Source organism: Pseudomonas sp. FW306-02-D09B (assembly GCF_058782685.1).
This window is the reverse complement of record NZ_JBYSXY010000007.1, coordinates 1-221,712: the sequence shown is the minus strand read 5'-3', so window position 1 is coordinate 221,712 and position 221,712 is coordinate 1. Positions and strand designations below refer to the sequence as shown.

Annotated in this window: 210 protein-coding genes, 5 tRNA genes and 5 pseudogenes; 76 read left to right on the top strand and 144 right to left on the bottom strand. The window is 59.3% G+C overall.

All coding sequences use genetic code 11. The features are described 5' to 3' along the window. Positions 1–145: 145 nt before the first annotated feature. The 3 genes from AC3WK5_RS14670 to AC3WK5_RS14660 all read right to left on the bottom strand — a co-directional run bounded on the left by AC3WK5_RS14670 (position 146) and on the right by AC3WK5_RS14660 (position 473). Positions 146–230, bottom strand: a tRNA-Leu gene (locus AC3WK5_RS14670). 58 nt (positions 231–288) lie between these two features. Beyond that, positions 289–364: transfer RNA gene (locus tag AC3WK5_RS14665), tRNA-His, on the bottom strand. A gap of 32 nt (positions 365–396) precedes the next feature. Then, positions 397–473 (bottom strand) — tRNA-Arg (locus tag AC3WK5_RS14660). Between the two features lie 275 nt (positions 474–748). Here AC3WK5_RS14660 and folD point away from each other — a divergent pair. After that, positions 749–1,603: a bifunctional methylenetetrahydrofolate dehydrogenase/methenyltetrahydrofolate cyclohydrolase FolD gene (gene folD / locus AC3WK5_RS14655; protein WP_103316153.1), complete on the top strand. Its 855-nt coding sequence runs from the start codon at positions 749–751 to the stop codon at positions 1,601–1,603. A gap of 127 nt (positions 1,604–1,730) precedes the next feature. Here the strand turns inward: folD and makC are convergent, their stop codons facing one another. Both makC and AC3WK5_RS14645 read right to left on the bottom strand, forming a co-directional pair. Beyond that, on the bottom strand, positions 1,731–2,123 hold the full coding sequence (gene makC, locus AC3WK5_RS14650) for an alpha-pore-forming tripartite toxin MakABE regulator (RefSeq protein WP_054596537.1): 393 nt from the start codon (positions 2,121–2,123) through the stop codon (positions 1,731–1,733). Between the two features lie 748 nt (positions 2,124–2,871). Next, entirely contained in the window at positions 2,872–3,012 is a 141-nt protein-coding gene (locus AC3WK5_RS14645; protein ID WP_158248914.1) for a hypothetical protein, read from the bottom strand. Between the two features lie 20 nt (positions 3,013–3,032). Between AC3WK5_RS14645 and pbpG the strand changes: the two genes are divergently transcribed. After that, complete coding sequence (pbpG, locus tag AC3WK5_RS14640) at positions 3,033–3,974, top strand: D-alanyl-D-alanine endopeptidase (protein ID WP_054596536.1); 942 nt, start codon at positions 3,033–3,035, stop codon at positions 3,972–3,974. 81 nt (positions 3,975–4,055) lie between these two features. On the opposite strand, the gene AC3WK5_RS14635 is transcribed toward pbpG, so the two are convergent. Then, positions 4,056–4,730: a peptidase C39 family protein gene (locus tag AC3WK5_RS14635; RefSeq protein ID WP_256585171.1), complete on the bottom strand. Its 675-nt coding sequence runs from the start codon at positions 4,728–4,730 to the stop codon at positions 4,056–4,058. A gap of 213 nt (positions 4,731–4,943) precedes the next feature. Between AC3WK5_RS14635 and AC3WK5_RS14630 the strand changes: the two genes are divergently transcribed. Then, positions 4,944–5,114 carry a hypothetical protein gene (locus tag AC3WK5_RS14630; protein ID WP_173860006.1) on the top strand — a complete coding sequence of 57 codons (171 nt, stop codon included), beginning with the start codon at positions 4,944–4,946 and terminating at the stop codon, positions 5,112–5,114. Between the two features lie 86 nt (positions 5,115–5,200). Here AC3WK5_RS14630 and AC3WK5_RS14625 read toward each other — a convergent pair whose 3' ends face one another. Next, entirely contained in the window at positions 5,201–5,950 is a 750-nt protein-coding gene (locus AC3WK5_RS14625) for a TerC family protein (protein ID WP_054596534.1), read from the bottom strand. A 29-nt stretch (positions 5,951–5,979) separates the two neighbouring features. Then, positions 5,980–6,231, bottom strand: coding sequence for a hypothetical protein (locus AC3WK5_RS14620; RefSeq protein WP_054596533.1), 252 nt, complete (start codon positions 6,229–6,231; stop codon positions 5,980–5,982). Positions 6,232–6,366: 135 nt separating this feature from the next. Here AC3WK5_RS14620 and nhaR point away from each other — a divergent pair, with 135 nt between their 5' ends. Beyond that, the gene (gene nhaR, locus AC3WK5_RS14615) at positions 6,367–7,266 is read left to right on the top strand and encodes a transcriptional activator NhaR (protein ID WP_103316151.1); all 900 of its coding nucleotides are present in this window, start codon (positions 6,367–6,369) and stop codon (positions 7,264–7,266) included. A 4-nt stretch (positions 7,267–7,270) separates the two neighbouring features. Here the strand turns inward: nhaR and AC3WK5_RS14610 are convergent, their stop codons facing one another. Then, on the bottom strand, positions 7,271–8,425 hold the full coding sequence (locus tag AC3WK5_RS14610) for an MFS transporter (RefSeq protein ID WP_054596531.1): 1,155 nt from the start codon (positions 8,423–8,425) through the stop codon (positions 7,271–7,273). A gap of 325 nt (positions 8,426–8,750) precedes the next feature. Between AC3WK5_RS14610 and sstT the strand changes: the two genes are divergently transcribed. Beyond that, positions 8,751–9,983 carry a serine/threonine transporter SstT gene (gene sstT / locus AC3WK5_RS14605; RefSeq protein WP_103316150.1) on the top strand — a complete coding sequence of 411 codons (1,233 nt, stop codon included), beginning with the start codon at positions 8,751–8,753 and terminating at the stop codon, positions 9,981–9,983. Between the two features lie 66 nt (positions 9,984–10,049). Here the strand turns inward: sstT and AC3WK5_RS14600 are convergent, their stop codons facing one another. The 3 genes from AC3WK5_RS14600 to AC3WK5_RS14590 all read right to left on the bottom strand — a co-directional run bounded on the left by AC3WK5_RS14600 (position 10,050) and on the right by AC3WK5_RS14590 (position 12,669). Further along, positions 10,050–10,559, bottom strand: a complete 510-nt coding sequence (locus AC3WK5_RS14600; RefSeq protein WP_103316149.1) for a DUF1993 domain-containing protein — start codon at positions 10,557–10,559, stop codon at positions 10,050–10,052. 122 nt (positions 10,560–10,681) lie between these two features. Beyond that, positions 10,682–12,013 carry a sensor histidine kinase gene (locus AC3WK5_RS14595; protein ID WP_103316148.1) on the bottom strand — a complete coding sequence of 444 codons (1,332 nt, stop codon included), beginning with the start codon at positions 12,011–12,013 and terminating at the stop codon, positions 10,682–10,684. Continuing rightward, positions 12,010–12,669, bottom strand: a complete 660-nt coding sequence (locus AC3WK5_RS14590; protein ID WP_103316147.1) for a response regulator transcription factor — start codon at positions 12,667–12,669, stop codon at positions 12,010–12,012. The genes AC3WK5_RS14595 and AC3WK5_RS14590 overlap by 4 nt, the downstream gene beginning before the upstream one ends. A gap of 133 nt (positions 12,670–12,802) precedes the next feature. On the opposite strand from AC3WK5_RS14590, the gene AC3WK5_RS14585 reads away from it, so the two are divergent. The 10 genes from AC3WK5_RS14585 to AC3WK5_RS14540 all read left to right on the top strand — a co-directional run bounded on the left by AC3WK5_RS14585 (position 12,803) and on the right by AC3WK5_RS14540 (position 23,407). Then, complete coding sequence (locus tag AC3WK5_RS14585) at positions 12,803–13,273, top strand: DUF2271 domain-containing protein (protein ID WP_103316146.1); 471 nt, start codon at positions 12,803–12,805, stop codon at positions 13,271–13,273. Positions 13,274–13,298: 25 nt separating this feature from the next. Next, a complete protein-coding gene (locus tag AC3WK5_RS14580) occupies positions 13,299–15,521 on the top strand; it encodes a PepSY domain-containing protein (RefSeq protein ID WP_103316145.1) in 2,223 nt (740 codons plus the stop codon). Continuing rightward, positions 15,511–16,476 carry an FAD:protein FMN transferase gene (locus AC3WK5_RS14575; protein ID WP_103316144.1) on the top strand — a complete coding sequence of 322 codons (966 nt, stop codon included), beginning with the start codon at positions 15,511–15,513 and terminating at the stop codon, positions 16,474–16,476. The genes AC3WK5_RS14580 and AC3WK5_RS14575 overlap by 11 nt, the downstream gene beginning before the upstream one ends. Positions 16,477–16,554: 78 nt before the next feature. After that, complete coding sequence (locus tag AC3WK5_RS14570) at positions 16,555–17,256, top strand: VIT1/CCC1 transporter family protein (RefSeq protein ID WP_103316143.1); 702 nt, start codon at positions 16,555–16,557, stop codon at positions 17,254–17,256. Between the two features lie 248 nt (positions 17,257–17,504). Next, entirely contained in the window at positions 17,505–17,906 is a 402-nt protein-coding gene (locus AC3WK5_RS14565; protein ID WP_103322112.1) for a hypothetical protein, read from the top strand. A gap of 104 nt (positions 17,907–18,010) precedes the next feature. Beyond that, on the top strand, positions 18,011–18,265 hold the full coding sequence (locus AC3WK5_RS14560; RefSeq protein WP_054596521.1) for a DUF2933 domain-containing protein: 255 nt from the start codon (positions 18,011–18,013) through the stop codon (positions 18,263–18,265). 102 nt (positions 18,266–18,367) lie between these two features. After that, positions 18,368–20,449 carry a copper-transporting P-type ATPase gene (locus tag AC3WK5_RS14555; RefSeq protein WP_256585174.1) on the top strand — a complete coding sequence of 694 codons (2,082 nt, stop codon included), beginning with the start codon at positions 18,368–18,370 and terminating at the stop codon, positions 20,447–20,449. Positions 20,450–20,692: 243 nt separating this feature from the next. Then, positions 20,693–22,186 (top strand): arginine-ornithine antiporter, encoded by a 1,494-nt coding sequence (gene arcD, locus AC3WK5_RS14550; RefSeq protein ID WP_103316141.1) that lies wholly within the window; start codon positions 20,693–20,695, stop codon positions 22,184–22,186. Positions 22,187–22,284: 98 nt separating this feature from the next. After that, positions 22,285–22,830, top strand: a complete 546-nt coding sequence (locus AC3WK5_RS14545; RefSeq protein ID WP_103316140.1) for an Hsp20/alpha crystallin family protein — start codon at positions 22,285–22,287, stop codon at positions 22,828–22,830. A 190-nt stretch (positions 22,831–23,020) separates the two neighbouring features. After that, positions 23,021–23,407, top strand: coding sequence for a hypothetical protein (locus tag AC3WK5_RS14540; RefSeq protein WP_103316139.1), 387 nt, complete (start codon positions 23,021–23,023; stop codon positions 23,405–23,407). A gap of 87 nt (positions 23,408–23,494) precedes the next feature. Here the strand turns inward: AC3WK5_RS14540 and polX are convergent, their stop codons facing one another. The 3 genes from polX to AC3WK5_RS14525 form a co-directional block, all read right to left on the bottom strand. Beyond that, on the bottom strand, positions 23,495–25,294 hold the full coding sequence (gene polX / locus AC3WK5_RS14535) for a DNA polymerase/3'-5' exonuclease PolX (protein WP_103316138.1): 1,800 nt from the start codon (positions 25,292–25,294) through the stop codon (positions 23,495–23,497). Positions 25,295–25,433: 139 nt separating this feature from the next. Next, positions 25,434–26,093: a c-type cytochrome gene (locus tag AC3WK5_RS14530; RefSeq protein WP_177474766.1), complete on the bottom strand. Its 660-nt coding sequence runs from the start codon at positions 26,091–26,093 to the stop codon at positions 25,434–25,436. A 25-nt stretch (positions 26,094–26,118) separates the two neighbouring features. Further along, entirely contained in the window at positions 26,119–27,537 is a 1,419-nt protein-coding gene (locus AC3WK5_RS14525) for a cytochrome C (protein ID WP_103316137.1), read from the bottom strand. A gap of 305 nt (positions 27,538–27,842) precedes the next feature. Between AC3WK5_RS14525 and AC3WK5_RS14520 the strand changes: the two genes are divergently transcribed. Continuing rightward, positions 27,843–29,210, top strand: a complete 1,368-nt coding sequence (locus tag AC3WK5_RS14520; RefSeq protein WP_103316136.1) for an erythromycin esterase family protein — start codon at positions 27,843–27,845, stop codon at positions 29,208–29,210. Positions 29,211–29,216: 6 nt separating this feature from the next. On the opposite strand, the gene AC3WK5_RS14515 is transcribed toward AC3WK5_RS14520, so the two are convergent. Both AC3WK5_RS14515 and AC3WK5_RS14510 read right to left on the bottom strand, forming a co-directional pair. Beyond that, positions 29,217–29,894, bottom strand: coding sequence for a dienelactone hydrolase family protein (locus tag AC3WK5_RS14515; protein ID WP_103316135.1), 678 nt, complete (start codon positions 29,892–29,894; stop codon positions 29,217–29,219). Beyond that, the gene (locus AC3WK5_RS14510; protein ID WP_103316134.1) at positions 29,887–30,594 is read right to left on the bottom strand and encodes a phosphoribosyltransferase; all 708 of its coding nucleotides are present in this window, start codon (positions 30,592–30,594) and stop codon (positions 29,887–29,889) included. The genes AC3WK5_RS14515 and AC3WK5_RS14510 overlap by 8 nt, the downstream gene beginning before the upstream one ends. Positions 30,595–30,880: 286 nt before the next feature. Between AC3WK5_RS14510 and AC3WK5_RS14505 the strand changes: the two genes are divergently transcribed. Both AC3WK5_RS14505 and AC3WK5_RS14500 read left to right on the top strand, forming a co-directional pair. Next, complete coding sequence (locus AC3WK5_RS14505; protein ID WP_103316133.1) at positions 30,881–31,447, top strand: phosphoribosyltransferase family protein; 567 nt, start codon at positions 30,881–30,883, stop codon at positions 31,445–31,447. Positions 31,448–31,473: 26 nt separating this feature from the next. Beyond that, complete coding sequence (locus AC3WK5_RS14500; protein WP_103316132.1) at positions 31,474–32,439, top strand: ribose-phosphate diphosphokinase; 966 nt, start codon at positions 31,474–31,476, stop codon at positions 32,437–32,439. Between the two features lie 18 nt (positions 32,440–32,457). Here the strand turns inward: AC3WK5_RS14500 and AC3WK5_RS14495 are convergent, their stop codons facing one another. Further along, on the bottom strand, positions 32,458–33,018 hold the full coding sequence (locus AC3WK5_RS14495; RefSeq protein WP_103316131.1) for a nitroreductase family protein: 561 nt from the start codon (positions 33,016–33,018) through the stop codon (positions 32,458–32,460). A gap of 106 nt (positions 33,019–33,124) precedes the next feature. On the opposite strand from AC3WK5_RS14495, the gene AC3WK5_RS14490 reads away from it, so the two are divergent. The 3 genes from AC3WK5_RS14490 to AC3WK5_RS14480 are packed head-to-tail and all read left to right on the top strand — an operon-like array spanning position 33,125 to position 37,553. After that, positions 33,125–33,943 carry a polysaccharide deacetylase family protein gene (locus AC3WK5_RS14490; RefSeq protein WP_103316130.1) on the top strand — a complete coding sequence of 273 codons (819 nt, stop codon included), beginning with the start codon at positions 33,125–33,127 and terminating at the stop codon, positions 33,941–33,943. Continuing rightward, a complete protein-coding gene (locus AC3WK5_RS14485) occupies positions 33,940–35,214 on the top strand; it encodes a putative glycoside hydrolase (RefSeq protein WP_103316129.1) in 1,275 nt (424 codons plus the stop codon). Before AC3WK5_RS14490 ends, AC3WK5_RS14485 begins: the two co-directional genes overlap by 4 nt. Then, positions 35,166–37,553, top strand: a complete 2,388-nt coding sequence (locus tag AC3WK5_RS14480; protein ID WP_256585170.1) for a serine hydrolase — start codon at positions 35,166–35,168, stop codon at positions 37,551–37,553. The genes AC3WK5_RS14485 and AC3WK5_RS14480 overlap by 49 nt, the downstream gene beginning before the upstream one ends. 24 nt (positions 37,554–37,577) lie before the next feature. Here the strand turns inward: AC3WK5_RS14480 and AC3WK5_RS14475 are convergent, their stop codons facing one another. Beyond that, entirely contained in the window at positions 37,578–38,468 is an 891-nt protein-coding gene (locus AC3WK5_RS14475; protein ID WP_054596500.1) for a universal stress protein, read from the bottom strand. A gap of 173 nt (positions 38,469–38,641) precedes the next feature. Further along, entirely contained in the window at positions 38,642–40,258 is a 1,617-nt protein-coding gene (gene groL, locus AC3WK5_RS14470; protein WP_103316128.1) for a chaperonin GroEL, read from the bottom strand. A 331-nt stretch (positions 40,259–40,589) separates the two neighbouring features. On the opposite strand from groL, the gene AC3WK5_RS14465 reads away from it, so the two are divergent. Further along, on the top strand, positions 40,590–41,087 hold the full coding sequence (locus tag AC3WK5_RS14465) for a BCAM0308 family protein (protein ID WP_103316127.1): 498 nt from the start codon (positions 40,590–40,592) through the stop codon (positions 41,085–41,087). Between the two features lie 138 nt (positions 41,088–41,225). Here AC3WK5_RS14465 and AC3WK5_RS14460 read toward each other — a convergent pair whose 3' ends face one another. The 6 genes from AC3WK5_RS14460 to AC3WK5_RS14435 all read right to left on the bottom strand — a co-directional run bounded on the left by AC3WK5_RS14460 (position 41,226) and on the right by AC3WK5_RS14435 (position 47,931). Then, complete coding sequence (locus AC3WK5_RS14460; RefSeq protein ID WP_177474769.1) at positions 41,226–42,602, bottom strand: MBL fold metallo-hydrolase RNA specificity domain-containing protein; 1,377 nt, start codon at positions 42,600–42,602, stop codon at positions 41,226–41,228. 106 nt (positions 42,603–42,708) lie between these two features. Beyond that, positions 42,709–43,851, bottom strand: coding sequence for an ABC transporter permease (locus AC3WK5_RS14455; protein ID WP_103316125.1), 1,143 nt, complete (start codon positions 43,849–43,851; stop codon positions 42,709–42,711). Then, on the bottom strand, positions 43,848–45,341 hold the full coding sequence (locus AC3WK5_RS14450) for an efflux transporter outer membrane subunit (RefSeq protein WP_103316124.1): 1,494 nt from the start codon (positions 45,339–45,341) through the stop codon (positions 43,848–43,850). Before AC3WK5_RS14450 ends, AC3WK5_RS14455 begins: the two co-directional genes overlap by 4 nt. After that, positions 45,341–46,228, bottom strand: coding sequence for an efflux RND transporter periplasmic adaptor subunit (locus AC3WK5_RS14445; RefSeq protein ID WP_103316123.1), 888 nt, complete (start codon positions 46,226–46,228; stop codon positions 45,341–45,343). Before AC3WK5_RS14445 ends, AC3WK5_RS14450 begins: the two co-directional genes overlap by 1 nt. Beyond that, positions 46,225–46,944: an ABC transporter ATP-binding protein gene (locus tag AC3WK5_RS14440; RefSeq protein WP_103316122.1), complete on the bottom strand. Its 720-nt coding sequence runs from the start codon at positions 46,942–46,944 to the stop codon at positions 46,225–46,227. Before AC3WK5_RS14440 ends, AC3WK5_RS14445 begins: the two co-directional genes overlap by 4 nt. A 75-nt stretch (positions 46,945–47,019) precedes the next feature. Continuing rightward, positions 47,020–47,931, bottom strand: coding sequence for a universal stress protein (locus AC3WK5_RS14435; protein ID WP_103316121.1), 912 nt, complete (start codon positions 47,929–47,931; stop codon positions 47,020–47,022). A gap of 321 nt (positions 47,932–48,252) precedes the next feature. Here AC3WK5_RS14435 and ftsH point away from each other — a divergent pair, with 321 nt between their 5' ends. Next, positions 48,253–50,076, top strand: coding sequence for an ATP-dependent zinc metalloprotease FtsH (ftsH, locus tag AC3WK5_RS14430; protein WP_103316120.1), 1,824 nt, complete (start codon positions 48,253–48,255; stop codon positions 50,074–50,076). Further along, complete coding sequence (locus tag AC3WK5_RS14425; protein ID WP_103316119.1) at positions 50,073–50,498, top strand: potassium channel family protein; 426 nt, start codon at positions 50,073–50,075, stop codon at positions 50,496–50,498. Before ftsH ends, AC3WK5_RS14425 begins: the two co-directional genes overlap by 4 nt. A gap of 32 nt (positions 50,499–50,530) precedes the next feature. Here AC3WK5_RS14425 and AC3WK5_RS14420 read toward each other — a convergent pair whose 3' ends face one another. Next, entirely contained in the window at positions 50,531–51,412 is an 882-nt protein-coding gene (locus AC3WK5_RS14420) for a universal stress protein (protein ID WP_103316118.1), read from the bottom strand. A gap of 89 nt (positions 51,413–51,501) precedes the next feature. Further along, positions 51,502–53,877 (bottom strand): phosphoketolase family protein, encoded by a 2,376-nt coding sequence (locus AC3WK5_RS14415; RefSeq protein WP_103316117.1) that lies wholly within the window; start codon positions 53,875–53,877, stop codon positions 51,502–51,504. A gap of 286 nt (positions 53,878–54,163) precedes the next feature. Here AC3WK5_RS14415 and fnr point away from each other — a divergent pair, with 286 nt between their 5' ends. Next, positions 54,164–54,916 carry a fumarate/nitrate reduction transcriptional regulator Fnr gene (gene fnr, locus AC3WK5_RS14410; RefSeq protein WP_103316116.1) on the top strand — a complete coding sequence of 251 codons (753 nt, stop codon included), beginning with the start codon at positions 54,164–54,166 and terminating at the stop codon, positions 54,914–54,916. A gap of 33 nt (positions 54,917–54,949) precedes the next feature. Next, complete coding sequence (locus AC3WK5_RS14405; protein ID WP_103316115.1) at positions 54,950–55,933, top strand: zinc-dependent alcohol dehydrogenase family protein; 984 nt, start codon at positions 54,950–54,952, stop codon at positions 55,931–55,933. Here the strand turns inward: AC3WK5_RS14405 and AC3WK5_RS14400 are convergent. Continuing rightward, positions 55,923–56,843, bottom strand: a complete 921-nt coding sequence (locus tag AC3WK5_RS14400) for a universal stress protein (protein ID WP_103316114.1) — start codon at positions 56,841–56,843, stop codon at positions 55,923–55,925. The genes AC3WK5_RS14405 and AC3WK5_RS14400 overlap by 11 nt on opposite strands. A gap of 224 nt (positions 56,844–57,067) precedes the next feature. Here AC3WK5_RS14400 and AC3WK5_RS14395 point away from each other — a divergent pair, with 224 nt between their 5' ends. Beyond that, positions 57,068–57,631: a GNAT family N-acetyltransferase gene (locus tag AC3WK5_RS14395; RefSeq protein ID WP_103316113.1), complete on the top strand. Its 564-nt coding sequence runs from the start codon at positions 57,068–57,070 to the stop codon at positions 57,629–57,631. Positions 57,632–57,684: 53 nt separating this feature from the next. Here the strand turns inward: AC3WK5_RS14395 and AC3WK5_RS14390 are convergent, their stop codons facing one another. The 3 genes from AC3WK5_RS14390 to AC3WK5_RS14380 all read right to left on the bottom strand — a co-directional run bounded on the left by AC3WK5_RS14390 (position 57,685) and on the right by AC3WK5_RS14380 (position 60,262). Then, the gene (locus AC3WK5_RS14390) at positions 57,685–58,605 is read right to left on the bottom strand and encodes a universal stress protein (RefSeq protein ID WP_103316112.1); all 921 of its coding nucleotides are present in this window, start codon (positions 58,603–58,605) and stop codon (positions 57,685–57,687) included. Positions 58,606–58,743: 138 nt separating this feature from the next. After that, positions 58,744–59,982: an MgtC/SapB family protein gene (locus AC3WK5_RS14385; RefSeq protein ID WP_103316111.1), complete on the bottom strand. Its 1,239-nt coding sequence runs from the start codon at positions 59,980–59,982 to the stop codon at positions 58,744–58,746. Positions 59,983–60,019: 37 nt separating this feature from the next. Next, a complete protein-coding gene (locus tag AC3WK5_RS14380; RefSeq protein WP_054596482.1) occupies positions 60,020–60,262 on the bottom strand; it encodes a hypothetical protein in 243 nt (80 codons plus the stop codon). Positions 60,263–60,566: 304 nt separating this feature from the next. On the opposite strand from AC3WK5_RS14380, the gene AC3WK5_RS14375 reads away from it, so the two are divergent. Then, entirely contained in the window at positions 60,567–61,493 is a 927-nt protein-coding gene (locus tag AC3WK5_RS14375) for a universal stress protein (protein WP_054596481.1), read from the top strand. Between the two features lie 226 nt (positions 61,494–61,719). Further along, positions 61,720–62,367: a YceH family protein gene (locus AC3WK5_RS14370; protein WP_103316185.1), complete on the top strand. Its 648-nt coding sequence runs from the start codon at positions 61,720–61,722 to the stop codon at positions 62,365–62,367. A 28-nt stretch (positions 62,368–62,395) separates the two neighbouring features. Here AC3WK5_RS14370 and AC3WK5_RS14365 read toward each other — a convergent pair whose 3' ends face one another. Continuing rightward, complete coding sequence (locus AC3WK5_RS14365; RefSeq protein WP_103316110.1) at positions 62,396–63,214, bottom strand: shikimate 5-dehydrogenase; 819 nt, start codon at positions 63,212–63,214, stop codon at positions 62,396–62,398. A gap of 247 nt (positions 63,215–63,461) precedes the next feature. Between AC3WK5_RS14365 and AC3WK5_RS14360 the strand changes: the two genes are divergently transcribed. The 3 genes from AC3WK5_RS14360 (at position 63,462) to AC3WK5_RS14350 (ending at position 64,526) form a co-directional block, all read left to right on the top strand. Beyond that, positions 63,462–63,779 (top strand): hypothetical protein, encoded by a 318-nt coding sequence (locus AC3WK5_RS14360; protein WP_019692815.1) that lies wholly within the window; start codon positions 63,462–63,464, stop codon positions 63,777–63,779. A 263-nt stretch (positions 63,780–64,042) separates the two neighbouring features. Further along, entirely contained in the window at positions 64,043–64,237 is a 195-nt protein-coding gene (locus AC3WK5_RS14355) for a hypothetical protein (RefSeq protein WP_054596479.1), read from the top strand. Positions 64,238–64,343: 106 nt separating this feature from the next. Beyond that, positions 64,344–64,526: a hypothetical protein gene (locus tag AC3WK5_RS14350; RefSeq protein WP_019692817.1), complete on the top strand. Its 183-nt coding sequence runs from the start codon at positions 64,344–64,346 to the stop codon at positions 64,524–64,526. On the opposite strand, the gene AC3WK5_RS14345 is transcribed toward AC3WK5_RS14350, so the two are convergent. Next, positions 64,523–65,584 carry an AI-2E family transporter gene (locus tag AC3WK5_RS14345; protein ID WP_103316109.1) on the bottom strand — a complete coding sequence of 354 codons (1,062 nt, stop codon included), beginning with the start codon at positions 65,582–65,584 and terminating at the stop codon, positions 64,523–64,525. The two genes, AC3WK5_RS14350 and AC3WK5_RS14345, sit on opposite strands and share 4 nt — an antisense overlap. Before the next feature lie 162 nt (positions 65,585–65,746). On the opposite strand from AC3WK5_RS14345, the gene trhP reads away from it, so the two are divergent. Next, positions 65,747–67,072, top strand: coding sequence for a prephenate-dependent tRNA uridine(34) hydroxylase TrhP (trhP, locus tag AC3WK5_RS14340; protein WP_103316108.1), 1,326 nt, complete (start codon positions 65,747–65,749; stop codon positions 67,070–67,072). Between the two features lie 110 nt (positions 67,073–67,182). Here trhP and ctpM read toward each other — a convergent pair whose 3' ends face one another. The 3 genes from ctpM to AC3WK5_RS14325 all read right to left on the bottom strand — a co-directional run bounded on the left by ctpM (position 67,183) and on the right by AC3WK5_RS14325 (position 70,719). Beyond that, positions 67,183–68,865 carry a methyl-accepting chemotaxis protein CtpM gene (ctpM, locus tag AC3WK5_RS14335; protein WP_054596476.1) on the bottom strand — a complete coding sequence of 561 codons (1,683 nt, stop codon included), beginning with the start codon at positions 68,863–68,865 and terminating at the stop codon, positions 67,183–67,185. A gap of 143 nt (positions 68,866–69,008) precedes the next feature. Then, positions 69,009–70,325 (bottom strand): Na+/H+ antiporter family protein, encoded by a 1,317-nt coding sequence (locus tag AC3WK5_RS14330; protein WP_177474773.1) that lies wholly within the window; start codon positions 70,323–70,325, stop codon positions 69,009–69,011. Between the two features lie 10 nt (positions 70,326–70,335). Continuing rightward, positions 70,336–70,719, bottom strand: coding sequence for a hypothetical protein (locus AC3WK5_RS14325; RefSeq protein WP_146039809.1), 384 nt, complete (start codon positions 70,717–70,719; stop codon positions 70,336–70,338). On the opposite strand from AC3WK5_RS14325, the pseudogene AC3WK5_RS14320 reads away from it, so the two are divergent. Next, positions 70,718–72,007 (top strand): annotated as a pseudogene (locus AC3WK5_RS14320) (cache domain-containing protein); the annotation flags it as partial. The gene AC3WK5_RS14325 and the pseudogene AC3WK5_RS14320 overlap by 2 nt on opposite strands. Positions 72,008–72,109: 102 nt before the next feature. Further along, positions 72,110–72,865 (top strand): methyl-accepting chemotaxis protein, encoded by a 756-nt coding sequence (locus AC3WK5_RS14315; RefSeq protein ID WP_371917731.1) that lies wholly within the window; start codon positions 72,110–72,112, stop codon positions 72,863–72,865. A gap of 148 nt (positions 72,866–73,013) precedes the next feature. On the opposite strand, the gene AC3WK5_RS14310 is transcribed toward AC3WK5_RS14315, so the two are convergent. From AC3WK5_RS14310 to AC3WK5_RS14300, 3 genes are read right to left on the bottom strand one after another with little or no spacing between them, the layout of a single operon-like run. After that, positions 73,014–74,327, bottom strand: a complete 1,314-nt coding sequence (locus AC3WK5_RS14310; RefSeq protein WP_103316105.1) for a sensor histidine kinase — start codon at positions 74,325–74,327, stop codon at positions 73,014–73,016. Beyond that, positions 74,324–74,992 (bottom strand): response regulator transcription factor, encoded by a 669-nt coding sequence (locus AC3WK5_RS14305; RefSeq protein ID WP_103316104.1) that lies wholly within the window; start codon positions 74,990–74,992, stop codon positions 74,324–74,326. The genes AC3WK5_RS14310 and AC3WK5_RS14305 overlap by 4 nt, the downstream gene beginning before the upstream one ends. Then, positions 74,992–75,306: a PepSY domain-containing protein gene (locus AC3WK5_RS14300; protein ID WP_103316103.1), complete on the bottom strand. Its 315-nt coding sequence runs from the start codon at positions 75,304–75,306 to the stop codon at positions 74,992–74,994. Before AC3WK5_RS14300 ends, AC3WK5_RS14305 begins: the two co-directional genes overlap by 1 nt. 153 nt (positions 75,307–75,459) lie before the next feature. On the opposite strand from AC3WK5_RS14300, the gene AC3WK5_RS14295 reads away from it, so the two are divergent. From AC3WK5_RS14295 to codA, 3 genes are all read left to right on the top strand, one after another. After that, positions 75,460–76,539 carry a patatin-like phospholipase family protein gene (locus AC3WK5_RS14295; protein WP_103316102.1) on the top strand — a complete coding sequence of 360 codons (1,080 nt, stop codon included), beginning with the start codon at positions 75,460–75,462 and terminating at the stop codon, positions 76,537–76,539. A 94-nt stretch (positions 76,540–76,633) separates the two neighbouring features. Then, entirely contained in the window at positions 76,634–76,990 is a 357-nt protein-coding gene (queD, locus tag AC3WK5_RS14290; protein ID WP_019692825.1) for a 6-carboxytetrahydropterin synthase QueD, read from the top strand. A 97-nt stretch (positions 76,991–77,087) separates the two neighbouring features. After that, complete coding sequence (gene codA / locus AC3WK5_RS14285) at positions 77,088–78,332, top strand: cytosine deaminase (RefSeq protein ID WP_103316101.1); 1,245 nt, start codon at positions 77,088–77,090, stop codon at positions 78,330–78,332. Positions 78,333–78,486: 154 nt separating this feature from the next. On the opposite strand, the gene AC3WK5_RS14280 is transcribed toward codA, so the two are convergent. Then, positions 78,487–79,479 (bottom strand): diaminopimelate epimerase, encoded by a 993-nt coding sequence (locus AC3WK5_RS14280; RefSeq protein ID WP_103316100.1) that lies wholly within the window; start codon positions 79,477–79,479, stop codon positions 78,487–78,489. Positions 79,480–79,630: 151 nt separating this feature from the next. Between AC3WK5_RS14280 and AC3WK5_RS14275 the strand changes: the two genes are divergently transcribed. Further along, the gene (locus AC3WK5_RS14275; protein WP_103316099.1) at positions 79,631–80,782 is read left to right on the top strand and encodes an MFS transporter; all 1,152 of its coding nucleotides are present in this window, start codon (positions 79,631–79,633) and stop codon (positions 80,780–80,782) included. Between the two features lie 92 nt (positions 80,783–80,874). Here the strand turns inward: AC3WK5_RS14275 and AC3WK5_RS14270 are convergent, their stop codons facing one another. From AC3WK5_RS14270 to AC3WK5_RS14255, 4 genes are all read right to left on the bottom strand, one after another. Further along, positions 80,875–81,708, bottom strand: coding sequence for a PA4824 family protein (locus AC3WK5_RS14270; RefSeq protein WP_371919118.1), 834 nt, complete (start codon positions 81,706–81,708; stop codon positions 80,875–80,877). A gap of 647 nt (positions 81,709–82,355) precedes the next feature. After that, positions 82,356–87,134 (bottom strand): hemagglutinin repeat-containing protein, encoded by a 4,779-nt coding sequence (locus AC3WK5_RS14265; RefSeq protein WP_103316098.1) that lies wholly within the window; start codon positions 87,132–87,134, stop codon positions 82,356–82,358. A 107-nt stretch (positions 87,135–87,241) separates the two neighbouring features. Beyond that, the gene (locus AC3WK5_RS14260) at positions 87,242–88,969 is read right to left on the bottom strand and encodes a ShlB/FhaC/HecB family hemolysin secretion/activation protein (RefSeq protein WP_103316097.1); all 1,728 of its coding nucleotides are present in this window, start codon (positions 88,967–88,969) and stop codon (positions 87,242–87,244) included. Positions 88,970–89,078: 109 nt separating this feature from the next. Further along, complete coding sequence (locus AC3WK5_RS14255) at positions 89,079–90,236, bottom strand: MFS transporter (protein WP_103316096.1); 1,158 nt, start codon at positions 90,234–90,236, stop codon at positions 89,079–89,081. A gap of 100 nt (positions 90,237–90,336) precedes the next feature. Here AC3WK5_RS14255 and AC3WK5_RS14250 point away from each other — a divergent pair, with 100 nt between their 5' ends. From AC3WK5_RS14250 to AC3WK5_RS14240, 3 genes are all read left to right on the top strand, one after another. Continuing rightward, positions 90,337–91,101, top strand: coding sequence for an AraC family transcriptional regulator (locus AC3WK5_RS14250; protein WP_103316095.1), 765 nt, complete (start codon positions 90,337–90,339; stop codon positions 91,099–91,101). A gap of 102 nt (positions 91,102–91,203) precedes the next feature. Next, positions 91,204–92,331, top strand: coding sequence for an HlyD family secretion protein (locus AC3WK5_RS14245; protein ID WP_103316094.1), 1,128 nt, complete (start codon positions 91,204–91,206; stop codon positions 92,329–92,331). Further along, positions 92,328–93,920, top strand: a complete 1,593-nt coding sequence (locus AC3WK5_RS14240) for a DHA2 family efflux MFS transporter permease subunit (RefSeq protein WP_103316093.1) — start codon at positions 92,328–92,330, stop codon at positions 93,918–93,920. Before AC3WK5_RS14245 ends, AC3WK5_RS14240 begins: the two co-directional genes overlap by 4 nt. A gap of 7 nt (positions 93,921–93,927) precedes the next feature. Here AC3WK5_RS14240 and AC3WK5_RS14235 read toward each other — a convergent pair whose 3' ends face one another. The 5 genes from AC3WK5_RS14235 to AC3WK5_RS14215 form a co-directional block, all read right to left on the bottom strand. Further along, positions 93,928–94,368: a carboxymuconolactone decarboxylase family protein gene (locus tag AC3WK5_RS14235; protein ID WP_103316092.1), complete on the bottom strand. Its 441-nt coding sequence runs from the start codon at positions 94,366–94,368 to the stop codon at positions 93,928–93,930. 420 nt (positions 94,369–94,788) lie between these two features. After that, the gene (locus tag AC3WK5_RS14230; protein WP_103316091.1) at positions 94,789–96,225 is read right to left on the bottom strand and encodes a mechanosensitive ion channel family protein; all 1,437 of its coding nucleotides are present in this window, start codon (positions 96,223–96,225) and stop codon (positions 94,789–94,791) included. A 242-nt stretch (positions 96,226–96,467) separates the two neighbouring features. Next, complete coding sequence (ycaC, locus tag AC3WK5_RS14225; RefSeq protein ID WP_103316090.1) at positions 96,468–97,094, bottom strand: isochorismate family cysteine hydrolase YcaC; 627 nt, start codon at positions 97,092–97,094, stop codon at positions 96,468–96,470. 58 nt (positions 97,095–97,152) lie between these two features. Beyond that, positions 97,153–97,836 carry an isochorismatase family protein gene (locus tag AC3WK5_RS14220; protein ID WP_103316089.1) on the bottom strand — a complete coding sequence of 228 codons (684 nt, stop codon included), beginning with the start codon at positions 97,834–97,836 and terminating at the stop codon, positions 97,153–97,155. Positions 97,837–97,932: 96 nt separating this feature from the next. Continuing rightward, positions 97,933–98,799: a pirin family protein gene (locus AC3WK5_RS14215; RefSeq protein ID WP_103316088.1), complete on the bottom strand. Its 867-nt coding sequence runs from the start codon at positions 98,797–98,799 to the stop codon at positions 97,933–97,935. Positions 98,800–98,907: 108 nt separating this feature from the next. On the opposite strand from AC3WK5_RS14215, the gene AC3WK5_RS14210 reads away from it, so the two are divergent. Further along, entirely contained in the window at positions 98,908–99,813 is a 906-nt protein-coding gene (locus AC3WK5_RS14210; protein WP_103316087.1) for a LysR substrate-binding domain-containing protein, read from the top strand. Between the two features lie 182 nt (positions 99,814–99,995). Further along, the gene (dkgB, locus tag AC3WK5_RS14205; RefSeq protein ID WP_103316086.1) at positions 99,996–100,799 is read left to right on the top strand and encodes a 2,5-didehydrogluconate reductase DkgB; all 804 of its coding nucleotides are present in this window, start codon (positions 99,996–99,998) and stop codon (positions 100,797–100,799) included. Positions 100,800–100,815: 16 nt separating this feature from the next. Here the strand turns inward: dkgB and AC3WK5_RS14200 are convergent, their stop codons facing one another. The 5 genes and pseudogenes from AC3WK5_RS14200 to AC3WK5_RS14180 all read right to left on the bottom strand — a co-directional run bounded on the left by AC3WK5_RS14200 (position 100,816) and on the right by AC3WK5_RS14180 (position 106,997). Further along, positions 100,816–104,055 carry a transporter substrate-binding domain-containing protein gene (locus tag AC3WK5_RS14200; RefSeq protein WP_103316085.1) on the bottom strand — a complete coding sequence of 1,080 codons (3,240 nt, stop codon included), beginning with the start codon at positions 104,053–104,055 and terminating at the stop codon, positions 100,816–100,818. Next, on the bottom strand, positions 104,056–104,703 hold the full coding sequence (locus tag AC3WK5_RS14195; RefSeq protein ID WP_103316084.1) for a response regulator transcription factor: 648 nt from the start codon (positions 104,701–104,703) through the stop codon (positions 104,056–104,058). Between the two features lie 149 nt (positions 104,704–104,852). Then, a complete protein-coding gene (locus tag AC3WK5_RS14190) occupies positions 104,853–105,287 on the bottom strand; it encodes an ANTAR domain-containing protein (protein ID WP_103316083.1) in 435 nt (144 codons plus the stop codon). Between the two features lie 196 nt (positions 105,288–105,483). Further along, positions 105,484–105,650: pseudogene (locus AC3WK5_RS14185) on the bottom strand (MgtC/SapB family protein); the annotation flags it as partial. A gap of 174 nt (positions 105,651–105,824) precedes the next feature. After that, on the bottom strand, positions 105,825–106,997 hold the full coding sequence (locus AC3WK5_RS14180; RefSeq protein ID WP_103316082.1) for an MFS transporter: 1,173 nt from the start codon (positions 106,995–106,997) through the stop codon (positions 105,825–105,827). 210 nt (positions 106,998–107,207) lie between these two features. Between AC3WK5_RS14180 and AC3WK5_RS14175 the strand changes: the two genes are divergently transcribed. Then, positions 107,208–109,034 carry a glycoside hydrolase family 15 protein gene (locus AC3WK5_RS14175; RefSeq protein ID WP_103316081.1) on the top strand — a complete coding sequence of 609 codons (1,827 nt, stop codon included), beginning with the start codon at positions 107,208–107,210 and terminating at the stop codon, positions 109,032–109,034. Positions 109,035–109,221: 187 nt separating this feature from the next. On the opposite strand, the pseudogene AC3WK5_RS14170 reads toward AC3WK5_RS14175, so the two are convergent. Further along, a pseudogene (locus AC3WK5_RS14170) lies at positions 109,222–109,353 on the bottom strand (DUF6124 family protein); the annotation flags it as partial. Positions 109,354–109,400: 47 nt separating this feature from the next. Then, positions 109,401–109,598 (bottom strand): annotated as a pseudogene (locus tag AC3WK5_RS14165) (1-deoxy-D-xylulose-5-phosphate reductoisomerase); the annotation flags it as partial. Positions 109,599–110,056: 458 nt separating this feature from the next. Between AC3WK5_RS14165 and idi the strand changes: the two are divergent. Genes idi through AC3WK5_RS14150 form a run of 3 tightly spaced genes read left to right on the top strand, consistent with a single transcriptional unit; the run spans position 110,057 to position 112,816 of the window. Next, positions 110,057–110,602 (top strand): isopentenyl-diphosphate Delta-isomerase, encoded by a 546-nt coding sequence (gene idi / locus AC3WK5_RS14160; protein WP_103316080.1) that lies wholly within the window; start codon positions 110,057–110,059, stop codon positions 110,600–110,602. 39 nt (positions 110,603–110,641) lie between these two features. After that, positions 110,642–111,598, top strand: coding sequence for an SAM-dependent methyltransferase (locus tag AC3WK5_RS14155; protein WP_103316079.1), 957 nt, complete (start codon positions 110,642–110,644; stop codon positions 111,596–111,598). Positions 111,599–111,643: 45 nt separating this feature from the next. Further along, on the top strand, positions 111,644–112,816 hold the full coding sequence (locus AC3WK5_RS14150; protein WP_103316078.1) for a terpene synthase family protein: 1,173 nt from the start codon (positions 111,644–111,646) through the stop codon (positions 112,814–112,816). Positions 112,817–113,049: 233 nt separating this feature from the next. On the opposite strand, the pseudogene AC3WK5_RS14145 reads toward AC3WK5_RS14150, so the two are convergent. Together AC3WK5_RS14145 and AC3WK5_RS14140 are read right to left on the bottom strand one after the other, a co-directional pair. Then, positions 113,050–113,184, bottom strand: a pseudogene (locus AC3WK5_RS14145) (DUF6124 family protein); the annotation flags it as partial. A gap of 233 nt (positions 113,185–113,417) precedes the next feature. Next, positions 113,418–113,789 carry a DUF6124 family protein gene (locus AC3WK5_RS14140; RefSeq protein WP_103322113.1) on the bottom strand — a complete coding sequence of 124 codons (372 nt, stop codon included), beginning with the start codon at positions 113,787–113,789 and terminating at the stop codon, positions 113,418–113,420. A gap of 533 nt (positions 113,790–114,322) precedes the next feature. On the opposite strand from AC3WK5_RS14140, the gene AC3WK5_RS14135 reads away from it, so the two are divergent. The 4 genes from AC3WK5_RS14135 to AC3WK5_RS14120 all read left to right on the top strand — a co-directional run bounded on the left by AC3WK5_RS14135 (position 114,323) and on the right by AC3WK5_RS14120 (position 119,229). Further along, a complete protein-coding gene (locus AC3WK5_RS14135; protein WP_103317572.1) occupies positions 114,323–114,712 on the top strand; it encodes a hypothetical protein in 390 nt (129 codons plus the stop codon). 154 nt (positions 114,713–114,866) lie between these two features. Next, complete coding sequence (locus AC3WK5_RS14130; protein WP_103317574.1) at positions 114,867–115,349, top strand: cell division protein; 483 nt, start codon at positions 114,867–114,869, stop codon at positions 115,347–115,349. Further along, on the top strand, positions 115,342–116,784 hold the full coding sequence (locus AC3WK5_RS14125; protein ID WP_103317577.1) for a TIGR01777 family oxidoreductase: 1,443 nt from the start codon (positions 115,342–115,344) through the stop codon (positions 116,782–116,784). Before AC3WK5_RS14130 ends, AC3WK5_RS14125 begins: the two co-directional genes overlap by 8 nt. A 9-nt stretch (positions 116,785–116,793) precedes the next feature. Then, positions 116,794–119,229 (top strand): alpha/beta fold hydrolase, encoded by a 2,436-nt coding sequence (locus AC3WK5_RS14120; protein WP_103317580.1) that lies wholly within the window; start codon positions 116,794–116,796, stop codon positions 119,227–119,229. A 9-nt stretch (positions 119,230–119,238) separates the two neighbouring features. Here AC3WK5_RS14120 and AC3WK5_RS14115 read toward each other — a convergent pair whose 3' ends face one another. Beyond that, complete coding sequence (locus AC3WK5_RS14115) at positions 119,239–120,237, bottom strand: GlxA family transcriptional regulator (RefSeq protein WP_103317582.1); 999 nt, start codon at positions 120,235–120,237, stop codon at positions 119,239–119,241. A 109-nt stretch (positions 120,238–120,346) separates the two neighbouring features. On the opposite strand from AC3WK5_RS14115, the gene inhA reads away from it, so the two are divergent. After that, positions 120,347–121,027, top strand: a complete 681-nt coding sequence (inhA, locus tag AC3WK5_RS14110) for an isonitrile hydratase (protein WP_103317585.1) — start codon at positions 120,347–120,349, stop codon at positions 121,025–121,027. Between the two features lie 529 nt (positions 121,028–121,556). Here inhA and AC3WK5_RS14105 read toward each other — a convergent pair. After that, positions 121,557–121,919, bottom strand: a complete 363-nt coding sequence (locus tag AC3WK5_RS14105) for an ArsR/SmtB family transcription factor (protein WP_256585247.1) — start codon at positions 121,917–121,919, stop codon at positions 121,557–121,559. Continuing rightward, complete coding sequence (locus AC3WK5_RS14100) at positions 121,906–122,364, bottom strand: SRPBCC family protein (protein WP_103317588.1); 459 nt, start codon at positions 122,362–122,364, stop codon at positions 121,906–121,908. The genes AC3WK5_RS14105 and AC3WK5_RS14100 overlap by 14 nt, the downstream gene beginning before the upstream one ends. Positions 122,365–122,514: 150 nt before the next feature. On the opposite strand from AC3WK5_RS14100, the gene AC3WK5_RS14095 reads away from it, so the two are divergent. Continuing rightward, on the top strand, positions 122,515–123,438 hold the full coding sequence (locus AC3WK5_RS14095; RefSeq protein WP_103317591.1) for an ADP-ribosylglycohydrolase family protein: 924 nt from the start codon (positions 122,515–122,517) through the stop codon (positions 123,436–123,438). A 131-nt stretch (positions 123,439–123,569) separates the two neighbouring features. On the opposite strand, the gene AC3WK5_RS14090 is transcribed toward AC3WK5_RS14095, so the two are convergent. Beyond that, positions 123,570–124,796 carry a DUF2599 domain-containing protein gene (locus AC3WK5_RS14090; protein ID WP_103317593.1) on the bottom strand — a complete coding sequence of 409 codons (1,227 nt, stop codon included), beginning with the start codon at positions 124,794–124,796 and terminating at the stop codon, positions 123,570–123,572. Positions 124,797–124,856: 60 nt separating this feature from the next. Further along, positions 124,857–126,221, bottom strand: a complete 1,365-nt coding sequence (locus AC3WK5_RS14085) for a DUF2599 domain-containing protein (RefSeq protein ID WP_103317737.1) — start codon at positions 126,219–126,221, stop codon at positions 124,857–124,859. A gap of 171 nt (positions 126,222–126,392) precedes the next feature. Between AC3WK5_RS14085 and AC3WK5_RS14080 the strand changes: the two genes are divergently transcribed. Beyond that, positions 126,393–126,782 (top strand): GFA family protein, encoded by a 390-nt coding sequence (locus tag AC3WK5_RS14080; protein WP_103317595.1) that lies wholly within the window; start codon positions 126,393–126,395, stop codon positions 126,780–126,782. Between the two features lie 80 nt (positions 126,783–126,862). After that, a complete protein-coding gene (locus tag AC3WK5_RS14075) occupies positions 126,863–127,264 on the top strand; it encodes a lysozyme inhibitor LprI family protein (protein ID WP_103317598.1) in 402 nt (133 codons plus the stop codon). Positions 127,265–127,403: 139 nt separating this feature from the next. Here AC3WK5_RS14075 and peaD read toward each other — a convergent pair whose 3' ends face one another. The 4 genes from peaD to peaA all read right to left on the bottom strand — a co-directional run bounded on the left by peaD (position 127,404) and on the right by peaA (position 131,975). Then, positions 127,404–128,522, bottom strand: a complete 1,119-nt coding sequence (peaD, locus tag AC3WK5_RS14070; protein ID WP_103317601.1) for a quinohemoprotein amine dehydrogenase subunit beta — start codon at positions 128,520–128,522, stop codon at positions 127,404–127,406. Between the two features lie 23 nt (positions 128,523–128,545). Next, positions 128,546–128,869, bottom strand: a complete 324-nt coding sequence (gene qhpC / locus AC3WK5_RS14065; RefSeq protein ID WP_054596428.1) for a quinohemoprotein amine dehydrogenase subunit gamma — start codon at positions 128,867–128,869, stop codon at positions 128,546–128,548. A 1-nt stretch (position 128,870) separates the two neighbouring features. Beyond that, complete coding sequence (gene peaB, locus AC3WK5_RS14060; RefSeq protein WP_103317603.1) at positions 128,871–130,301, bottom strand: quinohemoprotein amine dehydrogenase maturation protein; 1,431 nt, start codon at positions 130,299–130,301, stop codon at positions 128,871–128,873. A gap of 93 nt (positions 130,302–130,394) precedes the next feature. Beyond that, positions 130,395–131,975 carry a quinohemoprotein amine dehydrogenase subunit alpha gene (peaA, locus tag AC3WK5_RS14055; RefSeq protein WP_103317605.1) on the bottom strand — a complete coding sequence of 527 codons (1,581 nt, stop codon included), beginning with the start codon at positions 131,973–131,975 and terminating at the stop codon, positions 130,395–130,397. Between the two features lie 313 nt (positions 131,976–132,288). On the opposite strand from peaA, the gene AC3WK5_RS14050 reads away from it, so the two are divergent. After that, positions 132,289–132,960, top strand: a complete 672-nt coding sequence (locus AC3WK5_RS14050; RefSeq protein WP_103317608.1) for an HAD family hydrolase — start codon at positions 132,289–132,291, stop codon at positions 132,958–132,960. Between the two features lie 146 nt (positions 132,961–133,106). After that, a complete protein-coding gene (locus tag AC3WK5_RS14045; RefSeq protein ID WP_103317610.1) occupies positions 133,107–134,597 on the top strand; it encodes an aldehyde dehydrogenase family protein in 1,491 nt (496 codons plus the stop codon). A gap of 52 nt (positions 134,598–134,649) precedes the next feature. On the opposite strand, the gene AC3WK5_RS14040 is transcribed toward AC3WK5_RS14045, so the two are convergent. The 14 genes from AC3WK5_RS14040 to AC3WK5_RS13975 form a co-directional block, all read right to left on the bottom strand. After that, positions 134,650–135,453 carry a transglutaminase family protein gene (locus AC3WK5_RS14040; protein ID WP_103317612.1) on the bottom strand — a complete coding sequence of 268 codons (804 nt, stop codon included), beginning with the start codon at positions 135,451–135,453 and terminating at the stop codon, positions 134,650–134,652. Further along, positions 135,450–136,400, bottom strand: a complete 951-nt coding sequence (locus tag AC3WK5_RS14035; RefSeq protein ID WP_103317614.1) for an alpha-E domain-containing protein — start codon at positions 136,398–136,400, stop codon at positions 135,450–135,452. Before AC3WK5_RS14035 ends, AC3WK5_RS14040 begins: the two co-directional genes overlap by 4 nt. A gap of 12 nt (positions 136,401–136,412) precedes the next feature. Next, positions 136,413–137,822 carry a circularly permuted type 2 ATP-grasp protein gene (locus tag AC3WK5_RS14030; RefSeq protein ID WP_103317616.1) on the bottom strand — a complete coding sequence of 470 codons (1,410 nt, stop codon included), beginning with the start codon at positions 137,820–137,822 and terminating at the stop codon, positions 136,413–136,415. A 303-nt stretch (positions 137,823–138,125) separates the two neighbouring features. Continuing rightward, positions 138,126–138,467, bottom strand: a complete 342-nt coding sequence (locus AC3WK5_RS14025; protein WP_019689386.1) for a ribonuclease E inhibitor RraB — start codon at positions 138,465–138,467, stop codon at positions 138,126–138,128. Positions 138,468–138,678: 211 nt separating this feature from the next. Beyond that, positions 138,679–138,915, bottom strand: coding sequence for a hypothetical protein (locus AC3WK5_RS14020; protein WP_103317618.1), 237 nt, complete (start codon positions 138,913–138,915; stop codon positions 138,679–138,681). 137 nt (positions 138,916–139,052) lie between these two features. Then, complete coding sequence (locus AC3WK5_RS14015; RefSeq protein ID WP_103317619.1) at positions 139,053–139,658, bottom strand: START domain-containing protein; 606 nt, start codon at positions 139,656–139,658, stop codon at positions 139,053–139,055. Positions 139,659–139,699: 41 nt separating this feature from the next. Next, the gene (locus AC3WK5_RS14010) at positions 139,700–139,954 is read right to left on the bottom strand and encodes a YkgJ family cysteine cluster protein (protein WP_103317621.1); all 255 of its coding nucleotides are present in this window, start codon (positions 139,952–139,954) and stop codon (positions 139,700–139,702) included. Between the two features lie 167 nt (positions 139,955–140,121). Next, positions 140,122–140,625, bottom strand: coding sequence for a translation initiation factor 2 (locus tag AC3WK5_RS14005; protein WP_103317739.1), 504 nt, complete (start codon positions 140,623–140,625; stop codon positions 140,122–140,124). 91 nt (positions 140,626–140,716) lie between these two features. Beyond that, on the bottom strand, positions 140,717–142,156 hold the full coding sequence (locus tag AC3WK5_RS14000) for an aminotransferase-like domain-containing protein (protein ID WP_054593319.1): 1,440 nt from the start codon (positions 142,154–142,156) through the stop codon (positions 140,717–140,719). 200 nt (positions 142,157–142,356) lie between these two features. Beyond that, positions 142,357–143,169 carry an OmpA family protein gene (locus AC3WK5_RS13995; protein ID WP_103317623.1) on the bottom strand — a complete coding sequence of 271 codons (813 nt, stop codon included), beginning with the start codon at positions 143,167–143,169 and terminating at the stop codon, positions 142,357–142,359. Further along, complete coding sequence (locus AC3WK5_RS13990) at positions 143,166–143,522, bottom strand: DUF4398 domain-containing protein (protein WP_054593321.1); 357 nt, start codon at positions 143,520–143,522, stop codon at positions 143,166–143,168. Before AC3WK5_RS13990 ends, AC3WK5_RS13995 begins: the two co-directional genes overlap by 4 nt. A 9-nt stretch (positions 143,523–143,531) precedes the next feature. Continuing rightward, positions 143,532–144,356 carry a substrate-binding periplasmic protein gene (locus tag AC3WK5_RS13985; RefSeq protein ID WP_103317624.1) on the bottom strand — a complete coding sequence of 275 codons (825 nt, stop codon included), beginning with the start codon at positions 144,354–144,356 and terminating at the stop codon, positions 143,532–143,534. Positions 144,357–144,437: 81 nt separating this feature from the next. After that, positions 144,438–145,367 carry an electron transfer flavoprotein subunit alpha/FixB family protein gene (locus AC3WK5_RS13980; protein WP_054593323.1) on the bottom strand — a complete coding sequence of 310 codons (930 nt, stop codon included), beginning with the start codon at positions 145,365–145,367 and terminating at the stop codon, positions 144,438–144,440. A 2-nt stretch (positions 145,368–145,369) separates the two neighbouring features. Continuing rightward, positions 145,370–146,119: an electron transfer flavoprotein subunit beta/FixA family protein gene (locus tag AC3WK5_RS13975; RefSeq protein WP_103317626.1), complete on the bottom strand. Its 750-nt coding sequence runs from the start codon at positions 146,117–146,119 to the stop codon at positions 145,370–145,372. Between the two features lie 547 nt (positions 146,120–146,666). On the opposite strand from AC3WK5_RS13975, the gene AC3WK5_RS13970 reads away from it, so the two are divergent. Next, positions 146,667–148,331 carry an electron transfer flavoprotein-ubiquinone oxidoreductase gene (locus AC3WK5_RS13970; RefSeq protein ID WP_103317628.1) on the top strand — a complete coding sequence of 555 codons (1,665 nt, stop codon included), beginning with the start codon at positions 146,667–146,669 and terminating at the stop codon, positions 148,329–148,331. Between the two features lie 90 nt (positions 148,332–148,421). On the opposite strand, the gene AC3WK5_RS13965 is transcribed toward AC3WK5_RS13970, so the two are convergent. Beyond that, complete coding sequence (locus AC3WK5_RS13965) at positions 148,422–149,312, bottom strand: AraC family transcriptional regulator (RefSeq protein WP_103317630.1); 891 nt, start codon at positions 149,310–149,312, stop codon at positions 148,422–148,424. A 180-nt stretch (positions 149,313–149,492) separates the two neighbouring features. Here AC3WK5_RS13965 and AC3WK5_RS13960 point away from each other — a divergent pair, with 180 nt between their 5' ends. Further along, on the top strand, positions 149,493–150,545 hold the full coding sequence (locus AC3WK5_RS13960; protein WP_054593327.1) for an NAD(P)-dependent alcohol dehydrogenase: 1,053 nt from the start codon (positions 149,493–149,495) through the stop codon (positions 150,543–150,545). A gap of 102 nt (positions 150,546–150,647) precedes the next feature. Here AC3WK5_RS13960 and AC3WK5_RS13955 read toward each other — a convergent pair whose 3' ends face one another. The 4 genes from AC3WK5_RS13955 to AC3WK5_RS13940 all read right to left on the bottom strand — a co-directional run bounded on the left by AC3WK5_RS13955 (position 150,648) and on the right by AC3WK5_RS13940 (position 154,082). Next, the gene (locus tag AC3WK5_RS13955; protein WP_146039823.1) at positions 150,648–151,529 is read right to left on the bottom strand and encodes a hypothetical protein; all 882 of its coding nucleotides are present in this window, start codon (positions 151,527–151,529) and stop codon (positions 150,648–150,650) included. A gap of 63 nt (positions 151,530–151,592) precedes the next feature. Next, positions 151,593–152,387, bottom strand: coding sequence for an IclR family transcriptional regulator (locus tag AC3WK5_RS13950; RefSeq protein ID WP_103317633.1), 795 nt, complete (start codon positions 152,385–152,387; stop codon positions 151,593–151,595). A gap of 60 nt (positions 152,388–152,447) precedes the next feature. Then, positions 152,448–153,077: a 2-dehydro-3-deoxy-6-phosphogalactonate aldolase gene (locus AC3WK5_RS13945; protein ID WP_103317635.1), complete on the bottom strand. Its 630-nt coding sequence runs from the start codon at positions 153,075–153,077 to the stop codon at positions 152,448–152,450. Between the two features lie 9 nt (positions 153,078–153,086). Then, positions 153,087–154,082, bottom strand: coding sequence for a 2-dehydro-3-deoxygalactonokinase (locus AC3WK5_RS13940; RefSeq protein WP_103317637.1), 996 nt, complete (start codon positions 154,080–154,082; stop codon positions 153,087–153,089). A gap of 198 nt (positions 154,083–154,280) precedes the next feature. Between AC3WK5_RS13940 and AC3WK5_RS13935 the strand changes: the two genes are divergently transcribed. Continuing rightward, positions 154,281–154,724 (top strand): hypothetical protein, encoded by a 444-nt coding sequence (locus tag AC3WK5_RS13935; RefSeq protein WP_103317639.1) that lies wholly within the window; start codon positions 154,281–154,283, stop codon positions 154,722–154,724. On the opposite strand, the gene AC3WK5_RS13930 is transcribed toward AC3WK5_RS13935, so the two are convergent. Continuing rightward, positions 154,721–155,200, bottom strand: coding sequence for a GNAT family N-acetyltransferase (locus AC3WK5_RS13930; protein WP_103317640.1), 480 nt, complete (start codon positions 155,198–155,200; stop codon positions 154,721–154,723). The two genes, AC3WK5_RS13935 and AC3WK5_RS13930, sit on opposite strands and share 4 nt — an antisense overlap. Before the next feature lie 107 nt (positions 155,201–155,307). Here AC3WK5_RS13930 and AC3WK5_RS13925 point away from each other — a divergent pair, with 107 nt between their 5' ends. After that, positions 155,308–155,955, top strand: coding sequence for an HD domain-containing protein (locus tag AC3WK5_RS13925; RefSeq protein ID WP_103317642.1), 648 nt, complete (start codon positions 155,308–155,310; stop codon positions 155,953–155,955). Between the two features lie 138 nt (positions 155,956–156,093). Next, on the top strand, positions 156,094–156,966 hold the full coding sequence (locus AC3WK5_RS13920; RefSeq protein ID WP_103317644.1) for an esterase/lipase family protein: 873 nt from the start codon (positions 156,094–156,096) through the stop codon (positions 156,964–156,966). Between the two features lie 45 nt (positions 156,967–157,011). Here AC3WK5_RS13920 and AC3WK5_RS13915 read toward each other — a convergent pair whose 3' ends face one another. The 4 genes from AC3WK5_RS13915 to AC3WK5_RS13900 form a co-directional block, all read right to left on the bottom strand. Next, positions 157,012–157,572, bottom strand: coding sequence for a DUF1285 domain-containing protein (locus AC3WK5_RS13915; protein WP_054593335.1), 561 nt, complete (start codon positions 157,570–157,572; stop codon positions 157,012–157,014). Between the two features lie 17 nt (positions 157,573–157,589). Next, positions 157,590–158,195 (bottom strand): DUF4823 domain-containing protein, encoded by a 606-nt coding sequence (locus AC3WK5_RS13910; protein ID WP_103317646.1) that lies wholly within the window; start codon positions 158,193–158,195, stop codon positions 157,590–157,592. A gap of 248 nt (positions 158,196–158,443) precedes the next feature. Further along, entirely contained in the window at positions 158,444–159,412 is a 969-nt protein-coding gene (locus AC3WK5_RS13905) for a GTP 3',8-cyclase MoaA (protein WP_103317648.1), read from the bottom strand. A gap of 140 nt (positions 159,413–159,552) precedes the next feature. Beyond that, positions 159,553–160,191, bottom strand: coding sequence for a TetR/AcrR family transcriptional regulator (locus AC3WK5_RS13900; RefSeq protein WP_019689364.1), 639 nt, complete (start codon positions 160,189–160,191; stop codon positions 159,553–159,555). Positions 160,192–160,270: 79 nt separating this feature from the next. Between AC3WK5_RS13900 and AC3WK5_RS13895 the strand changes: the two genes are divergently transcribed. Then, positions 160,271–161,404: an aminotransferase class V-fold PLP-dependent enzyme gene (locus AC3WK5_RS13895; protein WP_103317650.1), complete on the top strand. Its 1,134-nt coding sequence runs from the start codon at positions 160,271–160,273 to the stop codon at positions 161,402–161,404. A 238-nt stretch (positions 161,405–161,642) separates the two neighbouring features. Here AC3WK5_RS13895 and AC3WK5_RS13890 read toward each other — a convergent pair whose 3' ends face one another. The 13 genes from AC3WK5_RS13890 to AC3WK5_RS13830 form a co-directional block, all read right to left on the bottom strand. Next, a complete protein-coding gene (locus tag AC3WK5_RS13890) occupies positions 161,643–162,431 on the bottom strand; it encodes a TatD family hydrolase (RefSeq protein WP_103317652.1) in 789 nt (262 codons plus the stop codon). 12 nt (positions 162,432–162,443) lie between these two features. Further along, positions 162,444–162,800 carry a PilZ domain-containing protein gene (locus AC3WK5_RS13885; RefSeq protein WP_103317654.1) on the bottom strand — a complete coding sequence of 119 codons (357 nt, stop codon included), beginning with the start codon at positions 162,798–162,800 and terminating at the stop codon, positions 162,444–162,446. Positions 162,801–162,842: 42 nt separating this feature from the next. Then, a complete protein-coding gene (locus AC3WK5_RS13880; protein WP_103317656.1) occupies positions 162,843–163,829 on the bottom strand; it encodes a DNA polymerase III subunit delta' in 987 nt (328 codons plus the stop codon). Then, positions 163,822–164,454, bottom strand: a complete 633-nt coding sequence (gene tmk, locus AC3WK5_RS13875; RefSeq protein WP_103317657.1) for a dTMP kinase — start codon at positions 164,452–164,454, stop codon at positions 163,822–163,824. Before tmk ends, AC3WK5_RS13880 begins: the two co-directional genes overlap by 8 nt. Positions 164,455–164,473: 19 nt before the next feature. Then, positions 164,474–165,655: an endolytic transglycosylase MltG gene (gene mltG, locus AC3WK5_RS13870; protein WP_103317659.1), complete on the bottom strand. Its 1,182-nt coding sequence runs from the start codon at positions 165,653–165,655 to the stop codon at positions 164,474–164,476. Positions 165,656–165,658: 3 nt separating this feature from the next. Further along, positions 165,659–166,474: an aminodeoxychorismate lyase gene (gene pabC, locus AC3WK5_RS13865; protein WP_103322114.1), complete on the bottom strand. Its 816-nt coding sequence runs from the start codon at positions 166,472–166,474 to the stop codon at positions 165,659–165,661. Next, positions 166,474–167,718, bottom strand: a complete 1,245-nt coding sequence (fabF, locus tag AC3WK5_RS13860; RefSeq protein ID WP_054593345.1) for a beta-ketoacyl-ACP synthase II — start codon at positions 167,716–167,718, stop codon at positions 166,474–166,476. Before fabF ends, pabC begins: the two co-directional genes overlap by 1 nt. A 110-nt stretch (positions 167,719–167,828) precedes the next feature. Then, a complete protein-coding gene (gene acpP / locus AC3WK5_RS13855) occupies positions 167,829–168,065 on the bottom strand; it encodes an acyl carrier protein (protein WP_003175607.1) in 237 nt (78 codons plus the stop codon). A 197-nt stretch (positions 168,066–168,262) separates the two neighbouring features. Continuing rightward, positions 168,263–169,003 carry a 3-oxoacyl-ACP reductase FabG gene (gene fabG, locus AC3WK5_RS13850; RefSeq protein WP_054593346.1) on the bottom strand — a complete coding sequence of 247 codons (741 nt, stop codon included), beginning with the start codon at positions 169,001–169,003 and terminating at the stop codon, positions 168,263–168,265. Positions 169,004–169,020: 17 nt separating this feature from the next. Continuing rightward, positions 169,021–169,959: an ACP S-malonyltransferase gene (fabD, locus tag AC3WK5_RS13845; RefSeq protein ID WP_054593347.1), complete on the bottom strand. Its 939-nt coding sequence runs from the start codon at positions 169,957–169,959 to the stop codon at positions 169,021–169,023. Positions 169,960–170,085: 126 nt separating this feature from the next. Continuing rightward, on the bottom strand, positions 170,086–171,096 hold the full coding sequence (gene plsX, locus AC3WK5_RS13840; RefSeq protein ID WP_081013687.1) for a phosphate acyltransferase PlsX: 1,011 nt from the start codon (positions 171,094–171,096) through the stop codon (positions 170,086–170,088). Positions 171,097–171,099: 3 nt separating this feature from the next. After that, complete coding sequence (rpmF, locus tag AC3WK5_RS13835; RefSeq protein WP_003179396.1) at positions 171,100–171,282, bottom strand: 50S ribosomal protein L32; 183 nt, start codon at positions 171,280–171,282, stop codon at positions 171,100–171,102. Between the two features lie 13 nt (positions 171,283–171,295). Beyond that, positions 171,296–171,823: a YceD family protein gene (locus AC3WK5_RS13830; RefSeq protein WP_008152342.1), complete on the bottom strand. Its 528-nt coding sequence runs from the start codon at positions 171,821–171,823 to the stop codon at positions 171,296–171,298. 105 nt (positions 171,824–171,928) lie between these two features. Between AC3WK5_RS13830 and AC3WK5_RS13825 the strand changes: the two genes are divergently transcribed. After that, entirely contained in the window at positions 171,929–172,507 is a 579-nt protein-coding gene (locus tag AC3WK5_RS13825) for a Maf family protein (protein WP_103317664.1), read from the top strand. 63 nt (positions 172,508–172,570) lie between these two features. Here the strand turns inward: AC3WK5_RS13825 and AC3WK5_RS13820 are convergent, their stop codons facing one another. The 3 genes from AC3WK5_RS13820 to rluC are packed head-to-tail and all read right to left on the bottom strand — an operon-like array spanning position 172,571 to position 175,193. Then, the gene (locus AC3WK5_RS13820; protein WP_103317666.1) at positions 172,571–173,560 is read right to left on the bottom strand and encodes a S49 family peptidase; all 990 of its coding nucleotides are present in this window, start codon (positions 173,558–173,560) and stop codon (positions 172,571–172,573) included. A 21-nt stretch (positions 173,561–173,581) separates the two neighbouring features. Next, a complete protein-coding gene (locus AC3WK5_RS13815) occupies positions 173,582–174,244 on the bottom strand; it encodes an HAD-IA family hydrolase (RefSeq protein ID WP_054593351.1) in 663 nt (220 codons plus the stop codon). Further along, complete coding sequence (rluC, locus tag AC3WK5_RS13810) at positions 174,234–175,193, bottom strand: 23S rRNA pseudouridine(955/2504/2580) synthase RluC (protein WP_054593352.1); 960 nt, start codon at positions 175,191–175,193, stop codon at positions 174,234–174,236. Before rluC ends, AC3WK5_RS13815 begins: the two co-directional genes overlap by 11 nt. A gap of 740 nt (positions 175,194–175,933) precedes the next feature. Between rluC and rne the strand changes: the two genes are divergently transcribed. Together rne and AC3WK5_RS13800 are read left to right on the top strand one after the other, a co-directional pair. Beyond that, the gene (gene rne, locus AC3WK5_RS13805) at positions 175,934–179,119 is read left to right on the top strand and encodes a ribonuclease E (RefSeq protein ID WP_103317670.1); all 3,186 of its coding nucleotides are present in this window, start codon (positions 175,934–175,936) and stop codon (positions 179,117–179,119) included. A 256-nt stretch (positions 179,120–179,375) separates the two neighbouring features. Beyond that, the gene (locus AC3WK5_RS13800) at positions 179,376–180,275 is read left to right on the top strand and encodes a LysR family transcriptional regulator (RefSeq protein ID WP_103317672.1); all 900 of its coding nucleotides are present in this window, start codon (positions 179,376–179,378) and stop codon (positions 180,273–180,275) included. A gap of 15 nt (positions 180,276–180,290) precedes the next feature. On the opposite strand, the gene AC3WK5_RS13795 is transcribed toward AC3WK5_RS13800, so the two are convergent. The 14 genes from AC3WK5_RS13795 to AC3WK5_RS13730 all read right to left on the bottom strand — a co-directional run bounded on the left by AC3WK5_RS13795 (position 180,291) and on the right by AC3WK5_RS13730 (position 194,095). Beyond that, complete coding sequence (locus AC3WK5_RS13795; protein ID WP_103317674.1) at positions 180,291–181,187, bottom strand: hypothetical protein; 897 nt, start codon at positions 181,185–181,187, stop codon at positions 180,291–180,293. After that, positions 181,187–182,104: a DMT family transporter gene (locus AC3WK5_RS13790; protein WP_103317676.1), complete on the bottom strand. Its 918-nt coding sequence runs from the start codon at positions 182,102–182,104 to the stop codon at positions 181,187–181,189. Before AC3WK5_RS13790 ends, AC3WK5_RS13795 begins: the two co-directional genes overlap by 1 nt. A gap of 11 nt (positions 182,105–182,115) precedes the next feature. Then, positions 182,116–183,477, bottom strand: coding sequence for an acyltransferase (locus AC3WK5_RS13785; protein WP_103317678.1), 1,362 nt, complete (start codon positions 183,475–183,477; stop codon positions 182,116–182,118). A gap of 227 nt (positions 183,478–183,704) precedes the next feature. Then, complete coding sequence (locus tag AC3WK5_RS13780) at positions 183,705–184,310, bottom strand: nucleotidyltransferase family protein (RefSeq protein WP_256585248.1); 606 nt, start codon at positions 184,308–184,310, stop codon at positions 183,705–183,707. Next, positions 184,310–186,625 (bottom strand): xanthine dehydrogenase family protein molybdopterin-binding subunit, encoded by a 2,316-nt coding sequence (locus tag AC3WK5_RS13775; RefSeq protein ID WP_103317680.1) that lies wholly within the window; start codon positions 186,623–186,625, stop codon positions 184,310–184,312. Before AC3WK5_RS13775 ends, AC3WK5_RS13780 begins: the two co-directional genes overlap by 1 nt. After that, on the bottom strand, positions 186,622–187,092 hold the full coding sequence (locus AC3WK5_RS13770; RefSeq protein ID WP_054593356.1) for a (2Fe-2S)-binding protein: 471 nt from the start codon (positions 187,090–187,092) through the stop codon (positions 186,622–186,624). The genes AC3WK5_RS13775 and AC3WK5_RS13770 overlap by 4 nt, the downstream gene beginning before the upstream one ends. Before the next feature lie 136 nt (positions 187,093–187,228). Further along, positions 187,229–188,248, bottom strand: coding sequence for a UDP-N-acetylmuramate dehydrogenase (murB, locus tag AC3WK5_RS13765; RefSeq protein ID WP_103317682.1), 1,020 nt, complete (start codon positions 188,246–188,248; stop codon positions 187,229–187,231). Continuing rightward, the gene (locus AC3WK5_RS13760) at positions 188,245–188,709 is read right to left on the bottom strand and encodes a low molecular weight protein-tyrosine-phosphatase (protein ID WP_019689345.1); all 465 of its coding nucleotides are present in this window, start codon (positions 188,707–188,709) and stop codon (positions 188,245–188,247) included. The genes murB and AC3WK5_RS13760 overlap by 4 nt, the downstream gene beginning before the upstream one ends. Next, the gene (kdsB, locus tag AC3WK5_RS13755; protein ID WP_103317684.1) at positions 188,709–189,473 is read right to left on the bottom strand and encodes a 3-deoxy-manno-octulosonate cytidylyltransferase; all 765 of its coding nucleotides are present in this window, start codon (positions 189,471–189,473) and stop codon (positions 188,709–188,711) included. Before kdsB ends, AC3WK5_RS13760 begins: the two co-directional genes overlap by 1 nt. Further along, positions 189,470–189,655 carry a Trm112 family protein gene (locus AC3WK5_RS13750; protein WP_019689343.1) on the bottom strand — a complete coding sequence of 62 codons (186 nt, stop codon included), beginning with the start codon at positions 189,653–189,655 and terminating at the stop codon, positions 189,470–189,472. Before AC3WK5_RS13750 ends, kdsB begins: the two co-directional genes overlap by 4 nt. 24 nt (positions 189,656–189,679) lie before the next feature. Continuing rightward, positions 189,680–190,690, bottom strand: a complete 1,011-nt coding sequence (lpxK, locus tag AC3WK5_RS13745) for a tetraacyldisaccharide 4'-kinase (protein WP_103317686.1) — start codon at positions 190,688–190,690, stop codon at positions 189,680–189,682. Then, a complete protein-coding gene (locus tag AC3WK5_RS13740; RefSeq protein WP_103317688.1) occupies positions 190,690–191,118 on the bottom strand; it encodes an ExbD/TolR family protein in 429 nt (142 codons plus the stop codon). Before AC3WK5_RS13740 ends, lpxK begins: the two co-directional genes overlap by 1 nt. Further along, positions 191,115–191,750 carry a MotA/TolQ/ExbB proton channel family protein gene (locus AC3WK5_RS13735; RefSeq protein WP_019689340.1) on the bottom strand — a complete coding sequence of 212 codons (636 nt, stop codon included), beginning with the start codon at positions 191,748–191,750 and terminating at the stop codon, positions 191,115–191,117. Before AC3WK5_RS13735 ends, AC3WK5_RS13740 begins: the two co-directional genes overlap by 4 nt. A 110-nt stretch (positions 191,751–191,860) precedes the next feature. After that, positions 191,861–194,095: a DNA internalization-related competence protein ComEC/Rec2 gene (locus AC3WK5_RS13730; protein WP_103317690.1), complete on the bottom strand. Its 2,235-nt coding sequence runs from the start codon at positions 194,093–194,095 to the stop codon at positions 191,861–191,863. A gap of 135 nt (positions 194,096–194,230) precedes the next feature. On the opposite strand from AC3WK5_RS13730, the gene AC3WK5_RS13725 reads away from it, so the two are divergent. From AC3WK5_RS13725 to AC3WK5_RS13715, 3 genes are all read left to right on the top strand, one after another. After that, positions 194,231–194,746, top strand: coding sequence for a DUF2062 domain-containing protein (locus tag AC3WK5_RS13725; protein WP_103317692.1), 516 nt, complete (start codon positions 194,231–194,233; stop codon positions 194,744–194,746). Beyond that, positions 194,716–195,426, top strand: coding sequence for a hypothetical protein (locus AC3WK5_RS13720; protein WP_146039824.1), 711 nt, complete (start codon positions 194,716–194,718; stop codon positions 195,424–195,426). Before AC3WK5_RS13725 ends, AC3WK5_RS13720 begins: the two co-directional genes overlap by 31 nt. Before the next feature lie 725 nt (positions 195,427–196,151). Next, a complete protein-coding gene (locus AC3WK5_RS13715) occupies positions 196,152–196,526 on the top strand; it encodes a DUF6124 family protein (RefSeq protein ID WP_019689337.1) in 375 nt (124 codons plus the stop codon). 161 nt (positions 196,527–196,687) lie between these two features. On the opposite strand, the gene AC3WK5_RS13710 is transcribed toward AC3WK5_RS13715, so the two are convergent. The 4 genes from AC3WK5_RS13710 to AC3WK5_RS13695 all read right to left on the bottom strand — a co-directional run bounded on the left by AC3WK5_RS13710 (position 196,688) and on the right by AC3WK5_RS13695 (position 199,858). Beyond that, positions 196,688–197,467 carry an ABC transporter permease gene (locus AC3WK5_RS13710; RefSeq protein WP_019689336.1) on the bottom strand — a complete coding sequence of 260 codons (780 nt, stop codon included), beginning with the start codon at positions 197,465–197,467 and terminating at the stop codon, positions 196,688–196,690. After that, the gene (locus tag AC3WK5_RS13705; RefSeq protein WP_054593365.1) at positions 197,464–198,396 is read right to left on the bottom strand and encodes an ABC transporter ATP-binding protein; all 933 of its coding nucleotides are present in this window, start codon (positions 198,394–198,396) and stop codon (positions 197,464–197,466) included. Before AC3WK5_RS13705 ends, AC3WK5_RS13710 begins: the two co-directional genes overlap by 4 nt. A gap of 133 nt (positions 198,397–198,529) precedes the next feature. After that, entirely contained in the window at positions 198,530–199,153 is a 624-nt protein-coding gene (locus AC3WK5_RS13700) for a glutathione S-transferase family protein (protein WP_103317698.1), read from the bottom strand. Positions 199,154–199,198: 45 nt separating this feature from the next. Further along, positions 199,199–199,858 carry a transglutaminase-like domain-containing protein gene (locus tag AC3WK5_RS13695; RefSeq protein WP_054593367.1) on the bottom strand — a complete coding sequence of 220 codons (660 nt, stop codon included), beginning with the start codon at positions 199,856–199,858 and terminating at the stop codon, positions 199,199–199,201. A gap of 249 nt (positions 199,859–200,107) precedes the next feature. Between AC3WK5_RS13695 and AC3WK5_RS13690 the strand changes: the two genes are divergently transcribed. Together AC3WK5_RS13690 and AC3WK5_RS13685 are read left to right on the top strand one after the other, a co-directional pair. Further along, complete coding sequence (locus AC3WK5_RS13690) at positions 200,108–202,555, top strand: acyl-CoA dehydrogenase (protein ID WP_103317700.1); 2,448 nt, start codon at positions 200,108–200,110, stop codon at positions 202,553–202,555. A gap of 95 nt (positions 202,556–202,650) precedes the next feature. Continuing rightward, on the top strand, positions 202,651–203,049 hold the full coding sequence (locus AC3WK5_RS13685) for a PA2817 family protein (RefSeq protein ID WP_054593369.1): 399 nt from the start codon (positions 202,651–202,653) through the stop codon (positions 203,047–203,049). Between the two features lie 241 nt (positions 203,050–203,290). On the opposite strand, the gene AC3WK5_RS13680 is transcribed toward AC3WK5_RS13685, so the two are convergent. From AC3WK5_RS13680 to AC3WK5_RS13665, 4 genes are all read right to left on the bottom strand, one after another. Further along, complete coding sequence (locus AC3WK5_RS13680) at positions 203,291–204,055, bottom strand: ABC transporter ATP-binding protein (protein WP_103317702.1); 765 nt, start codon at positions 204,053–204,055, stop codon at positions 203,291–203,293. A 103-nt stretch (positions 204,056–204,158) separates the two neighbouring features. Further along, positions 204,159–204,869, bottom strand: a complete 711-nt coding sequence (locus tag AC3WK5_RS13675) for an ABC transporter permease (RefSeq protein ID WP_054593373.1) — start codon at positions 204,867–204,869, stop codon at positions 204,159–204,161. Continuing rightward, positions 204,866–205,594 (bottom strand): ABC transporter permease, encoded by a 729-nt coding sequence (locus AC3WK5_RS13670; protein ID WP_103317704.1) that lies wholly within the window; start codon positions 205,592–205,594, stop codon positions 204,866–204,868. Before AC3WK5_RS13670 ends, AC3WK5_RS13675 begins: the two co-directional genes overlap by 4 nt. 57 nt (positions 205,595–205,651) lie before the next feature. Then, positions 205,652–206,431: a transporter substrate-binding domain-containing protein gene (locus tag AC3WK5_RS13665; protein ID WP_054593375.1), complete on the bottom strand. Its 780-nt coding sequence runs from the start codon at positions 206,429–206,431 to the stop codon at positions 205,652–205,654. 975 nt (positions 206,432–207,406) lie between these two features. Here AC3WK5_RS13665 and AC3WK5_RS13660 point away from each other — a divergent pair. From AC3WK5_RS13660 to AC3WK5_RS13650, 3 genes are read left to right on the top strand one after another with little or no spacing between them, the layout of a single operon-like run. After that, the gene (locus tag AC3WK5_RS13660) at positions 207,407–208,648 is read left to right on the top strand and encodes a type II and III secretion system protein family protein (RefSeq protein ID WP_103317706.1); all 1,242 of its coding nucleotides are present in this window, start codon (positions 207,407–207,409) and stop codon (positions 208,646–208,648) included. A 35-nt stretch (positions 208,649–208,683) separates the two neighbouring features. Next, positions 208,684–209,394: a tetratricopeptide repeat protein gene (locus AC3WK5_RS13655; RefSeq protein WP_103317708.1), complete on the top strand. Its 711-nt coding sequence runs from the start codon at positions 208,684–208,686 to the stop codon at positions 209,392–209,394. 19 nt (positions 209,395–209,413) lie between these two features. Beyond that, a complete protein-coding gene (locus AC3WK5_RS13650; protein ID WP_103317710.1) occupies positions 209,414–209,686 on the top strand; it encodes a DUF3613 domain-containing protein in 273 nt (90 codons plus the stop codon). Positions 209,687–209,881: 195 nt separating this feature from the next. Here the strand turns inward: AC3WK5_RS13650 and AC3WK5_RS13645 are convergent, their stop codons facing one another. From AC3WK5_RS13645 to AC3WK5_RS13590, 12 genes are all read right to left on the bottom strand, one after another. After that, on the bottom strand, positions 209,882–210,844 hold the full coding sequence (locus AC3WK5_RS13645; RefSeq protein ID WP_103317712.1) for a type II secretion system F family protein: 963 nt from the start codon (positions 210,842–210,844) through the stop codon (positions 209,882–209,884). Positions 210,845–210,873: 29 nt separating this feature from the next. Continuing rightward, positions 210,874–211,860 (bottom strand): type II secretion system F family protein, encoded by a 987-nt coding sequence (locus AC3WK5_RS13640; protein ID WP_103317714.1) that lies wholly within the window; start codon positions 211,858–211,860, stop codon positions 210,874–210,876. Next, the gene (locus tag AC3WK5_RS13635; RefSeq protein WP_103317716.1) at positions 211,857–213,299 is read right to left on the bottom strand and encodes a TadA family conjugal transfer-associated ATPase; all 1,443 of its coding nucleotides are present in this window, start codon (positions 213,297–213,299) and stop codon (positions 211,857–211,859) included. The genes AC3WK5_RS13640 and AC3WK5_RS13635 overlap by 4 nt, the downstream gene beginning before the upstream one ends. Before the next feature lie 3 nt (positions 213,300–213,302). Further along, positions 213,303–214,526, bottom strand: coding sequence for an AAA family ATPase (locus AC3WK5_RS13630; RefSeq protein WP_103317718.1), 1,224 nt, complete (start codon positions 214,524–214,526; stop codon positions 213,303–213,305). Then, positions 214,520–215,014 carry a TadE/TadG family type IV pilus assembly protein gene (locus tag AC3WK5_RS13625; RefSeq protein ID WP_103317720.1) on the bottom strand — a complete coding sequence of 165 codons (495 nt, stop codon included), beginning with the start codon at positions 215,012–215,014 and terminating at the stop codon, positions 214,520–214,522. Before AC3WK5_RS13625 ends, AC3WK5_RS13630 begins: the two co-directional genes overlap by 7 nt. Next, complete coding sequence (locus AC3WK5_RS13620) at positions 215,014–215,493, bottom strand: TadE/TadG family type IV pilus assembly protein (RefSeq protein WP_103317722.1); 480 nt, start codon at positions 215,491–215,493, stop codon at positions 215,014–215,016. The genes AC3WK5_RS13625 and AC3WK5_RS13620 overlap by 1 nt, the downstream gene beginning before the upstream one ends. An 8-nt stretch (positions 215,494–215,501) precedes the next feature. Continuing rightward, complete coding sequence (locus AC3WK5_RS13615; protein ID WP_103317743.1) at positions 215,502–216,848, bottom strand: pilus assembly protein TadG-related protein; 1,347 nt, start codon at positions 216,846–216,848, stop codon at positions 215,502–215,504. A 67-nt stretch (positions 216,849–216,915) separates the two neighbouring features. Next, positions 216,916–217,737: a Flp pilus assembly protein CpaB gene (gene cpaB, locus AC3WK5_RS13610; RefSeq protein WP_103317723.1), complete on the bottom strand. Its 822-nt coding sequence runs from the start codon at positions 217,735–217,737 to the stop codon at positions 216,916–216,918. Between the two features lie 15 nt (positions 217,738–217,752). Continuing rightward, positions 217,753–219,084: a DUF8689 domain-containing protein gene (locus tag AC3WK5_RS13605; protein WP_103317725.1), complete on the bottom strand. Its 1,332-nt coding sequence runs from the start codon at positions 219,082–219,084 to the stop codon at positions 217,753–217,755. Between the two features lie 2 nt (positions 219,085–219,086). Next, a complete protein-coding gene (locus AC3WK5_RS13600; RefSeq protein ID WP_103317727.1) occupies positions 219,087–219,617 on the bottom strand; it encodes an A24 family peptidase in 531 nt (176 codons plus the stop codon). 30 nt (positions 219,618–219,647) lie between these two features. After that, the gene (locus tag AC3WK5_RS13595; protein WP_103317729.1) at positions 219,648–219,848 is read right to left on the bottom strand and encodes a Flp family type IVb pilin; all 201 of its coding nucleotides are present in this window, start codon (positions 219,846–219,848) and stop codon (positions 219,648–219,650) included. A gap of 156 nt (positions 219,849–220,004) precedes the next feature. Then, positions 220,005–220,199 (bottom strand): Flp family type IVb pilin, encoded by a 195-nt coding sequence (locus tag AC3WK5_RS13590; RefSeq protein ID WP_103317731.1) that lies wholly within the window; start codon positions 220,197–220,199, stop codon positions 220,005–220,007. A gap of 431 nt (positions 220,200–220,630) precedes the next feature. Here AC3WK5_RS13590 and AC3WK5_RS13585 point away from each other — a divergent pair, with 431 nt between their 5' ends. Then, positions 220,631–221,497, top strand: coding sequence for a helix-turn-helix transcriptional regulator (locus AC3WK5_RS13585; RefSeq protein ID WP_103317733.1), 867 nt, complete (start codon positions 220,631–220,633; stop codon positions 221,495–221,497). Positions 221,498–221,556: 59 nt separating this feature from the next. On the opposite strand, the gene AC3WK5_RS13580 is transcribed toward AC3WK5_RS13585, so the two are convergent. Then, positions 221,557–221,632 (bottom strand) — tRNA-Gly (locus AC3WK5_RS13580). Positions 221,633–221,635: 3 nt separating this feature from the next. Next, a tRNA-Glu gene (locus AC3WK5_RS13575) sits at positions 221,636–221,711 on the bottom strand. Position 221,712 lies beyond the last annotated feature (1 nt).

The window sequence follows — 221,712 nt, the reverse complement described above, 5'->3', positions numbered from 1 at the left end:
ACGATGGGGATCGAACCCACGACAACGGGAGTCACAATCCCGTGCTCTACCAACTGAGCTACGCCCACCATATCGCGTAACAAAGAAGCCAAAAAACTTCTTCGCTGAGCTCCAACCCGGCCAACGGCCTGACTGAAGCTTTAATTGGTGCGGATGAAGAGACTCGAACTCTTACGCCTCGCGGCGCTGGAACCTAAATCCAGTGTGTCTACCAATTCCACCACATCCGCGGCTCACAACTCTTAAAGCAAAGGCGCCAGACGGTTAAATCTGGCGCCTTTCGAAATATGGGGTGGACGATGGGGATCGAACCCACGACAACGGGAGTCACAATCCCGTGCTCTACCAACTGAGCTACGCCCACCATATCGCGTTACTTGTGCCAAAGCTGCCTAATGGCGCACCCGGCAGGACTCGAACCTGCGACCATCCGCTTAGAAGGCGGATGCTCTATCCAGCTGAGCTACGGGCGCCTTATTAGCTGTACCCTTGAAGGACTACAAACTAAGTGCTTTTCAGCCTTGCAGAACCGTAATTCCGCCTGACCTTCTTAACCAGTGCTAGGCTGTGCCCGACAAGTGCGACGAATAGTATAGGCACCCCTGGAGACCGTCAAATCCTTTTTGAAAAAAATTCATTTAATTAAAGGGCTTAGGGGAATTTGCAGACCAAGCGCCTTTGCCCTCACGTTCTGACATGCGAGAATGCGTTCTCTTTTCTTCCCCCTCTCGATGGTTAATCACGCGCAATGACTGCACAACTAATCGACGGCAAATCGATCGCCGCCAGCCTGCGCCAGCAGATCGCCAAACGTGTTGCCGAGCGTCGCCAGCAAGGTCTGCGCACGCCCGGCCTCGCGGTGATCCTGGTCGGCAGCGATCCCGCCTCTCAGGTTTATGTCTCGCACAAGCGTAAAGACTGTGAAGAGGTCGGCTTCCTCTCCCAAGCCTATGACCTGCCCTCCGACACCACCCAGCAGGCCCTGACCGAACTGATCGACCGTCTTAATGACGACCCGAACATCGACGGCGTGTTGCTGCAACTGCCTTTGCCTGAGCACCTGGACGCGTCCAAACTGCTGGAGCGCATTCGTCCGGACAAAGACGTGGATGGTTTCCACCCTTATAACGTCGGCCGCCTGGCACAACGCATCCCTCTGCTGCGCCCCTGCACCCCTAAAGGCATCATGACCTTGCTGGAAAGCACAGGTGCAAATCTTTACGGGATGGATGCAGTAATTGTCGGCGCTTCCAATATCGTCGGTCGCCCGATGGCGATGGAGTTGTTGTTGGCCGGTTGCACCGTAACCGTGACCCACCGTTTCACCAAGGATCTGGCTGACCACGTCGGTCGCGCCGACCTGGTTGTAGTCGCCGCCGGCAAACCTGGCCTGGTCAAAGGTGAGTGGATCAAGGAAGGCGCCATCGTCATCGACGTTGGCATCAACCGCCAGGAAGACGGCAAGCTGGTAGGCGATGTGGTTTATGAAACCGCCCTGCCCCGCGCTGGCTGGATCACACCAGTACCCGGCGGTGTCGGCCCGATGACTCGCGCCTGCCTGCTGGAAAACACGCTGTACGCAGCGGAAACCCTGCACGGCTGATTCAAGGCTCGCCCTGACGCACAAACAAGGAACCCCGCCAATTGGCGGGGTTCCTTGTTTTATATCACCCTGAAATAAAGAAGTTGACACTAACAACTTCATCTAGATCAAAGCACCTCTTCACACACTACTGAATTTTCAGGAACGGATCAAAGGTCATCTGCTTCCCATCCATTGAAAGCACTACCGAATACTGCACGTTCCCTTTATAACCCTGCGCCTCGACCTGCCCCTTCCAGTAATTACCTGATGGATCGGGCACTGACTTAGGAAGGCAAATCCTATCATTAACCATCTGACCAGTAAAACCAACTATCTGCACATCATTGGAAGGAGAGAGAGGCGCTACAGCCCAATTAATGTATTGCCCTTCAACACATGCCGTATAGAGCTCTGCCTGACCCTCACTACTTGAACCGCAGTGTTTGTTACTGTCTATCAGGTACACATTACCCTGGAGATCACCTGATGCCAGCGCGTTCTCAACATCGACAACAATCAAAACATTTACTGATTTCATCACACTATTCCTTTTGTGTAAGTTGTCTTTAGCGTTGTCAAGTCACTTGAACCATCAGCACCTGGGCGTGCTCGCTTAGGGGGAAGCATGAGGTGTCCGGACAGCGTACATTCACGCCCTTCCATAGGCTTTGGCACGAGGCATTCAATGCCCGATTACAACTGTCCCAGCCATACAACTGGATCAAAAAACCAACTCGCAACATTTCACCGAGTCGACAGCATTAGTGACAATCAGCCGCATATCGTCTTTCCGTGAGCGGGCCTGATGACGCTGTATAACTTGTCGCTCAATGCGAAGGTGAGATTAGCACCACTCATTTAAAAGTAAAGGCGCAAGCTTCTATCCCTACAAATAAAAAAACCACATAACCGCCATATTTTTGGCGAGCGTTTTTCCTAACAACAACAAACACCTTACATTCAGGACTCAACAGTCACCCTATTACGTGACAAAATTTTGAACCGCCTCCCACCACTCACCACTCGCCGTGACCACTGACTATTAGTGCTAACCCCTAAACTTAAACCCACCCACAACCACTTTAAGGGTTACCACTGTTTAATAGAGCGTTTCTCTATATCAATTTTAACGTTAAATTCGCTATTAACAGATCTGAAACCACAACCGTTCGAAATAACCTGCCCGCATGACCAGTCCCACCCTACCTGACCACACGAAGCCTTTTATTGTCTTACACCAAAGCAATCACATCATGTGCTTCCCGAGCATCGACGACGCCTGTGAATCAGACCGTTACAGAGCCGATACAGCCTAAAATATTTTTCATCTGAAGCACCTCTACAGCAGGCGTATAGCGCTTTCCTAGCACATACTCATAAAATGTTACGTTTTTCCCAGAAAGCCCGTTGCAGAACGGCATATTCATTTCTTACCGAGTCCGCCCGCGTGAAAATCCGTCTATCCATCCTGAGCCTATTTTTTGTACTTACAGGCCCTCTTGTCACCTCAAACGTCTACGCACGTGACACCACCGCGGCACCTCGAGACACCTCACAACTGCGCATCGCCTCAGGCAGTGCGATGGTGATCGATCTGCAAACCGACAAAGTCATCTACGCCAGCAACCCGGACGTGATCGTGCCGATCGCCTCGGTGACCAAATTGATGACCGGGCTGATCGTGCTGGACGCCAAGCAGAACATGGACGAATACATTTCCGTTACGATCAGCGAAACCCCGGAAATGAAAGGTGTGTTCTCCAGGGTCAAACTCAATAGCGAACTGTCGCGCAGGGAAATGCTGCAGATTGCACTCATGTCCTCGGAAAATCGCGCTGCCGCGAGCCTGGCCCACCACTACCCAGGCGGTTACGCTGCTTTTATCGCCGCAATGAACGCCAAGGCCAGGGCGCTGGGCATGACCAGTACCCATTACGTCGAACCGACCGGCCTGTCAGAGCACAACGTTTCCACGGCCCGCGACCTGAGCAAACTGCTCCAGGCTGCACGCAAATACCCGATGCTGAGTGAACTGAGCACGACCAAGGAAAAAACCGTGACGTTCCGCAGACCCAGCTACTCCTTGGGTTTTCACAACACCGACCACCTGATCAACAAGGCCGACTGGGACATTAAGCTGACCAAGACCGGCTTTACCAATCAGGCCGGCCACTGCCTGGTGTTGGTGACGAACATGGGTAATCGCCCTGTTTCGCTGGTGATTCTCGATGCCTTCGGCAAGTACACCCACTTTGCGGATGCCGGACGGATTCGTCAGTGGGTTGAAACCGGCAGGAGCACCTCTGTGCCGAGTGTTGCCCTGCAATACAAAGCCGAGAAAAATCTGCAACATCGTCAAGGTAGCGGCATGGCGCAGACCGGCAAATAAGCGCACGAAAAAAGGCCCGCGACGCGAGTCGGGGCCTTTATCGATAACGGCGCCTCAAGGCGCCGTTTTTATTCGGTTCGATTAATGGGCAGCCAGTGCTTTGGTCGCCTTGGTTGCTGCCTGCTCCTGTCCAGCCCGAGCCAGATCGTCAGCGGCCTTGAGCCAGCGCTGCGAGTCAACCTTGGCCGGAATCTGGGTCGGCCCCTGAATCAACACTGCCCAACCGCCAGCATTTTCGAACGCGGACTCGAACGACGTGAAGCTCATCAGCAACCGGCGGTCCATTCCTGAACGCAGCAGCACCGTCTGCTTGTGACGGTTGTAGCCGGCGAGAATCGCGTACCTCGGCTCTTTCCAGAATGCCGAACCTTCGCTGAAGCGCAGCAACACCGGATAACCTGCCGCGACCTGGGTCAACAGCGCCGGCAAATTGCTGTCCAGCGGATACACGACCATCCCGTATTCACGCGCCAGGTTCTGCATGTTCTGCTGCAACTGCGCCTCGGCGCCCGGCAAATGCAGCGGCTTGTCGAGCAGCCCCGGGGTAATCACGATGCCTTGCTGGGAAAGCATGCTGGCCAGCGATTGCGGCCCGCTTTGATAGGCTTCGCCACGGTAAAACGGCATGCCACTGAGCTCGACGCGCTCAGGCAGACGCTGGATTTCAGGTTGCACACTCCCGGCACAACCGGCCAGGCTCAAGACGCAGGCCGCGGCCAGCAGGGCGCAGCGGAATCGGGAAAGTACCGGCAACATCATCACTCACTTGTTCAGGCGCCAGGCAAACGGTCTCCCGGCTTCGCTGATGATCATAGCAGTGGTATAGCCTTTAACGGCAGTCGCATGCAGTTGATAGAGCGAACGGGTTGGAGACTCATCACACTTGGTCAATTGCCTGCAACACATCAGCGACTAGACTGACGCTTGTACAGAGTGTGTGCCCGAAGCAGGGCAAAGAGGAGGCACTGAATGAGCCTGACGATGATAATCCTGATGCTGATCGGTGGCTGGCTGGCCGTTGCCGCCGCGATGCTGTGGGGCGTATTGCGCATTACCCGCAGACACCAGCACGCCTATATTCCACCTGCGGCACCCGGCAAAGTCGAGAAACCTGCCCGGCACCACGTCACAGCACACTGATCGATTCGGTTCAAATCCCCCACAAATCAAAACGGCCACCTGCACGTTGTCGAGTGCAGATGACCGTTGGTGATTTACCTTAACGCTTACGCCTCAGCAGCGACTCGCTTCTCCCGGGCCCGACGCGACAGCATGTTCAGACCTTCAATCGTTGCCGAGAATGCCATGGCCGCATAGATGTAGCCTTTCGGTACGTGGGCGCCGAAACCTTCGGCGATCAGGGTCATGCCGATCATGATCAGGAAGCCCAGGGCCAGCATCACCACTGTCGGGTTGTCATTGATGAATTTGGCCAGAGGCTCGGCCGCCAGCAACATCACCATCACCGACACCAGCACCGCAATGATCATGATCGGCAAATGCTCGGTCATGCCGACAGCGGTAATGATGCTGTCGATGGAAAACACCAGGTCGAGCATCAGAATCTGACCGATTGCCGCGGCAAAACCCAATGTCACGCCGGACGTTTTCGACGTCGGATCCTCGGCTGGCGGATCCATGCTGTGATGGATTTCAGTGGTCGCCTTCCACAACAGGAACAGGCCACCGGCGATCAGGATCATGTCTTTCCACGAGAACGCGTGATTGAACAGTTCAATCACCGGCTCCGTCAGCTGCACGATGAACGCAATGGTGCTCAGCAAGCCCAGACGCAGGACCAAGGCCATGCTGATACCGATGCGGCGAGCCTTCGCACGGTGCTGCACGGGCAGCTTGTTGGTCAGGATCGAGATGAAGATCAGGTTGTCGATGCCGAGCACGATTTCCATCACGATCAACGTAGCCAGGGCGACCCAGGCTGTAGGGCTTGCTGCGAGTTGTAAAAGATAGTCCATGGATCAGTCCTGACTCGGTGTTGAACGGGTTAGATTTCCTGCGATGTGCCAGGTTTTTTCTCGCTATCGTCAGCGGGTTTTTCCTTGTTGCCGACGATGTTCGAAGTGGCGTCGCTCAGCGCTTGCTCCGCCGCCTTATGCGTATCGTCGATCGCCTGCTTGGCGGTTTCGGCGGCTTTGCCCATCAGTTGCTGGGCACTTTTCTCGGCCTGGTCACAGCCTGTCAGCAGCAGTGCAGAAAGGGCCAGCAACGAAGCGGCGGCCAGGGAGTTGAGTTTCATCATGCTTTCCTCGATAGAGCGAACTTGACCAAGGGAGTGGCCCGTCGATAGCGAGGCATTCTAAGGAGGCAAACACTTCAGGAAAATTCGTATTTTTAGCAGCTATACTTCGGTTTTTCCGAATCGGCAAAGCGCATGCTCAATTATCGGCAATTGCATTACTTCTGGGTCGTGGCCAAAACCGGCAGCATCGTGCGTGCCTGCGAGCAATTGAACCTGACTCCGCAGACCATCAGTGGGCAGATCAGTCTGCTCGAACAAACCTATGGGATAGAGCTGTTTCAACGGGTTGGCCGGCAACTGGAACTGACCGAGGCCGGACGGCAGACACTGCCGTACGCCGAGCAGATGTTTCAACTGGGTGGCGAGCTGGAGGCCATGCTTCGGGCGCAGCCCAATGAACAGCAGATTCTGTTCCGGGTGGGCGTCGCCGACGTGGTGCCCAAATCCATCGTCTATCGCCTGATTGCACCGACCATGGAGCTGACTGAGCCGCTACGCATCACCTGTCGCGAGGACAAACTGGAGCGCTTGCTGGCCGATCTGGCCATTCAGCGGCTGGACCTGGTGATCTCCGACAGCCCGATGCCGTCGCACCTGGACATCAAGGGTTACAGCCAGAAGCTCGGCGAATGCGGCATCAGTTTTTTCGCCACCACCGAATTGGCACAACGCTATGGCAAAGACTTCCCGCGCGGCCTGCACGGTGCGCCCCTGTTGATTCCAGGGCAGGAAACCGTGGTACGCAGCCGCTTGCAGCGCTGGTTCGCCGAACAGCAGATTCAGCCACGCATTGTCGGTGAGTTTGATGACAGTGCCTTGATGCAGGCGTTCGGCCAATCCGGCAGCGGGATTTTCATCGGCCCGAGCGTGATTGCCGACGAGGTGAGACGCCAATGCAGCGTCGAGTTGATCGGGCAGACCGATGCGGTGACCGAGTCGTTTTACGCGATCTCGGTCGAGCGCAAGGTCAAGCACCCCGGCATTGTCGCAATTACCGAAGGTGCCCGCCGCGAGCTGTTTACCGCGCTTTGAAGCCTCAGGCGCAGACGGCTGGGGCTTTGACCTTCATCAGCAACAAGGCCAATACAATCGACACCAGGATAAAACCGGCCGCCGCAAACCCCAGGCTGCCCAGGCCCAAGGTGTCGATCACGTGCCCACCGACCATCGCCCCCAAGCCGATCCCCAGATTGGCCCCGGCGATGTTCAGCGACGCAGCAAAGGCTGGCGCCTGCGGGGCGGCTTTCATCAAGCGCACGTGGCTGACCAGGAACAACGCGGCCTGGGTCACGCCCCAGACGCCCATCGCCGCGGCCAGTCCCAGCGTCGAATGAATACTCGGCACCAGCGCCACCATGCCGCCGATCATGAAGCCACAGAACACCATCGACGCGATCAACGGATGGCGATCGACCATGCGTCCGCCCAGCGAGTTGCCGATCAGCCCGACCGCACCAAAGCCCATCAGGCACCAGCCGACTACGGTGCCGTTGAAACCGGCCAGCCGCTCAAGGATGTCGGCCAGGTAGGTGTAAGCGGTAAACATCCCGCTGAAGACCAGAATCGACAACAGCACGTGCCCTTGCATCAGCGGGCTGCGCAGAATCTTGAACTGTGAACGCAAGCTCACCTGCTGGTTGTGCAGGTTGGTTTTCGGCAAATAGATAAACAGCAGCAGCGCCTTGGCCAAGGCAATGACCGCGAGAATACCGAACGCCGTGCGCCAGCCGAACGCATCGGAAATCAACGTACCGACGGGGATCCCGAACACGGTCGCGCAGACAATCCCGAATCCGATCTTGGCAATCGCCCGCCCCGCATAGTCCGGCCCGACGATGTCCACCGCCGTTTCACTGGCCAGCGCCCAGAACACCGGTAAACCCAGCGCCGGTATCAGCCGCGCGACGGCCATCACGCCAATGTTCGGCGCCATGGCCGCCAGGGTGTTCGCCAGCCCGAACATGATCAGCACGCTGATAAACAGACGCCGACGTTCAAAACGCGCGAAATACGCGGTCAGGAAGGGTCCGAAGGCGGCGACGGTAAACGCGAACAAGGTCACCAGCAGTCCCGCCTGGGAAACGCTGACATCGAGGTCGCGAGCGATCGACGGTAACAGACCGACAATGATGAACTCTGTGGTCAGCACGGTGAAACCGGCGGCTGACAACAACAGGATGGGCAACAGCATGGGGTAACTCCAGAAAACGACAACGCCAGCGACAGCCCAAGGGCTCACTGAGGGGAGATGAAAAAGTGGATGGCGAAGCTTAACAGAGTGTGTCCGACAGCGCTGGCGTACACCTGACATATCCGCTTAAACACTCGGGTGGCAGATCGTCACAGGTCTGAAGGATCGCGACTACGCTGTGATAAAGTCCGCGCCCGCAAAAAAATTCAACCTTGCTCACCCGCCAACGCAGATGACGCAATGTGCGCTTGCCCGGTCAGCCTGCCTGTTTTTGCTGACCGGGTTTCTCGATTCACGGCACCTTAAAAAAATCAGAGATACCGCTATGACTGCTGCTCCGCCTACTCTTTTGCAAAGACTCAAACACACCAGCCTGGTCACGCAAATCGTCATTGGCCTGATCGTCGGCATTGCCTTGGCGCTGTTTGCGCCTGAGGTGGCGAAATCCACTGCATTCATCGGCAAAGTGTTTGTCTCGGCACTGAAAGCCGTCGCACCGATTCTGGTGTTCGTGCTGGTGATGGCCTCGATCGCCAACCACAAACACGGTCAGGAAACCCATATCAAGCCGATTCTGTTCCTGTATCTGCTGGGCACCTTTGCCGCAGCCGTAGTGGCAGTGGTGGCCAGCAGCCTGTTCCCTTCGAGCCTGGTGCTGTCCACCCACGACGTGGCGATCAGCGCGCCCGGCGGAATCTCCGAAGTCTTGCAAAGCCTGCTGCTTAGCGTGGTCGACAACCCGATCAGTGCACTGATGAACGCCAATTTCATCGGCATTCTGGCCTGGGCAATCGGCATGGGCATCGCGATCCGCCATGCCGGCGAAACCACCCGCACCGTACTCGGCGACCTGTCCAACGGCGTCACGCTGATCGTGCGCCTGGTGATTCGTTTTGCTCCGCTGGGGATCTTCGGCCTGGTCGCCTCCACGCTGGCCACCTCGGGCTTCGGCGCACTGATCGGTTACCTGCATCTGCTGGCCGTACTGCTGGGTTGCATGCTGTTCGTGGCGCTGGTGATGAACCCGGCCATCGTCTATTGGAAGCTGCGCCGCAACCCTTACCCGTTGGTGCTGACCTGCCTGCGGGAAAGCGGAATCACCGCGTTCTTCACCCGCAGTTCGGCGGCGAACATTCCGGTCAACCTGGAACTGAGCAAGCGTTTGGGTCTGCATGAAGACACCTACTCGGTTTCGATCCCGCTGGGCGCGACCATCAACATGGCCGGTGCGGCGATCACCATCACGGTACTGACCCTGGCGGCGGTGCACACGCTGGGGATTGCCGTGGACATCCCGACAGCCGTGCTGCTCAGCGTCGTCGCGGCGATCTGTGCCTGCGGCGCTTCGGGTGTGGCCGGTGGTTCACTGCTGTTGATTCCGCTGGCGTGCAGCCTGTTTGGCATTCCGAGCGAGATCGCCATGCAAGTGGTGGCGGTCGGCTTCATCATCGGCGTGTTGCAGGACTCGGCAGAAACCGCACTGAACTCCTCCACCGACGTGCTGTTCACCGCAGCCGCTTGCCTGGCCCAGGAAGAGAAAACCGTACAAGCCGCGTAACAAACCGGCCCCACAAAAAAAACCGCCAAGGTTCACACCTTGGCGGGTTTTTTGTAGCTGGCGGGTTTAGAACGCGCCCATGTAATCGCGCTTGCCGACTTCAACACCGTTGTGACGCAGGATCGCGTAGGCGGTGGTGACGTGGAAGAAGAACTGCGGCAAACCGTAGGTCAGCAGGTAAGCCTGGCCACTGAAGCGTTTTTCTTTCGGGGTGCCTGGACGGGTAACGATCTCGATACCTTCCTTGCCATTGATTTGCTCAGGCTTGATACCGTCGATGAAGGCCAGCACCTTGGCGAGCAGGGCTTGCAGCTCGGCGAAGGTCACTTCGGTGTCGTCGTACTTCGGCAGTTCGATTTCGGCCAGGCGGGCAGAAACGCCTTTGGCGAAATCGACGGCGATCTGCACCTGACGCACCAGCGGGAACATGTCCGGGTACAGACGCGCTTGCAGGAAGGCGTTCGGGTCGATGTTTTTGGCAGTGGCGTGAGCTTCGGCCTTGTTCAGAACATCGCTCAACGCGTTGAGCATTTGCTTGAAGACTGGAACGGAAGCAGCGTACAGAGAAATAGTCATGGCAGTCTCGTAGGGTGGAGGGTGTTGTGAAAGAGTAAAACGTGGGCGCGATTATAGCCCTGCTTGCAGCGACGTGCGGCGTGTCTTTGATCCCGCACGACCGGCCAGTGTATCCATTCCCCCTAGCGCCCCTGAACAAACTGCACGATGACTTCAAAGCCGTCTTGTTTACCCGTCGCGGGCGACACGAGCGTCATCGTCGCGTTGACGCCCTGGGCAATCGTCAGCGCGATGGCCAGGCCAAGTCCCGAACCCTCAGCGCCGCTTTCACCTCGCACGAAGCGCTCGGTCAGGCGTTTCAATATCGGCTCAGGCACCACCGGACCGGCATTGACCACTCTCAGGAGTGCCTGACTGGAAAGGCTCACCTCAATGGGTTGATCCGGCGCGCCATGCTTCATCGCGTTCTCGATCAGGTTGCGCACAAGAATGGCGAAAGCGTCAGGATCAATGGCCGACAGCACGCTTTGCACAGCGGGCAGAACCAGATGAACCCGCTGGCCGGCTGCGTGATTGCACTCATCGACCACATGCGCCAGTAACGGTATGAGGTCTTGCGGCACTTCGGACAGAAGCCCGCCACCTTCAGCCTTGGCCAGTTGCATCAGCTTTTCCGAGAGTCGCGTCAGCGCCTGGAGAGAGGCCTCGATCTTCGCGGCACGCACTTGAAGCGGGCCCTCAGGCGCCTCGCGGCGTAACCGCTGAATGTGCGCCAACGTCGCCGCCAACGGGGTGCGCAGCTCATGGGCACTGTTGGCGGTAAAGCTGCGTTCCGTCTCCAGTGCCTTGCGCAGTCGCTCCATCAGATGGTTGACCGCCTCGGCCAACGGATCGATTTCCGCAGGCAATCGATCCACCTTGATAGGAGACAGGTCACCGACCCCGCGCGTCTCGATGGCCCGGCGGTACGCCCGAACGCTGCGCAGGCTGACGTGCACAAACAACCAGGTGCCCAGCAAGCTGATCGGAATCAGTGCCAGCAACGGCAGGAGCAACGCGAACAAGGCCTCCTGAGCGGCTTCGCGTCGATGGGCCAAGGGTTCGGCCATCTCGATAAAAACGCCTTCGCGCGGAGCACTGGTCCCGTACAAACGGTACCTGGAAGTGGTCGTGAAGCCCTCCACCGGCAGCGGATTGAATATGTCAGGGTCGGCGTCATGGGATTGCATCAGTATCTCGCCCCGGGCATCGCGGACCAGGTACGTCAGGTATTCCTTGCGCACTTTAAGCGGCGCAATATGCCGAGCCTGGCGAGGCTCATCAGGGCTGCCGATTTCGAGCACGGCCAAGGGCAGGATTCGCTGTGCCGTCTCCTCCAGTGCACTGTCGAAGGCCTCGTTCAATTCGTGTTGCACCACGACCCAGGCGCCGACGGTCGCCCCCAGCCAAAGCAGGGTCATGCCCAGCGTCAGCCCCAGCCCCAGGCGTTTTTGCAGACTTGAAGCGGGCTTCATTCCGGCATCAACCGGTAGCCCATCCCACGGACCGTCTCGATCATCTCGCGGCCGAGTTTCTTGCGCAGACGGCTGATATAGACCTCGATGGTGTTGCTTTCAATTTCGGCGCCGAATGCATACAGGCGATCTTCCAGCTGGGATTTCGATAACAACGCGCCGGGGCGCTGGATAAAGGCTTCGAACAATGCCCACTCGCGCGCGGTGAGGTCCACCGTCATGCCGGCGCGCAGCACCGTGCGAGCGGTCATGTCGACCTGCAACCCGCCCACTTTGATCTGCGGATTGGGATTACCACTGTAGCGCCGCGCCACCGCCGCGACTCGGGCGGACAACTCGAAGAGATCAAAGGGTTTGACCAGATAGTCGTCAGCCCCCGCATTCAGGCCCTCGATGCGATCGGATATCTGGTCTCGCGCCGTGAGAATAATCACCGGAGTGACATCCCCCGCCCCGCGTTGCTGGCGCAAAAAATCCAGCCCTCGCCCGTCCGGCAGCATCAGGTCAAGCAAGATCAGGTCATAACGCGTCGTTCGCACACTGCTCTGAGCGTGATCGAGACGCTGCACCCAGTCCACCGCGTGGCCGTCATCCGCGAGTTGCTCACGTACCGCCTCGCCGAGCCCCACAGCGTCCTCAACCAATAAAACCCGCATTGCCACCCTCCTGTGATGGTTCGCCGTACAACACCTTGGCTGACGAACCTGACAAAGGCCTGAATTCCCCTTCAGGTTGCTGTCAGCTTACAGGCGCAGGATTCAGCCACAACGCTTGAACGGGAAATCCACCATGAAAAAGCTGACTGCTGCGATTTGTCTCGCCACCGCCATTGCGCTGCCGGGTCTGGCCCAGGCGCGGGAAGTCACCCTGGCCACCCGGCTGAAGAATTACGACGGCAATGACGCGTACCTGGCGTTTTATGTGACCGACGCCAACGGTAAATACCAGAAAACCCTGTGGGTGGCTGGCAAAAAGGCCAAGTACTACAGGCATTTGTCCGACTGGGCCCGCGGCAGCGGCTTGAACCCCAGCGAGTTTGACGGGGTCAGCGGCGCCAGCGTCGGTAGCGGGCGCACCCTGAAAGTGAGCGTTGAACTGGCAGACACACTGATTGATGCCGGCTATCAGATCCGCGTCGACAGTGCTGTCGAGAATCAACGTGAAGCCCCCTCCGATATTGCCGTGCCATTGACCACTCAAGGTGCGGGAAAACCTTCTACCGGCAGCGGTTACATCGAGTCCTTTACCTACGACATGTGACACCGGCACCCCTTGGAGGCTGACCATGCTACGCCAGTTTCACTCACTGCCCGGCCTCGTCGCGGCCCTGCTGGTCATGCTGCTGGCGATCAGCGGTGCGATCCTGTCGATCAATCCGGCCCTGGAAAGACTGAGCGCGACAGTACCGGCATCCGGTCAGGTGAACGTTGCCGAGTTGGCCGGTCGAGTGGCGAACCACTACCCCGGGGTCGAAAAAATCCGCCGTACCGCCTCGGGTTCAGTCATCGTGTATTTCACCCAGGACGGCCAGACCGGCGCCGAGCGCGTCGACCCGCTGACCGGAGCAGGTGTTGCGAGCTATACGCCCTCGGCGTTCACCCGCTGGGTCAAAGACCTGCACCGGTCATTGCTGTCAGGCACACCGGGGCATGCGGCAGCCGGCATCGGCGCGCTGTTCATCCTGATACTGTCGATTTCCGGGGCGGCGCTGCTGGCACAGCGCCTGGGCGGCTGGCGGCGCGTGATGCGGCCACTGCGTGGCAGTTTCAATCAGCGCTGGCATGCCGAAGTCGGGCGTTTGGCGATTCTGGGCTTACTGTTGTCCGCGTTGACCGGGCTGTACATGTCGGCCACCACCTTCGGCCTGATCCCGGACGGGACGCAACGCGAGCCGGTATTTCCGAGCGCGCTCAGCAGCGGCCCGGCAGCACCGGTCGCAACCTTGCCAGCACTGCTGGCGACTGACCTGAACGACCTGCGCGAGCTGGTCTATCCCAGCGTCGGTCATCCCGAAGATTTCTTTTCGTTGAGTACTGCGCAAGGCGACGGTTATGTCGATCCCGTCAGCGGGGCTTTGTTGTCTTACGTGCCCCATGACCGCATGCGTAATGCCTACGAATTCATCTACCAGTTGCATACCGGCGAAAGCCTCTGGTGGCTAGGCCTGATCCTCGGCGTTTGCGCGCTCAGCGTGCCGTTGATGAGCGTCACCGGTGCGCTGCTGTGGTGGCGTCGTCGTCAGTCACAGCCGAAAATCCGTCACAACAGTGGCGCGCAAAACGCCGACACGGTGATTCTGGTCGGCAGCGAAAGCAACAGCACCTGGGGCTTTGCCAACACCTTGCATGAGGCGTTGCACCAGACCGGCCACCGCGTCCATACCGCGCCCATGAACCGGCTCGCGGTGGAGTATCGCAGCGCCCAGCGGCTGTTCATCCTGACCGCCACAACCGGCGACGGCGATGCACCCGCCTCGGCCTCGCAGTTCATGAAACGACTGGCGAATACCCACGTAAAGCCTGGCCTGGGTTTTGCCGTACTGGGATTTGGCGATCGGCAGTTCCCGAAATTTTGTCAGTTTGCCAAGGACGCTCAGGCGGCTCTGCTTGCTTCAGGCGGGACGCAGCTGCTGGAACTTGAAACCATCAATCGCCAATCCGCCCAGGCGTTCACCCGTTGGGGCAGCGCCGTTGGCCGGTTGCTGGGCCATGAACTGACGCTGGTACACGTCCCACGGCTGCCGGAAACCACGACCCTGGCGTTGATCGATCGCACACACTACGGCGAACACGTGAACGCTCCCACCCAGATCCTGCGTTTCAACGCAGCCGCAACGTCTCGCTCGCCGGGCGAGCTCAAACACAGACGCAACAGCGGCCTGCCCCGGTTCCAGGCCGGCGATTTGGTTGGCGTGCTGCCGCCCGGGTCCAGGGTGCCGCGCTACTACTCACTGGCCAGCGGATCAGATGACCGCGTTCTGGAAATCTGTGTGCGTAAACACGCCGACGGCGTGTGTTCCGGGTTCCTTCATGACTTGCCGCTGGGAGGACAGATTGAAGCCTTCATACAGCCCAATCCCGAGTTTCGCCCCGGCCGTGGAAAACAGCCGGTGATTCTCATCGGCGCCGGTACGGGGATCGGCCCTTTAGCCGGTTTTATCCGTAACAACACAGCCAGGAAGCCCATGCACTTGTACTGGGGCGGACGTCACCCGGCGTCCGACTTTCTCTATGAACCCGAGCTCAACCGCTATTTGGCCGATCAGCGCCTCACCCGGTTGCGCGCCGCCTTCTCCCAAACCCATGAGCGCAGCTATGTGCAGGACCGCCTGATCGCCGACGCGCTGGCACTCCGTCGCCTGATTGAAAAAGGCGCCCACGTATTGGTGTGCGGGAGTCGCGAGATGGCCAAAGGGGTGATGAACGCCCTGGATGAAGTGCTGGCCCCGCTCGACTTGAACGTGCTGACGCTCAAAGCACAAGGACGCTACCGTGAAGATGTCTACTGAACCCTGGCGCTATAGCCTGAGCGGGGAAACCATGGGCACCCGTTACACTGCGGTGTTTTACGCCGAGCCGCCGGTGGATGAGGCTGCCATCAATGAGAGTCTGTTTGCGGCTGTCGACACGGTGGATCAACAGATGTCGACGTGGAAGGCCGATTCCGCGCTCAACCGTCTCAACGCAGCAGCCGAACAGCAATGGCTGCCCATTCCCGAGGAACTGGCCACCGTCCTGGCTACGGCGCTGCGGGTGGGTCGTCAATCCAACGGGGCGTTTGATATCGCCGTGGGCGATCTGGTCAATGCCTGGGGCTTTGGGCCTGGCGAACAACAACCCGGCGCAGCGCATATCAGTGCCTCGGATCGTCAGGCGCGCGTGCCAGCCACGCAAGCGCTGGAGATTGATCCGCTGCGCAACCTGGCCCGTAAACGCTCAGCGACTACCCTTGATCTATCAGGCATCGCCAAGGGCTTTGCGGTGGATGAAATGGCACGTTGCCTCGATGGTTGGGGGATAACCAACTATCTGGTAGGAATCGACGGTGAAATGCGCGCGCACGGGGTCAAGCCGGGTGGAGAGTCCTGGGTTGTGGCAATTGAAAGACCCCGCCGCGGCATTCGTGAAGTCATGGGGGTGATGGAAATCAGCGATGCGGCGATTGCCACGTCCGGGGACTATCGTCAGTGGATCGAGGTCGCGGGCCGGCATTACTCGCATACGATGGATCCGGCTCGCGGAGCGCCCTTGTCCAACTCACTCGCGGCCGTGACGGTGGTCGCCGCCACCTGCATGCTCGCCGATGCATGGGCCACTGCGCTGATGGTCCTGGGAGAGAAAGCCGGTCCCGAACTGGCGCAGGAACGCGGCATGGATGCGTTGTTCGTAATACATGATGGTGAGCAGTTCAGGGAACTATCGGTTGTTGCCGGACAGCTCCAGGCGCAGATTGAAACTCGCTGAAACGACCAGGTCAGCGGTTGAGTTATTCAGGCATTTTTTGATCGGCATCGATTCAACGACAGTGAGCAGATTTCAACGATGAAGTTCTTTCGCAGACACGCTGAATCCCATAGACATGAGCGGATCGGCTGGCTTCGGGCCGCGGTATTGGGGGCCAACGACGGCATCGTATCGACCGCCAGTCTGTTGATCGGCGTCGCCGCGGCCAATGCCACCCATAGCACCTTGCTCGTCACAGGTGTTGCCGGGCTGGTGGCGGGTGCGATGTCGATGGCGGCGGGAGAATACGTCTCCGTGCATTCCCAGGCCGATACCGAACGGGCCGATCTGTTGCGCGAACAAGCAGAGCTTGAGACAGCGCCGCTTGCCGAACACCGGGAGTTGGCGGCCATCTATGTGGACCGCGGTGTTGAACCCGAGCTGGCCAGTAAAGTCGCCACGCAGCTCATGGCGCACGATGCTCTGGGCTCCCATGCGCGCGACGAACTGGGCATTTCCGATGCGCTCAGCGCAAAACCGCTGCAGGCGGCAATGTCCTCGGCGGCAAGCTTTGTGGTGGGCGCCGCATTGCCGCTGGGCGTGACCATCCTCGCGCCGACCCACAGTGTGATTGCCTGGATATCCGGCATGTCACTGGTTTTTCTGGGCGCTTTAGGCGGCATTGCTGCCAAGGCCGGCGGTGCCAATCTGCTGATCGGCGCGTGGCGGGTGACGCTGTGGGGCGCGCTGGCGATGGCTATTACTGCCGCAGTCGGTATTTCATTTGGTGCCGTTGCTTAGCGCTTATATGAAATGGACCTGAGCGTTACCCGGTCACGGTCAGCGATGAGCGACTACATTCAGGGCTTGGGCCGGGGGACCTGACTGACTACGTTTGATTTGATTTTGATCAATCATGGAATTTCGGTGTGCTGTAGGTTGAAAAAACAGAATCCCGCTATTTCGTTACCGGGGAAGTTCCATGTTCTGGTTTCGCCATCATCGTGCTGTGGGTATTACGGTGTTGTCCTCATCCTTTGGAGATTGCCATGCATGCCTCATTGAAATTGATCCTCGCCGCACTGCTTGTGAGCAGCCCTCTCGTGGCCTCGGCCGTCGATGAGCACCACCCGGAGCTGAACCCGACCGACCCCGCTCAAACCAGCACACCCGCCCCACCCGCCACACCTGAGCAGAACAAGGCCATGGCCGAGCAAATGAAAAAAATGCAGGCTGCACACGACAAAATCGCCGCCGCCAAAACCCCTGCCGAGCGGCGGGCCGCCATGCAGGAGAGCATGAAGACGATGAAGGACGGTATGGCCATGATGAATGCAAACTGTAATGACATGGGTATGCCGGGCAACAAGGACAGAATGGGCATGATGAACATGATGATGAATATGATGGATCAGCAATCGAACATGATGAAGATGCCGATGAACCAGTGATCCGGACAAGCCTGTCGTAACGGCCACGGCGGTTTCACCCTGAAACCGCAGTGTTGATCCTGTTCAGCGTATTGGCAGCGCTCACTCCCCAGGAGCACCCAACCATGATCAACTCACAGCACTCGACCAACACGTCTCCAGCATTTTGGAGAAGCAAATCCGGCATCGCGCTAGGCATGTTGCTGGTCATTGCATTGTTCTATCTGGCCCGTGAGCACTACGGCCATATTCTCGGCCTGTTGCCCTACTCGATTTTGCTGTTGTGTCCGCTGATGCATTTGTTTGGGCACCACCATCACGGTGGTCACAGCCATCGAAGTGAAACCGCAGACCCGGTCAAGGACGAGAACAGGAATTGACTCATGCACGGCGTTGAGCATCATCAAGAGCACAACCCGGCCCCCCCGGTCGATCGGATGCCCGCAGCCCGCTTGTCAGCTACTTCTGAATACACCTGCCCCATGCACCCGGAAGTCCGCCAGACGGGCCCCGGTACCTGCCCCAAGTGCGGGATGACCCTGGAGCCGGTGATTCCCGAACTGGAAGAGGACGAGAACCCCGAGCTCAAGAGCTTCACCCGGCGCTTCTGGTGGACATTGCCGCTGACCGTGATCGTCACGGTGCTGGCCATGAGCAGTCATGTCCTGATGCTGTTCCACGGTTCCCTACAAAACTGGATCGAGCTGGCACTGGCCACCCCCGTCGTGCTGTGGGCCGGATGGCCCTTTTATGTGCGCGGTGTGCATTCGGTGATTCAGCGCAGTCCCAACATGTGGACGCTGATAGGTCTTGGCACGGCAGCGGCCTTCCTTTACAGCGTCGTAGCCACCCTGGCCCCCAACGCCTTCCCCAACACATTCATGATGGACGGTCGCATCGGCGTGTACTTCGAAGCGGCGGCGGTGATCATTTCACTGACCTTGCTCGGCCAGATGCTCGAACTCAAGGCGCGTTCGCAAACCTCGGCAGCCATCAAGTCGCTGCTTGGGCTGGCACCGAAAACCGCCCGCCGAATCAATGCCGACGGCACCGAAGACGACATACCGTTGACCCACGTACACAGCGGCAACACCTTGCGCATACGCCCGGGTGAAAAAGTGCCGGTCGACGGTCAGGTGCTGCAAGGCGAAAGCGCGGTGGATGAGTCGATGCTTACCGGTGAGCCGATACCGGTCATGAAGAAGGCCGGCGACGCGTTGATCGGAGCCACCCTCAACCTCCATGGCAGTCTGGTGATGCAGGCACAGAAGGTCGGGGCAGCGACCCTCCTCGCGCAGATCGTGCAGATGGTTGTGCAGGCACAGCGTTCGAAAGCGCCAATGCAACGTCTGGCCGACGTGATCGCCGGTTACTTTGTGATCGTGGTGATCAGCATCGCCGGGCTGACGCTGGTCGGCTGGGGTCTGTGGGGGCCAGAGCCAAGCTGGGTATTTGGCCTGATCAACGCTGTCGCGGTCATGATCATTGCCTGCCCCTGTGCCCTGGGTCTGGCGACACCGATGTCGGTCATGGTCACCACCGGCAAGGCTGCCAGTGTCGGCGTGTTGTTTCGCGATGCCGCCGCCATCGAGAACCTGCGCAAGATAGACACCTTGATCGTCGACAAGACCGGCACCCTCACCGAAGGTCGGCCAGTGTTCCATAGCGTTGAGGCAGCACCCGGATTTACCCAGGATGAAGTGCTGCACCTGGCCGCGTCTCTCAATCAAGGCAGCGAGCACCCGTTGGCACATGCCATCGTCGAGCAAGCCCGCCGCACGGGCCTGACACTGAGCACGCCTGAAGCCTTTGAGTCCGCCTCCGGTATTGGCGTCAGCGGTCAGGTCGAGGGGCGCAGCCTGAGACTGGGCAATACGGTATTGATGGATGAGGCGAGTGTTTCTATACAAAGCTTGCAAGCCCAGGCAGAAACACTACGCAGTGACGGCACGAGCATCATGTACCTGGCGGTCGATGGTGTCCTGGCGGGGTTGTTGGCGGTAGCCGACCCCATCAAGCCCACCTCGAAACTGGCAGTCGGTCGTCTGCAAGCGGACGGCGTCAAGGTCGTCATGGCGACTGGCGACGGCCTTACGACGGCCCGTTCGGTGGCGCGTCAGTTGGGTATCGAAGAAGTGCACGGCGAGGTCAAGCCGCAAGACAAAGAACGCCTGGTCGCGGCTCTGCAACAGGCCGGACACCGGGTGGCGATGGCTGGCGACGGCATCAATGACGCCCCGGCACTGGCGCGCGCCGATGTGGGTATCGCCATGGGTACCGGCACTGACGTGGCGATGAACAGCGCTCAGGTGACCCTGGTCAAGGGCGATCTGCTCGGTATCCTGCGAGCCCGCAGCCTGTCAGTGGCCACGGTGAGAAACATGCACCAGAACCTGACCTTCGCCTTCCTTTACAACGCCATGGGCATTCCGCTGGCCGCCGGTGTGTTCTACCCGCTGACCGGTCATCTTCTATCGCCACTGATTGCGGCGCTGGCCATGAGCGTGAGCTCGGCATCGGTAGTGTTCAATGCCTTGCGCCTGCGCCAGGCCGCGATTGAATAAGCGAAATACGCTGACACCCAACGGCTGCTCAACCGCTCGAATCCTGAGAGCACTCCACCCCTTTTCTACGTGACACAGCGGCGCACACGCCCATGGGGTTTATCCCCTGTGTCCTTCGTGCGGCTTACCATTCCTCTGATCTAAATCAAATCCCGGCAGCCCATTCACGCAGACATTAATCATCAGCGTTCGCGCTCTCGCATTGGCGATAGCCGATGAAGAAATTGTCTAGTGGAGGTTTGCATGGCAACGCATGTGCACGGCACCCAACCGACTATTCCGGGCATTTCGCCTCGTCCTGCGGCGGGAAGCTTGCGCCAGCTGGAGCCCCGGCGCCTGTCCTTGAGCCTGTTGATCGCTCTGGTAGTCGGCTCGATGATTGGCAGCGGTATTTTCAGCCTGCCCCAGAACATGGCCGCGGGCGCTGGTGCTGGCGCGATCCTGATTGGCTGGTTGATCACCGGCGTTGGCATGCTGTCGCTGGCACTGGTCTACCAAACCTTGTCCAACCGCCAGCCCGAACTGGATAACGGCGTGTTTGCCTATGCCCGCGCATTGGGCGGCGAATTCCTCGGTTTCAACTCGGCCTGGGGTTACTGGATCAGTGCCTGGATCGGTAACGTCAGTTACCTGGTGATTCTGTTCGCGGCGCTGAGTTACTTCTTCCCGCTATTCGGTGAAGGCAATAACAAAGCAGCCATTGCGGCGGCGTCGCTGGTGCTGTGGTCGTTGCACTGGATGATCCTGCGGGGCATGCGCACCGCAGCGCGAGCCAATGCCCTCACCACCCTGGCCAAGATCGTTCCGTTGCTTATGTTTATCGGCCTGGTGATTGCGGCGTTCCAGCGCGAAACATTTATGGTCGACTTCTGGGGTGCGCCGGCACTGGGCAGCACCCTGGATCAGGTCAAAAGCACGATGCTGGTCACCGTCTGGGTGTTTATCGGCATCGAGGGCGCCAACGTATTTTCCGCCCGCGCGGCAGAACGGGTGAATGTGGGACGGGCCACCGTCATCGGCTTTGTTCTCACCTTGTTGCTGCTGATTGCGGTGTCCCTGCTGTCACTGGGCATTCTCAGGCAACCGGAACTGGCCGCGCTGAAAAATCCTTCGATGAGTGGCGTGCTTGAGGCAGTGGCCGGCCCTTGGGGGGCGATGCTGATCAGCATCGGCCTGATCATCTCGGTCGGCGGCGCCCTGCTCGCCTGGACGCTGCTGGCGGCAGAGTCGGTGTTCACACCGGCCAGGGAAAAGGTCATGCCGGGGCCGCTGGCCCTGGAAAACACCCATGGCGCGCCTGCCAATGCCTTGTGGATTACCAACGGCTGCATCCAGCTATTCCTGCTGCTGACGCTGTATTCGAGCGCCAGTTACCTGGCCCTGATCTCTCTGGCGACCTCGATGATTCTGTTGCCGTACCTGTTCAGCGGCCTATACGCGTTGAAGCTGACGTGGCAGGGCGCGACCTATGCCGGACACAAAGCCCTGCAACTGCGCGACATGGCGATTGCCTCGGTCGCAACCCTGTATTGCTTGTGGCTGCTATTCGCCGCTGGGCCGAAATACATGCTGCTCAGCGCCCTGCTCTATGCCCCCGGCTCACTGATTTACCTGGCCACCAAACGGGCTCGCCAGGGTCAAGCGCTGAACGGCTTTGAGTGGGGATTGTTGATCGTCATCTGGGCGGCGGCCGCTTTCGCCGGCTGGATGCTGTGGTCAGGGAAACTGGCCTTGTAAGGCCAAATCAATGAATGGATGTGTTTTTTCTCGAGGCAGGCACAGGTGTCCAAAACGTTTGCAGCCCACCTCGACATAGCCAAAGAGGAGAACTGAAAATGGCCAATTCCGTGAAAAAAGTACCGGTTCATACCGAAAAAAAAGCAAGTCCGCTCCCAGCGACGACTGACCTTTGGCGTCCTCTGCAAAAACTGCGGGAACAGGTCGATCACCTGTTCGAAGACTTCAATCGAGGTCCTTTGGGATTATCCCCATTCAGCCGTGGGCTGTTCGACGTCGAGCCGCTTTTATCTCGTGAACTGATGGGTTATGGCATCCCTGCCGTGGACATCACCGAGAAGGATAAAAGCTTCGATATCACTGTCGAACTGCCCGGTATGGACCAGAAGGATGTCGAGATCAAACTGTCCAACGGCAGCCTGATCATCAAAGGCGAAAAACAGGAAGACAAGGAAGAAAAAAGAAAGGGCTATTACCTGTCGGAGCGTCACTACGGCTCCTTCGAACGGATGTTCAACCTGCCTAAAGGGGTCGACGCCGACAAGATCGAAGCGAGCTTCAGCAAAGGTGTGCTGAGCATATCGCTACCGAAAAAGCCCGAAGCCATGAAACCGGAGAAAATTGTACCGATCAAAGGTAATTGAACCGATGACCGTCCTCCTCACCTTGCCGGGAAACCGGCAAGGTTTTTTTTGCATCGAACATTATGACTCCCCCCCTATTGGCAGCCCGTCTATCCACTTGCCCGTTCGTATGCCTGTTTTCTGATGTGGATCAGATTTTTCTCCTGAGCGACTCCTATTCTCGAATTGCCCCCACGATTGGGTAGACATCATGAATATCGACTCGGTAAAACGTTGCACGCTGATAGGGGCAATCCTGATCGCCACGTGCCTTGCATTACCGGCCAACGCCGACCGACACGGAGGCGGTCATATCGGCGCTCCGTTCTGGTGGGGCATCGGTCTTGGCTTGGGACTGGGTTGGGAAGGCGCGTACCTTCGTGGTCCGTATTACTACCCCTCCTACCCGGTTTACTACTACCCGCCCCCTGTTTATTACTACCCGGCCAACCCGCCCGTGGTGGCAGCGCCCCCCAACACCCAGCCTGCGCCAAGCTGGTATTACTGCCCTTCAGCCAAAGGCTACTACCCTTATATACGCCAATGTCCTGAAGCCTGGCGCCTGGTTCCGGGGACACCCTCCGGGCCCATACAGTGACAGGCGCGGCTGATTTCTCGGAGGTCATCCGGCACGTTGCTGACGAAAGGGAATGGAGCGTCTCAATCCCGCACCCACAGCCACTCATCACCGGGCGGAACAGGCGCTCAGGAACGCCTTGAGTTCCTTCAGGGGACGAGTGTTGAGCACGTTGTGCTTTTCCAGCCAGGCACGGCGTGCCTGAGCGATCCCATACTGCAAATAGGCGAAGTCAACGGTGCGATGCGCATCCGAGTCGATGGCAATGAGCACCCCTTCATCCTTGGCGTAGCGGCACTGCAGGTCGAACAGGTCCATGCGTTGCGGCTGCGCATTGAGTTCCAGGCAACAACCACGCTGCCGGGCCGCCTTGATGATGACCGGCAGATCGAGGTTCAGCGGGTCGCGCTCATTGATCAGCCGGCACAGCGGGTGCGCCAGAATCGTAAAATAGCGATGATCCATGGCCCGGAGCAAGCGTTGGGTCTGTTGACGCATCGTCAGGCCGAAATGGCTGTGTACGGCGCCGACCACCAGGTCCAGACGCCTGAGGATATCGTCCGGCAAATCCAGGCTACCGTCCTCGAGTATGTCCACCTCGATGCCCTTGAGCAGGGTCACGCCCTGTAAGCGACTATTGAGCGCATCGATCTGGTCGATGTGCTTGAGCAACCGGTCGGCATCCAGGCCATGGGCCACTCTGAGGGACCGCGAATGCTCGGTAATCGCCAGATAGTCCAGCCCGGCCTCCCGCGCTGCAAATGCCATCTCTTCCAGGCTGTTGCCCCCATCCGAGGCGCGGGTGTGAGCATGCAAGTCGCCCTTGAGGTCGCTCAACTCAATCAGCCTGGGTAAATGACCCGCCTCTGCCGCGGCAATCTCACCGCGATTCTCGCGCAGTTCCGGTGTCATCCATTCCAACCCCAACGCCTGGTAAACGGAATCTTCGGTGGTGCCAGCCACACATTTTTTTGCCCTGAAGAGGCCATATTCACTGAGCTTGAGACCTTGCTTCTGAGCCCGTTGGCGAATCGCGATGTTATGCGCCTTGCTGCCGGTGAAATACACCAGGGCGGCGCCATAGACCGCCGGTTCGACCACCCGCAGATCCACCTGCATGCCGGTGCCCAGTATCACGCTGGTACGGGTGCGACCCTGTGCCAGCACAGTGGCAATGTCCGGATGCTGGATAAAGTGCGCCGTGACGTCCACCGACGGTGCCGCGGCCACCAGAATATCGATATCGCCGATGGTGTCGCGCATCCGGCGCAAACTTCCGGCAACCGTGGCCGCCTCAACCCCCGGAAGCTGTTGCAGGTACTCGGTCAATCGCAGGGCCACCGGCGCCACAAAGGCCAATGGCAACCGGCGGTCCCTGCCGATGCCCTTCTGCGCGGCGTTCAACAGTCGGGCTTCGATCTTTTCGCCGAAGCCAGGCAGATGGCGAATGCGTCCGTCTTTGGCCGCCTGACACAGTTGCTGCGCGGTTTCGATGCCCAGGTCGTGATAGAGGTGTTTGACGCGTTTTGGGCCCAGCCCGGCGATGGAAAGCAGATCGACCAGCCCCAGGGGCAATGTCGTGCGCAGACGTTGGCGCAGTGCGCAATCGCCGGTGGTGACGATTTCGTTGATCTTGCCGGCAAGGTCGACCCCGATGCCCGTGAGTTTGGGCAGCGGTTCACCCCGCACGATCAGCTTCGCGACCTCAAAGGTCAAAGCCCTCAGGGTTCGCGCTGCATTGCGATAAGCGCGAATACGGAAGGGATTGGCGTCCTCGATTTCCAGCAGATCGGCGATATCGTCAAAAATCCCGGCGATCTGATCATTACCCATCGTCTGCCCGGCCTTGGCCGATGAAGAGGGCGAGGTTGGCAACGGCTCTGGAAGCGGTGCCGCAGTAAGCTTCATGGCGCAATCCTGACTCAGTGGAGGTCACTGGGTCAGGATTGCCGATCCCGCCACACGGTCATTGATATAGATCAGACAGTGCCTGAAGGCCAGGAACCGCGACGTGCCCTCAGGCTCATCGCCGGCGCCGCGAAGGCCCTCATTTTTTTGCCCCGAGTGTCGCAATGTAATGGGCGACAGAGGCTGCATCTTCATCGGACAGGGAATGAGTGACCTGCTTCATCAGCTCGCCACGCGGGCGCTGGTCGGTCTGCTGGAACACCTTGAGCTGGCGGATCATATAGTCGGCATGTTGACCTGCCAGGCGCGGGAACTGGCCATTGCCCTGACCCTCGGCACCATGACAGGAGCTGCACTGCGCGACGCCCGAACCAGGCAAGCCCTTGCGGAAGATCAATTCGCCGCGTGCATCAAACTTGTCGGCGTCAGCCTTCATGGGGCTCTGACTGGAAAAATAGTCCGCCAGTTCGTTGATCTGGGTCTCTGTCAAATGGGTAAAACCCCACATGTACTGGGTCCCGGTTTTATCGCTGCGGACATGGCCCTTGAAGTCTGTCAGTTGCAACTTCAGGTACTCTTTTTGCTGGCCGGCCAGCTTGGGAAACATCGGCGAGACGGACTCCCCCGTCAATCCGTGGCACATGGAGCAAACCTTGTCGACCATGGCGATGCCGGACATCGGCGAGGTTTTTTCCGAGGCCTGCTCGGTCGTACCAGTGCAGCCCGTGAGCGCAACCACGCAGAGGGCAAGCAATAAATGCGATCGATTGAAAGAACTCTTCATGCCCATTGCGTTCATGGTCTACGCCCCTGCGTTCAACTGATCAAAACGCGTACCACATATAAAGATAGGTGGTGTCGTTTTCACTGGCATCACGGCCATTGCCGTCATAGTTGTTGGTTGCGCCCAAATAGCGGGTGAAATAGTTGTATTGGAGCCCGACCCTCAGGTTCTGCATCGGTAACCAGAACACCTCTGGCGTCCACATCTGTGTATCGGGTGAAAAACTGGCACTGTCCGGGTACGCCGTGGCATCCGAGCTGCCATTGACATTGGTATACGCCAGGCTCGCACCATACTTGGCACCGTACACATAACTGCCCTTCAGTTTGAAGGATCGCAGGGTTGCAGGTCCGTCGAAGAGGGTCTGGGTGCCATCCCTGATTTCTTCCCTGACATAGCGTATCTGTGCCGTGAAAGTATGGGGCTCAAGGAGGTACTGGTACTGGCCATCGAAGCCTACGTCCCGGTACTCGGTGCTGCCCTGACCATGGATCGGATTGTTGGAGTCGTCCAGGGGCAGAATTTTGGCATTCATCGCAAAGGCCCCCAGCATCACGTTCTGGGCCCCCCATTCGTAGGTATAGGCCAGCCGTGCATAAGGGCTTGAGCCATCCATGTACGTCAACGGATGGTAGGTGTCGCCCTTCTTGTTGCCCAGACTCAGAAACTGCCAGGTGTCTTTGGCGGTCTGGTAGGAGGTCAGCTCCAGATACAACGACTTGTTCAAATAAACATAGGCACCGATACCCGCCACCTGTTGAGCCAATCCCCCCTCGATCAGTGTAGAGGTCGGGACCCCGCCGAAGGCGCCCAAGGTTGAACTGACATACGGATAGCCCCACGCAGGCGTGCTGTTCCAGACATCCTGAACCGTGGGGTTGTTATGCAATGTGACGCCCCAGATGACATCTCGTGAGGCATCCAGCCGGCTGTCTGCATAACGCAGGTCAAAGTTGTCCGAGCCCAGGTGACTGACCCAATTACCCGAGGCGTCCTGGTGGTCGTAGGAGCTGTAGGTGAATTGGGCAAAGCCGCCGATAACGTCAGTGATTTTTCCACCGAGGAACACGCTGCCGAAATCAATGATGAATTGCTTGTCTTTGGGTGAAATCGAGCTGCCCGCACCGTCGCTGTTGTTACGCGTCGAGGTGAAATCACCGACGATCATCGCGGCCAGGGGGTTGGTTTGTTCGCCGTTGGTGTACCCCGTCAGCTTGAACAGGCGCCCATAAGGTGTCAGCTCGGGAAATTGCCCACCCGCATGGCAGGCAATGCAACTTTGTCCGGTTTGACGTGCAAAGGAAGGCAAGGCCTGCGCTGACTGACAAAACAGCAGCACTGATAGCGCCACCAGCAGGGTGCCCGGTCGCCGGAGTAATGTGATTAAAAAAGCTGACCCGAAAAAAAATGACTGCGCCACCGACTTCATTCCGCCTGCTTCGCTGTCCTTCACATTCATGTCAGCTCCCTCTGAAAAGAGACTGTCGAACGATTTAATCCTGAATGGAGCCTAGCCAGACGCTAGCCATTTACAAGTGCTGGCGCGCGCTGCGCCACTCAAGTCCGCAACGCACATCGCGCACATCGCGTCAGGTCATCTTCAGCAGCCTGCGGACGCGCGATCCAGACACGTTCTCCTGGGGCATTGCAGCCTTTGTTGACGAAACTCAATGAATCGTCTGGACCAAGGTGTAGGAATAATCAAAGAAGCAGCCCAGCGGGCTGCACGTCGGTTAACCCCTCCTCTTGATAGGGACGACGCTCATGACCTCTCCTTCGCAAAAACTGCTGGAAAAACTTTACGGTCCGCGCAGCACGGTTGCCATGACCACTATTGCCCCTCTGTTACGTCAATATGCGGAACCGCTGCCGGAATTGAATTCAGACGCCTTCGGTGAAATGTTCGACCGTTACGCTGATGCGCGGGTAGTGATGATCGGTGAGGCCAGCCATGGCACCAGCGACTTCTACCGAACCCGTGCGGCAATTACCCAAAGGCTGATTGAGCGGCACGGGTTCACGATTGTGGCGGTTGAAGCGGACTGGCCAGATGCCGCGCATGTTGACCGTTATGTCCGCGGGCTGGCCCACACAGCCTGGAAACGGCACATCTTCAGCCGATTCCCGACCTGGATGTGGCGCAATACCGAGGTGAAGGCATTTGCCCACTGGCTGCATCAATACAACCACAAGCACGCCCCCGAGGGTCGGGTCGAGTTTCGCGGGTTGGACGTCTACAGTTTGCGCAACTCCATTCACGAGGTCCTGAGTTATCTGGAGCGGGTCGACCCGCATCTGGCACACGAAGCACGACGGCGCTATGGCTGCCTGACGCCCTGGCAGGATGAACCTGCGTTGTACGGCCACTTTGTCGAACAGGGCGGGCTGATGCCCTGCGAGCAAGCGGTGGTCGAGCAGCTCCATGACATGCTGGCCGAGCAACTGGCCGGGCTTATCCACGACGACGAGGCGTTCTTCGATGCCACGCAAAACGCCCGGGTCGTTCGGGCGGCGGAACAATACTACCGAGCGATTTATCGAGGCTCGACCGCCTCCTGGAACCTGCGTGACCGGCACATGTTCGACACACTGCGGGGGTTGCTTGAGCACCGAGGCTCTCACGCCAAGGCCGTGGTCTGGGCGCACAACTCCCATATCGGCAATGCCGCTGCCACGGAAATGGGCTGGAAGGGCCAGTTCAACATCGGTCAGCTGTGTCGCAGCGCCTATGGGCGCGATGTCGTTCTGATCGGCATGAGCACCGACCGTGGCCAGGTGGCGGCAGCCGATGACTGGGACGCCGACATGCTCATCAAGGACATCCGGCCATCTCGCCCGGACAGTTGGGAACATCAGTTCCTTAAAGCCGGCGTCCCCGCGTCATTGACCGACTGGCGAGATCCCCAGCGCGAAGACCTGCGCAAGGCGCTGTCCGAGCCTCTGCTGGAGCGGGCCATCGGGGTGATTTACCGCCCCGAAAGCGAGCGCAGCAGCCACTACTTCGAGTCGGTGCTGGCCGAGCAATTTGACGCCATGGTGTGGATTGAACAGACACAAGCGGTGACGGCACTGCCTCTGCCAAAAAGCCAGACGTTGGAACCGGAAGACGAAACCTTTCCGTTTGGCGTGTGATACCGGTCAGGGACTGATGGAGGTCTCTGAACGAGTACCACGCAGATGTCTCTCGAACCAGTCGCCAGCAAGTCTGGCGACTTCTTCGAGGGTGCCTGGTTCTTCAAACAGATGCGTAGCGCCCTCCACGACTTCCAGGCGCTGTTCACACCGCAGAACATGACTGCTTTGCACGTTCAGACGCACTACCACCGGGTCCTCTGCTCCGACGATTTGCAAGGTCGGCGCCCTTACCCGGGACAGCGCCGCACCTGCCAGGTCGGTCCGCCCTCCCCGGCTGACCACCGCATGGACCACGTCCGGGCGCTCGGCCGCCGCCAACAACGCCGCAGCGGCCCCGGTGCTTGCGCCAAACAGCCCGATCCGCAGCGATTGCAGTTCCGCGTCCCGGCCAATCCAGTCGATCACCTGCACCAGTCGCCGGGAAAGCATCGCGATATCGAAACGCAGCTCCCGCGTAACGTTATCCAGGCGCTGCTCCGGCTCCGTGAGCAAATCGAACAACAACGTGCCCAGTCGTCGGCGGCCCAGAGACTCTGCAACCTGCTGGTTACGAGGGCTTGAACGGCTGCTGCCGCTGCCATGGACAAAAACCACCAATCCGGCAGCATTCATCGGCAGACGCAGGTCGGCTGACAGCTCCACGTCCTCCAGGCTCAGTTTTCGATAGTGAGACTCAAGCATCGGAGTTCTCCTGAGGGGCAGTGCCCGTGCTGGACTCGCGTTGCCAGGCTCTTTGCAAAAGATCGATGACTTCCCCGTCCGTGGTCTGGGTGAAGTTCATGTACCAATAACCGATGGACATCAGCCACTCGGGAATGAGCGGACACACCAGTTCATCCACTTCGGTGCGCAGCGCCTCGACCGTCTCAAGCGGTGCCACCGGCACGGCAACGACAATGCGCGACGGTGCTTGCAGGCGCACGGCGTGGATCGCGGCCATCATCGAGGCCCCTGTCGCCAGGCCGTCATCGATCAGAATCACCACCTGGTCCTTGAGTACTGCCGGAGCACGCGTTGCCCGGTACAAATGCTCACGACGAGAGAGTTCCCGGGTTTCCCGTGCGACCACGGCATCGAACGTGTCCTGATCAATCGGGTGAGCCCGTAGCGCCCCTTCATTGACGATTTGTACGCCGCCACTGGCAATGGCGCCCATGGCGTATTCTGGCTGGGAAGGAACTCCCAACTTGCGGACCAGCATCAGGTCCAGGCGAACCTCCAGGGCTGTCGCTACTTCATAGGCCACCGGAACCCCGCCACGGGGCAAGGCCAGCACGATGACATCGGGTCGATGAGCGTATTTGAGCAGCGGTTCGACCAGGGTTCGACCGGCAGCAGTCCGGTCGCGCAAGGTGGTTTGCAGTAAGGGACTGTGTGTCATTTGAAAACCTCCTGAAGCAATCGGGCCAAATCCATACCGCCAGAACGCCGCAAGGCAGCCATACAGGACAGGTTCAGTCGTACTGCCGAGAAGCCTTTACAGCCCATGAGCGCGTGGCAAGTGCTCAGCTAGGTGCCAATACCCTTTTTTAATTCAGAATCCTCCCATGAAGTCTCCCCGGTCTTGATTTATATCAAGTCCCCGCGCAAGGCGCAGATGCCCGGCGCCATCAGCTACAGCCCCCTTGCGCTATGATCAATCTATCGGCTCTGAACGGGAGACTGCCATGCCGACCCTACCTGCGAGCCAACGGTTGCGCGTGTACGACAGCGATGAGCTCGATGGGGTGCTGCAGGCGATGGCGCGCCAGGCTGCGGCACTGTTGCCGCCCACTCAAGCGGTACTGATCGGCATCCAGCGCCGCGGCGAACCGCTGGCACAGCGTTTACAGCACCATCTGTCGCGTCAGACCGGCCAGCCGGAACTGCCTCTTTACCCCCTGAAGGTCAAGCGTTATGCCGATGATCTCAGCGTGCTGCATGCACATACGCAATTGACCGAAAACCCGCTTCTGGGCGCACTGGACCTTGCCTGTACCACCCTGCTTGTTGTCGATGACGTGCTGTTTGAAGGCCATTCGCTGCTACGCACCTGCGCGTATCTGGCGCAACTCGGTGCGCGTCGGGTCTACACCGCAGTATTGGTCGATCGGCACGTCTGCCAGCAGCCGATCCATGCCGATATTGTCGGCGTGCATCTGCAAGTTGCCGCCAATGACATCGTCGAATGCAACGTACCGCCCTACGAAGCGGAGTTTTGCATCGAAGTTCTGCGTCATGGTGCCGCCCACTGACGGCAGTGCCTTGAAGGAGCCATCACATGCTCACCGAACGCCCGCTTCTGTTTGCCCTGCAAGGCAGTGAGCACTACGCGAGCCGCGTCGCGCAGCGGCTTGGCTGTCAACTGGCGCGCCATGAAGAGCGTGACTATGAAGATGGCGAGCATAAATGCCACCCGTTGGAGTCGGTCAACGGGCGCGAGGTGGTGGTGTTCCATTCCTTGTATGGGGATGACCGGCAGAGCGCAAACGACAAGCTGTGTCGGCTGCTGTTTTTTTGTGGCGCACTCAAGGATGCCGGCGCTCGCCAGGTGCAGGCCGTGACGCCCTACCTCTGCTACGGGCGCAAGGATCGTCGTACCCAACCTCAGGACCCGACGATCACCCGCTACGTGGCGGCCATGATTGAAGCCTGCGGCGTGGATCGCCTGGTGGCCCTGGAAGTGCACAACCCGGCAGCGTTTGATAACGCCTTTCGCATTCCCACCTGGAACGTGCAGTGCGCAGAATTGTTCGCCGGGCATTTCGCCGCGCTTGTCGGCGACGCCGAGGTGGTGTCGGTTTCCCCGGATGCTGGCGGTACCAAACGGGCCGAGCAGTTTCGCCAGGCCCTGGAGCGGCAATTGGGACGCGCAGTGGGCGGTGCGCTGATGGAAAAGCACCGTGCTCAAGCAACGTTCACCGGCACGCTGCTGGTGGGTGAAGTGCTGGGTAAAACCGCAATCATTTTCGACGACCTGATCAGCACCGGTGAAACGCTGATGCATGCGGGCCTCGCCTGCCAGCAGGCCGGTGCCACCCGGTTATTTGCAGCCGCCACCCATGGTTTGTTTACCGGTGGCACTGATCTGCTCGACAAACCCCTGTTTGAACACCTGGCGGTCTCTGACAGCGTGCCTCCGTTTCGCCTGCCTGCCGACTGTGTGACGCGCCACTTGCACGTGCTCGACAGCACCGCACTGATTGCCACCTTGCTGGCTGAAAACGGAGCGTTTGCTACCGTCTGAGCACGGGCGGCCTCCTGCTCAGCCAATCCAGCGGATCTCGGGGTCCTTGTGCTGGACGGGCGCAGGCGCAGACTTCGGATGGCCAACGATGATGGGCGCCACGGGCCTCGATCCGGCAGGGAGACCCAATACATGCTTGCCCTCCGGCGTATTGAGAAAGCCCTGGGCAAAACCGATCCAGCAGGTGCCGAGTCCTTCAGCGTACGCGGCAAGCATCAGATTCTCGGCCGCCAGGGCGCAGTCTTCGACGATCCACGGACCGGGCGCGCTCCCCGAAATCAGGATGAGTACCGGCGCGTGATAAAAGATCTGGAAGCCTGGATCGTTGAGCATCGAATAAAAGTGCTCGGACTGGGTCCCTGCGGGCACTGTCGCGAGCAGGTAAGCCTTCGCTTCGCGCGAGACCCGGTCCAGCAGTTCCTGATCGCGGATCACCGTGAACGCCCACGGTTGTTGGTTGACTGCGCTGGGCGCCTGGACGGCGGTGTTGATCAAGCGACGAATGATGAGTTCATCAACCGCTTCTTTCGTGTATTCACGCGTCGAGCGACGGCCCGAGATTGCCTCGTTGATATTCATGGCGGCAGCCTCAAATATTGTCGTTTCATACAGTGGCCCGCCAACGAACATCTACTATTGATTTAGATCAAACCAAGGCAAAACCTGCCAAACGGGGGGAGCTTATATGAGCAGCGCGATCCGGCTTCTGGTGTGCGCTGTGCTGGTGTGCATCGGCGGGCTGGCCTGGGGCGCAGACGCTGCCGCGCCAAGTGCTGAGCCGCGCGTCACGATCCTCGTTTACCACCGTTTTTCGCAGACGCTGGACGACTCGATGACCGTGCGCATGAGCACCTTCGAAACCCAGTTACGCGTCCTGCACGAGCATGGCTACCACATCGTGCCGCTGCGTGAGGTGGTCAATTGGTTGCAGGACCCAAGTGCGACGCTACCGCAGAAGCCGGTGGCGATCACCGTCGACGACGGGCATCGCTCGGTATTCGAAAAACTGCTGCCCATCGTGCAGCGCGAGCGTTTTCCGGTCACGCTGTTCATCTATCCATCAGCGATCTCGAACGCCTCCTATGCAATGACCTGGGAACAATTGCGCAGCCTGAAACAGACCGGACTCTTTGACATCCAGGGGCATACGTACTGGCATCCCAATTTCAAGGTCGAGCGCAGACACCGCACACCGGCTGATTTCCAGCAATTCGTGCGCATGCAACTCGACAAATCCCGTCAACGCCTGGAGGCGCAAACCGGTACGCATATCGACATGCTCGCGTGGCCGTTCGGGATCTACGACGACGAGTTGATCGCACTCGCCGCCGACGACGGTTACGTCGTCGCCTTCACCCTGGACGCGCGCAAGGCGGACCGGCATGCGCGGCTGCTCGCGCTGCCGCGCTTTCTGATGACCGATGCCTACGGCGCCAGCGCATTCGCGCACCTGCTTGGCGAACCGAACACCCCGACGATGCCCGCAACGGAGAGCGCACGATGACCTTTATCAGCGCAGTGAGGCGCTATGCAATCGCGACGCTGCTCGTCGTCTTTACTACCCTGTTGAGCCAGCGAGGCGCCCTGGCCGTCACGGGTGTCGTGCTCGACTCAAGCACGCAGAATCCGCTCGCCGACGCGATCATCACGACTTCAGCGGGTGTGATGCGCACGGACGAACACGGGCAGTTCGAAATCGCTCAGGCAGTGGAGAACGTTGCGGCCCGCGCTCCGGGGTACCTGCGCACCGAGGCCAAGGTGTCCGGCGATACACCTGTGACGCTCGCGTTGACCCCGTTTCGCCCGAAAGCGCTGTATTTGTCGGTGTTCGGCGTGACCAACAAGACGTTGCGCAATAATGCCCTCAGCCTTGCCGAAAGCAGCGAGATCAATGCGTTGGTGATTGACGTCAAGGGCGACCGCGGCCTGACGCCGTATCGCAGCGCGGCGCGCGAGGCCATCGGCGCGGCTGCCCACGTGACGGTGCGCGCACCACAGGACCACGACTTTGCGGCGCTGCTGGCCCGGCTGCATGCACAACACCTGTATCTGATCGCGCGCATCGTGGTGTTCAAGGACGACCCGCTCGCCGCCGCACATCCGGAGTGGAGCGTGCACACCACCGAAGGCGAGCCGTGGCGCGATGGCGAGAACCTGCAATGGATGGATCCGTTTTCGCAGGATGTATGGCGGCACAATCTGGACGTCGCCGAGGAGGCGGCGCAGATGGGCTTCGACGAGGTCCAGTTCGACTATGTGCGCTTTCCCGACAAGAGCGGGCTGCACTTCGCCCTGTCCAATACCCGGCGCAACCGGACCGCGGCGATCGTCGGCTTCCTGCAGGCCGCACGCACACGGCTGGCGCCCTACAATGTATTCGTCTCTGCGGACATCTTCGGCTACGTCTGCTGGAATCTGGACGATACCGCGATCGGCCAGCAAATCGAATTGCTCGGCGAGCCGCTCGACTATATTTCACCGATGCTCTACCCGTCCGGTTTTACCTGGGGGCTGCCGGGCTTGACCAATCCGGTCAGCGATCCCGCTCAGATCGTCAGACGCTCCCTGGCGGAAGCAATCAAGCGCACCCATCTGCCGGGGGTGCGTTTTCGTCCGTGGCTGCAAGCCTTTCGCGACTATGCATTCGATCGTCGCCTGTTTGATGCGGCGGCGATCAGTGCCCAGGTCAACGCCGCCAATGCAGCCGGCACCGATGGATGGATGTTATGGAATCCACACAATCACTACAACGCCGCCGATATGCCGCACCCTTGATCGGTGCGCTGAAACGCTGGGCGATGCTGCTTGCAATAGCAGCGGTGCAGATCGCCGGTGCCGCCGATTTCGATGCGGCGGCGCGCCTGCAAGCCGCACAGATCGTCGAGGGGCAGATCAGCGCTGGACGCATTCCGGGGGCCGTCGTCCTGATCGGGGACGCCACGCACGTGTTCTATCGCCAGGCCTTTGGGCAACGCGCGACAACGCCCGACCCCGAACCGATGACGCTGAGCACCGAGTTCGATCTTGCGTCGCTGACCAAGGTCATCGCGACCACCACGGCGATCATGCAACTGGCCGAAACCGGCCGCATCGACCTGGACGCACGCGTTGCACAGTATTGGCCGGCCTTTGCGGCCTTCGGCAAAGACCCGGTGACCGTTCGTCATCTGCTTGCGCACACCTCCGGGCTGCTGCCAGACCTGCCTGTGCGGCCACTGCATCCGGACCGCGAAGGCGTATTGAGCGCGATTGCGGCGCAGCGTCTGCGGAGCGTGCCAGGTGAGCGCGTCATCTACAGTGACCTGAATTTCGTGGTGCTGGGCGAACTGGTCGAGCGCATCACCCACCGCACGCTCGACGCGTATTGCCAGGCCTACATCTTCGGCCCGCTCGGTATGCGCGACACGGTCTTTGTGCCCGACCCGGGGCGAGCCGCCCGCAGTGCGCCAACACTGGCGAACAAGACCGGTATCCGCCGCGGCCGCGTACACGATCCGACGGCTGAATGGATGGGCGGCGTCTCCGGCAACGCCGGGTTGTTTTCCACCGCGGATGACCTCGCCCGCTTCGCGCAGATGATGCTCAACCAAGGGCGCGCTGGCAGCGTGCAGATTCTGCGGCCAGCGAGCATTGCCGCGCTCACCAGTGCCGCCTCGCCGCTCGCGACTCCACCGTGGCGCGGACTCGGCTGGGACCTGGCCGCACCGTTCGCGTCGAACCACGACCGTCTGCCACCGATTGGCATGATCGGCCACACCGGATACACCGGCACCGGCCTGTGGATCGATCCGCTAACGCGCCAATTCATCGTTATCCTGACCAACCGCGTGTACCCGGACGACCGCGGTGACGCCCGCCCGCTGCGTGCGCAGTTGCTCGCGCTGCTGGCAAGCCGGGCTCCGGCTGCGAGCGTCGCGCAAATCGGCCAATGGCTGCCATCGACGTTACCGGCGCTGAGTGCCGCCGATCGCCTGCCGATCTCGACGGGCCCGGTGCAGACCGGCATCGACGTGCTCGAGGCGCAGCGGTTTGCGCCGCTCACCGGCAAGCGCGTGGGCTTGATCACCAATCGCAGCGGCTTCGACACCGAAGGCCGGCGCACCGTCGACGTACTCGCGCACGCGCCTGGCGTCAGGCTGGCAGCACTGTTCTCACCGGAGCATGGGCTGAATATCGATGTGGACGAGCGGGTCGGCGACACCCTCGACACCGCGACGGGCCTCACCGTACACAGTCTCTACGGCGCGGCGCGGCGCTTTCCGCCCGGTTCGCTGTCTGGACTGGATGCGCTGGTCTTTGACATTCAGGATGCCGGCGTGCGCTTCTTCACCTACGAGACGACGCTCGGCTATGCACTCGAGGCCGCGGCGGCGCAGCGCATTCCGCTGTTCGTGCTGGACCGGCCCGATCCGCTCGGGGCGCAGCGATTCGGCGGACCGGTGCTGGACAGCCGACAAGAATCGTTCACCGGCTATTTCCCGGCGCCGCTACAGCCGGGCATGACGGTCGGCGAACTGGCGAGTCTGTTCAACCGCAACAAGCACATTGGCGCAGATCTGCGCGTGGTGCCGATGCAGGGCTACCGGCGTGAGATGACCTTCGCCGACACCGGGCTCGGCTGGGTGCCGCTCTCGCCAAACCTGCGTACGTTGTCCCAGCTGGACCTCTACCCGGATGTCGGTTTGCTTGAGGGCGCGAGACTGAGCGTGGGACGCGGCACAGCGCATCCGTTCGAGTGGATCGGCGCGCCGTGGATCAACGCGACCCAGCTCGCCCATGCGCTGAATGCCCTCAATGTTGGCGCGCATTTCGAGCCGATCGACTTCGTGCCCACCGAATCGAACTGGCACGGTCAGCTCTGTCATGGCGTGAGCATCACTCCCAACCCGGTGCCTGAGCAACGTCCCGTCGCACACCTGGGATTGGCACTGCTTGCCACGCTGCATACGCTCTATCCCGGTGCGTTCGATATTGCGGCGACCCGCGGCTCAATCGGCTCGCAAATCGTCTGGCAAGCCATTCGCGACGGCATAGCGCCTGACGCCGCGCAAGCGCTCGATGCCGCAGCGCTTGAGCGCTTCGCACGACTGCGGCAGGAGAACTTGTTCTATTGATCTTGATACGACACGCCACAGCCCCTAGACCGCGAGAACGCTGCAAGGCACCTGATAGAGGATATGTTCGGTCGTACTGCCGAGAAGCTTGTCCAGCCCGTGGGATTGGACTCTGCCCATCACGATCACATCCACCTGTTGCTCGTCGGCAAACTCACTCAACGCCGAGACCGGGCTCCCCATGATGAAATGTCGACGGTCAGAGGGCACACCGAATCGACCGGCCAAGCGCAGGAATGACTTTTCCAGCTCTCTGCGCAGTTCCCGGGTAAGGTCCGCCAGGGTCAGCCCGCCGCCGCCCATATCGCCGAGATAGGCCGCCGAAATGTCACAGGCATACAGCAGATGCAATTCGGCATTGCACTGCAGCGCCAGGCTGTTGGCCTGCTGGATGATCCGGTCATTCAGTTCGCTGTTCGAAGACGCGGTATCCGACGAGTCAACCGCTGCCACCACCTTGCGCGGCAAGGCATGACCACTTGCGCCCACCAGATACATCGGTATCGGACAATGGCGCAGCAAGTGCCAGTCCAGAGGGGTGAAAAATGCGCGTTTGAGTGCTGGCTCATGCTGCACTTGCTTGATCAGCAGGTTGGGCTGCATTTCGCTGACGTGATCAAGGATCGCCTGCTGCATGTCGTCGGCCCATGCCACCTCGGTGGTCACCTCGATGCCCCTGCCGCGCATCTTTTCCGCCTGATCCTTGAGCCAATCGCTATGGTCCTGGAGGTAACTCTGCCGAGCCTTTTCCCGGACGCCTTCTTCAAGCAGTGACAGGATGTCCAGCGATGGTACTAACGCGGCAATATGCAGGCTCGCCCCGCTGGCCTTCGCCAGGGCAGCGGCGTGGTGTATCGCAGGGGAATGGCGCTGGGCCGGGTTGATGATCAGTAATAACCGTTGATACTGGCTCATGATCTGAACTCCAGACAGGTTGGACTTCGACGCCTGCCGCTGCCCCTCGCCGTTGGTCAGCCATTGCGTCCTCGCTGGATCGAATCACCAGCGTTGACTCAGCGTCCTCCCCACAAGCCTGCTTGATCTTGATTTATATCAAGTCACCGCGCACCGCCGTAGCGCGGTGCGGGTCATTCAGGAAACGGGGGCTGGACAGGTGCTTCCTTTTCCGGGATATCGGTCATGGTTGCCTCGGTCAGCAGCAGGATACTGGCGACTGAAACGGCATTTTCCAGCGCGATACGCACCACCTTGGTCGGATCGATGATGCCGGCTTCATACATGTCCACATAGACATTGGCTGACGCGTCGAAACCAATATTCCCCGGTTCCGCCAGCATACGGGCAACAACCACGCCGGCATCCACCGCCGAGTTTTCCGCGATCACCCGGGCCGGCGCTTCGAGCGCTCGGCGAAGTATCTGCAAACCGGTTTTGGCATCGCCTTCATAGCCGGCCTCCTCGGCCGCGATAATCGGTACAGCCTTGAGCAATGCCAGCCCGCCCCCCGGAACGATGCCCTCGGCAATCGCCGCCCGAGTCGCCGAAATGGCATCATCCAGCGCATCCTTGCGGGCCTTCATCTCGGCCTCCGACGGCGCCCCGACCCGGATCACCGCGACACCGCCAGACAACCTGGCCAGTCGTTCCTGGAGTTTTTCACGGTCGTAATCGCTGGTAGTCGCGTCCATTTGCACGCGGATCTGTTGCAGGCGCGCCTCAATTTCCTCGCGTTGACCGGCGCCGCCGATCAACGCCGTGCTGTCTTTTTGCACCACGACGCGATGCGCTCGTCCCAACTGGCTCAAGTCCACCTGTTCCAGACTGATGCCCAGCTCATTGGAGACCACCGTTGCGCCGGTCAGGACGGCAACGTCCTGGAGCATTTCCTTGCGTCGATCACCAAAGCCGGGGGCCTTGATCGCCACCGCGCGCAATACGCCACGAATCTGGTTGACGACCAGCGTGGTCAGCGCCTCGCCCTCTATGTCGTCAGCGATCAGCACCAGTGGCTGGCCACTTTTGGCGATCAACTCAAGCAATGGAATCAAGTCTTTGAGCACGCCGATCTTATGATCACAGAGCAGCAGGTAGGCATCATCGAGTTCGACCTGCATCTTCTCGGTATCGGTCACGAAATACGGTGAGACGTAACCACGGTCAAAACGCATTCCTTCCATCACCTCGACCACGGTCTCAGTGGTCTTGGACTCCTCGACACTGACCACGCCTTCAACGCCGACCTTTTCCAGAGCATCTGCAACCAGCTGGCCGATAACCGCATCGTTATGCGCCGAAAGCGTGGCCACCTGGGCCTTTTCCTTGGGGGTACTGACCGGGCGCGATTGGGCCGCCAGCGACTGCACGACCAGCAACAGCCCGCGATCCAGGCCGCGCTTCAAATCAATCGCGCTGGCACCGGCGACGACGTTGCGTATGCCATCAGCCAGGATGGCATGGGCCAGCACCGTTGCCGTGCTGGTCCCGTCCCCGACCGCATCGCCGGTACGTTCCGCCGCCTGACGCAGCATCTGGGCACCCAGCCCCTCCTCGGGGTCTTGCAGGTCGATTCGCTTGGCAATCGTCACGCCGTCGTTGCAAACCGTTGGGTTACCCCATTTGTTCTGGATCAACACCGATTTCGATTTTGGCCCAAGGGTCACACGGACAGCGTCCGCCAACTGTGTGGCACCGCAGAGGACTTTCTCGCGAGCGGCGGCACGAAACAGAATTTTACTGTGAGCCATCAGGTTGCTCTCCCAAGTAACTCTGCAACAGGCAGGTACTTGCAGCTTCCCTGAAATGGCTCACGCGACGTTGATTTTTATCAACAAAGCCACGACGTCGCGGGGCCTTCAGCGGCACTTGTATGCGCGTGTATTTCGCGCACCGACTCCAGATGATTGACCGTCAGCCAATGGCCCCCAGTTGATAAAAATCAACCTGTACAACAACCAGTCGCGGCCAAATGAACCCGTGAACTCCACGGTTCTGTCAGCGGGCACTATCGGTAAAAATCGATCTGAAAACAGGGCTGGGGGCGCAGTTTTTATCCTTCTCATTTGCGAGGAACAGGTCATGGACAAATATCAGCTCAGTCAAAAAAAACAACTGTTCAAGACACCTGCCCATGACCCCTATTTATTGCAGCGAGTCGCAGGCTCGGCCATCTGTTCGAAGTGCGATGCGATTTATCAGGCTGGTAACTGGACCTGGAAGCAGCCTGAAAACACGGTGATCGCTGATGCCGAAACGGTGACCTGCCCGGCCTGTCGGCGCATCGATGACAACAGGCCGGCGGGCACGCTAACGCTGTCCGGCAGCTTCTTGCTCAAGCATCGAAAAGAAATCGTCAATCTGATCGAAAACACCGAACGGCAGGAAAAAGCCGATCATGCCCTTGAGCGCCTCATCAAGCTGACCGACTCCGGGGGGGATCTGCTCGTGACCACCACCGGCATCCATCTCGCCAACCGCCTGGGTCATGCACTGACAGGCGCTTTCAAAGGCCACTCCGATTACCACTACAGTGATGATCAATACCAGTTGAGCGTCAGCTGGACACGTGACGAGTAAAGAGAAGCCGGCTGATGACGACAGTCAGCAAGCCAGGCAACGACGTTTGCGTACCCAGAACACCCGTCACCCAGCAAAAGCTGTTGGCCGAAGGCCCCTTGCCGCCACACCGGCAAGGGACTTTCGGTCGTCAGGATTTCAGGCCGGGACCGGAACCCCGGTCAGCTCAACGCAGTCACGGTATTCCGGCACCGAGACCGACCACCCCAGCTCCAGACTGATGCGCCGGCGCAGCACATCCGATGCATTGGGTTCTCCGTGCACGACGTATGTGTGTTTCGGTGGCCGCTTGAAGCCCCTTAGCCACTGCATGATTTCATCCCCGTCGGCATGCGCGGACAAGGTCCCCATGGGCACCACTTCGGCCCGAATCGGCACGTCCTTGCCATGAATCCGCACCGATGGGGCACCGGCGATGATCTGTGCACCGCGAGTTCCCCCCGCCTGGAAACCGGGAACCAGCAGCGTATTGAGCGGGTTGGGGGCCAGCGCCTTGAGGTGGTGAAGCACCCGCCCCCCGGTGGCCATGCCGCTGGCAGCGATGATCACCGCGGGGGTGCGCTGTTGGTCAAGGTCGATGGAGTCTCTGACCGAACGCACGAAATGTGCGGCATGGCACATGCCTTCGCATTCCTCCAGCGACAGCCGGTGCTCACTGCGAAAACGCTGGTACAAGCGAGTGACATCGGTGGCCATGGGGCTGTTGAGGTAGATCGGCAGGTCGGGGATCGCCTTCTTCTGTTTCAGCCGATAGAGGTGATACATCAGCAGTTGCGCACGCCCGACCGCAAACGAGGGCACCAGGGTAATGCCTTGGCGCAACGCCGTGCGATTGATAACGTCAGCCAGTTGCTCCTCCGGAGGCTCAGCGGGGTGCTGACGGTCGCCGTAGGTCGACTCCACCAACAGATAATCCGCCTGTTCGATGGTTTCCGGGGTGAACATCAACGGATCATTCGGCCGCCCCAAGTCCCCGGAAAACACCAGACTAATGCCGTCTGCACGCACTTCTACGGTGGCGGCTCCAAGGATGTGCCCGGCACAGCGCAACTGGATGCTGATCCCCGGAGCAATGTCGATCGGATGGTGCAACTCCACTGGCCGCAATAGCTTCAGGGCCCTCTCCGCGTCCTGTTCGGTGTACAGCGGCAGAGCCGGATCGTGTTTGGAGAAGCCATGGCGGTTGGCGTACTCAGCCTCCTCTTCCTGCAAGCGGCCACTGTCGAGCAGCAGTATCTTCACCAGTTCACAGGTCGCCGCCGTGGCATAGACCGGGCCGCGATAACCGTTGCGCACCAACACCGGCAGGTAGCCGCTGTGATCGATATGAGCATGGGTCAGAACGATGGCTTCCAGATCGCGGACCGGCAGATGGAAAGGGTCCCAGTTGTGCAGGCGCAGCTGTTTGTAGCCCTGGAACAGGCCGCAATCGATCAACACATGTTTGTCGTTATGTTCCAGCAGGTACTTGCTGCCCGTCACCGTGCCAGCCGCACCGAGAAATGTCATTCGCATGCCCGTCTCCTTGAACACTGATGGGTACGCTATTGATCCTCCCTTTACGTCTTCCGGCACTTGATATTTATCAACAGCAGCCGGGCTGACCCCGTCTTATCGAGGCTCAGCCCCTGAAAATGTCGAATGGCTCGATTTTCAGCACCTTGCGTATGCCCACGTAACTGGAAACCCCGGCAATCAACAGCACCAGGCCAAACGCCAGCCCCAGGTTCCAGAACGTAATCATCGCTGCGTAATTGGGCAGATAGGTGCGCACCGTGAAGATCATCAACGTGACCAGCCCAACCCCCAGTCCGTACCCCGTCAAACAGGTGAACATGGCCATGAAGAGGATCATGTAGATCAGCTCGCGGCCCTTGGCGCCAATAGCCTTGAGGGCTGCGAACTTGTCGAGGTTTTCCAGAATGAAGGTGTAGAACGTCTGACCGGAGATGGATAACCCGACCAGGAAACTGATTACCGTCATCGTCAGTATGTTGGTGCCGACCCCGGTCTGATAGATGTAGAAATCGGTAATCCGCTGGTTGAACTCTCCCCGGGTCAAGGCGACATAGCCCAACTGCGCAACCTGCTGCTTGATCCCGGCCTCTGCGGCCTTGTTCCTGGGTTCCAGCAGAATGTAAGACACCGTGAAGCGGGTGGTCGGGATGTATTCGATGGCTCGTCGGTAGGTGGTGTAGAGCGTCGGTATGCCGGTCAATCCACTGGTCAGTACCTTGGCGATGGCGACGATGGTGCCGCGGTGGTCATTGAGCTCGAAGGAGGTGCCAATCCGCGGATTCTCCAGTTTCGAAAACTCGGCATCGTGGACCATGATGAATGCGTTTTCCGCATAAATGTCCTCGATAGAGCCCTGTTCAAGCTCAGGACGACCGAACAGGCTGGTATCGTCGAGGCCTATCACGCTGACCGATTGATAGGTGCCACTGGCCAACCTGACCTGGGCGCCACCAATGAATACAGGCACTGCATAGTGCACCTGTTCCATGCTGCGTACGGCATCGAGCAAATAGTCGGGCAGAGGAATGACAATGGTCGGTGTGTTCACGGCCGGGTCCATGATCCACATCGCCGCGCCGATATTGGTCACCGTCGAGTGGGCACGGTTGAGAATCCCGGCAAACAGTGCAGTCACCTGCATCATCAGGAACACCGAGAACGTAATCCCTACCAGCAACGCCGAAAACTTGGCCTTGTCGTTGACCAGCAGCTTGAAGCCGATCCGCAGGATGCCCGAGTGTTTCATGGTGTCTGCCTGCTGCCCGCAGAGGGCGGAGTGTTCCACCAGCCGCCGCCCAGAGCGACGAACAGCCCGACGGTGTCCTGATGACGCTGGGCAAGTGCTTGCAGATAGGCGATGTTGACCTGATGCAACTGCACATCGGCCGACAGCAGATCCAGATAGGTCACCAGGCCTGATCGGTAGTTGGCTTGCAGCAAACGCAGCGCTTCTTCAGCGCTAGCCTGTGCCTCGGTCTGTTTTTGCAGCGCCTGTGCATCGAACTCCAGGGCCTTGAGGGCATCGGCCACTTGCGCGAAAGACTCGAGCACGGCTTGCCGATAATTCGCTGCCGCCTGCTGATAGGCATCGATTGCCGCTTGACGGCCAAACCACAGGCTACCGCCCTGAAACAGCGGGACATCGATGGAGGGGCCAACACTCCAGAACCGCCCGCCACTCGCAAATAATGACCCCAGGGTCGACCCGGCCGTACCGTAGGTCCCGGTCAGATTGAAACTGGGAAACATCGCCGCCGTGGCCACCCCGATGTTGGCACTGGCCCGGTGCAGCTGTGCCTCTGCGGACAAGATATCCGGCCGCTGCCGGACTAGCCTCGAGGGCAGGCTGACCGGCAAATCGGTGGGCAGCGAAAGACCTGTCAGCTCGATGTCAGGAAGGCTGACATCAGTGGGTGCGACGCCTTCGAGGGTGGCCAGCAAATGCTCGGCCTGGCTGATTTTCTGCTCCAGCGCCGGCAACAAGGCCTCATTGCTGGCAATCAGGCTGCGCAAACTGAGCACCGCCGAATAAGGCGCCGTACCGCTGCGCACCTGGACCTCGGTGGTCCGAAGCTGTTGTTTTTGCAGCGCAATCAACTGCTCTGTGGCGCGCCATTGCGCGATATAGCCGGCACGGGCGATGGCGGCATTCACGACATTGGCGGTCAGGGTGAGGTAAGCCGCATGGGTCAGCCAGGCTTGATAGTCGACCTCGGCTTGCAGGCCTTCCACCGTTCGACGCTGTCCGCCAAACACATCGAGGGTGTAACTGATCGTGCCACTCAGGGTCACGACGTTGAAGATCGTCCCTCCCGTCGTCAGCCCTTGCTGGAGCGGAGCATTGCGTTCGCGGGTCGCGCCGGCGTGAAGGTCCAGGTGCGGATAGAAAACCCCATGACCGGCCATGAGCGTGTCCTGGCTTTGCCGCAGGCTGGCCTCGGCGGCCTGCAAGGTCTGGTTGTTGGCCGTCGCCTGGCGAACCACTGCATCCAGAGAGTCGGACTTGAACAACCGCCACCAGTCAGGCACCACTTCAGCCCCCGGCAAAAAATGCTGCGCCTGACCCTGCGCCGCCACGGTCGCCGTCGCCGGATTGCGGGTATAACCGCTCTGCGACGGCGTTGGCGGACGCGAAAAGTCCGGGCCTACGGTGCAAGCGCTCATCGCCATCAGAATAATCGCGGCGAGCACCCGGGCATGCATTCGCAGGGGTCGATGGACGCGGGACTGGCACATCATTTATGTCCTATGAAGACATCCACCAACTGCCCCGGATACACCCTCGGGAGGTCTTTTTTCTCGAACCGGAAAACCACCGGCAACACCCTGAGGTCGACTTTCTCCTGACGCTGATTGGACAACTGGATTTTCGGCGACACGTACGGCTGCACGCGAACGAACTCCAGCGGCACCTTGATATCCGAGCCATGGATCAACATCTGCGCACGGATATGTTCGGGTGGCGGCAAGCGGGCAATCAGGATCTCGTCCACGTAGCAGCGTACCGCCAGATAAGTCTGCTCAGCGCTCATCACCGCCAACGGGCTGAATTGCTGGATATACGGGTCATAGGCGCCCTGCGGCGACACATAGCTGCCCACGGTGGTATTGATGGCCAGGACCACGCCATCCACCGGGGCCTTGATCGCATATTGCGCAAGCGTGGCATTCGCCGCCTTGAGCGCTGCCTGTGCCTGGGCCGCGGTATCTTTTGCGGTGTCCAGCGTGTCCTTGCTGATGGACTTGGGATCAATCCCGTAGGACGCCAGGCGCTTGGTGTATTGGTCCTGAGCGGTTTTCAGACTGGCTTGCGCCAATTCGAAATTTGCCCTGGACACAGCGTCATCGATGGTCACCAGGGGCGTACCGCGGGTGACTGCCTGCCCTTCTTGCACCAGCACTTGAGTGATCGGCCCGGAAACCTGCGGGTAAATCACGATGTTGGAACCGCCGGGCTGCTCGCTTTCGATAATCCCGTTCGCATAAATCGCGGTGTCATAAGTGCTGCTCGCCGGGGCGAAGGCCGGCGGCAATGGACGGGGCGTGCGTCCGAGGAGGTAGGCGGCGGTCACCCCGGCCACTACACCGATGACTGCCAGCACAAACAGCACCCGGTTCTTCATGACGAGGTCCGGTCGGGTTCGCTGATGCGGCCATCTTCCATGTGAATGATGCGGTCGGCGTACTCATTGATCCGCGCGTCGTGAGTGACGATCAGAATGCAACGCTGCTGGTTGAGAATATTCGACTTCACGAAGGCAATAATCATCTTCCCGGTGTCACCGTCGAGAGACGCGGTGGGTTCGTCGAGAATCAATAACTGCGGGCTGCCGATGATCGCCCGGGCAATCGCCACCCGCTGTTGTTCGCCGCCGGAGAGCTTGACCGGCAGAATGTCGCCGCGATCCTTGAGACCGACCACTTCCAGGCTCTGCTTCGCCTGCGTTATGGCCTTGTCCCAATCACAGTGCTTGAGGATCAAGGGAATCGCGACGTTCTCGGCAGCGGTCAACCGTGCAAAAAGGTGGTAGTCCTGAAACACGAAGCCGATGTTATTGAGGCGTAATTCCGCCAACTGATCGGTGCTCAGGCTCCAGATGTCATTGCCATTGATCTTCACCGTACCGGCATCCGGCCGCAGAATGCCGGAGATCATGCTCAGCAGGGTGGTCTTGCCGCTCCCTGACGGGCCGACGATGAACACCATTTCACCGAACTGTGCGACCAGTGAGACCTGATCGACAGCCTTCATTCGTACGTCCCCTTCCCCGAACCATTTGGTCAGGCCGCTCGAATCAATCGCCGGATGATCGGCAGAACCCGTTTGATCCGAACTCATGAGCGCTTCTGCTCCCGATCGGCCGATGCCCCAGGGGCACTGGCAGTTATCGAACACCGCCACCGCGATACGCCATCAATACGGCGGCTTGACGATCATCAGACTGCAGGGAGCCCGGTTCAGGGTGTTCTCGGCGGTACTGCCGAGAAATACGTTCACGCCCCGATAGTGCACGGTGCCCATCACAATCATGTCGAACTCATTACTCGCCGCGAAACGCTCGATCATCTTATGCGGAACACCGGTCAACAGATGCCGTTTCGCCTCTGGAATCTCATAGCGTTCGGCGAGCGTATCAAAGGCTTCAATCTGGGTATCGCTGACCGCGTCTCTCAAACTTTCCCGCATGGTCAGGTATTGCAGGTTCACGCCGGAGTCGCCGTTCACAATCCAGCCGCTGACATTGAGCAGGTGCAACTTCGCGCCACAGGACAAGGCCAGCTTCGAAGCAATATCGAGGATCTGGCCATTCAGCCCCTGCGTCAGCTCTTCAAGATGGGAAAGGTCGACAGCCGCCAGTATTTTCAAGGGCAACGGGTTTCTGGCATCGGTGACCAGATGCAAGGGCGCCGGGCAGTCGCGCAGTAACAGCCAGTCCAGAGGCTTGTAGAAAACCCGTTGAAATGCCGATACGTGCTGTACATCCTTGATCACGATGTCTGCCCCGAAGTCGTTCACGTACTCAAGCATCTCCTCGATACCCGGTTTGGCCCAGACCACTTCAGTGGTCACGTGCAGGCCTTTGCATTGCCCAAACCGGGCCTGCTGCTCAAGCCAGTGACGGTGCACCTGCAAATATCCCTCGCGCGCCTGCGCCATGGCCTGATGGTCAAACAGGCCAGCGACCGCCAGCGCTTCGACATAATCGAACGCCACGATATGCAGCAGCGCGCCTGTCGCCCTCGCCAGAGATTCCGCCCGGTCAAACGCGGGGGTACGGGACATTTCACTCGGAGCGATCAGCAGTAAACGGCGAATTTCGAACATCACACACCTCGTCGGCAGATGCTTGGTCAGTTGAACCTGATGAGCAGCACTCCTGTGCCGGCCTTCCATCAACAAACGAATCGACGAACGCCCTCACTGGTTAATGTCGATAGTGAGCGGGCAGGTGCTGGCCGGGGTTGATAAAAATCACAAAAAATCGTCGTCATGCGCTCTGGACAAGAAGTACCGGGACGGTCAGCTCAGAGGAAAGCGTAAAACCCGGCGTTCGAGCGGGTGGCGTCTAGAATTCTATTGAAATGCCTATGGGGGTTAAGGATTGAACCGCCACGCATCGTGCCCGTTTCCCCTTGAGCCAAGGCCATGAAGAAGAATCACCAGTGGAACCTTTCCTACTTCGCGATCACCTTTCTGGTCCTTGCGCTCGCCCAGCTGTTTTTTGTTGACCGCCATTCGGTGCAGAGCATCCCCTACAGTCAGTTCCTGCAACTGTTGGGCGAGCACAAGGTCAGCGAGTTGCGGGTCGAGAAGGAGCAGATCAGCGGCAAGCTGCAAGAGCCCATCGACGGCCACGACCTGTTCACCACCGTGCGGGTCGATCCCACGCTGGCGACTGAGTTGGCACAATCGGGTGTCGGCTTTTCCGGCATCAGCGAAAACACCCTGCTGAACGCGCTGCTGGGCTGGTTGCTACCCTTTGCGATGATCATGGTGCTGTGGCATTTCCTGTTCCGCGGCATGGCCGAAAAACAGGGCCTTGGCGGACTGATGAATGTCGGCAAGTCGCGGGCCAAAGTGTTTGTCGAACGCGATACCGGAGTGACCTTCGCCGATGTCGCGGGCATCGATGAAGCCAAGGCCGAGCTGGTGGAAATCGTCTCGTTCCTGAAGGACAAGGCCAAGTACGCACGCCTGGGGGCGCATATTCCCAAGGGCACCCTGCTGGTCGGCCCACCGGGCACCGGCAAGACCCTGGTGGCCAAGGCGATTGCCGGTGAAGCCGGGGTGCCGTTTTTTTCGATTTCCGGGTCCGAATTCGTCGAAATGTTCGTCGGTGTCGGCGCCGCTCGAGTGCGCGATTTGTTCGAGCAGGCGCGGCAAGCGGCACCGTGCATTATCTTCATCGATGAACTCGACGCCCTGGGCAAAATGCGCGGTATCGGTGCGTTCGGCGGCAACGACGAAAAAGAACAGACCCTCAACCAGCTGCTGGCCGAACTGGACGGTTTCGACCCGCGCGAAGGTGTGGTCCTGCTGGCAGCGACCAACCGGCCGGAGGTCCTCGATCCGGCGTTGCTGCGGGCCGGTCGCTTCGACCGTCAACTGGTGATCGACCGCCCCGATCGAAAAGGCCGACAAGCCATCCTCAAGGTCCATCTGAAAAAAATCACCGTAGCGCCCGACATCGACTCCGAACGTATCGCCGAAATCACCACCGGCTTCACCGGTGCAGACCTGGCCAACCTGATCAACGAAGCCGCGATCGTGGCCACCCGCCGCGGAGGCGAGACCGTCAGCCTCGACGACTTCACCGTCGCGGTGGAACGCATCGTCGCCGGGGTCGAACGCAAGAGCAGTCTGTTACGGCCTGACGAGCGTCTGGTGGTGGCCTATCACGAAATGGGCCATGCCCTGGCGGCTGGCACGTTGCCGGGGATGGACCCGGTCCACAAGGTGTCGATCATCCCCCGCTCCATTGGCTCGCTGGGCTATACCTTGCAGCGCCCGACCGAGGATCACTTCCTGATCAGTTGTCAGATGCTCAAGGACCGCATCGCCGTGCTGATGGCCGGGCGGGCCGCCGAGTTCATCGTCTACGGCCAGATTTCCACGGGTGCCGCCGATGACCTGACCCGAGCGACCGACATCGCCCGGCAGTTGATCACCCGTTTCGGCATGAGTGCCGAACTCGGTCAATCGGTACTGGAACGGCAAACCCCGACTTATCTGGGCGAACACATGGCCGGACTTGGCCAGAAAGACTATTCGGAACAGACCGCGCGGGAAATCGACCTGGGCATCCGCGCCCTGCTCGAAGAGGCCTATAACCGGGCCAAGGTGCTGCTCGACAGTCGTCGGGCCGACCTGGATGCCGGCGCTCATTTGCTGCTGGAAAAGGAAACGCTGACGCCAGAGGAGTTTGCGCCGCTGCTACCGCTCAAGGCGGCCCCCGATGGCTCGCCATGATTGAGGTCACGCTGATCAATACGCTGGTGGTCATCGTTGCCGTGGTGATCCACTACGAATGCCTGTCACGCCTGAACGACTGGCTTCCCCGGCTCCGGGCCTGGAGTCGATTCAGAATCGTCGTCGGGGTATTTGGCGCGATGCTGGCCCATGCGCTGGAAGTCTGGTGCTTTGCGCTGGCCTATTACCTGATGGCGCGCTCCGGCGACTGGGGCAGCCTGAACGGCAACTTCGATGGCTCGTTCATGGATTGCGTGTACTTCTCCTTCACGACCTTTACCACCATCGGTTTTGGCGATATTTCGCCCGTGGGCAAACTCAAGTACCTGACCGGGTTGCAGGCACTGACCGGCCTGGTGCTCATTACCTGGACGGCGTCCTTTCTGTTTCTCGAAATGCAGAAATACTGGAAGAGCAAGTAGCGGCCGCCGGTGGACGACCGCTTCCACGGGACCTAAACCGCCAGGATGCTGCAAGGCACTTGATAAAGAACATGTTCGGTGGTGCTGCCAATCAACCATTGCAGGCCATGGTGCCGGCCCCGGCCCATGACAATCACGTCAGTCTGGTTATCGTTGACGAATCCGGCCAGCGCCGACACCGGATCGCCGAAGATAAAGTGCCGACATTCAACAGGCACCCCGAAGTCGTGAGCCAGTGTGACAAAGGATTTTTCCAGTGCCTGGCGCAGATCTTTCCTGAGCTTCGACAGCACCGGCTCATCTCCATCTGCATCGTCCAGATAGTCGGAGGACATAGGGCAGACGTGCAGCAGAGACAATTGGGCATCACATTGCAACGCCAGGCTATTGGCCTGCTGCAGGATCCGCTCGTTCAGCTTGCTGCCCTGCGGCTCGGGATCCACCGCCGCGACCACCTTGCGCGGCAACGTAAGACTGCACGGACTCAGCAGATAAACCGGCACCGGGCATTCGCGCAGCAAGTACCAATCCATGGGCGTGACAAAAGCACGCTTGAGCAGCGGCTCATGCTGAATTTCCTTGAGCAACAGGTCGGGACGCAGTTGCATCACATAGTCCAGGATCTCCAGACGGGCATCATCGCTCCATCTCACTTCGCTGGTCACATCAAGCCCCTTGGCGCGCAATGCGTGCACTTCATTCTTCAACCATCGGCTCTGCTCCTGCAGGTAACGCATGCGCGTCTCGTCCCGTGCCGGCGGTTCAAGCAGAGAAAAAAGCCTGACCGGTTTGGTCAGCCCGAGAATATGCAGAGTGGCACCACAGGCCTTGGCCAGAGCGCTGGCCTGGTGGATGGCCGGGGAGTGACGCAGGGTCGGATTGATGATCAGCAGCAACCGTTGATACTGGCTCATGGTCTGGCTCCAGAACGTTCAGGCCTGGACGCGAACGGCTTCTTGCCTCTGCGCTTATGCTGGATGGATGACGGCATCGATTGGGCTCCTCAACTGCCGGCCGCGGGCGTCCATTGCCAGTTCATCACTTCGGGCAAGTCCTGCCCGTGTTCAATGAGGTAAAGCTTGTGTTTCTCCATCGTTGCCCAGTAACGCGCCCGGGCGGTTTCGATCTGGTCGTGCAGGCGCGGAACCCGCTCGATCACATCCAGCGCCAGCTGATAACGGTCCAGGTTATTGATGACCGCCATATCGAACGGGGTCGTGGTCGCCCCCTCCTCCTTGAAGCCCCGCACGTGGAAGTTTTCATGATTGCTGCGTTTGTAAATCAGCCGGTGAATCAGTGCCGGGTACCCGTGGAAAGCAAAGATCACGGGCCTGTCGACGGTGAACAGCTCGTCGAAAGCCGAATCCGACAAACCATGGGGATGCTGAAATGACGGTTGCAGCACCATCAGGTCGACGACGTTGATCACCCTGACGCGCAGGTCCGGCACGTACTCGCGAAGCAAGGTCACGGCGGCCAGCGTTTCCAGGGTCGGGACGTCTCCGGCGCAGGCCATGACCACGTCCGGGTCTTGATCGTTCTGGCTGGCCCAGTCCCATCGACCGATGCCGCACAGGCAATGACGGATGGCCGAATCGATATCCAGCCACTGCCACTCCGGTTGCTTACCGGCAACGATGACGTTGATGTAGTTGCGACTTCTCAGGCAGTGGTCGGCAACCGACAGCAAGCAATTAGCGTCGGCCGGCAGGTAGATCCGGACCACATCGGCCTTCTTGTTCGCGACCAGATCGATGAAGCCCGGGTCCTGATGGGAAAAACCGTTATGGTCCTGACGCCAGACATGCGAGGTGAGCAAGTAATTGAGCGAGGCTACGGGTTTACGCCAAGGCACCCCGGCGGCGGTTTTCAGCCATTTGGCGTGCTGATTGAACATCGAGTCGATGATGTGAATGAAAGCCTCGTAACAGGAGAACAGCCCATGCCGGCCCGTCAATAAATAGCCTTCCAGCCAACCCTCGCACACCTGCTCACTCAGAATCTCCATCACCCGGCCTTCGGCCGCCAGGTCGATATCCTCGGGCTCCAGATTGCCCATCCAGGCCTTTGCGCTGACGTCGTAGACTGCATCCAGTCGGTTCGAGGCGGTTTCATCCGGGCCGAACAACCGAAAATTGCCTGAGGCCAGATTGTTTTTCATCACATCGCGCAGAAACGCCCCCAACACCCGGGTCGCTTCTGCGCGCAGGCAGCCCGGCGCGGGAAGTTTCACGGCGTATTCGGTGAAACGCGGCAGATCCAGCGGTCGCAGCAGCAGGCCACCATTGGCGTGAGGATTGGCGCTCATTCGCCGGTGCCCCGTCGGTGCCAACGCAGCGATTTCGGGTAACAAGGCACCATTGACATCAAACAGCTCATCCGGACGATAGCTGCTGAGCCACTCCTCCAGTTGCCGCAGATGAGTCGGCTGGCCGAAATCCGCCAGCGGCACCTGATGCGCACGACACGTGCCTTCAATACGCCGGCCATCGACGAATTTGGGGCCTGTCCAGCCCTTTGGCGTACGCAGCACCAGCATCGGCCAAAGGGGGCGCTCCGGCACCGGGGGCTGCGGGTATTTGCGCGCAACACGCTGGATCTCGCGGATTTTCAACAGCATCGTGTCCAGGGTTCTGGCCAACGCCTGATGAACCTGCTCAGGCTCGTCACCCTCGACAAAATACGGATCGTAACCGTAGCCATACATCAGGGCCGACAGTTCGTCTTCGCTGATTCTGGAGAGCACCGAGGGATTGGCGATCTTGTAGCCGTTGAGGTGCAGAATCGGCAGGACTGCCCCGTCACGCACCGGATTAAGGAATTTGTTGGAGTGCCAGCTGGCCGCCAGCGTTCCCGTTTCAGCCTCACCGTCGCCGATCACACACGCCACGATCAGGTCCGGGTTATCGAACGCCGCGCCGTAAGCATGGGCCAGGGAATAGCCCAGTTCGCCGCCTTCATGGATCGACCCGGGAATCTGCGCCGAAACATGGCTGGAAAGCCCATAAGGCCAGGAAAACTGCCGAAAGAGCCGGACCAGGCCGTTACGGTTCTGCTCCACTGAAGGATTGAACTCGGTGTAAGTCCCTTCCAGATAGGTCTGCGCCACGATCGCCGGCCCACCATGCCCGGGGCCGGTGACGAAGATCATGTTCAGGTCGTAGCAGGTGATCAGGCGGTTGAGGTGCACGTAGATCAGATTCAGCCCAGGCGTTGTTCCCCAATGCCCCAGTAAACGCGGTTTTACATGTTCCAGTGCCAGGGGTGCGCTGATCAGCGGGTTGTCCTTGAGGTAGATCTGACCCACCGCCAGGTAATTGGACGCTCGCCAATAGGCGTCGAGACCTTCCAGCTGCTCGGCACTCAGAAAATCGCTCATGAAGCTCTCCGCTCTCGACAAGGAGCAGCACCGGCCGTCGATGACAGGACCGCGCTGCGAACAGGGCATTTGTCGATTCTGGGAGTCTGGGAGGTTCAAGACTTGATTTACATCAAACGCGCCCTCTCTGAAGAGGAGATCTCGAGAGCGTCAACGCGGCAGCTTCCGTCACTGAATCTGCTGGGACCCCGTCCCCGTTCGTCGTACAAACGCCCCCGGTTTACGCATTAAGGGTTTGACCGGGCTCTCAGCGCCTATGCTTGATACATCGAAAGAGGGACGCTTAATGCCGCCGTATGACCTCCGCCCCGTTCACGCCCATTACCTCAAGGCTGCCTGCGCCAACTGCAGCGTGCTGGAACTGTGCCTGCCGATTGGCCTGACCGACCAGGAAGTAGAGCGATTGGATACCCTGATCATCCAGCGCGTAAAAGTTAAAAAAGGTGCGGCGTTGTATCGCACGGGCGATTCATTACGCTCGCTTTACGCAGTGCGCATCGGCTCTTTCAAGACCACAGTGTTGTCTCTCGACGGTCGCGAGCAAGTCACCGGTTTTCAAATACCCGGCGAGATGCTCGGCCTGGACGCCATCAGCGAAGAGCAGCACACCTGCAATGCTTTCGCTCTTGAGGACAGCGAAGTGTGTCCCATCCATTTCGCCCAGCTGGAGAAGCTTTCCCGGGAGCTGCCTACACTGCAGCACAATCTGAACAAACTCCTGAGCCGCGAAATCGTGCGCGATCACGACATGCTGATGCTGATGGGCAAGATGAACTCCGACGAACGTCTGGCGGCCTTTCTGCTGAACCTGTCGCAGCGGCTTAGCCTGCGCGGTTATTCGTCCAGGGAGTTCGTACTGAAGATGCGTCGCGAAGAGATCGGCTCCTACCTGGGGCTGCGTCTGGAAACCATCTGCCGAGGCATTGCCCACCTGCGGGATCAGGCACTGGTCGAGATTTCCGGGCGTAACGTCACCATCCTCGACATGGACAGGCTCAAGCAACTGGTCACCGGCTGTCATCGGGACGCGCCAGCTTGACAGCCTGAATGCCTTTGATTCCGGAGAATCGTCATGCGCGCCATGGTGCTACAGACTCCTGGCCAGCCATTGCAACGGGAAGAGCGCGCGATCCCGACACCTGATGCTCAGCAACTGTTAATCAAAGTCCTGGCCTGTGGCGTATGCCGCACCGACCTGCACCTGGTCGATGGCGAGCTGCCACAAGCGACACTGCCGCGAGTGCCGGGGCATGAAATTGTCGGGGAAGTGACCGCGGTGGGGACTGACGTTGCGCCCGACTGGATCGGCCAACGGGTCGGTGTTCCCTGGCTTGGATCGACCTGCGGCCAGTGTGAATTCTGCCGCTCGGGCCGGGAGAACCTCTGCGATCAGGCGCAGTTCACCGGTTGTAATCTGGACGGCGGTTATGCCGACTACACCGTGGCCGACGCGCGCTTCTGCTTTCGCCTTCCGGACACGCTCTCGGCCACTGAAGCCGCACCGTTGCTATGCGCCGGGCTGATCGGCTTTCGGGCGCTGCAAATGGCCAAAACCGCACGTCATCTGGGCCTTTACGGGTTCGGTGCCGCCGCACATCTGGCGATCCAGGTGGCGCTGGGTCGAGGTCAACGGGTGTATGCCTTCACCCGACCGGGTGACAACGAGGGCCAGGCGTATGCCCGAACGTTGGGCGCCGCCTGGGCGGGCCCTTCGGACCAAAAACCGCCACACCTGCTCGACGCCAGCCTGATCTTCGCCCCCGTCGGAGCGCTGGTGCCGTTGGCGCTGGAGGCCACCGTCAAGGGGGGCTGTGTGATATGCGCCGGCATCCATATGAGCGACATCCCGGCGTTTCCCTATCGACTGCTCTGGGGTGAGCGCAGCGTGCGTTCGGTGGCCAATCTGACGCGCGAGGATGGCACGGCGTTTTTTCAAGAGATCCAGCGCACGCCTGTGCACAGCGACGTCACCTGCTATGCACTGGACGATGCCAATCAAGCGCTCGCCCAGCTGAGGAGCGGTCAGGTCAAAGGCGCCATCGTGCTCACCCCCTGACCGCAAAACCGGGTGACCGAACCGCCAGAATGCTGCCAGGCACCGAGTAAAGCGCCCGTTCAGTGGTGCTGCCAATCAACCGATCCAGCCCAACCCGGTGCACCGTACCCATCACCACCACGTCGGCCAGGTACTCTTCGACAAACTCGGTCAATGCCCGAACCGGTTGGCCCATGACAAAGTGCCGACGTTCGGGCGGTATCCCGTAGCGGTCGGCCAGGGTCACGAATGCCAGGTGCAGGGATTCACGCAACTCCTCCATGTAATCCATGCTCCAGCCGCCGTTGACCAACGGTGCATCGCCATTGAACGCGGGCGACAGGTCATAGGCGTACAGCAAATGCAGCGGTGCATCGCACTGCAGGGCCAGGGCGTTCGCGGTTTGAATGATGGTGTCGTTGAGGCCACTGATCGTGGTTTGCGGGTCGAAGGGGTCGACCGCCGCCACGATCCGGTGAGGCAAACTGTAACGGGCCTGGTTCACCAGGTGTACAGACACCGGGCATTCGCGCAGCAGGTGACAATCAAGTGGCGTGATGAATACCCGTTTCAGCACCGGCTCCAGCGTGGCGTCCTTGATCAGCAGGTCAGGCTTGAACTCCTCGACATGCTTCAGGATATCCAGCAGCGGATGGGTGGTGAAGACCACTTCCACCGAGACTTTCAGTCCCTCACCGCTCAGCCGCTGGATTTCCTCCGACATCCAGCGGCGATAGCGACGCAGGTAGCTCTGAAACGCCGCCTCATCGACTTTTTCATCCCACAAATGAACGATCGGCACCGGTTCGACAAAGGCACACACGTGCAAGACCGCCCCACTCGCCTTGGCCAGGGCGACCGCGCGCAGCAAGGCTGGAGATTGATGCAAGGTTCGATCGGCGATCAGCAGTAACCGTTGATAATGACCCATCACACACCTCGGCTCGGCGCCGGTCGATCCCGCCGGCATGCTCCTAGACTGCGCTCATTGCCCCCAACGCGGTTGATTTACATCAAATCCGGGCCTTTGAGGACGCCTGAGCCGAGTGTCTGATCCAGATCAGATTCGAGTGCCGCCGTTGGCGTAAAAAGGTATGAACCGCGTGACCTTCTGCTACACGCGGACCTTTTTTCCATCAGAGGGAGGATTGCACCATGCTCACTGTCAAGGACCACAACGAACGGGCTGCCGCCGCCTATGCCGCGGTCTCCGGGCAATACTGGATCGAAGCACTCAGGGACGGTCGGCATGTACTGATCCGGCCATTGACGGATAAAGACCGCGAGCGCGAATACGCATTCATCAAACGCCTGTCCCCGGAATCCCGTCATATGCGCTTTCTGGCGCAAATCAACGAACCCGGCAAGGCCATGCTCGACCAGCTGATGGACATCGACGGCAAGCGGCGTATGGCTTACATCGCGCTGGTCCACGAGGACGGTAAATTGATCGAAATCGGCGTCAGTCGTTATGCCGCCACCGCCGAACATGAATGCGAATGCGCGATCACCGTCGCCGATGAATGGCAGCACCTGGGGCTGGGTACGCTGTTGATGGAGCATTTGATCAAAGCGGCCCGCAAGAACGGCTTTCATCAGATGTATTCCATTGATGCCTCAAGCAATGCCCCCATGCGCGATTTGGCAAAAGCCCTGGGATTTGAAGTCCATAACGATCCAGACGATGCCCGCCAGGTCATTCATCGCCTCATGCTGTAAGAAAAATACCCCTTGGAGCACCAGACACTGGCGCGCCAAGGGGTAATTCAACACTACTGCAGCCGCTCGCCCGGCTTGATCGCCAGCACACTGCACGGCGCCCGATGCAAGAGATGTTCGGCGGTGCTACCCAAGAGTTTGTTCAAACCCTTATGGTGTACCGTTCCCATGACGATGACATCGATCTGATGATCAGTCGCAAACTCGCAGATACTCTGCAGGGGCGCGCCTTCAATGAAGTGGCGACGATCGGCCGGCACGCCGTGGCGCTCGGCCAGGGCCGCAAATGCCTCATGTTGCGCCTCGCCCAATGCTTCGTAGATGCCAGTGGCGAGGGGCAATGCACCAACGCCCATGTCCGTGGCGTACACCGCTGCCCAGTCATACACATGGACCAAATCAAGCTCGGCGTTGCACTGTTCGGCCAGCTTCACTGCCGCGTCGACAATCTGATCGTTGAACACCAGGTCCTGGTCTTCACTGCGCAACACATCGATAATTGCCAGAATCTTGTGCGGCCGTGCGTAGCTGGCGTTGGTGACCAGATGCACCGGCACCGGGCAGTCGCGCAGCAACTGCCAGTCCAGCGGAGTAAAGAAGATCCGCTTCAACGCGGACTCCTCCTGGGCGTCCTTGATGATCAGGGCCAGAGGCATCTCGTTGACGAAGTGAAGGATCTCTTCATAGGGGTGCTGGACCCAGACCACCTCACTGGTGACCTCGACCCCGTGCTTCTTCGCCAAACCGGCTTGCTGCTCAAGCCATTGTCGATGGTTTTCCAGATAGCCATCACGGGCTTGCCGGATTTTTTCGGGGGCGAACAGACCGGCCACCGCCAAGGCTTCGCTGTAATCGAACGCCACGATATGCAACGGTAGTTGCGCCGCCAGAGCCAGCGCCGTAGCGCGCTCGAACGCCGGAGTACGGGTCATCGCGGGCGGGGCAATCAGCAATAAACGTTGAGTCTGCGACATAAGGCACCTCGGCGCTCGGCCATTTCAATGCTATCGGTAAGGCTACAGATTGAACGTTCCGGGTGCAGGCGAGTTGATCTTTATCAGCTCTATGCACTGTTTGCAGGAGCTCGATTGATACGAGCCGCATCGAACGCTTCAGTGCAGCAAGGTGCCCGCCCACATCGCCGCCGTCATCAATACCTGACCCGGGATGACATAAGTGGCGAACGGCCGACCGCCGCTAACCCATGCCACCACACATTTGCTCAGCGAGTTGCTGCTCACCGCCATCAGCACGGGGCCGGCAATGGCGTCGAAAGGCAACTGACCGGCCTTGGCCAGAGAAGCAATGGATGCCGTTGAAGAGTGAGCATCGGCAAAACCGCCGAGGGCCGTCGTCAGCATCACACCCACCTGGCCAAAGTGACTCAGCATTGCAGAAGACAGGAAGGTAATGCCGGTCATGGCCAGTACCACGATCAAGGCCAGCCTGAGATTGAACGCACCACCGACCTTGATCGGCTCGTTGCCGTTCCCCGTCGATCTTGGAAACATCAAGCAAACGCCATACAACCCCGTGACGAAGAGTCCGGATAGCAACGGCCCCCACATGCTGCGCAACAGGCCGGGATCGACCGTTCCCAGGATCAGGCCCACCTGAATCACAGTCGCCAGATTGGACAGCATCGCAGCGCTGCTCAAGACTTTGATGTTCACCGGCTCCTTGGCACTGATATGCCCCATGGCCGCAATGGTCACCGTACCGGAAACGAACCCCGAAGCGATCGCACTGATCGGATAGCCGTAGCGGGTGCCCAGGGTGCGAACCGCGATATGCCCCACCGCCCCTATCGCCATCAACAGCACGGTCAAGGTGCAAATGGTGCGCAAATTGATTGCAGCATAGGGCCCGATAAAGCGATCCGGCGCCAGTGGCAGCACCACCAGTGCGGCGACCAACAGCACCAGACCGTCGCGAATTTCCGCGTCGGTCAACTGATTGTGCGCAAAGTGATGCAACCGCTGACGATAAGTCAGCAACCCCGCCATCACCACGCCAATCGCAATGGCCAACTCCGGCGCGGTGCCACACAACGCCCCCAGTACCAACACCGTGAGCAAGGCCACTTCACTGGTAATGCCAGGATCCTTTTCAAGGTTTCGCCAATAAGCCACGGTGAGCAGCAGCGCCACACAGATCGCGATGATCCCCACCAGCAGACCGCCGCCAACCTGGGGGGAGATATAGCCCAATAGCGCGGTGATCGCGAACGTCCGCAACCCGGCACAGGCGCGGCTGTCGCCCCCGCCCTTGTGGCGCTCGCGCTCAAGACCGACCAGCATGCCGATGCCCAGCGCAGCGGCGGCATTGGTCAGGGCGAAGGTTTCACTCATTGGATACGCACCCGGTCATCCCCCCTGACCCCGGCGCTTATCTCGCGAGGTCAGCCAGCACCCGTTGCTCGACCGCCGGGTCGGATCGAGAACCGGCGGGCTGTCGGGGCAATGGCTTGGTGACGGTGTTTGCCGGCCAGGCATGCGGCGCATTGATGCGCGCCTTGAGCTGCCTGACGAACGCCTCAGCTTCATCCCGACTGTCGAAACCCACCTCCCACACATCCATCTGTACGAGCCAACGGTGTCTTGCCAGTTGTTCCGTTATTTCAATAATCATAGCCGGCCTCGGATCAAGCCTCGCAATCGGGTCTGTGGGCGATGCATCCTGGCGTGAAGCGCGCACCAGTTTCAGACTGCGCCGGGTTCGCGGACGAGAGATTGATCATGGTCAATAATCAGCAGATTGGAGGCGCAGCAAACGACCGTATGTCGGACGACAAGACTGGCCTCTCGCCGGTTTGACACAGATCAAGCTCGGGCACTTGGCCAGCGACACGATCAGGTCATGGTTTCAGGAGCTGACAACTCACCGTGCCAACCGTACAGCCGCCGACTTTGTGTCTACCCAGGAGAGATTTGTCATGTCTGATCAATCACGTTTCATGCTGATCGTCTCGCCGCTGATGGAGCACAGCCCGGCCTTCGACAGGGCCGCCGCACTGGCCAAGGCCGAGGGCGCGGCGTTGCACATCGTGGCTTTCGACTACCTGGAAGGCCTGGCGACTGCCAGCCTGGTCAACGACCAGGCCCGCGAAGAGATGCGCCTGGGTTATATCGAACGTCACCGCCTGTGGCTGGAGGAGCAGGCCAGGCCTCTGCGCAAGATTGGCCTGGAAGTCACCACCGAGGTGACCTGGGTCGAACGCCCGCTGCAGGAAATTCTGATCCACCTCAAAGAACAGCCGATCGAGTTGCTGATCAAAGCACTGCAACACGAATCGCTGCTCTCGCGGCTGATGTTCACACCGCTAGACGTGCATTTGCTGCGCGAATGTCCAGTACCGCTGCATTTCGTCAGTAACGCCATCCATGCGTTGCCTCGCAAGGTTGTTGCAGCGGTCGACCCCTTCCATCGCGATAAACAGTACCAAGGTTTGAACGACCGGATACTCCACGAAGCGGTCAAACTGGCGAGCGCCTGCAATGCCGAGGTCGACGTCGTCTATGCCTATGACCTTTCCTCCATCAGTGCCGACGAATTCGACTTCAACAACGTTTCGACCTTCTTCTCTTCAGGCAAAGCCAAGACCCTGTTCGACGCTCAGGGGGATGCATTCAACGAACTTGCCGAGCGCAATGGCATCCCGCCGCAACAGCGTCACATGATCATGGGCAACCCGGGCAAGGTCCTGGTCAACTATGCCGAGGTCAATCAGGTCGATGTGATTGTCATGGGCCGGATCAGCCATCGAGGGCTGGACCGGCTGGTCGGCAGCACGGCAGAAAGCCTGTTGTACAAAATGCCCTGCAGTGTCTGGATCGTATCGCCCGAAAAACTTGCTGAGTGAGGTATACGGCACGCTCTACGATAGCGATGCCGACGGCGAGAATAACCGTGCCGCCATCAGAAGATTGAGCAACAGTGCGCTAAGATTGCCGCACTCGCCTCCTCCGACGAGGTTCTGCGTCAAACAGAACAACGGGAAAGGAGAGCGATCTGACCCACAAACAAGGGTCTGTTGCTAAATTAGGGAGTCAACAATGGAAGACACGGTTAGCAAGGGCCCGGAAAGCATGAGCGCAGAGCCAGAGACGTCCACCGATGCACTGCAACTGAGCAGCACGGAGCTGCGCATTCTCGGCTCGTTGATCGAAAAACAGGCGACCAGCCCGGAGACCTATCCGCTGACCCTTAATGCACTGGTCATCGCCTGTAACCAGAAAACCAGCCGGGAACCGGTGATGAACCTCAGCCAGGGCCAGGTCGGGCAAAGTTTGCGCGCCCTGGAAGGTCAAGGCTTCACCCGGCTGGTCATGGGCAGCCGCGCCGATCGCTGGGAGCATCGGCTCGACAAGGCGCTGGAACTGGTCCCGGCCCAGGTTATTCTGACCGGCTTGCTGTTTCTGCGCGGTCCGCAGACGGTCAACGAACTGCTGACACGCAGCGGCCGCATGCATGACTTCGAAGATGCCGAACAGGTTGTGCATCAACTGGAGCGCTTGATTGCCCGCGGGCTCGCGATGTTGTTGCCGCGCCAGTCGGGCCAGCGCGAAGACCGCTACATGCACGCACTGGGCGACCCGGCAGATATCGAAGCGATCCTCGCCGCCCGCCAGAACCCGGCGGAGCGTGGCGCCAGCAGCGGCGTGTCGGTGGAGCGCATCGAAGAACTCGAAGCGCGGATTGCGGCGCTCGAAGAGCGTCTGGCGCGCCTCGAGTAACCTGGCCACCCTGGCCCGCAGCGCCTGATCAGCTGCGGGCGAACGCCACGGCCTTATGGAACTGCTCATCGCTGGGACGCACGCCGGTGTACAGCACAAACTGCTCAAGCGCCTGAATGGCAATGACTTCAAGCCCGGTGATGACCCGTTTTCCTGCAGCACGAGCGCGCACGATCAGTGGCGTTTCCGAGGGGATCGCCACCACATCGAAGACAGTTTCCGCGCAATCGATGGCGTCAGCATCAAAAGCCAGTTGATCGGCTTCCGCGCCACCGCTCATGCCAATCGGCGTGACATTGACCAACATCCGCGGGCGCTCACTGCCAAGTTCCGCTTGCCAGCGATACCCCAGCGAGTCGGCCAAGGCGCGACCGGCGCTTTCATTACGCGCCACGATCAGGCCGTTTTGATAACCACCGTCGCGCAAGGCACTGGCCACCGCTTTGGCCATCCCGCCGCTGCCACGCAAGGCGAACGTCGAGTCCTGCGGCACGGCATGGGTTTTCAACAGTTGCTCGATAGCGATGTAATCGGTGTTGTAAGCCTTGAGGTGACCGTTGGTGTTAACGATGGTATTGATCGAGGCAATGGCTTGCGCCGAGGCATCCAGCTCATCGACCAGTGCGATGCAGGCTTCCTTGAAGGGCATCGATACGCCGCAGCCGCGAATACCCAGGGCACGAATCCCGCCAATCGCCCCCGGCAGGTCCTGACTGCTGAACGCCTTGTAATAGAAATTCAGGCCCAGTTGCTCATACAGATGGTTGTGGAAACGCAGGCCGAAATTCCCGGGGCGCCCAGACAGTGACATGCACAGTTGGGTGTCTTTATTCGGGTTCATCAGCATGTGGATCTCCTTCAAATTGCACTTTCAGATGGACGGGATTGGCCATGGCATCGGGTTTATCCGATCATAGCGAGACCTCTGGCCCGGCGGGTAGGTAAAGGTAAAGATGCCGGTACAGACCTTACACAATATTTACTCTGACGCGTCGCAGATTCGCCAAAAAACGCTGTCTTAGAGTTATCCCCGCAACTATCCTTGGATCTATTGAAGGCTCAAGCGCGTTGGGGCGAAAACACGAGGAATTATCATGATCCGCAAACTCCCTGTAATAGCCTTGCTGATCGGTGCATTTGCTGTCGCAGGACAGGCACAAGCCCATGGCTACTATTATGGTCATGGCCGTGGCGGCGGCTGGGGCTGGGGTGCACCGCTCGCCGTCGGCGCTGTGGTAGGCGCGGTGGTCGCGGGATCAGTCATGTCCAACGAGCGTCCGGTTTACGTACAACAACAACCGGTCTACGTTCAACCGCAGCCAGTCTACGTTCAACCGCAGCCGGTGTATGTCCAGCCAGCACCGGTTTACGTCCCGCCACAACCGGGGTACTACATTCAGCCTCGCTACTAAGGCCCGGGCTGGTAATTTAACGACTGCAGGTTACTCAACACAGGCTCCGTCTCGACGGGGCCTGTTTTCGTTTCAGCCGTCGAACCATGTCTGAATAAATCTCGCCAAGGTCGCTACCGGGACAGTGACTGCGGTTAAATTTGGCATGATTGATCCGACGAATGCCCTGGCTTGTGTGCAATAACCGTCATATTTATGTCATGACAGTTCCGCAAGCTTTGAATTGTCCGTAATAAACGGTTCATAAAAACAAGGACGCCCTTATGCCCACGCAAAACCCGCACCGCATTGTAGGACTCTGTACCTCAAGCAAGGTCTATAACGCACTGACCGAGCTCAAACACCTGGAAGGCCATCGCAGCGCCAAGTTTCTCTCGCTGCTCGCCGAAAACCTGGTGCGTAAAGGCCTGCTCAATGATCATGAAGTGATGAACATGCTCGACCAGGTCGTCGACTGACAGCGGCCATTCGCCACGTTGTTGTCAATGTCCACTATCGAGCGCGTTGATTTTCCGTTGAACTGCCGGGTCAGTAAGGTAGCTCCATAGATTGATGGAGGTACTTATGCCCAAGGTTCAGATCATGTCCGTTATCGGCAGCGCCGTTCCCGCACCGCTCAGAGAGCTGGGATTGCTCGCCTGTTGGTATCTGGTTCAGGACGGCGTCGCGATCAGCGGCCCGCTCACTTCACTGCCCGCCGCCCAAGCCCTGTCACAACGTATCGGCACCTACGCGCTGGGCGCTTAAGGCAACTGCACGCGTGGCCTGGTTTCGATGTACAAGTCCCAACTCGACATGAACAGCGCGGCAATCAACGGCCCAATGACAAAACCATTGAGACCGAAGATCGCCAGACCGCCCAAGGTCGAAACCAGGACCAGGTAATCCGGCATCCTGGTGTCCTTGCCCACCAGGGTCGGACGCAGAATGTTGTCTACCAGACCGATCACGAACACCCCGAACAGCCCCAGCACCACGCCCTGCCAGATCGCGCCGCTGAGCAGGAACCAGGCTGTCACCGGCGCCCAGACAATCCCCGCCCCCACTGCGGGTAGCAGCGACAGAAACGCCATCACCACCGCCCAGAGCAATGCACTGGGAATATCCAGAAACCAGAAAATCAACCCACCCAGCGCGCCTTGCGTAATCGCCATCAGCAGGTTGCCTTTGACCGTGGCTCGCACCACGCGGTTGAACTTGAGCTGCAAGCGGCGCTTTTGGTGTTCCGCCAATGGCACGGCCGCACGAACCTTGCGCGACAGTTCGGCACCGTCACGCAGAAAGAAGAACAACAGGTAGAGCATGATGAAAAAGCTCACCATGAACTCGAACGTGCCCTGGCCGAAGCTGAACGCCTGACTGGCGAAAAACTCGCTGCCCTGCATCGCGCTCTTGACGATCTTCTCGCGCAAAGTGCTCAGATCACCCATGCCAAAGCGGTCCAGCAGGTGCTGAAAATACGGCGGCAGGCTGTGTTTGAACTGCGCCAGATAGCCGGCGACGTCCAACTGGCCACTCTCGATATTCTTGTAGAGGGTCGCCCCCTCTTGTACCAACAGGACGCTGGTAATGATCACCGGCAAAATGGCAATGACCAGGCAGATGCCCAGGGTACAGAGGGCTGTCAGATTGCGGTGCCAGCCAAACTTCACTTGCAGCCGGCGCTGCAAGGGCGCGAAGACAATCCCGAGAATCACCGCCCAGAACACCGCGCCGTAGAACGGCAGCAGAATCCAGATGAAAGCGGCGGTCACCAACACCAGCAGCACCAGCAGCGATCTGTCTCGCACAACGGTTTGGTTCATGTCCGCTCCCCGCCAGTAACCCGCAGACACTGACTGCCTGTTCTACGTTAGTCAGCCACCACGCGCCCGAGTGCCCTGCTTTTTTCACCCTGCATAGATCCAGATCAATAAACGCCCCGCGCAAGTGCTCTACCCTCGCGAGCTTTTGTGATCGAGCCCCTCATGCCCCTCGCCACGCCTGAACTGCTTGCCCCTGCCGGCACCCTGAAAAACATGCGTTACGCCTTCGCCTACGGCGCCGATGCGGTCTACGCCGGCCAGCCGCGTTACAGCTTGCGTGTGCGCAATAACGAGTTCGATCACGCCAACCTGGCCCTCGGTATCCGCGAGGCCCAGGCCCAGGGCAAGCGTTTTTATGTGGTGGTGAACATCGCCCCGCACAATGCCAAGCTGAAAACCTTCCTCAAGGATCTTGAGCCGGTCATCGTCATGGCTCCGGACGCGTTGATCATGTCCGACCCGGGGTTGATCATGCTGGTGCGCCGGCATTTCCCGCAGATGCCGATTCACCTCTCGGTGCAAGCCAACACGGTGAACTGGGCCAGCGTCGAGTTCTGGCAGCAGCAGGGCTTGAGCCGGATCATCCTGTCGCGGGAGCTGTCGCTGGAAGAAATCGCCGAGATTCGCCAGCAAGTCCCCGCCATGGAGCTGGAAGTGTTCGTTCACGGCGCGCTATGCATGGCCTATTCCGGGCGCTGCCTGCTGTCGGGTTACATGAACAAGCGTGATGCCAATCAGGGCACCTGCACCAACGCCTGTCGCTGGAAATACTCCGCACAGCCGGCCACGGAAAACACCGTGGGCGAGATCGTTCAGGCATTCATCCCTGAGCCAACGCTGGGCATCGGCACGCCCACCGACCAGGTGTTTTTGCTCCAGGAAGCCAACCGCCCCGATGAACTGATGCCGGCCTTCGAGGACGAGCACGGCACCTACATCATGAACGCCAAGGACCTGCGCGCGGTGCAACATGTCGCTCGCTTGACGCAGATGGGCGTCCACTCGTTGAAGATCGAGGGCCGGACCAAATCGCACTTCTACTGCGCCCGGACCACTCAGGTCTATCGCCGCGCCATCGACGATGCCGTGGCCGGCCGCGAGTTCGACCGCAGCCTGATGACCGACCTTGAATCCCTGGCCCAGCGTGGCTACACCGAAGGTTTCCTGCGCCGCCATGTGCATGACGAATACCAGAACTACCAGAACGGCAGCTCGGTGTCGGAGCGTCAGCAGTTCGTCGGTGAGCTGACCGGTGAGCGTCGTGATCGGCTGGCCGAGGTCAAGGTGAAGAACCGCTTTGGTTTGGGCGATCACATGGAATTGATGACGCCCAAAGGCAATTTCCACTTCGACTTGCATCAGTTGCAAAGCGTCAAAGGCGAGGCGATTGAAGTGGCACCGGGGGACGGGCACACCGTGTATCTGCCGATTCCGGATGCGGTGGATTTGCGGTTTGGGTTGTTGATGCGCGATGTGCGTGGGGATTAACCCGCAATTGAGGGTGCCTGAGCGGGCTTCATCGCGGGCAAGCCTTGCTCCTACAGGTATCACACAACCGTAGGAGCAAAGCTTGCTCGCGATAGCGGTCTGTCAGGCGCTTAGATCCTGAACTGCCCGACCAATTTGCCCAACCGCTGGCCCAAATCCGCCAGGCTGCGGGAGGTTTGTGCGCCGAGCTGGGTTTCGTCGGCGACGCTGTCCACGGCGACGGCGATCTGATGCACGCTGCGGTTGATCTCTTCGGCCACCGCGGTTTGCTCTTCGGCGGCGCTGGCGATCTGCGCGTTCATCGAATTGATGGTGCCGATCAACTGGGCCATGGTGTCCAGCGAAGCGCCCGCCTGATTGGCCTGCGCCGAGGTGCCGTCACCGGCTTCGCTGGAGCGGCGCATGGCATCGACCGCCGACTGGGTGCCGGCCTGCAAGCGGTCGATCATGCCCTGAATTTCCTGAGTGCTTTGCTGCGTGCGACTGGCCAGCGCGCGCACCTCATCGGCGACCACCGCAAAACCACGCCCGGCCTCCCCGGCGCGAGCGGCTTCGATGGCAGCGTTCAGCGCCAGCAGGTTGGTCTGGTCGGCAATCGAACGGATCACCCCCAGCACGCTGACAATCGACGACACGTCCTGCTGCAAACTGTCGAGAGAAACCCCGCTGCTGCGAATATCTTTCACCAGCGCATGGATCTGCGAAATGCTCCCGGCCACCACGCGCTTCGCCGCCTGACCTTCTTCGTCGGTTTGCTGGGCCGCCACCGCAGCGCCCTGGGCGCTTTTCGCCACCTCCTGCGCTGCCGCCGACATTTCGTTGATCGCCGTGGCCACCTGATCCGTCTCGTGACGTTGGCGCTCCATGGCCTGATCCGAACGCTGGGCCTGATCGGAGACCTGATTGACCAGCCCGGTCAGCTGCGAGGTCATCTCGGTAATCTGCCGCACCAAGCTGTGAATCTTGTCGACAAAACGGTTGAACGAACCGGCCAGCTCGCCCAGTTCATCTTGAGAGGTAATCGCCAGTCGGCGCGTCAAATCACCCTCGCCTGCCGCGATGTCGTCCAGATTGGCCTTCATCAGGTGCAACGGACGCAAAATGGTATTGGCCACAAACAGACCGACCGCCGCGATCACCAGCAGCACCACCGCTGCGACGCCGACGATGCTCAGCAGCACGCCTTCCATGCGCTCGCGAACCTCGGTCTGGACCACGGCGACCTGGGCTTCGACACCATCGAGATTCACCGAGGTACCGATAGCCATGTCCCACTTGGACAGGTATTCGGTGTAACCCAGCTTGGGCACCAGGACTTTGCTGTCGCCAGGCAACGGCGAGCTGTATTGCAGGTAGTGCGTACCGTCCTTGGCGACTTTCACCAGGTCGCGGTTGACATACACGCCATTAGGATCGCGATTGTCCTTGAAACTCTGGCCAACGCCTTCCGGGCTGTTGGCCTTGAACAGGCGCACGGTATTGGAGTCGTAGCCGAAGAAGTAACCGTCCTTGCCGTAGCTGATGCTTGAGAGCAATTTGACCACTTGCGCGCGAGCCGCCTCATCGCCAGGCGCTGCGGCGTCATACAGCGGCTTGATCGCCGTCATCGCCACCGCAACGTAACTTTGCAGGGTGGCCTTGGCATCGTTCATCAAACGCTGACGGGTTTCTTCAACTTCTTTGCGGGCCTGCTCTTGCAAGATGAAGGCAGTGGTCAGACTGATCACCAGCGCAAAGAGCAACACCGGAAGGACGGAGAGGGACAAGACTTTGGCTTTAAGGCTCAGGCGCATGTGTTGTTCACTCTGGATATTATTGGCGTGGTTAAAGCATTAACGGCACGTCAACGCAAAACTGTAGGAGCAAAGCTTGCTTGCGATGGCGTCCGTGAGATCGCTATCGCTAGCAAGGCTATGCTCCTACAGGGGCGGAGGGATCAGAGGATCATCGCCGCCACCCAGCCAAACGCCAGCAGCGGCAGGTTGTAGTGCAAAAACGTCGGGACCACGGTGTCCCAGATATGGTGATGCTGACCGTCGATATTCAGACCGGAGGTCGGGCCCAGGGTCGAATCGGACGCTGGCGAACCGGCATCGCCCAAGGCGCCGGCAGTCCCGACGATGCAGACGATCGCCAATGGGCTGAACCCCAATTGGACGCACAGCGGCACGAAGATCGCCGCGAGAATCGGCACCGTGGAAAACGATGAACCGATGCCCATGGTCACCAGCAGGCCGACCAGCAACATCAGTAATGCACCGACACCTTTGCTGTGACCGATCCACGACGCCGAGGCCTCGACCAGGGTTTTCACGTCACCGGTGGCCTTCATGACCTCGGCGAAACCCGAGGCGGCGATCATGATGAAACCGATCATCGCCATCATCTTCATGCCTTCGGTGAACAGGTCGTCAGTCTCGCGCCAGCGCACGACACCCGATACCGAGAAGATCAGAAACCCGGCCAGCGCACCGATAATCATCGAGTCCAGCAGCAACTGAATGATGAACGCAGCGGCAATCGCCAGCCCCGCGACCATCAGGGTCAACGGGTTGTATTGCACCGCGACCTGCTCGACCCGCTCGATTTTCTCCAGGTCATACACGCGCTTCTTACGGTAGCTGACGAACGCCATCAACAACCCGAACACCATGCCCAACGCAGGAATCCCCATGGCATGAGTGACGTTGACACCACTGATGTCCACCCCGCTTCTACTGACGTTGGCCAGCAGAATCTCATTCAGGAAGATGTTGCCAAAGCCCACCGGCAAGAACATGTACGGCGTGATCAGGCCGAAGGTCATGACGCAGGCAATCAGTCGGCGATCCATTTGCAGCTTGGTCAATACATAAAGCAGTGGCGGCACCAGCAGCGGAATGAAAGCGATGTGGATCGGCAGGACGTTCTGCGAAGCGATTGCCACCAGCCAGAGCAACGCGATCAGCAGCCATTTGACCTGCCCGCCACCCGCAGCGTCCTGTCGGTCGACCAACAGCAAGGCTTTGTCCGCCAGGGCATGAGCCAGGCCGGACTTGGCAATCGCCACCGCAAAAGCGCCGAGCAACGCGTAGGACAAGGCCACGGTCGCACCGCCGCCCAGGCCACTGTTGAAGGCCTTGAGCGTGGCATCGATGCCCAGGCCGCCGGTCAAACCGCCCACCAGCGCGCCGACGATCAGCGCGATCACCACATGCACGCGGGACAGGCTAAGTACCAGCATGACGCCGACCGCGGCAATTACTGCATTAATCATCGTTACCTCAAAACAGGGCGACGGGTAAATCCGGCGCAAACAGGATGAGTCCGTCCAGCCAGCTGCATGAGCCGACGGCGGATTGAAGAGAGGGTTTTATTAGAGGGCACGCACTGTGCAACAGCAGGCCTGGCTTGTCAAAACCAACACCGACTCCTGTAGCAGCTGGCGCAGCCGGCGTTCGGCTGCGCAGCAGTCGTAAACCCTGCCTGCACGTTTTTCCTGAAACACTGCATTGCATGAATTCACGACGGCTTCGCCACCGAACGCCGGCTGCGCCAGCTGCTACGGATTTATGTCGTTTTTTATTGGCTTCCATGGATAAAGAAAGTCGAATCGACGCCGTTACAGTGCAAAGTCTCAAATAAATATCGAATAAGGACATCTCCATGCAGCTCCGACAACTTTCCATTCAATGGAAAATCACCCTGCTCGCCGGGCTGTGCCTGGCCGGCATTGTCACCTTGCTGGTCGGTCTTTCGCTGTATCGCATGGAGCACAGTTCGCAGCTGGTCAAAGCCTCGAGCATGGAGATGCTCACCGAAGCGGCTCAAGCACGCATCGAGGCGCAGGGTGAAGTTCAGGCGTTGGGGATTCGCCAGCAGTTCATGGACGCCTATCAATATGGCCACGGTTTCGCGCGCCAGGTGCTGTTTTTACGTGAGCAGGCCGAGAAGCGCTTTCTCGACGCCTTCGACCTGCGTGAAGACCTGACCCGTCAAGTCAAGTCGGCGCTGCAAGCCAACCCGCAATTGCTCGGCCTGTCGCTGGTGTTTGAAGCCAACGCACTGGACGGCAAGGACGAACTGTTCAGCGGCCAGAAAGAAATCGGCAGCAACGACAAGGGCCGCTTCGCCCTGTACTGGTCGCAACCGACCGCCGGCAAGCTGAACTCGATGGCGCTGCCGGAAAGCGACATGGCCGACACCAGCACCGGCCCCAGCGGCGAGCCCGCCAATGCCTGGTTCACCTGCCCGCGCACCACCCTCAAGCCGTGCGTGATCGAACCCTATTTCTATGAGATCGACGGCCAGAACGTGCTGATGACCAGCATCGTCTTCCCGCTGCTGGTCGACGGTAAGGTCATTGCATCGCTGTCGGTCGATATCAACCTCAACAGCCTGCAAGCGGTCAGCCAGCAAGCCAGTAAAAAGCTCTATGACGGCCAGACCAGCGTCAGCATCCTCAGCCCGGTGGGCCTGCTCGCCGGTTACAGCCCGGACGCCAGCAAACTCAGCCAGCGTCTGGACAGCGTGGACAAGGACAACGGTGCCGAGCTGATCCGCAGGCTCGCCGCCAGCACTCAGACCCAGAGCCTGCATAACAATCAGTTGCTCAAAGTACTGTCGCCGTTCCAGCCGATTCCTGGTGGTAAATCGTGGGGCGTGTTGCTCGACGTGCCGGAGAAAGTCCTGGTCGGCCCTGCCGAAACCCTGAAGCAGCAACTCGACGAACGCAACACCGCCGGCACCCTGATCGAGCTGAGCCTCGGCGTTCTGGCAGCCGTCATCGGTCTGTTGCTGGTGTGGCTGATGGCACGCAGTGTGACCCGGCCGATTCTTGGCGTGGCGCGCATGCTGGAAGACATCGCCAGCGGCGAAGGCGACCTGACCCGCCGTCTGGCCTATGACAAGCAAGACGAACTCGGGCAACTGGCCGGCTGGTTCAACCGTTTCCTCGACAAGCTGCAACCGATCATCGCGCAAGTGAAACGCTCGGTGCAGGACGCGCGCAGCACGGCGGATCAATCGTCAGCCATCGCCACCCAGACCAGCGCCGGCATGGAACAGCAATACCGTCAGGTCGATCAGGTGGCCACCGCGTCCCACGAAATGAGCGCCACCGCCCAGGACGTCGCCCGCAGCGCCGCCCAAGCAGCTCAAGCGGCACGCGATGCCGATCAGGCGACTCGTCAGGGCCTGACCGTGATCGACCGCACCACCGCCAGCATCGACAGTCTGGCGGCAGACATGAGCACGGCAATGACCCAGGTCGAAGGCCTGGCCGCCAACAGCGAGAAGATCGGTTCGGTGCTGGAAGTGATTCGCGCCATCGCCGAACAGACTAACTTGCTGGCGCTGAACGCTGCCATCGAAGCGGCCCGCGCCGGTGATGCCGGGCGTGGTTTTGCGGTGGTCGCCGATGAAGTGCGCAACCTGGCACGGCGTACGCAAGAGTCGGTGGAAGAAACCCGTCAGGTGATCGAGCAACTGCAGAGTGGTACGCAAGACGTGGTCGGTTCGATGAACAACAGCCATCGCCAGGCCCAGGGCAGCGTCGAGCACGTCAGCCAGGCGGTCACCGCCCTGCGGCAGATCGGCGATGCGGTGACGGTGATTACCGACATGAACCTGCAAATCGCCAGCGCTGCCGAAGAGCAGAGCGCGGTGGCCGAGGAGATCAACAGCAACGTAGCGACCATTCGTGACGTGACGGAATCGCTGTCGGGGCAAGCCAATGAATCGGCGCGGGTCAGCCAGTCACTCAATAGCCTGGCGAATCAGCAGCAGGGTTTGATGGATCAGTTCAGGGTTTGATCCACAATCTTGTGGCGAGGGAGCTTGCTCCCGCTGGGCTGCGAAGCGGCCCCAAAACCAGTCACTGCGGTGCTTCAGCTAAACCGCATTGACCGGATTTACGACTGTTGCACAGTCGAGCGGGAGCAAGCTCCCTCGCCACAAGGTTTCAGCGCCTGGGCAACTCGACCACAACCTTCAACCCACCCCACTCGCTTTCCTGCAAGACCAACTCCCCACCCCACGCCTCGACGATATCGCGCGCGATCCCCAGTCCCAGGCCATGCCCGTCAGTCTGCTCATCCAGCCGCGTGCCACGACTGAACACCTGATCGCGCTGCGCTTCGGGAATACCCGGCCCATCGTCTTCTACTGCCAGCACAAACCCTTCAGCCGTCTCGACGATGCTCAAGCGCACCTCGGCATCCGCCCACTTGCAGGCGTTATCCAGAAGATTGCCGAGCAGTTCCAGCAGATCCTCACGATCCCAAGGCAAGTGCAAACCGGACGGTGCCGTGTAGTCGAGGTTCAAGTGGTCGCCGTGGATCATGTTCAGGGTCGCCAGCAATCCCGGCAGCTCGGCAGCGCAATCGAACTGCGCACCCGGCAAGGCATCGCCGGCCAGGCGCGCGCGGTTCAATTCACGATTGAGTCGCTGCTGAACCTGTGCAAGTTGCTCGCGAAGGATCTTGCGCAGTTCGGGATGGGCGTCGAGTTTTTCGCCCGACGCCAGGCTCAACAGCACCGCCAGTGGCGTCTTCAGCGCATGACCAAGGTTGCCCAGGGCATTGCGCGAGCGCTTGAGACTGTCTTCGGTGTGCGCGAGCAAATGGTTGATCTGCGCCACCAAAGGCACCAATTCCAGCGGCACTTGATCGTCCAGTTGCGAGCGTTGCCCTTGTTGCAGCTGAGCGATCTGCTCGCGGGCGTTTTCCAGCGGTCGCAAGGCGCGCCGCACGGTGACCCGCTGTAACACCAGAATCAGCAGCAACCCTGTAAGGCCCAACCCGAGCCCAACCTGGCGCATACGCTGGAAGCTCTCGCGCACCGGGGTGTAGTCCTGCGCCACGCTGATGGAGATTGACTGCCCCAACCGCCGATAGTCCGTGCGCAGGACCAGCAATTGCTGGCCTTCCGGGCCCAGTTGCAGGTTGCTGTGTAGCCCGGGATGATCGAGCAGCGGTAATTCCTGATCCCACAGCGAACGTGAGCGCCAGTGGTTGTCGGCGAAGTCGATATGAAAATAATGCCCGGAGAACGGTCGCTGGTAAGCCGGCGACAGGCGTCGTTCGTCCAGCTGCAAACCCTGCGGTCCTCGTACCAACGCCATCAGCAGACTTTCACTGTCATTGCGCAACCCGGCTTCCAGATAACGCTGCAAGCCCACTTCGAACAGCCACAAACTGGTTTGCGCCAGCACCAGACCAACCACCACCATGACGCTGATCAGTCCCAGGCTCAAACGCCGTTGAATCGACCTCACCGGGCTTGCCCACCGAACAGGTAACCCTGACCGCGCCGAGTGTCAATCACGCTGCGGCCGAGTTTGCGGCGCAGGTGATTGACGTGAACTTCCAGCACGTTCGAGTCGCGTTCGGTTTCACCGTCGTAAAGGTGTTCGGCCAGGTGGCTTTTGGAAAGGATCTGCTCCGGGTGCAACATGAAATAGCGCAACAGGCGGAACTCGGCAGCGGTCAGCTGAATGTCGGCGCCGTCGCGAATCACGCATTGACGGCCCTCGTCCAACTGCAACCCGGCGGCCTTGAGCGTCGGCTGATTGGCCTGGCCGTGGGAGCGGCGCAGCAGCGCTTGAATCCGCAGGTGCAGTTCTTCCGGGTGAAACGGTTTGCTCAGGTAGTCGTCGGCGCCAGCCTTGAGCCCTTCGATGCGTTCGGCCCAGGAGTCGCGCGCGGTCAGCACCAGCACTGGCGCGGCCAGGCCCGCGGCCCGCCATTGGCCGAGCACCTCAAGCCCCGGCAACCCTGGCAGGCCCAGATCGAGAATGATCAGGTCGTAAGGTTCAGAGCGGCCCTGATACAGCGCATCGCGGCCATCGGCCAACCAGTCGACGGCGTAACCCTGGCGATCGAGCCCGGCCATCAATTCGTCGGCCAGCGGTACGTGGTCTTCCACCAGCAGCAGGCGCATCAGTCATCGTCCTTGTCTTTGATCAAGCGCCCAGTGGCGGCTTCGAGGTCCAGCTCGCGCACCACGCCGTCGGCGGTCAGCAACTCGACTTCGTAAATGTAGACCTCATGCTTTTCTTCAAGCCCGGCTTCGAGCAATTTAGCGCCGGGGTGGCGGTCCATGGCCTGCTGCAATAGCTGTTCAAGCGGTAGAATCACGCCTTTCTGACGCAGGCGCAGCGCTTCGTCCTGATCCAGGTCACGGGCCACCACCGCCGAGCAAAATGCCAGGAGCGTCAGTGTCGCCAGGCCATAGGCGCGCAGATTAACCTTCATTACATATCCTGAGCATGGAGTGCCTGCGTATTCTTCATAAATTACCCGGGGCGTCACCCTAGCGGCATCAACTTAACTGAAACTGAATTGCCATCATTGATGCATTTACACTTCATTCCTGTGTAAACACATCCGGAAAAAATCGAGACTGGTATGAGCGCCATCCACATCAAATTCCCTGCCCTGACCCTCAAGGCCGGCCCACGAGCCTTTACGCGGATTCGCGAAAACGGCTTGAGCGCCCTGGAGGTCGGCACGCTGCCGGGTGCTGCCGGTGGCCCGAAGGCCCTGGGGATTCAAGGTCTGGACCTGGCACTGTTCGGGCAGTGGCTGCCGGCCGCACCGCGTGAGCGCTCGTTGATCGGCGCCTCGGTGGGCTCCTGGCGCTTCGCCAGCGCCTGTTTGCCGGACGCTACCGAAGGCATCAGGCGTCTCGGTGAGCTGTACAACGCGCAGAGTTTTGCCAAGGGCGTGAGCATGGCGCAGATCAGCCAGAGCTCGCGGCGCATGTTGCATGACTTGCTCGACGGGCACGATGCGCGGCTGCTGGACAACCCGCTCTATCGGCTGAATATCATGGTTGTGAAAAGCCACGGCCTGCTCGCCGACGACCATCGCGGGCGGCTCGGGCTGGGCTTGTCATCGGTGATCGCCGACAACCTGCGCGGGCGCTCACGGCTGTCGCGACACTTCGAACGGCTGATCGTGCATGACCCACGCCTGGCGCCGCCGCTCAACACGCTGAATGACTTCCCGTCGCGTTTCGTCCCGCTGAACGCCGGCAACTTGCGTCAGGCCTTGCTCGCGTCGGGCTCGATCCCGATGGTCATGGAAGGCGTACGTGACTTGCCCGGTGCGGGCGCGGGGACTTATCGCGATGGCGGCTTGCTGGATTACCACCTCGACTTGCCATACAGCGGCGACGACATCGTGCTCTACCCGCACTTTACCGATCGGGTGATTCCCGGCTGGTTCGACAAAACCCTGCCATGGCGACGCGGCAATTCCGGGCGCTTGCAGGATGTGCTGCTGGTGGCGCCGTCGAAGGCCTACCTGTCGCGCCTGCCCTACGGCAAATTACCCGACCGGAACGACTTCAAGCGCTTCATGGGTGACCCGGCCAGCCGCCAGAAATACTGGAAAACCGCCATGGACGAGAGCCAGCGGCTCGGCGACGAGTTCCTCGAACTGGCTGCCAGCGGGCGTTTGGGCGAGCAGCTGTTGACCCTTTAGTCAGTGTTTTCCCGCAACCCCGAACCCAAGCTGTTAAACTCGCGATCTGCCCCATCGCCGCGGGCGATAGCCACCTGACAGAGCTCAAACCACTGTGGAAATCTTCAAAGAGTTTACCTTCGAATCCGCCCACCGCCTGCCTCACGTCCCGGAAGGTCACAAGTGCGGCCGCCTGCACGGTCACTCGTTCAAAGTGGCGATTCACCTGAGCGGCGACCTCGATCCGCACACTGGCTGGATCCGCGATTTCTCGGAAATCAAGGCGATCTTCAAGCCGCTCTACGAGCGCCTGGACCACAACTACCTGAACGATATTCCCGGCCTGGAAAACCCGACCAGCGAAGTCCTGGCCAAGTGGATCTGGAATGAGTTGAAGCCATTGCTGCCGGAACTCAGCGCGATTCGCATCCACGAAACCTGCACCAGCGGTTGCATCTACCACGGCGAATAAGCCCGGGGATCAAAAAAACCACCGAGACCGGTGGTTTTTTTATGCCTATGATTCAGGCTTTCACTGACGCTATCGATAGAGAAAAGGACCCGTCCCCATGCACATCATCAACGCCCGCCTGCGCAACCATGAAGGCCTGCATGAACTGCACCTGGAAAACGGCCTGATCGCCAACATCGCCCGTCAGACCGAAGCCCCGACCCTCGGCCCCGAAGACCTCGATGCGGGTGGCAATCTGGTGGTGCCGCCCTTCGTCGAGCCGCACATCCACCTCGATGCGACGCTGACCGCCGGCGAACCGCGCTGGAACATGAGTGGCACGTTGTTCGAAGGCATTGAATGCTGGGGCGAGCGCAAGGCGACCATCACCGCTGAAGACACCAAGACCCGCGCCAAAAAGACCATCAGCGCCCTCGCCGCCCACGGCATCCAGCATGTGCGCACCCACGTCGACGTTACTGACCCGCAGTTGACCGCGCTCAAGGCGATGCTTGAAGTGCGTGAAGAGAGCCGACACCTGATCGACCTGCAAATCGTCGCCTTCCCTCAGGAAGGCATTGAGTCCTATCGCAATGGCCGCGATTTGATGGAGGAAGCCATTCTCCTCGGTGCCGACGTGATCGGTGGCATTCCGCATTTCGAGTACACCCGCGATCAAGGTGTCAGCTCGGTGAAATTCCTGATGGACCTGGCCGAGCGCACCGGCTGCCTGGTGGATGTGCATTGCGACGAAACCGACGACCCGCATTCGCGCTTTCTTGAAGTGCTGGCCGAAGAAGCCCGCAGCCGTGACATGGGTTCACGGGTGACCGCCAGCCATACCACGGCCATGGGCTCCTACGACAACGCTTACTGCGCCAAGCTCTTTCGCCTGCTCGGGCACTCGGGGATCAGTTTTGTTTCCTGTCCGACCGAAAGCATTCACCTGCAAGGGCGCTTCGACACGTTCCCGAAACGCCGTGGCGTCACCCGGGTCAACGAGTTGCTGGAAGCCGGGATGAACGTGTGTTTCGGTCAGGATTCGATCGTCGACCCGTGGTATCCGCTGGGCAACGGCAACATCCTGCGGGTGCTCGAAGCCGGCCTGCACATTTGCCACATGCTCGGTTACCGCAACCTGCAAACCGCGCTGGACCTGGTGACCGACAATAGCGCCAAGGCCATGGCCCTCGGTGATCGTTACGGGCTGGAGCCCGGGCGTCCGGCGAACTTGCTGATTCTGTCGGCGGACAGCGATTACGAAGTGATTCGCAGCCAGGGCTTGCCGCTGTACTCGATTCGTGGCGGGAAAGTGTTGATGAAGCGGCAGATGCCTGTGGTGGAATGGGCGGATAAATTCTGAAGAGTCGCTGACCGAACGGGCCTCTTCGCGAGCAAGCGAACGTCGCCCGGCCCTTCCCACATTAGATCGCAGTCGTACACATTTGCTGCGTCAACTGAAGATCCAGTGTGGGAGCGGGCTTGCTCGCGAAGGCGATCTGACCGGCACAGCAGAATCAGGACATCAACCGCGCCGTCCCGAACAAACTGACCCGACTGAGTTCGCCACCCTGCTCTTCGAGCAACACCGGCGCCGTACCGCCGGGCATAACCACCGCCACAGTTCCCGCCGTCACCCAACCGACACTCCACGCCGCGCAAGCCACCGCGCTGGCGCTGGTGCCGGACGACGCGGTCGGGCCTTCCCCACGCTCGAAGACCCGAGCAGCAATTCGACGCTCGGATTCCAGCCTCGCCCATTGCAGATTGACGCCTGCCACACAAGGCTCGCCAGTCCCGCACGGTGGCGCGAAAGCGATGCGCGTGAGGTCAGTCGACAACCCAGGCTCGCGCATCTGCTCATTGCTCGGCAACGCCTCGGCATCCTCCACCAGCGTCACACAATGGGGATTACCGATCCGCACGAACTGACTGTGAGCCCAAAGCGGATTCAGTTGCGCGAGCATCGCCACATGGCTCAACTCACGTTGATTCAGTGTCCGCGCCTCGAGCGCCTGAGCCCCCACCGCATTCGGCCCGAAGGCCGGTTTGCCGAGGTCCAGCCAGAAACCCTGCACGCCGTCGACCTGCGCAGGCTCGACCGAGGTTTCGACAGGCGACACGGCATCGCTTTTGTCATGGTGAACCTTGAGCAGGCAACGCCCGTGCGCCGGCATCAAGCCCTGTTCAGTCAGCGCCTGGGAAAAAATCGTCAAGCCATTGCCACTGCGCTCGGCCAACGTCCCGTCGGTGTTAACGATCAACAAATCAAACGGTGGCGCAGCCTGAAACGGGCCGACCAGCAGGCCGTCCGAACGGTGCTCCTTGGCACCCGCCGGTTGAGTGCCCGGAGCCCAACTGCAAAACGCTTCCACCGCAGACTGCGCCCAGTCGGCACGGCTTTGCGCCGACTGGCTGGCATCCCCAAGAAGATTGATCCCGCGCTGGCGCAGATCGTGTGGGCTGACAACAGCGTAGATATTCCCGCGGGCATCGAAAAGCGAGGTCATGGACAGGTCCTGAGTGAGGTCTGGAACACGACGCTACTGTAAGCGTTGGCGACTCGAATCACACCCGCAGAACCTCAAGGTCGTCTGACGGTCACTGATGTGCAAGGATGTGACCCTGATCACAGCCTCCCCCGAAGTACCAAGGATTTTCATGACCGCCATCATCCCTCCCGTCTCCGTCCGCCCCGGGCGCCTCGAACAGATGTCGACGCGCATCGCCTTCTTTATCGCAGGCTTCGGCGTCGCCGCATGGGCGCCGCTGGTGCCTTACGCCAAAGCCCGGGCCGGGCTCGATGACGGCACGCTCGGATTGTTGTTGCTGTGTCTGGGAGTCGGTTCGATTCTGGCGATGCCGATGGCCGGTATGCTGGCCTCGCGCTTCGGCTGTCGACGGGTGCTCAGTGGCGGCACGCTGTTGATCTGCCTGGCACTGCCGCTGCTGGCGACGGTGTCGTCGATCCCGCTGCTGATCGCTGCGCTGTTCCTGTTCGGTGCCGGGTTGGGCACGGTGGATTCGACGGTAAACCTGCAAGCGGTGATCGTCGAGCGCGCCAGCGGCAAGACCATGATGTCGGGCTTTCACGGCTTGTTCAGCCTCGGCGGGATCGTCGGCGCGGCCGGTGTCAGCGCCCTGCTCGGCCTGGGCATTTCGCCGTTGGGCGCGACCTTGGTGGTGATCGTGTTTCTGCTGGTGTCGTTGCTCAAGGCTGCGCCCCATCTGTTGCCCTACGGCAGCGAAAGCTCGGGGCCGGCGTTCGCCATTCCCCATGGCGTGGTGCTGTTTATCGGCAGCCTGTGCTTTATCGTGTTCCTGGCCGAAGGCGCGGTGCTGGACTGGAGCGCGGTGTTCCTGACCTCAGAGCGTGAACTCGACACCGCGTATGCCGGACTGGGCTATGCCGCGTTTGCCTTGACCATGACGGTCGGACGGCTGACGGGCGATGCCATCGTGCATAAGCTGGGGGCCACGCGCGTGATCGTGTTTGGCGGTTTGACCGCGGCTGCCGGTTTGCTGCTGGCAACCTTGGCACCGGCCTGGGAAGCCGCGCTGATCGGTTACGCGCTGGTCGGGGTCGGGTGCTCGAACATCGTGCCGGTGCTGTACACCGCTGTCGGCAAACAGAACGTCATGCCGGAAAACATCGCCGTGCCCGCCATCACGACATTGGGGTATGCGGGAATCCTGGCCGGGCCTGCGGTGATCGGCTTTATCGCCCATGGCAGCAGCTTGAGTTTTGCCTTCGGATTGATCGCGGTGTTGCTGCTGGCGGTGGCAGTCGGTGGCAAGGCGTTGAAGGTTTGAATCAATAAAGCAAAAGATCGCAGCCTGCGATCTTTCACACCATCACCCGCCACAATGCACTGGCGGGTGAGGTGAACTGAACAACCGGCTGTTTAAAAACGCAGCGTGGCACCGGTGGCAAGCCACCGTTCACGGTCGTTGTTCAGGTGGCGTCCGACCACCAGATCGATATCAACCTTTTTGCCCAGATGCAGACGAGGTCCGGCCTGCCAGCCCTGATCTGCACCCTGCTGGCCGAAGCGTTCGGCAATCAGCGTCAGGGATTCGGCCAGCGCGTACTCAACGCCTGTGCCCCAGGTCCAGCTGCGTTTCTGTCTGCCGTCGTCGTATTCATGGGTCCAGCCGGTGCTGACGTTCAGGCGCAACGACTCGACAGGTTGATACGTCATGGGCAGGGTCAGGTCGGCGCCATCGAAGGAGTGGCGGCGGTTGAGGGCGAAGTTCGCGCCTGCGGCAAGGGCCACTTCCAGCCCCAGTTCGTCATCGCTGAACACCTGTGCCTTGATCTTCGGGCTGACTTGGGTCTCCCTGTCGCCATCGTCGTGGCCGTGGGACACCGCGGCGCCGAACTGCACCGAGGGCAGCGCCTTGAACGTGCAGTCCTGGGACAGCTCCGTTTCATGGTTCGACTGTTGGTGGCGCTGGCTTTTGTACCAGACGTCGACGTTGCATTCGCCGGGGGCGTTGATCGAACCGTCGTCGACCACATAGGGGCCGCCGGCGGCGTGGGCTTTGGAAGCGAGAGTCAGCAGGAGGGAGACGCCAACGGCCACACCGACAAACACCAGGTTTTGCCGCATGACCCCGCGTTTGTGGGGAGACAGATCTTGAAGAAAAGCAGTGAATGAACCGGCCTCAATGGCCTGCGCAGTGATTTTCGAGTGGGCGGTCCGGACGGTGCGGCAAGGTGTGTAGTTCGGCATGATCGACCTTGAATACTTGTTCACGAAAACGCTCCTCATGAATATAACGAGGAAGGTTTGCGACGGCTAAAGTTAATGTCTTCAACAATAAGGCAGTGCTCGGGCATTGAGAGTTACAACTAGGTTCTTCGGTCATCTTCGACGCTCCTGATCTTTCATTAATGGCCATGACGAGGCATGACTACCCAACTTGGCCGGACAGAATTCATTTCAACTTATGACAACTTTATTTCATCCGAAAACGTCTGCCACCGGCAACCAAGCCTGCCTTGAAACCCATGCAGGCCGCCACCAACAGCGTTCACCATCAAAAAACCGGTTACACACTGATACACATCACGAAACATCAGCACACTTATTTCTGATAGGCGCACACCCAAACAAACACTACCAAAGTGCTTGATCAGCGATACCCCCTCAACTAAAGAGTCGTTCTTCGGATGCGCCGGAGTATATCCACCGAGTTACTGACTTGTCCGCACTCAACAGAAAGCGCGCACTGTTTTCTGAATGATGTTCAGGTAGCCGACAGAAATAACAAGTGAACTTATTAGTTACCGCAGTCGAAAGCAAAGCCCCCCTCCTGTTGCCAGGAGAGGGGCTTTGTCGTTAGCGCAGGCCAGTGATACCGGTCACCGGCCTGATCCGGTTCAGAGGTTTTTCTCGTCGATACCGGCTTGCAGCACCTGAGTCTCGTAATGGCCACCGGCGCTCAGCGGGCCGAGGTTGAACTTGCGATCCTTGGCCGTGGCGGCGTCAGGCGTTTGGGTGAGTTCGTCCTTGGCGCCGGTCGCCAGGTTGACCGCAGACTTGGACAGATTGAGGCCAACATCGGCCCGGTAGTCGCTGCCGCTGAGGCTGGTACTGGTGACCCTGGAACCGCCCAGATCCACCGAACCTTCCTTGGCAGAAATCCGTGCACCGGTCAGTTGTGTTTCCCCACCGACCCGAAGGTCGACGCCTTGGCTGCCGCTGATGCCGGACGCCTGGGTAACGCTGTTTTTGCTGGTGTGGCTGACGTCCAGGTACAGCGTCGGGGTGTACGAGGTTGCACCGCTCTTGTCGCCGAACAGCGCGCTTTGGGTAGCGTCGGCGACCTTGCTGCCGGCGGAGTCTTTCGCGTTGAGCGAATAACTGCCACTGCGGGTCAGTGAGTCCTTGGCCGAGGCCAGCCCCTCGACACTTTTATCGACGGCAGTTTCCAGCTTGTCGCGATGGCTGTCGAAAGCCTCCTGGGCCTTGCCCTCAACCTTGTCCTTGAGCGGGCCGGTGGTCTTGGCCAGTTTGCCGACAGCGCCTGGCTGATTTTTCTCTGCATTCAAACGCAGATCGATGCCGACCTTGACGCTGCTCTCATGGTCTTGACGACTTTCGAGCGTGAGATCACCGCCAACCTGGCCGCTGACCTGTTTGGCATCGATGCGGGCACCGGCCAACCGGGTGTCGCCAGCGCTGTTCAGCACCACGCTGTCAGCCTGGATGTGGCTGTTTTTCTGGGTGGTGCCGTTGCGGTTGTCGACGTCGATTTTCGCTCGCGCGTCGAAGCCATGGCCGCTCTTGGCAACGTCCTGATCGTTGGTCGCCGACGGTGTGGACTTGCTCGCATTACCGCCAGCGCCGAGGGTCAGTCCCCAATTGTTGATGGCCTGAGTCGATTGCGCCGACTCCAGATAGATCCCGCCCTGCTGAGCATCGAGGGTCACGCTTGGCGCACTGACCTGAGTGCCTTGCAGGTGGATCGCATCAGCAGCGCTGGAGCCGCTGCTCAGCAGCACCGGGCCCTGGCTGTTCAGACTGCCACCCTTCAGGCTCTGGCTGTTTTCGCCGACCCGGCCGATGTTGAAATTGGCACTCAGGTTGCCATTCAAGCCGCTGCTTTTCTCGGTACTGCTTTTACCGCCACCGAGATTGAGGCCACCGCCCAGATTGCTGCCAGTGGCGCTGTGAGTCTCCGTTGCGGCTTGCAGATCGAGCTTGCCACCCGCATTCAGCGAGATATCAGCCACCTTGTTCACCACCGTGCCGATGGTGGTGCCTTGCAGCACTTGATCACCGCCACTGCTCAACTGCACCGGACCTTTGCCCTGAATACTCGCGACCCGAGCCTGGCTGTCGTCGGTCTGGTTGGCCTTGTGATCGAGTTGGAAACCGGCGCCCAGATTGACGTTGCTGCCTTCGGCGCCGGGGTTGGTGCCGACCGTCAGCGAGCCATCGCCACGCAGGCTGGAGGTGTTGCCGCTCTGATGGTCATTGGCCTGATTCAGCGCCAGATTGCCGCCGGTCTTGATCGCCACACCGCCCTGCCCGCCGTTGAACTGACTGCCTTCGTACTGGCCGTCACCGCGCAGATCGATCTTCACGCCCTGATTGCCGGCATAGCTGCCGACCACGGCTTTGGAGCTGGTCTCGGAAGTCTGGCGGCTACCACCCGCCCCGCTGCCGCGCACGTTCACGTCTTCGCCGGTGGTGGTGTAGACGCGAACGCCGACCTTGGCATCCACCGCTTGCTCGCTGCTGCTGTGAGTGTTGGCGGCCGCCGTCGCGACCTGACTGTCAGCCTTGATCGTCAACGCGCCGTCGGTTGCACGGTATTGGCTGCCCTGATCCTTCAATTCACCCGCCACCTGGACGCCAACCGCCCCGCCCTTGAACTGGCTGACCACAGCGTTGCTGTTTTGCTCGCTACGGCTGTTGTTCGAATGACCGACCTCGACATCGATGCCGACATTCGGCTGCGTGAGGTTATCCAGCAAACCCGGTTGCTGAACCTTGCTCTGGGCCACGCCTTCAATGGCTTTGGCAACAGGACGGGCGATGCCTTTGTACTCGACGTTGGCACCGACATCGACCGACCAGTTGTTCTCTTTGTGGGAACTGCTGTCGGTGTTATCGGCAGCCTGATTGTCGACCCGCCCCGCCGTAACCTGAAGCGTCGAACCGGCGGCAACCTGCGCGCCCTGGGTGGTCAGCGTGCCGTTGCCGGCGTTGATCTGCAGCTTGCCGCTGCTCTCGACACCGGTGGTACGAGCCGTGGTTTTGGCGGTGCTGTCCTGACTGCTGCCGTGGACGAAATCGACGCCGCTGCCAGCGCGATCCAGACCACCGGTGTAGTAGAAACCGCCAGCGTTGCGAGTGGTGTCCGTGGTGCTGGAGGTGCTGTCGTGTTCAGCCAACAGCGCAACGTTCTGCCCACTGAGGCTGACATCCCCGGCAGTGGCTTTGACGTTGGCACCTTTGAGCGTCAGGTCGCCGCCCGCCGTCAGTTCGACGTTGGCGCCGGTCAGGCTCGAGCCCTGCTGACGGGTTTCATTGGCGGTGGTGGTTTGTTGTTTGTCTTCATAGTGAATGCCGGCGCGGTACTGACCGGCACCTGGCGCATTCTCTTTGGCGTAGGCATCGAAACCACGGTTCTGGCTCGAGGTGCTGCTGTCTGAAGTGTTCTGGGCCGAGCTGACTGTCAACTTGCCCGTCGCGTCCGCACTCAGCGAACCACCGGCCGAGATATTGGCGCCGACCACGTCGATGTCCTTGGCGCTCTTGAGTGCAAGGTTACTGTCGGAACTCAGCTGGCTGCTGACGGTGGTGCTGCCCTTGAGGTTCTGGCGGCTTTCATCCTTGGCGATGCCAAAGAATTTGCTGTCCTTGTCATGGCTGTTGCTGTGCGAGGTGTTCTGCACGCCATCGATAGTCAGCGAGCCTTCGTCGCTGATGACACTCGCCTCGGTCCGGCCACGCACCTGGCTGCCGCTGATACGCACGTCGTCAGCCTTGACGATTAATTTGCCGTCGGCGTTGATCTGGCTGCCCTGATTCAGGGTCTTGCCCTGATCGGCATCGCCGGTCTTGCCGAAGAACCCGCCACCGACCAGATCGCCCGAGTACCCGTTCTTGCTGCTGCGTTGCGTACGGCTGGCGCTGCCGATCTCGACCTGTTTGCCAGCAAGTTGAATGTCGCCCTTGCTGCTCAGCTCCGCGCCTTGGGAAGACAGCAACTCGCCGCTGCTGATCGCAATGTTTTTGCCCGCCTTCAACTGGCTGGCGACGCTGCGTTGCTCTTCGCTGCTGTTGTTCCAATCGGCCTTCCACAAGTGCTTGCGGTGCTTACCCTGATCGGTCTGGGTACGGGTTTCGGTGGCTGCCGTCAGGCGTAGATCAGCACCGCTGTCGACCTTCAGGGTTTCGCCGGCCTCGACCTTGGCGGCCTTGAGTTCGGTGCTGGCGCCGGCCTTGAGTTCGGCAGTGTGACTGGCCACGACCTGGCTGCCGTGCTGGCGCGAGTCGCTGTCGGTCTGGGTCCGGTCGTAGGTTTCCCACGTGATGCCGATGGTGTTGTTGTTCCAGTTCTCGCGTTTCTCCTGAAGCTTGCGCGCTTCAACGCTGCTCAGCGTGAGGTTGCGCCCGGCGTCGAGCTTGACGTTGCGGCCACTGACATCCGCCGCCGCCAAGGTCAGGTCCTTGTCACCGCGCAACGCAACATCGCCCTGGCTGCTGCGTACTGCGCTGCGGGTGACGTCGAGGCTGTTAGGCAGTGCCTGGCCGCTGATCTGCAAGTCGCCCGCGGATTGAATCTTCACGCCGTCACGGCCTTCAACCTGGACCGGGCCGACCCGCACACCCGCGCCTTCGGCGGTGCTGACAATGTTGATGCGTCCGGCCTGCATGGCACCGAACAGGCTGGCATCGATGCGCGAATCCTGAGTGGCGCCGGCAGGATCGACGCTGCGCACCTGACCACTGGGGTAATCCAGCTGATTACGGCCGGCAGTCAGGTTCAATTGGTCGCGCGCATCGATGCGGCCCAGGCTGTCGATGCGCGGGGCGATCAGGTTGATGCTGCCTTCGCGGTTCGTCAGGCCCTGGCCCTGGATCTGCAATTGGCCGGTAGCGTCACGGGTGTTGAGCCCCTGCAATTTACCGTCGTTCAGCTCGGGACGACCGACCACCAGGTTGGCATTCGGAGTGTTGATGAAGCTGCCGCCATTGACCGAGATACCGTTCGGGTTGGCCAGCACATAGTCGGCCGGGCGCCCGAAAATCTCCTGCGCGCCGTTGACGGCCGAGGCGTTACGGCTGATCACTTCGTTGAGGATCACGCTCGCTGCCAGCCCCTGGAACTGCGGGTTGGCGGCCAATTGCCCGGCGAGTTGCGACTGCCCGGCTTGCAGGGCGTTGTTCAACACCAGCCCCTGCCGGTCGACGTTGTAATCGAGAAACTGGTTATGCGACAGACCGGCGCCATTGGGTGCAACGATATTGACGATTGGTACACCAGCCTGATTTTGCAGCTGCGGGGTGCCGCCTGGACCGGGTGCGACCGTCAAGCCACCGGCAAACGCCTGAGGCAATTGGGCAACGAGAAACAGGCTGGCAATCGCCCAACGCAACTTGCCCCGAGGGGAAAGGTGAAACGCGAACTTTTCTATCGGCATGAGAACCTCTCAATAAATTGACTGAATCAAGTTGCGCGTTGGGGAGTGCGCCGCTGCTGTCGCGCTCAGATACCGCGGCTGTTTCAGGCTGTCGGGGATGACGGTTTTCATATCTGCAGGCCCAGGCGCATCAGCCAGGTTTCGGGTTCATTCCCAAACCCCTTGGGCGTGTTGAGGCTGCGCTGGTAGTCGATGTCGACTTGCAGGTTTTTCCAGCTCAGGTTGAGCCCGGCACTGGCACCGCTCAGCCGTTGGCCTTGGGCACCGTGATCGGCCTTGAGCCAACCGTTGTCCAGGCCCAGGCGTGGGGTGATTTGCACCGGCAGGCCGCTGTTCAGTGGCAAGCGCAAGGTGTTGCGCCAGAGCGCTCCGCTGGCGCCGGATGCGCTGTTCTCTCGGTAACCACGAACAGCGGAATCGTCGGTACCCAGCAGTTGTTCGATGGCCGGCAGCGGGTCGGGGCTGTATTGCAGCGAGAGCTGGCTCTGCCACTGCCAGGCTTGCCCGGCAAACTGGCCATTGCGCCACTGACTGAGGTTCGCGCGGTATTTGCGAAACTGCGCCTTGGGCAGGTTGCTGTTCTGGCGCTGGGCATCGTCGTCCGCCCCCAACCAACGCAGCCCCTGGGCATAGTTGATGTCGAGGTTCCACACCGCGCTGTTGAGCCAGAACAGGTTCAACCCGGCTTCGGCCACGGTCAGCGTCGGGCTTTGAATGCCGAGGCGAATGTTCTCCAGATAACTGTCGACGTCCTTGTGCGCCAGTTGCAGGCTGGCGCTGAGCTGATGCCCCTGATCACGCCACAACACACGGTCGGCGCGCAGGCTGAGCTGGTCGGTCAACCCGCGGCTATACAGCGTGGTGCTGCTGAGTTTGAACGGTGCACGGTATTCGGCATGGCTGGCGAACAGGCTGTACGTCCAGTAACCGTACGGAATGGCGTAATACAGGCTGGCGTTGCGGCTATATCGCGGGCCGTGGTTGAGGGTGTCGCTGAGATTGATGCTGAGCAAATCGTTGAGCTGCAACGGGCTGTCCAGACTCAGGCTCAAGGTGTCGCGATCGCGCCCGGTGCTGGCGCTGCCAAGGTTGTCCAGGCCCAGCCCCAGGGCCCAGCGCGAGGCGGCGCTGCTGCGCGAACGCAAAATGATCCGCGAGGCACCGGGCTGGCTGCCGGGGGCGATGTCGGCCGTCAGATCGAGTGAGCGCAAGCGGTTCAACTGATCCAGGCCCTGCTCCAGATCGCGCAGGTTCAGCGGCTTGCCGAGCATGCCGGGAAAGGCCCCGCCCAGTGCGACCGGCAAGCTCTGATCCTGCAGTTCGATGGACTCGACGTAACCTTCATCAACCCGGATATCCAGCGACTGACCGGCTGCCGGGGCACTGACCAGGTACGGCCGACTGGCGATGTAACCGGCATCCACATACAAGCGGGTGATGGTCGCCAGCAGATGATTGATCTGGCCGACACCCATGCACGAAGCGATCTGTGGCTTGAGTTGCTCATTCAGTTCATGACGGTTCAACAAGGTGACGCCGCCAATGCGCGTCCCGCTCAAGGGCCAGCAACGTTCATCGGCAGTGACCTGCGCGGGCAACGCCGGAGTACTTGGCGCCGGCCCAAAGCTGCCGCGTTGCAATTGGCGGCGACGTTGTTCCAGTTGCAGTTGTTGCAGATCGCGTTGTTGCTGCTGTTGTTGGCGCAGCCCTTCCTGTCCGAGTGCCGAGGGTTCTGCAGCCTGGAGCGCAGCGATGCTCAGGCTCAGCAGCGCGGCCAACAAACGTGGAAAGAAGGGGGTGGAAAAACGCGGGACAACGGAAAGCGAAAACGGCACTCAACATCCTTGCATTCGATTAACTGGCCTAATGCCACGCTATCAATTGGCGTGATAGTCAAACCCTGACTACACAAATGCAAGACGTTGCCTACGTCGTATTTAATAATTAAACATCACTACAGTTTTTGCCGATCAGGCCGTGCGCGCTCATCCACCCGCTCAAAAATACTGCCAGAACCCCACACATCAACAGCGTCCCACCCAAAGATTGGCTCCAGGCCGCAAGCATCAGACCGCTGCCGATCAACAGGTAATACATCAAGCCAAACAGCGCACCGGCAGTACCCAACCGATCGCCATAACCGGTCAACGCTGAGCCGAGGATATTCGCAATTGCCATCCCGAATGCCAGGGCCACCAACAGCATCGGCGCGATAAACCAGACGCTGGCGCGCAATCCCAGTACACCCAGCGCGCCGAGCAATGCCACCACGGCCGCAATGCCGATCAGCTGCTCCACCTTCATGCCGCGCTTGAGCAAATGTTTGTTCAACGCTGCCCCCAACCCCGATCCCAGCGCCAGGACCACACCGCTATAACCGAACAATTCAGGACCCAATCCCAAACGCTGAAACTCAAAGGGACCCAGGCTGTAATAGCTGAACAGAGCGATGTTGAACACTGCCACCAATGACGCCGCACGCCAGATCGCCACGTCTTGCAGCATCCGCCGCAAGGTAGCGAACAACGGTGGTATCGAGACGTTGTCCGGTCGGGTTTCCGGCAAGGTCCAGGCGCTCCAGCCGAACAGGATCGATGCCAGTATCAGCAGGCAAACCAATACGCCTCGATAGCCAAACCCGCTGACCAGGCTGGTGCCGATAAACAGACCCAACGCCGGACTGATCGCCAGCGCCATGCCCACCATCGAAAACACTCGGGCCAGCGCCTGGCCACTGAAGCAGTCGCGCAACAAGGTTTGCGTCACTACCGAACCGACCGCTGCACCAAAGGCCGCCAGCGCTTGCGCCGCCAGCAGACCACTGAAAGTACTGACACCCAGCGCCATGACCGAGGCCAAGGCATACAACGCCAGACCGGCGAGCATCGCCGGTCGCCGACCGATGCGATCACAAAGCCGCCCCCACACCACGACACCAGCAGCGAACGCCAGGAAATACACCGACAGGACCTGCGTAGCGGCTGCGGACGTCACTTCAAATGCCCGGCCAATATCGGCCAGCGCAGGGCTGTAGAGGGTTTGCGCGATCTGCCCGAACATCAACAAGGCAACGGCCAGGCGCAACAGGTTGTTTGAATTCATGACGGCTTACTCACCAAGAAGGACTGGCGGTGATTTTAAGGAGCCGTCACTGACGTATTATCCAGACCCGGACAACAAACCACTTAAATCGGACAACCTCATGGCCTGGCTTGAAGCACAAACCCCCTTCGACCCGGACACTCATGAGGCCGATGTCATCGGCATTGCCGCAAGCCTGGGCGACCACGACTCGGGCCTGCACCAGCATCAGCGCGGGCAATTGCTGTTCACCCGCCGGGGCTGCACCCGGATTACCCTGGCCGATCAACTCTGCCTGTTACCGCCATCGCGCGCGGCATGGATTCCACCACGAGTGCGCCATCGAGCGGTGATGCAACTGAGCGTCGACTACCGGTCCATTTACCTGACGCCGCCACTCTCGACTCAATTACCCCATCAAGTCTGCGTGATCGAGGTCAGCCCATTGCTGCGTGCGGTCTTGGAGCCGATCGCCATGGCCCCGTTCGACACAGACTGGCGTCAGGGCAAATTCGTGCATTTGCTCGGGCTGTGCCTGAGTGAAATCCGCGAAGCCATCCACCAACCGATGCTGCTGCCCTTGCCTCGGGATAAACGCCTGGCGCCGTTGCTGAGCCTCCCCGAACAACTGCCGCCGCAATTGCAGGTATTGGCGACAAGGGTCGGCGCCAGCAGCAAAACCATCGGGCGGATTTTCCAGCGGGAAACCGGCATGGGTTATCAACAGTGGCGACAGCAGTGGCGACTGATGCGCGCCATCGAACTGCTCGCTACCGGTCGCAACATCAGTTACAGCGCTTTTGAACTGGGCTTTGCCAGCGACAGCGTGTTCATCGCCTTTTTCAAGGCCATGACCGGCAAGACGCCAGGCACTTATTTCAAATGATCATCGGCAACCGACGAGCGGCCGGAAAAATCATTTGTCAGAAAATATTACTTACATCATATTATGCTCGTAATAACGACTGCTACCCCATAGGGGATTGCCATGACCAACCTGAACGCCGTTGATCCTTCCCTTGCCGTGCAACCTGCGCGCCCGCCTCTGCTCAAGCGCCTACTGCTCGCCGTTGCGGGCCTCTTTGCCCTGGCGTTGATCGCCCTCTACGGTTCGCACTGGTGGACCAGCGGCCGCTTCATCGAAGAAACCGACGACGCCTACATCGGTGGCGACGTGACGGTGATCGGGCCGAAAGTCGCCGGTTATGTCGAAGAAGTGCTGGTGACCGACAACCAACGCGTCAAGGCTGGCGACCTGCTGATCCGCCTTGATTCACGCGACTATCGCGCCAGCCTGGCCAAGGCCGAAGGCGCCGTTGCGGCGCAAGAAGCGCTGCTCGCCAATCTCGATGCCACGGAGCAATTGCAGCATGCGGTGATCGGTCAGGCGCGCGCCGGGATCGATGCCGCCGGTGCGGAAACCGCCCGCTCGCGGGATGACAATGCCCGCTACAAAAAACTGGTCGGCAGTAATGCGGTGTCGGTGGAAAGTGCACAACGCGCCGATGCCACCTTCAAGACGGCTCAAGCGCTGAGTGCCAGGGCACAAGCCGAGTTACTCGCAACGCAACGGCAGCTCGACGTGATCGCCACCCGCAAGCAACAAGCCAAGGCGGCGTTGATGCAGGCGCGTGCCGAACGTGATTTGGCCCAGCTGAACCTCGGCTACACCGAACTGCGCGCACCGGTCGACGGTGTCATCGGCAACCGTCGGGCGCGGGTTGGCGCCTATGCCCAAGCCGGTTCGCAACTGCTCTCGGTGGTGCCGGCCAGCGGATTGTGGGTCGATGCCAACTTCAAGGAAGATCAACTGGCGCACATGGTGCCGGGGCAGCGCGTGAGCATTCATGCCGATGTGCTTTCGGGCCGCGAATTCCATGGCCATCTGGACAGCCTGGCGCCAGCCACTGGCGCGCAGTTCAGTGTGTTGCCACCGGAAAACGCCACCGGCAACTTCACCAAAATCGTCCAGCGAGTGCCGGTGCGGATCCTCCTCGATCCGGCCGACGGCGTGCTCGGCCAATTACGTCCGGGGCTGTCGGTGACCGCCTCGGTTGATACCAAAACCGCGCCCAAGGAAACCACCGTTGCCATAGCCCGGGCCAGCGCACCATGAGCCGCGCCCTCATCGCCCAGGCAGTACCGTTCAATGCCGCGAACATGGCAACGGCGACCAAAGTGTTTGCCTTCGCCACGATGTGCATCGGCATGTTCATCGCACTGCTGGATATCCAGATTGTTTCAGCCTCGCTGCGTGACATCGGCGGAGGGCTCTCGGCCGGTACCGACGAAACCGCCTGGGTGCAAACCAGCTACCTGATCGCCGAAATCATCGTGATTCCGCTGTCAGGGTGGTTGTCGCGGGTGTTTTCCACCCGTTGGCTATTCTGCGTCTCAGCGGTTGGTTTCACCCTGGCCAGCTTGCTCTGCGGCGCGGCCTGGAACATCCAGAGCATGATCGCCTTCCGCGCCCTACAAGGTTTTCTTGGCGGCTCGATGATCCCGCTGGTGTTCACCACGGCATTCTTTTTCTTCACCGGCAAACAACGGGTGATCGCTGCCGCGACCATCGGTGCAGTGGCCTCATTGGCGCCGACCCTGGGGCCGGTGATCGGCGGCTGGATCACCGACGTGTCGTCCTGGCACTGGCTGTTCTACATCAACCTGGTGCCGGGGATTTTCGTCGCCGTCGCGGTGCCGATGCTGGTGAAAATCGACCAGCCGGAATTGTCCCTGCTCAAGGGCGCGGATTACCTGAGCATGGTGTTCATGGCGCTGTTTCTCGGGTGCCTGGAATACACCCTGGAGGAAGGTCCGCGCTGGAACTGGTTCAGCGACCAGACGATTCTGACCACCGCGTGGATTTCCGGGCTGGCGGGCCTGGCGTTTATCGGCCGGAGCTTGCACGTCAACAATCCAATCGTTGATCTGCGGGCGCTGAAAGACCGAAACTTTGCCCTCGGCTGCTTCTTTTCATTTGTCACCGGGATCGGTCTGTTCGCGACCATTTACCTGACACCGCTGTTCCTCGGCCGGGTGCGCGGTTATGGGGCACTGGACATTGGTCTGGCAGTGTTTTCCACCGGGGTGTTCCAGATCATGGCGATTCCGCTGTATGCCTTTCTGGCCAACCGCGTCGACCTGCGCTGGATCATGATGACCGGCCTTGGGCTGTTCGCATTATCGATGTGGGACTTCAGCCCGATCACCCATGACTGGGGCGCGCGGGAGTTGATACTGCCGCAAGCGTTGCGCGGAATTGCCCAGCAATTGGCGGTGCCACCGGCGGTGACGCTGACCCTGGGCGGGCTGGCCCCGGCGCGGTTGAAGCACGCCTCGGGGTTGTTCAACCTGATGCGCAACCTGGGAGGTGCGATTGGTATTGCCGCCTGCGCGACGATCCTAAATGACCGCACCAACCTGCACTTCACGCGACTGGCCGAGCACCTCAACAGCAGCAATGAAGCCATGAACCAGTGGCTGTCACAGGTCGGCAGCAACTTCGCCGCCCTGGGTCAGAGCGGCGACGCGGGCGTGACAGCCAGCCTGCACCAACTGTGGCTGCTGACCTACCGCGAAGCCCAGACGCAAACCTATGGCGATGCGTTTTTGATGATCATGGTCTGCTTCATGATCGCCACGCTGATGGTGCCCTTGATGCGCAAGGTGCAAGCACCGGCTGCGCCGTCGGCAGACGCCCATTGATCCCCGATCAGGCCTGGGGCATTTTGCGGAAACCCACCGCCAGTCGGTTCCAGGCGTTAATGGTGGTAATCGCCACGCTGAGGTCAACCATTTCCTTGGCGTCGAACTCGGCGCTCAAGAGGGCGTAATCCTCGTCCGGGGCATGAGTTTCACTGATGCGAGTCAGGGCTTCGGTCCAGGCCAGCGCCGCGCGTTCACGCGGGGTGAAGAACGGCGTTTCACGCCAGACCGACACCGCATACAGACGGCGTTCGGTCTCGCCACCTTTGCGCGCATCGGCGGTGTGCATGTCGACGCAGAAGGCACAGCCGTTGATTTGCGAAGCGCGCAGTTTGACCAGTTCGATCAGCGACTTTTCCAGCGGCAGTTTTGTCACCGCGCTTTCCAGCGCGATCATGGCTTTGAGGGCATCGGGTGAAGCGGTGTAGAAATCGACACGAGATTGCATGGTCAGCTCCGTAGCAAGTGGGGATGCGCTATACGGTAGCGCTGCCGGCGATTGGCACAAATAGCCAATTGTTCAGAAGTCGAGGTAGCCAATGACTGACCCGCCCGTCTTTTGGCGCGACCGTTTCTGCGGCCGGGTTGGCGGTGAATCGAGCGCTGGATCACCTCGATTCATCGGATTCACCGCAGTAATAAGCAACACCGTGGAGCTCTTGTGGCGAGGGGGCTTGTCGGAACGCCGCACCGCCCCGTTCGGTTGCGCAGCAGCCGCCCCCCTGGCGAACGTAAACTTCCAGATACACCGCGGATACCGATTTTAGGGTCGCTTCGCGCCCCAACGGGGCGATGCGGCGTTCCGACAAGCCCCCTCGCCACAGGTTCTCGACCGTGTCTGCGAACAACGTGAAGGCGCCGTAACGGCCTACGCCCGGCTACGCAACCACTGCAGAAAACCCTTCTTTTCCACCACTTTTGGTACTTCCTGAGTCAAGGTTTGTGCAGTGTGCAAGCGGAAATCCAGTAACGCCTGCATCGCTTCGCTGATGTCGTGGCGGGCGTCGAGACAGGGTTTGAGGTATTCCTTTTCGATCCGGTACAGGGTGCAGAAGGTCTTGGCCGAAAAGTCCGCCGGCACCGATTCATCCGAGAGAATCCCGGCCTCGCCGATCACCTCGCCCGGCCCCATGCGCCCGGCTTCGAACTTTTTGCCGCCACGGCTCAAGGCCACTGACACCACGCCCGATTCGATGATGAACAGGTGATCGCTGACCTCTCCCGCCGGCAGGATCATTTCCCCGGCACGGAAGGTGATGAGCGTCATGTTCTGGCTGAAGGTGTCTTTCTCTTCCGAACGCAAGGTCGAAAAAATACTCGAGCTTTCTAGCAGCGCCCGTGGCCGTGAAAGGCCCGGCAGTGTTGTGGTTTCTGCGGTCGACAACAGGCTCACGCCCGACGCACGCAAATGCCGGAAGGCCAGATCGAACAGCAGATTACGCACTTCGCGCTTTTGCCCCATGGACGATACAAATCCGATGATCTCGTATTCCACGCCACTGGCGCTGGAGCTTTTCAAGGAGACGCTCGGTGCCGGTTTGCTGAGCAGTGGCCGGCAACCCTGCATCGCCCGCTCCAGTGCTTCGATCACCGTGTGCGGGCGCGCATGAGGGCTCAGTTGCAGGCTGATGGTAATGCCGAAAATGTCGCTGGGCCGACTGAAGTTGATGATCTTGGCCTTGGCCGCCAACGAGTTGGGGATCACCGCCATGCTGCCCTGTGAGGTTTGCAGCCGCGTGGCCCGCCAGTCGATGTCGGTGACCCGGCCTTCGGTGCCGTCGATGGAGATCCAGTCATCCAGTTGATAGGGTTTGGTGGTGTTGAGCACGATGCCGGAAAACACATCGCTGAGGGTGCTCTGCAATGCCAGGCCGACGATGATCGCCAGGGCACCGGAAGTCGCCAGCACGCCTTTGACCGGCAAATCGAGCACATACGCCAGGGCGGCGATGATCGCGATCAGGAAAATTACCGCACCGAGCAAATCCTGCAACAGCCGGCCAGTATGCCCGACCCGTTGCATCATCACCGTGCCAAGCAATACCGTCAGGGTTCGCGCGCCAAACAGCCACCAACCGATCTGCAATCCGGTCGCGGCCAGGTGCAACGGCACGTTCTCCGGCCAAGGCGCCACGTCCATCGGGTTCATGCCTTCGTTGAACAGCACGGCGCTGAACAACGCAAAAATCACCACCCGCACGACCAACTGCCAGTGACTGACACTGACCAACCGCCACAGCAGGATGTCGAGCAAAATCAGCGCCAGGGCGCAGAACATCGGGTGATCGGTGAGAAGTGACAACATCAAGCAACTCCAGCAAAGCCAATGGCGTGAAGATCGCACAGATTGGCCACAGTGTAGGAGTGTTTGGTTGCGAGGTGAACGCAACCTGCACAACACCACAAAACCAATGTGGGAGCGAGCCTGCTCGCGATGACGGTGGAACAGACACTGATGCAGTGACTGTCAGACCGCTATCGCGAGCAAGCTCGCTCCCACAGTTGGCGAGTGGCGTATACCGAATCCGTGTACGCCACTCACCGGTGTTACTTACTATTGGTCAGCGTGTTGTAGCTGGTCATCAGGTTGCGGTAGTCCGGAATGTGGTTGGAGAACAAGGTCGCCAGCCCTTCCACGTCGTTACGCCAGTCGCGGTGCAACTCGCACGCCAGGCCGAACCAGGTCATCAGTTGTGCACCCGAGGACGACATGCGGTCCCAGGCCGACTGACGAGTGATTTCGTTGAAGGTGCCGGAAGCATCCGTGACCACGAACACCTCAAAACCTTCTGCCAGTGCCGACAGCGCCGGGAACGCTACGCAAACTTCAGTCACCACACCGGCGATGATCAGTTGCTTCTTGCCGGTGGCCTTGATCGCCTTGACGAAGTCTTCGTTGTCCCAGGCATTGATCTGACCCGGGCGAGCGATGTACGGCGCGTCCGGAAACAGTGCCTTGAGCTCCGGCACCAGCGGGCCGTTGGGGCCGGTTTCGAAACTGGTAGTAAGGATGGTCGGCAGCTTGAAGTATTTGGCCAGATCAGCCAGCGCCAGCACGTTGTTCTTGAACTTGTCCGGTTCGATGTCGCGTACCAGCGACAGCAGGCCAGCCTGATGATCGACCAACAGTACGGCGGCGTTGTTTTTGTCCAGGCGTTTGTAAGAGGTAGTCATTGCAGTGGTCCTCGCTTTTTATCGATGCCGAGTGGAAGTCGGCGTGGGGGTTGCTCGGTTAGCGCTGGGAATCCAGCACTTCGTGTTCATTCGCCACTTGCTGGGCCTTGAGGTAGCTCTCGATCAGCAATTGATAATGCGGCATGGTCTGGGCGTAGACCGCGGCCCACTGCTCGGCGTCTGGGCGATTCCACGAACCTTGCATCTCGGAGAGCGTTGCCATGATGTCGATCGGCACCACACCGGCCTGGGCCAAACGGGCAATTGTCAGATCAGTGGCGAGTTTCGAGTGGTTGCCGGAGGCATCGACCACCGCGAACACTTTGTAGCCTTCATGCACCGCGGCGATCGACGGGAATGCCAGGCAGACGCTGGTCAGGGTGCCGGCAATCACCAGGGTTTTCTTGCCGGTGGCTTTGACCGCCGCATGAAACTCAGGGTTGTCCCAGGCATTGATTTCACCTTTGCGCGCCACGTATCGGGCGTGCGGTGCTTCTTGGTGAATCTCGGGAATCAATGGTCCGTTCGGCCCTTGCGGTACGGACGCCGTAGTGATCACCGGCATCTTCAGCAGGGTTGCAGCCTTGGCCAGCGCGATCGCGTTGGCGCGCAGTTGCGGGACGTCCATATCCTTGACGATCTGGAACAGTCCGCTCTGGTGGTCGATCAACAGCAATGCGCTGTCGTTCGGGTCGATGGTCGGTTTCAGGCCATTGAAGTTGGCCGCATTGATCGTGCTCATGAGCGTTTCCTCTTTCTTTCAGGCAACAGCCATCCCTGGCCCGTGAACCGGCCTACGTATCCTGTGTAGAGCGGATTTTTTTTGACGGCGTACGCGTTAACTGCGCATCCGGCCGAACTGACCGGACTGGAAGTCAGCGAAAGCCTGATGAATCTCTTGCTCGGTGTTCATCACGAACGGGCCGTGACCGACGATCGGCTCGTCGATAGGTTCACCGCTGAGCAGCAGCACCACCGCATCGTTGTTGGCTTCGAGGCTGAGTTGGTCGCCATTGCGCTCGAACAACGCCAACTGTCCTTCGCGAACCAGCTCCAGGCCGTTGACCTGAACCGCACCGCGCAGCACCACCAGCGCTGTGTTGCGACCTTCGTGCAGGTCCAGATTCAGCAACTTGCCGGCATTCAGGCGCAGGTCCCAGACATCGATCGGGGTGAAGGTCTTCGCCGGTCCCCGCTGGCCGTCGAACTCACCGGCAATCAAACGCAAGCTGCCGGCCTTGTTCTGGAGGGCAATACTTGGGATATCGCCATCGAGAATCGTCTGGTAACCGGCGTCGGCCATTTTGTCCTTGGCCGGCAGGTTGACCCACAGCTGGACCATTTCCAGGGTGCCGCCACGCTTGGCGAATGCTTCGGAGTGAAACTCCTCGTGCAGGATCCCAGACGCGGCGGTCATCCATTGCACGTCGCCTGGACCGATCTTGCCGCCGCTGCCCGTGGAGTCGCGGTGCTCCAGTTCGCCCTTGTAGACGATGGTCACGGTTTCAAAACCGCGGTGCGGATGCTGGCCCACTCCACGACGCGCCGTAGTTGGGGTGAATTCAGCGGGGCCGGCATGGTCGAGCAGCAGGAACGGGCTGATGTGTTTGCCCAGGTTGTCGTAGGAAAACAGTGTGCGAACCGGGAAACCGTCGCCCACCCAGTGCGCTCTTGGGCTGGTGTAGATACCGATGATGTTTTTCATGGTGCCTCCGAATGTGGGTGAGTCAGAACATGGACAAAGCTTAAATCCGGCACCTTTGATGCGATAGACTGCGAAAATCACCCTTAGCGTTCTATTTGGAGAACGACAGTGGAAGACCTGAACACCCTGTACTACTTCACCCAAGTGGTCGAACACGGAGGTTTTGCCGCTGCCGGACGTGCGCTGGACATGCCCAAGTCGAAACTCAGCCGACGGATTTCCCAACTCGAAGAACGCCTCGGGGTGCGGCTGATCCATCGCACCAGCCGGCATTGCTCCCTCACTGAAATTGGCCAGGCCTACTACCAGCGTTGCCTGGCCATGCGCGTGGAAGCCGAAAGCGCCGCGGAACTGATCGAGCGCAACCGCTCCGAACCTCAGGGGCTGGTGCGCATCAGTTGTCCGACGGCGCTGCTTAACTCCTGGGTCGGGCCGATGCTGACGCGCTACATGCTCAAGTACCCGCTGGTGGAGTTGTTCATCGAGAGCACCAACCGCCGTGTGGACGTACTCCACGAAGGTTTCGACATCGCCCTGCGAGTGCGCTTTCCGCCCTTGGAAAACACCGATCTGGTGATGAAAGTGCTGGGCAACAGCACTCAAAGCCTGGTGGGTTGCCCGATGTATCTTGAGCGTTTGTCATCACCGGCCTTGCCTGCCGACCTCAGTGGCCTGCCAAGCCTGCACTGGGGCGCCGCACAACGTGAATACCAGTGGGAGCTGTTCGGCCCGGATGCCGCCACGGCATTGATCCGCCATCATCCACGACTGGTCACCGACGACTTGATCGCCCTGCGCCAGGCAGTGCTGGCCGGCCTCGGCGTCGCTCACCTGCCCGCCGTGGTAGTGCGTGAGGATCTGGCTGCTGGCCGACTGGTCGAACTGGTGCCGGGCTGGGCTCCAAAGTGCGGGATCGTCCACGCCATCTTCCCTTCGCGCCGCGGCTTGCTGCCGTCGGTACGAACCCTGATCGACTTTCTGGGCGAGGAGTTCAGCCGCAGCGATATTGCGTAGGAGCACGGCTTGCCGGCGACGGCGTCCTTGAGATCGCTTTCGTCGGAACGCCGCCCGAAGCGAGCTGTGCTCCTGCAGATTCGTGATTTTCAGTAAAAAGTGCTTTGCCGATTCAGCGGTTTTTCTCAAGGATGCAGACCGGGATACTCGCGCCATTCCCGTCACAACCCCTGGAGTCACACATGTCTGTTCCCGCCTTCGGCCTCGGTACTTTTCGCTTGCAAGGCCAGGTGGTCATCGATTCGGTGAGCACCGGCCTTGAACTCGGTTACCGGGTGATCGATACCGCACAGATCTACGACAACGAAGCCGATGTCGGCCAGGCCATCGCCGCCAGCGGCATTGCCCGCGAAGAGCTGTTCATCACCAGCAAGATCTGGATCGCCAATTTTGCCAAGGACCAGCTGATCGCCAGCTTGAAAGACAGCCTGCGCAAACTGCAAACCGATTATCTGGACCTGACGCTGATCCACTGGCCGTCCCCGGAAAACCAGGTGCCGGTGCATGAATTCATGGGTGCCCTGCTGGAAGCCAAGGCGCTGGGCCTGACGCGGCAGATCGGTGTGTCGAACTTCACCGTCGACCTCATGCAGCAAGCCATCGACGCGGTCGGCGCAGACAACATCGCGACCAATCAGATCGAGCTGCACCCTTACCTGCAAAACCGCACAGTGGTCGAGTTTGCCCAGAGCCAGGGTATTCAGATCACCTCCTACATGACCCTGGCCTACGGCGAAATCCTGAAGGACCCGGTCATCCAACAGATCGCCGAGCGGCATCAGGCAACTCCGGCACAAGTCACGCTGGCCTGGGCTATGCAGCAGGGTTACGCGGTGATTCCGTCGTCGACCCAACGGGCCAACCTCGACAGCAACCTGGCGGCCCGCAAGCTGACATTGAGCGAAGCCGATATGACGCTGATCGCAGGACTTGAGCGCGGCCAGCGCCTGACCAGCCCGAAAGGTATCGCTCCCGATTGGGATTGAGCGTAACCGCTCAGCATTATTGCTCCAGGTGCAGAGCCAAACGCTCCATGGCGAATTGCAGGGCCTGCACCGCCTGGTTCAATACGTTGTTGTCGCGCCCACCGCAGGCGACTTCCAGTTGTTCGCAACAGTGGACCACGCGCCGGGCCTTGACCATTTGCGCGCCGCCCTTGATCCGATGGGCCAGCTCCCGCAAGCCTATGCGGTCACGCTTGCGGTAAAAGCCCTGTAACCGTGCCAGATCCTTGGCATTACTGCTGGCCAGTTCAGCCAGCAGTTTATTGATCAGGCTACGGTCAGGCCCGGCCAGTTGTTCAAGGCTGCCAAGATCGATTTCGGCAGCGCTGACCGGCAACGCTTCGAGCGGTTGTCGCGTGTTGGTGTCCGGTGTCACACCGGCCAGACGGGCACTCAGGTCTTTCAGGCCGATGGGCTTGAACAGGCAATCGTCCATCCCGGCTTCCATGCAACGGATCTTTTCTTCGGGCTGGGCATTGGCAGTGAAACCGAGAATCAGGCAAGGCATGTCCCCATTGGCCCGCTCCTCGTCACGAATTGCCATGGCCAACTCGTAACCGCTGAGGTTCGGCATGTTGCAATCGGTGATAACCACGTCGAACGTATGTTCACGCCAGCATTCGAGCCCCTGCTCACCGTCCTGGGCATCACACACACGGTGCCCAAGACGGCTCAGTTGTTGCACCAGCAACAGGCGATTGGCCGGGTAGTCGTCAACCACCAGAATGTTCAACGAGTGCCCTCGCTCCGGTGGCACAGTCTCGACCGGCGGCGCGGCCAGCGGCTGCAATGCCAGTACATCGAGGCTGACGTCGATTTGCGTGCCCGCGCCCAGCTCGCTGCGCAATTGCAATCGCCCCCCCATCATCTCGCACAGCGAACGGCTGATGAGCAAGCCGAGCCCGGAGCCACCGCGGCCATCCTGCGGGCTATTGCTGGCCTGTACAAACCGACTGAACAATCGCTGCTGGTCGAATTCGCTGATGCCTATCCCGCTGTCCTTGATCCACAGGCTGATCGCCAGGTACCCGTGAACGGCAGCGGGCTCTACTCGCAGCGTCAGGCTGATCTGTCCGGCGCGGGTGAACTTGATCGCGTTGCTCAGCAGGTTGGAGACGATTTGCTTGAAACGCATCGGGTCGATCAACACATCGCGGTCACTACGGGCATCCAGTTCGACCTGCCAAAGCAGGTTCTTTTGCCGTGCCAGGCCTTCAAATACTTTGCTCACCGAACTGACCAGCGCCAACAGATTCGCGCGTTCCGGGGTCAGGGACAAATGCCCCGACTCGATCCGCGCGATGTCCAGAATATCGCCGATCAGCTCCAGCATCTGCTGCGCTGCATTCCACGCCACCTCTATCGCAAGATGGTCCGTGACGCCCTCTTCAGCTCGCAACATCGCCAGTTCGAGCATGCCGATCACAGCGTTCATTGGCGTGCGGATTTCATGGCTCATGGTTGCCAGGAAGGTGGTTTTGGCACGGTTGGCATCGTCCGCCGCGTCCCTCGCTTGCTGCACCTGTTGCAGCAATTGCTGGCGCTTGCGGATCAGGTTGCGCTGGTAGGCAATCCAGCCCAGCGCCAACAGCAGCAACAGTCCTGCGGCCAAAAAACCCTGAAGGATGGACGTGCGGTGACGCGACCAGTAGCTGTCATCCACCGGCAGTTCATTGCGCCAGCGGTTGGCCAACTCGTCCATTTCTTCCGGGGGAATGCTTAACAGGGCTTTATTGAGAATTGAGTAGAGTTCAAGGGCTCCACGGTTGGTCGCGAAGCTGATGTGTGCCGGTTCGGTGCTCACGGTACTGGTTATCGCCAGAACGTGACGATACTCCCGAGCAATCAGGTAGCGGGCAATGATCAATGAGCTCAATGCCGCGTCGGCTTGCCCCTTGGCGACCAGCGCCATACCTTGGGCGGGGGTTTGCACATCGACGAAGCGCACACCGGGAACGCGCGCAAGGATGAACTCACGCAGCGCATGACCGCTGTAGATCGCCAACCGCTTACCGGCCAGGTCGTCCAGTGTCGCAGGGTCCCCGGTACCGCCTGCACTGACCAGGACAAAGGGATTGATCAGATACGGTCGAGTAAAACGCAGTTCCGCCTGACGCTCGTTACTCGGGGTAATCACGGCCAGCAGATCGATCCCGCCTTGCTTGACCTGCTCTATTTGCTGATACAACGAATGGCCGCGCACGAGCTCGAACTTCAGCCCGGTATGCAGGCTGATCCGGTCCAGTACCTGAGCGCTGAGGCCTCTGAACTCACCCTTCTCGTCAAAAAATGACAACGGTGCAAAGTTGTCGATGACACCGACTCTGACCGATGGGTAGCTATCCATCCAACGTTGTTCGCGGGTACTCAATTGCAAGCGTTGCGCACCGCTGAAACGACTGCCGGCACTCCAGCGGCGCAGGACAGTCATGCGCTCCTGCACAGGAATCACCGCCAACGCGGCATCGATAATCCGCCGCAATCGAGGGTTGTCAGCACTCACTGAAAACCCGAATGCGTTGACCTCCAGGCGGGCAAATCCCGCCAGCTGCACATTGTTCAGGTAACTGTTGTTGATCAGGTAACCGGCACTGAGGGAGTCGCCCAGGTACAGATCAGCACCGCCAAAAGCCACGGCGCCGATTGCACTCAATGTCGAGTCATACAGTTGCAAATGTGCCTTGGGATAAGCCGCTTCGACCGCTTCGGGTCGCAAGTAATGGTCGAGCATCGCCACCCGCTGACCCGCAAGGTCGGCTGTCAGCCTGGCGCTGTCGCCCAAGCGGGTAACCAGGGCCGGTGCGTCTTCGGCATAGGTACGCGACATCAAAAGCTGCGGATCGGCCGCTTCAAAGTCGTTGGCGGTGCCCAACAGATCGACATTGCCCAGCTTCAACGCCGCAATCACCTCGGCTCGGGACCGGTAGCGTTTCACCTCGACCGGGATGTGCAGTAGCTGGCTGAGCAGGACCGCAAAATCGGCGGTGATGCCTTCCAGGTACCTGTCGCTGATGGTGACCTCGAACGGCACGTAATCCGGCGCCGAAGCGCCCAACCGCAAACTGCCCTGCTCGCGCAGCCAGCGCCAGTCGGCCTCTTCCAATTCGACCTGATAACCGTCGACGGCCGAACGCCCTTGCAGTTTCAGCAGCTGTGGCTTTGCGGCGAAACTGTCCACCGACCAGAGTGGACTGAACAGCATCAACACAATCAACCAGTCACGCAGGCGCATATGCATTCAGATCAGCTGATTGCGTATGGCGAATTCTCTCAAGTGAACCAGGGACTTCACGTTGAGCTTTGCGATCAAACGGGTTTTGTAGGTGCTGATGGTCTTGTGGCTGAGGTTCATGGCTTTAGCGATTTCCTTGTTGCTAAAGCCGAGCGCCAGGTATCGAAAGATGCTCAGTTCACGGTCAGAGAGTTTCCCGATCATCTGCGACTCGTTAAGTTGCAGCGGATCCAGACTCACTGAGCTGGAGTCCAGTTGAGGGAAATACATATAGCCAGACATCACCGCTTGAACGGCTTTACGCAGCTCTTGCAGGTCATTGGTTTTCGAGACAAAGCCCAAGGCCCCGGCTCTCATGCAGCGATCGACATAAAACCTTGGCTCAGAAGACGTGAAGACCACCACCCGAGAAGGTGACTGATCGCGCTGCAGACGACTCAGCAGTTCCAACCCGCCAAGCCTGGGAATATTCAGATCCAGCACCACCAGATCAGGTGACTGGGTAAGGATCGTCTGCAGGGCCTCAACACCATTGAATGATTCCAGAATGGTCTGGAACATCTCTCTGCCATTGGAATCCTTGAGTGCCGCAAGCAGCATTTTGACAGCGGCCACAACAACCGGATGATCATCCGCGATCAGCACTGACAGCATGGCAACTCCTGTAGAAACGCCCAAAAACCCCGGCATGCCGCCCATGGCATTTGCCAAGGCTGACACAACGGCTGCGCAACGACTGTTGCACGAGGAACAGGGCGAAACTACCTGTCAAAGTTGACAGTTCAGACCAACGGTCGTGTGCCTCAGGCGCGCAAACCGCCCTGCTGCCGGGCGTGCCCACGCCGGGAACCGTGAGCCGGTATATCGACGCGACTCATCAGCCCTTCGAGGGTTTCCTGGTCCGGTACGCGATCCTGGCTGATCCGCACGTTGTGCTGCTGGACGGCGAACAACGCGGGCAAGCCGGCTTTCTGGGCATCGTAGATCAACGTATGACAGATCTGCTGGTTGTCTTGGCAGAACGCCACCAGGTCCAGGCCGGTCCCGGTACACAAGGTTGCATTGATGATCACTAGATCAAACGGCTCACAGCCGTATTCGACAACGCTGAGCAGCTCTACAAGGGAGTGCACGGGGGCAATTCGGTAGTAACCGAGCTGATTCAGCTTGCGCTCGATTTTCATGCGATGAAAATGCTGCTCATCGGCGATCAGGATACGTAACGCTTTATTCGGCATGGTTGATTGACCCTACAATGACGGTGCGGCTGTTTACGCCCACCCTTATCAAGAGCGCCTCAGACTAAGGGCAATGCCGCGGGGGTTTCTGTAGGACATTTCTGAAAGAAACAGTTCCATCTACTTTTAATTTTTTTGCTGTCGCACTGATGACAACTTCAGCCAACGCTGCAAGTCAGTGCCAGTCATCGGTCGGTCACTCAGTCGTACTCGGGCCCAGAACGCCTGTTGAACCAAGGGTGAGAGGGAGATTCGTGCCACAAGCGCACCCAGTTCGTCTCCGTCAACCGAGGTGGTTGCCGGGGTGGCTTCGATTTCCACTTCATCATTGCCAAAGGCGCGCACGTCATCGCTGGCCGGTAAGGGGAAAGAATGACGCCCAACACAAATTAGTCGCCGTACATGTGGGAGCGTGGCTTGCCCGCGATGAACGATGACGCGTAATACCTGAAAAATCGCGGTGTTCGCTTCGCGGGCAAGCCTTGCTCCTACGGGTTTATCGCCTATCCATGGATTTGAGTCAGCTGACGCCAATGTTCATTTGAGTCGTCGATAACTCTGGATGGCCGAACCCAGCACCACCGCCCCCGCCGCAATCGACAGCCAGAACCCGCTGCGTGCGCCGAAGGCATCCACCAGCCAGCCGGAACCGGCTGCGCCGATCGCCACGCCGATGCTCAGGCCGGTGATCAGCCAGGTCAGGCCTTCCGTGAGTTTGGCTGGTGGCACGATGCGCTCCACCAACCCCATGGCGACAATCAACGTCGGTGCGAAAAACAGCCCGGCAACAAACACCGCCAGCGACAACCCGAGAATGTTCCCCGCCAGCAGCAACGGCAGCGTGGTCAGCGCCGTCGCCACTCCGCCGTACAGAAACAAACGCGGCAACGGCACGTTGGGTTTCAAGGCGCCGAACGCCAACCCGGCCAGGCACGAGCCGATGGCATACACCGACAGCACGATGCTCGCCGCTGCCGGCTGGCCTTGCTGCTGGGCGAACGCCACGCTGACCACATCCACCACCCCGACGATAGTGCCCATGGCGCCCATCAACAGCATCAACAGGCGTATATCCCCTGAACCCACGACCGAACCTGGTTGATCGGCGTCATGCGGATGCACCGACGGCTCGGTGCTGCGCTGCAACACAAACGCGCTCACCCCAATCGCCAACATCAGCAACGCCACCAACGGCCCGGCCTCGGGAAACACCACCACGCACAGTCCCACCGAGAGTGGCGGTCCGACGATAAAACACACCTCATCCAGCACCGACTCCAGCGCATAGGCGGTTTGTAACTGCGGTTGACCACGATACAGCTCGGTCCAGCGCGCCCGGACCATCGCCGACATGTTCGGCATGCAACCGGCCAGCGCGGCGAACACAAACAGTGTCCAGTTCGGCGCTTGCAATCGTGTACAGAGCAACAGCAACAACAACGCGCAACCGCCGACCAAGGCCGAAACCGGCAGCACCCGGCCCTGACCAAAACGGTCGACCATGCGCGACACCTGTGGTGCGCAAAACGCCGTGGCCAAGGCAAAGGTCGCCGCCACTGACCCGGCCAACCCGTAACCGCCCTGCAACTGCGAGAGCATGGTGATCAGGCCGATGCCGGTCATCGAGATCGGCATGCGCGCGACCATTCCCGCCAGCACAAAGGCGCGGCTGCCAGGGGCGTTGAATAGCGCTTGATAGGGATTTGCCATCCGCTTCCATCCTCTGCTGAGGCGTGCAACTTGCCACAAAGCGTCCAGGTAGTAAAAAACCACAAATAAGCCCGCCAAACATGAACTCAAGCCACCTTGCGCCAGTCACCTGATATGCCCGCCCGTCGAAAGCTGAGTGATAGGCACATCTCGTCAGCAGCACACTGTTCATCGATGGCGGCCTATGTCTCTATCCGGAGTGACGCAGCAATGGCTGATCATTACAACGAGCGACAAAGCGCTATCGACGCCCACGGCATCATCGGGGACATGCGCAGCGCAGCGTTGGTCAACGACAAGGGCAGCGTGGACTTTTTCTGCTGGCCGGAATTCGACAGCCCGTCGATCTTCTGCTCATTACTGGACACCCCGGACGCGGGGATTTTCCAACTGGCACCCGAGCTGCCCGATGCCCGGCGCGAGCAAATCTACCTGCCCGACACCAACGTGCTGCAAACCCGCTGGCTGAGTGAACAAGCGGTGGTGGAGATCACCGACCTGCTGCCGGTCGGCGACAACGATGACGCCCTGCCCCTGTTGATCCGTCGCGTGCGGCTGGTTAGTGGCCACGCCACCTGCCACCTGCATTGCGCGGTGCGCCATGACTACGCCCGAGCGCAGACCACGGCGCGGGTCGACGGCGCAGACGTCTGCTTCGAAGCCGCTCACCAGCCAGGTTTACGCCTGCACGCCAATCAGCCGATGCAGGTTGTGAAAGACGCCGCCGTCGCCACGTTTAGCCTCAAACAGGGACAGAGCGCCGAATTCCTCCTCGGCGCCCTCGACGACCCACGCTTCAAGGATGAAAACAGTGACCTGTGCCTGCAACGCACACTGAAGTTCTGGCGCGACTGGATCGGGCAATCCAATTACCGCGGACGCTGGCGCGAAATGGTCAACCGCTCGGCACTGGCGCTGAAACTGCTGACCTCGCGCAAACACGGCGCGATCCTCGCCGCCGCGACCTTCGGCCTGCCGGAAATACCCGGCGGCGCCCGCAACTGGGACTATCGCTACACCTGGATCCGCGATGCCTCCTTCACCGTCTATGCCTTCATGCGCCTGGGCTTTGTCGATGAAGCCAACGCCTACATGCGCTGGTTGCACGGACGGATGAGCGACTGCCAGGGCAAAGCGATGAAGCTCAACGTCCTGTATGCCATTGATGGTCGTCAGGAGCTGCCGGAAATCGAACTCGCGCACTTGTCCGGTCACGGCAATGCCAAGCCGGTACGTATCGGCAATCAGGCCTACGAGCAGGCTCAGCTGGATATTTTCGGCGAGTTGATGGACGCGGTGTACCTGGTCAACAAGTACGGTGAGGCCATTTCCCATGAGAGTTGGCAACATGCCATCAAAGTGGTCGATCAGGTTTGCGATAGCTGGCAGCAAGAGGATGTCGGCATCTGGGAAATGCGTGGCGAGCAGCATCACTTCCTGCATTCACGGCTGATGTGCTGGGTGGCACTGGACCGGGCCATCCGTCTCGCGTCGAAACGCTCGCTGCCCGCCCCGTTCGCCCGTTGGGATCAGACCCGCCAAGCGATCTACGCCGACATCTGGAACAACTTCTGGAGCGACGAACATGGACATTTCGTCCAGCACATCGGCGGCACCGCGCTTGACGGTTCGATGTTGCTGATGCCATTGGTGCGTTTCGTCAGCGCCAGGGACCCGCGCTGGCTGTCGACCCTGCAAGCGATCCAGAAAACCCTGGTGCGCGACGGCATGGTGTACCGCTACCACAACGACGACAGCCAGATCGATGGCCTGCCCGGCACCGAGGGCGCGTTCGCCGCCTGCTCGTTCTGGTACGTCGAGTGCCTGGCTCGCGCCGGTATGGTCGAAAAAGCGCACCTGGAGTTCGAACAACTGCTGCGCTACGCCAACCCGCTCGGGCTCTACGCCGAAGAGTTCGACAGCCACGCCAGGCACCTGGGCAACACGCCACAAGCGCTGACCCACTTGGCACTGATCAGCGCGGCGAGTTTTCTCGAGCGGAAGTTGAGTGGGGAGAAGAGTTACTGGCAGCCGTAAAATGCGGGTGAGAAACCTGACGGACTGTCTGACAGCCGACAATCCCTTGTGGCGAGGGAGCTTGCTCCCGCTCGGCTGCGCAGCAGTCGTAACCCCTTCACTCGGTCCTCCAGCAAAACCGCATCGAATGGTGTTGGGACCGCTTCGCGCTCCAGCGGGAGCAAGCTCCCTCGCCACAGGTTGTGCTTTACGCGTCGGAGTCGTACGGATCGAAATTATCCAGCACCCGATTTACCAGCAACTCGCTCAGTACAATCATCTGTTGAATCGCCAACGCCACATGACGCCGCGAACCTTCAAGTTCGAAGGCCGGATTGCTGGCCGAACGGAAGTTGAGTGGAAAGAAGAGTTACTGGCAGCCATGAGGTGCTGGTGCGCTTGATGCGGCTCACTGACAATGACCAACTTCGGCTCGAACCTCAAGCACCTCGCCAACAGCCTTTCCATGTTGTGATGTGCACTAAGCGCAAACACAACGAATACCTCAAGATTACACGCAACCCTCTCTAACGCACTGTCCAACCTGGTATCGGTCGAATCGACAATCAATAGACGCTGTATCATAAATTTTTCACTCCAGCCTCAACCGACCAACTAAATCAACAGGCGCTCCCCTATAAGCCCCCTGATCAACATTGCGTTAATCAACCGACAGAGCGCGGCCAAAATACTAGGGCTTGAGACTGAGGCATGAGCAAAGAAATTCATCTCAACCCGTAATCGGCCAAAGAAACATTGGCTTTCGGTCTCGAAGATAGCAAACGACCACGACTTTACAAGCCTCTGACTGATGAAGATTAGCTATATAAGCCAGATCATATTGACCTAAAGGATTTTCCTGAAAACCTATACAAAATAATATAAAAATATAACTAACAACGAAGCCAATTAAAAACCATTAAAATATTTGCATCTATTAAAAACTCAACTAGATTCCTTCCCCACACACAAACATTACTAAACTCACGAACTAGCTTTGCCTACCATAACGCCCAACAGCGAAAACAAAATGGAGTTTGCCCTTGGAAGAAAAATTGATACTTGTTGATCCAGACGATCGTGAAATCGGCTCTGCACCGAAGTTGCACGTCCATCAACAGGGTCTTTTACACCGAGCATTCTCGATCTTCATTTTCGATGGCAACGGCCGTGTACTGTTGCAACAACGGGCACTGGGCAAATACCACTCTCAAGGCCTGTGGACCAACGCCTGCTGTGGACATCCGCGCCAGGGTGAGCGGACCCGCGCCGCAGCCAAACGCCGGCTGCGCGAAGAAATGGGGCTCACCTGCAAACTGACGCCGGTCTCCACCCTGCTCTACCACGAACGCGTGTCAAACCAGCTCATCGAGCATGAATACGACCACGTGTTCGCCGGTATCAGCCGTACTCCACCGATTGCCAATCCCGAAGAAGCCCACAGCTGGCAATGGCAGAAGCTCTCCGAGATTCCGGGACGCATCGCGGCAACCCCTGAAGCCTTCAGCATCTGGTTTCGTCGGATCTTCGAACAAGTCGGGCCGGCCGGGGTACGCAGCTGGAAAGAACTCGCGCACAGCCACCGCTGAGCAGAGTTGCTTCGTCCATACCTTCACGAGAAATCAGCCATGAACAGCCAACCCCAAAAAAACACCCCCGCCGATGAAACCCGTCTGCCTTATCAAATCATCCAGGGCTCCAGCATCGACAGTTATCAGGAGAAGGTCGTGTACACCTACGGCGACAGCCCTGAGGACTGGCGCAAGGCAATCGGCAATTACATCCTGTTCCAGTTCGGTGTCTACGACGATCCACGTTCGACTCCGCCCATCAGCCTCGACGAGTCCGGCATCCGCTATTTCGAACGACAACTGAAACTCGCCGGCCTCGAAGAACCGAATCGCCCACCGATCAAACGCATCCTCGACATCGGTTGTGGCTGGGGCTACATCCTCAAATACCTGGCGGAACGCTTCCCTGAATGCGAGCGCCTGGACGGGGTCAACGTCAGCCGCCGACAACTGGAACACTGCGCGAAATTCCACGCCGAGCAAGGGTTGTCCGAACGTATCAATCTCTACCTGTGCAACGCCAAGGATATCGAGTTGCTTCCGGGCGCGGATGAACCCTACGACCTGGTGATCATCCGCGGCGTGATCTCGCACTTCCCCGACGAGCTCTACGAAACCACCATGCAAGCCCTCGCCGGCCGAGTGCGCGAAGGCGGTGTGGTGGTCATCGCCGACAACCTCTACAACACCCCTCCCGCAACCTACACCCCCGACACCCCGGACGAAGTCGACCGCCTCGCCTGCAAACACCGCAAATCACCGGCGTACTTTCGTGAAGTGCTTGAGGAAAGTGGCTTCACGATCCACGACATGCGGGTATTGCCCTCAAATATCGATGTGGCGCACTGGTTGATGGATACAAAAGCCAATATCGAGAACAAGGAGTTGTTCCCTCATGGGGTAACGGGGGCGTTGGAAGAGTTGCGGGTGCTGGCGGAGAACTGGTCGGTGGCGCTGATTAAGAACAAGGTTTCGACGTATAGCGTGGTTGTAAAAAAACCATTTTTAAAGTGAGCCATTGTTCAGAATCAGGGGCCATTCACACTTCCGGAGAACACCATGGCAATTATTACGCTGCCCAATATTTATTGTCCTTTCTCTCACATTCAACACCCCAAGGCCGACCAGTTCGACCAACGCACGGCTGACTGGCTCCAACACTGGGAGCTCTACTGGGACGATAAACAAAGGCAACGAATGATTCGCCCGGGTTGGGGGGTATTGGCATCACTCGCCTATCCCAAAGGCACTGACGAACTGATTCAGATTGCTTCTGACTGGATGGCATGGGCCTTTGCCTGGGACGATGAGTGGTGTGATGAAAGCCCGGTCACAAAAAGGCCGGAAGACATGATCATCGCATTTGCAAGAATGAATCGAGCAATGGAATGTCCGGAGTACCCCGTCGACCCAAATGACCGTTATGCCCTGTCAATGCAAGAATTACGCATTCGTCTTGGGCAACACGCTACCCCCACTCAAGTGAATCGTGTAGTTGAAGCCCAAAAAGGGTATTTCATGGTCGAAATGGTCAAAGCTGCGTCCCTTTCTCCCGGACTGAATGAATGTACTTTTCTACGTCTGACGGGTGGCGGCGGGATGGTTTTCCCAATCCTCACTCACGTCGTTGCGGGTATTGATATTAGCCAGGATGAGTTTCTCGACCGCCGACTGGCTGCCATGACAGAAATGGCAGCCACCCTTGTAGTGTGGGAGAACGAGTTTTTTTCCTATGCGAAGGAGAGCATGCGCGCCAGTCTGGACGAACGTGGGCATAACCTCATTGATGCAGTTCGCAGGGAGTTTAACTACACCACGCAACAAGCATTGTCATGGTTCAACGTGATGCACGACCGAATCATCGGTTTGTTTGTCCGCTTGCGCGAACAAATGCTTCAGGACGCATCTCCAGAAGTCGAACGCTACATCGAAACATTGATTCACTATCAGACAGGCATCCTCGAATGGCATCGAACGGATGAGCGCTACCGCGTTTTGGGCCCAGGAGACTCCACACCCTGTTACGACGGTGGTCATATCGCCGACCAATCACATGATCAAAGCTACGAGCCCGTTCCAATACCGTCGATTCGATGGTGGTGGGACTATGACCCTGCCCGCCCTGCATCAGCCCACAAGTTTCATCCCAATGATCGTGTGGTTGCGGCCAGACAAGCGGGACGTGAGTTCAACACCCATCAAGAGCCCTACACCTATAAACAACAGCAATAACGAAACAACCGACTGACTGTGAGGGATCACCATAAGAAACGGTCGCGGTCAATCTGCTCAATCCACGGTCCGCCTGACGAAACTCAATCCCCGTGGTGAGGGAGCTTGCTCCCGCTCGGCTGCGCAGCAGTCGTAACCTCTGTCACTCGGTCCTCCAGCAAAACCGCATCGAATGGTTTTGGGAGCGCTTCGCGCTCCAGCGGGAGCAAGCTCCCTCGCCACAAGGTTGTGCTCTACGCGTCGGAGTCGTACGGATCGAAATTATCCAGCGCCCGATTTACCAGCAACTCGCTCAGTACAATCATCTGCTGAAACGCCAACGCCACATGACGCCGCGAACCTTCCAGTTCGAAGGCCGGATTGCTGGCCGAACAGAAGTTGAGTGAGGAAAAGAGTTACTGGCAGCCGTAAGGTGCTGGTGAAAGACCTGACGCGGACTATCTGAAAGCAGACAGTCCCTTGTGGCGAGGGAGCTTGCTCCCGCTCGGCTGCGCAGCAGTCGTAACCCCTTCACTCGGTCCTCCAGCAAAACCGCATCGAATGGTTTTGGGACCGCTTCGCGCTTCAGCGGGAGCAAGCTCCCTCGCCACAAGGTTGTGCTCTACGCGTCCGAGTCGTACGGATCGAAATTATCCAGCGCTCGGTTCACCAGCAACTCGCCCAGCACAATCATCTGTTGAATCGCCAACGCCACATGACGCCGCGAACCTTCCAGTTCGAAGGCCAAATCACTGGCCAACACATTCACCGACGCCAGGGTTTCGCTGGCGTGGGCCAGCAAGGTTTCGTTGTCGACATCGGGAATGACCACAAACATTTTGCCCGGCCGGGTATCGAGTTTCGGTGGCTGGGTGAATGGCGGTAAGTGGTAATCCAGCGCACGCTCGGCGGCTTCATGCAGCTTGCTGGAATCGAGGGAATCGTATGGGGAAACGCTGGGGTTTTCGGGGGGATTGGGGGTGATTTTGACCATGGTTGAAACTCCTGACATTCATGAAGCTCACCAGCATCGTGACCAAACGATGGGTGGTGGGCGGTACGCAGGTTGGTCAACCGGGAAGTCAGGCACCCGGCGCACTCGAAAGTGCCCCGCGCACAGCCCACCGCGAAGCATAACGGCAAGTGCAAAAAAAAGCGCCGACATGCTTAGGTTGGCGCTCATGCGCCTGACATTGAACAGGTGACCAAACCCGGCCGCTGAATTGGCAGCGACCCGCAAACACTAGTCCCGTGCCCTTCCTAACCACAACCTGAAAACCTCGTCGGAGAATTCCCCGGTCGACACCGCTTCTGTAGGAGCAAGGCTTGCCCGCGATGAACGAAGACGCGGTCCACCTGACGAAACGCGTTTAACGATGAATAGCCCAGCCCCCTACAAACACTAAACAACTCACCTCGCCGCACTCTGAAATATGCGGTTGCATGCCAATCACCGGCCTCATAACATCGCCCCTTCAACGGGTACAGCGGAGCTGTTCAGTAAAAACCCGCATTCAAGGAACCAGAATGAGCCATCGCATCCACTGCAGCATCAAAGCACCTCCCCGCTCGGGCCTGACCCGGGATCAACTGTGGGAAGCCGACGACAAAGGCCTGATCAAATGTTGGGAAGTCGGCCGCGAACGTGCCGCTAAATTCCCCGACCTTTCAAAACGCTGCCTGGCCGGCGAACTCCCGGTGCTCGGCTGGAAAGGTGGCGTCAGCCGCAGCTTGAAGAAGCGCGATAAATTCGGCTCCCTCAAATACCTCGCCCAATGGCAAGGCCTGCGCGGTGAAGACCTGGACATCGACCTGACTCAGGAACGGACGATGACCTGCTCCAGCACCAGAATGGTCGTGACCTTTACCCCTGATCGCACAAAATACTTTAACCAGCCGTTGGAAATGGAAGCCTAGGTGCCGACCTGATGGCCCGCCCACAAGTGGGCCAATCATCCTGACTCACAACCTTGCCCTAAAGTCCGCCGTTTGCCACGCCTCGCTTTTCAGCAGTAAGCCAGGCAAAACATCGTTACACTTGCCGCCCTAAAGGACGCGATCAGGACAAGGAATGTTACCCACCTCTTCTACCCTCCGGCGCACGCTGGTGGGTTGGCTGTATGCCGCCGCCATGGCGCACCTGCTCGTCAGCCTCATGCTGACCTGGGCCGGCCACTCGGGTTTGCTCGATGGCTATCTGCAAACCCTCGAACAAGCCTTCTGGGCAGACGCCGCGCCTGCCGCCGCCCGCGCACAACAGGTCTGGTGGCTGGCGTTGTTCGGCGCCACCCTGCAAAGTTATTCGCTGTACATGCTGGCGCTGGTGCACATCGGCAACCGCCTTGAAAGCCCTATGGCGTGGGGCTGGTTAATTGCCGGGATCGTGCTCTGGGCCCCTCAGGACATGCTGATTTCGATTCAGGCCAACGTCTGGTCACACTTGTGGATTGACAGCTTTGCGCTGCTCACCCTGCTGCCGCCCCTGTTCTGGCTGTATCGCCATGACCGCCGTCCTCCCCCTGTCAATGTATTGAGTGAATCCGACCATGGCTGATTTTTCCCTTCTGGACTGGGCGCTCACGCTGTTGATTGCCCAAGCTGTTCTCGGTGCGCTGGATACCCTTTATCACCACGAACTGACCGTCGCCCTGCCCTATCGCCACAGCGCACGGCTGGAGTTGTCGATCCACGCGTTGCGTTCATGTTTCTACGGCATCCTGTTTCTGGGCATGGCACACCTGGCCTTCCAGGGCACGTGGGCGATTGTCATTGCGCTGCTGTTCGCGCTGGAGATTGGCCTGACACTCTGGGACTTCGTGGTCGAGGATCGCAGCCGCAAGTTGCCGGCCATCGAGCGCATCATGCACACGGTACTGGCGGTCAATGGCGGTGCGTTCTTCGCGTTATACGGTGTGCAACTGGCGCAATGGGCAACGCTGCCTACCGCCCTGAGCCCTATCGATTTCGGCTGGCGCGGTTGGTTACTGACGCTGTTTGCGATCGGCGTCACCGCTTCTGGTATTCGCGATGGGTTGGCGGCGCTCCGCATGCAGCGCGAAGGCAAACCGGCTAACCCGTTCGCGGGGCTTGCCTATAAGCGTGTACTGGTCACCGGTGGCACCGGGTTTATCGGTGAAACCCTGGTCAATCAACTGCTCGACGCCGGCCACACCGTCAGCGTGCTGGCCCGCGATCCGTTGAAAGCCGCTTACCTGTTTGACGGCCGTGCTCGCTGCCTGCGCTCGCTGAGCAAACTCGGCTACAACGAAACCTTCGATGTGGTGATCAATCTGGCGGGCGCACCGGTTGCCGGTCCGCGCTGGAGTGCCAAGCGTCAGGCGCAATTGCTGGCCAGTCGGGTCAACACCACGCAAGCGTTGATGACCTGGTTGAAGAATGCCCGACATAAACCGGCGCTGTGGGTTCAGGCCTCGGCCATCGGTTTTTACGGCGTGCGTGACGCCAGTGAAAGCCTTGATGAAAGCGCCACCAAGGGCGAGGGTTTCATGGCTGAGCTGTGCGCACGCTGGGAAGCCGCCGCGCAACCGGCCAGCGAACTCGGCGTGCGTCAGGTGGTCATGCGTCTGGGGGTGGTGTTCGGCCCGGGCGGCGCGTTGTTGCCGTTGCTGATTCCATTCCGTTTGGGTTTCGGTGGGCGCATGGGCGATGGCCAGCAGATCATGAGCTGGGTGCACCGCGACGATGTGATTCAAGTGATCGCCCGTGCATTCGACGACAACAGCCTGAGCGGCACCTACAACCTGGTCGCACCGGATGCAGTCAGTCAGGCAGTGTTCGCCGACAGCGTCGGTAAAGTCCTGAAGCGCCCCGTGTGGTTCCACATCCCGGCGGCCCCGGTGCGTGCCCTGGCTGGCGAAATGGCGCAGTTGTTCTTTGACGGCCAACGGGTGGTGCCAGATCGCCTGACGGAGGCTGGCTATACCTTCCGTTACCCGACCCTCGACGCTGCCCTGCGCGACCTGGCCTGAGGACTGTGCATGAGCAAGCCCCTTTTGTACCTGCTGGCCGGCAACGGCAGCGCCGCTGATTGGTGGGATGATGCGCTGCCGTACTTTCAGCGCTATCAGGTGGTGCCGCTGGAGCTGCCGGGGTTCGGGAGCAACCCTCAAGCGCCCTGCGAGGACCTCGCCGCCTACGCTCAGGCGTTGCTGGCAGCGACCGTCAAAGGCAGCGCAATCATGGCGGTCGGCGTGAATGCGTTGCTGGTATTGCATGCGCTGCAACGGCAACCAGGGCACTTTTGCAGGAGTGTATTGCTGGCGCCGGTGGGGGCGTTTTTGTGGCAACGACGTCTGCCGGCGTTGATGTCACCACTGCCCATTCGCAAGACCATCCACTGGTTGCTGGCGAACCAGCCAACGCTGTTTGCACACAAGTTCTCCAGCCAGACCTGGACACCCGCGCAGTACCGGCGCATGGGTGCAGGCTATGAGCGCTGCCGGGCTTTTGTACCGCACTGGGATCTGGTGCGAGCGGACACTGCGCTGCCATTGCTGGAATGGATCAACGATCCGGTCGAGCTGGTCTGGGGCGATCAGGACAAAGTACTGGGCATCGAGCAGGCCGCCGCATGGTCGGCGATTCTGGCCCGTGCCGATTTGACTATCAGCCTGAAATCCGGATGGGGTCATTACCCATGGATCGACTCACCGGCCGAGTTCGCGGCATGGCTGGAATCGGGTGAGCGCGGATTCGTCGCGCACACCAAGGGCGGGCGTTTACGTCTGGCAACACTGGCCGGGCAAGCCGTTCCCCCTGCGCTGTCACTCAATGACTGCAACGATTCACGCTTGCCGGCGTTTCTCGCCAGCCAACCGAACGCCACTTGGGCGGTGCGCTCTTCCAGCTATGGAGAGGATCAGGCCGATGCGGCGAACGCCGGTTTGAGCACCACGTTCCTGCGTGAACCGACGCACAACGTACCTGCGCGGATTGCCGAGTTGAGTTCGTCCGGGGTCGAGGAAGTGGTGGTGCAACGCTTCATCATTCCCCTGCTGTCCGGAATTGCCTTTGTACGTCATCTGTCGGTCGAGCTGGAATGGGTCGAGGGTCACCTCGAGTCACTGGCCGACGGCCAGGTGAGTCCGCAGCGGGCGATTGTTTCGCGGCTCGGCGCCTCTTGGAGCAGCGACACATTCAAGCCATCCCATGGCTTGACCGCGGACCTGCTGTGGCGCTTTTTACAGAACGTGTTGCGGGTCTTCCACTATGTGCCCGGCGACGTCGAATGGGCCTGGGACGGTACGCAATTGTGGTTGCTGCAATACCGGCCGATCAGCGATTACGGCTGGCGTCGACACCTGACCGCCGCCAACATCGCCGAGATCCTGCCGCCACAACCGAGCCGTCTGGTGGAGTACGCCCAACGACGTGCAGCGGCCAGTATCCCGGCGATCATGGCGCGCTGGGATTCACGCGTATTGCAGGACAACGAGCCATTCACTGCGGTGTTCGGCGGCGCCTCCTATATCAACAACGACCTGTTTCTCGCCCGCTTGGCGGACTGGGGAATCTCCGCCAGCAGCTACGCCGGTGAAGTCGGTGGCGCGACGCCGGAGCTGCCTTGGCGGCCTCTGCGTCTTTTGCGTTCGCTGCCGTTATTGCTGCGTATGCAACGCATCGCTCGCGGGCATTTGCTGACGCTGGAAAGCCGATTGCAGCGCTTCGACCAGGAGCTGACAGACCTGATAGCGCAAAGCGCCGACGGCCAGCAACTCGCCGACTGGTTCACCCGGTTCTATGTGTTTGTGGTGCAGGGAAACCTGTGTATCGCCACAGCGTTGGCCAGCAGTGGTGGCGATCTGCTGGGGCGCCCACCGACAGCGTATGACGACCTTGAGCACTGCCCACATCGACTGCCATGGGAAACCGATCCGGCGACGCCACGCCCGGCACCGACCGAGCTACCGTTGCAGGCATTCCCGCGATGGTCCCGAGCCATCCACCTGGCTCATTCGACGGGTTTGCCAGGCTTGCGCGGTTACTACCTGCAAGTGCGCGAGTGGTATCGCGACAATCTGATGCGGCTGTTCTTTCGCCTGCACCATGCCATGCCGATGGCGGATCGGGCGCACTGGTTCGGAGCCCATCCGGAGATTCGCACGCGTGACGGCAGCTTCTGGCAGGACGGTCGTGAAGGTACCGAGCAGGCCACGGGGTTCATGATCTATCCGGGGCAGGTCCAGGGCATTCTGGGTGACGATATTCTGCTTGAAGACACCCTGGACCCCGGACGACACGCGCACTACCAGACCGCGCGGGCAGTGATCGCACGCATGGGCGGACGCTTGTCCCACGGCTCGACCTTGCTGCGTGAACTGCGCAAACCCTCGGCGGTGCTGCCCCAGGTCGATCTGGCGTGGTTAGGCCGTGAAGTGCGGTATTGCGATGGTGAGTTGACGTTGGTGAAGTAAGCGCAAGCCTTACATCTCGCAGGTCTCTGTGGCACAGCAGTCATCGCGCGAAAACCGCTCGCGGTACGCCTGCGGTGTCACCCCCATGGCCCGCAGGAAACTGCGGCGCAGGGTTTCTTCGCTGCCGAACCCGCATTGCACGGCGATCCGTTTGATCGGCACTCCGGTGTCACTCAGCAATCGTCGTGCGGTTTCGACGCGGATCAGTTCGATGGCCCGCGCCGGGGTCTGGCCGGTGTCGGCGCGGTAGTGTCGGATAAAGCTGCGTTCGCTCATGCCCGCTTGCAGCGCCAGCGCCGGGATGCCGAGGTCCAGGCTGAGGTTTTCGGCGATCCAGGCGTGTAGCTCATCAAAGCGATTGCCGTGCTGTTGCAGGTCCAGCGTCACGCTGAACTGTGACTGGCCGCCCGGGCGCTTGAGGAACACCACCAGTTGCCGGGCAACTTCCAGGGCAATCCCGCGCCCCAGATCTGCTTCCACCAGCGCCAACGCCAGGTCGATGCCGGCTGTAACCCCGGCCGAGGTCCAGACCGGGCCGTCGTTGATAAAGATCGGGTTGGGCTCGACTCGCAGTTGCGGGTGCTTTTGCGCCAGCTGATCGCAGCGGGTCCAGTGGGTGACCACGCGACGACCGTCGAGCCAGCCGCTGGCGGCCAGTAAAAACGCCCCAGTACACACCGACGCCACACGCCGGGAAACCGCAGCCTGTTGACGCACCCAATCCACCAGCACAGCGTCTTCGGCCGCCGTGTAAACACCCCAGCCACCCGCGATGATCAGCGTATCGGAAGACTCGCTCGGCAACGGTTCGGCCAACAGCGCCAAGCCGGCCGAGGACATCACCGCCCCGCCGCCATCGGCAATCACCGTCGGCGCATAGGGCGGCGGTAATCCTCGCTGCGCGGCCATGTCATTGGCCGAGGCAAACACCTGCAATGGCCCGGTGACGTCGAGCAATTGCACATTGGCGAAGGCCAGCACATGAACGGTTTTCGGTGAGTTCGGCATGATTGGCGTAATTCGAGGGCTGATTGGCGTATACGCCAAATCCTACGAGCCTACAGTCAAACCGTCCACCCAATAAGGGTGTGAACACGCAGACCAAGGAGATAGCGTCATGACGTTGCAGATCGGTTTTCTGTTGTTTCCACAGGTGCAGCAACTGGACCTGACCGGACCTTACGATGTGTTGGCCTCGCTGCCGGACGTAAAGGTGCATTTGATCTGGAAGGACCTGGTCCCCGTGACGGCAAGCACCGGCCTGGTCCTGAAGCCGACCACCACGTTCGATGACTGCCCCGACCTGGATGTGATTTGCATCCCCGGAGGCAGCGGCGTCGGGCCGTTGATGGAAGATCCACAAACCCTGGCATTCATTCGCAAACACGCCGCCCAGGCACGCTACGTGACTTCGGTGTGCACCGGTGCATTGGTACTCGGCGCTGCTGGATTGCTCAAGGGAAAACGGGCGACGACCCACTGGGCCTATCATGAATTGCTGAGTCTATTGGGCGCCATCCCGGTTCGGGACCGGGTGGTACGCGATGGCAATCTGCTGACCGGTGGCGGGATCACGGCGGGGATCGATTTTGCCCTGACCCTGGCCGCTGAGTTGTACGACAAAGACACTGCGCAATTGGTGCAGCTGCAACTCGAATACGCGCCCGCGCCGCCCTTCAATTCGGGCGACCCGCAAAGCGCGCCAAAAGCAGTGCTGGAGGAAGCCCATCGGCGTGCAGCCGCCTCGCTCAATCAGCGCACGCTGATCACCGAGCGTGTGGCCGCACGTCTCGGTTAAGCGCTTGGTCAGGTCTGAAACAGACTTTTACAGCGCCCATAAAAAAACCCGCCGAAGCGGGTTTTCCAAGACCATGACGACATCCTGTCGCTGCATTCCTTGCAAATGGTCGATCATCCATGACCCTGAGCGCGTCCTGCGCTGCAGTTGATGGAGTCAGATTAGGCCTGAATCCACAGGCGCAAAAGACGACATACCATCGCCCGTGCGTAAGCCATTGGCTATACGTCAGGTCCAGCCCCAATCGGCCGATTCCTGCAGGCAAAAAAAAACCCGCCGAAGCGGGTTTTCAAGACCATGACGACATCCTGTCGCTGCGATCCTTGCAAATGGTCGATCATCCATGATCCTGAGCGCGTCCTGCGCTTCAGTTGATGGGTGTAGATTACGCTTCGGATCCAATCTGAAACAGGAGACATAGCTACTACTTCGTGTAAGACATTCGCCATTGCAGCACTTCCGAAACCCTTAGACACCCCAGGTTTCAAGTGCCTGAGTCGCGTGTTTCGCGTCAGCTACGGCTCGCAATTCATTGTTCGACAAAGGCTTTCAGATTCACCAGCGCGTGGTCCCACTGCTGGCTGATCACTTCCAGCGAGCGGCGGGCCTCGTCCAGTTGCGCCGGCTCGAAGACCCATCGGCGTTCACGGCCCCGCTTGGTGTCACGCACCAGACCAGCGTCAGCCAGCACCCGCAGGTGTTTGGTTACAGCCTGGCGGCTGATGTCGGTGCCGGCGGTCAGTTGCGCGATCGACATTGCCCCGCCACCACACAACACGTCGATCAGCCGCAGCCGGGTTTCGTCGCCGAGCGCGGCGAAAGTCAGCGCCGAGCGGCCCAGCGCAGTAGTGGCCGACGGTGTATCCAGCGTTAAGGCGTCAGGGGGTGGCAAGGTACGTCTCGATGTTGGTCATTTGTTCATCCCAGCCACGACTGTTCATGCGGAAGGCTTTCAGACGGCGTTCTTCCGGAATGTTATCGAAACCGGACTCGACGACCTTCAGCAACGTGCCGCCCTCCATGTCTTCGAGCTCGAACAGCACCAGAGTGGTAGGCTCCAACGAATAGTCCACGGCCGGGTCCACCGGATACGGATGCCAACGGAATGCAAACACCCGCTCGGGCTCGACCCGCGCCACCTGCACGTCCCAGACCAGATGTTCATAGCCCGGATAAGTGATTTGCCCCCGGGTTCGCTCACCGGCAACAAAGCGTTTGCCCTCAAGCGCGACACCAAACCACTTGCCGAAGGATTCGGCATTGGCCAGGGCCCGCCAGACGGTGGAGCGTGGAGCCTTGAGCAGGATCTTTCTTTCGATGCGATCTGATGAGTGCATAGGTCACCTCCTTTGATGAACACTAGGCCCGGATGGCTGAATGCGCAACTTTCTGGTTGCATAAAAACATTCGGACAGGCTTTACCTTTCTGTCATGACGCCTGGAAATGCTAACGTCGCCAGTGAACTGGCCCAGAACAAGGATGCTTCATGTTGCTTACCCTTTCGGAGCGTTATCGCGGCTGCCTGCTGGGGCTGGCTTGCGGCGACGCAGTCGGTACAAGCGTAGAGTTCAAACCGCGCGGGTCGTTCCCGGCGCTCACCGATATGGTAGGTGGCGGCCCGTTCAATCTGAAACCGGGCCAGTGGACCGATGACACGTCGATGGCGCTGTGCCTGGCCGAAAGCCTGCTCACAAAAAATGGTTTTGACGCCTTCGACCAGATGGGGCGTTATCTCAATTGGTGGCAATGGGGTTACCTGAGCTCGACTGGCGACTGCTTTGATATCGGCATGACCGTGCGCGAAGCCCTGACTCATTATCAGGAAACCGGCAATCCATTCGCCGGATCGACCGATCCGTTCAGTGCAGGTAACGGTTCGCTGATGCGATTAGCGCCGATGGTGCTTTTCTATTTCCCTGACATCGATCAGATCAACGTGTATTCCGCTAGCAGTTCCAGAACCACCCACGCCGCCCCGGAAGCCATCGAATGCTGTCAGCTGTTCGCCGAATTGATTTGCAGAGCATTGCAGGGCGCGTCGAAATCAGATTTACGACACTTGGGCCACAGACACTTTTCAGAACCCAAAGTCGCCGCGATTGCCAGTGGCAACTATCTCGCCAAACCAAAATCCGAGATCGTGGGTACAGGCTACTGCGTTGCCTCGTTAGAGGCGGCGCTGTGGTGTTTCCATCACACCGACAGCTTCGAAGACGCCATTCTGCAAGCCGCCAACCTGGGTGATGATGCTGACACTACCGCCGCTATTGTCGGGCAGTTGGCCGGAGCTTTTTACGGTGTAAAAGGAATCCCCAATAGTTGGCTTGCGAAGCTGCACATGCACGATGAGATTGAAGCGACAGCCGACGCATTGTTACAGGCATCAAACACCCACCACACGCACGACTGATCCGACCGCCAGGTTTTGCCGCCGGGTTCATGCGTCACCTCCTGTTATCAACACCAGGCCCCAATGGCGATTGCGCAGCCTTCAGGTTGCGCAATCGCCGTTGCGGTCGATCTTCACCGCCTGTCTGCGTATCAGGTGTTGTTGCAACCCTTGGCGATGGAGTCTTCATTGGAGGTGTAAGGCCTGGAAGGTTCCAGGTTCCACTCAGGCTTGTTGCGGGCAATGTTGAAATGGCAAACCAACTGGCGGCGCATGCTGCCGATGTTGCTGTCACGGTTGTCCGGGTTGTCTTTCCAGTTCGCGTCCAGGTAGTGATCGGCAGCCAGTTCGTTGAAGAAGTTGTTGGTCTGGCCGTCCTGTACCTTTCTGCCGCAATCGGTCGGCGTCACTTCGAGGGTCATGACCTTCTTGCCAAAGCCCGGGTCGTCACGCTCAACCCAGCTTGCGCTTTGTACGTAACGATCACAGCCGTTCTTTTCAGTCGTGGGGTAGATCACCTGCTTTTTACTGTCGTAGACAAAGGCTGCGTCTTGTTGAGGGGTTTGCGGCAATTTCATGTTGATGACCGGCAAGTGCTGCTGCACCGCCTTGTACCATTGGATCTGATTAAGCCGGGCGCCCTCCAGGCCGCTGTCTTCGGTATAGAACAGTGCAAGGATCGATGGGGATTTCGGCGGACTCTCTTCCCACTTGGCCAAGCGCAGTTCGTTCTGGGTGCCGAACGATTCGGCAGCAATCTTGCTCATCGCACGGATGCTTTGGTAGAAGGCCGGACCCGAGGCACTGTTGCGTTCATCACGTACGTCGAATGAGCATTGGCGTGAGTGATCACCCCTGTTCTGCTGGTAATTGGCAGCCCATTGCTCGGCAGTGGTCACGCCTTGTTCGTGACAGAATTTTTCCACGTTGCCGGGGGTTCGCCGCGAGTCGGTGCAACCTTGTTGCCCGCGATCATCGGTGGCCGCATCGATCGGGAACGAACACAACACGGCGTAATCCTGATGGTCCTTGGGGTTGCCGAAGATGGTGTCAAAAATGAAGCCGCTTTTGAGCCCATAGGCCAGCTTGCGGAACTTCGAATCCTTGCGCAGATACGAGGCGGATACCCCGCCACTCGCCTGGCTTTTCGGGCTGATGCTGTAGAACTGGTAATCGGTCGAAGGCCAGGTCGCCCGAAACAGCACACCCGAACACAGAAACGCCGGTTTGGACGGCCCGCCGCAATCTTGCCGGGTGTCGTTATAGAGTTGGTTGAGACGGGTGACCGTGTCGCTGCCCAAATCGGCATGGGCCGTGGAAAAAAATGACAGGCCAGCGATGGCGACTGCGCTGGCAATGGGCGCTTTGATTCCTTTCATAGGGATCCCTCCTGGTGGTTGAAACGGGACGGCCAGTGCAGGCCGTCATGTCCTTCTCGTTCAGCGCGGGACCGGGTTGCAACCGGCCGCTTTCGCTTCACTGTCTGAAACAGTGGGCCTGAAAGGCTCCAGGTTCCACGGCGTCTTGCTGCGGTAATTGACCAGCACACAGTTCAGTTGCTGACGCATGCTGCCGGCAGACTTTTCTTCTTCACGCCAGTTCTGGTCGCGGCCCTTCATGGCGAACAGTTCGTCGTACAACGCGCTCAATTGATTACTCGGCAGCGCCCGCCCCTCGGCGGTGGGCACGACGCTCAAGGTCCATTCATCCTTGCGGGTGCCGGGGTCGTAGCGTTTGACCCAGTTGGCCGACGCGATGTACTGACGGGGCGGTGTGCTGGCGACCGGGTCAACGGGGGCGTTGGCGTTCAGTGCGATCACCTGATCGGCGGCCACGTAGCTGAAGCGCTGCTCTGGGGGCTTGGTGAAGTCCAGGCGCAGAATCGGTACTGGGTAGCCCTGGTCATTCAATTTTTTCTGGAAGTTGCGCGCACTCTTCAGACCATCTTCCGGCTTGGGCGGCGCCTGGTCGCCTCGGGTGGCGAAGTTTTGCGTGCTGTTGACGTTGTAGATGAAGGCATCGATGTATTTCATGTTCTCGCTGCCATCGTTGGTGGCGGAAGCGTTTTTGAGCATGAACTCGTTGACTTGGGTCTTGATCGAAAACGGGTCCTTCATGGTGGTGGTTGCACGGGACTCATGCACCCGGATCATGGCATTCCAATCACTGGGTTTTTCGGCATTCCAGGAACACTGGCTGGACTGGATGGGGCCCTTTAACAGCCCGGTGTATTGCTGGCTCCACTTTTCTGCGGTGGTGACCCCGGCTTCGGCACAGGTGCCGTAAGCCCACTGGGCATTCTTGTTGTTCAGCGTGCCCTGGGCGTTTCTGGGTGGCTCCTTACTGTCAAAGAAGCCGCAGCCATACCACTTGCGTTCCGGTCCGGTGCCACCATCGAAAGCATAGATGCAGGTCCAACCCTGCTCCTTGACCGGCCGGTTCAACGCCGCCGCATCCGTTGGGGTGCGCATGATGAAACCGGCGGGATGAATCAGAATGCTGGTGCTCAGGTCCTTGCGAATCCAGGAGTAAGAGGTCGCACCGATCTTGATCGCATAAGGGCTGTAATCCCAGGGATTGAAGGGCCCGTCATTGACCATGCGCAGTGTCACGCCGCTGCAATAATAATGACCGCGCGCGGCCCCGGAATCGATTTCCTTGCAGTCGTTATTCAGCGTGTTGTAGTTGCGGTTGATTCGATTCAGGGTCTCGATCGGATCGAGGGCGGGTTGTGCGGCTATCGCCGATAACGCAAAGGTAGAAGTGAACGCCAGAATAATTGGCGCACATGCCATAGGGCGCATGCAGACCTCCTTGTCGCAGTGCTGGATGATGATTTCCAGTTTCGCAGCGTAGACCAAACCCGGCATCTGTTCCTGTCACTGGAACTTTTTAGTCGGCACGTCTCGGACTTATCCGATCGCCCTAAAAGAAATACCCTACGCACAGCACCACTTTTCAAAGGATGAATCAGCATGAAAACACTCCACGGCAGTTGCCTGTGCAAGGCCATCATCTATGAACTCGACAGCCTCGACATGCCGATCAGCCACTGCCATTGCCACACCTGTCGCAAGGCCCACGCGGCGGCATTCGCATCAACGGCCGGGGTCATGCGCGAGCATTTTCGTTGGGTCAAAGGTTTGGATAAGTTGTCATCTTTTGAGTCCTCGCCCGGCAAGCTGCGGCACTTCTGCTCGCAGTGCGGCTCGCACCTGGTGGCCGAACGTTTGGCTCAGCCGCATGTAATTGTGCGGGTGGCGACCCTTGATGATGATCCGCAAATGACGCCGCAGGCGCACATCTGGACCTCTCACGATGTGCCATGGCTGGCTTATGAAGGAATGATCAAGTCTGCCGAATAACCACCGCCACAGGTTGCACAAGTGCGGCGACTGCACTTCAATCAGCCGTTCAACTCCTCGAAGACCCACGCGAGCTTTCCATGCCTCCACGCTTTTTACTGGCACTTGCGCCGCTGCTGCTGACGCCCTTCGCCCACGCCGACGACTGCGCTAATGCCGCCGACCAACGCACGATGAGCGAGTGTGCCGCCAAGAATTACAAGAAGGCCGACACCCAGCTCAACGCCCTCTACAAGCAGATCAATGACCGCTTGAAGGACAACCTCGAGAGTAAAAAACTGCTGGTCGGTGCACAGCGTGCCTGGGTGGCGTTCCGTGATGCCGAGTGCGAGTTCTCGGCGTCCGGGGTGGCTGGCGGCAGCGTTTACCCGATGATCTACAGCGACTGCATGGCCGGGCTGACGCTAAAACGTGTCGAGGCCTTCAAGACTTACCTCGAGTGCCAGGAAGGTGACCTGAGTTGCCCGGTTCCCGGGGTTTGATGCTCGAGCGTCTGTAAGGGCCTCTTCGCGAGCAAGCCCGCTCCCACAGTAGATTTTTGGTGTACACACAAGGTGTGTACGACCGAGATCCAATGTGGGAGCGGGCTTGCTCGCGAAAGCGTCCGTGCAGGCACCGTGATTACCGGATAAACACTTGCGCCGTGGTGATCGCCATGTCGCCCCCCGGCATTTTGATGCTGCCGATCTGTTTCAGGCTGTCGGCATCAAAGATCGCCACGTCGTTGAAAGTCCCGGCCAGGTAGATCTTGCTGCCGTCCTTGTTGAAGGAAATGCAGTAGTAGGAGTGATCCAGGTTTGCCGACTGCAGCAGCTTCTTCTGTTTGATGTCGTACTTGGCCAGACGATTGAGCACGCCGAACATCAGGTTCGGGTCTTTCGGCGAGCGCATGCCGCTGAAGTAGATCTCGGTCAGCGGGCCGAAATCGGTGGTTTCGGTCTTGCCGGTTTTCAGGTCGATGCTGAACAGGCCATAGAGGTTTTCGGCAGTGGCCGGGTCCTGTTTCTTGTCCTTGAATTTCGCTGTGGTGTAGAGCAGCGAGAAGTCATGCCGATACGTCTGCTGGTTCCACACGTAGAGCACGTCCGGTGCACTGTAGTTCGGACGTTTCCAGTGCCGACTGGGGATCAGCACGTCGAACTTGCCGGTTTTCACGTTGACCTTATAGATGTCCGCCCCCGCCACATACAACGTGCCGTCATCACCGCTTTGCATGATGGTCAACTGGCGCGGTGCTGGAAAGCTGCGCAGCGGTTTGGCGCTCATACCGGCATCGGTGGCGTAGACATCCAGCCGTGGTGGCTGCACTTCGTAATGATCGTTGAGCATCAAGGTCGGGTTGGCGACGGTGTACAGCTCCTTGCCGTCGTGACTGAGGGTGAACGCGAACATCGACCGCGCCTTCTCCCCCGGTTGCTGGGTGATGCTGGCGTGGAACACCTGCTTGCAGCTGTCGAGTTCGACACCGTAGATATCCGCGTAGTGGTTGTTCAGCACGTAGGCGGTCTTGCGGTCTGGCGACAACTGAATGGTGCCAGGGCCAAAGGCGTCCGGCAGTTTGCAGGTCTTGTACAGGCTGTCGGTTTTAAGGTCGATGACGTTCAGGTTGTTCGGGTAATTGGTGGTCAGCATGTACTCGTGACCACTTTGAAGCACGGTGTTTTCATCGGCCAGAACGCTGAGTGAACAGGCACTCAGGATGGCGGAAGCGGCCAGGCCGCAGGCATTGATAAGGCGCATGCAGGAATCCTTCTTCTGTCCGATTATTTGTCTTTAGGGAACACGGTGCCGAGGTTGCGCCAGCTCTCGTTGGAAGCTTGGGCGTCCTTGTTCCAGTCCGGGTAGGTGCTCATCATGTCCGGCACCTGGGCCGGCCACCAGCAAGGGTCGGAACAGCCATAAAGGTCAGCTTCCATTGGCTGGCACAGCGACGACACACCGCCAAAGGCGTCGATTTCCCACCCCGGATCGGTGGTCGAGGCGCAGCCGGCGACGGAACTCATGGCCACCACTTCTTCGATACGGTTTTCGGCCGCGGCCTGATCGAGCTTCTGCGCTTTGTTATTGATTGCCTTGAGATGTTTCATATCAGTGAGCCTTGCGCGGAGTGATGTAACTGCTGATAAACGCAGGGTTGTGAGCCATGATCCGGGTGTAGACCTCGATGCCGAAGTCGACCCAGTCACGCATCAGTTCGCAGTAGTGATAGGTCGGGTGGGTCGGGTCGCCATAACGGGCGTAGCTCTCGTGGTAGCAGCCGCCGGAGCACAGGTTGCGGATCTGGCAGTCTTCGCAGCCGGTGTTGGTCCGGTCCAGGCGCAGGGACAGGAAATCGTTCAACTCAACCTGTTTCACGCCGCTGTGGACGTTGCCGAAGGTCGGCAATGACGAGCCGGTAAAACGGTGGCAGAGGTTGAGTTCGCCCTTGTGATCCACCGCCAGCATCTTCAGCCCGGCACCGCACGGCAGGGCTTTTTTGTGGCCCTCGTGGATGTCGGTGATCAACTGATGCAAGTTGGAGAAACCGATGTTGCGGTGCTCCAGCGCCGCTTCCAGATAACGCCGGCCGAGTTTCTTCATGTTGGCGAAAACTTCGATCAGTTCGTCGCTGGACAGGTTGAAGCTGCTGATATCACCCGAGGTCACCGGGGCAAAACCGACTTCGGCAAAACCCAGCTCGTTGAACAGGTGGTCCCAGATGGTTTCGACGTCGGTGACGCCAGTGGTCAGGGTCACACGTGCACCAACCGGGCGGCTGTTGTAGCGCGACAGCAGCATCTCGGCCTTGCGCCGAACCACGTCATAGGTGCCCTGCCCGCCCACCGTGATGCGGTTGCGGTCGTGCACGGTTTTCGGTCCGTCGATGCTCACCGACAAACCAAAGCGATGGGCATTCAGGTAATCGACCGTTTCCTCGGTGAGCAGCGTGGCGTTGGTGGTCATGACGAACTCGACGAACTTGCCGGCCTCGGCAAAACGCTTCTCGCAATAGTCGACCATGTACTCGATCAGCTTGCGATTGCTCAACGGCTCGCCACCGAAGAACACCACGGTGAAACGCTCTTCGTCAGGGGATTCGCGCAGCAGCATTTCCACTGACGCGACGGCGGTGTCGACGTCCATCTTCTTGCCGGCCGATGGCTTGTCGAGGTCTTCCTTGTAGCAATAGGTGCAGCTCAGGTTGCAGCCAGTATTGACGTTGAGCACCACGGTGTTGATCGCCGTGCGTTCGACCCGTTTGGTGCCGATGTCCGGGGTCAGTGGCGAGCCGTCGCTGACCAGTTCCAGCGAGATCAACTCGCGCAGGGTTTCGGTGATTTCTTCACCGTTGAAGCGTGCCGCCAAGCGCTCGATCAAGTCCTCCGAGGAACAGCCGGGACCACGCAAGGTATCGATGATGGTCCCGGTCAGCTCATCGCTGGCGAACAGCGAACTGCTGGGGATATGGAACAGCATGCGGTCGGCATCGACATGCACTTCGTGCAGATTGCGCTCGACCAGATTCAAAATGGCGCCCATTACAACCTCCTGTGCAAACCCCGTTTGGTGAAGCCTGCGGTCATTCCTGAAAAGTGTCCGAAACCGTTACGTCAGCCAGCTCACGTTTTCAAATCAGGGAATGGGTGGATTGTTCCAGCGTTGCACGGTGACGATCATGTGGCCCTCGCCGGTCAGGGATTTCCCTGCGTCGTCGACGGCGGCGATCACCTTGAGGTTGCCGGCGTTGTTGGTGGACATCTTGCGCGCAGGGTTCGGCCCGGCATCGCCTGGGGTGAACACGCCGCTGTCGGCCTGCATGGTGCCGGCGAACTTGACGTCCTGATCTTCCTTGGCGCGGTCATCAAAGGCTTCGACCTTCCATTGCGCCGGGAACACACCAATGCGGTACGGCTTGCCATCGACGCCTTTGCCCCAGGCTTCGGCGTCAAAACGGCCCTGGACTTTCGGCGTCGAGCCGCCACCCTCACCGATCCGCGCTACCGAAAACTCCGGCACCACCTTGACCTCGGCAATCTGGCTGTAGACCGCCAGCGTCGCGCCTTTCAAGTTGCCAATCGTGACCTCGCGCGCGCCCGGCTTGGCGTCGGCGGCGGCTTTGAGCCTGACCTTGATGCGCTCCGGACTTTGCTCCAGCACTTGCGCCACTTGCACACCGCTGCCGAAGTTCGGCGTGCCTTGCAGGCCGCTGCCGATCAGGGTGACTTCAGTTTCGCCGCCGGCCTTGAGGTAACCCGGCTGCACCGCCAGCAAACGGCTGGAACCCTGTTTGGCGGCGATAAAGTCGAGGCCGCGTTCATCGTGCTCGGCTTCGAACATCCGGCCTTGCAGCTCAGTGCCCTTGGCGGCAAACACCTGGCGCATGACCACCCCGTCGATGGTCACGTTGCCGCGCCATTCATACCCGCTGTAGAGAATCGCGCTGCCGTCGCCGTTGAACGGGCTGCCATCGGCGTATTGGCCTTTGACCGTGACCTTGAACTGGTCGGCGCCCGAGGCGCTGACGCTCATCACGCCGGCCAGCTCGCCCTTGCCCGGCAAGTGGCCGCTGAAGCTCCAGTCGCCCACCAGCGCGTCGGCTTTCGGTGCGGTTTTCTGCCAGCTTTTCCAGGCCGGGTTGTCCAGCGGATAGCGCTTGGCCAACAGCGGCACCATGTCTTTACGGGCAATGTCGAACCAGTCACGGTCGCGGGCCAGCGCCTGGTATTCCAGGGACGGCCATTGGCCGAGGTGGAAGTTCACCAGACGTTCCCACTCCTGGGCCGGTCGTCGTTGCAGGGCGATTCGCGCGCCGGAGTGGCAGCGACCGCACATCTGACTGGTCTGGTCGTCGAAATGCTCGACAGTGTTGAGCCGGCGCTCCAACGCATAACGCACGCCATCGGTTTCGCTCGGTGCCAGGCCCTGGGTATCGGCGAGGTATTTGACCAGGGTGCGACGGTCCTCATCACTGATCTGCAAACCGTGCATGGTCTGCATCCGGGCGATGCTCATCAGCCAGCCTTCGGGGGTTTTGCGCTGGTGACTGATACGGCTCAAGGCATTGCCGGCTTCAGGGGTGTGACAGCCCTGACAGGTTTCCTTGAGAATGCTTTGGGCGTCACGCGCCGCCATGCTTTGCGGAGCATGCAGGGCGGCACACGCAGCGAGCGCCAGCAGACTGGCGCTCATGCCTGATCGGAGTTTTCTCTTCATCAACGTCGAACCTCGCACGGTGCTTTCTTATTTTTTGAATGATCGTTTTCAGGGTCTCTGCCGTCGGCGAGCCGGTCGCTGACGGCGGCAGGAGAAACGTCTGCGAAGGAGCAATACACGGAGCGTGCCAGCTTATTAATAGCCTTTAAAATCAAATAATTGGCGAGAAATAATGGATTTTTATCAGCGCTGAGAAAGGTCAACGGCGTCTAATATCGCGACAACTGTTGCACTCTGAGACGAGCATAGATGACGCCCTGCGTATACGATGGCCCGCTATCCGCTTAACCGCTTCAGCTACGGGAACTGCGCCATGCTCAATGCTTTGCTCTTCGACCTCGACGGCACCCTGACCGACACCGATGCGCTCCATCTGCTGGCGCTGCAACAGCTGTTGCAGGAGGAGGATGGCCGGGTCTTCAGCAAAGCCGAGTTCGAAGCCCATGTCAGTGGCCAAGCCAACGCCAACATGTGCCGTTACCTGTTCCCGGACCGCTCGGTGGCCGAGCGCGAAGCGTTCGCCGAACGCAAGGAAGTGCGCTTCCGTGAGCTGTCGCCGCAACTGACGCCGATTGCCGGGCTGGTGCGGTTACTGGATTTCGCCAAGGAACAAAACATCGGCATCGCCGTGGTGACCAACGCGCCAAGGGCCAACGCCGATCACATGCTGCAAGCACTGGGCCTGCGTGAGCGTTTCGAACATATCGTGGTCGCCGAGGAACTGCCCCGCGCCAAACCCGATCCCCTGCCCTACCTCACCGGCCTCGAACGTTTGCAGGCCAGCGCCGAAGTGACCCTGGCGTTCGAAGACTCGATCCCCGGCCTGACAGCGGCAGTGAACGCCGGGATTTTCACCGTGGGCCTGGTGACCAGCCAACGCCGCGAGACGCTGCTGGCAGCCGGCGCGCATCTGGTGATCGAGGACTTTGACGATCCGCAGCTGTGGGCGGTGATTGATCGCATGTTGAGCCGTCAAGGGTTATAGCTGTCTCACCCGTGTCTCAGTTTGCAACAACGCCGTGCGCTCCTCTCTGCTGCTTTTGGCCCTGAACCCCGCCAAATACAGCCCTTCGGCAAACTGGCACAACCGTTGCGAAAGACCTCGTCACACGAACAAGACGAGGTCTTACCATGCCACTCCCTTATCTGCTTCCTGCCGTTTCGGCGTTCATCCAGCGCGCCCCGCGCATGCTGATCGGCGCCGAGTGGGTCGAGGCCGCCGACGGCCAGACCATGCCCTTGCACAACCCGGCAACCGGCGAAGTGCTGTGCGTTGTCCCGAAGGCTACGCCAGACGACGTTGATCGCGCCGTGCTCGCCGCGCGTCATGCGTTCGATGATTCGGCCTGGACCCGCACCCGACCTCGGGAACGGCAAAACCTGCTGTGGAAACTCGCTGACCTGATGGAACGCGACGCTGAACTGCTCGCGCAGCTGGAATGCCTGAACAACGGTAAAAGCGCGGCCGTGGCGCAAGTCATGGATGTGCAGCTGTCCATCGACTTCCTGCGCTACATGGCCGGTTGGGCGACCAAGATCGAAGGCTCCAGCGTTGAAGTCTCGCTGCCATTGATGCCCGATGATCAATTCCACAGTTTTATCCGCCGTGAAGCGGTGGGTGTGGTCGGCGCCATCGTTGCCTGGAACTTCCCGCTGCTGCTGGCCTGCTGGAAACTCGGCCCGGCCCTGGCGACCGGTTGCACCGTGGTACTGAAACCGGCGGATGAAACGCCGCTGACCGCATTGAAACTCGCCGAGCTGGTGCTGGAAGCCGGCTACCCGAGCGGAGTATTCAACGTAGTCACCGGCACCGGGATCACCGCAGGTTCCGCGCTGACCCATAACCCATTAGTGGACAAACTGACCTTCACCGGCTCCACCGCCGTCGGCAAGCAGATCGGCAAGATCGCCATGGACTCCATGACCCGGGTTACCCTGGAGCTGGGCGGTAAATCGCCGACCATCGTCATGGCCGACGCCAACCTCGGCAGTGCCGCTGCCGGGGCGGCCAGCGCGATCTTCTTCAACCAGGGCCAGGTCTGCTGCGCAGGTTCGCGGCTCTATGTGCAGCGCAAACATTTCGACAATGTGGTGGCCGACATTGCCGGCATCGCCAACGCGATGAAGCTCGGCAATGGCCTGGACCCGAGCATTGACATGGGCCCGCTGATCTCGGCGCGCCAGCAAGAACGGGTGTACAACTACATTGAAATGGGCCGTGAAAGCGGCGCGACCATTGCCTGTGGCGGTGAGCAATTCGGCCCCGGGTTCTTCGTCAAACCGACGGTGATTGTCGACGTCGATCAAAAGCATTCGCTGGTTCAGGAAGAGATCTTTGGCCCGGTGCTGGTGGCGATTCCGTTCGATGACGAAGCCGATGCATTGCGCATGGCCAATGACAGTCCGTATGGCTTGGGGGCGAGTATCTGGTCCAACGACCTGGCGGCCGTGCACCGGATGATTCCCCGGATCAAGTCCGGTTCGGTCTGGGTTAACTGTCACAGCGCCCTCGACCCGGCACTGCCATTTGGCGGTTACAAGATGTCCGGCGTGGGCCGGGAGATGGGGTATGCGGCGATCGAGCATTACACCGAGTTGAAATCGGTGTTGATCAAACTCTAAAACAACCCTTATCGATCGTTCCCACGCGGGCGCGGGAACGATCAGGAACGGGCTACTGCTGTTGCACTGAGATCACCGGCGTCGGCGCGACGAATACCTTGGCGTGCATCTGCTCCCCGCCACCGCCACGACGCATGCCACGTACCGGGCAGGCATCGAGATAGTCGAGGCCTACAGCCAGTTTCAGATGACGCTCGGGCTTGGCCAGTTCATTGGTGACATCGAAGCTGTACCACGCGTCGTCGAGCCAGGCTTCAGCCCAGGCGTGACTGGCCAGGTGTTCGCTATTTTCGCTGAACAGATAACCCGACACATACCGCGCTGGAATCCCCAGGCTACGCGTACAGGCAAGAAACGCATGGGCGTGATCCTGACAGACCCCGGCGCGCCCGGCGAACGCTTGAGCGGCGCTGGTGTCGACTTCGGTGGAGCCCGGCGTGTAGGTCATGTGCTGGTTGAGGCCATGCATCAAGTCGATCAACGCTGTGCGATCGCGCCGTTGGTGACATTGCTTCTCGGCGAATGCGCGTAACGCTTCATCCGCCTCGGTCAGTCGAGTGAAACGCAAGAACGGCAGCGCTGACTGGCTCTCATGCTCGGCCTCACGCAACTCATCGATGTCCACCAGGCCTTGTGCGCCGATGATGATCGCCTCATGAGGCTCGTCCATCGTCAGTACATGCAGGATGTTGCCAAACGGATCGAGTTGCGCACGCACTGGCCGTGGCAGGTCGAGCTGCCAGCTCAGTACGTGCTGACGCTCGCTGTCGTGAGGCGTCAGTCGCAAATACTGGATGCTTGCCCGCACCTGATCTTCGTAGTGATAGGTGGTCTCGTGGCTAATGGAAAGTCTCATGCAGCCTCCAGATAGGAACTGTGTATGGCGTTGCCCAACTGGCGCACCAGCGGGATGAACTCGGTCAGCCAGGCGTGCAGGCCTTCGGCGAGGATTTCGTTGATGCCGGTGTATCGCAGCCGCGCATCCACTTCTGCTGCCAGACGTTGCGCTGGACGGCCATTGGTCCCCGGCAGGCTCGCGAGGATCTGGTCGATTTCCTCAGTGCAGGCACGCAGCGAACGCGGTACGTCGGCACGTAGCAGCAACAGCTCGGCGACGTGCCTCGCGCCAGGCGCGTCGCGGTAGATCTCGGTGTACGCCTCGAACGACGACAAGGCCCGCAGCAACGCACTCCACTGGTAATACGCGTGGGCCGTACCATCGCTGACCGCCTCGGCCTGATCACCGGCCATTTCGTAGCGGGCATCGAGCAGGCGTAGCGTGTTGTCGGCCCTTTCAATGAAGGTCCCCAGGCGAATGAAGCGAAAGGCATCGTTGCGCATGATGGTGCCGTAGCACGCGCCCCGGAACAGGTGGGAACGTTCTTTGATCCACTCGCAGAAACGGCTCATGCCATAGCGGCTGAGACCCTGTTCGGCGATACCGCGAATCTCCAGCCAGGTTGCGTTGATGTTTTCCCACATGTCGGCAGTAATCCGCCCACGCACTGCGTGAGCACTGGCGCGCGCGGCTCCGAGGCAACTGTAGATGCTGGCCGGGTTCGCTGCATCCAGGGCGAAGAAGTGCAGCAAACGCTCGGCATGCAATTGACCGTGGCGCTCAAGGTAATCGTCCAGCGTGCCGGTGATCAGCAAGGGCATCGCCAATTCGTGCAGACCATCGCCGCGCCCATCCTGCGGCATCAATGACAGCGAATAACTGATGTCGAGCATCCGTGCGAGGTTTTCCGCCCGTTCCAGGTAACGCGACATCCAATACAAATCCGAGGCGGTTCTACTTAACATGGCAGGTTTCCTTCAATCCTCGACCACCCAGGTGTCCTTGGTTCCGCCACCCTGGGACGAATTGACCACCAGGGATCCTTCGCGCAGGGCTACACGGGTAAGGCCACCGGGTACGACCCGGGTTTCGCGGCCAGACAGGACAAACGGACGCAAGTCGATGTGCCGCGGCGCGATGCCGTTTTCGACAAACGTCGGGCAGGTCGACAGGGACAACGTCGGTTGGGCGATATACGCGTGGGGCTTGGCCTTGATGCGTGCGCGGAACGCTTCGATTTCGGCGGCGGTGGCCGCGGGCCCGACCAGCATTCCGTAACCACCGGAACCCTGAGTTTCCTTGACCACCAGCTCAGGCAGGTTCGCCAGCACGTGAGAAAGTTCTGACGGGTTGCGACACTGCCAGGTCGGCACGTTCTTCAGGATCGGTTCTTCGTCCAGGTAGAAACGAATCATCTCGGTCACGAACGGATAAACCGACTTGTCGTCCGCGACACCGGTGCCGATGGCATTTGCCAGCACCACATTGCCGGAGCGATAGGACGACAGCAGTCCTGGAACGCCGAGCATCGAATCCGGATTGAACGCCAACGGATCGAGGAAAGCATCGTCGAGGCGACGGTAGATCACGTCGACGGCTTTCGGACCGTCGGTGGTGCGCATGAACACCTTGTCGTCGCGCACGAACAGGTCCGCGCCTTCCACCAACTCCACGCCCATCTCCCGCGCCAGAAACGCGTGCTCGAAGAACGCACTGTTGAAGCGCCCGGGAGTCAGTACCACGACACTCGGATTGTCCAGCGGGCTGGAGCTTTTCAGCGTGTCGAGCAACAGGTTCGGGTAATGATCTATGGGCGCGATGCGCTGGGCGGCGAACAACTCGGGGAAGAGCCGCATCATCATCTTGCGGTCTTCGAGCATGTAGCTGACGCCACTGGGCGTGCGCAAATTGTCTTCGAGCACGTAGTACGTGCCGTCGCCATCGCGCACCAGATCGACGCCAGAGATGTGCGAATAGATATCGCGGTGCAGATCCAGCCCTTGCATGGCGAGCTGGTATTGCTCGTTGGCCAGCACTTGTTCGGCCGGGATGATGCCGGCCTTGATGATGCGCTGCTCGTGATACAGGTCGGCGAGGAACATATTCAATGCCTTGACCCGCTGAATACAGCCGCGCTCAACGATCCGCCATTCGCTGGCGGGGATGCTGCGGGGAATGGTGTCGAAGGGAATCAGGCGCTCTGTCCCCTGCTCATCACCATAGAGCGTGAAGGTTATTCCGGCACGATGAAATAACAGATCGGCCTCGCGTCGCCGTTGTGCCAAAAGCTCGTCAGGCGTTTCAGCTAACCAACGGGCGAACTCCCGATAGTGCGGGCGGACCAGGCCGCCAGCGTCGTACATTTCATCAAAATAGGTGCGGATCATGCCGTACTCCTTGTCACCCGGACACCTGGACTTCGCAAGGCCCGTGCCAGTGGCATAAACGCTTTGCTATCAATCGGTTGGCTAATCACCGAAGACACGCCGCACCAATCCTGTGCAGCAAATGCCCCAACCCGTTCGTCCCCCGCTTCATTGCGAAGCAATGCTCATGGTCAATACCCGCCTAGCCAGAGTTGATTTCACGGCCTGTGTGCGGTTGCGATCCTTTGACATTCTCAATGTCCGAAAACGAAAACGGCCAACCCTGAGGTCAGCCGTTGCTGAGTGTTGTCGCTGTTCATAGTGTTATGCGAGTAGCCCTCGTACCTCCTGCTTGACGCCCCATCCTTCGATAATCCCCCCCAAAGGCTCGACCACCGCCTCAAAGTCCTGTTCAAAGTCACCGATGCCGCCATAAGTGGCGTACATCACCTTGCTCAACTCCAAATGCCAGGCACCGTCATCACGCACGCTGACCTGCGCATTCAAGGACTCACCGCGAAAATGCCCTGCCGCCCTGCGTGCCCGCTCCTCATCCGGAAAAATGGCGTAGAACTCGATGGGATGGAACCGTGAAAAGTCAAAACCGCCTTCTTTCATGCGGCGCAGCACACTGCTGCTGATGTCTTCTTGATAGGCTGTGCTCATGAAACGTCCTCCTCAAACTGATGGATAGACTTTCCGTACTCCCTGCGCCCGCAACCGAATGGTGAGGGCGATACGGCAATCAAATTGCCGCCGGGAAACAAGCATGTAGCTGACAAGACCAGACCTTAGCGATCCATTCGCTGATCTCGTTTGCAGAGTAGCCCCAAGTCAGAGCTGCTGCCAAGGCCTGTTTGCGAGTCGCATCAAGTGGTTATGCAAGTGGAGTGATACTGAGAATTTCAATACTGTTCTGATCTTTCAGGCTTTTGACTGTCGGATCATCCGTTCGCCCCTCCAGATCATTGAGATCGAGCTCGGCCGGGACAGGGAGGAGTTTTGCCCGAATCAATTGCGCGGCCCGCTCCATCGTGGGTTTTTGTTCGCAATCGAATTGCTCCACGGTCTGCACGCCGTGATCATCTACGAAGGTGACTTCCCACTTTTGCATCGGTGCCTCCTTGGTAAAACCCACAGATGGGCTTACAACATCTCGACCCCGAATACCGGAAAATCGTTCCTCCTGAATCCATCGGTTTGATGTGAAAAAGGCCGCCGGTTGGCAGCCTCTTTGCGAAAAGCACGGCATTACTTCTCGGCGCGTGCTTTCAGGGCTTTCAAGGTATTGAAGGGTGCGTCGACCACAAACTTGTTGGCCAGCCACGACGGCACACTACCACCTGGCTCGGTGTGAACCTGATAGGTCACTTCGACCTGGTCTGCACCTTTTGGAACAAATTTCCAGAAGCCTTGAACCTGGGTGACACGAACAAAACCTTTTTCTTCAGGCAGGTAGGTCGGCACACCTTCAAGCTTACGCGTCAGGCTGCCATCGGCGCCCTCGACAGTGGTCACGTGCAATACCGAATCACGCGCCGTCACCGGCCATGGGGTGCTGAACTGCGTGTAGGTCCAGCTTTGATCGCCTTCGTGCTTGAGCAACTTCTGTGCCTTGCACTCATGGATCCAGGCACACGCGCCAGGCACGTCTTCCTGAAGCGCGCGCAACTTGGCCACGGAGGTCTTCATCACGGTCACACCGCGGTAGGCCTTGTACTGAGACCCGGCGACTTCACTCAGGGAAACCTTGATTCCGTCCTCATCCTTGGCAGTTTTCCAGTCTTCGGCCTGGGCTGTCGTGGCCAGCAGAACCGTCAAACCACACAACACAGCGATACGATGCAGCGAACCCATAGTCTTATTCCTTATTGTTGAAGTTCCGTTCGTTGAACACACTACGCCGCGGTCATTTGCTCCCACCAACCGATCAACTTGATGGCTTCTTCCCGGCTGTTGCCACACACCTCGACATCCGCCTGAAACGCGCCACAGACCGCAGGCCGTTCAGGCTTGCCGAAAATACGGCACAGATTATCGACAGACAGTTGCACACAACGTTCTCCCGCCGCTTTGCCGTTTGGCATGCCGGGGATGGGTGTGCTGATGGAAGGGGCAATGCAACAGGCGCCACAGCCTTCACGGCAGTTCATGACGACACGCTCCTCGCGACGGGTAATGTGTTGGATAACGTGGACTAGAGTACCCGCTAAAACAGCCGTTTGAAATTGGCCGGATAGAGGTTTTTCGCTCAAACACGCGTGACTGACCAGTCTCCGACCAAGCGTCAGGTGCGCGGGTCACAGAGCAATGTGCGATTTTACTGCTTGAACTGGAATTCCAGTGCCGCACCGTCGACCTCTCGGTGCTCTTCCTTGCGCATTTGCAACTGCATTTCGTTACTGAGCAGGCGACCGTTAAGCTGGAACGGGCTGTCAGCCTTGATTTTTTCACCAAACATGGGCGGCAGCAAAGGGGCATGTTTGACTAGCGGAACAGTGCCAACAGGTTGTAACTGCTTAACCATGTCCGGCGGCAGGCTCAAATCCAGCTTGGCTGGAGGCAAGTACGTGGTTCTGACCACCTCGCTCGCGGATTTTGATTTTGAGGCAATGGGTGGGCGTTTCTTTTGTGACTTCGGCTTCTTTACTGCTTCGGCCTTTTTGGCTGGTATGTGTTTTTTTGTCGGCACAACGGGCTTTGCCTTCACCTCAGAAGTGCTGATGCCCCCTTTATCCGGGGCGACCGCAGCCATTGCGCTACCCGGCATGAAGACACTCAAGAGGCACGCCAACATCAAACCAGCAGGAAAAATCGCTTTCATGAACACTACAGCGCTAACGGCAGAGGGCCATATGCTCGCTTGTTGTAAGGCGCCTGACAAGCTCGCATAGCAATCCAGCCCCTGATGCACGTCAAAAACCGCCAGCCGTCTCCTGACAAAGCTGAGTGGCCAGCATCCCGAGTGTCATCAGCGCCCGCTCGGCCTCACGATTCCACGGCGTGCCGCAGTTCAAGCGAATGCAGTGATTGAATTGTTCGGTGTTACTGAAAATCAGCCCCGGCGCGATACTGATGCCCTGCTGCAACGCACGGACATGCAGTTCCTGCGTATTGACCCGCCCCGGCAGGCTGACCCATAGAATGAAGCCACCCGTGGGCCGGGTTATCTGAGTTCCCTCAGGGAAATACTGCTGCACCGCCAACTGGAAGGCGCTGAGGTTCTTGCGGTATTCCTGGCGAATGTAGCGCAAATGACGATCGTAGCCGCCGTTCTCCAGATAGGCTGCGATCCCCATCTGCGTCACGCTGCACGCCGAATGGGTGCTGAAGGTCTGCAGCCGCTGGATTTCCTGCTGGTACTTGCCGGCAATCATCCAGCCGATGCGCACACCGGGTGACAGGGTCTTGGAGAAACTTGAGCAATAGATGACCCGATCCAGCCGGTCATAGGCTTTCAGCGATTTGGTGCGGCCTTGCTCGAACATCAGTTCGCCGTAAATATCGTCTTCGACCACTTGGATATCGAAGTCCGAAGCCAGACGCAGCAGCTGTTTTTGCCGCTCTTCCGGCATGGTGCCACCCAGCGGGTTGCTCAGGCGCGTGGTCAGCACCAACGCCTTGATCGACCACTGGTTGGCGGCCAGTTGCAAGGCTTCCAGGCTCATGCCCGTCGCCGGGTCACTGGGGATCTCGATGACTTTCAAACCCAACAAATCGGCAAGCTGCAACAAGCCGTAGTAGGTCGGCGACTCAGCCGCGATCAGATCGCCAGGACGTGTCAGGACGCGCAACGACATTTGCAGCGCATCGACGCAACCATGGGTGATGACCACTTCCGATGGGTCGACCACTACACCGGCATCACGCATGCGGATCGCCACCTGGCGACGCAACGGTTCAAAACCCGGACTGAACATGTAACTGAACGCCCGCGGGCTGTGAAACCGCGTGACCTTGGCCAATTGCTGGTGCAGTGCCCGTACCGGCAGATAGTCGACACTGGGCACCGCAGCGCCTAGCGGGAACACCCCTTCGCGACGCGACTCGACCAACACTTGCTGAATGATACTGCTGCGCGTGACCAGGCCGGGGCGTTCGACACGCGCGATATCCGGCGTCGGCGCGGTCAGTGCCGGGGTCTGGTGAACGTAGTAACCCGACTGCGGGCGTGCGCGAATCAGCCCCTGATCTTCGAGGTTGGCATATGCCTGAAGTACCGTCGCGTGGCTGACATTGAGCTGCGAGCTCATTTTGCGCACAGAAGGCACGCGCTCGCCGGGCTGATAGACACCACGCCGGATATCCTCAGCCAATTGCTGAGCGATTCGTTGATAGAGCAAGAGATTGGTCATGACGCAGCACTCGATTTCACGGGCATTTTATTCTTGTGTGAAACATTACCGGAACAGTTTAGAAGTGTACTGGGACAGTTGCCACAATAGTCGACCGTACAGTGCAGTGACAGCAAAAACTGTACTGTTTTGAGAGCCATTTCGCAGGTACAAAAAAACCCGGCACCACTGAGGGGCCGGGTTTTCCAGTAACGCTGACCTTAGCGGGCAGCGCCGAGCTGGCCTTTTTCGTCGGAGAACACAATTTCGACCCGGCGGTTCTGCGCACGCCCCCGTTCGGAAGCGTTGGCCTCTACCGGGTATTCATCGCCGTAGCCTTCGACCTGAATGCGCTTATCTTCGATCCCCAGATCGATCAGCATGTCCGCCACCGACTGGGCGCGATCACGAGACAGTTTGAGGTTGTCCTGCTTGCCGCCGGTGCTGTCGGCGTAACCTTCGATACGCACCACGCGCTTGGGGTTGAGCTGCAGAAACTGGACAATTTTCAATACGGTGCGATTTGCCGAGTTTTTCAGCTCGGCTTCACCGGTGTCGAACAGCACATCCCCCAGGGTCATGACCAGACCGCGATCAGTCTGGGTCGTAGCCAGGTTGATGATTTGCTCTTCCAGCCATTTACCCTGTTGTTGCACGCTGAGCAGTTTGTTCTCGCGCAACGCCAACTGCAGGCGCTGACGCTCCAGCTCAAGCTTGGCCCCACGTTCGTCATTCAGCGCTTGCTCGGTGTGCTGACGGGCAATTTCGCTGTAACGCTGACTCAGGTAAGCGTAATGCTTAACATCCGGGCCGCTGCCCCAGTAGGTCGACAGGCGATCAGCCCGGGCAAGCGACTCACCCGCCCGAATCACGTCCTTGGGCGCGATGCGCAGCACATTCGAATCTTCCTTGACCTTCTGAAAGTCAGCGCTGGCTTGTTGCAATGCCGCTGCGCTGTGTTGACCTGCGCAGCCGGCAAGCCCTGCGCAACCCACCAGCAGCAAACCGCCCAGAATGGTGTTTTTCAGGCTCATTGGGCATCTCCCAATTGCTTGCGCAGGCGAGTGATGCGGGTGTTGAGCACGTTCAGCTTTTCTTGACTTTTCACTGTCAGCACCTTGGCCTCGGCCAGACGCGCGTCCAGTTCTGCCTGTTCGGCCTGCATCCGCGCATCCTTGAAGGCTTGAGTGGTCATGTCGGCCTTAGCCTGAGCGAACTTACCTTCAGCGAGTTTCAGCTCTGGCACGTCTTCAGTGGTTGCCCCGACAGCGGCGGCCTGTTCCAGGGCCCGTTCGGTCAAACGCAATTGTTCATTCGGCGCCGGATCGGCAGCACAACCCGCCAGGGCCATAACGGCCAGGGCAGCGAAAAGAGGTCGAAGAGTCACTAAATATCCCTACTGTTTTGGAGTGCTGACGGGTTGCTGCAAGTGTGCTTTCCAGCGCTCCAGATTGCGCTGCAGCACGGCCTCCGTCAGGCCGGACGCGGGCAATTCTGTCATCTTTTTCGACAGCTGTCCGCGTAACCATGGATCGTTGCAGGCAGAGTTGCGGGAAATGGCAAGGAACAGCCCCGGCCGGTCGATTGGCTGCGGATACGCCTGCACATCGTTGGTCATGCCCAATGTCTGTGCCATGGCCATCCCGGTATAACGCCCGGCGAGCACATAGTCCGCCTCACCCAGTAGCAACTTCTGAAAAGCCTGTGTCAGGTTCGGTAGGCTCATCAAGGTCAATTGCTCTTGTGCGTACGCCTCGAACGGTTGTGTCAAACGAGCCTTTGCCGAGACTGCGCCAACATGCCCACGCAAATCCTGCGCCTCGTTGTAGACCCATGCCGAGCCCTTGCGGGTCCAGACCAGATAGTCGTTTTCCAGCAACGGCGGCTGGATGTAGTCCAGTGATTCGAGTTGATTGTCCATCAGAGGCGCGTCGGCCAGCATGTCGATACGCCCGCTACGCACTTCATCCAGCGCTTGAGATCGATTGCCGGCGTACAGCAACTCGACCTTGATCCCCAACTCCCCCGCCATCTGCTGCAACAAGTCAGCGCTGGTACCGATCAAGTGCGTCGGGTCTTGCGGGTCTTGCCACAGATACGGTGGTGCATCCGGGCTGCCGGTCACCACCAGCCGCTCGCATTTGCCCGCAGCGACTGACAGCGAGGGCAAAGCCAGCAGGCTCAGCAGCACCCACAAGCCGCTCAAGCGATGCAAATCCATGGCGTATTTCCCCACACTCAAATCGCAGACAATAAAAAACCCGGCCAAAAGGCCGGGCTCTTTATAAGTCAAGCTGCTGGATTAGACCAGCTTCTCAAACTCGGGGATAGCTTCGAACAAGTCCGCCACCAAGCCGTAATCGGCCACCTGGAAGATCGGCGCTTCTTCGTCCTTGTTGATCGCAACGATCACTTTGGAGTCTTTCATGCCGGCCAGGTGCTGGATCGCGCCGGAGATACCGACGGCGATGTACAGCTGTGGCGCAACGATCTTGCCGGTCTGACCGACCTGCATGTCGTTCGGTACGAAACCTGCGTCGACCGCAGCGCGGGAAGCGCCAACAGCAGCGCCCAGCTTGTCGGCCAGGGCGTACAGGTGCTTGAAGTTGTCGCCGTTCTGCATGCCGCGACCGCCGGAAACGACGATCTTGGCAGCGGTCAGTTCCGGACGATCGGACTTGGCCAGTTCTTCGCCAACGAAGCTGGAAGTGCCAGCGTCGTGAGCAGCCGCAACTGCTTCAACGGCAGCCGAACCACCTTCGGCGGCAACCGGATCGAAACCGGTAGCACGCACGGTGATGACTTTTACCGCAGCGTTGGACTGAACGGTAGCGATGGCGTTGCCGGCATAGATTGGGCGCTTGAAGGTGTCAGCGCTTTCAACCGAGATGATCTCGGAGATCTGGTCAACGTCCAGCTGAGCGGCAACGCGCGGCAGGATGTTTTTACCGTTGGAGGTGGCAGCAGCCAGGATGTGGCTGTAGCCCTTGCCCAACTCTGCTACCAGCGGTGCAACGTTTTCTGGCAGTTGGTGTGCGTAGGCAGCGTTATCGGCGACCAGCACTTTGGCCACGCCAGCGATTTTCGCGGCAGCTTCAGCTACAGCGCCAACGCCCTGACCGGCAACCAGAACGTGGATGTCACCACCGATTTTGGCGGCAGCCGCCACGGTGTTCAGCGTGGCTGGGGCCACTACTTTGTTGTCGTGTTCGGCGATTACCAAGATAGTCATGATCAGATTACCTTCGCTTCGTTTTTCAGTTTCTCGACCAGTTCAGCCACCGACTTGACCTTGATGCCTGCGCTGCGTGCAGCCGGCGCTTCGACTTTCAGGGTTTTGTTGGTAGAGGCGGTGGAAACGCCCAAAGCGTCAGGAGTCAGCACTTCAAGCGGCTTCTTCTTGGCTTTCATGATGTTTGGCAGGGACGCATAGCGCGGCTCGTTCAAACGCAGGTCGGTGGTGACGATGGCTGGCAGTTTCAGCGAAACGGTCTGCGCGCCGCCGTCGATTTCGCGAGTCACGGCAACTTTGTCGCCAGTGACTTCGACTTTCGAAGCAAAAGTGCCCTGACCGTATCCGCTCAGTGCAGCGAGCATCTGGCCAGTCTGGTTGTTGTCGCTGTCGATGGCTTGTTTGCCAAGGATCACCAGCTGAGGCTGTTCCTTGTCGACAACAGCCTTGAGCAGCTTGGCAACAGCCAGGGAAGTCAGGTCTTCGGCGGATTCGACGAGGATGGCACGGTCGGCACCCAGAGCCAGCGCGGTGCGCAGTTGCTCTTGAGCGGTGGACGGGCCGATGGAGACGACGACGATTTCAGTCGCAACACCTTTCTCTTTCAGGCGTACGGCTTCTTCCACTGCGATTTCGCAGAAAGGGTTCATCGACATCTTGACGTTAGCGAGATCGACGCCGGAGTTGTCCGCTTTGACGCGAACCTTGACGTTATAGTCGACCACTCGTTTGACAGCTACAAGAACCTTCATGGATTCCTCGTTACTCTCCGGTGAAAAGAAAGTCGCCTAGGCGAACCTGGCGGTTGATGCTCATCGGGCACAAGGGCACCTCTAAAAACGCCGGCATTTGTACTGGGTGACCCGGCTCACGAAGCGTAATGACCGTTCGTCAGTGGTGACTAACGAGTCATTCTTTGTCGCGACGTGTAAACTTCGCGCCAAACCTGTGCTGCGCGTCACCTTGTACCGCCTTCGCCCTGTCTTTAGAGGTGCTCTTGAAACCAACAGTCAGCCTACGGCGAGCGCAAAACCGCCCGTATCTTGACCGGAACACCTATTCCGGTCAATACGCCAAAATGGCCAGTCATAAGCCGCGCTTCTTTGATTTCTCTGGGCTGGAGCAAATTCAAACAAACGTTTGTATTGGACGCTAAGAGTGGTGTAGATATAATGCGCCGCCTAGAGAGAAAGGTGGCTCATCGATTGTCCTCTCCCAGCGTTGTGCAGGGATTCATGGATGCGACACCAAACCTCCAATTAGAAAAAAAACTGTTGAGCCTTGAGTAGGAGATAACCTGTGGAACGCGAATACATGGAATTCGACGTGGTCATCGTCGGTGCCGGCCCCGCTGGTCTTTCCGCCGCCTGCCGATTGAAGCAGAAGGCCGCCGAAGCCGGTAAGGAAATTAGCGTCTGCGTGGTCGAAAAAGGCTCCGAAGTCGGCGCTCACATTCTGTCTGGCGCGGTGTTCGAACCTCGGGCGCTGAACGAACTGTTCCCGGACTGGAAAGAACTCGGCGCACCGCTGAACACTCCGGTCACTCGCGATGACATCTTCGTTCTGAAGAACGCCGATGGCGCGATCAAGATTCCAGACCTCTTTGTGCCCAAGACCATGCACAACGAAGGCAACTACATCATCTCCCTGGGCAACCTGTGCCGCTGGCTGGCTCAGCAGGCCGAGAACCTGGGCGTAGAGATCTACCCGGGCTTCGCTGCTCAGGAAGCACTGTTCGACGAAAACGGCGTGGTTCGCGGGATCATCACCGGCGACCTTGGCGTTGACCGTGAAGGTAATCCGAAAGAAGGCCTGTACACCCCAGGCATGGAGCTGCGTGGCAAGTACACGCTGTTCGCCGAAGGCTGCCGTGGCCACATCGGCAAGCAACTGATCAAGCGCTTCAACCTCGACACCGATGCCGACGCCCAGCACTACGGCATTGGCCTGAAAGAAATCTGGGAAATCGATCCGGCCAAGCATCAGCCTGGTCTGGTGGTGCACACCGCCGGTTGGCCGCTGGACATCATGGGCACCGAAAACACCGGTGGCTCGTTCCTCTATCACCTGGAAAACAACCAGGTTGTAGTCGGCCTTATCGTCGACCTGTCCTACAGCAACACTTACCTGTCGCCGTTCGACGAGTTCCAGCGCCTCAAGCATCACCCGGTGCTCAAGCAGTACCTGGAAGGCGGCAAGCGCATCAGCTACGGTGCGCGCGCGATCTGCAAAGGTGGCCTGAACTCGCTGCCGAAGATGGTCTTCAAGGGCGGCGCGCTGATCGGTTGCGACCTCGGCACCCTGAACTTCGCCAAGATCAAAGGTAGTCACACCGCCATGAAGTCCGGCATGCTCGCCGCTGACGCCGTGGCCGACGCCCTGTTCGCAGGTTCCGAAGGCGCTGATGAACTGAACAGCTACGTTGAATCGTTCAAAGCCAGCTGGCTTTACGAAGAACTGTTCGCCAGCCGCAACTTCGGCCCGGCGATCCACAAGTACGGCGCTATCGTCGGCGGTGGTTTCAACTGGCTCGACCAGAACATCTTCGGCGGCAAACTGCCGTTCACCTTGCACGACACCAAGCCGGACTACGCCTGCCTCAAGCTCGCGGCCGACAGCAAGAAGATCGACTACCCGAAACCGGACGGCAAACTCAGCTTCGACAAGCTCAGCTCGGTGTTCATCTCCGGTACCAACCATGAAGAAGAACAGCCTTGCCACCTGAAGCTGGCCGACGCGAGCATCCCGATCAGCAAGAACCTGCCGCTGTACGATGAGCCCGCTCAACGCTACTGCCCGGCTGGCGTGTATGAAGTGATCACCAAGGAAGACGGCGAGAAGCGCTTCCAGATCAACGCCCAGAACTGCGTGCACTGCAAGACCTGTGACATCAAGGACCCTGCGCAGAACATCACCTGGGTAACGCCGGAAGGCTCTGGCGGCCCGACTTACCCGAACATGTAAGTCAAATTGCCAAACATCAAGGCTCCCGAAATGGGGGCCTTTTTGTTGCCTGGAGCAAACGACACCGCCCTCTGTAACTGCGACTGAAATCTAAGCCACCCGTTCATCCCCCGGATTACGCTCGAAGTAGCGCTTATACTCGCGACTGAACTGCGACGTGCTCTGATAACCCACCCGATGCGCAACCTGCGCCACCCCCAGCCCTTCCGACAGCAACAACTGCTGCGCCTTGAGCAATCGCAAGCGCTTCAAATACTGCACCGGCGACAACAAGGTGCTGCGCTTGAAATGCTCGTGAAAGGTCGACGTACTCATGTTCGCGCAACTGGCCAGCGTCTCGACGTTCAGCGGCTCGGTGAAGTGCGCATGCAAATGACTCAAGGACGCCGCAATCCGGGCAAATTGTCCCTGTTGCTCGACCAACGCCCGTAGCACATCAGCCTGCGGACCGCGTAACGCCACGAACAACAACTCACGCAACCGTGCCTGCCCCATGACCTGACACTCCAGCGGATCGTGCAGGCAGTGCAACAAGCGCTCGACACAGCCACGCATGCCGTCATCGAGTACCGCCGAGGTCATGGATTCGGGGGTTTGCGCAGGCGTATTGCGCCCATGCACCAACCCCATGGCCAACACCAGTTCGCCCAAAAGCGCGCGGTCGATGGCAATCGAAACCCCGAGCAATGGCGCATCAGCCATGGCAAAGGTTTCGCATTCGAACGGTACCGGCAGTGCCTGAATCAGGTAATGCCCGGCACCGTATTCCAGCGTACGCGCACCCAGATAGGCGACTTTGCTGCCTTGGGCAATGATCATCAGGCTCGGCTCATAGATCTGCGGGCCACGCGCCACATCGCAACTGGCTCTGAGTACGTGCACGCCGGGCAAGCGTGTCGGCACGAAACCATCACGGGTCGCCAACGGCTGAATCAGCCCAACCAGCGCGGCATTGGCATCGAGATGACGGGTTAACAACATGGCAAAAACTTCGCGAAAAAAGGGATGAAAGCATCATCGCAGGTCTGAGCGCCAATGCGACCGCTCCACCGAAGATGCCGGAGGAATAGGCATAAGACGCGGAGGAATCGTCATGGCCGGTGAAGCGGGCGGCGCGGAAAATCCCCCACCTCACCCGTCACTGCTTTTGCGAGGTTCACCATGTACACCGCCATCGGTTACGCCGCCCAGTCGGCCACCACTCCCCTCGCCCCGATGACCTTCGAACGTCGCAGCCCGCGTGCCGACGACGTAGCGATCGAGATTCTCTACTGCGGCGTCTGCCACTCCGATATCCACCAGGCCCGCAACGAATGGGGCATCGCGGTTTACCCGTTGATGCCAGGCCACGAAATTGTCGGCAAAGTCACCGCCATCGGCACCAATGTCACCGCCCATAAGGTGGGTGATCTGGTCGGCGTCGGCTGCATGGTCGACTCGTGCCGCCACTGCGAAGCCTGCCATGCCGACCTCGAGCAATATTGCCTCGAAGGTCCGACCCTGACCTACGCGACCCCGGACCGGGTCGACGGCAGCAACACCATGGGCGGTTACTCCGACAGCATCGTGGTCAGCGAGCACTTCGTCGTACGTATCCCCGAGAAACTCGACCCGGCCAGCGCCGCACCGATCCTCTGTGCGGGCATCACCACCTACTCGCCGCTCAAACACTATGGCGTGAAAGCCGGCGACAAAGTCGGGATTCTCGGCATGGGCGGCCTCGGTCACATGGGCATCAAGTTTGCCAAAGCCATGGGCGCTGAAGTGACGCTGTTCACCCGCTCGGCGAGCAAGGCCGAAGAGGGTCGCCGCCAAGGCGCGGACCACGTGATCGTATCCACCGACGCCGAACAGATGAAGGCCGCAGCCGGACAGTTCAACTTTTTGCTCGACACCATTCCGGTGCAGCACGATCTCAACCCGTACCTCGATACGCTGCGCTTCGACGGCGTGCACATTCTGGTCGGTCTGATCGAGCCGATCGATCCACCCGTTCACGCCGCCAAACTGGTGCTGGGTCGCCGGGTGCTGGCCGGTTCGTTGATCGGGGGTATTGCAGAAACCCAGGAAGTGCTGGATTTCTGCGCCGAGCACAACATCACCTGCGACATCGAAATGCTCGACATCCGCCAGATCAACGAGGCTTACAGCCGCATGATCGCCGGTGACGTGAAGTACCGCTTCGTCATCGACATGGCAACCTTGAAAGTCTGAGTCAGGCCCTGTCGCTTAGCGGAGCAAACCACCGGGCTGTGAGCTCTTCGACCCAAGACTCTCGCCCGGTTTTTTTCATTTGGGTCTGCCAATCCACCTTGGTCAGGGCCCCTCGCCAGGGACATAGAGCTTTATTGTTTCAGGCTCATCGGCCCCCACTTGATGGGTGTAGCCCAAGGAGTCGGTCACACCCTCCTCCTTGCGCCCATCCATGCGCACAATAATGTAGGGAGCGTCCGGTATCGCCAAACCGGTTTCCTGGTTAACAACGCGGTACTTGTCTTTGTAGGGCGCAAACGAACTCAACAGCCCACTGTAAGGCAAACTGCTGCATACACCGCCATGGACAATGGTCTCACCGCCATTCCAAACCCATTCGTTGATACAGACAGGCTCAAACAACAACCAGGAAAACGGACGATCTTCTGGCGGCAGAATCACATAGGCGGGTGAAAGGATTTGTTTATCCACCTCGGCAATGATGCGCGACGTCGGGATATACATGATCGTTGAATAGTACGGCTTGAAAAACCACGCGACACTCACGGTTTTACAGGGAATGTATTCCTGGGATTTCAGCAGCGGGAGCAGTACTTCCTTCCTGATTTCACGTTGAGCGCGGTGATGATCGCTACCCTCGGTAAATCTGACCGAGGTCCAGAACTCGTAGCGACGATCACCCTCAACAAGATGGGCATCCTCCAGAAAACCTTGCATCGACAAGGTCATAGTGTGATTGTTTGAAAAGTTCCTATCACCGTCCAGTGAGCACATAATCCACGCATTGACACCATCGTTGATACCGTTGGACTTGTAGATGTTCGCCACGTCCCGATCGGACCTGAAACGTAACTCATACTGACCATAGCCTTGGTGTTTGATCGAGGTAAACTCAACCCGCGCATCAGGTACGTGTAACTGCATGCACGACGAACACAAAACAACCATCAACACCCATAGCATCCGTACCATTTTCATTCCCAAGATAACGCTCCATTCCCCAAAAACCTGCTCAACCCACCGCACGTCTGATCAGACGTTAGCGGCTTATAACCTGGCCCCTAGCTCTGCCGACAGCCGAGCCGTGACTCCTTTGATCAAGGGAATAAGCTCGGCCATTTTCTCCAGCGGCATGTACGGAACCGTGCTGGCGATGCTGATGCCCGCGACGATCCGCCGACTGGCGTCGCGAACCGGTGCCGCTACACAGCGGATCGACGGTTCGTTGTCTTCCAGATCGAAGGCATAACCACCCGCCACATAATCCAGCATGCGCTGCTGAAACTGCTCCCAGGATTGCTCCGGGTGCTGCGGCCAGAACTGACTCTTCCCACCCGCCGGCAAGCTGATCTGATACAACCGCTGCCACTCTTGCTGCGAGTCATCGAGCATCAGCGCCTTGCCGATCCCGGTGCGCGCCAGTGGCATGCGATGACCGACTCGCGAGCGCATTTCCGGGCCATTGCGCCCCGGAATCTTGTGCAAGTACAACACCTCGTCGCCTTCACGGATCGCCAGATGGATGGTGTCGCCGGTCAACACCGACAACTCGTCCAGATAGGGCCCGGCAAGGGTTACCAGCGGCAGCTCTTCGCGGGCCTGAAAACCCAACTCGATCAACTTGGGCCCGAGCAGGTAACCCACTTGCGGCACCACGCGCAGGTATCGCTCGTCCACCAGGCAACTGGCCAAGCGGTGCGTGGTGCTGCGGGTAGTGCCGATCAGCCGGGCGATTTCCTTGAGATCACGAGCACCGCCAGCCACGGCATGCACCACAGCCAAACCACGCAGCAACGTTTGCGTGCCGGTTGGCGCGGCATTTTTCGAGAGCTCTTCCTGCATAGTCCAGCCTTACCGTTAAGCGAGTGAACGGGCGGCATTATGATTGCCCCCGTGCCGTCACTACAACTCGAAGTGCAGCGCGTTCCAGGCTGCGACATACACCCCGGCCCGAACGGCCACGTCCGCAGGCGTGAGACCCGGCTTGAACAACCCGGAACCCAGGCCAAAGCCTTTGACCCCTGCCTCGACAAACGCCTGCATGTTGTCAGGAGTAATCCCGCCCACTGGCACCAGCATGGTCCCAGCCGGTAATACTGCGAGCCAGGCCTTCACTACCGCCGGTCCCATCTGTTCGGCCGGGAACATCTTCAGCACATCCGCGCCTTCTGCGAGTGCTGCGAACGCTTCGGTCGGTGTCGCCACACCCGGCGCCAGATACAAGCCGGCCGCCTTTGCCGCACGCAAGACCTCGGCATCGCTGTGCGGCATGACAATCACCTGTCCACCGGCGGCTTTCACCTGCGCGACCTGCTCCGGAGTCAGCACCGTACCCGCGCCGATCAGGCAATCGGCGGGTAAGGTGCTGCGCAGAATGCGGATGCTTTCATAGGGTTCAGGAGAATTGAGCGGCACTTCGATGACCCGGAAACCGGACTGGTACAGAACCTCGCCGATGGCCGCCGCCTCTTGTGGGCGCAGGCCCCGAAGGATCGCGATCAGTCCGTTTGTTGCCAGTGCTTGCTTGAGCATGTCAGACCTCTAGTCGGGTTGAACGGGAGCGGTTTTGCCGATCAGCCCGGCTGCGACCGCCAGTTGCCACAAACCGCGTTCGGTGGCTTGTTCGGCCAAGGCCACATGAGGAAAACCGCAGATAGCGAGCGCACGCTGATAGCGGGTGCAGAGTTGGGCATTGCCGATCAGAACGATCGAAGGAAGCTTTGCGCTGTGGTGGCGATGCACCGTTGCCAGCGCCGCCAGTTCATGGCCGATCAACAGACCAGACAGATAGTCAGGCTGCTGCTCGGCGCTGAGTTCACCGGTCAAGCCGAGACTGCGAGAACTGAACAGCGTCGACAATGGGCCGATCTCACCATCCGCCGACGACGCCACCTGCACGCCGCGATCAAAGGCTCCGGAGTCGAAGGCTGCGCCGCGCTGTTGCGTGCGCCCGAGAATGCTGTGTTCGCTCAGCACAGCGAACAGTTCGCCAGTCATGAACGTGTCGAAATGAGTGATGCAGCCTTCGACCACTTCGACCCATTTCGAATGGCTGCCCGGCAGGCCGATCAACAGGTTGTCCCCTGCCCCGGCAGGCAGGTTTTGCAGCACGCCAAGCACCTGGGTTTCCTCGCCGCGCATCACATTCGGCAGCCGCGAACGCTGGATGACACCGGGCACGATATGCACATCGACGCCGCGCAGGCTGCGCACGCTTTGCAGGGACGTGCCGAGGTTGGCGACATTCGCCGGCGTATCGCAGTAAGCCGCTTCACGCCAGCCCTGCGCACTGCCGACCATACCGCAGGCGATCACCGGAAGACCGGGCTGCGCATCGAGCCAGTCACCGCAGGCCTCATCGAACGCCAGTTCAAATCCGTCGGTGCACAACTGGCCGGCGATCACCCGCGGCGCTTTCGGCAACTGCATGATCCCCGACGCCAGCGAGCGCTGATCGAGGACACAACCATTCGGGCCGAGCTTGTACGCACGAAGGGACGTCGTCCCCCAATCGAGCGCGATCAATTGCGCCAGCATCGCTTCACCTGTTTTGTTTTTGGCAGTGAGTGAGCTGGACTATAAACTTTTCGGAAGAAAAATCTCAATATGTAAATTTGAATCCCACATTATAGGATTTACAACCGTAACGAGTTTTTCTCCATCAATGCTTTTAAGATGCCAGGCCATTACCAACGATTGCGCTTATTGCCGCACCCGACACTCAAGGACGAAAACATGAGGAATGCTTTAAAGGCGCTGCTGTTCTGCGGCGTGTTCTGGTCCACTGCCGCTCTTTGCGCATCTGAAAAATTGAAGGTTGGCGATATCTGGGCCTATAAAAACAGGCCGGGAGAGGAGACATCGACCCTGACCATTCTGAAAGTCGAAAACTATCCGAAACTGGGCAAAGTCGTTCATATCAGGGTCGACAACATTCGGATGATCAATCCGGTGAATGGCGGTGAGTTCAACGAAATGCCTCACCTACCCTTTCAGGCAAGGGCAATCGAACGCAGCATTACCCAACGGGTGGGGAAAACCGCAGAGATTCCAGATTTCAGTAAAGGTTATGAGGCTTGGAGGGCGGCCTTCGATCAGGGGAAGGCCGGTGTTTTCAAGATCACGGTAAGACAAACGCTCGACGGTATGATTAGTGGTAATTGGGAAGTAACGGACTAACCCTCGGCAAACTCCCGCAACACCTCCCCATCCATGCGGTAACGCACCCACTCTTCCTGCGGCTGGGCGCCGAGGGATTTGTAGAAGTCGATGGCCGGGGTGTTCCATTCCAGCACGCTCCATTCGAAGCGGCCGCAGTCGTTGGCGCAGGCGATTTTTGCGAGGTGGCGCAGCAGTTGTTTGCCGGCGCCGCCACCGCGTTGTTCGGGGGTGATGTAGAGGTCTTCGAGGTACAGGCAGTTGCTGCCGAGCCAGGTCGAGTAGCTGAAGAAAAACACCGCGAAACCAATCGGCAAGCCGTCGCGCAGGCAGATCAGGCCATGGGCGGTGGCGCCTTCGCTGAACAGGCTGCGCTCGATGTCGGCGACACTGGCGATGACTTCATGCCGGGCGCGTTCGTAGTCAGCGAGCTCGGTGATGAACGCGAGTATTTGTGGCGCATCACTGGGGGTGGCCGGGCGGATTTCGATCGACATGGACGTGCCTTGTGAACAGTTGAAACCGCCATACTATGTCGGCAATCAGCGCTCGTCACATGTCACTTCAAAACTTAATCTACGGACGTCGCCACAAAAGGATTGTTATGAGCCTCGTTGCCTTCGCGCCACTGCAAAACCTCGCCTCAACCTTGCTGCCCCACGCGCTGGAGCCGTCCGAGGATGGCGCCCACGATCTGTCGCACTTGCAACGGGTGTGGTGCAACGTTCAGCGGATTCACACCGAAGAAGGCGGTGACCTTGAAGTACTGCTGGCAGCGGTGTTACTGCACGACTGCGTGGCGGTGGAAAAAAATTCACCCTTGCGCTCTCAGGCCTCGCGACTGGCCGCGGAAAAAGCCTCGGCAATCCTCAGCCAGTTGGATTGGCCCAAGCACAAAAGCGCAGCAGTCGCTCACGCCATCGAGGCCCATAGTTTTTCGGCGAGCATCACGCCGACGACCCTGGAAGCGCAAATCCTCCAGGACGCCGACCGCCTCGACTCCCTTGGCATGCTCGGTGTTGCCCGCACGTTTTACATCGCCGGGCGCATGGGCAGCACGCTGTATGATCCGCAGGATCCCACGGCGATATCCCGCGAGTACGACGACAAACGCTTTTGCCTCGACCACTTCCAGACCAAGCTGTTGCACCTCGCCAATGGCTTCCAGACACCAACCGGCAAGCATTTGGCTCAGTTGCGTCATGAACGCCTGAAGCGTTTCATGGACGAATTCATCGAAGAAATCGGCTGACCATCCAGCACGACCTGGGGTCATTGCTCCACCCGGAGCAATTTGTACCATCGTGCTTTGTAAACTACGGTTAGCCGCGACAGATCAAGCAGTCAATAGCATCTGTTCCACTTGAATCCGCTATCGACAGGTATAAGCATGAACATGGATGCGTCTACGCAATACCCGATTGTTTTGGTTCACGGCCTTTTCGGTTTCGATACGATTGCCGGTTATCCCTACTTCTTCGATATCAAGGAAGCCCTGGAGCACGCGGGCGCGCGGGTGTTTACGGTCAATATTCCAGCCGTCAACGGCAATGAAGAACGCGGTGAAAAACTGCTCGAACAGGTCAATCGCATTTTGCAGGAAACAGGCGCCGCCAAGGTCAATCTGATCGGCCATAGCCAAGGCCCCCTGGCGGCACGCTACGTAGCAGCGCTGCACCCGGAAAAGGTCGCGTCGGTCACCTCTGTCAGTTGCCCCAATCACGGCTCCGAGATTGCCGACCAATTGCATAAGGCGCTGACACCCGGAGAGTTGCCCGAAGCGTTCGTACTGGCCTTGTTCAGCGCAGTCGGCACGTTCATTTCGCTGATCAGCGGCCACCCGCAAAACCCTCAGGACCCTCAAGCAGCTTTCGAATCGCTGACCAGCGCAGGGTTGGCTGAATTCAATCGCAAGTACCCGCAAGGGGTGCCGAAAGTCTGGGGCGGTGAAGGCAACGAAATTGAAAACGGCGTGTATTACTACTCTTGGAGCGGGATCCTGCAGAACTTCCAAACCCCGCAAATACTCGATCCAACCCACATCAACTGCATTGTGCTGTCAAAGTTATTTTATAAAGAGAAACACGCCAATGACGGACTGGTCGGACGATACAGCTCACACCTGGGGAAAGTGATTCGCTCGGATTACCCCATGGACCATTTTCATGCCGTCAATCAAATGGCCGGGATCACCAGCTGGAACGTAAGCCCGGTCAGTCTCTATCTGGAACATGCTGCCAGGCTCAAGAGCAAAGGCTTGTAAGCCCATCGGCCATGGCCCGGTTTAAACACTGGGCCGTTTTCCAGGTTACGGCTCAAGGCCGATAGGGAAAAACTCGCCGCCGCTCCAGACACCCAACCAGCGCTGCCCGTCGATTTCGCGGGTCACGGCCAGTTCGACCAGTTGATAAAACACGTTGCGATGGATCAGCGCTTCAAGGTTGGTGCGTACATGCACGTAAGGCGCAGGCTCCTGGGTCACTGGATCGATCACTACCCGCAACGGATGCTCGGCACCCGCCTCGGCCTGCTCATCAACATTGGTGGTGAAGCGCAACAACTGGGCTTCGCCCTCGCCTTCGACCTCCAGCGTCACAGCAATGAAAGGCGCGTCATCAACCTTGATCCCGACCTTCTCGACCGGAGTAATCAGGAAGTAATCATCGCCGTCGCGGCGAATGATGGTGGAGAACAGCTTGACCATCGGCTTGCGCCCGATCGGCGTGCCCAGGTAATACCAGGTGCCGTCGCGGGCGATGCGCATGTCGATATCGCCGCAGAAGTCGGGGTTCCACAAATGGACCGGTGGCAAGCCTTTGGACTTGGGGATTTGCCCCAACAGATCATTAGCTTTTTGCGGACCATTCATGCTGCTCTCCTGGTGAGTTACTGATCGCTCATGCCCAGCAGGCTACGAGCGTATTGCGCAAGCGGCTGAGCGATCAAGTCTTCTGGCTTGTTGTCGTGGAACGTCAGTAAACCGCCACGACTCTTGATTCGTGCAGTATCGATCAAATACTGGGTGCTGGTCTCGATCAGCATGATCTGAATCACTCCACTGTCGATCCCCAGGCGATCCACGGCACCCTGATCGAGCAATTCATCCGAGTTGCCGATACGGTCGTCGGCCTTGGCAAATCGGGTGTAGAGCAGGTAATGCGCGCCAGCTGCACGCGCCTCGCCCATGGCGGTGTCGAGACCTTCGGGGGCGCGGGCACGGCGAACCATCGGGAAATATTCGATGAAGCCGTTGAAGGCTTCTTCAGCGACCACGTTCGGCCGCGGATAGGCACTGCCCGGCGGCGCAAAAGCACCTTGGGCGATGTAGATAAACGAGTCCGGCTGAATGCGCAGATTATTCACGCGATGGCTGTCGCTGTGATCAAGCAGACCAGAGTCGCTCATGTGGTAGCGAACCCCTTCGCCCATGTCGCTGACATTCATGCAGCCGCCAAGCGCCAAAAAGGCCAGCAGCAAAACCAGGCTACGCATCCTATCCTCCAGAGGCCGGTGACGGAAAACCGGCGAATGTCGGCAGGATGCAGCTTCCGCGCCAGTCCTTGAGGACTTGAACATTTCCAGATTGAGAATGAGCACCTGTGGCGAGGGAGCTTGCTCCCGCTCGGCGGCGCAGCCGTCGTAAAACAGGTAAATGCGGTATGCCCGACAGGTCGCGGGGATATGTTTTCAGGGCCGCTTCGCGACCCGGCGGGAGCAAGCTCCCTCGCCACAGAGATTTATCAGCCGCCGATAATCTTCATGATTGTTGCGCCACCAGAGAATGCCACTTCCTGCTTGTCGCCCAGAGCCTTCACCAGCAGACGCTGGAGCGCCGGCAACGCTTGATGACGGGGTTTGTCCAGCAAGTCACCGACATAGTGGCGGTTACTCGACGACAGGCAGCCATGCAGCCAGCCAGTGGAGGACAGTCGCAAGCGCGAGCACGTGCGGCAGAACGGCACGCTTTCATTGGCGATCACGCCAAAATAGCCGCGCCCCGGAATTTCGTAACGCACGGCTGTGGCATCCACCGGCGCGTCGGCCTGCAGGTACTCATAGCGCTCGCCGATCAGGCCCAGCAACTGCTTGAGGCTGACAAACTGCTGCAGGAATGCGTTCGAATCGCTGGCCAGATGGCCCATGCGCATCAGCTCGATGAAGCGCAATTCATAACCGCGCTCCAGGCAATAATCGAGCAACGGCATCACTTGATCGAGGTTCTGCCCGCGCAACGGCACCATGTTGACCTTGATCTTCATGCCCGCTGCGCGAGCCTGGTCCATGCCGTTGAGCACGGTCGCCAAATCGCCACCGCGCGCAATGCTGCGGAACGCATCGGCGTCCAGGGTATCGAGGGAAACGTTGATCCGCCGAATGCCGGCATCCACCAGCAAGGGCAGTTTCTTCGCCAGCAGCTGACCGTTGGTGGTCAGGCTGATGTCGGCAAGGCCCATCTGCCCGACAGCCGTCATGAAGGTTTCCAGCTTCGGGCTCACCAGCGGCTCGCCACCGGTGATGCGCAAGCGCTCGATGCCCGCGGCTTCGATCAGATAGGCAACGCCGCGCGCCATGGCCTCGGCCGACAGTTCATCCTGCGCAGCCACCAGTCGCTTGCCATTGGGCACGCAATAGGTACAGGCGTAGTTGCAGGCGGAGGTCAGACTGACCCGCAAATTGCGGAACTGCCTGCCTTGTCGGTCAACGATCATGGATCACTCCGGCGAAAGTAGATTCGGAAGCGCTAAAACTTGACTCACAAATCAAGTTTTAGCAATACCTAAGCCTGAGTATATTCCTGGGGCACTGCGCCATACAGAGAAAACATGGCGCAATAAGGCATCTGAATGGTTCAGCTGCTCGGTGTGTCGGTATCGCGCTTGCGCTTGTTGCCCATGCGCACGCCGATGTCCATCAGGAACTGGAAGAAACCTTCCTGATCTTCCAGCACGTTGCTCCAGAACGGCGAGTGATACAGCGCGACAGCGCCGTGCACCAGCGCCCAGGAAGCGCAGTAGTGGAAGTACGGCGGCACGTCTTCAAGCTTGCCTTCGCTGATGCGGCCCTTGATCAACAAGGTCAGGCGTTCGAAGTTGGAGGCGCGAATCTTGTGCAACTCCTCAACCATCTCCGGCACCTGATTGCCCTTGACCACCTTCTCTTCCAGGCGATCGAACAAACGGTAACGTTGCGGATCGCGCATGCGGAATTCGAAATAGGCCCGGGACAGGGCTTCCTTATCCTTATCGACATCGGCAGAGTGCAGCAGCTCGTTCAGGTCACGCTCGTAATCGAGCATCAGGCGCAGATAGATCTCCGCCTTGGACTTGAAGTGCTTGTAGATGGTGCCTTTGCCGATACCCACGGCATCAGCGATCATCTCGACGGTGACACTGTCTTCACCTTGTTCGAGGAACAGCTTGAGCGCGGTGTCGAGAATTTCTTGCTCGCGGCGACGAAACTCACGGACCTTACGAGGTTCTTTATGCATAAGAAAAGGTCTGTAGGGGTCAAAATACGAAGCCGCGTATTATGCCTAACTTGCGCCAAATTGCACGGATCATCCGACCATGACTATGTTTCTTGATGAATTTGTACAGGCTCCAGGCCTGCGTTATTTGAATCATGCAGCCGTTGCACCCTGGCCAAATCGCGCCGCCACGGCGGTGACACGCTTCGCTCAAGAGAACGTTTTACTGGGCGCACGGGACTATTCGGACTGGATGGACCTTGAGCAACGCCTGCGTGAACGGCTGATGCGCCTGCTTAATGCGCCGTCGACGGATGATGTGGCGCTGGTCAAAAATACTTCTGAAGCATTGTCTTTTGTCGCCTTCGGACTGCCATGGCAAAGCGGAGACCAGATCGTTATCAGCGATGAAGAATTCCCTTCCAATCGCATCGTCTGGGAAGCATTGGCGGCACAAGGCGTGGAAGTGGTGCAGGCCAGTCTCACCGGCGACGACCCGGAAGGCGCCCTGTTGGCAGCCTGCGGACCGCGCACCCGGTTGATGTCGGTGAGCGCGGTGCAATTCGCCAGCGGTCTGCGCCTTGACCTGCAACGCCTGGGTGCCGGTTGCAAACAACAGAACGTGCTGTTTTGCATCGACGCTATCCAGCAGCTGGGCGCCCTGCCCTTCGACGTCCAGAGCTATCAATGCGACTTCGCCATGGCCGACGGCCACAAATGGCTGCTCGGACCAGAAGGCCTGGGGGTGTTCTATGTACGTAGCGAATTGCGTGAACAACTGAAACTGCACGAATTCGGCTGGCACATGCTCGAACACATGGGCGATTACACTCGCACCGGATGGGAACCGGCCAAGAGTGCACGACGCTTTGAATGCGGCAGCCCGAACATGCTCGGGGCGATGGCGCTGGAAGCCAGCCTGTCGTTATTGGAAGAAGTCGGCATGGAGCACGTCGCCGCACTGATCGCCGAGCGCGTGAAATGGCTGCAGGACGGCCTGAGCGCAATTCCCGGCGTCGTACTGCATAGCCCGCTGAATCCAGCCCGGCGCGGGGGGATTCTTTCGTTCAGTATCGATGGCATCGATACTCAGACCGTTTATGAGGCCCTGAAAGCCCAACAGGTGGTCTGTATCCCACGCGGCCCAGGCATTCGTTTTTCGCCACACTTCTACACCGAAAAGCGCGTGATCGACGAAGCTGTCGCCATTGTCGCATCGATCGCCAGGCAGTGAGAACTCAAGCGAAGCGCCTGTATTCCAAATCTGTTTAAGAAACAGCAGGGGCAAACTGGACTCGGCGCAATAGTGATCAATACTTGAACTGTCGGCGTGGCATCTCCCCCAAGTGTTGCGCCGATGAAGGTACCAAAGGACCGCGTACCTTTGTTTTACTCCTAATGGTCTTAACCCGGATTCACCCCCCAGAACCCGGGTTTTTTTTGCCTGCGATTTGAGCCAGCGGCTCAACCTGTCAAATCGACTTGACGTGCGCCAACGGAAACAGCCGCTTGAAGTTCTCCGTAGTCTGCTCGGCAAAGCGTTCGTAGGATTCGCCGCGCAACATGGCCAGAAATTCCGCCACATCCCGCACGTACTGCGGAAGGTTCGGCTTGCCGCGATGAGGGATCGGCGCCAGGTACGGCGAATCGGTTTCCACCAGCAGGCGGTCCGCCGGTACTTGCCGGGCCACATCGCGCAAGGCATCGGCATTGCGGAACGTCACGATCCCCGACAACGAAATATAAAAACCCAGATCCAGCGCGGCCTTGGCCATGTCCCAATCTTCGGTGAAGCAATGCAACACCCCCGCCTGCGGCAACGCGGCCTCACGTAATAACGCCAGCGTATCGGCGCGGGCGCCACGGGTGTGGACAATCACCGGTTTGCCGGTCTGCTGGGCCGCTTGCAGGTGCAAACGGAAGGACTCCTGCTGCAACTCGGCCGCTTCCGGCTCATAGTGGTAATCCAGACCGGTTTCACCGATTGCCACCACCCGCGGGTGATTGAGTTCCTGCAGCAGCCAGTCCAGCGCCGGCGCGGCGCCCGGCTGAACATCCAGTGGGTGCACGCCCACCGAACAATCGACGTCGTCGTAACGCTCGGCAAGGGCCTTGACGTCCTTGGCGTTGTCGACACTGACGCCGATACACAGAAAGTGCCCTACCCCGCGCTCACGAGCAGCGGCAAGCGCCGCATCCAGCGAGCCGTCGTGTGCGGCGAGGTCGAGACGGTCAAGGTGACAATGGGAATCTACGAGCATAAAAGACGGCAACTACATCGTATGAGTGGGACGGTCGGACTTCAGAGCTCCGACCAGATAGGTTTCGATTCGGCTTCGAGCGGTGTCATCGCCTTCATTGAACTGCACGCCGACACCGGCAGCGCGATTCCCCTGAGCACCTTTGGGGGTAATCCAGGTCACGGTACCGGCCACCGGAATTTTTTCCGGCTCATCCATCAAGTGCAGCAGCATGAATACCTCGTCACCCAACTTGTAGCTTTTGTTGGTCGGGATAAACAGACCGCCGTTCTTGATGAACGGCATGTAGGCCGCATACAGCACGGATTTGTCCTTGATGGTCAGGGACAGGATGCCGTTCCGCGGGCCCGGGCTGACGAGTTCATTCATGCTGACCTCCATGGCTGATGATCAGAGTCTAGGCGCAGACGCTCACTTCGGGGCAGGCAAGGATACCCATTGCACCAACAGCGCTTCCAGCAACAACGCCGGATTGAGGTTGGCCTTGCTCATCACTTTCTGCCGCTGGGCGAGAATCCAGTCCTGAATATTCAAGACTTTTTCCTGGGCGGTTTTCTGCGCCAGGTACTGAATCACTTTGCGCATGTCCGCCAGGCCGAGCCCAGCCTCGTCCTGAGTCAGCTGATAACGCAGAATCAGGCTCGACCAGTCGCAGAACCAGTCGAACAGCTGCAACATCGGGATGGATTTCCACTCCTCGGCCAGTTGCGTCGGCGACTGTTGCTGCTTGAGCAACTTCTTCACGCCCTCGACGACCAGCGCACGCTGCTCACGCACACCCTGCCCTTGCAGCTTGACCGCCGCCAGCGGCGAACCCGCGGCCAGGGTCAACAGTTCGACACGCTCTTCTTCCGTGCAATCGGGCAAGGCCTTGGCCAGCCATTGCAGGCTCATGGCTTCGCTTGGCAACGGACAGGCCTGTTGCACGCAACGACTCTTGATGGTCGGCAGCAGACGGCTGGTCTGGTGGCTGACCAGCAGCAACACGGTATCGCCCGAGGGCTCTTCAAGGCTTTTCAACAAGGCGTTGGCGGCGTTGATGTTCATCGACTCGGTGGGCTCGATCAGCACGACTTTGCGCCCGCCCATCTGCGCGGTCTGGACCACGAAGCTGACCAGATCACGCACCTGATCGACCTTGATTGCCTTGTCGGCTTCTTCAGGTTCCAGGATGTAGTTATCGGGGTGGCTACCGGCCTTGAGCAGCAGGCAGGATTTGCACTCGCCGCAGGCGCCTTCCGCGGTTGGACGCTGGCAGAGCAAACTGGCCATCAGCCGCTCGGCCAACGCACGCTTGCCGATCCCGGCCGGACCATGCAGCAAATAGGCGTGGGCGTGCTGGGCGCGACCGGCCAGTTGCTGCCAAAGGCTGTCTTGCCACGGATAGGCTTCAGCCACGGGCCCGCTCCAACAGACGCGGCAGCAAGGCATCCAGCGACTGCTGAACCTGTGCCAACGGCTGCGAGGCGTCCACCAGCAGGTAACGCGCCGGATCAGCCTCGGCGCGCTTCAAGAACGCGCTGCGCACTGCCTCAAAAAACACTCGCCCCTCAAGCTCGAACCGGTCCAGCCGACCGCGAGCGCTGGCACGCGCCATGCCGACTTCAATCGGCAAGTCGAACACCAGCGTCAGGTCCGGGCGCAGATCGCCTTGAACGAAGGTTTCCAGGGTCGCGATACGCTCAAGCGACAATCCGCGACCACCGCCCTGATAGGCGTAAGTCGAATCGGTAAAGCGGTCGCACAAGACCACCGCGCCCCGCGCCAGCGCCGGACGGATAACCTCGGACAGATGCTGCGCGCGCGCGGCGAACACCAGCAACAGCTCGGTATCGGGATTCATGACCTCATCGACCGGTGCCAGTAGCACGTCGCGGATCCGCTCGGCCAGCGGCGTGCCGCCAGGCTCGCGAGTCAACACGACTTCGATACCCTGGGCGCGCAAACGCTCGGCCAGGTATTCACGATTGGTGCTCTTGCCCGCGCCTTCCGGGCCTTCCAGGGTAATAAACAAGCCAGTCACAGGCAGTCCTTAGTCAGAGTCATTGCGGGCTTTGCGGCTCTTCGGCACTCGGTGCCGGAGCGGCAGCTGGAGCCGGAACGGGAGCCGGTTGCGGTGCAGCCTCTGAAGCCGTGTCGGGCGACACCGGAGGAGTTGGTGCCTGCGCATCAGGCGTCGCGCCCCCGTTGACCGGCGCAGGGCTGGAACGGTAATCGGCACGCCGTTTGATCTGGAACTCGCGCACAGCACTGTTGTGGGCATCCAGGTCGTCGGAGAAAACATGACTGCCGTCACCGCGCGCCACGAAATATAAACTGGTGCCGGACACCGGATTCAGCGCCGCGTGAATCGCTTCACGACCGACCATGGCAATCGGCGTCGGCGGCAACCCGGCGATCATATAAGTATTGTAGGGCGTCGGTTCTTTCAGGTGGGCGCGGGTCAATTTGCCGTTGTAGCGATCACCCAGGCCATAGATCACGGTCGGATCGGTTTGCAGCAACATGCCGATCTGCATGCGCCGCACGAACACCCCGGCGATTTGCCCTCGCTCTTGCGGCACACCGGTTTCCTTCTCGACCAGCGAGGCCATGATCAGCGCCTGATAGGGTTCGGTATAGGGTGCATCAGGGGAGCGCTTGTTCCACTCTTTTGCGAGGACGTCGTCGAGGCGCTCATACGCTTTTTCCAGCAGCTCGGCATCGGTCATGCCCCGCACAAAACGATAGGTGTCCGGGAAAAACCGGCCCTCCGGAAACACTCCGGCGTGACCAAGCTTGTCCATCACATCGCTGTCGCTCAGCCCCGCAAGGGTTTGTTGGAGTTTGTCATTTTTTGCCAGCGCCGCACGGACCTGATGGAAGTTCCAGCCCTCGACCAGCGTCAGGCTGTACTGAACCACTTCACCGCGCTGCCAAAGACCGATCAAGCCCTGTGCATTCATCCCCGGGAGCATGCGGTATTCACCGCTGTGCAGCGGCTGCGCAGCAAGGTTCAAGCGCCAGTACAGGCGCAGCCAAAAGGCGTCCTGAAGCACGCCATCGGTTTCGAGGCGATTGAAGGTCCCGGACGGTGTCGCGCCGTTCGGTACATCCAGTAACTCTTCCTGAGTAATCTTGAGTGGCTGCTCCAGCGCCGAGTTGATCTTCCAGGCCGAAGCGCCCAGCAGTAGCCCTGCCAGAACCAGTCCGGTTTCCAGCAGCAGCAAGAATTTACGTCTCACGAATCAAGCATCCAGTAGCGCGCGGGCAATGCCTTGCAGTTTACGGGTGAGCGGCCCAACCGGCCAGCTCAGTGCAGCATAAGCGCGTACCGGCCAGATGCCGTACACGCTGTTGCAGACGAAAACTTCATCAGCCTGTTGCAGTTGATCAAGACTGATGTCAGTGACATGCGTGACAATCCCCAGCCTTTCGGCCTGGGACAAGAGTTCGGCGCGCATCACTCCGGCGACGCCACAACGACTCAGATCAGCCGTCAACAACGCGCCATCACGCACCAGGAACAGATTACTGAAAACACCCTCGATCACCCGTCCCTGAAGATCCAGCATCAAGCCTTCGGCGTGCTCGCCGTCCTGCCATTCGGAACGGGCAATGACTTGTTCGAGACGATTGAGGTGCTTGAGGCCGGCCAGTAGCGGCTGCTCGGAAAGTCGGGTAGCGCAGGGAAACAGCCGAATACCTTGCTGCGCGTGCACGGCAGGATAAGCCGCAGGAGGATTGCCTAGAAGAATACGCCGCGGCGACACCGATGGATCGGCTGCATAACCGCGCTGGCTATCGCCACGGGTCAGCATCAGCTTGAGCACACCTTCGCCAAGGGCGGCGGCGTAGGTCAGCAGCTCGCTGCGAATCAATGCATGATCCGCGTTAATCGCCAAGCGCGAGCAGCCATCCGCCAGACGACTCAAATGTCGATCCAGCAACAATGGCTGCCCACCCTTGACGGCGATGGTCTCGAACAGACCATCGCCGTACGCCAGGCCGCGGTCTTTAAGCGACAGTGCGTCAGCCGGCTGACCGTCGACCCAGCTTTCCATCATTCAGCGAACCGACGGAACACCAGCGAGCCATTGGTACCGCCAAAACCGAACGAGTTGGAGAGCACCACATCGATCTTCGTATCACGCGCCGCGTGTGGCACGAAGTCGAGGTCGCAACCTTCATCCGGTTCATCGAGGTTGATGGTCGGTGGCGCCACCTGGCCGTTGATTGCCAGCACACTGAAAATCGCTTCAACCGCGCCCGCCGCACCCAGCAGGTGACCGGTCATGGACTTGGTCGAGCTGACCGCCAGCTTGTAGGCGTGATCGCCAAACACCGACTTGATCGCGCAGACTTCGGCGAGGTCGCCGGCCGAGGTCGACGTACCATGGGCGTTGATGTACTGGACCTGGTCGACGTTCAGCTTGGCGTCACGCAGTGCATTGACAATGCAACGTGCAGCGCCTGCGCCATCGGCCGGCGGCGAGGTCATGTGGTACGCATCGCCACTCATGCCAAAGCCGATCAGCTCGGCGTAAATGGTCGCACCACGCGCCTTGGCGTGCTCCAGCTCTTCAAGCACCAACGCACCGGCGCCGTCGGACAACACGAAGCCATCACGGCCCTTGTCCCATGGACGGCTGGCGCGGGTCGGCTCGTCATTGCGGGTCGACAAAGCACGAGCAGCACCAAAGCCACCCATGCCAAGACCGCACGCGGCCATCTCGGCACCACCGGCAATCATCACGTCGGCTTCGCCGTAGGCAATGTTGCGCGCCGCCATACCGATACAGTGCGTACCGGTGGTACAGGCTGTCGAAATGGCGTAGTTAGGCCCCTGCGTACCCAGATGGATGGACAGGAAACCGGAAATCATATTGATGATCGAGCCCGGCACGAAAAACGGAGAAATCCGCCGCGGCCCCGAATCATGCAGCGTGCGGCTGGTTTCTTCGATATTGGTCAGACCGCCAATACCCGAGCCCATGGCCACGCCGATACGTTCACGATTGGCGTCGGTGACTTCCAGGCCAGCGTTACGCACTGCCTGAAACCCTGCTGCCAGACCGTATTGAATGAACAGGTCGAGTTTGCGAGCTTCCTTGACCGACAGGTATTCCTCGACATTGAAGCCCTTTACCGAGCCGCCAAAATGGGTGGAATAGGCAGAAAGGTCGGTGTGTTCGATCAGACCAATGCCACTGCGGCCAGCCAGAATACCCTGCCAGCTGCTCGGCACATCCGTGCCCAGTGGCGACAACATACCCATACCGGTGACTACGACGCGTCTACGCGACACAGCACTCTCCTTTTTTCAAATGACGACTTTGCATCAGGCCTAAAGGAAAAAACCGCACGCCGTGATGGCAGTGCGGTTTTTCCATGACAGCTAACAACGGCTACAAACTATTACGCCTGATGGCTAGTAACGTAGTCGATGGCAGCTTGTACAGTAGTGATCTTCTCAGCTTCTTCGTCAGGAATTTCGGTCTCGAATTCCTCTTCCAGAGCCATCACCAGCTCAACGGTGTCAAGGGAGTCGGCACCCAGGTCTTCAACGAAGGAAGCAGTGTTCACAACTTCTTCTTCTTTAACGCCCAGTTGCTCAGCAACGATTTTCTTGACGCGCTCTTCGATGGTGCTCATACCTTGTTTTCACTCCTAATGGACAAATTCAGGCAGCTGGCCAGTGGGTAAGTGTATAGAAAGGCTTTTCAGTTTTTCAACTGAAAGCTTCACTCCTCAAACCCTGACGACCATCTGCCTATAAATAGATTGCAGCTTTATAACGGATTTTAGACAGCTCGTATGACATTTTTTTGAAGCAATCCGTCACATTTGAATTACATGTACATCCCGCCGTTCACCGGGATTGTAGCCCCAGTAACGTAAGCCGCACCGTCCGACGCAAGAAAAGCGACCACGGACGCGATCTCTTGAGCTTGCCCCAGACGGCCCAGCGGAATTTGCGCCTGCAAGGCTTCACGCTGCGCCTCTGGCAGTTCGCGGGTCATATCGGTATCGATGAACCCAGGGGCCACCGAGTTGACCGTAATCGAGCGCGAACCTACTTCACGCGCCAGAGCGCGGCTGAAACCTTCCAGACCTGCCTTGGCGGCTGCATAGTTTACTTGGCCTGCGTTGCCCATGGCACCCACAACCGAACCAATACTGATAATTCGTCCCCAACGCGCCTTGGTCATGCCACGCAAAACACCCTTGGACAGGCGAAACAGACTGTTCAGGTTGGTGTCGATAACGTCATGCCACTCGTCATCTTTCATGCGCATCATCAGGTTATCGCGGGTGATACCGGCATTATTCACCAGAATCGCCGGCGCACCGAATTGCTCCTGAATGCTCGCCAGCACGGCCGCTACGGACTCGTCGCTGGTGACATTGAGCTCAAGGCCAGTGCCTTGAATGCCGTTTTCTTTCAGGGTTGCCGCGATGCGCTCAGCGCCCGAAGCAGAAGTCGCAGTACCCACCACGATAGCGCCCTGACGACCCAGTTCCAGTGCGATAGCCTGGCCAATACCACGGCTCGCGCCGGTAACCAGTGCAACTTTACCTTGCAGACTCATGCAGGCTTCTCCTAAGTTCAGGCCAACGCTGCACGAGCAGCAGCGAAAGCATCCGGGGTGTTCAGGTTAGAGGTCGACACGCCTTCGGCGCAGCGCTTGTTCAGGCCAGCCAGGACTTTGCCCGGACCGCATTCAACCAGTTGAGTAGCGCCTTTGGCGGCCAGCGCCTGGACCGACTCAACCCAGCGAACCGGCTTGTAAAGCTGCTCGAGCAGATCACGCGTAAGCGTTTCCAGATCCGGCGCCACATCAGCGCTGACGTTCTGCACCAACGGGATTTGCGGAGCCTGCCAGTTGATCGCAGCGATCGACTCGGCAAAGCGCTCGGCAGCCGGGCGCATCAGCTCGCAGTGCGACGGTACGCTGACCGGCAGCGGCATGGCGCGCTTGGCACCACGCGCCTTGCAGCCTTCAATGGCGCGTTCGACAGCCGCCTTGGCACCGGCGATTACCACCTGGCCTGGCGAGTTGAAGTTGACCGCGCTGACGACTTCGCCTTGCGCCGCTTCGGCACAGGCAGCCAGCACATCAGCGTCGTCCAGACCGAGAATGGCAGCCATACCGCCCTGCCCGGCCGGCACCGCTTCTTGCATCAACTGACCGCGACGCTCTACCAACTTCACGGCGTCACCCAGACTCAGGCTACCGGCCGCGACCAGCGCGCTGTACTCACCCAGGCTATGACCGGCAACGTAAGCCGGACGTGCGCCGCCCTCAGCCAGCCACAGACGCCACAAGGCAATCGAAGCGGTGAGAATCGCCGGTTGGGTTTTGTCGGTTTGATTGAGCTGCTCTTCCGGCCCTTGCTGGGTCAGTGCCCACAGGTCGTAACCCAGGGCATCGGAAGCTTCTTTGAAAGTTTCGAGGATCAACGGATGTTGCGCGCCCAACTCGGCCAGCATGCCGAGGGACTGCGAACCCTGTCCTGGAAAGACGAATGCGAGGGAAGCAGACATGTAACAAGCCCCTAATGATCTTGTCGTCGGAGAATTGACGTCCTGTACTGCTGGACGCAAGAAACTGACAGTTGGATGGCTAATTGAACTGAGCGGTCACATTTAAGCATTGTCGAGCGAAAATGCCTAAAGCAACAAATCCTCGAGGCGACCGTGAAGCCGCTGCGGGAGGTTCTCCTGAATCTCGATCAAGGCGCGCTGAATGGCACTCTGGAAGCCCTGCACACCGGCCGAACCGTGACTTTTAACGACGATCCCCTGCAAACCGAGGAAGCTCGCGCCATTATGTCGCGCAGGCGCCAGATCGGCCTGCAGGCGCTTCATCAGTGGCAACGCCAGAGCCCCGACCATTCTCGACGCCAGGTTTTGCTTGAACAACGCCTCGATCCGCCCGGCGATCATGGTCGCCAGCCCTTCGCTGGATTTGAGCAGGATATTGCCGACAAAACCGTCGCAAACCACCACGTCAGCCTCGCCACGGTACAAGCCATCACCTTCGACGAAGCCGATGTAATTCAGCCCGCGAGCGTTTTGCAGCAGCGTCGCCGCCAGCTTGACCTGTTGATTGCCCTTGATGTCTTCCGTGCCGATGTTCAGCAACGCGACCTTCGGCCGAGCAATGCCCAAGGTTTCAGCCGCCACAGAGCCCATCACCGCGAACTGGAACAGGTGCTCGGCACTGCAATCGACATTCGCCCCCAGATCGAGCAACTGGCAATAACCACGTTGCGTCGGGATCGCCGCCACCATCGCCGGTCGATCGATACCCGGCAAGGTCTTGAGCACATAACGCGACAACGCCATCAGCGCACCGGTATTGCCGGCACTGACACAGGCCTGAACCTTGCCATCACGCAACAACTCAAGCGCAACCCGCATCGAGGAGTCCGGTTTGCCACGCAGGGCCTGGGAAGGCTTCTCGTCCATGCCAATCACATCGCTGGCCGGCACAATCGTCAGGCGCGCGCGATCCACAGCCGACTGGCTGGCGATCAATTCTTCTAAAAGGGAGGGTTGACCGACGAGGGTCAGGTGCAACGAGGGCGTAGCAGACAGACAAGCAAGGCTGGCCTGAACAATGCTGCGGGGACCGAAGTCCCCGCCCATTGCGTCAATCGCGATGACTTGAGCGGACAAGGATTACTCGTCAGCGCCCTTGTCGATCACTTTACGGCCACGGTATACGCCTTCTGGCGATACGTGGTGACGCAGGTGAACTTCACCAGTGGTCTTTTCTACGGACAGGGTGCTTGCCTCGAGAGCATCGTGCGAACGACGCATGTCACGGGCGGAGCGGGATTTTTTGTTCTGCTGAACAGCCATAATTGATTAACTCCTAAACGTTTGGGTCACGCTTTAACTGCGCCAATACACTGAACGGGTTGGACCGCGTTACCTCGTCCTCGCTCGGTTCGGGCTCATCGAGACCCGCCGGCTGCTGGCATTCTTCCGGATGATGAGCAGGCACAATGGGCAAGGCGAGCAGAAGCTCCTCCTCGATCAGTGACTGCAGATCCAAAGGATCTTCGCCCAGTTCCAGCACGTCATAACCTTTCGGCAACGACTGGGTATTCGCACCCTCCTTCACCACAGCATAACTGCATTCGCTGTGAATCGGCAGGGTGACCAGCTCAAGACAACGCTGGCAAACCATTTTGACTTCGGTGTCGATAAAGCTGTGGATAACCACAGATTTACGTTCATCTCGTTCAAAAACGAATTTAGCCTGCACCGTACCGACAGTGTCGGAAAGCGGGTCGCAGAGTCTCTCCAAATCGGCCAGCAGCATTTCACCTTGAAGGGTGGTGCCACGATCAGCCAATTTGCGCGGGTCAACGTGAGGTGGAATCGGGTCATTCAACATAGGCGCAGCATTATAGGGATGCCCCCAGCCATGTCAAAGGAAATTCAGTCCTGTCCGTCACTTGGAAGCCCCGCTAGAATTTGCGACTGACTTTTGGAGAGCCGTATGCTGCCTTTATTACTTGCTTCAAGCTCGGTCTATCGCCGCGAATTACTGACCCGCTTGCAACTGCCATTTACCTGCAGCTCACCGGATATCGACGAAAGCCATCAACCGGAAGAGTCAGCCATTGAACTGGTAAAACGCCTGGCCCGCGAAAAAGCCCAGGCACTGGCCGGCGGTCATCCTGCCCATTTGATTATCGGCTCGGACCAGGTCGCCGTGCTCGACGGACGGATTATTGGTAAACCCCACACGTTCGAGAAGGCTCGCGATCAATTATTGGCCGCCAGCGGCGCCAGCGTGACCTTCCTGACCGGCCTGGCGGTGCTCAACAGCCAGACCGGCCATTGCCAGCTCGACTGCATCCCCTTCACCGTACACATGCGCACACTGGATCAGGCACGCATTGAACGCTACCTGCGCGCCGAACAGCCCTACGACTGCGCTGGCAGCTTCAAGGCCGAAGGATTGGGCGTGAGCCTGTTTCAAAGCACCGAAGGCCCCGACGCCACCAGCCTGGTCGGTCTGCCGCTGATTCGCCTGGTAGACATGCTGCTGACTGAAGGTGTGCAGATTCCCTGAGACTGCGACCTTTTGCTCAAAAAAAACCGGCCTCGCAGGCCGGTTTTTTATATTGCGCGACGATCAGCGCAATGCCGGCCCATGAAAGCCCATCCACATCGCCAACTGCTCAGCCACGCTGGCGCCGAGTTTTTTCGAGAAGCGGTCGAACGCCGACTCTTGAATCGTGAAGTCGACCAGCTCTTTCTCGCCGATTACGTCACGCGCCACCGAACTGGCACTGCCCAAACCATCGATCAAGCCCAATGGCAGCGCCTGCTCGCCCGACCAGACCAGCCCGGAGAACAGTTCCGGATGTTCTTTGTCTTTCAGGCGATCGCCGCGGCCCTTTTTGACACTGTTGATAAACTGCTGGTGAGTGGTATCCAGCACACCCTGCCAGAACTTGATCTCATCCGGTTTTTCCGGCTGGAACGGATCGAGGAACGACTTATGCTCGCCGGACGTATAGGTCCGACGCTCGACTCCGAGTTTTTCCATGGTCCCGACAAACCCGTAACCGGCCGCCGTCACGCCAATCGAACCCACCAGGCTCGCCTTGTCGGCGTAGATCTGGTCCGCCGCGCTGGCGATGTAGTACGCCCCCGAAGCCCCCAGATCGGAAATCACTGCATACACCTTGATCGCCGGATGCAGGGCACGCAGACGACCAATCTCATCGTAGACATAACCCGACTGCACCGGACTGCCGCCCGGACTGTTGATTCGCAGCACGATGCCCTTGACCTTCGGATCTTCGAACGCGGCGCGCAAACCGCCGACAATGTTGTCGGCACTGGCCGATTCCTTGTCGGCAATCACCCCGGTCACTTCGATCAACGCGGTGTAGCTCGACCCGCGAGTCGCGCTTTTCTCAATATCCATCAGCGGCGTGAAGAGGACCAACGCGATGAGCAGATAAACAAAGGTCAGCAGCTTGAAGAAAATCCCCCAACGCCGCGAGCGACGTTGCTCCTGCACTCCCGCAAGCAGGGTTTTCTCAAGCAGCTTCCAGCTCTTGTCTTCGCCATCTTCGGCACTGGCCTTGGCTGGCGCCTTCCATTCGTCGGTCATTCCATCCACCCCAACAAAAACCTAATTGGCCCGCTGACCCAGCCAGGCGTGCAATTGCGAAAAATGATCAATGGCCAGGCGCGGTTCGAACACGCGCAAGGCTTCCATCGATTGAGCACCATAGCTGACGGCAACCGAATCCATCCCGGCGTTGCGCGCCATCTGCAGATCGAACGACGAATCCCCCACCATCAACGCCTGCTCAGGGCGGACGTCGCAATGGGCGAGAATCTGTTCGAGCATCAGCGGATGCGGCTTGCTGGCGGTTTCATCGGCGGCGCGAGTGATATCGAAATAATCCTCCCAACCGTGGGATTTCAACACCCGATCCAGCCCGCGACGCGCTTTGCCGGTAGCCACCGCCAGGTGATAACCCTCGGCACGAAACGCCTCAAGCGACTCGACAACACCGTCAAACAACGGCGAAGGCACGGCCTCCGAGGCGATGTAGTGATCCGCATAGTGCTGACGGAATGCCACCAGCTCGTCATCGCCAATCTCCGGATACAGCGTGCGAATCGCTTCCGGCAGCCCAAGGCCAATAATGCCTTTGACGGCAAGATCATCACGTAACTGAAAACCGGATCGCTGCGACGCCACATGCATCGCCTCGACAATCCGACCAATGGAGTCGGCCAACGTGCCGTCCCAATCGAAAATCAGCAACTTGTAATCAGGGTGCACTCAGGCGCTCCACGGTCTTGGCCCACATTTCATCCACCGGCGCCTGAAGCTTGAGCTCACCGCCATCAGGCAGCGACACAGTCAGCATATAGGCATGGAGAAACAGGCGCTTGCCGCCCAGATCGCGAATCTCTTTGCTGAAGTCGTCATCGCCGTACTTGGTGTCGCCAGCGATGCAGTGCCCGGCGTGCAAGGTGTGGACGCGAATCTGGTGAGTCCGGCCGGTGATCGGTTTGGCTTCGATCAGGGTGGCAAAGTCGCCAAAGCGACGCAGGACCTTGAACACGGTCACGGACTCCTTGCCCTCCTCCTCGTCGACCTCGACCATGCGTTCGCCGGAGCGCAGATTGCTCTTGCCCAGCGGCGCACGGACTTGCTTGATCGAGGCAGCCCAGTTACCGCGGACCAGCGCCATATAGCGCTTATCGACGCCATCGCCGCGCAATGCCGTGTGCAAGTGACGCAGCATGCTGCGTTTTTTGGCGATCATCAGCAGGCCGGAGGTGTCACGATCGAGACGGTGAACCAGCTCAAGCTCCTTGCAATCCGGACGCAACTGACGAAAGGCTTCGATCACGCCGTAATTCAAGCCGCTGCCGCCGTGAACAGCGATGCCGCAAGGCTTGTTGATCACGATCAGCGCCTTGTCTTCGAAGACAATCGAGGCTTCGAGTCGCTGCAACAACCCTTGCGCCAATGGCACAGGCTCGTCGCGTTCCGGCACACGCACCGGCGGCACGCGCACGATGTCGCCCGCCTGCAGCTTGTATTCGGGCTTGATCCGACCTTTGTTCACACGCACTTCGCCTTTACGCAAAATGCGGTAAATCAAGGTCTTGGGCACGCCTTTGAGCCGAGCAAGAAGGAAGTTATCAATACGTTGGCCGGCATATTCCGGCGAGACCTCCAGCAGTTGTACGCTTGGGGTCGAGGGGGCAGTAGTCGTCATGCCGCGAATGATAACAATTTTTTATGGAATTGAAGCACTTAATCATTGCTGCTATAGTCGCGAACGCCGCCAAAAGCGGCCTGGACAGAGGACAAACGGCAAATTGCCGGCCCTGACCAACGCAATTCATCAGGACGCGAGGCCGTCCTACGGGGCTTTCGCAACGATTGGAAGGTTTGTGATTGTAACAAGCGCAGGTGACATGAGGCCTGAAGCGAGCGCAGCAACAGAGTAACCACTCGTCTGATGCGCCGATATTTACGGCCAGTTCACAAAGTGCAGTCAGTCCCGAACCAGCCCTTGAGCGAGTGCTTCGGAAACAACGCCTGTTACAAGCTGAGTACCAGCAAAACAGCTGACACCCAGTCTTGTGTAGCCATGAGCGTGAACTCCCCATTGGAGAACACGGTAAATGCCAACCCGCTGCGGATTCTGCGCGCGGCAGCACCCGAATTATCAGGGATACGTGTAGGGTGGAGATGCACAACCGTCGGACTGTGTAGCACTAGGCTTATATTTAGACGCTTCATCTCGTCCACAGTCGCCGGTTGATTCCTCCTCCTGACTGAGTGCTTAAGTAGCCACAGCAAGCAGGACGCGTACGTCGCGACTCCGGCCCAATTGGTCGAACCTCGCTAGACACTGGAGTGGCCAACCACTCCTGACGCACCTGACACCGACCGTGAGAAGTCGTGTGTGCCGAACGCCGTTTCCGGCAGCCCGGAAACCGACGGTACTACATGAAAAGAATGCTGATTAACGCAACTCAACCCGAAGAGTTGCGTGTTGCACTGGTAGACGGCCAGCGCCTCTACGACCTGGACATCGAGTCCGGTGCACGCGAGCAGAAGAAGGCCAACATCTATAAAGGCCGGATTACTCGCATCGAACCAAGCCTTGAGGCTGCCTTTGTCGATTTCGGCTCTGAGCGCCACGGCTTCCTGCCCCTTAAAGAAATCTCCCGCGAATACTTCAAGAAAGCCCCTGAAGGCCGCGTCAACATCAAGGACGTCCTGAGCGAAGGCCAGGAAGTCATCGTTCAGGTCGAAAAAGAAGAACGTGGCAACAAGGGCGCCGCCCTCACCACCTTCATCAGCCTGGCCGGTCGTTACCTGGTATTGATGCCGAACAACCCGCGTGCCGGCGGTATCTCCCGTCGCATCGAAGGTGAAGAGCGCAACGAACTGCGTGAAGCCCTGAACGGCCTGATTGCCCCGGCTGACATGGGTCTGATCGTGCGCACTGCCGGCCTTGGCCGCAGCAGCGAAGAAATGCAGTGGGACCTCGACTACCTGCTGCAACTGTGGACCGCCATCAAAGAAGCCTCGCTGGATCGTTCCGCGCCATTCCTGATCTACCAGGAAAGCAACGTGATCATCCGTGCGATCCGCGACTATCTGCGCCAGGACATCGGCGAAGTGCTGATCGACAGCGTTGAAGCCCAGGACGAAGCCCTGACCTTCATCCGCCAGGTGATGCCGCAATACGCCAGCAAGATCAAGCTGTACGAAGACAGCGTTCCGCTGTTCAACCGTTTCCAGATCGAAAGCCAGATCGAGACCGCTTTCCAGCGCGTCGTTGAACTGCCTTCCGGCGGCTCCATCGTTATCGATCCGACCGAAGCCCTGGTGTCCATCGACATCAACTCGGCGCGCGCCACCAAAGGCAGCGATATCGAAGAAACCGCCCTGCAGACCAACCTTGAAGCTGCCGAAGAAATCGCCCGTCAGTTGCGCCTGCGCGACATCGGCGGCCTGATCGTCATCGACTTCATCGACATGACCCCTGCCAAGAACCAGCGCGCTGTGGAAGAGAAAGTCCGCGAATGCCTGGAAGCCGACCGCGCTCGCGTGCAAGTCGGTCGCATCTCGCGCTTCGGCCTGCTGGAAATGTCCCGTCAGCGCCTGCGCCCATCGCTGGGCGAAAGCAGCGGCATCGTCTGCCCTCGCTGCAACGGCACCGGCATCATCCGTGACGTTGAATCGCTGTCGCTGGCGATCCTGCGCCTGATCGAAGAAGAAGCCCTGAAAGACCGCACTGCCGAAGTTCGCGCACAAGTGCCGATCCCGGTCGCTGCGTTCCTGCTGAACGAAAAACGCAACTCGATCACCAAGATCGAACTGCGCACCCGTGCCCGCATTGTCATCCTGCCGAACGATCACCTCGAAACGCCGCACTTCGAAGTTCAGCGTCTGCGCGATGACAGCCCGGAAGCCCACATCAACCAGTCCAGCTACGAAATCGCTGCTGCCGCTGCTGAAGTGGAAGAAGTTCAACCGGCCGCCGCCACCCGCACCCTGGTTCGCCAGGAAGCCGCCGTGAAAACCGCTCCAGCCCGCGCCAACGCTCCGGTTCCGACCGAAGTCGTTGCTGCCCCGGTTGCCGCTCCGGTCGCAGCGCCAGAGCCAAGCCTGTTTAAAGGCCTGGTGAAATCGCTGGTCAGCCTGTTCGCCACCAAGGAAGAGCCTGCTGCTCCGGTTGTGGTTGAAAAACCAGCTACCGAGCGCCCGGCACGCAACGAAGAGCGTCGTAACGGTCGTCAGCAGAGCCGCAACCGTAACGGTCGCCGCGATGAAGAACGCAAACCACGCGAAGAACGTGCACCTCGTGAAGAACGCGCACCGCGCGAACCTCGTGAAGAGCGTCAACCACGCGAAGCCCGCGAAGAGACTCCAGCAGTCGCTCGCGAAGAACGCGCACCGCGTCCACCGCGTGAAGAGCGCGCACCACGCGCCCCTCGCGAAGATCGCAAGCCACGTGGCGAGCGTGAAGAGCGCCCGGTTCGTGAACTGCGTGAACCTCTGGATGCCGCGCCAGCCGCTGCCGCCGCTGTAACGGCTGTTGCTGAAGAGCGTCCGGCTCGTCAGCCACGTGAAGAGCGCGCTCCACGCCCACCGCGTGAAGAACGTCAACCACGTGCCGAACAAGCCGCTGCCGCCGTTGCTGAAGAAGAGCTGCCAACCAGCGAAGAGCAACTGCAGGAAGATGGCCAGGACAACGCCGAAGGCGATCGTCCACGCCGCCGCTCCCGTGGCCAGCGTCGTCGCAGCAACCGTCGCGAGCGTCAACGCGATGCCAACGGCAACGTGATCGAAGGCTCGGAAGAGTCCGAAACCAGCGAAGAGCCAACAGGCGCCGAACTGGCTGCCGGCCTGGCCGTTACCGCCGCTGTTGCCAGCACTGTGATCAGCGCTCCTGCTGAAGCTCAGGCTCATCAGCAAGCTGAACGCGCTACCGCCGTGACTGAAGAAGCTGTTCAGAAAGTGGCTCAGGTTGAAGCGCCAGTCGTGGAAGCCACCACCCCGGTCGAAGTGCCAGTCGCTCCTGCCGTTGAAGTAGCTCCAGTTCGTGAAGCACAGCCTGAAGTTCACGCGGCTGTTGAACCAGCCGTAGTTGCCGAACAGCCAGTAGTCGCTGCCGAGCCTGTGGTTGAAGCCCCGGTCGCCGAAAAGGCGCCTGAGGTTCGCGAAGAGCAAACTGCATTCAACTGGGTTGCAGAAACTGCAGTTATCGAAGCTCCAGCGCCAGTCGCTGAAGCCCCGACTGTTGTTGCCGAGCCTGCTCCGGTGGTTGAAGCTCCGGTTGTCGCCGAAGTGGCTGCACCGGTTGTCGAAGCCGCCCCGGTTAGCGCCCTGACGCCAAGTGGCCGCGCGCCAAACGACCCACGTGAAGTGCGTCGCCGCAAGCGTGAAGAGGAGCGCCTGCAGAAGGAAGCCGAACTGGCTGCCGCTGCTGCACCGGCTGTTGCTGCCGAGCCTGCTCCGGTTGTCGCCGAAGTCGTCGAGGCAGCCCCTGCCCCGGCCGCCGAAGTGACTGCCGAACCTGCTGCCCCAGCCATCGACGAAAACCTGCGTTCCGTCGAAGAAGTGGTAGAGCACAAACCTGAGGCCCTGGAAAAAGAGCACGAGCCTAAACCCCTCGCCTGATTCCATCAGCCACTAAAAAGCCCCGCCTGGTAACCCAGGCGGGGCTTTTTTATGCCTTTGAATACCGACAGCCCGTCGCGGTTTAACAATGGCTCATTACCGAAGATCCTGCGCTCCCGGTTAAACACTCGCCTAAAGCCTTGTAATACTTTTTTACAAAATAACAACGCAACGTGCAGAATAGAGCGGTTGCTGGGCTAAAAGCAGACCCTGCCACGGCCCGAAAACCTTCGGCCCGTTATGGAGCAAAGAGTGCATGACTATGGAAATTGCTGAACTGGACGCTTTCAAAGCGATTGTTGACTATGGAAGCGTCACGCAAGCCGCGATCAGATTAAACCGCGCTCAATCCAGTATTTCCTTCCGAATCAAGACACTCGAATCACGACTCGATACCAAGTTGTTCGAACGCTCCGGTCGCGGCATCACGATGACGGCTCAAGGCAAGGAACTCTATGCCTACGCCTCACAAATCCTCGATCTGGTTGCTCTCGCTCAAGCCAGCCTGAATCAGGCAAAAACCGAAACACGCGTTCGTCTGGGAGTCATAGAAAATCTCACCATCACTCGCCAGAATCTGCTGCAAAGCATCGTTGCCAATCCCGACGGCCTGGCGGTGGATGTCAGCATTGGTAACACACAGTCACTGCTCAAGGATCTTGAGGCCGGTAAACTCGACGCGGTAATTGTCGGCGCCGGCTTTGCGCCTGCGCATTATCGCCGGGTGACACTGTTCAACGATCCGCTGGCCCTGATCTACAGTGCGACACAGCCTGCTGTCCAGGACTTGAAAGCGTTCAGCGGTCAGGTATTCCTCGTCAACAGCCGGCGTAGCGCTTCGCAACGTAATCTCGACGAACTGTTTATGATGGGCAACATCACTCCTGAAAAGATCATCGAGTGCGGTTCTTATCCGCTGCTGTTTTCAAATGTGATCAACGGCGTGGGTGTCGCCATGGTGCCTTTGTCACTGGTCGATTCGTGCTGCCGCAGTGAACAGGTGCAGACTTACTTCCTGGGTGGTCCATATGCCTCGCTGACCACTGAATTCGTGTATTTCGATCACGCTGGCAAACCGGCCCCCAGGGCATTGGCGCAATGGGTGCTGGACTTCGAAAAGTCGGCCCGCTTACCGCTGAAGGCAACAGCGATATAACAGGCCGGGCACTCGTCAGCAGTTACACGATTGACGCACCACTTCATCTTCGAAAAGGTTGGACAGTTGCAGCCCCTCCTCTTGGCTGCTCGCCTGAATCACGTCACCGTGCTGCAACTCGAAGGCATCCTTGTCAGTACTTATTGAAGCGCCGAGCAAAACGTAGTGGACCGTACCTGGCTCGCAGAGCTCTTCATGCTGGAACAACAGTGCTTCGAGTTCGCTTTTGGCGAACATCAGTTGATCGAGCCCCAATAGCGACTGTTTGCTCCACACAGTTTCTCCACGCCGGACAATCGAACTCCTCACCACCGAATGGCGCAGTGGTTCAGCGATCACCAGTTCGTGGCACAACGCGGTATTGCGCAACTTGGAAAGACCGGCCAGCCCGGGTTGAGCGTGACGCAGCACCGGGTCAGAGAAATCCACTGCCAAGGTGTAGCCGATATAGCGTGGGTTTCGGCAGTCGTCGATGAGGTATACACAGGCATACTCGATCTCGACTCCCGCCCCACTGGCATGGCACGGCGATTTAATCGCCTGTGAAGCAGCAACCAGCCCTTTGCCATTGCCTTTGTAGTACCAGTCCGGGGAGGATCGCTCGGGCATGGGCAGACCATTGACCGAGCGGTGCGTGTAACCGAAACCGCTCACCATGCATACGGCATCTTGAACGGGTCGCAGCGGCACGTTAAAGGTCATCGATGAAAGCGCCTCAAGCGGCACCGCAGCAAGGGACAAGCCGCTCCTGAAGCGCTCCCAGGATTGCTTGCTACGCATGAACCGCACGGCCAACGCCTGAGAGGTCTCGACACCTGCGACCTGCCAGACCGAAGTCGATGCCCCCTTGCCCTGTACAAGGCCCACCCACCGAACGCCGTGGCAATCAACCGAATCGATGATTCTGTCCATCACGCGGCCTCCGTACGTAGCGCAATCGGAGCCCGTCGCTTGATGGAACAGAGGATCACCCCGAACACAATCAGCACCAGACTGACCAAGTGATAGGCATGCATTTGTACGTCCAGGAACACAATACTAAACAGCCCCCCGGACAGTGGCACCAGATGGGTGAAGATCTCGCCACGAGTGGCACCGATTTCACCGATGCCTTTGCTCCAGAACAAGTACGACAACCAGGACGGGAAGATCACCAGATACGCCAGACCGAGCCAGGGGGCTGTGCCCTGCCCCAGGTTGAAGGTTAAGTCAGGATGCAAGACCCAAACCCCCAGGCTGAACGGAATCAGGCATAGCGCGCCCACCACCGCGCAATACGTCACAAAGGCATTGCCAGCTATGGTTTTGGGCTTTGTCCGCAGAAAGGAACAATAGACAGCCCAACTAGCGGCCGAGGCCATGGTCCAGAAGTCGCCTTTGTTGAAGCCCTCCAGAAAACTCAAATCGGAAAGGTGCCCCATGGTCACCAGCCAGAACACACCGACCGTACTGATGACCACGCCCAGCATATTCGACCTGGAGATGAAATCACCGAAAACGAAACGATTGAGGGCCAGTACCAGACACGGTGTAGCCGACAGGTAAATCGCCGCATTCAAAGAACTGGTGTATTGCAAACCTATATACAACGTCAGCGGAAATATAACCTGCCCACAGACCGCCAACATCACCAGGGTTAACCATGATTTGCGCGCGGCCGGCAAACTGGCGACCACAGACTTATAGTTAATTACCAGCAGTAATGCACTGGTAATCAGCCATCGAAGTTGCGACAGCAGCACGGGATCAACATCCACCACCATCAATTTTCCGACGACATAATTACCGCCCCAGAACACGGCAGCGAGTGAAAGTAGTAAGTACGGCATTGGTACCCTCGTCAGATCTTCTTCATTAACATGAAAGAGGCGCCGTCGAACTCGACTTCCCCCAGCAGATGGAACGCGTCTTGATACACAGACAATTGCGCCTGCAACACATCAGTGATGGGCACCAACATAAGTGCCTCTGTCGCCAACACCCGGGCCAGTTCATTGACATAGACTCGGCAAGGCTCGGCCTCGACAGGCGAACTGTTTGCGACAATGAGTGAATAACCCAATCGACGGCGATAGTGAAAATCGCCGGCCGAGGCAAACGGCAGCCTCGAAAAATCCAGGTCGGCGCGCAGTCTGAGCTGCTTGTGGCCGTGGTCCTGCGCCCACTGCAAGTGGTGAGCAAACTGCTGCCGGGTAGTGGAGATAACATCGAGACTGTGTCGGGCGAACGCTTGAAGCTGGGCGTTATCAGTCGGAGCAATCAGCAACACGGACTTCTTGCCCGGCGTGTCCAGATACTCAGCCAGGGATCCCGGCAATAGCGATGTCTCGCACTTCGGGGTATCACGGTAGATCATCAACCAGTCCGAATTGATCGCGGCCCAATCGCTGATTTGCAGCGTCTGCTCGATCGACGGCTGATATGTTTCCATGAGGTGAGCCTTGAACGGCAGGTATTGCAGGACTTTCCCCTGATCGCCAACGATGGAATAGTCGCCGACCCAAGTATTGAGAAAGGAGCGGATCCCGACGATGCTAGCCTTGCCCAGATAATCCGCGTTCCAGCCGACGATCGCTTCACGCCCGACCCATGCGTAATCGCACAACCTCACGGGCGGCAGGCGCGTCATCGCAACGGTCCGCGAGCCGATGGAGAGCCGACCATAAGGATCATGGTCCTGACGAAGCAACTGACTGCCCGGCGACAACCAGACACCGTCGCCAATATCCACATCGCCACCGGCGTTGACTGCGGCATTACGACCAAAACGCACATACTGGCCAATCTTGATCGAAGGCAACTCATCCGCCGAGTGATCGAGTTGATGATCCGCATGGGGATGGCTGAAATACGCACCGTTTTCAAAGTGAGTGGGCGAAATCAGATGCTCCCCGACTTGTTCCTTGACAATCAATGGCGAGCCACTGGTATTGATCGAAAAGTGCTCCTTTGACAAACCGAGGTCATCAGAGAGTACTTGCAAGCGTTCACTAAACGTAACACCAAATTTAATCTCGTCACGGTGACAACTTATCGTTTGAGAAGCCTTTCTGAGTTGACGCAGCGTGTTGACATAACGGGGAACCGGCTGATAAACATCGTCAAAACTCAACGCCCGCTCCAAGGCGCCCAATGTTTGGCCCTCACTGCCCAGTTCAATAGGGCTAACACTAACCGACGCATCCATATACTGCTTTATCATGTAGGCTCTTTATTATCTTGATGAGTACTAACCGGGCATACACCGCAACAGTGAATACCGCACGCAACAAGATCGTATGCCGGATAAAACCGGATGAATAACGAGTTTTATATCTGGCACCCATCGATAAATACGAATAGGCAGTAGAAGGGGCAGAGTTCAGTACTCTACCCTATAGAGGCCTGGGGGCTGGCCTCGGCCCGCGAGGTATCACGACCAATCGACGATTATTGAAAGGCCAGCGCGACCGGCACATCCACATCCCACAACACTCCGGGATCATTCACCACCACCTCAACCACTTTCGCTGACGCAAACAGCGGCTTGGCCCCGCGGTCGCCGGACAACGCCATCAACGCGGCACCCAACGAACGCCCAAACCCCACTGGATGCCCAAACTCGCCACCCTGCACGGGCACGCTGATGGTATCGACCGCTATCCCCTCAACAATCCGCTCGATACTCGACGGCAAGATAAACGGCATATCGCCCAACACCACCAGCCAGCCATCCAGCGCCGCGCACGCAGCGACCGCCGCCGCAATGCTGTCGCCCATGCCCGCCGATGCCAGCAACAGCACCTGGCAACCATAAGCCCGGGCCAGCCGTGCAACCTCTGGACGATCCGGCGTCGTCACCAACAACCGCGTGTCCATGCCCATCGGCAGATTGCGCAGCACCTGCTCGATCACCGGTCGCACAATGCCGTCGCGCCCTTCGCACATCGCCAGCAACTTGTCCTGGTCGGCACCCGCCACTTGTCGATAACGACTACCCTGCCCCGCCGCAAGAATGATCGCGCCCAGCTTCATACCCTGTTCAACGCTGCGCATCAGGCTTTGGTCTGCTGCCAGCCTTGCAACTGGTAGCGAACTGGCAAGCTGCGAATACGCTTGCCGGTGGCAGCGAAGATCGCATTGCACAGCGCCGGAGCGATGGGCGGCACGCCCGGCTCACCGACACCGCCCAGCGGCACATTGCCGGGTGGCGTGACCAAATGCACCGCCACCTCTTTCGGCGCCAGGGACATGCGCGCCACTTCGTACATATGGAAATTGTCCTGCTGGACCTTGCCGTCCTTGAAGCTGATTTCGCCCAACACCGCGTTACCCAGGCCCATCACGCAGGCGCCTTCGAACTGCGAGCGAATCCGCTCCGGGTTGATCTGCGGACCGCAATCGACCGCGATGTCGGCCTTGTGCACGATCAGCGTACCGTCATCCTTGACTTCAACCTCGATGACCGCCGCCACATAGGTGACGAAGCTGTAATGCACCGCCAGGCCCAAACCACGACCCTTGGGCAGTTTTCGCCCCCAGCCGGCCCCCTTGGCCGCTGCTTCCAGAACGCCACGCAGGCGCGCCGTATCGATCGGATAACGCTCAGGGGATTCGCCGTAGTTCCACTCTTCGCTCAGGGTTCGCGGATCGATCTGACGGTCCGGTCCCAACAGCTTGATCTGGTACTTCAGCGGGTCTTGTCCGGCCTTGTGTGCCAACTCATCGACAAAGCTCTGAATCGCGAAACCGTGAGGAATGTTCGACACCGAGCGATACCAGCCAACCCGGGTATGCGCCGCCGCGTCAGGGTTTTCCAGGCGTACATTGGGAATCGCGTAGGCCATGTTGGTAAAGCCCATGCCCAACTCGAAGGCCGCCTCGTGATTCATGCCTGGCGCGAACAACGCGGTGATGCTGGGCGCTACGGTGCGGTGCAACCAGCCGGACGGCATGCCGTCCTTGTTCAGGCTGGCCTTGAGGTATTCCGCCGAGACGGTATGGAAGTACGAACAATGGATGTCGTCTTCACGGGTCCATTGCACGCGCACAGCCTTGCCGGGAAACTCCTTGGCCAGGATCGCTGCTTCCAGAATGAAGTCCGGCTTGGACTTGCGACCGAAACCGCCGCCCAACAAGGTGACATTGACCGTGACCTTGTCGAATGGGATACCCAAACGCTCGGCGATGCGCTCGCGGGTCACTTGCGGGGCCTGACTCGGCGCCCAGGCCTCGCAATGGCCATCCTTGAAACGCGCAACGGCAACCATCGGTTCCATTGGCGACTGTGCCAGATGCGGCAAGTAGTAGGCCGCTTCCAGACTGCTGTCGGCGCTGTTCATGGCCTCTTCGATATTGCCGGTGCTGCGCACCACTTTGCCCGGCTTCAGGGCGGCGGCTTCCAGCTCCTTGCGATAAGCAATCGAGTCGTAACCGGCATTGGCACCGTCATCCCATTCGATCTTCAGCGCTTCACGCCCCTTGATCGCCGCCCAGGTATTGCTGGCAATCACCGCCACCCCGCCCAACGGCTGGAATTCCGAAGGCAATGGGCGGCTTTCAATCTGGATAACCTTGACCACTCCCGGGACTTTCAACGCCGCGCTGGCATCGAAGGACTTGACCTTGCCGCCATAGACCGCCGGCCGCGCCACAGTGGCGAAGAGCATGCCGTCAAAGTGCACGTCGGCACCGTAGACCGCACGACCATTAACGATGTCCGCACCATCGATCGCCTTAGTCCCTTCCTTGCCGATATAACGGAATTCCGACGGCTGCTTGAGCCGCAGGCTTTCACGAGCCGGCACGGCCAACGCACCCGCAGCGACGGCGAGCGCACCGTAACCGAGTTCACGCCCGGAGGGCTGGTGGATAACTTTGTGCAATTGCGCGCGGCATTCGCCAACCGGGACTTTCCACTGATCGGCCGCAGCTTGCTCAAGCATGGTTCGTGCAGCGGCACCGCAACGGCGCATCGGCTCGTACCAATGACGCATGCTGCGCGAGCCGTCGGTGTCCTGGTTGCCGAAGCGCACCTCGTCTCCCGGCGCCTGCCGGACTTTGACCATTGCCCAATCGGCGTCCAGTTCATCGGCAACCACCATGCTCAAGCTGGTGCGTACGCCCTGGCCCATTTCCGAACGATTGCAGACCACCGTCACGCTGCCGTCGGCGGCAATGCTCACGTAGACCTTGGGATCATCGATCCAGCCATTGGGCATGCCCGCGGCACCGAACTTTTTCTCTTCGGCGAACGCGTCCTGCCAGCCCCAACTGGCGGCGAGCACCAGCGCACCAGTCGCACTCACGCCTTTGAGAAAACCACGACGGCTGAGATTACTCAGGGCGAAATCATTCGGTAGCTGGCTCATGCCTTACGCTCCTGCAGATGAGTGGAGGCCTGGCGGATCGCGGTCTTGATGCGGTTGTACGTGCCGCAGCGGCAGATATTGCCGACCATCGCCTGTTCGATCTGTTCATCGCTGGGATTGGGGTTGGTCTTGAGCAACGCCGTGGCCGACATGATCTGCCCGCCCTGGCAAAAACCGCACTGGGCGACTGCCGTGTCGAGCCAGGCTTGCTGGACGACCTGGCCAACCGGATCGCTGTGCAAGTTGTCGATGGTGCTAACGTCCTGCCCGATCACCGAACCGATAGGCGTGATGCAACTGCGCGCCGGGGCGCCGTCGATATGAATCGTGCAGGCGCCACACAGGCCCATGCCGCAACCGAATTTGGTGCCGCTGTAACCGGCCACATCGCGGATTGCCCAGAGCAGCGGCATGTCCTCGGTGACGTCGAGTTGATGATCTTGACCATTGAGCTTCAGGGTAATCATGGGCACGCCCGCATATAGGTAGAGTTATGGAGCAAATGATTGCATCGTTAGCAGGCTAAGTTAACTCAGCATTAACAAAAAAGCCCTGCAACCAAGGAAGGTGTGCAGGGCTCTGGATTCAGCGATCAAGCGTAGCTCAATACTGATTCGGCTCCATCTCCAGCTCGACATTGAAGCGCTCGGCGATGTCTCTCTGGATCCGCTGCGCCAGGTTAAGCAGCTCAAGCCCGGTGGCCGTGCCGTAGTTGACCAGCACCAGCGACTGCAAGCGATGCACGCCGGCGTCGCCGTCACGGAAGCCTTTCCAGCCCGCCTGCTCGATCAACCAGCCAGCCGCCAGTTTCACCCGGCCATCCGCTTGTGGATAACCAACCAGGCCCGGATGCTCAAGGCGAATTTGTGCCGCCAGAGCTGCCGATACCAGCGGGTTCTTGAAAAAGCTGCCGGCATTACCGAGCACCGCCGGGTCAGGGAGCTTCTCATTGCGAATGCTGCAAATCGCCTGGCTGACATCGGTCGCGGTGGGATGATCGATGCCTTGCTCGGTCAGGCGCTGACGAACCGGGCCGTATTCCAGATGCAAATGCTCGACGCGGTTCAGGGCAAAACGTACTCGCAGGATCAACCAGCGACCGACTTGCTGCTTGAACAGGCTGTCACGGTAGGCAAAGTTGCACTCGGCCAGCGTGAAATCCCGCAGCTCGCCGGTCTGGCGGTCCAGCGCGGTCAGACCGGCGAACACATCCTTGATCTCGACCCCATAGGCCCCGATATTCTGCATCGGCGCGGCACCGACGGTGCCCGGGATCAGGCTGAGGTTCTCAAGACCCGACAGACCCTGCGCCAGTGTCCATTGCACAAACGGATGCCAGCTTTCGCCGGCCTCGGCTTCGATCACCACCTGACTGCCGTTGTCGCTCAACACCCGAATACCACGGGTGGCCATGCGCAGCACCAGCGCGGCAATGTCTGCGGTCAATAACAGGTTGCTGCCACCGCCAATCACCAGCAGCGGTACAGCGTGCGCGGCCGAATACACCAGCGCCTCGCGCACATCGGCATCACTGTGGGCTTCGGCGAACCATTGCGCGCGCACGTCCACGCCAAAGCTGTTGTACGGCTTCAGCGAAACCTGCGATTGCAGGTGCAAAGTCATAAGCGTCCCTTCAATTCAATCACCAGCAAATCGCTGGCGCGCTCGATCAGGTCCAGCACCTGCTCGAAGCCTTGATCGCCGTCGTAATAAGGATCCGGCACTTCATCCACGCTCGACTCATAGCGACGCAGGAACAAATCCAGCTCCGCCCTGCCCTTGGCCGGTTGCAACGCCTTGAGGTTGCGCAGGTTGCTGTGGTCCATGGCGAGGATCAGGTCATAGCTGGAAAAGTCGGCGCGCGTGACCTGTTGGGCACGTTGCGCGGACAGGTCATAACCACGGCGCAACGCGGCGGCCTGGCTGCGCTTGTCCGGCGCCTTGCCGACGTGCCAGTCGCCGGTGCCCGCAGAAGCCACTTCGACCTGATCGGCCAAACCGGCATCACGCAGTTTGTGTCGCAGCACACCTTCAGCCGTGGGTGAACGGCAGATGTTGCCCAAGCAGACGAACAGAACCCGCATCAGGCCTCCAGCAGGCGACGAACGCGTTCGAGGTCTTCAGCCGTGTCGACACCCGGTGGCGGTGCAATCAGTGCATCGGCAACGTGAATCCGCACACCGTGCCAGAGCGCACGCAGCTGCTCCAGACTCTCGGTGTTTTCCAGCCAGCATGGGCCCCAGCTGACGAAGTCATGCAGGAAACCGGCGCGATAGGCATAGATGCCAATGTGCCGACGGTAAGGAACGCCAGCCGGCAATTGCTCGCGGCTCTTGGCGAAGTCGTCACGCGCCCACGGCAAGGTGGCGCGGCTGAACGTCAGCGCCAGGCCATTCAGATCACTGACGACCTTGACCACGTTGGGGTTGAACAGGGTTTCAACGTCTTCGATCGGCTCGGCCAGAGTCGCCATGCGCGCTTCGGTATGGGCCGCCAGGTTGGCCGCAACCTGATCGATCACACTCGGTGGAATCAACGGCTCGTCGCCCTGCACATTGACCACGATAGCGTCCGGCGCCAGGCCCAGTTGGGCAGCGACTTCAGCCAGGCGATCGGTGCCGGAGTTGTGATCCTCGCGAGTCATCACCACTTCAGCGCCAAAGGCCTTGCAGGCCTCGACTATGCGCGCATCGTCCGTGGCAACCACCACCCGCTGCGCGCTGCTTTTGCTCGCCTGTTCCCAAACGTGCTGGATCATCGGCTTGCCGGCAATCATTTGCAGAGGCTTGCCCGGCAGACGGGTGGAAGCAAAACGCGACGGAATCACGACGGTGAAGGCAGTGCTCATTTATCCAGACGCTCTTCTGCCGTCAGGGTGCGCGCTTCGCTTTCGAGCATCACCGGAATGCCATCACGAATCGGATAGGCCAGACCGGCGCCTTTGCTGATCAGCTCGGTTTTATCGGCGCTGAGCTTGAGCGGACCTTTGCAGATCGGGCAAGCGAGGATGTCGAGCAATTTGGTGTCCATGAGCATTCCCTGGATAAAAGCGTTTTAAGGCAAAAGACGTGCGGGCAACAGCCGCTTCAACTGCGTGTCGAACCAGGCCACGAAGGCCGGCGATGGCGCAGCATCGACCGTCAGATACCACCAGTCAGCGGCCGCGAAGGTTTGGCATTTCACCGCATCCTTCTCGGTCATCACCAACGGTAGCGACGGTGTGAAATTCAAGGCCGCCGCGCTGTATTCGGCGTGGTCGGCAAAAGCATGTGGAACAGGCTGCCAGTGTAGCGTTTCAAGGGTGTTGAAGAAACGTTGCGGATTACCGATTCCGGCCACCGCGTGCAAGGCCTGACCAGCGGGGAAATGCTCAAGCGAGCGCCGTTCGCCCGTCAGCAGGTTGACCAGCGCGGTCGGTCGCAGCTGGAACGCAAAGCCGTCGTCGCGATCTGCCGTGGCACCGTTGTAGAGCAGCGCATCGACGCTTTGCAGGCGTTCGACCGGCTCACGCAGAGGGCCCGCCGGCAGGCAGCGTTTATTGCCCAGTCCGCGTGCGGCATCGATCAACACCAGCTCAAGATCGCGTGCCAGACGGTAATGCTGCATGCCATCGTCAGACAGGATCAGATCCAGCGGCTCAGCGGCCAGCAGTGCCTGCACGGCGCGACTGCGATCTGGGTCAATCATCAATGGCACGCCGGTGCGCTGGACGATCAACAACGGTTCGTCGCCCGCGATAGCCGCGCTCTGCCCGGCGTCGACCCGCCAGGGCAATTGCGCTGGTTTGGCGCCATAACCGCGACTGACCACGCCAACCCGCAGGCCACTGCGCTGGCAGTGTTCGATCATCCACAGGATCAACGGCGTCTTGCCGGTACCGCCGACGGTAATGTTACCGACGACGATCAGCGGCACCGGTGGCTGGTAGATCTCGCCCTGGCCGGCCAGAAACCGTTCGCGCTTGGCCGTGACCACGCGCCGGTACAGCCACTCCAGTGGCTGCAACAGTTTCAGCGCCGGATGACCGGCGTACCAGGCGGCGAGCAAACGATCGGACATGGCCATCAGGGTGCCGGCGCCGCCTCAACGGTGGTCATGCGCAAATGGGTGAAACCCAGCTTGCCCGCGGCATCCATCGCCGTGACGACGGCCTGATGCTGGGTTTTGCCATCGGCGCTGATCGACAGCGGCGAATTGGTGTTGCCATTCGACTCCTTCTTCAAGGCGTCGATCAGGCTGGCCAGATCGTTCTTCGGCAACAATTGGTTGTTGACCGAAAACACGCCGTCGGCGCTGATGGCGATGTCCAGTTGCTTGGCCTGCTGGTCTTCGGCAGGTGACCCGCTGACAGCTTCCGGCAGGTCGACGCGCAGCTGGGTTTCCCGGGTAAAGGTGGTGGTCACGACGAAGAACAGCAGCAGGACAAACACCACGTCGATCAGCGACACGAGGTTGATGTCCACGTTCTCCCGTTGCTTGCGGCGGAATTTCACGCTTTGCCCTCAGCCAGATCGACGTCTCGGTCGCCCTGCACCACTTCAACCAGCTTGATGGCTTCCTGCTCCATGCCCACGACGAGTTCATCGATGCGCCGTTGCAGGAACCGGTGGAAGAACACCGACGGGATACCGACGATCAGGCCCGAAGCCGTGGTGATCAAGGCTTTGGAAATACCGCCGGCCAGCACCGCTGCGTTGGTGGTCATGCCGGTGCTCATGAACGAACTGAAGATATCGATCATGCCCAACACCGTGCCGAGCAGGCCGAGCAACGGCGCCATGGCGGCGATGGTGCCCAGCGCGTTGATGTAGCGCTCCAGCTCGTGGATCACTCGGGCAGCGGCCTCTTCGATGCACTCTTTCATGATCTCGCGACCATGCTTGGAGTTGGCCAGGCCCGCGGCGAGGATCTCGCCCAACGGTGAGTTGGCGCGCAGTTCCTTGAGTTTTTCCTTGTTGAGTTGCTTGTCCTTGATCCAGACCCAGACCTGCCCGAGCAAATGCTCCGGGGTCACACGGCTGGCGCGCAAGGTCCAGAGACGCTCGGCAACGATCGCCATTGCCGCGATGGAACTCAGAATGATCGGCAGCATCATCCAGCCGCCGGATTTGACCAATTCCCACACAGTGACAGTCCCCTCGAAAAAGTCCGCCACTTTAACATACAGACTCGACAGAGAGACCCGACACGCCACAGACCGTGTGTCGCATGGCGCGCCGCGCTGATGACCGGTGGTTATTGGCTGACCAACGGCGGTGCACGCCAGAAACGTGGTTGCTGGCGCAGTGACTCGGGCGCCTCGAACGCCCCCAGACGCAAACGCAAGGCACCCTGCTCGGCGCTGTCATAAACCTGCATGCCCAACCGGCGATAACGCGCCATCACTTGCGGATGCGGATGACCGAACGAATTGTCGTGCCCACGAGAAATCAACACAGCCTTGGGTGCCAACGCCGTGAGAAAAGCCATCGACGATGAGCTGCGACTGCCGTGATGTGGCGCTTGTAGCCAGTCGGTCGCGACCGCCAGCGGACTTTCCAGCAACGCCTGCTCGGCCCGGGCGTCGATGTCGCCAGTCAACAACAGACGCTCGCCGTTGGCTTCGATCTGCAGGACGCAGGACTTCTGGTTGCTTTCGCTCGCCCCGGACCATTGCCAGAGCGTAAAACCCACACCGTCCCACTCCCAGCGCTGACCGCTCTCGCAGGCCTGCGCGTACAACTCGGCCGGCAGGGCTTCGGGATCACCGCTGAGCACCTGCGCCACCGGCAATCCGCGTGCGACCGAGCGCGCGCCACCGGCGTGATCGGCATCGGCATGACTGATCAACATCACCTCCAGCTTGCGCACACCGAGCTTGCGCAACGACGGCAACACCACCCGCTCGCCCAGATCGAAATCACCGAAACGCGGACCGGCGTCATAGAGCAACGTGTGATGACGCGTGCGGACGACGATGGCCAGCCCCTGGCCGACGTCCAGTTGCCAGATTTCAGCCATGCCGTCAGGTACGGATCTGAGTGGCGGGAGCACCATCAACAGCAGCATCGGCCAGCCCAACAACCGCATGGGCAGGCCTTTGGGCAGCAACAGCAGAAAAGCGCCCGAAGCACTGATCCCCCAGACCCAAAGGGGAATCACCGGGGCAACCCATGCCGGTATCCGCCCGGCCACCAATGCCAGACCGTTGAACAGCACGTCAAGCAAGCCGCCGGCCAGCCATAACAGCCCCTCGCCGATATAAGGCAGCGGCAACAGCAACGTCCCGAGCAAAGCCGGGGGCAACACCACCAGGCTGATCCACGGCACGGCCAGCAGATTGGTCAACGGGCCACTGAGACTGATGGGCAAACCGAGTATCAGCAGCAACGGACACAAGCCAATCGCGATCAGCCATTGCGCCCGCGTCCAGGTTTGCCACCAGCGCCAGGCGCCCAGGCGGCCGCCGAAGGTAAAAATCAGCACCGCCACCGCTGCAAATGACAACCAGAACCCCGCCTGCAAACTGGCCAACGGCTCAAGCAACAACACCGTATTCAACGCCAGCAGCAAAGGCCACCAGGCACCCAGATGACGAAACCGCAGGCGCCATAACAGCACCAGACCGATCATCACGCAGGCTCGGCGCACCGGCACCTCGAAACCGGCCAGCAACCCGTAACCGAGCGCCGCCGCGAATGCCATGCCGCAGGCCCACGGCAACCAGGGAAACCTCTGCGGCCACAATCCATAACGCGCCAATCCGGCAATCAGCAGATAAACCATTCCGGCCAGCAAACCGATGTGCTGCCCGGAGATCACCAGCAAATGCACGGTGCCGGTGTCTTGCAACACGCGCCAGTCTTCGCTGCTTAGCCCGGATCCGTCGCCCAGCACCAGCGCCGCCAACGCCCCCTCTCGCCCTTGTGCATCGACCGCCAGCAAACGCTGGCGAACAGCATCACGCCAGGCCCCTTGTGCAGGCCGGAGCAACTGCCCGTCCTTGACGCTTCCCGTCGCGCCGATGCGTTGTGCCAGCAACCAGGCGTCGTAATCAAAGCCCTGCGGATTGAGCAGGCCTGTGGGGCGTTTCAATTTCACCGCCAGCCGCCAGCGCTCGCCGCTGTTGACGGTCGGGCCGTCGTACCAGGCCAACCGCATCAAACCCGGCAAGCGTGTGCGCCGCGACTCGCTATCGGCCAACTCGAAACGCACCACGCCTTGCGCGTTCTGCGGCAAGCCGACGACTCGTCCTTCGACCCAGCGGGTTTGCCCGTCGAGGTCCGGCGCCAAACGATCCGCCAAGGCCCAGTACGCACTGGCACACGCCCAGCTGAAACCGAACAGAAAAAACGCCAGTGGGTACGTGCGAAATGGCAACAGCATCAATGCCAGTACAGGCAGCAACAGCAGTAACCAGACCGGTGGCAACACCGGTAAAAAACGCAAGGCCAACAGACCCAACGCGAGCGCCAACATCCCTGTGCGCATTAGCCTGTCCTTGAGAGTCCCCTCTCTTGGATTAGCCGAGTTACCAAAGTCCGCATTTATTAATTGTCACAAAGTCTGAACGGGCGCTCCGTAGAATCCGGGCATACTTGCCGCTTGAACCGACCGAGAAGCCTTATGCCCCGGCGCTTATTCAAACGTTACATGCCAGACCCGACCAGCATCCGGGAACACAAATCCTTACGCTTTCTCGGCACGCTGCTGCACGACCCGAACCTCTGGCACCTCAATCGGCATTCGGTTGCGCGCGCCATGGCCATTGGCGTGTTCGCCGCATTTCTACCGATTCCGTTGCAAATGCTGGTGGCGGCAATGCTTGCCATTTGGGTGCGTGGCAATATTCCGATCGCAGTGAGCCTGGTCTGGCTGACCAACCCGATCACCATGCCCGTGGTGTTTTACTGCACCTATCAGACCGGCGCCTGGCTGATGGATGTCCCCGCCCGCAGCCTGCCGGATGAGCTGACCTGGGAATGGATCAGCGGTGAGCTGTCGACTCTTTGGCAACCGTTTCTACTGGGCTCGGTGGTGACTGGCCTGGTGCTCGGCGCGTTGGCCTACTGCCTGACCATGACCTACTGGCGCTGGTGGGTCGGTCGGCAATGGAAGCGGCGCAGGCAAAGTCGGATGTAGAAATGCAAAGACGGCACTTTCAAGTGCCGTTTGTATTTTCAAGCAAATGGACAGAACTACCTCCCGCCACCACACGCTCTCGCATTACCACCCGTCGGCTCATGCCCCAACCTGTAATTTCTGACAGTAGCCAACCGAACCGTCTTCAGCGCCCAATCATCTGGCAGCCGCGCCTTTGTGGAGCTCGCGAGGCATTCACATCTGCTCCCGCGAAGGTCGCGCGCCCACCATTCAAATCACTTGGCAAACACTACAGGGATTACGACATGAACATGGCGCAACAGAAAACTGAAAACCTGATCGAAAATGGTGACTTCACGGACAAGGAAAAGCACTGGGAATATAAACCAACGGTCAGATTCTTCGATGGCCTTGCAGAAATCGTAACCACTGTTCCCAATGAACACGCTGAATTGACCCAACAAATCACAGGCCTGAGTTTAAAAAAGGGTGTAAAGCTGAATTTGAAGTTCACCGCCAAGGATTTTTACCAAACGCCTGCTGCTGTGAAAATCTCCAACGCCACCCCCTCCTTAATCTATTTCCGGGAAAATGAGACATTTGACTATGTTTTCACGCTTGAGTCGGATACTACGACCCTGGCAATCACTTTTACGACTCGCGGCTCATTTCAATTAGATGACGTTGATTTGTCACTGGCTTCATCCAACAAATCCTGAAACGATGCAAAACTGCCCGTTCCCAACGGAGCGGGCATCATCATTTAAGTACGCATCCCACGCCCGCTCACCAACAACCACGCGCAACCGATGTACAACACCACGGTTGCTGCCCGTGACGGTCCGCGTTACTGGACACGAAGTTGCCCCTAGAGGCATTCCTTTGCGGCGCATGGGAACGATCAAACAGCCAATTACAGGACCGCACCCGTCGTAGCAGCTGCCGAGCCCGCGAGGCTGCGTTCGGCCGCGCAGCGGTCGTAAAATCAGGCAACACCTTCGTTCAGGTAAACCGCGTATGCAGGATTTGCGAGGACTACGTCCGAACGCGGCCCGCCTCTAACGCAGCCTCGCGGGCTCGGCAGCTGCTACGACGGGTGTTTAAGCTTGCCTACGCGGTGCCCATCGGAGGCTACAGTGCCTTGCGTCACGGACTACACCTGCGCCAGAATCCGCCGGCTTGTGCGCTTTGGTCGTGGCCTCTATTGTTTCCGTACCGCTGACAATTCAGCGGTCGGGTTTAGCAGCTCGGACCAAGGCACGCCAGTACCGCCTCTCGATCAGCCAGCACTTTTCTAGCGCTAGTTGTTCTGCATTATGGCGGCTGTGCGTGGGGCACTTCGGTGCGCCGGGATACTCCTTGGTCCGGTCTGCTAACCCGCGTACAGCTGCCACCCATCGTTTAGCAGCGACAGGTAGCGGCTTCACTTCCAAGGATATTTACCATGTTCAAACCAACTCCAAATCCACCCGAAACCGATCCGGTTTCTCCCTACGCCTCACTCGATTCAAAAGAACTCCACGCCGCCGCACACCGTGCGCTCGATCATTACCTGGTGCTACCCGAGACCAAGACGTTGTTAGCCGACCGACGCCCCGGCTGCATTTTCGTCATTGCCCCCGACGTCGACAGCGAAACCCTGCTGGCCCACGCCTGCGAAACCCTCGCCTCAGTGAATGTCATGGCCAGCGATCTGGCGTTTGAGCTCGAAGGCCCCAAACGCAATACCGCACTGGCGATCCAGCAGATGATTTCTCTGGCCGAGTTGGCGGTGAATCGGGCGCTGGATCACCTCGATCCACCGGACTCACCGCAGTAGCACGCCAACACGCTGATCGTTCCCACTCCCGCGTGGGAACGATCAATAAAAAAGGCCTCCACTTGGGAGGCCGTTTTTTATGTAGTACGCATTTTTTGCAGTGCTGGCAATGACGCCTTCGCGAGCAAGCTCGCTCCCACAAGGATCGAGTTTGCCGCAGGTTAGGTGCGCATTCCGCGTCCGCTGACCAGCAACCGCGCGCAACCGATGTACAGCACTACGGTTGCTACCAGCATGAAGGTAATGGCGATGCTGATCTTGATGTCCGAAACGCCGAGGATGCCGTAACGGAAAGCGTTGACCATGTGCAGCACCGGGTTGGCCAGTGACACGGTCTGCCAGAACGGTGGCAGCAGGCTAATCGAATAGAACACCCCGCCCAGGTAGGTCAACGGTGTCAGCACGAACGTCGGGATAATCGAAATGTCGTCGAAGTTGCGCGCAAACACCGCGTTGATGAAACCCAGCAGCGAAAAGATCGTTGCCGTCAGCAGCACCACCAGCAGGGTAATCCCCAAATGGTGCACTTGCAGGTGAGTGAAGAACAGCGAAAGCAGCGTCACGATCACGCCCACCGCGAGGCCACGCAGCACCCCGCCCACGGTGTAGCCGATCAGGATGGTGTGCGGCGAAACCGGTGAAACCATCAGTTCTTCGATGGAACGCTGGAATTTGCTGCCGAAGAAGCTCGAGACCACGTTGCCGTAGGCGTTGGTGATCACCGACATCATGATCAAGCCCGGCACGATGTATTCCATATAGGTGAAGCCACCCATATCACCGATTTGCCGGCCAATCAGATTACCGAAGATCACAAAGTACAGAACCATGGTGATGGCTGGCGGCAGCAGGGTCTGCGGCCAGATCCGGGTAAAACGCCGGACCTCACGGTAAACAATGGTATTGAGCGCAACGAGGTTGGGTTTCAGTTCGGAACTCATACGGCCACCTTCGCCAGATTTTTCTCCACCAGAGACACGAACAACTCCTCGAGGCGATTGGTTTTGTTGCGCAGGCTCAGCACTTCGATGTTCTGCATGGCCAACTGACCGAACAACGCGGTAATACCGACGGCTTTATCGACCTGGACTTCCAGGGTGTGGCTGTCGACCAGACGAGTCGGATAGCCGATCAACTGCGGCGCCACCGTCATGTCGTTCTTCAGGTCCAGCAGGAACGTCTCGACATGCAGCTGGCTGAGCAGGTTACGCATGCTGGTGTTTTCGACGATGGTGCCGTGGTCGATGATGCCGATGTTGCGGCACAACTGCTCAGCCTCTTCCAGGTAATGCGTGGTGAGGATGATGGTGATGCCTTTCTGGTTCAGCTCGGTGAGGAAGGTCCACATCGAGCGACGCAGTTCGATGTCCACGCCGGCAGTCGGTTCGTCGAGGATCAGCAGGCGTGGTTCATGCACCAACGCACGCGCGATCATCAGCCGCCGCTTCATGCCGCCCGACAGTGAGCGTGACGGCACATCGCGCTTGTCCCACAGGCCGAGCTGAGTCAGGTATTGCTCAGCGCGTTCCTTGGCGATTTTGGGCGGGATACCGTAGTAACCGGCCTGAGTCACGACGATGTCGAAGGTCTTTTCGAACTGGTTAAAGTTGAATTCCTGCGGCACCACGCCGATGCAGCGCTTGAGCCCCGCCGGGTCGCGGTCCAGGTCGTGGCCAAAGATATTCACCGTTCCGCTGGTCTTGTTCACCAGGGTCGAGAGGATGCCGATGGTCGTGGATTTGCCGGCGCCGTTGGGGCCGAGCAAGGCGAAAAAGTCACCTTCGGCGACATCCAGATCGATACCACTCAAGGCCTGGAAACCGTTGCCGTAGGTTTTGGTTAGCTGCCGGATGGACAGAGCAGAACTCATATCGGATTTACGCACCAAGAAGGAAAGTCAGGAATAAATAAGAGCGGGCGGCGACCCATGCAACCGCGGCGCATGAACGCAATGGTGCTTGGCGACGCCGCACAAGTACAGTCAAGTGTGTTGATAGTCAGTATTAAGTCAACGCGGTCATGACGGCTTTTTGATAAGCCGGACGTTGCTTCAGGCGCGCATACCAGGCTTGCAGATGGGGCATTGGCGCTCGCTCGATGGGCATCTCGAACCAGGCATAGATAAAGCTGCCCAACGGAATATCGCCAACGCCGATCTCGTCGCCGGACAAATACGGTTTCTGCGCCAATGCCTGATCGACCATCGACAGCAATTGCTCGCAGACTTTCTGCGCCGCATTGATCGCGGCCCAATCCTGCTGATCTGCCGGGGTACGCAATACGCCCCAGAACACCTGGCGGAAAGGTTCGGCAAACGACGAAGTGGTCCAGTCCATCCACTTTTCCGCGCTCGCCCGGGTCTGCACATCGGCCGGGAACCAGTTCGAACCCGCTGCGTGACGGGCAGCCAGGTAACGCACGATGGCGTTGGATTCCCACAGCACAAAACCGTCGTCTTCAATCACCGGAATGCGGCCATTGGGGTTCATCGCGCGATATTCCGGTGTGTCGACCACACCAAAAGCCCCGCCCGCATCCTGCGTTTCGTAGGTCAGCCCAAGTTCTTCGGCGCACCACAGTGCCTTTCTGACATTCGACGAATTTTTCCGACCCCAGATCTTCAGCATGACCGCTCCTCGATAGATGAATGCCGGGGCAGTCTACGCCCCGGATCAGCCGCGACTCAAATCGCTCTGCATGTCGCCCAACAGGGCTGGCGACTGCTCACCGAACAAATGCGGGTAGAGTTTTTCCAGGTACTCGAAGAAGAATGCTTCGGGCACATCGGCGAACTGGCCATGATCGACCAGATACTCCATCGATTGCAGCCCCTGGCGATTGAACGGGTGGAAGATGCTGTCATTGATCCCGTCGAACTCCAGCGCCGGCACATCGAACAGCTCACAGAGCTTCTGGTTGAACGCCGGTGTGGCCTTGACCCAGCGCCCCTGCAAATACAACTCGGTGTAACCGTGCATGGCGAACACGTCACTCTTGAGCAACTCGATCAAGCGCGGGGTCGACAGGTGATTGCGCACATCCGCGAGACCGATCCGCGCCGCTATTCCACAGTGCCGCGCGCAACCGGCCAGCAACGTGGCTTTGGGCACGCAGTAGCTCTCGCCGGTGGCCAGTGCATAACTGCCGCGCAAGGTCGCGGGATCACGACTGAAGGTGTAGGGGTTGTAGCGCACCGCTTCACGCACGGCGTAATACAGACTCACCGCTTGCTCGACCGGGTCACGGCTGTTACCGCGATGCCGTTCAGCGAACTCCACCACCGCCGGGTGGTCACTATCGATGAAGCGGCCGGGGCTCAGGTACTCGTGCATGAGAACAATCTCCTGGAGAAGCCCTGAGTCTATCGGCAGACCCAGCACAGAGATAACGACGTTTCGGCCAAATACGAGAGCTTGTCGCACGCTCAGCGGAGCTTTTTTACAGCGTCCGCCAGCGCTATCACTCACGAAATTCACCGCTGTTTCCCACGATTTCAAACACATCGCTCTGACCACCCCGTTTTGCAGATGCCGTCTAAGCTCTGAAGGTGGTTTTGACCCTGGCTTCACGGAGGATTGAATATGCTGTTGTTGTGGATACTGGTTCTGGTGGTCGGGATTGCCTGGCTGGCTCACCGCCGCATCGCGCCCCTGCCCGCCCTGGGTATCGTGGCGGTCTATCTGCTGGCGATGGGAATCTTCAGCCACGCTCGAGGCTGGCTGCTGCTGATTTTCTGGATCGTGCTGGCCGTCGTCGCGGCGCCACTGCTGCTGCCCGACCTGCGGCGCAAATATTTCAGTGCCCCATTGTTCAACTGGTTCCAGAAAACCCTACCGCCAATGTCGCAAACCGAACGCGACGCCATCGATGCCGGCACCGTCTGGTGGGATGGCGAGCTGTTCAGCGGGCGTCCGGACTGGAACAAACTGCTGTCCTATCCCAAAGCGCAGTTGAGCGAAGAAGAACAGGCGTTCATCGATGGCCCGACCGAGGAGCTCTGCGCCATGGTCAGCGACTGGCAGATAGGCCAGGCGATGGACCTGCCGGCCGAGGCTTGGGCACACATCAAGCAGAATGGTTTTTTTGCCCTGATCATCCCCAAGGAGTTCGGCGGCAAGGGATTTTCCGCCTACGCCCACTCGCAAGTGGCGATGAAACTGGCCACCCGCAGCGGCGACCTGGCATCGACCGTGATGGTGCCCAACTCCCTCGGCCCGGCCGAACTGTTGCTGCATTACGGCACCGATGAACAACGCAACCATTACCTGCCACGCCTGGCGCGTGGCGACGACATCCCGTGTTTCGCGTTGACCGGCCCGCTGGCCGGCTCCGATGCGGGCGCTATGCCTGACACCGGGGTGATCTGCAAAGGTGAATGGGAAGGTCAGGAAGTCCTGGGTCTGCGGCTGAACTGGGAAAAACGCTACATCACCCTGGGCCCGGTCGCCACCCTGCTCGGCCTGGCATTCAAGGCCTATGACCCCGACCATCTGCTGGGTGACGAGGAAGATCTTGGCATTAGCCTCGCGTTGATCCCGACCGACACTGCCGGTGTGGACATCGGTCGACGCCACCTGCCCCTCGGCGCCGCGTTCATGAACGGCCCGAACTCCGGCAAGGATGTATTCGTGCCGTTGGACTTCCTCATCGGCGGCCAGGAGATGCTCGGCAAAGGCTGGATGATGCTGATGAATTGCCTGTCGGTCGGGCGTTCCATTTCGCTGCCGGCAGTCGGCACCGGGGCGGCCAAGTTCACCAGCCTGGTGACCGGTCAATACGCTCAGGTTCGCGAGCAATTCAACGTGCCGCTGTCGGCCTTCGAAGGGATTCAGGAAGCGCTGGCACGTATCGGCGGCAACGCCTGGATGATGGACGCCGCGCGGATGCTCACCGCCAACGCGGTGGATCTCGGCGAGAAACCTTCAGTGCTTTCGGCGATTCTCAAGTATCACCTCACCGAACGCGGTCGCGAATGCATCAGCCACGCGATGGATGTGCACGGTGGCAAGGCGATCATCATGGGGCCCAATAATTACCTCGGGCGCAGCTGGCAAGGCGCGCCGATCTTCATCACGGTGGAAGGCGCGAACATCCTTTCGCGCAACCTGATGATCTTTGGTCAAGGCGCGATCCGTTGCCATCCGTTCGTGCTCAAGGAAATGGCCCTCGCCGGCCGTGAAGACAAGGACCAGGCACTGAAGGAGTTCGACGGCCTGCTGCTCAAGCACATCGGTTTCGCCGTGAGCAACGCCGCCAGCACCTTGGTGCTGAACCTCGGCTTCGGGCATTTCGAACAGGTACCTGGAGACAAACTCAGCCAGGGCTACCTCCGCGCCCTCAACCGTCAGGCCGCGGCATTCGCCCTGCTCGCCGACCTGAGCATGATGTTGCTGGGCGGTGAACTGAAACGTCGCGAACGCCTGTCGGCCCGACTCGGCGATGTACTGAGCAACCTGTACCTGGCCTCTGCCGCCCTCAAGCGTTACCACGACCTCGATTCACCCGAACACATGGCGCCGCTGTTTACCTGGGCCATGGAAGAGAGTCTCGGCCAGTCGGAACGGGCGCTGGATGAACTGCTGAGCAACTTCCCGAGCAAGGTCCTGGGTTGCCTGATGCGAGTCATCGTGTTCCCGTTCGGGCGCCGTCACAAAGGGCCGTCGGACACACTCGGTGCCGAAGTGGCAGCGGTCATTGGCCGTGCCAAAGGCGATCCGACGCTCGAAGAGTTGCTGGGGGGCTGTTACCGGCCACAATCGGTCGATGACCCGGTTGGTGCCCTGCAACATGCCTGCAACTTGCTGAGCGCCGCCCAACCGCTGCAGAAAAAAATGCACTTTGCGCTCAAGAGCGGGCAGTTCAAACCGGGTGCCGGGGAGCACGTCATCGACGCCGCCCTGGAGGCCGGCGTGCTGCAAGCCGCAGAAGCACATACCCTGCATGAGGCCGAAGCCGCGCGGCGCAAAGTGATCGACGTCGATGACTTTTCCAAGGAGCAACTTGAACTGGCGCAGGGCAAGACCCGCTAACGCGGTGACTCGTCCGGCGGGTCAATGATGAAAAGCGGGCGCTGGAGCTATATACTCCGGCGCCCGTTTTGCTTTTGATCTAGAGGACTCCCGTTATGCTCGACCAAATTCTCGTCCAGCTCGACCTCCTGCGCAGTATCCTGGTCGCTGTCGGTGAAGCCGAGCAGGTTCCAGACGAAAGTCATGCCTTGTTCCTGGAGCGCTTCGACGAACTGCGTGCGTCGCTGCCAATCGATCCGATCGAAAGCCAATACCTGGGCCAGGACATTATTTGTCAGGTCATCACCCGTTATCCGCAAATTGCCCACCTGGTCCCCCGCGACCTGTTGTGGTATTTCGCCGGCGACTGCCTGCATTACATGCCTGATGATGAAATCGCCCTGTATCAGGCACTGGAAGAACGTCGTTACGAAGCCGAACAGAACGACGAACCGTTCGACTGGAATCAGGAAAAACAACTGCTGGCCCTGTCGAACCAGGACAGCAAGCACTGATCCCGGATCAGAAATACAAAAGGCCCGCATGGTTAAACATGCGGGCCTTTTTTTGTCGCAAAGATCAAAAGATCGCAGCCTGCGGGCGCTTGATTCTGTCGATGTGAATCGTGCCCGCTCATAGAGGCGTCCCCACCCTGTAGGAGCAAGGCTTGCCCGCGATGAACGATAACGCGGTTTATCTGATGGACCGCATTGTGCCCATCGCGGGCAAGCCTTGCTCCTACAAGGGCGGAGGGCGTTACTTGAGGTTGCCGCTGAGGAACTGCTTCAGCCGTTCGCTCTTCGGATTGCCCAGCACGTCTTCAGGCGCGCCCTCTTCCTCTACCCGTCCCTGATGCAGGAACAGCACCTGATTCGAGACTTTGCGGGCGAAGCTCATTTCGTGGGTCACCATGATCATGGTCCGACCTTCTTCGGCCAGGCCCTGGATTACTTTGAGCACTTCGCCCACCAGTTCCGGGTCCAGCGCCGAGGTCGGCTCGTCGAACAGCATGACTTCCGGCTCCATCGCCAGTGCGCGGGCAATCGCTACCCGCTGCTGCTGACCACCCGACAGGAACGCCGGGTACTGCTCCGCCACGCGAGCCGGCAGGCCGACCTTGTCCAGATAACGCCGGGCGCGATCTTCAGCGTCTTTCTTGCTGACACCCAGCACCCGGCGCGGGGCCATGGTGATGTTTTCCAGCACGGTCATGTGGCCCCACAAGTTGAAGTGCTGGAACACCATCGCCAGCCGGGTGCGCAGTCGCTGCAGCTCGGCATCGTCGGCCACGTGCATGCCATGGTGGTCTTTGACCATCCGGATCTGCTTGCCGTCCAGGCTCATCGCACCGTCGTTGGGCGTTTCGAGAAAGTTGATGCAGCGCAAAAAGGTGCTTTTGCCCGAGCCGCTGGCGCCGATCAGGCTGATCACGTCACCTGTTTTGGCTTTCAGGGAAACGCCCTTGAGCACTTCGTGGCTACCGTAACTTTTGTGTAGTTCTTCAACAGTCAATTTGTACATGTGCGCAAGCATCCTCTAAGGGAAAATGGGTCGCCGCTGCGTAGACGTCGCAAGCGGCGACAAAGCCCGTGGCCTGATGAGCGGCCGTACAGAGCGCTAAGTCCTAGTGAGCCGGGCCCAGAAAAGCCAGCCAGCGACGTTCGGCAATGCGGAACAGTCCGACCAGCGCAAAGGTCACCAACAGGTAGATCAGCGCGGTAATGCCGAACGATTGAAAGGTCAAAAAGGTCGCCGAGTTGGCGTCGCGAGCCACTTTCAAAATGTCCGGGACGGTGGCGGTGAAGGCCACGGTGGTCGAGTGCAGCATCAGGATCACTTCGTTGCTGTAGTACGGCAACGAGCGACGCAGGGCCGATGGCATGATCACGTAGGCATACAACTTCCAGCCCGTCAGACCGTAGGCCTTGGCGGCTTCGACTTCACCGTGGTTCATGCTGCGAATCGCCCCGGCGAAAATCTCCGTGGTGTAGGCGCAGGTGTTCAGGGCAAAGGCTAGGATGGTGCAGTTCATCGCATCGCGAAAGAACGCATCGAGCAGCGGTTGCGCGCGGACCGCGGCCAGGCTGTAGATCCCGGTGTAGCAAATCAGCAACTGGATATACAGCGGCGTACCGCGAAACAGGTAGGTGTAGAACTGCACCGGCCAGCGTACGTAAAGTTTGTTGGAAACCCGGGCAATCGACAGTGGAACCGACACCAGGAAACCGATGAAGATCGAGGCGCTGAGCAGCCACAGGGTCATGGCCAGGCCGGTGATGTGGTAACCGTCGCTATAGAGAAAAGGCTTCCAGTAGTCCTGCAGTAATTCGATCATCGTACAGCCTCCCGGGAACCTGCCGCGTAATGCCGTTCGAGCCAGCGCAGGACATAGTTCGATGCGCTGGTGATCACCAGATAGATCAGCGCCGCCAACACCAGAAAAAAGAACAGTTGATAGGAGCTTTTACCGGCGTCCTGCGCGGCCTTGACCAGGTCCGCCAGGCCGATGATCGACACCAGCGCGGTGGCCTTGAGGATCACCATCCAGTTATTGCCGATGCCCGGCAGGGCGAAGCGCATCATTTGCGGGAACACCACGAAGCGAAAGCGCTGGGCACGGCTCAAACCGTAGGCCGTGGCGGCTTCCATCTGTCCGCGGGGCACAGCGAGGATCGCGCCGCGAAAGGTCTCGGTGAAGTACGCGCCGTAGATGAAACCCAGGGTGATGATCCCGGCGGCGAACGGATTGATCTCGATGTATTCCCAGCCCAGCGCCTCGGTGAAACTGGTCAACCAGGTTTGCAGGCTGTAGAAAATCAGCAGCATCAGCACCAGGTCCGGCACCCCGCGAATCAGCGTGGTGTAGAGCTGGGCCGGAATCCGCAACAGTTTGACGCTGGACAGTTTGGCACTGGCGCCGATCAGGCCGAGCAGAACGCTCAACAGCAGCGACAGTATCGATAACTTGACGGTCATCCAGGAGCCTTCCAGCAACAGAGGGCCGAACCCCTTCAAGCTGAATGCGGAGAGCCCGAGTGTCTGCAAAAGTGCTTCGAACATAATTCAGGAACCTATCGCGATAAAAAAGCGCCCGTCCCGAGGACGGGCACCGGGGCCTTACTTGCCGCTGTAGAGACTCAAATCACCGAAGTGTTTCTTCTGGATCGAGTCGTAGGTGCCGTCATCGTGGATCGCCTTGATGCCTTTATCGAGAAGGGCCTTGAGCTCGGTGTTGCCTTTGGCGATACCTACCGCTGTTTTAGCGGGCAACAACTCGCTGTCGATCGGCTGGCTGACCTCGTAATCAGCCCCTTGCGGCGACTTCAAAAAGCTCAGCTTGGCTTGCAGCATGTCTTGGATCGTGGCGTCGAGGCGACCGGACATCAAGTCAGCGTAAACCTGGTCCTGGTTGGCGTAGGCCTTGGTTTCTACCCCGGCTTTGTCCAGCACGGCCTTGGCGTAGGCTTCCTGGATGGTGCCTTGCTCGTAGCCGACTTTTTTACCCTTGAGCGAGGCTACGTCAGAAACGCTGGAGCCTTTCTTGTAGACCAGAGCGGTCGGGCCGGAGAACAGCTCGCTGGAGAAGTCGATGACTTTCTCACGGGCCGGAGTCACGGTCATGGAAGAGATTACACCGTCGAATTTATTGGCCTTGAGGCCTGGAATCGTGCCGTCGAAATCGCTCTCGACCCATTTGCACTTGACCTTCAGCTCGGCGCAGATCGCGTTACCCAAATCGATGTCGAAGCCCACCAGGCTACCGTCAGCCGCTTTGGACTCGAACGGTGCGTAGGAAGGATCAACGCCAAAACGCAGCTCTTTGTACTCTTTGGCCGTGGCTACGCCTGCGGCCATGCACAGTGTCAAAGCAGAAAGGGTCAGCAATGTTCTTTTCATTATTATCAATTCCTAAAACCACTACGGGCGCTTGTAGCGCATGGGTGCTGCTACTGGAATGCGTGTGACGCTGTAAACCTGAACCTCAAGTACGTGCTTTAAAGCCATCTTGTGCGTCAGCACCTTCGGGTGCCTCTTATGCACACACACTTACTTGTACATACAAGCATATGCAATCAACCAGCCAACTCGCTGAACGGCCGCTGAAGAAAACTTTTTAAGCAACAGGAAGGCGTCTGGAACGGGCCTTTGGCAATGATCAAAAAAATCTTGAGGGTGGCCGAGCCGCTTTCGTGAATGTTACCGGAGCCACGTTTTTGCGTCGTATTGGTGCACCCGGTAACAATTTGAAAGGGCAGATTGCGTGTGGAAATACCCCGTCATGGGGCCAACTCGCGGGTGAGAGCACAACTCGAAAAACAGCAATGCGCCCACATTCGCACAGAAGTTTTTCTTCTAAACAATGGCGCTTTGCCTCGGTTGAACTACCTTCAAGCAAAGAGCAAATCATACGGTTTTGAGTTGTCCACGTTTTGTTCAGCGATCAGATAGCGAATTGGCAGAAGGAGATACCTCACTATGATCCTGGCTGGCGTTTTTCTGCTTTGTGGCCTGATTGCCAGTTGTTTTTTGGGGGAACCGCGTCGGCTGACAGCCCTGTTTATAGCCACTGTTGCTGTCGAGCCTGTGCATATCGCTCCGGTCGGTTGCTTGTGCGAACCCAACAAGGTTGGCAAAAAACCTCGCGTGTCCCGAACCCAGGTATCTGGATCACTAACGACTGTTTTAGCGCAGGTCGCTCGCAGGTCAGTCAGACCCGTGTATTGCACCTGCTAGCGCGCAGCACCCAGCAATATTGCCAGGACCACTAATGGTTAGTGGTCTGGTGAAGTGGAGGGCCGGCCCGAGCGCCATGAAGCGATTCAGGGTAACCAGGTTAGCCCGCAGATGGCCTATTCAGCGAGGATGCACTTAATGAGCTATCGTACCGTGCCCGCTTTCAAACGAATTATCCATGGCCTGTTGTGGATGGGCCTTGGTGTAGATGCGGCTCAGGCCGCGGCGAACAATTGCTCGCAACTGGCCAGTCTGCCCGCCGTGTTCGAGGTCGGCCAAGGGCTTCAGGATGAGTTGCGCATGCCAGTCCCGATCAAGCAACTGGCAGTGGGCGACCCGAAGGTTGCCGACGTGCAAACCAGTAGCAGCAACTCCTTCATCCTCACGGGTGTAGCGCCCGGTGCCACCAGCCTGATGGTCTGGACCGCCTGCTCGCCCACGCCGCGCCAAAGCATGGTGTTCGTCAAAGGCAGGGCCACCGCAGCGCTGACCAGCGTGTCGACGGTGCCTTCTGCAGACCCGCTGTTGCCGAGCCAGGTGCAGACCGATATTCGCTTCGTCGAAGTCAGCCGCACCAAGTTGAAAGAGGCCAGCACGTCGATCTTCGGCAAGAGCGGTAATTTTCTGTTCGGCTCGCCGGGCACTGTGCCCGGGGTGACGGTGACTCCCGGCCACATCGGTAGCCTGGCGCCAAACGTCCCGCTGAATAACGGTACGTTCAATATCGGCTTTGGCGGCGGCAATGTCCTGGGAATGATCAATGCGCTGGAAGGCAGTGGCTTTGCCTACACCCTGGCGCGGCCAAGCCTGGTGGCCCTCAGCGGCCAAAGTGCGAGCTTCCTGGCCGGTGGTGAAGTGCCGATTCCGGTGCCCAGTTCAGGCAGCGACAACATCTCCATCGAGTACAAGGAGTTCGGTGTCCGCCTGACCCTGACCCCGACCATCATCGATAAAGGACGCATTGCCCTCAAGGTAGCACCCGAGGTCAGCGAGCTGGACTTCACCAAGGCCATACAGATCGCCGGCACTATCGTCCCGGCATTTACCGTGCGCCGTACCGACACCAGCATTTCCCTGGCCGATGGCGAAAGCTTCGTCATCAGCGGCTTGATCAGCACCAGCAACAGCTCCCAGGTGAACAAGTTTCCAGGGCTGGGCGATATCCCGATCCTCGGCGCGTTCTTTCGCAATAACAGCATCAACCGTGAGGAGCGCGAGCTGCTGATGATCGTCACTCCGCACCTGGTTCAACCATTGGCGGTCAACGCACAACTGCCGTCATTGCCGGGTGAACAACTGCGCAATTACGACCCGAACTTCTACCGCATGTACTTCCTCGACAACGGTGACTTCGACAGCCGCATGGGGCTCTCGCAATGAGCCTGGTTCAAGGTGCTATAGCCGGAGGACACTCAATGAAAGCGCTCATAGCAATAGCCGCGACGGTGATGCTCGCAGGGTGCGCCACCAATGGCCTGTCTTATCGACCGAGTAGCTGCGCGGCGCCTGGTTCGGATCAGCAGTTGTCGCTGAACCTGGCCGACGACATGACCAACGATGGCCGTTTGTATGCCAGCCTGGCGAATCTGGAAGGGCTGTCTGATGACTTGCCGCAGGTTCGCCTGCGCAAGGCTCGAGTACTGCGCCTGCTGGGCCGTAACGAGGCCGAACCGTTGTACAAGAGTCTGCTCGGCACATGCCTGGCCGCTGAAGGCGAGCATGGTCTGGGCCAGATGGCCGTGGCCAAAAATGATAATGCGGCTGCCGCGGATCACCTTGAGCGGGCAATGAGGATGGCCCCCACCGACGACAAAATCCGCAATGACCTGGGGGTCGTCTACCTCAACCAGCATCGGCCCAATGAGGCACGCTTTCAGTTTATGACCGCCATGGAACTCAAGCCGTCAGATTCGCTGGCGGCACTCAATCTGGTGACACTGCTGATCTATCAGGACAACTGGAAGCAAGCTGCCGAACTCGCAAACCGCGCCAGCCTGAGTTCCAAGCAAGTCTCGGATGCCCAAGCTCGCGCGGAAAGACTCAAGGCCCCGGCCAAAAAAGTGGTGGCTACCGAGGGTAAAGGCATGACAGAGGTAGTCAATGCCTCAGCCAATGCGATCAAGTAGACAAGATGAGGAGTCGCAAATGAATACCAAGAGGCTGTTGATAGTATGCATGGCTTGCCTGTCCACGACCGCCTGGGCTATTGAGCCGGGCCCCTCTTCGGTGCCGCAACAAGGCACCGAGCAATGGATGCAACTACAGATTCGCGGCGTAGTGGCTTCCCCTCGACTGCAGAGCGTTTCGGCCACCGAACGTGATCTGTCCATGCAACGCTGGCTGGATAGCTTCACCCACCCGATTCCTGAACATTTTGACCAGAAGGCATCGGGAAGCATGAGCAACGGTGGCAAATGAGCCACGTCTGTGGGCGATCAGCCTCTGGCGTAGTCCAGCGTTACCTGGCGAGAACGCCGGGGCCAATAACGTACGTGGATAAACGAATAAAAGGCTAAAAGTGGATCAGGCACCGGGCCTGACCCACTTAAGATTTGCTCCACCCTCTGCTCCGACAGGAGCCGCCATCCTGCTTGGCAGCCCCCCTCGCTTATCTCACCCGAACGCTTTGAGCACCCCGATCAACGCCGGTCCAATAGCGACCAGGAAGAAGCTCGGCCACAGACAGAAGATCAGTGGGAATATCAGCTTGGTACCAATCTTCGCCCCCATTTCTTCGGCTGCCTGCGTACGCCGGTCGCGAAACTCATCGGCATAGATGCGCAGGGTATCGGCTACGCTGGTACCGAAGCGGATGCTCTGCCCCAACAGGCTGACCAACCCTCGCACGTCTTCCAGTCCGGTGCGCACGGCCAGTTGCTTGAGCGCCTCGGTACTGGTGATGCCGGCACGGATTTGCGCGTTGACCAGCGCCAGCTCCTCTGCCAGCTCGACTTGGCTGACCGCCATTTCCTCAGCCACCCGTTCGATGGTCGTGGGCAAGGCCAGCCCCGATTCCACGCAGACCACCATCAGATCCAGGGCATCCGGAAACGCGACACGCAGCCGGGTCTGGCGTAGCTGTTTGCGCTTGCCGATATACATCGCTGGCAGCAGCCAACCGACAGCGGCCGCCATGAGCACCAGCAGCAAGCCCAAAGGCAGAGACAGCCGGGGGATCAGCGGCAAAACCAGCAGGGAAATGCCGACCAATATCAGCGGCAACAGCAAGCGCACCGCCCAGTACATCTGCACTGCCGAAGACGAGCGGTACCCTGCGTGCATCAACAGCAGCTGGGTTTCGGATGCCTGAGCGGTTTCGGCGGAGCCAAAACGCTGGCCAACGCGCTCCAGCAACAGTTGCAGATTACCCGGCGCATCCGGGCCCCCTGCACTCCCGTATTGCCCCCGCTTGATCAGCGCAAGGCGACGCTGCATCGGGTCCTGAAGCCCCAACACCAGTAATATCACGGTGACGACCGCAAGCACCGTACTCACCCCTATCGCACTGACGAACAACAGGCGCGCCAGCGCCTCATTACCCGTCACCCGACCCAACAACCCGAGCAAATAGTCCATGACCTGCACCTCCTCGTAGCGAATACCGCTTAAACCTGAATCCGGATTATTTTGCGGATCCAGACAATCCCGACCAACATCGCGCAGAAAGCCCCGATGATCAGCTTGTGGCCGAGTGGATCATTGGTCAGCACAGGCAGGTAGCTGGGAGTCGTGATCAGGATCGCCGCCGCCAGCACGAAGGGAATTGACACCAGCACCCAGGCCGACATTCGCCCTTCGGCTGACAGAGTCTTGATCTTGCGCTGAAAGCGAAAGCGTCCCCGGATCAGCCGGCTCAAACGCTCCAGCACCTCGGTCAGATTGCCGCCAGTTTCACGATGGATAAGGATCGACGTCACCAGCATCATCACCGTCATGCTCGGCATCCGCTCCAGCAGGCCGAGCATGGCCCGGCGCACATCATTGCCATAGTTGATATCAGCAAAAGTCAGCCCGAACTCATGCGCCACCGGCCCTTTGTGCTCCTCGGCGACCAGCCGCAGGGTTTCGTTGAACGGATGCCCGGCACGCAGCGCCCGACACATGGCATCCAGCGCATCCGGCAAGCCCTCCTCAAACTCGGCAAAGCGTTTGTTGCGGTCACGGAGGATTTTCAGCAGCGGCAGCCAAGCCACCGCAAAGGCCACCGCCAACGCCATCCACCAGAGTGACGAGAGCAAGAAGACCAGGGCTCCCGCACCAACTCCCATGGCGATCCCGAGGAACAGTACCCGATAGGCCCGATATTCGTGTCCCGACTGCTCGATCAGTTGTGTCAGGTCCGCCATGAACGGCAGTTGCTCAAGCCAGGCCTCCAGTGGCGACAAGCGTGTCAGGTATTTCTGCCGCAGCACGGTCTGCATGTTGGGCAGGTTGTTGGCTTTCTCCAGCACATGCAGGCGACCGCGAATGCGCTTGCGCATCTTGCCCGCCTCACCGAACACCGGCACCACTACACCCTGGGACAGGAGGAAGACGGCGATAAACACCATGCCGAGAAAGATCAGAATGAATTCACCGGATATATTGTTCATGACTGCCGTGCCTCCATCCATTCAGGCCGGAACAAGTTCAGTGGCAACTCGATGCCACGTTTGGCCAACACGTCGCGAAAGGCCGGAATCATGCCGCTGGGCCGATAATCACCGAGCACTTCACCGTGTTCGCCAATGCCACTGCGTGCAAACGAGAAAATCTCGGTCATGGTGATGATCTCGCCTTCCATGCCGTTGATTTCCTGCACGCTGACCAGGCGCCGCTTGCCGTCCTCCTGACGTTCCAGCTGGATCACCACATCAATGGCCGAGGCGATCTGCTGACGCATGGCCTTGATCGGGAAAGTCGCACCGGTCATCGACACCATGTTCTCGATTCGCCCCAACGCATCACGCGCGGTATTGGCGTGGATCGTGGTCAGCGAACCGTCGTGGCCGGTGTTCATCGCCGTCAGCATGTCCAGCGCCTCGGCGCCGCGCACTTCGCCGATCACAATGCGGTCGGGGCGCATCCGCAAACTGTTGCGCACCAATTCGCGCTGGCTCACCTCTCCACGCCCCTCGATGTTCGAAGGACGGGTTTCCAGACGCACCACATGCGGCTGCTGCAGTTGCAGTTCGGCCGAGTCTTCAATGGTGACAATCCGTTCATTTTGCGGAATGAAACTGGACAGCACATTGAGCATGGTGGTCTTGCCGCTGCCGGTACCGCCGGAGATCAATACGTTCAAGCGTCCACGAACAATCGCCTTGAGCAGCAAAGCAATGGCCGGGGTCAAGGTACCGACCTGGATCAGGCTATCGGTATTGAGCAGGTCCACCGCAAAACGACGGATCGACACGCTCGGCCCGTCGATGGCCAGCGGTGGAATAATTGCGTTGACCCGAGAACCGTCCTTGAGCCGGGCGTCCACCAACGGCGAGGACTCATCGATGCGCCGCCCCAGACTGGAAACGATGCGGTCGATGATGTTCAGCAAATGCTGATCGTCACGAAAGCGCACATCGGTCCTCTGCAGCTTGCCAAAGCGTTCGACATACACCGAGGCAGAGCCGTTGACCAGAATGTCAGACACGGTGTGATCCGCCAGTAACGGCTCCAGTGGGCCAAGGCCCAGCACCTCATCGGTGATCTGCTTGATGATCAACTGACGGCTGACCGAACTCACGGGAGCTGAATGCTCATCCAGCAAGCGCTGGCAAATCTCGCGAATTTGCCGCGTGGCCTCGGCCTGCTCAAGGGAATCGAGCAAGGACAGGTCCATGACCTTGAGCAACTGCTGGTAGATTTTCTCCCGCCACTCGGCCTCCACCGGGGTGACCTGGCTTCGGGTTTCGTAAATAACGTCCGGAACCGAACGTTCCCACGCCATCAACTCCTCTGCCGGGTCCAGCAAGTCGTCACCCGGTTGCCCAAGCGACGATGCGGCGGGTTTACCGGACTGTTTGCGCAAGCGGTTACGAAAGTCGCTGATCATGGGTTATCCCCCGAAAAAACGGTTGAAGGCACGTTTGAACAAGCCTTTGTTCCCGGTCATCTGCTTACCGACCAACGCCTCGGACATCTGGCGTACGGCGACGCTGATCGGAGCCCGCGGTGCTTGCACCCCCAACGGCACGCCAGAGTTCTGACTCTGGCTGACCAGGTTGAAGTCGTTGGGTAATTTCAACAGGTTCGCGCAGCGTAGCGCCTCGCCGATATCCTTGAGGCTGATCGCTGCCGCCTTGTCATAGCGGTTGACCACCACCTGCAATTGATCCCCGCGCACGCCCAGGTCTTCGCGAAGAATCCGCGTCAGCGAGCTGGCATCGCGCAGATGGCTGACACTCTGCTGCACCACGACGTATACCCGGTCTGCCTGCTCCAGCACGGAGCCTGTGAGGTGGTCGATTTGCCGTGGCAGATCGACCACCACCCAGTCATAACTGGCGCGGGCCAACTGCAACAGGGCATCGAGTTGCTCGGGCTGGGCATCCTGCGGCAGACACAACTCACCGGCCCGCCCACCCAGCACATGCAAGGTCGGGCTGAAGTGGCTGCAAAAACCGCGTAGCGCAACGCTGTCCATGTCTTCGACCTGCTGCAACACCTCCAGGTGGCTGTGCGACTGCGCCACATCGAGGTAATGCGTCACGCTGCCAAATTGCAGGTCCATGTCCAAAAGCAGGGTATTGCCGCCCTTGACGCTAAGCTGGTGAGCCAGGTTGCAGGCCAGCAAGGTACTGCCGGAGCCGCCCTTGGCACCCATCACGGCAATCAGCTTCCCTTCTGCCCCACTGTTGACCCGGACCTCTGTGACCAGACGACTCAAGGCTGAAACCAGTTCTGTCTCGGCTATCGGTTCCGGCAAGACATCACGGGCGCCGGCCTGCATCGCCAGGCGCATGGCGTCCTGCTCGTTCAACAGGCCACACACCAGCAGCGGCGGACGCTCATGGGCCGGATGCTGTAACAGTGCCGCCAGCTCCTCACGCCATAGATGGCTGACACGCACCAATAACAGATCGGGCATCCGCTCCAGACCATAGAGCGGGTCGACATGCCCATTACTCACCAGGCGCGTGCTCACCTCCAGGCTCGGCATCCGCTGGCAAACGCTTTGCAGATCACGCAGTGCCGTGGCATCACGGCTGCTGATCAGCAATCGCAGCCCGGGCTTGCCGGTCGTCGCGGTGCTTAACGATGTTTCCTTTATATTCAGCATGGGGTGACCTCCCCTGACTCGGAATGATGCCCAAGGCTTTCGCGTGGCAAGGTTGCCCTGAAGGTAGGCAACGTAATGGGCACGCCAAACCCGGGGATAAACAGATTGAATACGTAGCTTTGCAGGCTCACCTGGACATAACGGATGGCACGGAATCCGGTGGCGCTGACGGTGTCGGTGGGGTTGCTCACCAGCGCACCGTTCGCGTCCAGGTAAGTCAGCGTCAGGTTGCCAGTGCCCAGATTGGTGATCAGCTGGCTGGTGCCGGTGTTGCCCGCGGGATTGAAGATCGCCCGCTGCAACACGATCGGATCGCTGATGTTGCACACCGCCGCCAAACGCGCACCGCGCCGCGCGGATTCATCGAGGGCATTGACCGTGAAGTACAGGCGGCCCATTTCCAGCACGCCGAACAACAGGACGAACACCAGCAAGCCGATGAAGGCGAACTCCACCACATAGACGCCGCGCATCTGTTTGCGATTCATCACAGAACCCTCATGACAGTTGTAGCGACCAGTGGAATGCTCAGTGCAATCGGATTGGCAAAGAGCCCGGTAATCGATCCGGTACAGGTGCTTGCACCAATCACCGGGCAGAAGGTATAGGTGATGGTGACCTGCACATGGTCGGTGCCCACGGCGGAGACCGCGACGTTACCGGTCGTCAACCCTGACACCACAGGCGTCCCGGTGTTGGCAGGCACGCCATAGACCGCGACGTTTTTCGTCTGGGTCTGCAGCGTGCTGCTTAGAGAGACAGTCCCGAGCGTCGAGTTCCACGCCTGGCTGGCGACGTAACGGCCGGCATCACGGCTGGCCTGTAACAGGGTGTTGTATTGAAAGAGCATGCGGCCAAACTCGCCAAGGGCCAGCAACAGCAGCAGCATCAACGGCAGGACGATGGTGAATTCCACCAACGCCATGCCTTGCTGGCCCTGCGGTTGTTTCAACGCGTGAAGTCTCATGACGCCCCCTACGAGTCAGTGCTCGGAGTGCCGCTGCCATTGATATAGGTTTTGTAGAGCTGAATGATCCGTGGGCCGGCATCACCTGAAGGATTGGGGCCGGGCACGTTGTCGCCTGTACACTCCTGCACGAACTGCCCGAAGATCTGCGCTACAGTCCCACCGACGCCGGCCGGCTGCACCACGAAATAGCAGCCAAAACCCAGGACTGGAATCGAAGTGGCGCCATTGTTTTTCCCGCTGCAGTCGCCAATCACGATTTTCAGCATCCGTCGCTCAAAGACCCCACCGCTCTGGCAGCCACTGCCCGAGCCGGCAACACACCCGGCGGAACTCGCCAGCCAGTCGTTGTAGTCCAGGAGCGCCGTACCGCCGGCGGAAAGATTGCCATTGTTCGATGTGACGGGCTGGCCCTGGTACTCCGCCCGTGGCGGCGTGCTTGAGCTGTTCCAGGTGATCTGCGGCGAGTTGTAGCTAACGATCAGGTCTGGCGGATAATCCGCGGCTCTGAGCCCTCCACTGTACTGGCCGAAGCGGGTGTTCAAACCTTGGGACACCGGGCCGACCTGGTTGCCCGGTTGGGTCGTGACATTTTGCCCGACGCTGCGGCACACCGAGCCGCCTCCGGCCAGATCCTGCCTGATCGTGCTGCCACCCGAACCAAAATCGAGCAGTTGAAAGTTGCCTGGGCCAATCGGGGACGTATTTCCGGCGCCCGATTTCAAATCCTGCAAATCGCCAAAGTGGTAGCCCCAGAACACCCCGGCGCTCGGGTTGTATTGAGTCGGGTCACCACAGACCATCAATGGCGCGAGATCGCAGGGGCTGGTGGGGCTGGGGCCGGCAGTGGCCATCGCCGCCACCGCCTTGTTGCCCAGGCCGGCAGTGCCCAACGACTGGACGAAACTCCAGAAAAACCCGGTCAGGCGATAGCTCGGCACCGTCACCCGAACGTAAGTGGCATCCGCCGGCCCTGGGTAGGAGAACGGTCCGTAAACGTTGTTGGCCAGTTCCACCACCGCGAAAGTGCCCGTGCTGCTGGCGATGGCCGTTGCCAGCTCGGTGTTGCCGGTGGCATTCGCATTGAGCGTCAGCGTATTCAGTGCGGCAGTGCGCGTTGTACTGGCAATACTGGTACCGCCGGTGACCTGACTCAGGGTTTTTGCGCCACTCAGGGCGGCGGCGTCCACCGCATTTTGCAGGCGGGTCTTGTTCAGCAGCATGTGGCTGCCATCCAGCGCCAATGCCGCCATCATGGTAATCGCCGCCAACGCGATCACCATCAGTACGGTCACCGATCCCCGCTGGCGCCTTGGCGTTACCGGAAACGGCCGTTGAATTCGAGAATTCATGATCAAGCCCTCATTTGCCGATACGGACCCGAATCGGCTCCGCCACTACCTGAGTACCCATTGCGCCTTGTCAGCGCACATTGACGACATGAGATTCGATGCCACGAATAACGGTGACAGCCCCGCCGTTACCGCTGCCACGGTGTACCACGCGTCTTGGCGCCGTTTCGGTGGCCATGGCAATGGTCTGCGTAACAGGCGCAGCAGGTGCTACAGGTGCGGGGGTCGGTTTTTTCGTGAGGTTCAGCGGGTTGCGCAGGGCCAGTTGCAACTTCCCTTCGGTCTGCGCGGTGACCAGGGCTTCCGCCTCGGTAGTGGTCATTTCCAGTGTCACGGCACGCACCACCACTGGCTGCGTCTTGTCGGTGCCTGCGGTCTGATCCACCGCCAACACACGCAAGTTTTCGAGGATGGTCCGCGACACGGCGTTGTTGTTGCTGCCGTTGGTTTGCTTGGTTGCCAGCACATCGACCCGGTTACCCGGCAACAGGAACCCGCCGACCCCGACCACATCGTCCACCCGTACCGAAATGGCGCGTTTGTCGGGAGCAATCAAAGAGGCCAGGGTGCTGCCACCCAAGTGTTCACTGAGGCGCGCGCCCCGCACGATGTCGCCGCGCAGGATGTCGAACGTGGCGATCTTGCCCACCGCCTTGTCGCTGGAATCGAAAGCATCGTCCGGGATCGTATCCATGGGCATGCGCACGGTCGTGACCTGCTGGGCCTCGACCATCTGTCCGAACGGAATCTCGACCGTGGCGACTACCACGCTTCGAAGGTGATCATCCGGGCTGGCATTGAGCCGTGCGCTCAACCAGGAGTTGGCCATCCATGCGGCGCCGAGGCCCATGACCAACGAAATACCAATCAGCGTTGCAGTACGAGAGCTCATGTCTGTATCTCCTACTCAAAGAAAGTCGAGCTGGACGAAGTAGTTGCTCCACGCCCATTCCAGTTCCTGCGGCGACAGTGGCCCGGAACCGCCCAGGTAACGCTGACGATCCAGCGCCATGTTCAGGAGATCGCGGGGATGGCAAGGCACCAGGGGCGTGCCTTCAATGGCGTAAAGTTTTTGCAGTACAAAGCGCACCAGCAGTGGGTCATGACGAATGCCCAGACGCTCGGACTCCTGCTGCCAGATCCGTTCGTACTCTTCGGGCTTCAAGTAACCGAATTGCAGCTTGTAGCCAATCCGGCGGAGAAAAGCCTCATCGGCCAACTCCAGGGGATTGAGGTTGGTGGAGAACACCAGAATCAGATCGAACGGCAACTCGCAATGCCGCCCGCCGCCCAGGTTGAGGAAGTCGCGCTTCTCTTCCATCGGGACGATCCAGCGATTCAGCAGCTCGGCGGGCGGCATGCGCTGGCGCCCCATGTCATCGATGATGAACAGGCCATTGCTGGCCTTGAGCTGCAAGGCGGCCTGGTACTGACGGGTGAAGGGGTCATAACGAATGTCCAGCTGTTCCATGCTCAACTCACCGCCGGTAATGACGATCGGGCGTTTGCAGCACAGCAGCCGACGGTCGATCCCTTCGTTGAGCATCAAATTGTTCTGTGGACTGCCATCATCCAGCCGCTGGTGTACCTGCGGGTCATAGATCTCGATCACCGACTCGTTGATCGCTATGGCATGGGGCACCCAGATGGCCTCGGCGAACAGGCGAATCAGCCGACTGCTGACATAGGTCTTGCCAGTCCCGGCGGGGCCATAAATCATGATCGCGCGCCCGGAGTTCAGCGCTACACCCAGTTGATCGAGCATCCCCTCCGTGAGCACCACACCGTTAAGTGCCGTGCGCATATCGTGCGCACCGATGCGTCCATGGTGAATGGTCTGCAGCTTGAGCAGGGAACGGTAGGCCTTCACCGGGAACGGTGCCGCGCCAATATAACCGCTACGCGAAAGGGCATCGCGGGCGGCACTGCGTCCACGGTCAGTCAGGCCATAGCGTAGCGAGCCACCTCCCGATTGCGCGCCCATCTGCCCAAGCACTTCGACACGACCATCCTTGCGCAGAAACGCCAGGACCTCCTCCATTACAGCACCGGTCAGTGCCAGGCGCTCTACCAGCCGTGGCATGTCCAGCACACCGGCGTCGTACAAATGCTTGCACACCAACTCACCGAGAAAACTGTCCGTCAGACCCGTCTCGCTGATAGTGCACGGCTGGGGAGCCAGTCGCTGCACCGCTGCTCGTTCATAGTGGCAGGCATCACTCTCGACAATGACGTGCATGGCTAACCTCCCAACCCACCGGCAAAGAGTTGCCAGTAAACGGTGTATAAAGTGCCGAGTAAAATGGCAATCGAATAAGGGAAAGGCTTGCTGGCCACCTCGTCTGAAGTTGGCGCCAGATAAGACTGCGCCCTCAAAATCAGCCAATAGCGCCCCAGGGTCTGTACCAACTGACCGCGAACCAGCACTATCAGGAAACCGCACACGCCACCGGCGATCAGGCTGAATAAAGCGGCCCATAACGCGTAATGGAACGGTAGGAAACTGCCGACCATGGCCATCAATTTGACGTCACCGGCGGCCATGCCACCCAAGGCGTACATGGGCAGGAACAGTGCAAAACAGATCAGGATGCCCAATAGGCCGTCTCCCAATCCGCTCACACCTCCCGAATACATCTGACCGGCCAATCCCAAGGCCAGTCCCAACAGGACCAGCGTGTTGGGAATACGGTGGCGAAGCAGATCGCTCACCACCGCCACGCCCAGTAGTCCTATTAGCAAAATGGTAGAAACCAGCAGTTCCGTGGACATGGCGTGCCTCCCTACCGTAAGTTTTTGTTGTCAGCAGGGGGTATTAGCAGCACTAGTAACCGCGCCGCACAGCGCCCTGATTTTGGTATCCACTGCGCCGCCCAAAGCAACAAACGCTGCAACAACAGCGATCGTAATCAAGCCACCTGCCACCGCGTATTCCACAATGGTCAAGCCGTTTTCATCTTTGGAGAACTTCACTATCGAAGTTCTTATTGTTTGCAGAGTCATTTTGCGTACCTCACTTCAGCGGTTACACCGTTCAGAACGCCCACTGGCAGAGAACGCGCGAAGTCCATTGAGTTATCCGGTAGCTCTATCAGCAAAAAAGTAGCAACCAGTTATTCCATGGATGTCGCCGCGTGCCTCCACCGTGAGTTTTCGTTGTTAGCAGGTAGCAGTGCCAGAAACCGCGCCGCACAGCGCTCTGATCTTGGTATTCACTGCGCCGCCCAAAGCAACAAACGCCGCGACAGCAGCTATCGTAATCAGCCCACCGGCCACTGCGTATTCCACAATGGTCAGACCGTCTTCATCTTTGGCGAACTTCAGTACCGAAGCCTTGATAGTTTGCAGAGTCATTTTGCCCACCTCACTCGAATGTTGTTCTTCCGGGGAGCAGCACTTTTTGCACTGCTTGTAGCTACCTTAGTCAGGGCTCCCCCAAGGGGGTTAGGAGGATTTTGCGCATCGCTAGGACTTTTTTGCGGGCACTACCAATCACTGGGTAATTGGCGTCTGTAGAAGGAGAAGAAGGGAAAGGAAAGGCTCTAAACAAGGAACAGCGGGCAAAGGCTATTGCCCTTGTTTCACAAGCGATGAACGGTTGATCCTGTATCCGCCGCCAACACGCCAATAAACAACCGCCCGACACTGACTGACAGCAAACCATAGAGCGAATAGAACTAAACTCGGGTTTTCTTATCAGGATTTAGTCTGCAAAGCGATATCACATTGACAATACTACTCAGCGGATAGAGGCACGAAGAACCTCAGAAGCCAGAGCTAAACACATGACGTCAAACGTGATCAGGAAACCATCACTACTCTGGTTCGATCGGACCCACGATCGGTCCACCCCGGAACTCATGGCGCAGTTCGAGCACGCCTGCGACTGCAAACTGGCGAAAGGCTCCACATTTTCCAGCGGGATGCAGGCCGACATGATCTGCATCCATTTTGATCGCCCCGACACACCCGGCCTGAGGATGCTGCTGGAGATCAAACGCACCGCACCGGCCATTCCGATCACCATGTTCACCGTGCAGCACTCCGAAGAGCTGGCCGTATGGGCGATGCGTTCGTGTGTCTGGGAATACATGGTGCTGCCCCTTTCCTCCGCCGAAAAGAATCGCTACCTGACGGCTGTCATTCAGTTGCATGAGCTACGCCGCAATGTTCGCGACCAACGCAAGACGATGCAGATCGACCACTCCCCGACCCTTCCGGGCAGTATCCGGATGACGCCGGAACACCAAAAACACCAGGCGTTGAGCAATGTGCTGCTGTACATCGATCAGCACTTTCGGGACAACATCGATCAGCGGGATGTGGCCAAACGCTGCGGCATGACCACCTTTCGCTTCAGCCGCCTGTTCAAGGAAGCCTACGGTCTTGGCTTCATGGATTACATCTTGAACAAGCGCATGAACTTTGCGAAGGAATTGCTCGGCAACAGCCAGATGCCCATCACCAGCATCGGCTATGAAGCCGGTTTCAAGGACCCTTCCTACTTCGCTCGGGCTTTCAAGCATTTCGCCAACTGCACACCCAGCGAATACCGCTTGGCGCACCAGCAGCTTAGAGCGTCGGTAGTTGCAGAGCTGGATGAAACAACCGCTGAAGTGCTGGATAACCTGATCCATAGCCTGGGAGGCTGAGGGACTTTTATAACGCGCACACAAAAACGCCGCTCAGTGAGCGGCGTTTTCGTTAAATATGGAGCGGGAAACGAGACTCGAACTCGCGACCCCGACCTTGGCAAGGTCGTGCTCTACCAACTGAGCTATTCCCGCAAATGGCGTCCCCTAGGGGACTCGAACCCCTGTTACCGCCGTGAAAGGGCGGTGTCCTAGGCCACTAGACGAAGGGGACA

Coding starts and splice junctions, on each gene's coding strand:
- folD (WP_103316153.1), top strand. CDS start 749: ATGACTGCACAACTAATCGACGGCAAATCGATCGCCGCCAGCCTGCGC.
- makC (WP_054596537.1), bottom strand. CDS start 2,123: ATGAAATCAGTAAATGTTTTGATTGTTGTCGATGTTGAGAACGCGCTG.
- AC3WK5_RS14645 (WP_158248914.1), bottom strand. CDS start 3,012: ATGAATATGCCGTTCTGCAACGGGCTTTCTGGGAAAAACGTAACATTT.
- AC3WK5_RS14635 (WP_256585171.1), bottom strand. CDS start 4,730: ATGTTGCCGGTACTTTCCCGATTCCGCTGCGCCCTGCTGGCCGCGGCC.
- AC3WK5_RS14630 (WP_173860006.1), top strand. CDS start 4,944: ATGAGCCTGACGATGATAATCCTGATGCTGATCGGTGGCTGGCTGGCC.
- AC3WK5_RS14625 (WP_054596534.1), bottom strand. CDS start 5,950: ATGGACTATCTTTTACAACTCGCAGCAAGCCCTACAGCCTGGGTCGCC.
- AC3WK5_RS14620 (WP_054596533.1), bottom strand. CDS start 6,231: ATGAAACTCAACTCCCTGGCCGCCGCTTCGTTGCTGGCCCTTTCTGCA.
- nhaR (WP_103316151.1), top strand. CDS start 6,367: ATGCTCAATTATCGGCAATTGCATTACTTCTGGGTCGTGGCCAAAACC.
- AC3WK5_RS14610 (WP_054596531.1), bottom strand. CDS start 8,425: ATGCTGTTGCCCATCCTGTTGTTGTCAGCCGCCGGTTTCACCGTGCTG.
- sstT (WP_103316150.1), top strand. CDS start 8,751: ATGACTGCTGCTCCGCCTACTCTTTTGCAAAGACTCAAACACACCAGC.
- AC3WK5_RS14600 (WP_103316149.1), bottom strand. CDS start 10,559: ATGACTATTTCTCTGTACGCTGCTTCCGTTCCAGTCTTCAAGCAAATG.
- AC3WK5_RS14595 (WP_103316148.1), bottom strand. CDS start 12,013: ATGAAGCCCGCTTCAAGTCTGCAAAAACGCCTGGGGCTGGGGCTGACG.
- AC3WK5_RS14590 (WP_103316147.1), bottom strand. CDS start 12,669: ATGCGGGTTTTATTGGTTGAGGACGCTGTGGGGCTCGGCGAGGCGGTA.
- AC3WK5_RS14585 (WP_103316146.1), top strand. CDS start 12,803: ATGAAAAAGCTGACTGCTGCGATTTGTCTCGCCACCGCCATTGCGCTG.
- AC3WK5_RS14580 (WP_103316145.1), top strand. CDS start 13,299: ATGCTACGCCAGTTTCACTCACTGCCCGGCCTCGTCGCGGCCCTGCTG.
- AC3WK5_RS14575 (WP_103316144.1), top strand. CDS start 15,511: ATGTCTACTGAACCCTGGCGCTATAGCCTGAGCGGGGAAACCATGGGC.
- AC3WK5_RS14570 (WP_103316143.1), top strand. CDS start 16,555: ATGAAGTTCTTTCGCAGACACGCTGAATCCCATAGACATGAGCGGATC.
- AC3WK5_RS14565 (WP_103322112.1), top strand. CDS start 17,505: ATGCATGCCTCATTGAAATTGATCCTCGCCGCACTGCTTGTGAGCAGC.
- AC3WK5_RS14560 (WP_054596521.1), top strand. CDS start 18,011: ATGATCAACTCACAGCACTCGACCAACACGTCTCCAGCATTTTGGAGA.
- AC3WK5_RS14555 (WP_256585174.1), top strand. CDS start 18,368: ATGCACCCGGAAGTCCGCCAGACGGGCCCCGGTACCTGCCCCAAGTGC.
- arcD (WP_103316141.1), top strand. CDS start 20,693: ATGGCAACGCATGTGCACGGCACCCAACCGACTATTCCGGGCATTTCG.
- AC3WK5_RS14545 (WP_103316140.1), top strand. CDS start 22,285: ATGGCCAATTCCGTGAAAAAAGTACCGGTTCATACCGAAAAAAAAGCA.
- AC3WK5_RS14540 (WP_103316139.1), top strand. CDS start 23,021: ATGAATATCGACTCGGTAAAACGTTGCACGCTGATAGGGGCAATCCTG.
- polX (WP_103316138.1), bottom strand. CDS start 25,294: ATGAAGCTTACTGCGGCACCGCTTCCAGAGCCGTTGCCAACCTCGCCC.
- AC3WK5_RS14530 (WP_177474766.1), bottom strand. CDS start 26,093: ATGAACGCAATGGGCATGAAGAGTTCTTTCAATCGATCGCATTTATTG.
- AC3WK5_RS14525 (WP_103316137.1), bottom strand. CDS start 27,537: ATGAATGTGAAGGACAGCGAAGCAGGCGGAATGAAGTCGGTGGCGCAG.
- AC3WK5_RS14520 (WP_103316136.1), top strand. CDS start 27,843: ATGACCTCTCCTTCGCAAAAACTGCTGGAAAAACTTTACGGTCCGCGC.
- AC3WK5_RS14515 (WP_103316135.1), bottom strand. CDS start 29,894: ATGCTTGAGTCTCACTATCGAAAACTGAGCCTGGAGGACGTGGAGCTG.
- AC3WK5_RS14510 (WP_103316134.1), bottom strand. CDS start 30,594: ATGACACACAGTCCCTTACTGCAAACCACCTTGCGCGACCGGACTGCT.
- AC3WK5_RS14505 (WP_103316133.1), top strand. CDS start 30,881: ATGCCGACCCTACCTGCGAGCCAACGGTTGCGCGTGTACGACAGCGAT.
- AC3WK5_RS14500 (WP_103316132.1), top strand. CDS start 31,474: ATGCTCACCGAACGCCCGCTTCTGTTTGCCCTGCAAGGCAGTGAGCAC.
- AC3WK5_RS14495 (WP_103316131.1), bottom strand. CDS start 33,018: ATGAATATCAACGAGGCAATCTCGGGCCGTCGCTCGACGCGTGAATAC.
- AC3WK5_RS14490 (WP_103316130.1), top strand. CDS start 33,125: ATGAGCAGCGCGATCCGGCTTCTGGTGTGCGCTGTGCTGGTGTGCATC.
- AC3WK5_RS14485 (WP_103316129.1), top strand. CDS start 33,940: ATGACCTTTATCAGCGCAGTGAGGCGCTATGCAATCGCGACGCTGCTC.
- AC3WK5_RS14480 (WP_256585170.1), top strand. CDS start 35,166: ATGGAATCCACACAATCACTACAACGCCGCCGATATGCCGCACCCTTG.
- AC3WK5_RS14475 (WP_054596500.1), bottom strand. CDS start 38,468: ATGAGCCAGTATCAACGGTTATTACTGATCATCAACCCGGCCCAGCGC.
- groL (WP_103316128.1), bottom strand. CDS start 40,258: ATGGCTCACAGTAAAATTCTGTTTCGTGCCGCCGCTCGCGAGAAAGTC.
- AC3WK5_RS14465 (WP_103316127.1), top strand. CDS start 40,590: ATGGACAAATATCAGCTCAGTCAAAAAAAACAACTGTTCAAGACACCT.
- AC3WK5_RS14460 (WP_177474769.1), bottom strand. CDS start 42,602: ATGCGAATGACATTTCTCGGTGCGGCTGGCACGGTGACGGGCAGCAAG.
- AC3WK5_RS14455 (WP_103316125.1), bottom strand. CDS start 43,851: ATGAAACACTCGGGCATCCTGCGGATCGGCTTCAAGCTGCTGGTCAAC.
- AC3WK5_RS14450 (WP_103316124.1), bottom strand. CDS start 45,341: ATGTGCCAGTCCCGCGTCCATCGACCCCTGCGAATGCATGCCCGGGTG.
- AC3WK5_RS14445 (WP_103316123.1), bottom strand. CDS start 46,228: ATGAAGAACCGGGTGCTGTTTGTGCTGGCAGTCATCGGTGTAGTGGCC.
- AC3WK5_RS14440 (WP_103316122.1), bottom strand. CDS start 46,944: ATGAGTTCGGATCAAACGGGTTCTGCCGATCATCCGGCGATTGATTCG.
- AC3WK5_RS14435 (WP_103316121.1), bottom strand. CDS start 47,931: ATGTTCGAAATTCGCCGTTTACTGCTGATCGCTCCGAGTGAAATGTCC.
- ftsH (WP_103316120.1), top strand. CDS start 48,253: ATGAAGAAGAATCACCAGTGGAACCTTTCCTACTTCGCGATCACCTTT.
- AC3WK5_RS14425 (WP_103316119.1), top strand. CDS start 50,073: ATGATTGAGGTCACGCTGATCAATACGCTGGTGGTCATCGTTGCCGTG.
- AC3WK5_RS14420 (WP_103316118.1), bottom strand. CDS start 51,412: ATGAGCCAGTATCAACGGTTGCTGCTGATCATCAATCCGACCCTGCGT.
- AC3WK5_RS14415 (WP_103316117.1), bottom strand. CDS start 53,877: ATGAGCGATTTTCTGAGTGCCGAGCAGCTGGAAGGTCTCGACGCCTAT.
- fnr (WP_103316116.1), top strand. CDS start 54,164: ATGCCGCCGTATGACCTCCGCCCCGTTCACGCCCATTACCTCAAGGCT.
- AC3WK5_RS14405 (WP_103316115.1), top strand. CDS start 54,950: ATGCGCGCCATGGTGCTACAGACTCCTGGCCAGCCATTGCAACGGGAA.
- AC3WK5_RS14400 (WP_103316114.1), bottom strand. CDS start 56,843: ATGGGTCATTATCAACGGTTACTGCTGATCGCCGATCGAACCTTGCAT.
- AC3WK5_RS14395 (WP_103316113.1), top strand. CDS start 57,068: ATGCTCACTGTCAAGGACCACAACGAACGGGCTGCCGCCGCCTATGCC.
- AC3WK5_RS14390 (WP_103316112.1), bottom strand. CDS start 58,605: ATGTCGCAGACTCAACGTTTATTGCTGATTGCCCCGCCCGCGATGACC.
- AC3WK5_RS14385 (WP_103316111.1), bottom strand. CDS start 59,982: ATGAGTGAAACCTTCGCCCTGACCAATGCCGCCGCTGCGCTGGGCATC.
- AC3WK5_RS14380 (WP_054596482.1), bottom strand. CDS start 60,262: ATGATTATTGAAATAACGGAACAACTGGCAAGACACCGTTGGCTCGTA.
- AC3WK5_RS14375 (WP_054596481.1), top strand. CDS start 60,567: ATGTCTGATCAATCACGTTTCATGCTGATCGTCTCGCCGCTGATGGAG.
- AC3WK5_RS14370 (WP_103316185.1), top strand. CDS start 61,720: ATGAGCGCAGAGCCAGAGACGTCCACCGATGCACTGCAACTGAGCAGC.
- AC3WK5_RS14365 (WP_103316110.1), bottom strand. CDS start 63,214: ATGCTGATGAACCCGAATAAAGACACCCAACTGTGCATGTCACTGTCT.
- AC3WK5_RS14360 (WP_019692815.1), top strand. CDS start 63,462: ATGATCCGCAAACTCCCTGTAATAGCCTTGCTGATCGGTGCATTTGCT.
- AC3WK5_RS14355 (WP_054596479.1), top strand. CDS start 64,043: ATGCCCACGCAAAACCCGCACCGCATTGTAGGACTCTGTACCTCAAGC.
- AC3WK5_RS14350 (WP_019692817.1), top strand. CDS start 64,344: ATGCCCAAGGTTCAGATCATGTCCGTTATCGGCAGCGCCGTTCCCGCA.
- AC3WK5_RS14345 (WP_103316109.1), bottom strand. CDS start 65,584: ATGAACCAAACCGTTGTGCGAGACAGATCGCTGCTGGTGCTGCTGGTG.
- trhP (WP_103316108.1), top strand. CDS start 65,747: ATGCCCCTCGCCACGCCTGAACTGCTTGCCCCTGCCGGCACCCTGAAA.
- ctpM (WP_054596476.1), bottom strand. CDS start 68,865: ATGCGCCTGAGCCTTAAAGCCAAAGTCTTGTCCCTCTCCGTCCTTCCG.
- AC3WK5_RS14325 (WP_146039809.1), bottom strand. CDS start 70,719: ATGGAGATGTCCTTATTCGATATTTATTTGAGACTTTGCACTGTAACG.
- AC3WK5_RS14315 (WP_371917731.1), top strand. CDS start 72,110: ATGGAACAGCAATACCGTCAGGTCGATCAGGTGGCCACCGCGTCCCAC.
- AC3WK5_RS14305 (WP_103316104.1), bottom strand. CDS start 74,992: ATGCGCCTGCTGCTGGTGGAAGACCACGTACCGCTGGCCGACGAATTG.
- AC3WK5_RS14300 (WP_103316103.1), bottom strand. CDS start 75,306: ATGAAGGTTAATCTGCGCGCCTATGGCCTGGCGACACTGACGCTCCTG.
- AC3WK5_RS14295 (WP_103316102.1), top strand. CDS start 75,460: ATGAGCGCCATCCACATCAAATTCCCTGCCCTGACCCTCAAGGCCGGC.
- codA (WP_103316101.1), top strand. CDS start 77,088: ATGCACATCATCAACGCCCGCCTGCGCAACCATGAAGGCCTGCATGAA.
- AC3WK5_RS14280 (WP_103316100.1), bottom strand. CDS start 79,479: ATGACCTCGCTTTTCGATGCCCGCGGGAATATCTACGCTGTTGTCAGC.
- AC3WK5_RS14275 (WP_103316099.1), top strand. CDS start 79,631: ATGACCGCCATCATCCCTCCCGTCTCCGTCCGCCCCGGGCGCCTCGAA.
- AC3WK5_RS14265 (WP_103316098.1), bottom strand. CDS start 87,134: ATGCCGATAGAAAAGTTCGCGTTTCACCTTTCCCCTCGGGGCAAGTTG.
- AC3WK5_RS14255 (WP_103316096.1), bottom strand. CDS start 90,236: ATGAATTCAAACAACCTGTTGCGCCTGGCCGTTGCCTTGTTGATGTTC.
- AC3WK5_RS14250 (WP_103316095.1), top strand. CDS start 90,337: ATGGCCTGGCTTGAAGCACAAACCCCCTTCGACCCGGACACTCATGAG.
- AC3WK5_RS14245 (WP_103316094.1), top strand. CDS start 91,204: ATGACCAACCTGAACGCCGTTGATCCTTCCCTTGCCGTGCAACCTGCG.
- AC3WK5_RS14240 (WP_103316093.1), top strand. CDS start 92,328: ATGAGCCGCGCCCTCATCGCCCAGGCAGTACCGTTCAATGCCGCGAAC.
- AC3WK5_RS14235 (WP_103316092.1), bottom strand. CDS start 94,368: ATGCAATCTCGTGTCGATTTCTACACCGCTTCACCCGATGCCCTCAAA.
- AC3WK5_RS14230 (WP_103316091.1), bottom strand. CDS start 96,225: ATGTTGTCACTTCTCACCGATCACCCGATGTTCTGCGCCCTGGCGCTG.
- ycaC (WP_103316090.1), bottom strand. CDS start 97,094: ATGACTACCTCTTACAAACGCCTGGACAAAAACAACGCCGCCGTACTG.
- AC3WK5_RS14220 (WP_103316089.1), bottom strand. CDS start 97,836: ATGAGCACGATCAATGCGGCCAACTTCAATGGCCTGAAACCGACCATC.
- AC3WK5_RS14215 (WP_103316088.1), bottom strand. CDS start 98,799: ATGAAAAACATCATCGGTATCTACACCAGCCCAAGAGCGCACTGGGTG.
- dkgB (WP_103316086.1), top strand. CDS start 99,996: ATGTCTGTTCCCGCCTTCGGCCTCGGTACTTTTCGCTTGCAAGGCCAG.
- AC3WK5_RS14200 (WP_103316085.1), bottom strand. CDS start 104,055: ATGCATATGCGCCTGCGTGACTGGTTGATTGTGTTGATGCTGTTCAGT.
- AC3WK5_RS14195 (WP_103316084.1), bottom strand. CDS start 104,703: ATGCTGTCAGTGCTGATCGCGGATGATCATCCGGTTGTTGTGGCCGCT.
- AC3WK5_RS14190 (WP_103316083.1), bottom strand. CDS start 105,287: ATGCCGAATAAAGCGTTACGTATCCTGATCGCCGATGAGCAGCATTTT.
- AC3WK5_RS14180 (WP_103316082.1), bottom strand. CDS start 106,997: ATGGCAAATCCCTATCAAGCGCTATTCAACGCCCCTGGCAGCCGCGCC.
- AC3WK5_RS14175 (WP_103316081.1), top strand. CDS start 107,208: ATGGCTGATCATTACAACGAGCGACAAAGCGCTATCGACGCCCACGGC.
- AC3WK5_RS14155 (WP_103316079.1), top strand. CDS start 110,642: ATGAACAGCCAACCCCAAAAAAACACCCCCGCCGATGAAACCCGTCTG.
- AC3WK5_RS14150 (WP_103316078.1), top strand. CDS start 111,644: ATGGCAATTATTACGCTGCCCAATATTTATTGTCCTTTCTCTCACATT.
- AC3WK5_RS14140 (WP_103322113.1), bottom strand. CDS start 113,789: ATGGTCAAAATCACCCCCAATCCCCCCGAAAACCCCAGCGTTTCCCCA.
- AC3WK5_RS14135 (WP_103317572.1), top strand. CDS start 114,323: ATGAGCCATCGCATCCACTGCAGCATCAAAGCACCTCCCCGCTCGGGC.
- AC3WK5_RS14130 (WP_103317574.1), top strand. CDS start 114,867: ATGTTACCCACCTCTTCTACCCTCCGGCGCACGCTGGTGGGTTGGCTG.
- AC3WK5_RS14125 (WP_103317577.1), top strand. CDS start 115,342: ATGGCTGATTTTTCCCTTCTGGACTGGGCGCTCACGCTGTTGATTGCC.
- AC3WK5_RS14120 (WP_103317580.1), top strand. CDS start 116,794: ATGAGCAAGCCCCTTTTGTACCTGCTGGCCGGCAACGGCAGCGCCGCT.
- AC3WK5_RS14115 (WP_103317582.1), bottom strand. CDS start 120,237: ATGCCGAACTCACCGAAAACCGTTCATGTGCTGGCCTTCGCCAATGTG.
- inhA (WP_103317585.1), top strand. CDS start 120,347: ATGACGTTGCAGATCGGTTTTCTGTTGTTTCCACAGGTGCAGCAACTG.
- AC3WK5_RS14100 (WP_103317588.1), bottom strand. CDS start 122,364: ATGCACTCATCAGATCGCATCGAAAGAAAGATCCTGCTCAAGGCTCCA.
- AC3WK5_RS14095 (WP_103317591.1), top strand. CDS start 122,515: ATGTTGCTTACCCTTTCGGAGCGTTATCGCGGCTGCCTGCTGGGGCTG.
- AC3WK5_RS14090 (WP_103317593.1), bottom strand. CDS start 124,796: ATGAAAGGAATCAAAGCGCCCATTGCCAGCGCAGTCGCCATCGCTGGC.
- AC3WK5_RS14085 (WP_103317737.1), bottom strand. CDS start 126,221: ATGCGCCCTATGGCATGTGCGCCAATTATTCTGGCGTTCACTTCTACC.
- AC3WK5_RS14080 (WP_103317595.1), top strand. CDS start 126,393: ATGAAAACACTCCACGGCAGTTGCCTGTGCAAGGCCATCATCTATGAA.
- AC3WK5_RS14075 (WP_103317598.1), top strand. CDS start 126,863: ATGCCTCCACGCTTTTTACTGGCACTTGCGCCGCTGCTGCTGACGCCC.
- peaD (WP_103317601.1), bottom strand. CDS start 128,522: ATGCGCCTTATCAATGCCTGCGGCCTGGCCGCTTCCGCCATCCTGAGT.
- qhpC (WP_054596428.1), bottom strand. CDS start 128,869: ATGAAACATCTCAAGGCAATCAATAACAAAGCGCAGAAGCTCGATCAG.
- peaB (WP_103317603.1), bottom strand. CDS start 130,301: ATGGGCGCCATTTTGAATCTGGTCGAGCGCAATCTGCACGAAGTGCAT.
- peaA (WP_103317605.1), bottom strand. CDS start 131,975: ATGAAGAGAAAACTCCGATCAGGCATGAGCGCCAGTCTGCTGGCGCTC.
- AC3WK5_RS14050 (WP_103317608.1), top strand. CDS start 132,289: ATGCTCAATGCTTTGCTCTTCGACCTCGACGGCACCCTGACCGACACC.
- AC3WK5_RS14045 (WP_103317610.1), top strand. CDS start 133,107: ATGCCACTCCCTTATCTGCTTCCTGCCGTTTCGGCGTTCATCCAGCGC.
- AC3WK5_RS14040 (WP_103317612.1), bottom strand. CDS start 135,453: ATGAGACTTTCCATTAGCCACGAGACCACCTATCACTACGAAGATCAG.
- AC3WK5_RS14035 (WP_103317614.1), bottom strand. CDS start 136,400: ATGTTAAGTAGAACCGCCTCGGATTTGTATTGGATGTCGCGTTACCTG.
- AC3WK5_RS14030 (WP_103317616.1), bottom strand. CDS start 137,822: ATGATCCGCACCTATTTTGATGAAATGTACGACGCTGGCGGCCTGGTC.
- AC3WK5_RS14025 (WP_019689386.1), bottom strand. CDS start 138,467: ATGAGCACAGCCTATCAAGAAGACATCAGCAGCAGTGTGCTGCGCCGC.
- AC3WK5_RS14020 (WP_103317618.1), bottom strand. CDS start 138,915: ATGCAAAAGTGGGAAGTCACCTTCGTAGATGATCACGGCGTGCAGACC.
- AC3WK5_RS14015 (WP_103317619.1), bottom strand. CDS start 139,658: ATGGGTTCGCTGCATCGTATCGCTGTGTTGTGTGGTTTGACGGTTCTG.
- AC3WK5_RS14010 (WP_103317621.1), bottom strand. CDS start 139,954: ATGAACTGCCGTGAAGGCTGTGGCGCCTGTTGCATTGCCCCTTCCATC.
- AC3WK5_RS14005 (WP_103317739.1), bottom strand. CDS start 140,625: ATGAAAGCGATTTTTCCTGCTGGTTTGATGTTGGCGTGCCTCTTGAGT.
- AC3WK5_RS14000 (WP_054593319.1), bottom strand. CDS start 142,156: ATGACCAATCTCTTGCTCTATCAACGAATCGCTCAGCAATTGGCTGAG.
- AC3WK5_RS13995 (WP_103317623.1), bottom strand. CDS start 143,169: ATGAGCCTGAAAAACACCATTCTGGGCGGTTTGCTGCTGGTGGGTTGC.
- AC3WK5_RS13985 (WP_103317624.1), bottom strand. CDS start 144,356: ATGGATTTGCATCGCTTGAGCGGCTTGTGGGTGCTGCTGAGCCTGCTG.
- AC3WK5_RS13980 (WP_054593323.1), bottom strand. CDS start 145,367: ATGACTATCTTGGTAATCGCCGAACACGACAACAAAGTAGTGGCCCCA.
- AC3WK5_RS13975 (WP_103317626.1), bottom strand. CDS start 146,119: ATGAAGGTTCTTGTAGCTGTCAAACGAGTGGTCGACTATAACGTCAAG.
- AC3WK5_RS13965 (WP_103317630.1), bottom strand. CDS start 149,312: ATGTTGTTAACCCGTCATCTCGATGCCAATGCCGCGCTGGTTGGGCTG.
- AC3WK5_RS13960 (WP_054593327.1), top strand. CDS start 149,493: ATGTACACCGCCATCGGTTACGCCGCCCAGTCGGCCACCACTCCCCTC.
- AC3WK5_RS13950 (WP_103317633.1), bottom strand. CDS start 152,387: ATGCAGGAAGAGCTCTCGAAAAATGCCGCGCCAACCGGCACGCAAACG.
- AC3WK5_RS13945 (WP_103317635.1), bottom strand. CDS start 153,077: ATGCTCAAGCAAGCACTGGCAACAAACGGACTGATCGCGATCCTTCGG.
- AC3WK5_RS13940 (WP_103317637.1), bottom strand. CDS start 154,082: ATGCTGGCGCAATTGATCGCGCTCGATTGGGGGACGACGTCCCTTCGT.
- AC3WK5_RS13935 (WP_103317639.1), top strand. CDS start 154,281: ATGAGGAATGCTTTAAAGGCGCTGCTGTTCTGCGGCGTGTTCTGGTCC.
- AC3WK5_RS13930 (WP_103317640.1), bottom strand. CDS start 155,200: ATGTCGATCGAAATCCGCCCGGCCACCCCCAGTGATGCGCCACAAATA.
- AC3WK5_RS13925 (WP_103317642.1), top strand. CDS start 155,308: ATGAGCCTCGTTGCCTTCGCGCCACTGCAAAACCTCGCCTCAACCTTG.
- AC3WK5_RS13920 (WP_103317644.1), top strand. CDS start 156,094: ATGAACATGGATGCGTCTACGCAATACCCGATTGTTTTGGTTCACGGC.
- AC3WK5_RS13915 (WP_054593335.1), bottom strand. CDS start 157,572: ATGAATGGTCCGCAAAAAGCTAATGATCTGTTGGGGCAAATCCCCAAG.
- AC3WK5_RS13910 (WP_103317646.1), bottom strand. CDS start 158,195: ATGCGTAGCCTGGTTTTGCTGCTGGCCTTTTTGGCGCTTGGCGGCTGC.
- AC3WK5_RS13905 (WP_103317648.1), bottom strand. CDS start 159,412: ATGATCGTTGACCGACAAGGCAGGCAGTTCCGCAATTTGCGGGTCAGT.
- AC3WK5_RS13900 (WP_019689364.1), bottom strand. CDS start 160,191: ATGCATAAAGAACCTCGTAAGGTCCGTGAGTTTCGTCGCCGCGAGCAA.
- AC3WK5_RS13895 (WP_103317650.1), top strand. CDS start 160,271: ATGACTATGTTTCTTGATGAATTTGTACAGGCTCCAGGCCTGCGTTAT.
- AC3WK5_RS13890 (WP_103317652.1), bottom strand. CDS start 162,431: ATGCTCGTAGATTCCCATTGTCACCTTGACCGTCTCGACCTCGCCGCA.
- AC3WK5_RS13885 (WP_103317654.1), bottom strand. CDS start 162,800: ATGAATGAACTCGTCAGCCCGGGCCCGCGGAACGGCATCCTGTCCCTG.
- pabC (WP_103322114.1), bottom strand. CDS start 166,474: ATGGAAAGCTGGGTCGACGGTCAGCCGGCTGACGCACTGTCGCTTAAA.
- acpP (WP_003175607.1), bottom strand. CDS start 168,065: ATGAGCACCATCGAAGAGCGCGTCAAGAAAATCGTTGCTGAGCAACTG.
- fabG (WP_054593346.1), bottom strand. CDS start 169,003: ATGAGTCTGCAAGGTAAAGTTGCACTGGTTACCGGCGCGAGCCGTGGT.
- fabD (WP_054593347.1), bottom strand. CDS start 169,959: ATGTCTGCTTCCCTCGCATTCGTCTTTCCAGGACAGGGTTCGCAGTCC.
- rpmF (WP_003179396.1), bottom strand. CDS start 171,282: ATGGCTGTTCAGCAGAACAAAAAATCCCGCTCCGCCCGTGACATGCGT.
- AC3WK5_RS13830 (WP_008152342.1), bottom strand. CDS start 171,823: ATGTTGAATGACCCGATTCCACCTCACGTTGACCCGCGCAAATTGGCT.
- AC3WK5_RS13825 (WP_103317664.1), top strand. CDS start 171,929: ATGCTGCCTTTATTACTTGCTTCAAGCTCGGTCTATCGCCGCGAATTA.
- AC3WK5_RS13820 (WP_103317666.1), bottom strand. CDS start 173,560: ATGACCGACGAATGGAAGGCGCCAGCCAAGGCCAGTGCCGAAGATGGC.
- rluC (WP_054593352.1), bottom strand. CDS start 175,193: ATGACGACTACTGCCCCCTCGACCCCAAGCGTACAACTGCTGGAGGTC.
- rne (WP_103317670.1), top strand. CDS start 175,934: ATGAAAAGAATGCTGATTAACGCAACTCAACCCGAAGAGTTGCGTGTT.
- AC3WK5_RS13800 (WP_103317672.1), top strand. CDS start 179,376: ATGACTATGGAAATTGCTGAACTGGACGCTTTCAAAGCGATTGTTGAC.
- AC3WK5_RS13795 (WP_103317674.1), bottom strand. CDS start 181,187: ATGGACAGAATCATCGATTCGGTTGATTGCCACGGCGTTCGGTGGGTG.
- AC3WK5_RS13790 (WP_103317676.1), bottom strand. CDS start 182,104: ATGCCGTACTTACTACTTTCACTCGCTGCCGTGTTCTGGGGCGGTAAT.
- AC3WK5_RS13785 (WP_103317678.1), bottom strand. CDS start 183,477: ATGATAAAGCAGTATATGGATGCGTCGGTTAGTGTTAGCCCTATTGAA.
- AC3WK5_RS13780 (WP_256585248.1), bottom strand. CDS start 184,310: ATGCGCAGCGTTGAACAGGGTATGAAGCTGGGCGCGATCATTCTTGCG.
- AC3WK5_RS13775 (WP_103317680.1), bottom strand. CDS start 186,625: ATGAGCCAGCTACCGAATGATTTCGCCCTGAGTAATCTCAGCCGTCGT.
- AC3WK5_RS13770 (WP_054593356.1), bottom strand. CDS start 187,092: ATGATTACCCTGAAGCTCAATGGTCAAGATCATCAACTCGACGTCACC.
- murB (WP_103317682.1), bottom strand. CDS start 188,248: ATGACTTTGCACCTGCAATCGCAGGTTTCGCTGAAGCCGTACAACAGC.
- AC3WK5_RS13760 (WP_019689345.1), bottom strand. CDS start 188,709: ATGCGGGTTCTGTTCGTCTGCTTGGGCAACATCTGCCGTTCACCCACG.
- kdsB (WP_103317684.1), bottom strand. CDS start 189,473: ATGAGCACTGCCTTCACCGTCGTGATTCCGTCGCGTTTTGCTTCCACC.
- AC3WK5_RS13750 (WP_019689343.1), bottom strand. CDS start 189,655: ATGGACACCAAATTGCTCGACATCCTCGCTTGCCCGATCTGCAAAGGT.
- lpxK (WP_103317686.1), bottom strand. CDS start 190,690: ATGGCCATGTCCGATCGTTTGCTCGCCGCCTGGTACGCCGGTCATCCG.
- AC3WK5_RS13730 (WP_103317690.1), bottom strand. CDS start 194,095: ATGCGCACAGGGATGTTGGCGCTCGCGTTGGGTCTGTTGGCCTTGCGT.
- AC3WK5_RS13725 (WP_103317692.1), top strand. CDS start 194,231: ATGCCCCGGCGCTTATTCAAACGTTACATGCCAGACCCGACCAGCATC.
- AC3WK5_RS13720 (WP_146039824.1), top strand. CDS start 194,716: ATGGAAGCGGCGCAGGCAAAGTCGGATGTAGAAATGCAAAGACGGCAC.
- AC3WK5_RS13715 (WP_019689337.1), top strand. CDS start 196,152: ATGTTCAAACCAACTCCAAATCCACCCGAAACCGATCCGGTTTCTCCC.
- AC3WK5_RS13710 (WP_019689336.1), bottom strand. CDS start 197,467: ATGAGTTCCGAACTGAAACCCAACCTCGTTGCGCTCAATACCATTGTT.
- AC3WK5_RS13705 (WP_054593365.1), bottom strand. CDS start 198,396: ATGAGTTCTGCTCTGTCCATCCGGCAGCTAACCAAAACCTACGGCAAC.
- AC3WK5_RS13700 (WP_103317698.1), bottom strand. CDS start 199,153: ATGCTGAAGATCTGGGGTCGGAAAAATTCGTCGAATGTCAGAAAGGCA.
- AC3WK5_RS13695 (WP_054593367.1), bottom strand. CDS start 199,858: ATGCACGAGTACCTGAGCCCCGGCCGCTTCATCGATAGTGACCACCCG.
- AC3WK5_RS13690 (WP_103317700.1), top strand. CDS start 200,108: ATGCTGTTGTTGTGGATACTGGTTCTGGTGGTCGGGATTGCCTGGCTG.
- AC3WK5_RS13685 (WP_054593369.1), top strand. CDS start 202,651: ATGCTCGACCAAATTCTCGTCCAGCTCGACCTCCTGCGCAGTATCCTG.
- AC3WK5_RS13680 (WP_103317702.1), bottom strand. CDS start 204,055: ATGTACAAATTGACTGTTGAAGAACTACACAAAAGTTACGGTAGCCAC.
- AC3WK5_RS13675 (WP_054593373.1), bottom strand. CDS start 204,869: ATGATCGAATTACTGCAGGACTACTGGAAGCCTTTTCTCTATAGCGAC.
- AC3WK5_RS13670 (WP_103317704.1), bottom strand. CDS start 205,594: ATGTTCGAAGCACTTTTGCAGACACTCGGGCTCTCCGCATTCAGCTTG.
- AC3WK5_RS13665 (WP_054593375.1), bottom strand. CDS start 206,431: ATGAAAAGAACATTGCTGACCCTTTCTGCTTTGACACTGTGCATGGCC.
- AC3WK5_RS13660 (WP_103317706.1), top strand. CDS start 207,407: ATGAGCTATCGTACCGTGCCCGCTTTCAAACGAATTATCCATGGCCTG.
- AC3WK5_RS13655 (WP_103317708.1), top strand. CDS start 208,684: ATGAAAGCGCTCATAGCAATAGCCGCGACGGTGATGCTCGCAGGGTGC.
- AC3WK5_RS13650 (WP_103317710.1), top strand. CDS start 209,414: ATGAATACCAAGAGGCTGTTGATAGTATGCATGGCTTGCCTGTCCACG.
- AC3WK5_RS13645 (WP_103317712.1), bottom strand. CDS start 210,844: ATGGACTATTTGCTCGGGTTGTTGGGTCGGGTGACGGGTAATGAGGCG.
- AC3WK5_RS13640 (WP_103317714.1), bottom strand. CDS start 211,860: ATGAACAATATATCCGGTGAATTCATTCTGATCTTTCTCGGCATGGTG.
- AC3WK5_RS13635 (WP_103317716.1), bottom strand. CDS start 213,299: ATGATCAGCGACTTTCGTAACCGCTTGCGCAAACAGTCCGGTAAACCC.
- AC3WK5_RS13630 (WP_103317718.1), bottom strand. CDS start 214,526: ATGCTGAATATAAAGGAAACATCGTTAAGCACCGCGACGACCGGCAAG.
- AC3WK5_RS13625 (WP_103317720.1), bottom strand. CDS start 215,014: ATGAATCGCAAACAGATGCGCGGCGTCTATGTGGTGGAGTTCGCCTTC.
- AC3WK5_RS13620 (WP_103317722.1), bottom strand. CDS start 215,493: ATGAGACTTCACGCGTTGAAACAACCGCAGGGCCAGCAAGGCATGGCG.
- cpaB (WP_103317723.1), bottom strand. CDS start 217,737: ATGAGCTCTCGTACTGCAACGCTGATTGGTATTTCGTTGGTCATGGGC.
- AC3WK5_RS13605 (WP_103317725.1), bottom strand. CDS start 219,084: ATGCACGTCATTGTCGAGAGTGATGCCTGCCACTATGAACGAGCAGCG.
- AC3WK5_RS13600 (WP_103317727.1), bottom strand. CDS start 219,617: ATGTCCACGGAACTGCTGGTTTCTACCATTTTGCTAATAGGACTACTG.
- AC3WK5_RS13595 (WP_103317729.1), bottom strand. CDS start 219,848: ATGACTCTGCAAACAATAAGAACTTCGATAGTGAAGTTCTCCAAAGAT.
- AC3WK5_RS13590 (WP_103317731.1), bottom strand. CDS start 220,199: ATGACTCTGCAAACTATCAAGGCTTCGGTACTGAAGTTCGCCAAAGAT.
- AC3WK5_RS13585 (WP_103317733.1), top strand. CDS start 220,631: ATGACGTCAAACGTGATCAGGAAACCATCACTACTCTGGTTCGATCGG.